Genomic DNA, 230,686 nt, shown 5'->3' with positions numbered 1-230,686 from the left:
GCAAAGGTTCGAAAATCGTGGCTTTGATCAGTGGCTACAGCACAACGTGGACACTCACAAGAAGCCGGGCTACGCCATTGTTTCTCTGACCATGAAAAAAACCGGCACCCCACCGGGAGACGTTACTGACCGACAGCTTGAGCAAATTGCGGATCTTGCAGATGAGTTCAGCTTTGGAGAAGTACGAGTAACGCACCAGCAGAACGTGGTATTGGCAGATGTGCCCCAGAATCGACTTCTGGAGCTTTGGCAGGAGCTTGGCCCAATGGGTTTCGGCACAGCCAACCTGAATACGCTGACGGACATTATTTGCTGCCCGGGCGGCGATTTCTGCGCCTTGGCCAATGCCAAGTCCATCCCTGTGGCTGACGCGATTCAGCGCCGTTTTGATAATCTTGATTTCCTGTACGACCTTGGCGAAATCGATTTGAATATTTCGGGCTGCATGAACGCCTGTGGCCATCACCACGTCGGCAACATTGGTGTTCTGGGTGTCGACAAGAAGGGCCAGGAGTTCTATCAGGTGAGTCTCGGTGGCTCATCGCAGCATGATGCATCAATCGGAAAAATATTGGGGCCATCCTTTGCCCAGGATGACATGCCCGATGTGATCGCCAAGATCATTGATGTTTACGTAAACAAGCGCACGGATGAGGAATCTTTCCTGGATACTTATCGTCGTGTTGGAATCGATCCTTTCAAGGAGCGGGTTTATGCCTGACATTATTTTCCGGGATGGCAGCATCCGTCAGAACCAGTGGGTTGTGGTTCCCCGTCCTGATAGTGGCGAATCGCTGAACATCCCTGGCCACCAACGCGCACTTATCCCGGCCGATCTCTGGCTGGCAGGTCGTGAGCACTTTGTTGGCAGAGAGGATATTGGCGTGTGGTTTGACAGCCATGATGAGCCCGAGATTCTGGCTGATCATGTGAATGAGCTACCGTTGATCGCTGTAAACTTCCCCAAGTTCAGCGATGGCCGGGGTTACAGCATTGGCCGTTTGCTGAGGGAGCGCTTCGGGTTTAAAAATGAGCTGCGGGCGATTGGAGATGTGCTATTGGATCAACTTCAGTTTATGAAGCGTTGCGGCTTTGATACTTATGAGCTGCGGCCCGATAAGGATATCCGCAAGGCGGCGCGATCTCTGAACTTCTTCAGTCAGGGGTATCAAGCTGCTACGGATACGGATTTGCCTTTGTTTCGGCGTCGGGCTTCTTAGGTTTCTGGCCCGGAACCCGGAGTCTGCTACCAGAACGGGGCCAGTAGTCAAAACACGCTGTGAATACGTCCGTGTACGCTTGGCTCCGCCACACATGGCTACGCACAGTTTTGACTACTGGCCCCGCTCTGGCAGCTTCAGCTTAGGCGTTTCAGATCGCGTGATCCAGGACGATTTTTCCCGCTGACTCGCCTTTCAGGAACGCCTTCAGCGCGCCATCAAGGTCAGCACGGCCAATTCGTTTCGCAGAAGCTTCGGCCTTCGGGCATTTCCAGTCACCCGCAAACTTTTTCCACACAGCTTCTTTTTCTGCCAGCGGAATTTCCACCGAATCTACACCCAACAGGTTCACACCACGCAAGATGAACGGGAGAACCGTGGTCTGGAGCTGGGGGCCAGCCACCAGGCCGCAGCAGGAAACGGAGCCGCCGGGTAGTATCTGCTTCAGCAGTTCAGCAAGGGGCGCGCCACCAACGGTATCCACAGCGTTGCCAAATACCGGTTTCAGCATCGGTTTCTTGTCTTCCGCCAGTGCATCTCGCCCAACGACCTCACTAGCACCTAGCTCTTTCAGGCTGTCTTCGTGATCGGCTTTGCCACTGATCGCGACGACGTCGAAGCCGAGCTTTGCGAGGAGTTCTACGGCAACGCTGCCAACTGCACCTGAGGCGCCGGAAACGGCTACTTTGCCCTGCTCTGGCCTGGCACCCATGGTAAGAAGCTTTTGTACACACAGACCTGCTGTAAGGCCAGCGGTGCCGTAGATCATTGCCGTGCTGGCACTCCAGCCGCTTGGCATGGGTACGCACCATGCAGAGGGAACACGGATGTATTCACCAAAACCACCAGCGGTGCCCATCCCCAGGTCATAGCCGGTCACAATAACCGGGCTACCAACAGCAGGTGTTCCGGTTGCGGATTCAACGACTTCCCCAGCGGCATCGATGCCCGGCGTGTGCGGGAACGTGCGTGTTACACCTTTATTGCCTGAGGCCGAGAGTGCATCTTTATAGTTGAGAGAAGAATGACTGACCTTTATCAGCACCTCACCCTCAGGGAGATCTTTGGTGCCAAGGGTCTGTTCGGCGCCTTTATAGTCGCCATCCTGCTCTTCAACACGCCAGGCTTTATATTGGGTATTGTTCGTCATGATTTTCCCCGCTTGCTATTGGCTATTGGATTTTCTGGTTGCGAAATGCACTCAGGACTCTCCATACCGTGTGTTCGAGCGCTGCACTGGTTGCCAGCCCTAGTTTCTCGGGAAGGGTGCGTTTGCGCTGGAATGAGACAGAGACTACATCTGCCCTGTCGCAGGCTTCAATGAGATATTCGTCGGAGGTTTTGATCTCGTCGATCAGCTTCACATCCAGCGCCCGCTTTCCGAACCAGATGTCTCCGGTAGCCACAGCGGCTATGTCGAGTTCAGGCCTGCGTTCACTGACGTAATCCTTGAACAAGCCATGTGTGTCTTCCAGATCGTCGAGAAATTTCTGCCGGCCTTTATCGGTATTTTCACCGAAGATGGTCATCGTACGCTTGTGCTCACCGGCGGTCAGTATTTCAAAGTCGACGTTATTCTTCTTGAGCAACCGATGGAAATTGGGCAGCTGCGCTACAACACCAATAGAGCCTAATACAGCGAATGGCGAAGCGATAATCTTGTCGGCAACGCAAGCCATCATGTAACCGCCGCTTGCAGCCACTTTATCGACACAGGCCGTAAGGTGGATGCCTTTGCTGCGGATCCTGTCGAGTTGTGCCGCGGCAAGGCCATAGGCGTGCACCAAACCTCCACCGCTCTCGAGACGAATCACGACCTCATCTTTACCTGGCTCAGCAACGCTGAGTACTGCAGATATAGCGCGGCGAAGCGGATCTGTGTCGCTGGCCTTAATGTCGCCGTCAAAATCCAGTACATAGATGCGTTTCGGCGCGGCTTCAGGGGCGTCCACGTCGGTTTTCTTTGCTTTATCGGCTTTCTTTTCGGCTTTGTCTTTTTTCTTTTTTGCCTTGCTCCACGCTTTCTGCTCATGCTCTGACATGAGTCGCGCCTGAATGGACTCGCGCAGTTTGCGGTATTTCTCGTTGAGCTTGCGGACTTGCAGCTCGCCGTCGTCTTCGTGGTCACCCTTCTCTTTCTGGGTAGCAGAGACAATAATAGACACGACCACAATTGCTGCAATAACAAAGGTAATCACTTTAGCCAAAAACAAACCGTAATCCGTCAGGAACTCCAAATCGCTTCTCCAGCCAGTTAAGCAAGCACGAGAGTGTAACTTACCGAAACTCTAGTGATAAGCAGAGCATAAAAATTAAAACAAGCGTTCGATCGAGCTTGACAGTGATTCAGTCTCCCCATAAAGTCGAAAGGCGAAGTCGGCTCTACCCGGCTGCCGCCAAGGCTTTAAAAGCCAGGCACGTAAAGCCGCCACCATGACAAGACAACCACCACAAAGGGTAAAATAATGTCTGTAGATCAAATCTTTCAAAAACTCGAGCAGAATTTCAACGCAGACGCAGCTCAGGGCCTCGATCTGGTTTTCCAATTTGACATCGAAGATGACAAGACCCACCACCTGGTCATCAAAGACGGAACATGCACGCTGCATGAAGGCCCTCACGCCGACCCTTCCGTAACGCTGATCATGAACTCCGAAACCCTGCAAGGTATTGTTTCCGGCGAAACTGACGGCATGCAGGCTTTCATGGCTGGGCAGCTGCGCGCTGAAGGCGACATGATGCTGGCTACCAAGCTGGGTGAGCTGTTCAACATGGGCTGATCAGCCCCGCTGAGCTCAAAAAAAACCCGCGTACAATGCGGGTTTTTTGCTATCTGGCACTTCCCCAGCGGGTCTAAAGGTTACAAGCCGACATCATCCAGCGATGACTCCGCCAATCTGAGCAAATCTGCGTTGCTCTCCTCTCGTTTACCAATACTTTCGATATAGTACTCAAGCGATGTCAGGGCATCCGCCAGTGCTTCCAGAACCTGGGTTTCAGGTGCTTCACGCGCATCCAGTAACCGCTCCTGTATCGAAGCTGCAACACGCTCAAGCACGTGCGCTGCTCCAGAGTCGCTCACCATCTGTAACCCACCCCAGATACTGTGCAAGGTTGCGGGCAGATTGGCGAGATGGAGCTTGTCATAATCCGATTCCACAAACGCAGTGATGGCGCGCTTGGCAAGCGTCAAAGCACCCCGTGCCTCGTCCGCAACCACGTATACCGCTTCTCTTAAATAGATGGATTCTTCACAGCTACGCTCACTTCCCGCCAGCGCATCGGTTTCTGACGTGATGCCGCGACTGACGATCTGCATAACGGCGTCTTCGATACCAAGTACAGAATCCGCAAGGCGGAATAATTCGTCTTCACCGGGCAGTCGGGATTCTGCTTCCCATGCTCGTAGCCTTACGGCTTCTTCGCGGGCAATCGTTGCTAGCCGATTCAGGTCGAGCATAACCAGAGTGTTGCCGAGACGCTCAAGAGTATCGGCAATGGATGACAGCTCAGCCAGATCCGGTTCAATACCGCGCTCAATAATATCTAGCTTGTCTTTGAGCTGATTCAACTCGTCCTGCAAGGCTTCGGAGAGGGATTTCAGCACATCTGTGCCCGGACCGTAGAGACGGCGGGAATGAGCTTCAAGAATGGAATCGGGAAACTCCGCAGGCGTCAAATGGAACGCGGAAAGAACCTCCTTAACTTCAGGGTTTGCGGAGCCGCTACGGTAAAGCAGGTAAACCAGATCTCGAATGAGGGAGTCCGGCGCATCTTTGGCGGTAGCCACTTTGCCGACATAAACCACTTCCCGCGCGTATTTTTCGATCCGCATGAACAAACGCTTGCGAGCTTTGGTAAAAATCATCGCACGGTCCAGCATGGTATCTGCTGCGATAGCAACGAGGCACCACATTTGACCCATTGGAGCTCCCTGGCACAGGCGGACAAAACCCCGTGCTGAGCGACCGAAAAGTTTCTGACTAACCACAGGGTTCCGGTCACGTAGCAAACCCAGCAGCGCAACCTGAAAGGTCAGGCGCATACGCCGGGCAACAATTTCGTAGTCTGCTTCATTGCCTTCGAAGGCAGCAACCGACAAGCTGCCACAAAAGTCCGGCCGTTCCTTTACATCAACCTCAAAAAAGCGGGATTCGGGATAGGGCTTCTCACGGCGAGCTTCGCGAAGTTCGTTGATGACCGGCAGCAAGAGTTCCGGGTGATCTTCTCGCTGCTGGTGGTAATACTCGACGTAACGACGAAGAATAAATAAGGCGTTGCTCAGCGTCGTCAGGAGGATATTTTTATCGTCGTTTGCACCAACAGGCACATCATTGGCCATGGTGACCGCTTCCTGGCACAGCAGTGTGCCGCCACGAAGCTCTACCAGAATAAAAATACCGCGAAGTTGGTTCAGATAATCCAGACAATTTTGCAGGTCTTCCCCACTCTCTCGATTTTCCTGAAAGCGTTCAAGACTGGATTCAGCCTGTTTGATGGTCTGCTCTATTTCACTTTTGACCAGATCAAACGACTGCGATTTAGTCGCCAGAGACGATTGAACCATACAACGCTTCCTGTTAATCCGCGGAGAACTACGACCACGTCTTCCATGTGAGCTATAGCCTGCCAAAGACCTATGCCAGACCTTTTTATTATGAGTCGGTTTTCCTCTCCGACTAATGTACGCACCCGAAAAACTGGCGTACTAATCATTACTTATAACATAAAACTCAAGTACCTCAATAAAGCTGGAATGTAACAATTGGTACAGGCAGACACAGTTCTCATTCTGCGCCTTCAAGTTTGCTCCAGACGGTTCCTCCAGCCTTTTTTTCAAGAGTGGACATGAAAGCCTCATGCGCCTCGTTCTCAGCTTCAGTGGGCCGTACAACCGCCAATGCAGGCCTCTCTGCGCTCAGCCTGCGAATCCCGCTTACACCACCACCGTTTTCAGAACCGGCATCCAGGGACAAGTCGGTTTGTCCGCCGGTAAGCAGCAGGTATACGTCCGCCAGAATCTCCGCGTCCAGCAGTGCGCCGTGCAGTTCCCGGTTACTGTTATCAACGCCATAGCGTTTGCACAACGCGTTCAGGTTGTTCTTTTGTCCCGGGTGCTTAGCCCTGGCAATTGCCAGGGAATCCACAACACCACAATGATCAGCAGTTTTTCGTACCGGCTTGATTCGACCAAATTCGGAATCCATAAAGCCCACGTCAAACGCGGCGTTGTGAATGACAAGTTCGGCGCCTTTTATGAACTCAAAAAACTCGTCTGCTATCTCTGCAAATTTTGGCTTATCTACAAGAAATTCGTTGGTAATCCCGTGAATGGTAATGGCTTCTGCTTCAACTTCTCGTTCAGGGTTGATATAGACATGGTAATTACGCCCCGTGGGCTGGCGCTCCATCATCTCCACACAGCCTATCTCGATGATCCGGTGTCCCTCTGCCGGATCAATACCTGTTGTTTCTGTGTCCAGTACAATCTGTCTCATAATATTCACACCGGTTCGGGATTGAATCGTGTTCAGCTACGGGTTAATTCGTCAACACCCTTGTTGGCAAGCTCATCTGCGAGCTCGTTATCCGGGACACCTGCATGGCCTTTTACCCAATGCCAGTTAACCTTATGATTTGCGGTTTCAGAATCAAGTTCCCGCCACAGGTCATCGTTTTTCACCGGTTTTTTCGCCGATGTTTTCCAGCCGTTGCGTTTCCAACCTGAAAGCCACTCGGTAATGCCTTTGCGCACGTACTGGGAATCTGTATACAGCTCAACCTCGCAGCCACGTTTCAAGGCCTTCAAGCCCTGGATGGCAGCCATCAGTTCCATACGATTATTGGTGGTTTGGCGCTCGCCGCCATGCATCGTTTTCAGGGCATTGCCGTAACGGAGCACGACACCCCATCCGCCAGGCCCCGGATTGCCTTTACAGGCTCCATCGGTATACAGAATTACCTTCTCGGACATTGAAACTCCTGCATGTATATAGGTATAGCCTGCTCCAAATGGCAGTTCAGTCTTCGGGGTGGTTCAGGTTTTGCGGCGGGCAACCTCTGGATGCACTAACGGTTCCGGTTCCCGGTATTCCCATAACGTTATTCTGACGCCATGCGTGCCGCCTTGGAATGCGGGCAGATACCCTTTTTTTCGCAAGGATACAGTAATACGCTCCGACTGGCAGGAGCCCATTACCGGTCAGGCGATCACCAATCCTGCCTGAGGCTTTACGACCGCTGCGCTGCAGAGGCAAACGGAAAAACCTTGTCACTGACACGTCAACCTGGAAGCCCAACAGATGGAGCCAGTCCTCCATGCGCCCGCGCGAGAGAAAACGCCCTCCCCATGGCCCTGCGTGATGTCGCGAAATCAACCTGCGCGCGCCCCAGGCACTTAAAGGATTAAAACCAACAAGAGCGATCATCCCCTCGCCTCGCAATACCCGGGTTGCCTCCCGGAGCGCCTGGTGAGGGTATGATGAAAAGTCGGCAGTATGATGCAGCACAACCAGGTCCATGGAATCACCGGGAAATGGCAATTCGTCCGCATCGCAAACAACAACCCCATCGGGAATGCTTGTAAACCACTTTGGCGTAGTCATCACTTTCTGCGAAAAATCTGTGCCGTTGGTAAGTGGTATGCGATGGCTAACGCTCACCTGGAGCTGTCTGGCACCCGTCAGAGAGGCAAGCTTTTGGTCCAGGAAACGACGTTGATCCGCCAGCATCGAGCGGCCAAGAGGCGTCTGGAACCAGTTTTCAAAGCTCTCGAGGCGGGACGGATAATCAACACTCTGGCTTTTCTTCACACTGCTTATACTCCCGCTTTAACAAAACCCTTCAAAACCCCTGGTCCGGAGGTTGTTGGGGCCATGAGCTTAATGCTCTATCATAGCAGCCACACTTGCCAAGCATAAACGGGGACATCTGATGCTCACCATCTCTGCCATCCCGGCGTTCAGTGATAACTATATTTGGTGCCTTGCAGACACCGACACGGGTAAGGCGCTGATTGTAGATCCGGGCCAGGCCAAGCCGGCACAGGATCATCTTGCAAAAAACGATCTCACTCTGGACACCATTCTGGTTACTCATCACCACCCGGATCATGTTGGCGGAGTCAAGACGCTGATCCAGGATTTCCCGGATTGCCGGGTAACCGGACCCGCCGAATCGCCGTTTAAAGGCAACACAAACAATGTCCGTCCCGGCGATGAAGTTGTATGGGAGCGCGTCACGTTTCAGGTATTGAGTGTCCCGGGGCACACGCTGGATCACATAGCGTTCTTTACCGATGTCGAGATTGCTGGCCGCCCCGCCCTATTTTGTGGCGACACCCTTTTCGTGTGTGGCTGCGGTCGCCTGTTTGAAGGCACGGCAGCTCAGATGCTTGAGTCGCTTAAGTCCATACGTGCACTCCCTGGGAATGCTGCCGTCTACTGCGCACACGAATACACTCTGGCAAATCTCCGCTTTGCCCGAAGCTGGCTGCCGAATGACAACGAACTCGAAGCCTTCGAGCGCCATTGCCAAACCCTCAGGGAGAGCGGCAAACCAACGGTACCCTCGATACTCGAAGATGAAAAACGGTTGAACCCGTTCCTGCGTTGGGATGACCCTGTCGTTGTGAGTGCAGCAAAACAGTACGGCGCCAGACAAGGCCTGCCCACAGATTCAGACAGCGACATCTTTGCAGCTATAAGGCACGGCAAGGATAATTTCTGAACGGTTAACAATTCCTCTCACCGCCGTAACGAGAGGTTTCTTGACCGTTGGAAACGAGCTCCCATAGAATCATTTAACTTTTTGCTCGTAACTCATTAAATATGCCGGGTTTTCAAACATGACCCCGGTCACAACCCAGAGTCGGACATCGCCTATGCCGGTTAAACGATTGCCCCTTCTGCTCTTCATTGGTGCATTGACAAGTGGCTGCAGCACTTTTGATTTATCAGCTGAGGTGGCGCCGAAAAACCCTCTTGATTCGGACGAGGTGACGCTCGCAGCCGGCGATGAAGGTCTCAAGGAATCGGTAGAAACAGGTGAAGACAGTGATGCTGTTCGTGATGAACCACTTGATGATGCCATGGCTCCTGAACTCAAGGCTGCAGCACGCGAAGCCCGGGAAAAGCTTGATAACCCCGAGCCGAAAACAGCCAGTGAAGAGCTCGCACAATCAGATTTATGGGTCCGTCTTCGAGCCGGTTTCGTCCTTGATCACGACGTCGACAGCAAGCGCGTCAGAGATCAACTGAACTGGTATGCAAAGCACCCGGGCTATATCAATCGCGTAGTCGAGCGCGGAAGCCGTTACCTGCATCATATTGTTAACGAAACCGAGGAGCGTGGGCTGCCAGCCGAGTTTGCATTGCTGCCCATCGTTGAAAGTGCCTTCGATCCCTTTGCCTATTCTCACGGCCGTGCTGCCGGCCTTTGGCAGTTTATCCCTTCAACCGGTAAGTATTTTGGCCTCACCCAAAGCTGGTGGCACGATGAGCGCCGCGATGTGATTGCGGCTACGGACGCAGCGCTCACCTATCTGGACCGACTATCCAACCGCTTTGGCGGTGACTACACTCTTGCCCTGGCTGCCTATAACAGCGGCGGCGGTACGGTTTCCAGCGCTATGCGACGGAACCGGAAAAGCAACAAGCCTGAGGACTTCTGGTCGCTTCAGTTGCCGCAGGAAACCCGACATTACGTTCCAAAGCTGATAGCCCTCGCGAAAATATTCGATAACCCCGAAGCTTACGGTGTTGAGCTCCCGGCTCTGATAGATGCGCCATATTTCGATATCGTTGAAACCGGCGGGCAACTGGACCTGGCCCAGGCTGCAGAACTCGCGGGCGTTGATATTGACGAAATATACCTTCTTAATCCTTCCTATAATCGCTGGGCCACCTCACCAGACGGCCCACATCGGCTACTCGTGCCCCATCAGAATGCCGAGGCCTTTCGCACCGCGTTGGCTGAGATCCCGGCTGCAAAGCGCGTTTCATGGCGCAATTATGTGGTCAAGTCCGGAGACAGTCTGAATACAATCTCCCGGAAATTTTCGACAACACCAGCGGTGCTGCAACAGGTCAACAAACTTAATACTGACCTCATCCGTATTGGTCAGCGCCTGATGATACCTTCCGCCTCCCAGAACTCCGACACATACGCTCTCAGCGCATCCAAGCGGCTCGAGCGTAAACAGGAGAAAAAGCGTGCTGGTAACAAGCTTAGATATACCGTTCGCCGTGGCGATACTTTTTGGGACATTGCCAGAGAGCATCGGGTTTCTGTACGCCAGGTCGCTGCCTGGAACGGCATGGCTCCGGGAGACCCACTGATGCCCGGTAAAGAACTGGTCATCTGGTCCAAGACCACACAGCCTACACTTGCATCTGCCGAAGGAGCCCGTGGTAAAGCCATGGTTCGTAAAGTCGGATATCGGGTTCGCAAGGGCGACTCCCTTGCGCGCATCGCCAACCGTTTTTCGGTGAATGTGCGAGACATTGCAAGCTGGAACGATCTGAACACCTCGCGTTATCTTCAACCGGGGCAAAGTCTGGTACTCTACGTCGACATCCGGAACAGCCCGTAGGATCAGCCATTCACGGTGCCGGAACTTTCAGTAACTATAAGAATCATAAAGAATTAGCGGACAAGAGCGGCGGGCAGGATGCCCGCCGTGCCGGCCTGAAACTCCAGAACGTGCGAGACCCATGACAAGAATTCTTATTGCTTCACGTCTTACATCCTTTTTTGCAAGCTTGGCCCTGCTGGCTTCCCCCGGTGTTCTTCTTGCCAGTAACACAGCGGCTGATTCGTCTGCGCCGCAAGTAGAGGCTGTTCACGGCATTGCAATGCACGGGGAACCCCGATACCCGGAAGGATTCAGTCATTTCGACTACATAAACCCCGACGCGCCCAAAGGCGGCACACTGAAAATGGCCGTGGTGGCGAATGGCTTTGACTCCTTCAATCCATTCGATATTCGCGGTGTTGCAGCGGCCGGGATTAGCAATTACCTCTACGACACCTTGCTTGAATACTCGGCAGACGAAGCTTTTTCCATGTACGGGCTCATAGCGGAGTCGCTGGAAACACCTGAAGATCGGAGCTATGTCGTGTTTAACCTGCGGCCGTCGGCGAGGTTTCAGGACGGTGAGCCCATTACCGCAGAAGATGTGAAGTTTTCCTTTGAAACCCTTACGACGAAAGGCCATCCGTTTTATCGGAACTATTATGCTGATGTGAGCAAGGTAACGGTTGAGAGCCCCCAACGGATTCGTTTTGATTTTCAGCAAACCAGCAACCGGGAACTGCCGCTTATTCTCGGCCAGATGCCGATTATGCCAGCCCATTACTGGAAAGACCGGGAGTTTGGCAGGAACGGCCTCACCCCACCCGTTGGTAGTGGCGCTTACCGGATTGGTTCTTTTGAAGCAGGCCGTTCCATCGTTTACGAACGGCTTGATGATTACTGGGCAAAGGACCTCGCCGTTCGCAAAGGGCGGTTTAATTTTGATCGCATTCGCTATGACTACTACACCGACGACACCGTTGCATTAGAGGCATTCAAAGCCGGCAGCTTTGATTTCAGAGCGGAAACGTCCGCCAAAAACTGGGCCACAGCCTATACCGGCGACAAATTCGACAACGGCACCATTATCAAAGAGGCTCTCGAACACCATCGCCCGACCGGAATGCAGGGTTTTGTGTTTAATACCCGCAAAGAGGTTTTCAGTGATCCACTAGTCCGGGAAGCTCTGACTTACGGCTTTGATTTCGATTGGACCAACAAAAATCTGTTTTTTGGTCAATATGCCCGCACCAACAGCTATTTCGAGAACAGCGAACTCGCTTCAACCGGCCTGCCATCCGGCCGGGAACTGGAAATTCTGAACGGTTATCGGGATCAACTGAGCGCGGATATTTTTACCAAGCCGTTTAAGGCACCGTCTACCGACGGTACGCAAGGGCTTCGAGCAAACCTGCGAACCGCTATGGAGCTGTTGCGGTCAGCCGGTTACGAAATTCGGAATGGCAAAATGGTGCATGCAGAAACAGGCAAGCCCCTGAAATTCGAGATGCTGTTGTTCCAGAAGACCTTCGAACGGGTTGTCCTGCCCTTCAAAAACAACCTGGAAAAGCTTGGTATTGACGTGTCTGTTCGCCTGGTGGACAGCAATCAATACGTCCAGCGAGTACGTGAATTCGACTTTGACATGATTACTCAGGTTTTCGGCCAGTCAGACTCCCCGGGGAACGAACAGCGCGAGTACTGGCACTCCTCTACCGTAAATGCCAACGGCTCCCGTAACTATGCTGGCGTAAGTGATCCTGTCGTTGACGAACTGGTGAACCTGGTTATACAGGCGCCAGACCGGGGGGAGTTGGTACAGCGTACCCGCGCTCTGGACCGGGTTCTGCTGAGCGGGCATTATGTGGTGCCTCACTGGCACCTGGCGAAAGATCGTGTGGCCTACTGGAGCTATCTCAAGCATCCCGAAACAACCCCAAAAAACGGTACCGACCTCGACAACTGGTGGGCTGAGCCCTGAGGAAGCTGCCGCTAAATGGGCATTTATATACTCCGGCGCCTGGCGCTGATTATTCCTACTCTCATCGGCATATTGCTGCTCAACTTCGTGATCGTTCAGGCGGCCCCTGGCGGACCGGTTGAGCAACTGATTGCAGAAATGGAAGGCCATGGCGGCAGCGCGCTCGCAAGGGCCACTGGCGGCGACACAGGTGGAGAAGTTTCCAGTGCTTCCGGGGATCGCCGCGGCTCCCGTGGCATTCCCGATGAAATGCTGAAAGAAATTGAAGTGATGTACGGCTTCGATAAACCGGCTCATGAACGTTTTTTCAAAATGATCAAGGACTACGCCACCTTTAATTTCGGCGATTCCTTCTTCCGGGAGAAAAGCGTTACCGAACTGATTCTGGACAAGATGCCCGTTTCTATCTCACTGGGGCTCTGGTCTACCCTCATTATCTACTTCATCTCTATCCCTCTGGGCATCCGCAAAGCGGTTTCCGACGGTTCCCGGTTTGATGTCTGGAGCAGTTCCGCCATTGTGATTGGCTATGCCATCCCGGGTTTTCTTTTTGCTATTCTGCTGATTGTGCTGTTTGCCGGCGGCAGCTACTTCGACTGGTTCCCCCTGCGCGGTCTTACCTCTTCGGACTTTGACCAGCTCGACTGGTATCAGCAAGTCGGGGACTATTTCTGGCATCTCGCGCTTCCGGTAACCGCCAACGTTATTGGCGGCTTTGCCACACTGACGCTGCTTACCAAGAATTCCTTTCTCGATGAGATTGGTAAGCACTATGTCGTGACGGCCAGAGCCAAAGGCCTGGACGAGAATCAGGTTCTGTACGGGCATGTGTTCCGTAACGCCATGTTGATTGTGATCGCAAGCCTGCCGGGAGTTCTCGTTTCCCTGTTCTTTACCGGATCCTTGCTAATTGAGGTCATTTTCTCACTGGACGGCCTCGGCCTGCTGGGCTTTGAAGCGGCTCTTAACCGGGATTACCCGGTTATTTTCGGCACCTTGTTTATATTCACGCTGATGGGTCTGGCCCTCAAACTGATCAGCGACATCACCTATGTGCTGGTAGATCCCCGCATAGACTTCGAAAGCCGGGAGGGAGCGTAACATGAAGGCGCTGACTCCCATTCAACAACGACGTTTGCGTAATTTCCGCAAAAACCGTCGGGGCTTTTGGTCTTTGTGGGTGTTTCTGGCGGTATTCGGGCTCACGCTCGTAGCAGAGCTGATCGCCAACGACAGACCGCTGGTGATCTCCTATCAGGACACGCTGTATTTTCCGGTAGTACAGACCGTGCCAGAGGAGACCTTTGGCGGCTTTCTCCCCACGGACGCAGATTACAGGGATCCATTCATTGCCGACGAGATCCTCGACAAGGGGTGGATGTTATGGCCACCGATCCGTTTCAGTTACGACACCATTAACTACGATCTTGATGTGCCCTCACCGCCCCCCCCCAGCGCCGAAAACTGGCTGGGGACAGATGATCAGGGGCGAGACGTAGCCGCCCGGGTAATTTATGGCTTTCGCATATCCGTACTGTTTGGTCTGACACTGACCATCGCCAGCTGCATTGTTGGCGTCATAGTGGGTGCTATACAGGGTTTTTACGGCGGCAAGATCGATCTGATCGGCCAGCGGTTTATCGAAATCTGGTCAGGCTTACCGGTGCTCTACCTCCTGATCATTCTCTCGGGTATCGTTCAGCCGAACTTCTGGTGGCTGCTCGGTATCATGTTGATGTTCAGCTGGATGGGTTTGGTGGATGTGGTACGAGCGGAATTTCTGAGAGCGCGGAATTTTGAATACGTGAAAGCGGCAAGGGCCCTCGGTCTCGATAACCGGAAGATCATGTTCCGCCACATCCTTCCCAACGCCATGGTGGCTACGCTGACGTTTTTACCGTTTATTCTGACCGGCGCAATTACCGGCCTTACCTCTCTGGACTTCCTTGGCTTCGGCTTGCCATCCGGCTCACCGTCGCTGGGTGAGCTGATCGCCCAGGGCAAAGCCAACCTTCATGCCCCCTGGCTGGGTATCTCGGCATTCGTTTCCCTCTCACTGATGCTGACCCTGCTCGTTTTCGTGGGCGAAGCCGTACGTGATGCCTTTGACCCCCGTAAAAGCGGATAAGAGCGAGCTGATATGAATGACTTGCTGGAGATAACCAATCTCACGATCTGCTTCAATCAGGGCGAGAAGGCTGTGGATTCCCTGTCTCTCAGCCTGCGAAAAGGTGAAACTCTGGCGCTCGTTGGTGAGAGCGGCTCAGGCAAATCCATCACGGCATTGTCAGTGCTGCGGCTGCTTGATGAACGCCATGCCAGCTATCCGAGTGGTGAGATCCGCTATCGCGGAGAAGATCTGCTGCAGGCGTCTGAGAAACGCTTACGCCAGGTTCGTGGCCGAGAGATCAGCATGATCTTTCAGGAGCCGATGACCTCTCTGAACCCGCTGCACAGTGTAGAAAAACAAATCAGCGAGACGCTGGAGCTTCACAAGGGGATGCGCGGCTCCCAAGCCCGGGAACGCTGTCTGGAACTGTTGCAGTTGGTTGGCATCGACAACCCTGAGAGCCGGCTTGGCGCCTACCCGCATCAGCTTTCAGGTGGTCAGAAGCAGCGGGTAATGATTGCCATGGCACTGGCCAATGAGCCTGACCTGCTGATAGCAGATGAGCCAACCACGGCGCTGGATGTTACGGTCCAGAAGCAGGTGCTGGAATTATTGCAGGGTTTGCAGCAGAAGTTGGGCATGGCGATTCTTCTGATTACCCATGACCTGACCATAGTACGTCACTATGCCAGCCGGGTTGCAGTCCTGGAACACGGAAAGCTGGTGGAGCAAGGACAAACCGCGGCTTTGTTCGCGTCACCCAACCACCCGTACACCCGCAAACTTCTGGATGCCGAGCCCCCGGAAGCTCCCCTTACCCAGCCCCGGAATGGAAAGCCTCTGCTGAACGTCAGTAATCTGGATGTACGGTTTCCGACTCGAAGAGGGTTGTTCGGCAAGGTAAAGGAATATTTTCACGCGGTGAAACGTGTCGATTTTTCCCTTGAGCGTGGCCAGACTCTCGGTATTGTGGGTGAAAGTGGTAGCGGAAAAACCACCATTGGCCATGCGCTTCTCAAGCTAACTACCAGCTCAGGCAGCATGAAACTGGATGGCCAAGAGCTCGCCGGGCTCGATCAAAGCGCTTTCCGGCCCTGGCGGCGCCGGATACAGATTGTTTTTCAGGATCCTTTTGGCAGCCTGAGCCCACGGATGTCCATTGCCGAAATTGTTCGGGAAGGCCTGGAAATACACGATCCGGAAAACGCTGAAACCCATGATCAGAAGGTCATAACGGCTCTGACCGATGTTGGGCTTGATCCTGAAGCAAGGCACCGCTACCCCCATGAATTCTCAGGGGGGCAGCGTCAACGCATCGCCATTGCCCGGGCATTGGTTCTTCAGCCAGACCTTATCATTCTGGACGAACCCACTTCCGCTCTGGATCGAACCGTTCAGAAGCAGGTTATCGAGCTGCTTCGGGATATTCAGGCGCGCTATGGTCTAAGCTATATCTTTATCAGCCATGATCTCGCCGTTGTCCGGGCAATCAGTCACCAGCTACTGGTACTCAGACAGGGGGCGATTGTCGAATACGGGGATGCCGGTGAAATCTTCCGGGCACCCGCAGAGCAGTACACACAAGAGTTACTTAACGCGGCGTTTTTCTACCAGTTGAAAGATGCCACCACCACTACGACTATTTGAGCGTTACTCCTGCCGGGATACTTCGGGGATAATGCACCAAAATCAGGAACACAGGGAGAACGACCCATGGGAATACTCAATGGCAAGAAAGCGCTGATCGTTGGCGTAGCCAGCAAACTGTCTATCGCATACGGCATTGCGGACGCCTTCGCTCGTGAAGGCGCGGAACTGGCCTTCACGTATCAGAATGAAAAGCTCAAACCAAGGGTAGAGAAGTTCGCTGACGGATGGGGCAGCAAACTTATCTTCCCGTGCGATGTTGCCAGTGATGAAGAAATTGAAAATGTGTTCAAGGAGCTGAACAAACACTGGGACAACATCGACATCATCGTTCACGCTGTTGGTTTTGCTCCGGGGCACGAACTCGATGGCAACTACGTTGATGTGACCACTCGTGAAGGCTTCAAGATCGCCCACGACATCAGTTCCTACAGCTTTGTGGCTCTGGCCAAGGGTGCACGTTCGATGATGCACGAGGGCAGCTCACTGCTGACTCTGAGCTACCTCGGCGCTGAAAAGGTTCTGCAGAACTACAACGTAATGGGGCTCGCCAAAGCGTCGCTGGAAGCCAACGTGCGCTATATGGCTGCAAGCCTTGGCCGCGATGGCATTCGGGTAAACGGCATTTCCGCAGGGCCGATCAGGACACTGGCAGCCTCTGGCATCAAGAGCTTCCGCAAGATGCTGGCGGAAAATGCGCGACGCGCACCCTTGCGCCGCAATGTGACCACCGACGAAGTGGGCAACGCTGCAGCCTTTCTGACCTCCGACATGGCCAGCGGTATTACCGGTGAAATCATGTACGTGGATGCCGGCTTCAACATTACCGGCATGGGCGAACTTGAAGAATCAGCAACCGAAGATTAAGTAATAAGGCAGGGAGCCTGGCATGGCTCCCTGCTCTCCTCTCGGATAACTTTTCGCGCCCTTCATCCCGAACCAGCCTGCAACTCGGCGTTCAGAGTGCTTCCATGGCGGACGCGACCGCTTCTGTCCATTCAACGTACGCAGTCTGCAGGCATTCAACAATTCTTACACCCACCAGATAGTCTGCGCCATTCGGACGACACCAGATCACTTCAATCGTCAGTCTGAAGGGCTCTGTCTCGTTGCCGAGCGAGACAGTAGCAGGGAACAAGGCGCCTGCGGCAAGCTGCTCTTCAGAGATCAAACGCAGACCACCTGTCGACAAGTCGCGAACGCCGCACACCAGTTCCCGCCCGGATGAATCTGGCACTCCGCGGGGTTCCGGATCACTAGCTTCCAGCTCCAGAGAAACTCGGGCGCGTGCCGTCAAACGGTAGTGCAACCGGTTGTCCTGCCCGCCGTACAGGTCATCTGATGTTCCAAATGTATAGTCAGTATCTTTCATGGCTGTTCCTGGTCGTTCAAGACTGTTCCTGGCTTATTGCTGTTCTCTCAATTCTTTCCGACACGAATGCGCCCCACCACACGGCTTAGCGTGTCATCAAACTCTGCTGCACCGCCCAGAACACGGATGCGTTCTTCAACGATACCCAGAACGAGTTCATCTTCCAGAAACTCGCGACGATTCAACCCCAACCGGTCCACAAAAATCAGCTTACGGGATGCGTTTGTGCGAACGGCAAGCTTGAGCCTGCCGGCTGAACTTTCGGGCTGCTCCGGCTCCACCAGTATCCAGCCACCAAGACCCAGCTCTGCCACCTGCTTTTGTGCAAGCGCTGTTCTTTCTCTGAGCAGGCGTTCGTGCTCAGCCTGTTCGTGCGCCAGACGTTGGCTTTCGATTTCCTGTTGCTCGCGATCGAGAGCTGCTTGCTGGGCGGCCTTCTGTTCCAGGCGTTTTAATTCCACAGCTTCTCTTTCTCGCCGTAGCGCGTCGGCCCTTGCTCGGGCGGCCTCCGCGGCTTGTTCACGCTTTTTACGCTGTTTTTCAAACGCCCGGGTCAACAGTTCAACGGTTTCGCCAAGTACCTCGCCAAAGGGTGTCTGATCCGGTAACGGACGAATACGACCTGCAGCTTTGGCCTGACAGAACTCAGGCCAAAGCTGCAGGCCAAGCTTTACCCCCGTGCCATTGGTCCAGAGGATTTCTCCGGTGTCTTCAAGCAGAGCAAAAAAATAGCGGCGCTGTTCCTCTGCACCTTCACCCTCAACGAACCAACCGCCTTCAAAGGGCTGAAACTCAGCTCGCGGGGGCGCTTCGAAAGTGAGCCAAGCCGGGTTCCAGGGGAAGCTTGCAGCATCCGGTAAGGCGTCAACCAGATTGGGCGTTTCTCCACGCAATCTTGACATCATGACGGTACCGATGCCTGCCAGCGCGTTAGGTGTCAGGGGGTGATCAAACACGCGGCTCCACACGTCCACCAGTCGGTCGCCGATTTGCTCACCCACATGATACAACCGGTCTCTGTCCTTGTCGGAAAGCGAGGGGTCGCCCACCCAAACCAGCCACTCAAGGAGCTTGCTGCCATGCCTGCAGGTTTCACCGTTCACTCCGGCCTCCCACACAGCCTGTTTCAGCAACCTTTGCCAGTGATCAAAAACAAAATGCAGTACAGGCTGCGGCAGCTTCCGTCCCTTCAGAGCTCGCCCGATAAGCGCTCTTGAGGTTTGATCCGCCCGCCTTTGGCGAGCTGCACCCTGCTCCGTCTCCAACAGCCTCTGACGCAGTCTGCCGACCTGCGCATTGCGCCGGACGGAGTCGTCCTGCCATTGCTTACAAAACGCATCGACAGTATCGGTCGTGCCCGAATCAAAACTTGCAGAAACGGCGACAACGAGTGCGTCCAGTTGCTCCAGCAGTGCCTTGGATGAACGCCCGCCGGAGTCACTCCAGCCACGCCATTCCTGAAAGCCGTCGAGCCATAGAAGTAATGAATCACTAAATGCCCGATGACCTTCGAGATTCATGCGCCAGGCGAGGTAAAATCGCAACCGCGCGATGCGCTGGGCCAATGCGGTGTGCAGGCCGCTGGTTTTGAGGAATACGTCCATAATGCGATCGGCGACATAGGCCGCGTTGATCTGGCGCACCGACCAGTCAAGATTCAATGAGCGAATAACATGGGTTACACGCTCATTGCGTTGCTCCGTCCAGCATGAAAACAGCAGCGGTTGCCAGTCACTTATAGTCTCTGGTGCAAGTTTCCCAACGGGGTAAGGCAGGTCGGGAACTCGAATACCGGCAAGCACACAGTCAATTTTATCGGCAACAGCCTTGCGCGAGGCCATCTGGTGCGACTTCGGCCTGTTTTGTGACATCCAATCCCCGTGCTCAAGAAGCGTTGAAAAGGCCCACCAAATAAAGCAGTATAACGAACTCGTCGGGGTTGGCCACATCTGGGTCCGGCGCTATTGTAACGATAAGATTCGGGGAAACAGTCGAAAATGTCCGGCAACAAACTTGAAGATCTGAACGTGGCGAGCCAGGAACCGTTGATTACACCTGGAAAGCTCAAACAGGATATGCCACTAACGGGCAATGCAGCCCAAACTGTTACAGATGGCCGCCAGTCGATCTACGACATTATTGACGGCAAAGACCACCGTTTGTTTCTGGTTGTAGGCCCCTGTTCTATTCACGACGTAGACGCAGCGCGTGATTACGCCACCCGCCTCAAAGAACTTGCCGATGAAGTCAGTGATACCCTGCTGATCGTTATGCGCGTCTATTTTGAAAAACCGAGAACAACGGTTGGCTGGAAAGGCTTGATTAACGACCCGCACCTTAACGACACCTTTGATATTGAGCATGGTCTGCAGTTGGGCCGTCGTCTTCTACTTGATATCAACGAGCTTGGGCTACCGGTAGCAACAGAAGCCCTGGATCCGATCTCGCCACAGTATCTGCAGGACACAATTACCTGGTCGGCGATTGGCGCCCGCACCACAGAATCCCAGACTCACCGCGAAATGAGCAGTGGTCTTTCCATGGCGATTGGCTTCAAGAATGGCACCGATGGCAGTCTGGATGTGGCTGTGAACGCCATGAAGTCTGTATCCTATCCGCACAGTTTCCTCGGCATTGATCAGCAAGGCAAGGTGGCTATTATCCGCACCAAAGGCAACCAGTATGGCCATGTAGTTCTGCGTGGCGGTGGCGGCAAGCCCAATTACGATTCGGTCAGCGTGACGCTCTGTGAACAGGCCCTCGACAAGGCGGGCCTACGCAAATCCGTCATGGTGGATTGCAGCCATGCCAACTCCAGCAAAGACCCGGCCATTCAGCCATTGGTTATGCAGGACGTCAGCCACCAGATTCTCGAGGGCAACACGTCAATTCAGAGTCTGATGATCGAGAGCAATATAAACTGGGGCAACCAGTCTATCCCGGAAAACCTGTCAGACCTGCAATATGGCGTGTCCGTGACCGATGCTTGCATCGACTGGGAAACCACAGAAAAAGCCATCCGCGAAATGCGTGACAAGCTCAAGGACGTTCTGCCCGGCCGTAAAGCCGTCTGAACGTCGTCAGGCAGACTGGGTTGGCAAGCCGCCTACCCAGTCCAGCCGATCACGCAACGCAACGACCTGACCAACAATAACCAGTGTTGGCGCCTGCACCTCTTCTTCGTTCACTTTTTGAACAATCGTTTCCAGGTTACCGGTAACCACGTGCTGATCCCGGGTGGTGCCCTTGGAAATCAGAGCTACCGGCATATCCGGTGCCATTCCGTGCATTACAAGCTGCTCGCAGATAATGGGCAAACCAACAAGCCCCATATAGAACACCAATGTCTGGCTGTTCTGAACAAAGTCCTTCCAGGGCAAATCGCAGGTGTTATTTTTCAGGTGGCCGGTAATAAAACGCACCGACTGTGCGTAATCGCGGTGAGTCAACGGAATCCCTGCATACGCAGCGCAGCCGGATGCAGCCGTTATGCCTGGTACAACCTGAAACCGGATACCGGCACTGGCCAGAGTTTCAATTTCCTCGCCACCACGACCGAATATAAACGGATCCCCACCCTTGAGCCTGACGACCCGATAACCTTCTCTTGCCAGATCCACCAGCCTCTGATTGATCTGGTCCTGCGGCAACGCATGGTTCGCCCGCTGCTTGCCAACATGGATCATTTCAGCCGTATCCGGAATCAATGCGAGAATTTCCGGCGACACGAGCCTGTCGTAGAGTACAACCTCTGCTGACGTAATAAGCCGCCAGGCCTTCAGGGTTAGCAGTTCCGGGTCCCCGGGGCCTGCGCCCACGAGAGCAACCTGCCCGGCGGAGCTATTGGGATTCGAAGTAACGGGGTTGGCTTTGTAACGAACCGGAGCAGGCGCTGCCCCGACGTTTGTTCCTGGGATGTTTTGAGGCTTGTCTGTCATTGAAGTCGCTCGACCCCACCCATGTATGGCTTGAGAACTTCCGGAACGAGAATACTGCCATCCGCCTGCTGATAGTTTTCCATAACCGCTACCATGGCACGACCCACTGCGAGGCCGGACCCGTTCAGTGTATGCACTGGCTCGGGCTTACCGGTTTCCGGGTTGCGCCAACGCGCGCTCATGCGTCGGGCCTGGAAATCACGCGTATTGGAACAGGATGAGATCTCACGGAACTTGCTCTGCCCAGGTAACCAGACTTCGATATCGTAGGTTTTGGCAGCAGAGAAACCCATATCTCCGCCGCACAGAGCAACAAGACGATAAGGCAGCTCAAGTAACTGAAGAACTTTTTCAGCGTGGCTGGTCAGCGCTTCCAGCGCCCCATCGGAATCTTCAGGACGAACCACCTGCACCAACTCAACCTTGTCGAATTGGTGCTGACGGATCATACCCCGGGTATCGCGACCGTATGAGCCGGCTTCACTACGGAAACAAGGCGTGTGACAAACCATTTTCAAGGGTAATTCAGCCGCATCAAGAATCGTATCTGAAACCAGGTTGGTCACTGGCACTTCTGCCGTCGGAATCAGATAAAGCGAAGGCTCACCCTGCAATTTAAACAGGTCTTCCTCAAACTTGGGGAGTTGGCCGGTGCCATAAAGCGCATCCGCGTTTACCAAGTAAGGCACATAGGTTTCAGAATAACCATGTTCGCCGGTGTGGAGGTTGAGCATGAACTGCGCAAGGGCTCGATGAAGGCGCGCCACTTGACCGCGCATAACCGCAAACCTTGAGTGCGCAAGACGTGTTGCAGTTTCGAAATCCAGGCCGCCCATTCCTTCGCCTAGCCCTTCTCCCAGAGCAACATGGTCTTTAGGCTCGAAATCAAACGTTTTGGGCGTACCCCAAGTACGAACCTCAATATTCTCTTCCTCGCTGTCGCCCGCCGGAACGCTTTCATCGGGAAGGTTCGGAATACCAGCCAGAAACTCATTGAGTTCCTGCTGCAGCGTGCGCAGCTCTTCCTCGGCTTCCGACTTGCGGGATTTCAGGCTCTCAACCTCATCCAGAAGTGGCTGAATATCTTCGCCCGCAGCTTTGGCTTTGCCAATCGACTTCGACTTCTTGTTCTGCTCGCCCTGCAAGGTTTCCGTGCGTACCTGAAGGGCCCGGCGGCGCTCTTCAAGTTGCTCGAAGCCGGCCACGTCAAAAGTATAGTTTTTGATGGCCAGTCGACGGGCGATCTCTTCAGTCTTGGTACGGACGAGTTTGGGATCGAGCATGGGTATCCTGGATTTTCCGGTTTGCGGTGTGTGTAGAATAACTCGCCATTATACCTGTGCCGACGTCTGTGGCTAGCGCTGCGCGTAACCTTATACGGCGTTCAGGAATGGCGTTTTCTGGGGCTTTGATCATTGAGGGCATCGAGCCGCTGGCGCTTTTCGGAAAGCTTGATTTCCAGCCCCCGGTTAATCGGCTCATAGTATCTGCGCTGGTGGATGGCATCAGGTAGATAGGACTCACCCGCCGCAAAGCCTTCAGGCTCGTCATGAGCATAACGATAGGAGTCACCGTGCCCCATGCTTTTGAGCAACTTGGTTGGCGCGTTGCGCAGGTGCACCGGCACCTCGTAGTCTGGATCCTGCCGTATATCGGCCATGCACTGGTTGAACGCCTTATACACCGCGTTGCTTTTCGGGGCGAGCGCGAGATAAGTGACCGCCTGCGCCAGTGCCAGCTCCCCCTCAGGGCTCCCCAGGCGCTCCTGAGCGTTCCAGGCCTCCATGCTCAGCTGCAAGGCACGGGGATCGGCATTGCCTATGTCCTCGCTTGCGATACGCACGAGGCGGCGCGCAACGTACAAAGGGTCGCAACCACCATCCAGCATCCGACACAGCCAGTAAAGTGAGCCATCCGGGTCTGAGCCTCTCACAGACTTGTGCAAGGCTGATATCTGGTCGTAAAAAACGTCCCCGCCCTTATCAAAGCGGCGCAAACTGGTTTGCATCACCTGCTCAAGGTGTTCCGCGTTAACACGGTTTTTGCCTTCGCTGTCCGGCTCCGCGAGATCAGCCGCAATCTCGAGAATGTTAAGCGCCCGCCGGGCGTCACCGCCAGAGGCAGCCGCCATAACGCTGAGCACATCATCCGAAACCGCAAGCTCGCCGTTAAAACCTTCCTCCGAACTCAAAGCTCTGCCCAGCAGATTAAGGATATCTGCCTCTTCGAGGTTCTTGAGAACGTAAACCCGAGTACGGGAAAGCAGGGCGCTGTTCAGCTCAAAAGAAGGGTTCTCGGTGGTGGCGCCAACAAAAATGAAGGTGCCGTCTTCAATGTGCGGAAGAAAAGCGTCCTGCTGGCTCTTGTTGAACCGGTGCACTTCGTCCACGAACAACAACGTGTCCTGGCCCTGCGAAAGCTTGCGGTTGCGTGAACGCTCTACAATGGCACGGATATCCTTCACGCCGCTGAGAACCGCAGACACTGTCTCGAAACTGAGGTCGCCAACACTCGCCAGAAGCCTCGCAAAGGTGGTTTTACCGACCCCCGGCGGGCCCCAGAGAATCATGGAGTGGAGCTGGCCCTGCTCTACCGCTCTGCGAAGCGGCTTGCCGGGCCCTACAAGGTGCAACTGCCCCACATAGTCTTCAAGGGATTCCGGGCGCATACGCGCTGCCAGAGGCCGAAACCCGACCTGTTCGGTGAACAGGCTGTTTTGCATATCAGCCCTCGTCCCCGATTACGTCGACACCTTCCGGGTACTCAAGCGTAAACGCGCTATTATCGACGGTGTCGTTGAGCCGGATGTTGTCAAAGCTGAGCACGCTGAGCTGCGACAATGAATCCTGCATGCGCATTTCCTGCAGTTCTTTTTTGAAGAACGTTAGTCGTAGCGACACAAATAACGAATCCTCGCTTTTCGGCTCAAGCGTGAATTCCCGGGTATCGTCACTGAGCTGATGACCGGAAACCCGATAGGTTTCTTCAAGGTTATCCACTTCACCACTGAGCAGCAGCGCCGGTGTTGTCTGAACGCGGTCGTCCAGGCTATGCACCGTGACCTGTTCCAGATCGGGATCGTAGACTTCTACGCTTTCACCGTTACTGACAATAAATTGCGACAAAGGCGCACGGGTCTCCCAGTAGAACAGCCCCGGCCTTTTGGCCTTCAGCGAGCCCCGGGATTCCTGCACTTTGCTGCCGCTTTCGTTTACCACAATCTGAATAAAGTCGGCCTGATAGGTCTCATAGCTTTGCAGCAAGGAAGCGAGCTCTGCCGCTGAACCTTCTTTGCCTGCCGCCATCAGTGAGCTGCTGAATACAAGCGCCACAATCAATGCCGACAGGGGCTTCAGAAATAGCTGTTGCATGCGATACGACTCCTAATCTCTTGGTGGGGGCGGTGCCAAAACTTCACGGGCACCGTTATGACCCGCTGAACTGACCACACCCGATGCTTCCATGGCTTCAACCAGATTGGCCGCCCGGTTATAACCTATCTTGAACTTTCTCTGCACAGACGAAATTGATACCCGGCGCCCTTCAGTGACAAACGCCACCGCTTCGTCGAACAGCGCATCACTTTCGTTGTCGCCGCCATCCGACAAGCTGGGCACCCCTGGCAGATTCTCACCTTCGGCACCGTTAAGCACATCGTCCACGTACACAGGTTCACCTCGGGCCTTCCATGCGCTCACCACCCGGTGAACCTCGTCATCGTCCACGAATGCGCCGTGGACGCGGACCGGGAGGCCAGAACCCGGGGGCAGATAAAGCATGTCACCATGCCCTAAAAGCTGCTCGGCACCACCCTGATCCAACACGGTGCGCGAATCGATCTTGGAGGAAACCTGGAACGACATGCGAGTGGGAATGTTGGCTTTGATCAGACCCGTGATGACATCCACAGACGGCCGCTGGGTTGCAAGTATCAGGTGAATACCTGCCGCCCTCGCTTTCTGGGCAATCCGCGCAATCAGCTCTTCCACTTTTTTGCCGACAATCATCATCATGTCGGCAAACTCATCAATAACCACCACGATAAACGGCAAATGCTCGAGTTCGGGACGTTCCTGCTCGTCGTTGGCCAAATACTCGTCCGGCTTCCAGAACGGATCGAGAAGAGGCTCACCGGCCTCCGCTGCATCTTTCACTTTGCGGTTGTAGCCAGCGAGGTTTCGGACACCCAGCGTGGCCAGCAAGCGGTATCGGCGTTCCATTTCGGCCACACACCAGCGCAGTGCATTTGCGGCCTCTTTCATGTCGGTAACAACCGGCGCCAGCAGGTGCGGGATGCCGTCGTAGATGCTGAGTTCCAGCATCTTGGGGTCGACCATAATGAAACGTACATCTTCCGGCCCCGCCTTCAGCAGCATGCTCAACAGCATGGCGTTAACCCCTACTGATTTACCGGAACCAGTCGTACCGGCAACCAGTAGGTGGGGCATTTTGGCGAGGTTTGCAACCATGGGGTTGCCGCCGATGTCATTACCAAGCGCCATTGTCAGCGCAGAATTGGACTCGGTGAACACTCTTGCGCTCAGAACTTCGCTGAGACGGACAATCTCCCGTTTTTCATTGGGGATTTCGATGCCCACCACAGACTTGCCCGGGATCACCTCCACAACCCGCACACTCAAAACAGCCAGTGAGCGAGCCAGATCCTTGGCGAGATTCGAGATTTTGCTGACCTTGACGCCTGCCGCCGGTTTTATCTCAAACCGTGTAATTACTGGCCCCGGATTAACCTCAACTACCTCGACTGAAACTCCGAAATCCGCAAGCTTTTCTTCGAGCAAACGTGACATGTGCTCCAGTGCTTCTTCAGAGTAGCCACTCTCCTTGTGCTCCTCAGGTGGGTCCAGCAACGAGATGGGAGGAATTGGGCTCTCTATGTCTTCCAGCAACGAAGGTTGAGCATTTTTCGCGTTATTGGTCGGCGGTTGCTCATCTTTCTTGAACGGCGATATTTTCAGCGACCGGCCGGCCGGCGAGGCTGACTTCACTTTATCCGCAGCAGATGTTTGCGACTGAGCGGTTTTTTTTGCTGGCGCCTCATCCCGGGAGCTGAAGCTCTCGAGGCGCGCCGGTTCTGGCTCCTGGTCTGCGGAAAAACTTTCAAAGCCGGGTTCCAGGCGATCTCTGGATGGCTTTTTCGGTTTTGCTTGTTTGCGCGGCCCAAACCCGGGGATCCAGTGCCACCAACGCTTGGTAGACTGTTCATCGGCGGCGCTCGGCTGCGTCTTGACTGGGGCGGCCGACTGGGATGGTACCGGTGATTTCTCCGGGGTATGGGCAGGTTTATCCGAACTCGCGAGTTTCTTCAGTGATTGCCCGACGCGAATTGTAAACCCGCCCAGTTGGTCCATTAACCAGAACCATGAAAGGCCCACGGTGACCGTCAGGGCAAAAAGGAATATCGCGATGAGCAGCAACGTAGTTGCTGGCAGATTGAAGAAACGAACCATGGCATCCGAAACGGTGATGCCCAGAACTCCTCCGGATGTAGCGCCCAGTCCAAATACCGAATAAAGAGACAGAAGGCTGGTGGCCGACAGCAAGATCAACAGAAAGCCACCGAACCTCATCATGAATAAAGGCCAGTGCATATCCAGCGGATCGTTTCTGCGGCGGACCAGCATGATTGCGTAGCCCGCAACCATGACCGGGAACAGGTAGGCAACATGACCGAAGAAATCCATCAGCAAGCTGGCAAGCCAGGCACCAGAGCGGCCAGCGGCGTTAAGTACGCTGGTTTCATGGCCGATACTGGCCCAGCCGGGGTCGGCAGGATTAAATGTCACAAGAGCCATCGCCAGATAGATACACAGGGCTATCAGCCCGATCACTGCACCTTCACGCGCGCCTTGTGCTGCCTGGCGGCGAAAACGCAGTTGCTTCTCTGTAGGTTCCTGTGGTGATTTCTTCGCTTTTGCAGATTCTGCCATGAATGCTCAAACGTTAAGTGTTGCTTGCGTTCTGAAGTGCCTGAAAACCTCGGTACAAGTCTGTTTTCAGATCTTCAACTGCTTCGATACCAACTGAAAGCCGTAACAGGTTCTCGGTGATACCGGCTCCGGACTTGTCTTCTGGCGACAACCGCCCGTGGGTTGTGGTCGCCGGATGTGTAATCGTGGTTTTGACATCGCCCAGGTTAGCCGTTATTGAAATCATCCGCGTCGCATCGATGAATTTCCAGGCTTCCTCACGGCCGCCTTTCACGCAAAACGCCAGCACCCCACCAAACCCTTTTTGCTGTTTCTTTGCAAGTTCGTGCTGGGGATGGCTTTCAAGCCCGGCATAATACACTTGCTCAACTGCGGGTTGCTGCTCCAGCCATCTCGCCAACTCTAACGCATTGTCGCAGTGGGCACGCATACGGATTGGTAAGGTTTCCAGCCCCTTATGGAAGACCCAGGCATTGAACGGGCTCATGGTAGGCCCTGCAGACCGCAGGAAGCCGTAAACTTCATCCATGAGCCTTGCCGGCCCAACTACCACACCACCTACGCAGCGACCCTGGCCATCGAGGTATTTGGTTGCGGAGTGAATCACGATATCCGCACCGTGCTCCAGCGGGCGTTGCAACACCGGTGTACAAAAACAGTTGTCCACCACAAACAGCGCGTCATTGCTGTGGGCCAGCTGGGCCAACGCTTCCATATCCGCAACCTCGCATAGCGGGTTAGACGGTGTCTCGATAAACAGCATGCGGGTGTCCGGGCGCACGGCCGAGCCCCACTGCTGAAGATCAGTCAGGCTCACGAAGGTTGTTGTAACACCGAACTTCGCCATGTATTTCTGAAACAGCACGTTGGTGGTGCCAAACACACCTCGGGAGCAAATCACGTGGTCGCCGCTTTTGAGCAGCGCCATGCAGGTGCTTAGTATCGCGGCCATGCCGGATGAAGTTGCAACAGCGCGCTCCCCGCCTTCCATGGCGGCGATGCGGCCCTCGAAAGCCTGAACCGTAGGATTGGTGAAACGGGAGTAGATATTGCCCGGTTCTTCTCCCCCGAAACGGGCTGCGGCCTGCGCTGCACTGTTGTACACAAAGCTCGATGTCGGAAAAATGGCATCACTGTGTTCAAGCTGGCCAGTTCGGAGCTGCCCTGCCCTCACCGCCAGTGTATCCACAGACATACCGTCAAGATCCGATTCCGGAATCAGGACAGTTTCTTCGCGGTGAAAAGTCATGAGCGTCTCCTGGCAAGGCTCGGTGTTCAATCTTCGTCGTTATAGAGATCAATGATGCCGTTATCAGTCGACCCTGTATCTACATCACCGGAACGTGTGTTGTCATTGCGGGCTTCATCAAGGCGACTCAGATAGGCGGCGTCGATATCCCCCGTCACATATTTGCCGGTGAACACGGAACATTCCCAGCCTTCTATGCTGTCGTTTACATCGCTGACGCAAGTCACCAGATCGTCAAGATCCTGATACAACAGCCAGTCTGCACCGATCAGAGCACCGATTTCGTCAACGGTTCTTTCGTGAGCGATCAATTCGCTGGCCGATGGCATGTCGATTCCGTAGACATTGGGGTAGCGCACAGGGGGCGCAGCCGATGCAAAGTAAACCTTTCTGGCTCCAGCGTCCCTGGCCATCTGCACAATTTCCTTGCAGGTGGTGCCGCGGACAATGGAATCGTCAACCAGCATGACGTTTTTGCCCTTGAACTCCAGATCAATCGGGTTCAGTTTCTGGCGCACTGACTTTTTGCGCATTGTCTGGCCAGGCATGATGAAGGTCCGGCCTATATAACGGTTTTTGATAAAGCCTTCGCGGAATTTCACCCCCAGCCGATGCGCCATCTGCATGGCCGACGTCCGGCTGGTATCAGGGATGGGCATAACCACATCAATATCGTGATCAGGGCATTCCCGCAGAATCTTGTCTGCCAGCGTTTCCCCCATACGCAGCCTGGCCTTGTAAACGGAAACACCATCCATAATGGAGTCTGGCCGGGCAAAATAGACATGCTCAAAAATGCAGGGGTACAAATGAGGGTTTTTTGCGCACTGCTGTGAATACAGGGTGCCGTCGGTTTCTATATAAACGGCCTCTCCCGGGGCTATATCCCTCACCAGAGTGTAACCGGCAGCGCTCAGAGCAACACTCTCCGATGCGATCATATATTCCTTGCGGCCGTCCTCAGCGATGCGCTCGCCATAACAGACCGGGCGAATTCCATTCGGATCGCGGAAGCCGACAATACCGTAGCCGGTGATCATCGCAATCACCGCATAGGCGCCCCGGCAACGTTGATGAACCGCACTTACTGCAGAGAAAACATCTTCCTTGGTCGGGTCAAGCTTGCGAAGCTTTTGCAGCTCGTGTGCAAAAACGTTCAACAGCACTTCTGAATCCGAATTGGTATTGATATGGCGAAGATCTGTACGGAACAGATCCTGGCTTAGCTCGTCTGCGTTGGTCAGGTTGCCGTTGTGGGCCAAAGTAATCCCGTATGGACTGTTCACATAGAAGGGCTGCGACTCCGAAGAACTTGAACTGCCTGCAGTCGGATAGCGCACGTGCCCTATCCCGACGTTGCCGACCAACCGCTGCATATGGCGGGTGTGAAAAACGTCACGAACCAGCCCATTATCCTTGCGCAGGAAAAAACGCTCATCCTGAAAGGTAACAATCCCCGCCGCATCCTGGCCCCGGTGCTGAAGTACGGTCAGCGCATCATAGAGCGACTGATTAACGTGAGAAGTACTGACGATGCCGACAATGCCACACATGGATAAGGTAATCTCCGAGTGTTAATTCTGAATGTTAACTGGATGCGGACGTGGATTTCACGGCCTTCTGGGATTCCGGCTCCAGGAAACGGGCGAACTCGTCGCCAAACGTTCGTCTGGACCAATCTTCAACCACCCCGAGGCGGTCTATCATGACTGATGTTCTCCACCAGGTGTCTTGAGCCAGGGGGGTGTAACGAATAAAGGCGATTGCGACGATAACAACGACAAGCCCGCGCAACATACCAAACCCCATGCCCAGTACCCTGTCCGTAGCAGAAAGCCCGGTCGCACGAACAAGATGCCCGATTATATTGTTGATGATTGCGCCGACGATAAGCGTACCGAAGAAAAGAATGGCGAATGCTGCAATAAGGCGCACAAGCGGCGTTTCAACGGTACTCTCCAGCAAGGATTGCATCTGGGGGTGAAAAGTTCGCGCAAGTATGAACGCGCCCACCCACGTGACCAAAGACAGCGCTTCTTTCACAAAGCCCCGTTTAAGACTGATGAGGGTGGAGATTGTAATCAGGGCGATGATGACCCAGTCAATCCAGATCAGCGCTTCCATGGAAATCCCGGTGGAGAAAAGGAAGCGCGAATTCTATCAGGAAACGCCGGCTCGCCAAACCGCCAGAACAATATAAAGCGGGTGGAAAGGGTTATTTATCGCCGGAGGTGACAAGACTGTTCAGGCTGAAAGCCTTATCCAGTGCTCGCTTTGCAGACTCCGCTTCCGATTTTTCAGCAAAGGGTCCGCTGAAAACCCGTGTCAGAGTGTTCTCACCCCGCACGACTTCCTGAAGATGAGAGTTATAGCCTTTTTCGCGCACCTTGTCCCGGAGGCGGCGCGCATTGTCGCCATTACCAAAACTGCCTAGTTGAACAACCCAGGCGCCTTCGAGAGAACGCGTGAACTCTGCACTCACTTCCTCTGCCTCAACCTCCGCAGGAGCTTCCACCTTTACCGTTGAAACCGGCTTTTCCGGTGCACTTGCAGAAGGTGTGGGCTGAGCTTCAACTGGCTTGGCTATTTCAGATACCTTGTCGACGCGATTGTCTGGAACCGGCTTCCCGGCTGACACCTCATCCTCAAGAATGCGATAGTCCTGTGCGCCAGAGCTTGCCGTTGCGGGCCGGTCTTTCTGGTAGGGAGGCGGAGAAGCCGCATCCGAGGCTGGCGCTTCAACTTCAGGGAACGGTGGTTCCTCGGGTATATTGATCGAAGTCGATGTACGCCCTGAGTGAGGTTCATCGAAAACCATGGGTACAAAGATAACGGCCAGCGAAATCAGAACCAGCGCACCGATTATTCTTTGCTTCAGTCCATCCACGTTACTTGACTCCCCGTCTGGTTGACCTGGCACATACTAACTGCCCGCCTGTGATAACTCAAAGCCCTGTACGGTGCTATGGACAAAGTTTAAGGCGCCCGGACATCCGGGCTCAAAGCAGTAGCCTGCGCGCTTCAGCAACCGTGAAAAATGAGCCAAACACGATAATTATGTCTTCGGTTACTGCGCCTGCCTTTGCTGCAGCAATCGCATCAAGAACCGTGTCATGCGTACTTGTGTGCAACAGCGGCGCTGACTCAAGTCTTGCCCACAACGTTTCTGAACCAAGACCCCGAGGCACATCCAGTCCGGCCAGATACCATTGGTCGACAACGGAGGTCATCGCATGAACCACGCCTTCCACATCCTTGTCCTCAAGCGCCGCGTAAACCGCATGAACTTTTTGGCTTTTGCTCTTTAGCACCTGCAGTCTTTCTGAAAGCCACTTAGCTGCATGAGGGTTGTGCCCAACGTCCACGTACAGGTCAGGCTTGTACCCAAGGTGTTCGAACCGACCGGGCGCTTTGACGCGAACCAGCGCTGTCTCAATCGCAGCTTGATCCATTTCAGGCTCGAGAGACCGCAATGCCATCACAGCAGCCGCAACACTCTGTACCGGCAGAGGCCCCGACGGCAATCTGAAGGCGCCGTCCTCAACGTGCAGGGTTACCGTACTTTCGCCAGAGCCTGTTACAACCTCCTGGATCGTATACTCATGCCCCGCCCGAACCAACGCTACTTTTTGTGCCGCTGCCTGTTGAAGAACCGATTGGGGAGGATCCTCATCGGCAACAACGGCCGGTATGCCCGGGCGAAGAATGCCGGCTTTTTCGAACCCGATGACCTCGCGGTTGTCTCCGAGAAATGCCACGTGATCAATATCAATGGACGTTATAATCGCCATGTCTGCATCTATCACATTCACTGCATCAAGACGGCCACCAAGGCCAACCTCAAGAATCCAGTCCTGCACTCCCGATGCATTCAATGCGACAAACGCCGCCAAAGTGCCAAACTCGAAATACGTTAATGTTTCGGAGCCACGTGCCGCTTCCACCTTTTCGAACGCTGCGATCAAAGTTGCATCGTCAATATCCAGGCCATCAATGCGAACACGCTCATTGTAGTTCTGGAGATGGGGTGAGGTATAGGCGCCAGTGCGCCGGCCAGCGGCTTGCAACAGCGCTTCAAGCGTCGCAACAGTGCTGCCCTTGCCGTTCGTACCGGCAACGGTAATAACCCGCGCCGTCGGTTTCTTCCGGAACAACCGGCGCAGGACGACTAACACCCGGTCAAGCCCGAGGTCTATCTCTGTGGGATGGATCGATTCCAGCCAGGACAGCCACTGACCAAGCGTGGCACCCTCCCCCGGTGCTACCGGGGGCCGGGGTTTCTGTTTACTCTGCGGGGGGGTCAATGTCTGGCTTTTCCGTTATTTCAAACTCGATCGGATCTTCTGTATCGGGCCGCTCTTGCCCGGTGAACTTCGCCAGCACGTGCGCGATGCGCTCTCGCATCTGATGGCGGTGCAGAATCATGTCGATCGCGCCGTGCTCAAGCAGGAATTCGCTGCGCTGGAAACCTTCAGGCAGTTTTTCACGAACTGTTTGCTCGATAACCCGCGGGCCTGCAAAACCAATCAGTGCATTGGGCTCGGCAATATTGAGATCACCCAACATGGCCAGGCTCGCCGACACACCGCCAAAAACCGGGTCTGTCATCACTGAGATGTAAGGAATACCCTCTTGCTTCATTCGCTCCAGCACAGCTGCAGTTTTGGACATCTGCATCAGCGAAAGAATGGCTTCCTGCATTCGCGCACCGCCGCTGGCTGAAAAGCAGACCAGGGGAATACGTTCGGCAAGCGCAACATTCGCGGCCTGTACGAACTTTTCGCCAACAACTTGCCCCATGGACCCACCCATGAAGCTAAACTCGAAGGAACACGCCACCAGCGGAACGCTCAGTGTTGTACCTTTCATTGCAACCAGGGCGTCTTTCTCCCCGGTGGCTTTCTGAGCCTGCGTGAGACGATCTTTATAGCGCTTGGTGTCTTTGAACTTCAGTCGATCCCAAGGTTCGAGGTTGGCGCCAATTTCCTCACGACCTTCTTCATCAAGAAATACGTCGAGACGACGGCGGGCATCAACCCTCAGGTGATGATTGCATTTTGGGCAAACATCCAGGTTTTTCTCCAGCTCCGGCTTGTAGAGAAAAGCACCGCACTTGGGGCACTTCTTCCAAAGCCCTTCGGGAACACCCGTCCTGCGATTGGATTCCGAGCGGATCTTGCCCGGCATTATCTTGTCCAGCCAGTTACTCATGGTTATATCCTGTCCTTTGATTCCGGCCTGCCCTCAACTTCCGAATCAGGAAGCCAGGCTGTCCAGTGCTTCACGCATCGGGTTAAGCAGATCCGTCAGTGCCCGTTTAAGCTCTTCGATATCTGCCTGATTTCTGGCTATTGTATCGACCAGCACACTGCCAACAATTACACCATCGGATACCCGTCCCACGGCGGCCGCGGTTTCTGCGTCGCGGATACCGAAACCTACAGCAACCGGAAGCGCTGTCAATTCATGGACATGTGCAACCTTGGCGGCTACCTCTTCCACATTTATTTTTGCTGCTCCGGTAACGCCGTTGAATGAAACATAGTACACATATCCGGAAGAGTGATCGGCAATTGCACGAATTCTTTCATCAGTTGTAGTCGGCGCCAGCAGAAAAATTGAATCAAGCCCTCTTTCAGCGAACAGCGGCGCAACATCACCTGCCTCTTCCGGTGGCAGGTCTACCGTGAGCACACCATCCACGCCAGCTTCCGCAGCAGCGTCTGCAAATGCCTCGTAACCCATGGCTTCAATAGGATTGAGATAGCCCATCAACACCACGGGAGTGGTGTCATTGGTTTGTCTGAACTCTCGCACTATCGCCAGAACACGGCGCAATGATGTGCTGTGCTTGAGCGCGCGCTCGCAAGCCAACTGAATCACCGGGCCGTCGGCCATCGGATCGGAAAACGGCACACCCAGCTCGATGATATTGACCCCGGCATCCACCATCGTATGCATCAGACCTACAGTCTCGTCGGGATGGGGGTCACCGGCGGTAATAAAGGGAATAAGTGCCTTGCGGCCTTGTCCTTTGAGGGTCTGGAGAACCCCTTCAATTCGGCTCATGCCTGCTCCTGTCGATTGTTCAGACCGTTATTTACAGCTCAATACCATCCAGCTGTGCGATGGTATGAATGTCTTTGTCACCGCGACCGGATATGTTGATCACGACCATCTGGTCTTTATCCATCGTGGCTGCAAGCTTGACTGCGTAAGCTACCGCATGCGCTGTTTCAAGTGCCGGCATAATACCTTCAACCAGCGTCAGCATGCGGAATGCGTCCAGCGCTTCATCGTCGGTCACCGACACATAGTTGGCCCGTCCGATATCTTTTAACCAGCTATGCTCCGGCCCCACTCCAGGGTAATCAAGACCTGCGCTGACCGAATGTGTCGCGGCAATCTGGCCATCATCATCTTCCATCAGATACGTACGATTACCATGAAGTACGCCCGGTCGACCCGCACACAAAGGCGCTGCATGCTGTCCGGTTTCTATACCAAGGCCGCCGGCTTCAACGCCATAGAGCTGCACGGATTCGTCTGTCAGGAAGGGGTAAAACATGCCAATGGCATTGGATCCGCCGCCCACACAGGCCACCAGAGCATCCGGTAATTTTCCGGTTTTCTCCAGTGACTGACTCCGGGTTTCACGGCCGATTACCGACTGGAAATCCCTGACCAATAGCGGATAGGGATGGGGACCTGCGACGGTACCGATAATGTAGAAGGTATCGTCAACGTTGGTGACCCAATCGCGCATGGCGTCATTCATTGCATCTTTGAGGGTACGGCTTCCACTCTGAACAGAGTGCACTTGAGCGCCAAGAAGCTTCATACGATAAACGTTCAGCGACTGACGCTGAACGTCTTCGGCACCCATGAAAACATGGCACTCCAGTCCGAGGCGGGCACAGACTGTAGCGGTCGCAACCCCATGCTGCCCGGCACCGGTTTCGGCGATGATTCGTTTTTTACCAAGAAAACTGGCGAGCAATGCCTGACCAATGGTGTTGTTAACCTTGTGCGCGCCCGTGTGGTTGAGGTCTTCGCGCTTGAGCCAGATCTGCGCTCCGCCGGTTTCCCGCGTCAGACGCTCGGCAAAGTAAAGAGGGCTGGGGCGGCCGACATAATCTGCAAGATCCTTGTCAAAGGTAGCCTGGAACTCAGGATCTTTCTTCAGCCTGAGATATTCCCTTTCCAGAGTCATCAGGGAATCCATCAGCGTTTCGGAAACAAAGCGCCCGCCGAAGGCACCGAAGTGTCCCCGCGCATCCGGCAGTGCTGTCAACATTTCTTCAGTCAGTTTTACAGACACGGTGAACCTCTTTGATAAATTCAGAAATTTTTTCGATGTCTTTGATGCCCTTGCTTTCTTCAACGCCTCCGCTGACATCGACAGCCCACGGCTTCACCTGCTCTATAGCGCGAGATACGTTATCAGATGACAAGCCACCGGCCAATATAAGTGGCAAGGGCCGCTCAAGCGGGATCAGATCCCAATTGAATGAATGACCCGTACCCCCGTATCGCGCAGGATCCCAGGCATCCACCAACAGCCCGGCTGCTGAGTGATACTCGGCAAACGCTCGTTCAATCTGCCCTGCACCCTGAACGCGCACGGCTTTTATCCAACGTCGACCAAATTGCTGGCAAAAATCTGCAGGCTCATCACCATGAAACTGAAGCAAATCAAGGGGTATGCGGTCAAGGACGTCCTTGACCTGCTTCGCCGATGGGTTCACAAACAGCCCAACAACCGACACAAACGCGGGTACATGCCGGGCCAGCAATTCAACTTGTTCAATGCTGACCACACGGGGGCTTGGCTCGTAAAACACGAAGCCCAGGGCATCCGCACCGTTTGCAACGGCTGCTTTAACGTCTTGAACGCGGGTCAGACCGCAAATCTTAACGCGTGTAGTCATAACGCTCTTACCGGCTGCTTGGGGTGAATATGCGTTGGATAGACCGGGCGATTTTCTGCCTGGCTGAACCATGGCCTCAAAAACCCCGGACCGCACTCTGCAGCAGGTATATCAAAGCCTTCAGGGTACCCGACATCGACCAGATACAAGCCATGAGGCGGCGCGGTTACTCCGGCAAGCGTGCGATCTTTTGCAAGCAGTATGTCACGAATCCAGGACTGCTTCTGCTTTCCGGTGCCAACATCCATAAGCGCCCCTGCAATGTTGCGAACCATGTGGTGCAAAAAAGCGTTGGCCTGCACATCAATTACGACGAAGTTTCCTTTCCGGGTTACCTTTATCTGCTCAAGAAAGCGGACAGGGGTTCGGGATTGGCACCCGGCAGCACGAAAAGAGGAAAAGTCATTCTCACCCACAAGCGCCTGAGCTGCGCAATGCATGCGCTCAGCATCAAGCTCCCGAAACACCCAGCTTACCTGACCTCGCTGGATTCCGGGCCTTACAGCATTATTGTAAATTACGTAGCGATAGCGCCTGTAAATTGCGGAAAAGCGGGCATGAAAATCAACGCTCCCATTACCTGCCCAATGCACCGCGATATCGAACGGCAGAGCAGTATTGATGCCCATTACCCATGAGCGAAGACTGCGGATGGAAGGCGTTTCGAAATGCGCTACCTGATAGCTTGCGTGAACCCGGGCGTCTGTCCGGCCTGCACATACAAGATCGACAGGATGGTCTGCAACTTTTGCTACCGCTTTAGCCAGCTCTGCCTCTACTGAGCGAACCCCCGACTTCTGAAGCTGCCAACCATGAAAATCGCGGCCATCGTATTCGAACGCCAAGGCAACTCGTCCGCCACCGATGGCATTGTCAGCTGTGAGTTCCTGGGGATAGAGAAACACGTGTGAATCCGGACAATAGGTTGCTGTAAAAACAAAGCGCCGGCTGAGTGTCGGGGAAAACCTCGACGGCCGGCGCTTGCTGCTTCTGTAATCCGATTATAACGGATCAGGACATATTTTTAAGCAGATCCTGAGCTTCAACTTTCTGCTCGTCATCTCCTTCAAGAGCTACCTCTTCAAGAATGTCACGTGCTCCGTCGCTATCACCCATCTCGATATAGGCTCTCGCAAGATCAAGCTTGGTGGCTGCTTCGTCCGTCCCGGCGAGGAAATCAAAGTCATCATCGTCACCAAGATCACTTTCATCGATCTCAGCGGCAGGTGATTTCGCAACGTCATCCCGAACTTCATCAGAGGCAACCGGCAGTTCGTCATCTGCCAAATCATCTTCTGTAAGCGTGTCTTCAAGATCCAACTCGTCATCCAGAGACAGATCACCGTCTTCGAGGCCCGCGTCGTCTATATCGGCAGAATCGGAGAACTCTTCCATAAGAGCAAGATCCTCATCAGATACATCCAACTCGAGATCATCAAACGTTGACTCTTCCGATTCTGAACCGCCAAGCTCGTCTTCCTCGTCGGCGACCTTGTCCAGCTCTGCATCCAGCTCGTCCAGGAAAGATTCGTCCAGAGTGTCAATGTTCGTACTGTTGGCTTCCGGGGCAGGCTTTGATGCATCGCCGGAAGACAGGTCAGACGGCTCTTCGAGCTCGTCCAATGAGTCCTCGGTCTCATCCAGATCAATTTCCAAAGATGAGAAGTCACTTTCGTCTTCAGTCTCGTCTGCGTCCGCCTCTTCTTTGGTGTCGGAAACCGCAATACCCGAAAGATCGTACTCAATCAGGCCTTCACCGTCTTTATTCTCGACCTCATCCACTTCCGCATCGGCAGATTTCTCCGCTTCATCCAGGGTGTCGAGATCAAAATCAGACAAGTCGGAATCAAAATCACCAAATTCGTTTTCAACCTGATCTTCGCGGCTTGCGTCATATTGATCAGCCAGAAGCTCATCAGACAACGCAACATCACTGTCAGACGGGTCCGACGTCTCTGCATTTTCGTAGTTTTTTACAGTATCCGAGCTTTCGGCAGCATCAAAAGAGTCCGATGCATCGGATTCTCCGCCGAACGATCCGGAACGCAGCTGTGACTCAAGATCATCGATGCTGGGCATCGACTCGGCTTCTTCAAGACGGGAACGAAGATCGTTTGCCTGGGCAATCGCTTCATCATCGTCCAGAGCCTGAATCTCGCCAAATTGCTTCTCGAATGATTCGCGATCCTGATTGTCTGCATAAACCCCAAGTAGCTTGAGACGCAGATCGGTGCGGCTAGGCTCACGGGAAATAGCGGTTTCCAGAGCCTGCGCAGCCTGATCGTAGCGGCCATAAGCAACGTAACGGTCGGCTTCCTCAAGAGCATTACTCGCGTCGCCCTGCTCCGGTTCGCCTTCATCCAGGCTCAGATCGAAGGTGTCATCAGGTCCGTCAGATTCGCTATTGAGCTGCTCATAAAATGCTTTCTCGCGATTTGCATTGCGGCGCGCAAGAAGCAGAAGAACCAACAACAGGATAACCAGGCCGCCACCCAGGGCAATCTGATAGAAAATGTTACCGGTAATGGCATCCACTACATTGCCGGGGAAACCTTTGTCCGCGACAGGCTCGGGCTTCGGTTGGGGCTTGGCCTTCGGTTGCTCAGCCGGCTCTGTCTGGGCTGCCTGCTCTGTAATAGCCGCCGAGTCTGGCTGAGCGGATGGCTCGGAAGTTTCTGTTTGGTCTGATGGCTGTTGTTGGGCTAATGACTCTGATTGCTCGCCCGACGCGGGAGTTGCATCGCCACTGGCAAGATCGCTGGTCTGCTCTGCGCCATCAGCGCCGGCGGCGGGTTGTGCTTCAGCACCCGCAGCTTCAGTGGTGCTCTCAGCATCCTGATCGTCACCCGTTGCTGCAATATCAGCGGCGCCCGCGTCATCGCCAGTAACGGCAGATTCAGCAGTAGGCTCCTGGCCAGATTCAGCAGTAGGTTCCGCCGCGTCGACAACCGCTTCGGTTTGACCGGTTGCACCTTCTTCACCGGTAACCGGGGCCGCCGAGGACTCAGTATCGTTGACAGCACCTTGCTGAATTTCCGCAAGCTGGGTATTTTTCAGCTCAAGCAAACGCTGCAGGGTTTGTACCTGATCCTGAAGGTCATCAACACGGGTATTGAGTTCGCTGTTCTCCCTGCGGGCACTTTCAAGCTCTTCCATGGCCACAGCTGCGCCGGCATCTACACCACCGGCAAGCTGACCATCTCCACCGGCGGAGCCACCCTCAGCCTCGTTCCGACCACCATCATTGTCGGCAACCAAAAGCTTGAGCTCGTCACCACCTGCTGGTGCTTCGTTTACAACGCCAGTATTGGGCTGCTGTGCAACTGTGGCATCAAGGGTGCGCTTGGGTTTTTGAAATTCCTGATTCTGCTGGGCCACAACACGGGTTGCCTCAGCACGAGTGCGACTACGGATCTGGTCTGCAGTAGGAACACGCAGCACTTCGCCACGCTTCAGTCTGTTGATATTATTGCCAATAAATGCGTTCGGATTCAGATCTTGAAGAGCCAGCATAACCTGCTGCATAGACAAGCTGTTGTCTGGACGAACAGTCGCTGCAATGGTCCACAATGTGTCGGATGCACCCGTTGGCCCAAACGTATCCGCACGATAACCTGCGCCTCGGGATTGCTCTACCCTGGCCTGGCGACGGACCGATTCGGCATTGCGCGCAGACGATGCTGGCCGGGACTGGACAGATGATGCGGTTGACGGCGCCCGCACCTGCTCAGAAACACCTGACTCTTCAGCATAAACCGGGGGGTCTACCAGTACAGCATATTCACGCATCAGCCGACCGTTCGGCCACGTCAGCTCCAGCAGAAAGTTAAGGTACGGCTCCCTCAGCGGTTCTCTGGAGGAGACATTCACCACCAGATTGCCATCCGGGCGAGTCGTTACGTCGAAACGAAGCTTCCCGAGAAACAGGTTCCGTTGCAGGCCAAGCCTCTGATAAGCCTTTTCCGGAGCTATGTTCACAAACACGTCACCAGGATCTACGCCCTGGCTTTGTGGCAGAACAATCTCTGCATCCATCGGTTCATTCAGATAGGACTGAAGTTCAATTTCACCCAGCCCGAGGGCTTGAGCGACGCCGGATCCGAGCCCTCCGGCCAGAGCCAGTGCAACCGCAAGCTTGCGTACCTTCATGCTTTTTCCTTTCCAGTCTCCGTGATTCGTGACTGCTTTTTTCAAACAGAATCGGACGAGGCAGGGTGACTTCCGTCTGGATAATTCTGGTTTGATATGTCGCGCGTTTAATTTTCAGTCCGGCAAGTATTGTTGATAAAACCTCTTTTATCAATCAATCAGCAGCAATCCTTGCACCATTTATTTACCAGTTGCACGGAACTCCCTAGTGTTCCTGAAAATAACAGGGGCGGAGCCTGAAATCAGCCTCCGCCCCCTAACCGGCTTCCCGAAACCGGACACAGTTGGCATTTATTGCCTCTGTGTAACAATTCTTAACGTTCCTGCAGGATTCGCAACATACGACGCAAGGGTTCTGCAGCTCCCCAAAGGAGCTGGTCACCGACGGTGAACGCAGAAATATACTCCGGCCCCATGGCCAGCTTGCGAATACGCCCGATGGGCACGCTCAGAGTGCCGGTTACCTTGGCAGGGGTCAGCTCCTCAATGCTCGCCTCGCGGTCATTGGGAATGACTTTTACCCAGTCGTTGGCCTTCGCCAGAATGGACTCGATTTCTGCGACCGGCAGATCCTTCTTCAGCTTGATGGTCAGCGCCTGACTGTGGGAGCGCATGGCTCCAATCCGCACACACAGACCATCAATCGGAATCGGGTTGTCTGAACGACCAAGAATCTTGTTGGTCTCAACACCCGCTTTCCATTCTTCCTTGCTCATTCCGTTATCGAGCTGTTTGTCGATAAACGGGATAAGGCTCCCTGCCAAAGGCACCTGAAAGTGCTCTGTAGGGAAGCTGTCGGAACGCATGGTTTCGGTAATCTTCCGGTCAATTTCCAGAATCGCCGAAGACGGGCTTGCCAGCTCATCTCCAACACTGCGGTTAAGCTCACCCATCTGGTTGAGCAACTCACGCATATTCTGTGCACCAGAACCCGAGGCTGCCTGATAGGTCATGGGAGAAACCCATTCAATCAGATCCTGCTCCAGTAACCCGCCAAGGGCGAGCATCATCAGGCTGACTGTGCAGTTGCCGCCAATGTAATCCTTCACGCCGCTGTTAAGAGCGGCATCAATCACGTTGCGATTTACCGGGTCCAGAACAATGACAGAGTGATCCACCATTCGCAGTGTGGATGCGGCGTCAATCCAGTAGCCATTCCAGCCTGCATCACGCAGTTTCTGATAGACCGCATTGGTGTAGTCGCCGCCCTGACAGGTCAGCACCACATCCAGAGTTTTGAGGGTTTCGATATCGAATGCGTCCTGCAAAGGCGGCACGCCTTCCTTCCCTACGTCCGGAGCTGGTTGACCAGTCTGGGAGGTGGAGAAAAATACCGGATCGATATCAGCGAAATCGTTTTCTTCGCGCATGCGCTGCATGAGGACAGAGCCCACCATACCGCGCCAACCTACAAGTCCAACTCGCTTCATGTGCGACCTTTGAACCTCTCTTGTGCCCACCCCTGACTTTATCGCCGGCAGGGACAGGATGAATGATCCCGCAGCAACCGCATCGCGTTGCTGTCGGGGATTATCGAAATTTACAGAGCAGCCAGTACCGCCTCGCCCATTTCGCGGGTAGACACCCGAGTACTGCCTTCAGACATGATATCTGCAGTACGCAGCCCCTGATCCAGCACCATGCTGACAGCCGTTTCGATGGCGGCAGCGGCCTTTTCTTCACCAAGGCTGTAACGCAGCATCATAGCCGTACTGAGAATCGTGGCCAACGGATTGGCGATACCCTTGCCAGCAATATCCGGAGCTGAACCGTGGCAAGGCTCATACATGCCCTGCTTTTCCGAGTTCAGCGAAGCCGACGGCAACATACCGATAGAGCCGGTAAGCATGGCTGCTTCGTCTGAAAGAATATCACCAAACATGTTACCAGTCACAATCACGTCGAACTGCTTGGGCGCGCGAACCAGTTGCATCGCGGCGTTATCCACGTACATGTGGGACAATTCCACGTCTGGATATTCGCGCTTGAGATCGTTCATGATTTCGCGCCACAGCACAGTCACTTCCAGTACATTGGCCTTGTCAACCGAACATAGCCTCTTGTTGCGCTGCTGCGCCGCCTCGAATGCGACACGACCAATACGGCGGATCTCAGTTTCGGTATAAGCGTAAGTATTGTAACCCTGGCGTTCACCGCTCTCGAGTGCGCGCACACCCCGTGGCTGGCCGAAATAGATGCCCCCGGTCAGTTCCCGAACAATCATGATATCCAGGCCTGAAACCACCTCAGGCTTGAGCGATGATGCGGATGCCAGCTGTGGGTAGAGAATGGCCGGGCGCAGGTTAGCAAAAAGCTCCAGGGTAGAACGCAAGCCGAGCAAACCTTTTTCCGGGCGCTGCGCCATGGGCAGGCTATCCCACTTAGGACCACCTACCGCACCCAACAAGATTGCATCAGCCTTGCGGGCTTTCTCAAGGGTATCTTCGGGCAACGGGCTGTCGGTTTCATCCAACGCGGCCCCACCGACGAGTCCCGATTCGAAACCGAGTTTCAGGCCAAATTTTTCATTGACAGCACGCAAGACTTTCTCGGCCTCTGCAACGATTTCCGGGCCGATGCCGTCTCCCGGCAGAAGAAGTACTGTTCTGGACATGATGGGCTTCCAAATCTTTGTGAACCGGGTCGGGCAGACCCGGCGAGTTATGAGTTGTTACCAGATTATTCGTTACTGGCCCGCGTCAAACAACCAGGGTGCGGTCTGACGGCGCTGATCTTCATAGGTTTTGATCAGTTCGGCGTCTTCCAGAGTTACACCTATATCATCGAGACCATTGAGCAGGCAGTGGCGACGGAAGTCATCCACCTCAAACCCGAACGATTCGCCCGCCGGTGTGATCACGGTTTTTGCTTCGAGGTCCACCGTCAGCTGATACCCTTCCAGCGCCTCAGCGTCCTGGAAAAGCTTATCAACGATTTTCTCTTCAAGAACAATTGGTAACAAGCCGTTCTTAAAGCAGTTGTTATAAAAAATATCAGCAAAGCTCGGCGCAATAATAACCCGGAAACCGTAATCATCAAGCGCCCAGGGAGCGTGTTCACGACTGGAGCCACACCCGAAATTACTACGAGCCAAAAGCACACTCGCATTTCTGTAACGGGGCTGGTTAAGCACAAAATCCGGATTGAGCGGGCGCTTTGAACTATCCTGATCCGGCTGACCTTCGTCCAGATATCGCAGAGCATCAAACAGGTTCGGGCCAAAGCCTGTGCGTTTGATGGACTTCAGAAACTGCTTGGGAATAATCATGTCCGTATCCACATTGGACCGGTCCATGGGGGCTACAAGGCCCTTGTGTTGCGTAAATGCGCGCATGGTTCAGTTCTCTCCTGTAGCTCAGTTCAGCAGTTCGCGAACATCAACAAAGTGGCCGGATATGGCAGCAGCAGCGGCCATGGAGGGGCTCACCAGATGTGTGCGACCACCAAAGCCCTGTCGGCCTTCAAAGTTACGGTTGGACGTAGAAGCACAGTGCTCGCCCTCCCCGAGTTTATCCGCGTTCATCGCCAGGCACATGGAACAACCCGGATCACGCCATTCCAGACCTGCTTCGATGAAAATGCGATCCAGACCTTCCGCTTCCGCCTGAGCTTTCACCAGGCCGGAACCCGGCACAACCATCGCCTGCTTCAGGCTACCGGCAACTTTACGCCCTTTGACCACAGCTGCGGCTTCCCGCAGGTCTTCAATACGGCTGTTGGTGCAAGAGCCGATGAACACCCGGTCGAGTTTGATATCGGTAATCGCCTGGTTCGGACGCAGCCCCATATATTTCAAGGCCCGCTCAATACCTTCACGCTTGATCGGATCTTCTTCCTTCGCTGGATCGGGCACATTGCCAGTTACGTCCGCAACCATTTCCGGGGACGTGCCCCAGCTGACCTGCGGCATGATCTCCGCGCCGTCGAGCTCAACAACCTTGTCAAATACGGCGTCCACGTCGCTGTGCAGTGTGCGCCAGTATTTAACGGCGGCATCCCAGGCGTCACCTTTGGGTGCGAATGGCCGGCCTTTTACATATTCGATAGTCGTACCGTCAACAGCAACCATACCAACCCGGGCACCGGCCTCAATGGCCATATTGCAGATGGTCATCCGGCCTTCCATGCTCAGATTCTGAATCGCCTGACCACCAAATTCGATAGCGTGACCGGTACCACCTGCCGTGCCGATTTTACCGATGATCGCCAATACGACGTCTTTGCCGGTAACGCCCTTGCCAAGCTCGCCATTCACTTTGACCAGCATGTTTTTCATTTTCTGTTGAACGAGACACTGAGTGGCCAGCACATGCTCAACTTCCGACGTCCCTATGCCGTGGGCAAGGCAACCAAATGCGCCGTGAGTAGACGTGTGGGAATCACCACAAACAATGGTCATGCCGGGCAGCGTAGCGCCCTGCTCTGGCCCGATTACGTGCACAATACCCTGGCGCTGATCCATGATCTTGAATTCAAGAATCCCGAACTCATCGCAGTTCTTGCCCAGCGTTTCGACCTGGATTTTGGAAACCGGATCAACGATGCCCTCAATGCCTTTCGCACGATCGGTGGTCGGAACGTTGTGATCAGGCGTAGCCAGGTTTGCATCAATGCGCCAGGGCTTGCGTTTTGCAAGACGCAGCCCCTCAAAAGCCTGAGGCGACGTCACTTCGTGCAGTAATTGTCGGTCAATATAAATCAACGCAGAACCGTCGTCCCGCTGCTTGACCAGGTGATCGTCCCACAACTTGTCGTATAAGGTTTTACCCGCCATGATTCTCTCTCGGTTTCTGGAGGTGCAATGATGTGATGCTTACTTCCACTATGGGGCCATCATACCGCTGGACAATAAATAACCGCAATTCATGTTTTTTATTCATCGCATTCCTCATGGTTATGATTTAGTCTTTTCCTGACACAGCACAATAGGAAAATGAACCATGGACTCAAATGCTCTGAAAGCCTTCCTTGCCATAGTCGACCAGGGTTCCTTTTCGGAGGCGGCGGAGCAGCTTCACCTGACTCAGCCCGCCATCAGCAAACGCCTTGCCGCGCTGGAAAACCAGTTGGACACAACCCTGGTTGATCGAAGCCACCGGCAAATACGACTGACGGAATCAGGCACCCGCCTGCTACCGCACGCTCGCAAGATACTCGATGAAATCCATAACGCCCGCATTGCGCTGTCGCCAGATTCCGGACTAATCGAAGGTGAGCTGCAAATTATTGCCAGCCACCACATAGGGCTTCACCACTTACCCAACTGGCTGCGTCGGTTCAAGCGGGAATATCCCCAGGTTTCCATCAACCTGCAGTTCTTGGAATCAGATGCCGCCTACGCGCAAATGCGCAAACGCAACGCAGAACTCGCATTCGTCACGCTAAGCGACAGCATGGCCCCGAGCTTCAACGTACTTGCCCACTGGCCAGACCCCATGGCCTTCGTTGTCAGCGCCGATCATCCCCTGGCCAGCCTGAAGAAACCCGGGCTGCCTGATCTGGCCGAACACCCGGCCCTGCTGCCCGACACCTCAACCTCGACCTACCGGGTGGTGAGTCGCCTTTTTCTGGAGGCAAACCTGTCTCTGCATTCGCAAATGCCGACAAACTACCTCGAAACCCTGAAAATGATGACCAGCGTTGGTCTGGGCTGGAGCGTACTTCCATTGCGAATGGTGGATCGTAGTTTGAAGGTATTGGAAGGCGTGTCGGCAAGCGGGACAGAGCCCGAGCATAGGGTTACCCGTATGCTCGGCGCTATAGGACTGACCGACCGACAAGCCGGCAACGCCGCAAAAGCGCTCTTATCCATTGTTCAGGAAGAGGAAGAGCGCCCGGTGTAAGCCTCAGGCGGCGCCTGCAGCCCCCGGGCTGTTATTACGATAGCAACAGCCATGGCACCCGCCCCTCCCCAGAAAGCCGCAGACGTACTAAAGCCTTCCACCAGAAAGCCCGACACCCAGGCCCCGAGCGCACCACCGGCACCAAACGTCAGCCCGCTGTACAAAGCCTGCCCCTGGCCATGATGGTGCTGACCAAAAAAGCCCTGAACATACTGCACCGAAACCGCATGGAGTGCCGCATAAGAAGCCGCATGCAACATCTGGGCAAAAAGCAACACCTGGAGAAAATCCGTTAACTCCGCAATCAACACCCACCGGATCATCGTCAACACCAAAGCACCAATCGCAATCTGGCGTACCGTAAAGCGCCGCGTTAACCGATGCATCACCAAAAACAACCCGATCTCCGAAATCACCCCAAGTGACCAAAGCAAACCGATCGCAAGGTTGCCGTAACCGTGCTGCTCCAGGTGAATACTGAAAAACGTGTAGTAAGCACCGTGCGAAACCTGCAGCAAAAAATTCATCAGAAAAAACGCAACCACCGCAGGGTGCGTCAAAATCGCCCGCAAACTGCCCTTCGGCGCCGGCGGCTTGCGCTCACCTCGCTCGGCCGGCAAAAGAAAAGCCGATACCCCAATCCCGACAAACACAGGCAAAAGCAACCAGGGCAACCACTCAATCGACACCCACTCCAGGATCAGGCCAACCCCCGCCACCGCACCAATAAACCCAACCGAACCCCAAAGCCGAACCTTGCCATACTTCTCCCGATGCTCGCCGAGCGAGCGCAGCGTGATCACCTCATACAGCGGAAGAATAGCGTTCCAGAAAAACGTAAACGCCAGCATCACCAGAAGCAGCCCGTAAAAACCTGGCTCAAGAAATACCCCGGCAAATAACAACGATCCGGTAATCGCCCCAAACCGAACAAGCCGGACCCTCTGGCCGGTTTTATCACCCAGATGTCCCCAAAGACTTGGTGCCACAATTTTTGTGAGCTGAATGGTCGCCATCAAAGTGGCTATTTGCAGATAGGAAAACCCCCGCCCCTGAAGGTACAAAGACCAATAAGGCAAAAGTCCGCCCAGAAGGGCGAAAAACCAGAAGTAGAGGTTGGAAAGGCGCCAGTAAATACCCGTTCTCCCTACATATCCAAATTGTTGAGAGGCAGACGCGGCGGGCAGGCGTTCAGAGTCTGATAGCTTGGGCTGGCCCGGCCATTCAAAAACGTGGAGCGCCCAGGATGGCGCGACCGAGCCCTACACGGACGTATTCACGGGCGCTTTTTGAATGAACGGGCCAGCCCAAGCTGCTACTCCGAAACCGAGGTCATGTAGATCAGAGCTGCCCAATAACAGGCGTAGCAACAGTAACATCCCCATTCTGACCACGATGGCGCAAATAATGATCCATCAACACAATCGCCATCATCGCCTCAGCAATCGGCGTAGCCCGAATACCCACACAGGGATCGTGCCGCCCAGTGGTAATAACTTCCACCGGATTGCCATTCACATCAATGCTACGGCCCGGCAAGCGCAGGCTGGAAGTCGGCTTCAGCGCAATACTCGCAAGAATAGGCTGCCCCGAAGAAATTCCCCCAAGCACACCACCCGCATGGTTCGATAGAAAGCCTTCCTGCGTCATCTCGTCCCGGTGCGCCGTGCCTTTTTGAGCAATACACCCAAAGCCCGCACCAATCTCGACACCCTTGACCGCATTGATACTCATCAGAGCATGGGCAAGATCCGCATCCAGCCGATCAAAAACCGGCTCGCCCAGCCCCGGTGGAACGCCCTCAGCCACCACATTAATCCGCGCTCCGATAGAATCCCCTTCCTTGCGAAGGGCATCCATGTACGCCTCCATCTCTGGCACCTTATCGGCATCCGGACAGAAAAACGGATTCTGATGCACCTGATCCCAGTCCAGCTTCTCCGCGCGAATCGGGCCGAGCTCAGACAAGTACCCCCGGATACGAATACCCAGGCGCTGCTCCAGAAACTTCCGGGCCACTGCGCCAGCCGCTACCCGCATAGCCGTTTCGCGGGCTGACGAACGGCCGCCACCACGGTAGTCGCGCACGCCATATTTGTGCATATAAGTGTAATCAGCGTGGGCCGGGCGGAACTGTTCCGAGATTTTTGAATAATCCTTGGATCGCTGATCTGTGTTCTCGATAATCAGCCCGATCGGCGTGCCCGTGGTTTTGCCCTCAAACACACCCGATAAAATACGCACCTCATCCGCTTCACGACGCTGGGTAGTGTGGCGCGAAGTCCCCGGCTTACGTCGATCCAGATCAACCTGCATATCCGCTTCCGAGAGCTCGAGGCCCGGCGGGCAGCCGTCAATAATACAGCCCAATGCTGCCCCATGGCTTTCACCAAAGGTGGTAACGGTAAACAGTTTTCCGAAAGAATTTCCTGACATAATTCAATATCTTGTTAGGGTATAATAAGAAAATGGATTAATGCTTTTCCTGCCACTGGCGGAGATTTTGTTCAGCTATCGCAAAAACACCATCGCCACCGTTGCTGAAGTCCAGCCAGGTAAATGGGAGGTCCGGGTAAGCTTCATCAAGGGCCACCCAGCTATTACCCACTTCAACCACCAGCAAACCACCCGGCGTCAAATGTTCCGCAGCACCAGCAATAATCCTGTGCGCGATATCCAGGCCGTCATTACCGGCGGCCAGTCCAAGCGCCGGTTCATGATGGAATTCTTGCGGCATATCGGCCAGATCTTCCGCGTCGACATAAGGCGGGTTGCTCACAATGATATCGTATTGTCCGCTGATGTTCGCGAACACATCCGATTGTACCGTGCGAACCCGATCGCGGAGTTCGTGCAAATCTATATTTGATTCCGCAACGGCCAACGCATCCGATGAAACATCGGAGAGATCCACGCTCGCATCCTCAAACACCGTGGCCGCGCCTATGCCAATACATCCGCTTCCGGAACACAGATCAAGAATCCGCTCAACCGACTTATCTCCCAGCCATGGCTGGAAGCCGTTTTCAATGAGTTCGCCGATAGGCGAGCGCGGCACCAGCACCCGCTCGTCCACATGAAACGGCATGCCCATAAACCAGGCTTCGCCGAGAAGATACGCCAGAGGAATGCGATCATCGATACGACGCCTGATTCGTTCAAGAATGAGCTCGCGCTCTTCGCGGATAAGGCGTGCGTCAAGAAACAGCGTATTGTTGTCCAGAGGGAGATGCAGGGTACGCATGACCAGTTGAACCGCCTCATCCCAAACGTTATCCGTGCCATGGCCGAAGAATACCGTTGAGGCTGAAAACCGGGAAGATGCGTAGCGAAGATAATCGCGAACGGTATGAAGATCCTCAATCGGGCTGATCACAAACACTGTTTCCTGTAACAAGTTGAAATAAAATCAGATTGCCAGCGGCCCGGAGCTGCTGCTGTTTTCTTCGAAGCGGTCCAGAGCTGCGGCCATTCGCTCACGCCCGAGCTGGATCAGCTCAGGTGCCTTATGGTAGTCATAGCTGCGTGACGCGTTCTTGGGAATGTTAACGAGCAGGTCCGGCGGATAACCTGCGATCTTGTACTGCACCAGGGCACTCTGCATGGTTTCGATGGTAAGGTTCATCACATCGAATTTACCAATACCCAATTTATCCCAATTGATTGTTTCATGGTCTTCCTGAGGCTTATTCTCGACTGGCTTATTGCGCTCTTTCTTTTGCACTGCTTTCGAGATTTTGTGCTCCGGGCTCTCGTCTGCGTCCGACCGCCCGACGCCCATGGATTTTATTGCGTCCCAATCGAACCAGCGGGAGGCTTTATCGCGGAACGTATCCATCCACTCATCGGTATCGCCACTGGCCGCGTCCTGATGACTTTTGAACGCTGCATCCGGGATTCTCTGCCGCCGGTCATCCTCACCACTGAGATTCACCGCAACGATAATATCGGCGTGGGACGAAATGGTCGGAATGATTGGGAGCGGATTCAGCAATGCCCCATCTACCAGTACGCGACCATCAAGCACAAGCGGTGTCACCACACTCGGAATAGCCACTGAGGCTCTGATTGCCCGGTCCAGTGGACCTTCCTGAAACCAGATTTCCTTGTGGGCCAGCAAATCAGTGGCCACAGCCGTGTAGTGCAGAGGAAGATTTTCGATGCGGGTGTCTCCCAACATCTCCCGCACCACTGAGAAAATCTTTTCGCCCCGGATTGCGCCCACCGAATTGAATGTCAGGTCCAACAGCTTGAGCACATCAAACTGGCCAAGCCCGGTTACCCAATCTTTATAATCCTGCATCTTACCGGCGGCGTACATTCCACCCACAAGCGCCCCCATGGAACACCCGGAAATGGCAACAATGTTGTAGCCACGTTCAGCCAACACTTCGATAGCGCCGATATGCGCATAGCCACGGGCTCCGCCACTGCCGAGGGTAAGTGCAACGGTCTGGCGTTTTCTTTCGCCACTTTTGGCTTCGGTACTGGCAGGAGCCTCCGGGGCTGATACGTCTGAGCCCTCCAGAACCTTCGACACGTTATTTTCGGGCACTTAGTTACCTCGTTATAACCATCACTTCAACGCGATCGCCTTGTCGGCCAGGGTCGTTAACAACCACCGACGGTCCAACGATCAGCAGCTCTTGCTGCTGTCTGGAAACACCGGTTTTGGCCAGCACTTCAGAAAGTGACTCCGCAGCTTTGCGGGCACGATCCATTGAATCACTGAATGACTCATCTGCGTTCAACCCGGAGTATCCCACAAGCACAACCCGGGCATCCTCACTCCGGGCGAGATCATTAATCTTACGGCGATCCGTGGCCTGCCAGTCGAACCGATAGGTAACTCCCCCTTGCCAGGGAACAATAACGGGGCCGAATACCCTGTTATTCACCGCACCAAGGCCCGGGATAGCAACGCCGGGAGATACCTTCAGATGCTCGATCCAGACATACTCTCTCAGATTACCCCGGGTTACGGTGTAGATAGAGGTCAGCCAACGACTACCGTCTTCTGCAACAGTGCCTGCCACCAGATAATCCTGGGTTGCGTCGCGTCCGTATAGGACCTGCTGACTGAAAATCTGGTTCGCCCAAACGTTGCTTCTCCCACAACGAATACCCGAACATTCAAACAGAATTCTGGCACCACGATCCCGCAGCAGCCTTTGATAGTGTTCACGAGCCTCCCGCCGGTTCGCGTCCCGGGCGATCTGGTACAACCGCCCTTCTCCACTCACCGGCAGGCGAGCCATGGACTCAGAGCGAATTTCGTTGTTGACCTCACGAACAGGACTGAAAAGAACCAAGTGTCCTGAAGACTCAATCGGCGCTGTTATCTCGAGGTTTGACTGAGGAAATGCCTGCGGCATCGATTCTGGCAGTGCCGCACTCGCCAGACTCGAGCTGATCGACAGCACCGCAACAAGAAACACAGTGGATACAAAAGGCTTTAGCAAGGTATCACTCATTTGCAAGAAAGTTTCTGACAGCATCGGCGACGGGGCCGGTGTCTCCGTCCAGGTGACAATGGTGGCCACCTGGAACATCAACTATTTTCAGATTCAACATCGCATCGGCCCGGCTCTCCAGCCCCTTCCGGCTTGCCAGCAAGCCCTCTTTCGCTCGCACAAACAGCGTGGGCGCTTGCACTGCCGCCAAAGAGGCAACAACCTGCTCCTCCGTCATCATCAACTGGGATGGATGCCGTAACCGGGAGTCTGTGCACCAGCTGTAACCACCGTCCTCCTGCTTCAGGTTGCGCGGGATCAACGCCAGCGCGGCTTCGTGACTTAACGGGCTAAGCCCGCCTTCGCGAACTTTTGCGGCAGTAACGATATCCGGGTAAACGACAGGTTTACCGGAACCTGCAATTCGTTTCCTGATGGCCTTGCGAAGCTGCGGAACCGTTTCACTCACCGGGCGACTAAGCGCGCCGAGACTGTCAATCATCACCAGCCTTCTCACCCTCTCCGGAAAGGCTGCTGCATACAGGGCTCCAACAATGCCGCCCAATGAATGGCCGACAATATCCACTTTCTCGCCAAAGTGTTCCTCAATCAACTCGGCAACATCCGCCACGTAGTCCATAAGCAGATAGCCCTGCCCTGGCGGACGGTGTCCGGAATGACCGTGACCGGCCATATCCACCGCGTGCAGAGACGCGAATTTCGCCAGGTCCGGCGCTACTCTGGTGAACGTGAGACTGTTATCCAACCAGCCATGAAGCATGATAATCGGTGGCTGGGATACGGATGGTGCGTTTTCAGCAGACCAGCTCAGGCCCGCCAAAGTAATATGCTGCAGTGGCCATTCCGTCTCGCGTACACAAGACCTGTTTTCGCAAAGGTCTGGGGATACCGCCATGTCATCCATCACTTAAACCCGCCTCACATCGTATGCGTAGGACGATCAGAGCTCAGAGAACCGGCGAGATATGACTCAATCTTGGTTCTGGCACTGGGGTCATCACCGGTAAATTGCACACCAATGCCTGCAGCACGGTTGCCCTGGGCACCCTTGGGCGTGATCCAGATGACCTTGCCTGCAACGGGTATCTTTTCGGGCTCATCCATGAGGTTCAGCAACAGAAATACCTCATCACCCAGCCGGTATTGCTTTTGGGTTGGAATGAACAAACCGCCCTCTCGGATGTAAGGCATATACGCGGCGTATAAAACCGCTTTGTCTTTAATCGTCAGGGTAAGAATGCCGCTGCGCGCACCAAATCCGGGCCCCATATCTGACACCTTTTAAAATATAAACAGTTTTAGTGAAAAGTTATTCGTTTTATCGTTAAACAGAACCTTTGGGAAAAATCCCTGATAATCCGAAATGATAGCAGTTGTTCCGGGCAAAAGCGCAATCAAGGTACACGACGCTTCGTTGGCATCAACTCGCGCCAGGCGATCAGGAGCCGGCTGGCCTCCAGTTCCGGGTTGGCGTTGTACACACCGGCAGCCCGGGCTTCCCGAACGCCCTCCAGCAATTCATGGGCGCGCCACGCAGGGTTAACACCGGCCAGAAACCCGAGCATTTCTGCTGCTTCAGGGTCGTTCGCCTGTCCCCCGGCACCCAGCCGGGCCAGATCGGCGGCCCAACCTTCAAACAACCAGAGCATGTCTTCCAACCCCAGTGCTTTGAAAGCTTTGGCGGCTTCCGCTACCGCAACCTGGCCTTTCATGAATTGGCGAAACTTCTCGAACGCCTCATCCCGTAACGCAGGAAACTCACCTGTGGCATATTCCAGGGCCAGGCGAGGCGCATTGCCAGCAAGCATCAGAGATTTAGCCATCAACTCTGCAGAGGGCTGCTTTTCGCCCTCGAGCTCCGCCACTTTGCTGGCAAGCCATTTTCCGGCCTGATCTGAGGAAGGGACCGGTATGGACAATACCTGACAGCGGGAGCGTATGGTCGGTAGTACGGGTCGGCCACTTTCCTGCAGTAGCAGAAGAACGAAATCCGATACTGGCTCTTCAAGGGTTTTGAGCAGAGCGTTGGCTGAATTGATGTTGAGTTGGTCGGCACGGTCGATAATGGCAACTTTGCGGGTTGCAACCTGAGGCGACGACACCGCGAAGGCTGACAGCGACCTTATCTGATCAATTTTTATCATCCGGGACTTCTCGGGCGAATACACCCGAACATCCGGATGGCTGGAAGCGGCATACAACTGGCACTGACGACACTGCCCACAAGCAAAGGGTTCGCCGGTGTTCTTGCTACCGGGGCTTGCACACAGCAGAAGGCCTGCAACGGCGTCCGCCCAGGCCCTCTTGCCAACTCCACACTCCCCTGTCAGCAGCAGCGCATGGGGAAGCCGGCCCTCATCAAAGCGTTTTTGGACGACCTGCCAGGCGTTCTGAAGCCAAGGCATTTCAAGGGCAATATCAGTCACTGTGCTTTCCTGAGTGAGGTTCAGAGCGGAAAATTCCGAACCGTTTTTTTCCCGTTCTGCGCAGCTGCCGCTTCATCGTGGCCAATAATCTGCGTAAACGCGTCAGATCACCGGCGTCATCCCGGGCAGATGGAGGTCTATAGTAATGGCTGTTCACCATTCGGGCAAAAAGCCTGGCTGAATCCGCCACCGCCGGCTCCGCAACAGCCAGCCTTGACGCCAGCGCCGTTGGCGTTTCCCCGTGTCTTACTGGCACCCCTGCCCGCCCACACAACTTGTGCCAGGCACCAAGCACGCGCTGATAGCCATCCCGCCGCTCGCCCCGACGTATCTGCAGCGCCGAAATCAGACCGGCAATCAGCAGACCTGCACCTACTATACCTGCCGTAAGATAACCCAGTTCCCGCATGCCGAACCCACCGGGCAAGCGGGACATCAAATCCATCTGGCTTTGGCCCTGGTAACCGACAACCCACCGCTGCCACTGATAATTAATCCGATCAAGATGCAGACTGGCCCATTGGATAATTGCCACATCGCCGTAGCGTTGGGGCGACGTCCAGTTATTTTCGAGGAATGAGCCCTCCTCAGCCACCGCCTCCCGCAAGCCTGATTCAATCCGGTCAGGGGCAATCGCCGCTGTGGGATCAATACGAATCCAGCCCCGCCCTTCAATCCAGGCCTCAACCCAAGCGTGAGCATCGTACTGGCGCACGATAAGGTATTCGTTACCAGCGCCGCTCTCGCCACCCTGATACCCGACCACAACTCGCGCAGGAATACCCGCTGAGCGGAGCACAAAGGTGGTTGCACCCGCATAATGAGCACAGAACCCGCGCTTTTCATCGAAAAGCAGGCTGTCGATACCGTCGTCCGGCATTTTTGGCGGGCGCAGAGTGTAAAAATAAGGCTGCTCCCGGAAGCGTGTCAGCAGCTTGCGAACAACCTCAATATCACCTGCAGAACTGTCAGCAGCGGAAATCTCATCCGAGGCGCGCCGCAGCTCGCCTGCGAGCGCTCGGGCTCTCGGGTTCCCCTCGGACGGAAGCTGAAGATAGCGACGGGCGTCGACGGGCAGGAGAAGTGCTGCTCCGGGCTCATTCGCGCGTTCACGAGCCAGCCGATAACGCACTGAGCTGTCAGCCGGGCGCCGGAAACGGAACAGCTCATCCGGTTGCTTCACCACGTTATTCGAAACAGCTACCGAGCCTTCAAGCGAAAATGCCCAACGCTGATCCGTCGGCTCCATCAACACATCGTATTCTCTGGGCTTCAGTTCACCCGCGCCACCGTCCACATTAACCCGACCGGGCGCTTGATAGCGATCGTAGCCGCTCTGGCGCCAGGTTCCATCATCAAGGGTATCCAGAATCAGCCCTCGCCAATACCTGTCGCGATATTCCGGCATGGAACCACCAAAAGTCACACGAAAAGCCCGCTCGCTGCTTTGTGCCAGGCTGGATATATCCCCGGGCCGCATAGTGTCGCTGATTCCGGTGCGCGCTTGGCCAGACACCAGGGGTACACTCCACAGAGGGGCCATGCGCGGGAAGAACACAAACAGAAGCACAACCACCGGCAGGACTTTCAGCAACATAATGCCTAATCTGCGCCAGCCTGCCTTCATCCCTCCCGGAAGTTCTGGCGCGTTGAGCACCTGCAGCCCGATCAGCAATAAAGCAATTGCCCCTATGTTGATCAGCGCCCAGTGAATCTCCTGATGAAACAGAAAGTTCACCGTTGCCAGATACACCAGAATATAAAACAGCACATAGAAATCCCGCGCAGTGCGGGTTTCAAGCCACTTCAGGCCGACCGCCAACACAAAGAAGGAGGCGGCAGTATCCACGGTAAAACTTCCTTGAACTTGAACCAGATAGACTGCAACCAGGGCCAGCATGATCCCGGTGCGGAGCCAACGGCCCGGTAAACGGACACGACCTTGCTGAGCAAGCCAGCGCCAGCCCGCCAAAGCGACGCAGACAAGAATCAGCCATACCGGAAGACGATCAAGCTGGGGCGTCAGGAGCAAGGCGAAACTCGCAATCAACCAGAGCAAGGCCAGAGACGACAGGCTACCACCTTGCTTGTCAGGCTCATTCTTCGCGCGCCGCAATAACCTCATACCGGGGCTCCCGGAGTCGCGTCTGAGGGTTTATCCGAGGGCGAATAGCGCCGTGTTCCATGGGGCTGTGCAACGGTTTCCCTTGGTTTTTTCTCGCCCCAGGTCGCCAGCGCTTTCAGGCAGCGGGATGTGTGAGCCGGGCCGCTCTCCGGTACTATTATCTGGCCGGGCAGGTTCAGACCGAACCTTGCGTTATTTTCGCCACGCTCAAGCACAAGCCATGAGAGATAGCTGAGGCGCAGCTCGTGATCCGTACCGGGAAAAGCGTCGAAATCCAACCAGTGAGGGCTTCCTTTATCCGCTTCCCAGTCCGCTACAACCATCTGACCACTGCGGGCATAACGCTTCCACATCACTCGCTGGCTCATGTCACCCTCGCGCCAGGGCCGGAGCTCTGCATGGTCATTGCCTTCCGGGGAGCGAGAGCTGGCCGTTTGGTCACCGTCATCTACTGCACTGATAACTTCCGGGGCGGCGATTGGCCGGGGAAACACCAAACCGGCAGAAACCGGCCTCATCCACGACCAGGCTTTGAGCAAACCAAACGGGAAGCGCGTTTCGATCCTGATTCGATCCGGTCGCAAATAGCCCCGGAATGCGGACGGCACCGGCAGGGCAATATCCGTCGACTGTCCAGCCGGCACATGGTTCACGCGCACTGAAAAATCACCGTCTGAGAACGTAAGGGCTATAGCGTCATCTCTGCCAGCTGTGGCTCGCAAACGGAAGAGTATGTCATCGCCGGCAAACCCCTCGCCCGCCTGAACGAGCGTGAGTTCAAGATCAGACAGATTTCGGTGGGTCTGATGCATGGCACCCACGAGCACCGCACCCAGCAGAAACGTCAAAAGGTAAATCAGACTGTTCTGATAGTTGATTGCGGTAATCAACATGATCAGCAGCAGCATGCCAAACACTACTCCAGCGGCTGTCGGCAAAATGAAAAGATTTCTCTGGGTGAGTAACTGAACATCAGAACGTGGGATACGACGGTTGATCCAGTTCCTGACCCAAGTCGGCCAGCGGCTACGGATTTGTTTGCTCATCATGCCCCTGAGGCCGGAATATTCATCAAAAGTTCACCGTTAGGTTTGGCATCTTTGCCCATGCAACTTGAGAGCAATCTCGAGCACAATGCTGAAAGATACGGCAAATCGAGGATTCTGATCACAACTTGAAGCCCGGGTGCTTGAAATACTGTAGGACAACCAGAATACTCAAACCGGGAAGCGTACTGATTGCTGTACCTCAGACACGCCTCGTACCTGGGTTTATCGCAGCAAGAGGCCAGACTATGAATTATCGAAACCCGCATGCTCGACCAATCGGCAGCTCGCAACTCATGACCAGACATACTACCCGAATCGCAACGGCCATTGCAGCCACGCTTGCGACGGCGGCTGCAATGCCGGCTGTTGCGGGTGTTCAGGCGATGACCCCAGATGAAATGGTAGAGACTTACGTAAAGGATTCGGCGGTTATTATTGTACCAAGAGAAGGTCGCAAATCCGAAGCCGATCGCCAGCGCATCATTCGCGCCCTGACAATTTCGCCGGGCGAGCCCGTTGTTACAGAAGCAGAGGAAGAAGCCTACCGTGAAGCATTGCAGCGGCTGACTGAAGAGGGAAATTCAGACGCCCTCGCCAACGCCGAGGAAGAGTTTCTTCGGCGCGCCCTGCTTCTGCCTCAGGAAGAACTGGCGAGAGCCCAGCCACCCGCAGAATTCACGCCAACCATTCCGCCGCTGATTTTCGGGCAGCAGATGCAGATTCCGGATGAACCTTTCACCCAGACGTTTCTTAACGATCAGCTGGGCATCGGGTTTGACGGGCAGAACCTGAACTTCTCCATTGGTACCCCACCCGGAATCGACCAGATAAACATTCCACATGGGATTAATGAAGGGCCAATCCGACTCACGCCACGACCCGGCGGCGGGTTCGATCTTTCGATTCAGGTGCCTGATCAATAACGGAAAACGCCCCGCAGTGCGGGGCGCTTAACCATTACTGGTGTTCAGGTCAGATTAGTGACCGTATACAGCCAGCTTGGTGTCGGTTACAGCCAGGTTGTCGATGGCCAGTGAACCGATAGAGGTTCCACCAATTTCAACAGCACCAACGGTTACATCCATGTAGACATTGTTTACGTCGATACGCAGAACGTCAGTTGCAGTGGATGCACCCAGGCCAGAGCCTTTATAGATGTCCAGGTTGACGTTAGCAAATCCGGCCAGCACCTGAGCTTCCTGGGATGTTGGCGCCAGTCCAAACTCACCATCAGCGTCGGCAGCCATCACAGAGCCGTCTCCGTCATAGTCGAAGTTACCGCCAGCACCAGTGATCGCCAAGTCGCGAATACCAACACCCAGGAACTCAACATCAAAGTCCATATCAGTAACGTCAAATGCCGCTACAAGGTTCAGGTGATCAGTAGCCGTATCAACCTGGATGTCCAGCTGAGCCAGGTTACCGTAACCGCTCAAGTTGGAAATAAGGGTTGTGCTGTCGCTACCAGTGGCGCCAGCAAGCAGCTCCATGGAGCCAACAGTCATACCCCAGTCGATAGGAGCGCCGTCAAGGGTGCTAACGTGGATTTTGGCGTCACCGTCGTCAAGAACGTCGATGTCAATTTTGAGCTGGTCCAGCAGATCGCCGTAACCGGCGGTCGCGCCGTCAGCCGTTACACCAGCACCACCAAGAACAATGTCGTTAACTGCAAAGGAACCTTCATCCGTGTATTTGAACTGACCGATGCTGACTTTGGTTTCCAGCTCGATGGTGACACCGGCCTGACCGGTAACGTCGCCCATTGCGGTATCGTTCAGAGCTTGCAGTTCAGCGTTAGCTGCGAAGGGTGCAGCAGCCATAGCTGTAATCAGAGCAATTTTTTTCAGGCCTTTCATTATTATCTCCTTATAAACTCATTTTGTTGTTATCTGAGTTTTTAATTTTGGGTATGGAGTTCGACTCTCCACAAATCCATTTAAGATTGTTTAACAGTCCTAGTCCGTGACTGCTTTCACAATTCTTAACCCATTACTTACAGGCTGTAACAAATCGCGACTGAGTCTCAAATCAATTCGCGCTGCTCTCTGCTTCCGCTTTGCTGTCGTAAAAAATCTGGAAAGGTTTTTCGCTGGTAACCGGTTCGGAATAAGCTACTTTGCCATTCTCTATCAGGTAGGGAATAACCTTGTTTCCCGCAATGCCCAAGCGGTGTTCGTACTCAACCACCAGAGCTTCGTCATCGCTGCCTTCACGCAACTTGCCTGTGTAAAGGATCGCCGCAGCATGTATCTTCCCCCGGCGAGCAACGGACTTTAGGGCGGCGCGGTACATCAGAATCCGTATTTGTGCGGGCGCGTTCTCCGCCTGTCCATCCAGGTCAATCCGTTTGATGGTCGTGCCATCTTCAAGGAGCATCCACGCAGCCGGCGTATTGGTGTCTGCGTCCGTCAACGTGTCTGAATAATCATCTGTCGCCTGTTTTGTGAGGTGCAATATCTGCTGCTGGCCTAGAACCGCATATTTAGACAACTCCCGTTTTATGGCCATTTCCTGCTCTTCAGACATTTCAGCGCCGGGTGCTTCTTCGGCGCTCAGGATGGGGGCAAAGGCAAAAGCAGCGAGCAAAATTGCGTTCAGCAGGGACTTTCCAAGGTAAGGCATCATTATTATTCCTGTTTTAATCGCGTTAAATTTCCACGCCAAGACTGGCCAACTCCGTTAGAATGCCGTTTTCCGACTCCGGACGGCCTGCGGGTGTTTGTAAGTGGTTGCATTAAACCAGTGGCCGTCCGGAGCCGACAATGCCCGTTTTGTGGCCTGAGTATCATTATTCCAATTAACCGGAGTTAATTTGCCACTTCCTGTTTCCTCCCTGCTCAGCCGGCAGGAGTACGAACAACTTCTTGCCCACGCAGCCCATCAGCCGGACTTCGCCTATCTCGGCAGTGTTGGAACCGGTGATGGTCGCGGTTTCTTCAGCGGGTTTACGGCGGGCGCAATTGCTACCAGGTGTGTAACGCACGAGGATGGCGATACTCTGGACACCAACACACTGTCCGCGGAAATGGAAAGCCTGGTTCAACGCTATGAAATGCCCATGCAGAATGCACAGCCGGCCCTGACAGGCGGGTGGGTCGGCTTCCTGAGTTACGAATTCGGATACATCAAGGAAAAACGTCTTTCCCCTCTGTGTCGGATGCCTGCGACCCCCTTGCTTTCTGCGGGCTTCTACCTTTGGGCGGCGAGTCACAACCGCGCAACTGAAACCTACCATCTCTGGGTTCACCCTGAGTGCCCGGATCAGACCCTGAATGCCCTTCAGCTCTGGCTATCCTCCAGGCCGCCCAGCAACCCAGCCAAGTGGAAGATGGTTTCGCCCTTCAAGGCCCGTCAGCCTGCCGAAGAATTTATGGCCGGCGTTAAAACGGTTAAGCACTACATCAATGCCGGTGATTGCTATCAGGCGAACCTTTCCCAGGAATTTCAGGGCAGTTATTCAGGGGATCCATGGCAGGCGTTTCAGGCGTTGGCTGAGGCTAACCCAACACCTTACAGCGCCTTCCTGAATACAGGTTCAGGCGCAGTGTTGTCCATTTCCCCCGAGCGCTTTCTGGAAATTCGTGGTCGCACCGTAAAAACCAGCCCGATCAAAGGCACCCGGCCAAGGGGAGACACTCCTTCCGAAGACGCAGGCTACGCTGCTGAGCTGGAGGCATCGGAAAAAGATCGAGCTGAGAACCTGATGATTGTGGACTTGTTGCGCAACGATCTGAGCGTTCACGCTACGCCGGGGTCTGTTGCTGTCGAGAGACTGTTTGCGCTCGAATCCTATCGGAACGTGCATCATCTGGTCAGTCATATTCGCGCTGAGCTCGCAGACGACGCGTCACCAATGCAGGTGCTGTTCGATGCCTTCCCCGGCGGTTCCATTACCGGTGCACCGAAAATCCGTTCCATGGAAATTATCCGGGAGCTGGAACCACACTGGCGCGGCCCTTACTGCGGTTCTGTATTTTATCGCGGGTTGGATGGCACGCTGGACAGCAACATCGCTATCCGCACCATGCTTTGTGACGGCGATCTGTCTGAAGGGCCTGCGGGAGGACAAGGAATGATCCGGTGTTGTGGCGGCGGCGGCATCGTGGCCGACTCGGATCCGGAAAGCGAATATCAGGAAACGCTTACCAAAGTGAAACCGCTGATGGATTTCCTGGAAAATCTGAATCAGGGCGACCAGCCGCCGCCCTGATTCAACAAGTTTGTATTCAGACGCTGTGAACGGCACTCGCCTTCAGAAATTCCTTCTTCAGGTCTTCAAACTCATGCACAGCCGGGTACTGGGGAAACTCGTCAATGACGTTCTGAGGCGCGTGGAACAGAATGCCTGCTTCCGCCTGCCCAAGCATGGTGGTGTCGTTGTACGAATCACCCGCCGCAATCACGCGGTAGTTAAGCAATTGAAACGCACGCACTGACTGGCGCTTGGGGTCTCTCTGGCGCAGCAGGTAATTGGTGATCTGGCCGTTCTCTGCGACTTCCAGCTTATGACAAAGCAGCGCCGGGTAGCCCAACTTCTTCATCAGTGGCATGGCGAATTCATAAAAGGTGTCTGAAAGAATCACAACCTGAAACCGCTCGCGCAGCCAGTCCAGAAACTCTCGGGCGCCTGGCAACGGATCCAGTGTACCAATCACTTCCTGAATTGCCGGCAAGCCGTATCCATGCTCATCCAGAATCCGCAGACGCTGTTTCATCAAAACATCGTAATCAGGAATATCGCGGGTTGTCGCCTTGAGTTCATCGATACCGGTTTTTTCCGCAAATGCGATCCAGATTTCCGGGATCAATACGCCTTCAAGGTCAAGACATGCCAGTTCCACAGTGATCTCCTGATTCAAGTCCAAATGAGAATGCTAACGGAAAGCAAAGCCTGCTCCCCCTTTTATTGACGCGGTATCATAAGAAAAACCGGCAAAGATTGCATCGTACATTGCAACAAATCAGTGACGTTTTCTGCCTACACATTCGCGGCAAGCTATAACCATATAGATTGTCATTCCTTCATGGAATTAGGCGTTTAATGCTAACCTGCTCGAAAACCCGAATCAGGTGCAGACGTTTTATGAGCAATATCCAAGAGCTACAGGACAAACTTGCCGGTGAAAGCCCAAGGGCTATCCTGAAGGCCGCGTTGCAGAGCTACGACAACATAGCTATTTCCTTCAGTGGCGCTGAAGATGTGGTGCTTATCGAGATGGCCCACAAGCTGACAGATAATCTGAAGGTATTCACGCTGGACACAGGTCGCCTGCACCCGGAAACCTACGAATTTATTGAGCGTGTGCGCAAACACTATGGCATTGATATCGAGGTGCTGTTTCCGGACACCAACGAAGTCCAGGACCTGGTGAATCAAAAGGGCATGTTCAGCTTCTACGAAGATGGGCACAGCGAGTGCTGCGGCGTGCGCAAGGTAAACCCTCTTAAACGCAAACTGGCTGACGTGGATGCATGGGTTACCGGGCAACGCAAGGATCAGAGCCCAGGCACTCGCAACGAGGTTCCTGTCGTACAGGAAGACGCAACCTTCTCCGGCCCTGGTAAAACGCTGATCAAGTTCAACCCTCTGGCGAACTGGACATCAAAAGAGGTTTGGGACTACATCCGGATGACGGAAGCCCCTTACAACGAACTCCACGAAAAAGGCTTTGTCAGTATTGGCTGTCAGCCATGCACGCGCCCGGTGTTACCCGGGCAACATGAGCGCGAAGGCCGCTGGTGGTGGGAAGAGGCCACACAGAAAGAGTGCGGCCTGCATGCGGGCAACCTTATTACCCGTCAGTAGGTCGGCAGCTCTACGTCTTTGAAAAGGGCTTCGATTTCACTGCGGCTACTCTGGCGAGCAACGGCTTCGTCAATTGTGTCTTTGGTCAAATGCGGTGCGAAGCGTTGCATGAAGTCATACATGTAGCCTCGCAGGAAGGTCCCCTTACGGAAGCCGATACGCGTAACGCTGGAGCGGAACAGCTTTTTGGCATCCAGTGCGACCAGGTCTGGATCGCTTTTGGGGTCAAATGCCATGCTGGCGATAATTCCAACGCCAAGCCCCAGGCGCACGTACGTTTTGATTACGTCTGCGTCGGCGGCAGTGAATACAACTTTCGGCGTCAGGCCTCTAGACTGGAACGCCTCATCAAGCTTCGACCGACCCGTGAAGCCAAACACGTAGGTTACCAGCGGGTATTCTGCCAACTGTTCCAGCGTCAGCTCAGACAATTGGGCAAGTGGATGGTCCTTCGGAACGATCACGGTGCGATTCCAGCGGTAACACGGCATCATAATCAGATCGTTAAAAAGCTCCATAGCCTCTGTGGCTATGGCGAAATCAACGGCCCCGCTAGCCGCCATTTCGGAAATCTGCATGGGCGTGCCCTGGTGCATGTGCAGCGACACATCCGGATACGACTCGATAAAACCACTGATAATGGGCGGCAGTGCGTAACGCGCTTGAGTGTGTGTTGTGGCAATACTCAGATCGCCCTTGCGCTGGTTGCTGAATTCCTGGGCGATCTTTTTGATGCCTTCTGCCCGGCGCAGAATCTCGCCTGCTTCGCGCACGATAATTTCCCCGCCAGGGGTAATGCGGGTCAGATGTTTGCCGCTCCGGGCAAATATTTCCAGGCCCAGCTCATCTTCAAGAAGGCGGATCTGTTTGGAAATACCTGGTTGAGAAGTAAAAAGGCTCTGGGCAGTTGCCGACACGTTGAGATCATGGTGCGCAACTTCCCATATATAGCGCAACTGTTGTAATTTCATTGACTCGGTCGCTCCCTGAGTTTCTGGCCTGCGGCGGGCTGCATAGATAGGTGGACTTGCAAACAACGCCAAGAATACGCATAACACGCTTATTATTCATTCTTTTTTAGTATAGATGAGGTCTCTGACTCAGTTTAGACCAAAACTTGAGCCCTGCCGCTTTTGACACCCATGTTTGTTGCTCCAGGCCTTGACTTGACGGCGGCAAAGCACACAATCCGATATCAACATTTATCCGGTATCCGGGAAATCAATGCTGTTAACCACCAAATTCCTGAGGCCCGCCTCCGACCCACGCGCTGTGCGGCGTGAACGCCTCAGCTCGCTGTTGGCCACCGGTTATCCCAAACGCCTGAACCTTGTGATAGCACCGGCGGGATTTGGCAAAACCACACTGGTAAGCCAGTGGTGTGCGCGCACCACAGGGCCCATCGCCTGGCTGTCTCTGGACGAGCACGATAACGAACCTCGCCGGTTCTGGCAGTATGTCGCCGGCGCCTTTGAACACGCAGGGCTGACGGGGCTGGAAAGCTGCAACAGGGACCTTTCCGGCAGTTCGGATGACAACTTCAGCGGTGCGATCACGGCGCTGATCAACGCACTTTCATCTGATGGTGGCCCATGGGTTCTGGTGCTGGATGATTTTCACTTCATTGCGAACGATCAGATACAGCGGCAATTCGGATATTTTTTGGATTACCTTCCCGAGGACGTCACGGTTACTTTAGCGTCCCGGACGGAGCCTCCACTTCCATTGGCACGCTGGCGGGTAAGGCGCTGGGTGCAAGAGATCCACCCTGCGTTGTTGGCGTTCTCGGAAGACGAGTGCCGAGATTTTTTTCACCACACGATGGGCCTCGCCATTTCAGAGCACGATGTACAGCTCATCTGCCGACGCACAGAGGGCTGGGTTGCTGCCCTGCAGCTCTCCGCTTTATCGGGAACCAACAGCGCCAAGGCAGGCCGTCAGGATACAAGCCTGGACAAACCAAACCAGGGCTTGAGCATCGATGACCGGCATATCAGTGACTATGTGCTCAGCGAAGTACTGGATAAACAGCCGGACGATATAGTCGCATTCTTGCTGGATACTGCCTGTTGCCCGCGGCTATGCGCGTCTCTTTGCAACGCTATCCGTAACAGCGATGACGGACAGAAAAAGCTGGAGATGTTACTTTCACAGAACCTTTTCCTGATCCCTCTGGACAATTGCAACGAATGGTTCCGCTACCACGATCTGTTTCGCGACGCTTTACTGCAACGGGTTCGCCAAACCGATCCCGCGCGTGCCCGACTGCTCTGGCGACGCACGGTAGAGTGGCTTCTTGCGCACGGCCAGGTTCAGGAAGCCATCGCCCAGATTGTTCAGAAACAGGATTGGCCATGGCTTGCCAATGTACTGGCAACTCATGGCAACAACCTGATTCACGGCGGTTATCACTTACCTGTACTTGCCTGGCTCGATGCCCTGCCCGCCAAGCAGACCAAAGACAATGCCCAGCTACAGATGCTGCGTATCTGGGGTCGGTTTTTTGCCAACCGGCTCGAACACCTTGAGCCACTGCTGTCCAACGTCGAGAATTTGCTGGACCGCCCTCTTGCAGATTCCGCACCGGATACTGAAGGCGCTCTGGGGTTGCAAAGCGAGATAGCCCTCATACGCTCGTATCTGGCCCGATCCCGCAGTGATGAAAAGCGCGCCAGTGACCTCACTCAACAGGTTCTTGCCGATATAGATCACACCCGAATCCCCTTAAAATCGGTTACCTATTACGGCCTTGGGCTTGATGATTACGGTAAAGGCGATCTGAACGGCGCCGAAGAAGCCTTGACCTTCTCTGTTCACTACGGGCAGCTTGAACGCAAACCAAGCACGGTGCTTTCCAGTGGCGGTTTGCTAGCCTGGATACAGTACAATCGTGGAGACATGGATCTCGCTCTGGATACCTGCACTGAAGTACGTAATTGGGTTGATCAGCACTACGCAGACCCCACCCAACCCCGTCTTATCTCATGTTGGCTGAATGCCGCACTCACCGAGATTTACCGAGAGCGTAACCAGCCAGAGGATGCAGCCGCGCATCTGGCACCGTTGCTGGAGCACGTGCAGCAGGGAACAGAACCTGGCCAGCACGTCATCATTCAGCACGTACGAGGCCATCTGGCCTTCAGCGAAGGCCGTTACCAGGAGGCAATCGAGTGGCTTGAGGACGCCGGCCAGATTGGCCGAAAGCGAAGAGAACAGATTGTCTTCGAACCACCGGCCAGCACAGCACTTCTGGCAAGGTGTTTTCTGGCCGCAGGCCAGCCAACCCAGGCACGTCAAAGCCTGGAAACCCTGGCCAGCCAAGTCGCATCCAACCCTCTGAACCTGGAGCAGAACAGCATCAGCCAAGCCCGGCTCCTGGTGGCCGAAGGCAAGCCAGACAAAGCCCTTGAAATATTGGAATGCCTGCTACCGGATACCGAGGAAAATGAGCATATCCGGCATCTTGTGGAAGCGCTGCTCGTTTGTGGCGAAGCACTTGCTCTGCAAAGCCGGATTCAACAAAGTCGCGAACGGCTTGAACGGGCAGTTGCACTGGCAGCCGAAGCGGGATTTGTGCGTTTGTTTGCCGAAGAAAGCCCTCGTCTGGGGGATCTGTTGCTTGAATTACCGTCTCTGAAGGGTCAGGGAAGCTGGTACCGCAACTTGAGGGCAATTCTGGAGAACCGGAGCACTCCTGCACCGAACCCCAGCCGTGCACGTATCGAGAGAACCGAGAGTTCAGGCCAGAGCCTTACTGAGCCGCTTAGCCAGCGGGAGATGGAAGTGTTGGAACTCATCCATGCGGGCCTCTCAAACAAGGACATCGCGGTACGTATGGGCGTGGCACCAACAACTGTAAAAGCTCACATCCGCAATCTGTATGGCAAGCTCGGCGTAGGCCGGAGAACAGAGGCGCTAGCACGGGCGTGGGAACTGGGCATTCTCGCCCGGTAATTTTCACTACACCGTTGTGAGCGCCATCACATTTTGGCGGAATTTCCACTCCGCCCTACGCCCTTTGGACGATTCGCCTACGCCCCTTGTTCACTTATTATTGTTTCCAGGTGAGGCAGCCCCTCGCTATGAATTCTGGAACTTCAGGCCTTCAGACTTCTTGTAAAGCGTTGTTTCTACACTTGGGTTCTTCGAGGACCCCTTCGAACTAAGCCAGCCTTCGGGCTGGCTCTTTTTTGTCCTAGCGTTCAATAATCCGCCTGAATGGCGGCAATGAATCCAGCAGTAACTGGCCGTAACGTCTGGCAACAATTCGACGATCAAGGATCGTAACCCGACCCGTGTCTTCCTCTGTGCGCAGTAACCGGCCAACCGCTTGCACCAACTTGATGGAGGCATCCGGCACCGTAATCTCCATAAACGGATTACCCCCGCGCTGGCTTATCCATTCCGCAAGACCAGCTTCGATGGGGTCGTCCGGAACCGAGAAAGGTAACCTGGTGATCACCACGTGGTGAAGGTACTTTCCGGGCAAGTCGATGCCTTCTGCAAAGCTGGCGACTCCAAACAGTACGCTGGGCATCCCCTTATCTATCTTGCTCTTGTGCTGGCGCAAAACCTCGCCCCGGGACATGTCGTCCTGGGTAGTGATCAGATCTGGATGGTCCGGCGCCAGCGCATCTCGCACCTGGTGCATTTGCCGGCGGGAGGTGAACAGCACGAGAGTGGCCGTTTCACCAGCCCATGCCGCCGGCAGGCGCTTGATCAGCTCATCCGCAAAGCCGTCATCGGTGGGCATGCAGGTCATCGCCGGCACCTCGACGGTGGCCATTTCTCCGTAGCGGAACGAACTGGGAACCACCAGCAAACGGCTGGCTTCCGGCAGTCCGGCTCTGGCCTGCAGCCGGTCAAAACGACCAAGCGCGGTCAATGTTGCACTGGTCAGCACGGCACCATAAGCCCGAGACCAGAGCCTTGAATACAGCAGGTTATCTGCCAGTACCGGTGAGCTAAACAAAGTGATGTCTTCAGCATGGTCCCACCGCTGTCGCACGCTCCAGCGCGCCGGCGGTGGGCTCCTGTTAATCCGGCCCTTCGGTGGGGGCTCCTGAGCACCCGGTTGATCAGAGGCGCCCTGCTCGTTCTCTTGCGGCGCTTTTGGGCCACCGACCTGCTCTGTCCAGGCTGTCCAGAGCCGCAACTGATCTTCAGAGCGGCTGTGAAAGGCACCGATAACCGGGTACCAGGCTTCGGCGGTGTCGCGATCAATCTCATGCTGTTTGCGCTCATCAAACGCACCCTGAAGTTCATCCGCCAACACGCCCAGATGGCGCACCAGATTGGCTGTGGCAATCCGGCTTTCAGAGGCCAGCTCTGCCAAGGTTTCCGGCAGCTCACCTTCCGGATAACGCCACTGCGCTGAACGGCGCTCTTCGTTGAACTCCCATCCGGTGTTTTGCTCGGCCTCCTCATAAACGCGGGCCAATATCAGGTCGACATCGCGGGAGGCCGTGCTTATGCGATCAATGCTCTTGGCCGCCTGTGTGGCGGGTGCAAGATAGGGCTGCATTTTGGCCAGTGCCTGGGATAATTGCTTGAGCCATTGCCGGGTCGAATTCAGCGGCACGGACGCCGCAAAGTGATTCAGCGCCTTGTCCGGCAGGTGATGGGCCTCATCAAAAATGAACAGCGCGTTCTCCGGTTCCGGGAGAATCGCACCACCGCCCAAAGCGAGGTCGGCGAGAACGAGATCGTGATTGGCCACAACGATGTCCACTTCATCCAGGTCTTTGCGGGCATCGAAAAAAGCACAGCTGTCAAAATAGCTGCAGTGGCGATTCGTGCACTGGCGGTGATCGGTGGTGACCTGGCGCCAGACATCGTCGGGTATCTGCTCCGGCCAATGATCCCGGTCGCCGTCCCACTTGCGGGAGCCGTAGCTTGCCAGCATTTCCTCAAAGAACGCCCGAGTGCCCGGCTCTTCGGTGCCGGGACTGTCCAGAAGGAACAGCGGCATGGTGTCACTGTCGCCGTTGCCTTCATCGTGCAGTCGGGATTCCAGGCGAGACATACACAGATACCGACCGCGGCCTTTGGCAAGCGTCCAGGTGAAGTTCATCTTACTGTGTTTTTTCAGGTCTGGCAGATCTTTCAGGACAATTTGATCCTGCAGCGCCACCGTGGCGGTTGAGATCACCAGAGTTTTACCCAGTGCCCGGGCTACAGGAATAGCGGCAATCAGGTAGGCCAGAGTTTTGCCGGTACCGGTGCCGGCTTCAACCACACAGGCAGCCGGTGGCGAGGTGCGCTGGCCGTCATTCTCCGTGATCTCGCCCATGTACTTCGCTATTTCAGCAATCATCAGGCGTTGACCGTAGCGGGCGCGAACCCCCTTTCCTGCCAATACGTCACGGTAGCCCTGCTGAATCTGCTGTTTGATGTCGTCGGTCAAGGCCATCAGCGCGGGCTCATCCAGTCCCGGACAATGCCGACACGGAAGGTTCTGCCCTGCTTGCCAAGCACAACGCCGTCTTCAGTCACTTCTTCCACGGTTATTCCGGAGAACGAGTCACCCTGGCGAAGGTAGTGGCCGTTAATCATCACCCGGCTGGCATTGGGGTCGGTGGAGTAGATATGGCTATTAAACATCAGGTCCGGAATACTCTTCTGAAATGAAAGGGGTAACTCAACCAGGTGCGGCACCCTTTGTTCTGCTCCGCCTCCAACTCTTGTTCCAGTTTCATCCTGGCGTAATGCAGGTACCTGACGCTCCCGGGGTAAAGACGGAGTGATAATTGTTGGGCGCTCACGGGCAGGTTCGGCTATCGGCTTTGCCATTACCGCTTGCTTTGGCTCTGGCGGAGAGTCAACGGCGACACCCGGGTCTTCGGCAGGAGTTTGCGCCACTTCAGGTTCAACCTCCGGCTTCGCTGGCTCTTCCAGCGTTTCCAGCGCGGGCGCCACCGTTTGTGTGCCCGGCCCGGCAATCAGCTCGCTCGGGCGTTCCGGCCAGAATACTACCGCCAGCACTCCCGCGTTCACCAGCAACGCCAGCGCCACCCAAACCACCGGAGATATCCGCCGCTTTTTCGGGCGGTGGATCAGTTGTACCTGCTGCCCGAGGTCGGGGACCTTACCTTGGCGACGTTCCGTTTCAGACTTTCTGAGGGCATCGAGAATGTAGGACATAACTTATTTCATCCCTCCAGGCCTTTCGCTTACCAGCCTCGGGACATCCGCTTCAAGATCGTTATTAATCTGGATAACCGTCATAGCACCGGCAATACCATCCACTGTCAGGCCGCGCAACGATTGATACCAACGCACCTGTTCTTGTGCAGACAGGCGTTTGACTCTCGCCTTGTCAGCGAGCGACGTGCCGTGGGCATCCGCCAGTTCCATCATGCGTACGCCAAGCCATAGCTCTTCGCCCGCAGCATTACGGGGCTCTGTGCGGTCGGCAATATATTCCGGGAGCTGCCACAACACTCGATACTCGCCGAACCAGAGGGCCTCCAGGCTCATGAAAGAAACTTCAATCGGCCCCGTGGGCAGGACAATTTCTGCAACGTCTCCATCGAGTTGACGTAAAACGACGTATCCCTCGTTGCCGGCATCGTTTTGAAGCATCAGCATGACGGGCCTGTCGAGAAATGTCAGGCTTCGACGGCTACCTTGCCGCTCAAGGCAGCCAAGGCCAGATGCGCGCGCGAAATCGCAGGCAATCGGAAATTCACGGGGACTGTATTCAACGCCCCAAACACCAAACAGCCCACGGAAAGCTTCCGGAAGGCTCAATGCTTGCTCCGGGAAACTGAAAGGCGGGATTTCTGGTGCGGAATCCTGCTCGTCGGGCTCGCTCTTGACCAGACCTTCGGGTTCGTTTTCACGCAAAACAGCCCCGGTCTGCTCCACGGTTGCCTCATCCGCTTCCGCCTCGGCCACCGTTGCTGGTCCTGACCATTGCTGGTAGAGCCAGTAGGTGCTTATGATGGCGAGTAACAACGACGCGGCGAGCAACATGTAACCCGGAAGATCCGGCTTGTGCCCGGCTCCGGCTGGTTTTGGCCCGAGGTTGCTACCCCCGACTTCCTTTGCAGCCTGTCGGATATGGGCAGGTGTCACTTCATGCTCGCCTTCGGAATAGGCGCCCAACAGCGCACGGTCGCTGATCAGGTTGATCAATCGGGGTATGCCATTACTCAGGCGGTACAGTTTCCGTATAGCGGCAGGCGAAAATACATCGCCCCGCATGCCAGCCACACCCAGCCGGTAGCTGAGATAGGCCGGCAGTTCGTTGCTGCTGATAGCATCCAGGTGGTAGCGGGCGGTTACCCGTTGATTCAGCTGTCGGAGTTTGGGAAGAGCAAGAATCTGCTGCAACTCTGGCTGGCCCAGCAAAACGATCTGCAGCAGTTTCTTTTCGGCTGTTTCAAGATTGGTTAACAGGCGAAGTTGCTCTAATACGTCGGCTGATAGATTCTGCGCCTCATCAATCATCAAAACCTTGTGCCGCCCAGCTGCGTGGGCTTTCAGCAAATCCCGGTTAATCTGATCCACCAGTTGTTTGATGGTAGCCCCGGCCGGATGGACAATCTCAAGCTCGTCGCAAATAGCAGAGAGCAATTCCCGGGCAGAAAGCCGGGGGTTCAGAATCAGGGCTATATCCACGTGGGCCGGGGCGTTTTCGATAAAACACCGGCTTACGGTGGTTTTACCGGTACCAACTTCCCCGGTTATCACAATGAAGCCACCCTGCCCCTGCACGCCATACATCAGATGCGCAAGCGCCTCTTTGTGGCGTTCGCTCAGGTACAGGTAGCGGGGATCAGGCGCAATAGAGAACGGCGGTTCTCTGAAGCCGAAGAAGTCGTAATACATGGGCGTCCAGTCAAATGCTCAGGCGCCGGGCTGATCGGCCATTCACCGGGCCAGGCTTTGTAGCAGCGTATCATACCGCCCGCTTCGCGGGCCTGTCATCTCAGACTGGGCCGGAATTCGCACTGTCTACCAGCTTGAGATCCGCAGCGCTGCGACGATTTTGCTGTTTCAGGCGGCGCACGCAGCGTTCCAAAGTTTTGGATATGCGTGCGTGCGAACGAATCATGGATATTTTTGGCCAGGTAGCGCGCTCGCCCGCCAGAATCATTTCACGCACGAACTCCGGTTTCGGGTCGGCAAGCATTCGCCGGTAATCCTTGAACCTGTAGTCGGGCGCAATTGTTACGTCTCCGGAATACCGTTGAGCCATGATGGTGTACATCTGACCCGACACCTGCCTGAGCAATTCGGGCCTGGCCCGTTTGCGGAGGTAATCAAACACCCCCTGCCAGTGAAATTGCATCTCGGATTTCATCAGGTGCCAAGGCAGACTGGCCAGAGAAAGTTTTTCGTCCTGTCCACGTGCGTTCAGAAATGGAACCACGTGCGGGTTGGTCTGGCTGACGATGGTGAAATTCACATCGTAAAGGTGCATCAACCGCTCAATGGGCAGATCACTGACAACCGAACCATCAACAAACTTGAGCCTCGGCATGTACGGCAGAGCCTGGCCATGGATATCTTTTTTCATCAGAGTGACCGGCGGGAAAATTCCCGGAACGGCTGCGCTCGCAAGCGCGGCGCTCCAAACCATTAAATAGGGTGAGGTATAGCCGGATAACAGTCGGGCCTTCTGATGCGCCTGGACCGGCGATACACTCATGTTTATAGAGCGGCCGGTGCGCAGATAGGCCTCTTCAAACGTGTATTCACCGATGTTGGTTCTCAGGCAGGTGCGAAGCTGATCCTGATCCATCAAGCCTTCGCCTCGCATGGCGCTGAGCAGTCCTCGCCACTTCCAGGCTTTCAGATTGTGATTTTCCGGAACCAGCATTTCGGGAATCTCGGCGTCTGTGTGAACACCTAACATTCCGGCAATGATCGCGCCAATGCTTGAGCCGGTAACAACCTGGGGAAGCAGCCCTTTATCCCAGAGCGCTTTGATAACCCCGAAGTGAAACATGCCAAGGCTGGCGCCACCGCTCAGCAGAAGCGTAGGTCGCCCATAACTGGTCAGGGTATCGCGGAAAAACTGAAGTTTGTCAGCAACAGGAAACCCCGGCACCGGGTGGTCGCACAGGAAGTCCAAGGCTTCGCAGGCCTGAGCAATATACTCTTCAATCAGGTGTTTGGTGCCAACCCGGGAATGGGTATACAGCGCCGGATTACCCATGTTGCCAAGATCGTGATGCAGCCCCTCGCGCAAAGCCCGCTTCAGGCGTTCAAAATCGTTCTGCTGACGATACTGTTTGATACTGCTCAAGCGATCGTAAAGCAGCTCATAATTGTAGAACTCAGACGCGAAATCCTCTTTCCACTCGGCATTACCTTCCAGAAAGTCCAGTTCCAACGCAGCGGCCTTCCACACCTCGTAGTTGGGCGCCTCGGCAAGCATCTTGCGAAACTTTTGAATCCGTGGATCTTTAAGCACGCTGAGTCTCCCTCAACCGGAGGCCTGGATCAAAAATCATCCAGCATCAGATCTTCGTCATTACCACTGGCGAATGGGTCCCGGGTTACCTTGCCATCGTTGATCAGGAATTCCCTTCGTTGCAGGAAGGCATTGCGAACGAAGATATAGATATCGCCGGATATGAAGCCCTCAGCGGGGATAAGATCCGCGCGTTTATCGACAATCTGAAGCGCCCTGGCGTAATAGTTTTCCGGGCTGTCGATCTCGTCCCAGAGTGACGGAAACACAAAACCGTCGGCGCCCAGCCCACTAAGATGTCGAGGGCTTGATGGGCCAAGAAACGGCAACATCAGATACGGGCCAGAACCAGCCCCCCAGTATCCCAGAGTCTGCCCGAAATCTTCCGGCCTTTCCGGCAGGTCAAACGCTGTCGCAACATCGATCAGACCACCCAGACCGAACACCGTGTTGTAGGTAAACCGACCTGCCGCAACAACAGCAGACTCACCTTTCAACTGCAAAATGCTGTTAGTGAAGTTGCGAACTTCCGACAGGTTATTGAAGAAGTTGGTAATCGCTCGATCAATAAAATCCGGTGTGAATGTACGATAGGTTTGGGCGACCGGCTTCAAAGCCCAGCGGTCAATGGTATCGTTAAACCGGTAAACCTTGCGGTTCCAGTTCTCATAGGGGTCCTGCGGGTTGACAGCGACCTGGGCTTCAGGTGCTGGCTCCTGCGCTTGTTGGGCCGCAGCCGGCCCAACAAACATCACAAATGCCAAAATAGCCATCAACGGCGTGGCGAACAGCCAGCTCCGGCTTGAATAATAGGTCATCAGCGACGACGCACCACAATACTGCCTATGGAATAACCGGCGCCAAAAGAGCAGATCACACCGGTATCACCGGTTTTCAGGTCATCTTTGTGTTTATGAAACGCAATGATCGAGCCTGCAGAACTGGTATTGGCATATTCGTCAAGAATCACAGGCGCTTCATCCTCGCTCGCGTCCCGACCAAGCACCCTGCGGGCAATCAGATGATTCATGTTCAAGTTCGCCTGATGCAACCACATTCTGCGAAGATCTTCCGGAGAAAGCGACAAGCTATCAAGGTGGCCCTGAATGGTTTCTGCAACCAAAGGCGAAACTTCCTTGAATACCTTGCGCCCCTGTTGGATAAACAGTTTATCCGGCTGGCCAACACCGGATTCATCCGCCCGATTCAGGAAGCCAAAATTATTACGAATGTTGTTCGAGAAGGTCGTTTTGAGGCGAGTGCCAAGAATCTCGAAACCTTGCCCTGGCTGTGTATCTTCTTCACGCTCGACGAGAATGGCCGTGCAGGCATCACCAAAAATAAAATGGCTGTCACGGTCGCGAAAATTCAGATGGCCGGAACAGATTTCAGGGCTGACAACCAATACTGCGCGCGCAGTTCCGTTCTCTACGGAGTTAACGGCAGCTTGCAGGCCAAAGGTGGCAGAACTGCAAGCCACGTTCATGTCGTAGGCAAAGCCTTCAATACCCAGAGCAGCCTGAACTTCGATAGAAACCGCTGGATAGGCACGTTGCAAGTTGGAGCAGGCAACGATCACAGCATCCACATCGCTGGCTTTCTTTCCGGCCTGTGCCAGTGCTTCATTGCAGGCCACAACGGCCATATCGCACTGGACCGAAGGCTCATCGTTGCCACGCTCCGGAATATAGGGTGCCATTCGCTTCGGATCGATAATGCCCGACTTGTCGATGACGTGCCGGCGTTTGATACCTGAAGCTTTCTCTATAAATGCCGAAGATGAAGGCTGAAGCGCCTCAGTTTCGCCGCGTTCAATCGCATCTGCATGTTCCGAGTTGTACATCTCGACAAACTGGTTAAAAGCCTCAACCAGCTCGTCGTTATCAATGGTTGCCGGCGGTGTGTACAGGCCGGTTCCGCTAATGACGGCTTTAATCACGCTAACCCCACGTCATGAATATGAAAACAGGAAGACAGGTATATCGTACTTTTGGAAATACTAACACAGTCCCGAAGTTTTGCCCGCCCCGCAGAAGCCACTACGGCAGGCATGGCTTAAGCGATCACACCCGGGTGAGTTCCCACTGCTTATCCAGCCGTTTAACAGACACGGTCATGATCGTGCCCAGTTGCTGAGCAAAAAACGAAACACGGTATTCCTCCAGCATCCATCGGTAGAGCACCAGTTCAGAATCACGAACGCCCTGCTTTTGCTGCTCATCACGCTTGTTGGCGTAGCGGCTCCAAAGCAGTTCGCTGGTATGCAAAAACTCACGTTCCCGCCCCATCTCCCTTGCCATTTTTTCCAGCCTTACCAGCGCCGCTTCAAAATAGCGCCCGAACTCTGCCAGCCATTGCGGAGGAGTCGCTACCAAAAAGCCCGGATAAACAAGATTCTGCATCTGAAACTTCAAATCAGCCATGCTGTTAGCGAGAGCCAGGTTGATCTTGCCTTTCAGTCGCTTCGCGACCTTCTGGTACCCGGTCATTGCCTGATAAAGGCGCTCGTCGGCCTGCTCCAGAACAGGAATAAAGTCGCCCCTATGCAGATCAAACACAGTATCAAATTCTTCACGGGAGCTGGGTATCTGGTCGTGTAAAAAATGCTCCATGGCAGTGGAAACAAGCAAGTCGTCCAGAAGAACCTTTGCCTGCCCGACGGTTGCAAACATCAAAGCGGACTGTTTGAAGCGGGGAAGCTTTCGCTCAAGATTATCCAGAGTGTTTCCGAAACGGTTAAGGATCAGGCGAGCAATACCCTTGCGGGTTGTGTCTTCTGCGGTTAGGCGATCCAGGCAGCGAATCTCACGCACGCACTTTCCCAAATCCTCAAGAGCCGGGTAAACCGTGATTTGCATGCCGCCCTTTTCAGTCTGTACCTGCCTGGGCAGCTCGCCGAACTCCCAGTCCGTGAACTCGCCCGCAGGCTCCTGATTCCGGCTGTCGTTTGTTGCAGAAGCAAGCGCTTCTTCCGCACGCCCTTCAAGCTGGTTCTGAAGCGCGCCCGTTTCGCGACTTTCAGCGATCACTTTACCGCCATCCCCAAGAACTCTGAGGTTCATTCTCAGGTGACGTGGCAGATCGTTCTGCGGCCAGGCTTCCGGATCAATGCGTACACCGGTCATGCGGCGCAGCTGCTCCCCCAGCTGGAGAGCCAATGGCTCGTTGGAAGGCTGAAGATTGGCAACGGCAGCGTCCACAAAGTCCGGAACCGGCACAAAGTTGCGACGCAGGGATTTCGGCAAGCCTTTAACCAGCGCAATACATTTCTCGCGAAGCAGGCCTGGCACCAGCCATTCGAGGCGCCGGGAGGGAATTTGTCGCAGCGCCATCAAAGGCACCTGAAGCGTAACGCCATCACGCTCGCTGGTCGGCTCAAACTCGTAGCTGAGCGGGTAACGAACCCCCTCCCACTCCAGAAAATCCGGATACAGGTCACCCGCCAAAGCATCAACTGGCCGTTGCAGAACGTCTTCTTCGGTCAACTCCAGATTGCGAAGCTGTTCCGCCGTAAGACTTTTCCACCAGCGTTCAAAGTGACGACCACTGACAATTTCGGCGGGCAAGCGTTCATCGTAAAAACTGACAAGTACTTCATCATCCACCAGAAGATCCCGGCGACGGGTTTTTTTCTCAAGATCTTCAACGCTGGCCAGCATTTCACGGTTGCGGCTGATAAAAGGCGCTTTCGAACGGTAATCACCTTCTACCAATGCATGGCGGATAAACAGGTTACGGCACTCGACCGGGTCTATTTTGCTGAACGCTATGCTGCGCTTTGACACCACATCAAGGCCGTAAAGGGTAATCTTTTCAAACCCCATCACCTGAGCCCTCTTCTGCTCCCAGTGCGGTTCGAAGTAGTGGTGCTTTACCACATGCCCGGCCAAAGGCTCTATCCACTCAGGTTGAATGGCGGCCACCATGCGAGCAAACACCCGACTGGTTTCCACGATTTCCGTGGCCACAATCCACTTTGGTCCGGTTTTGGATACTTTCGAGCCGGGGAAAATCATTACCTTGCGATTGCGGGTCGCCAGGTACTCCTTTTTTTCAACCTTGGTCGCTACCTGCCCCAGCAAACCCGCCAGAATTGCTTTGTGTATTGTGTCGTAGGTGGCGGCGTCCCGATTGAACGACAGTTTTTGATCACGGCAAATCAGCGTAAGTTGCCGGTGAATGTCGCGCCACTCTCGCATACGCATCCAGCTGAGAAAGCTCTTCTGGCACACCTTTTTGAGCTGATTCTGGGACAGTTCCTGGCGCTGCTCTTCGTAAAAGTTCCAGATATTCAGCAGAGTGATAAAGTCGGATTCTTTATCATTGAATGGCGCATGGGCCTGGTCTGCCGCCTGCTGTTTGTCCTGCGGCCGATCTCTGGGGTCCTGAACACTCAAACCGGCAATAATGATCAGCGTTTCCGCCAGGCTGCCCTGATCTGCGGAGGTGACCAGCATTCGCGCCAGGCGCGGATCCAGGGGCAATGTCGCCATGGTCCGCCCAAGCTTCGTGACCCGTCGAGAATTATCGACTGCACTCAGTTCTTCCAGTAGTTTGTAGCCATCGTTGATCAGGCGTTTGTCTGGCGCCTCAAGAAACGGAAAATTGCGGATCTCTCCGAGACCAGAAGTGGCCATCTGAAGGATTACAGAAGCAAGATTGGTGCGCAGAATTTCAGGATCGGTGTATTCCGGGCGATTGAGAAAATCCGTTTCACCGTACAAGCGAAAACAGATGCCCGGAGCAACCCGGCCACAACGCCCTGCCCGCTGATTGGCGCTCGCTTGCGATACCGGCTCAATAGGTAGGCGCTGTATTTTGGAACGAACGCTGTAGCGGCTGATTCGCGCAACACCGGTGTCAATCACATAGCGAATGCCCGGTACCGTCAAAGAGGTTTCTGCTACGTTGGTGGAAAGCACAATTCTTCGGCCGCGATGGTTCTGAAACACCCGGTTCTGTTCCTGATTGCTTAACCGGGAATATAAAGGAAGGACTTCGGTGTCCCGGAGTTCTGCATGGCGCAGCACTTTGCTCAGGTTGCGGATCTCACGCTCACCCGGCAAAAAAATCAACACATCGCCCGGTGGCAATTTATCGCTGCGCTCATGCTGTTCAATTTCATCAAGCGCCGCGAGAACACCATCGTTCCAGCCCTGGTCGCGATCATCTTCGTCGCCTGTCAGCGGCCGATAACGGACATCTACCGGAAAAGTACGACCACTGACTTCAAGCACCGGCGCCTTATCGAAGAACTCGCTAAAGCGGTCTACTTCAATGGTGGCAGACGTGATGATGACTTTGAGATCAGGACGTTTGGGGAGAAGTTGTTTCAGATAGCCCAGCAGAAAGTCGATATTGAGGCTGCGTTCGTGGGCTTCATCGATAATCAGCGTGTCGTAACGCTTGAGATAGCGATCGTGCTGGACTTCCGCCAACAAAATCCCGTCGGTCATTACCTTGACCCGGGTCTGGTCCGAGGTATTGTCCGCAAAGCGCACTTGATAGCCAATCTGCTGCCCAGTCTGCTCTCCAAGCTCATCTGCAATGCGGGCCGCAACACTGCGGGCTGCAATACGTCTTGGCTGGGTATGACCGATAAGGCCGCGAATCCCGCGGCCCATATTCATGCAGATCTTGGGTATCTGGGTGGTTTTGCCCGATCCCGTTTCGCCAGCGACAATGACAACCTGGTGGTTTTCAATCGCTTCGCGGATATCATCAACGCGATCAGAAACCGGCAGCCCTGCCGGAAAACTGATCGGTTTGTGCAGGGCGGCTCGAATATCAGAGTGCAAGTTCACCGTAATTACTTGTTCCCCGGCTCGTCACGCAGCTCACGGCGCAAAATTTTACCCACGTTGGTTTTCGGCAGATCATCGCGGAACTCGAAGAAACGCGGCACTTTATAAGCGGTCAGACGTTCACGACAGAACTCTTTCAGTTCATTCTCGGTGACACCTTCGGCTGTCGCGACGAGGTAAACCTTGACCGCTTCACCACTCTTGGTATCAGGGATGCCCACTGCCGCGCATTCAACGACCTTCGGATGACTGCTCACCACATCCTCGATCTCGTTCGGGTAAACATTAAACCCGGATACGATGATCATGTCCTTCTTGCGATCAACAATACGGATATAGCCGTCTTCCTGAATCACCGCCACATCACCCGTCTGGATATAGCCATCTTCAGTAAAGGACTTTTGCGTATCCTCGGGGCGCTGCCAGTAACCGCGCATTACCTGCGGGCCTTTCACACACAGTTCGCCTGGTGCTCCCAACCCAGTCTCATTGCCGTCGTCATCAATTGTTTTGACCTGCGTGGAGGGAACCGGCAGACCAATGGTGCCCAGCTGGATAGCACTGCGGGGATTGAAGGTAACCACCGGAGAGGTTTCCGTCATGCCGTAGCCCTCTGAAATAGGGCAACCAGTGACACGCTCCCACATCTTGGCTGTGTCGGAGGTCAATGCCATACCACCGGAAGATGTCAGTTTGAGATGGCTGAAATCGAGATCCTGGAACTCTTCGTTATTGCACAGAGCAACAAACAGCGTGTTGAGACCCAGGAACGCCGTAAACTTGTGGTTCTTCAGTTCTTTGACAAAGCCCGGAATATCCCTCGGATTGGGGATCAATACGTTGTGGCCGCCGGCTTCCAGCATGATGCCGCAGTTCAGGGTGAAAGAATAAATGTGATAAAGCGGCAAAGGCGCAATCACCACTTCCTGCCCTTCCGTAATGGTGTCTTCCATCATCGGGCGTACCTGCAGCAAATTGGCTACCAGGTTTCCGTGGGTAAGCATCGCGCCCTTGGCGACGCCGGTTGTTCCGCCGGTGTACTGAAGCACGGCGATGTCGTCCTGCGAGCACTCAACCGGCGTAAATTTTTCGCGAGCACCTGCACTGAGCACGGCCGGCAATTTGTGGGCCTGCGGCAAATTGAACGGAGGAACCATCTTTTTTACATGCTTGACGACGGCATTCATCAAGGTGCGTTTGATGGGCGAATGCATGTCGGCAATCTCAGTCACAATGACATGCTCAATGCTGGTATGAGGCAGCACTTTTTCTGCGTTCTCAGCCATGTTCGCCAGAACAACCAGTGCCTTGGCACCTGAATCGTTAAACTGGTGCTCCATCTCGCGAGTGGTATAGAGCGGGTTGGTATTGACCACGATCAGGCCAGCACGCATGGCGCCAAAAACCACAACCGGGTACTGGGTGAGGTTAGGCATTTGCACGGCAATACGGTCGCCAGGTTTCAGGTCAGTCTTGTTTTGCAGCCAGGCTGCGAAGTTTCGGCTTTGAGTGTCCAGATCGCGATAGCTGAGAGTTGCACCGACAGCGCTGAATGCAGGACGGTCTGCGTATGTTTTAACAGCCCGGTTAAACACGTCCACCATGCTGCTGTATTTTTTCAGATCAACTGTACGGGGAACGCTGGCGGGGTATTTGTCTTGATAGAACTTCTCAAAATCCATCACCATCTCCTGTCTGGCGCTTTTATTTATAATGATTGACGAATGTCGTGAAGTTCAAAAATCAACTCGACATAAGTATCAGTCTCGAAAAAGTGGGGAGAGAATAGCAGTTTTGTTAACGATGAGGTAGTTTCAGATCCCAACTTGAAACACCTCAACCGCTAAGCCTCGCACATGGAGCACCTGATGAGCGATACCCTCGACATCCTTGAAAACATTACTTATGACGAGCTAAATGAGGGCGACGCCGCAACATTCGTCCGAACGCTTTCAGAAGATGAGCTGGTGTTGTTCGCCGCTGTTTCCGGAGATGCAAACCCGGTGCATCTGGATCCGGACTACGCTGCTGGCTCCATATTCGGGGAACGGGTCGCCCACGGCATGTGGAGCGGGGCACTGATTTCTGCTGCTTTGGCCACGGTAATGCCTGGCCCAGGTACTGTGTATCTGGAACAGAGCTTGTCGTTCAAGCGACCAGTCAAACTCAACGATACGGTGACCGTAAAGCTGACAGTCTTGCGCAAAGACCCGAAAAACCGGGTTGTTTTCCGGTGTGAGGTAACCAACCAGAACAATCAGAAAGTTGTCACGGGTGAAGCCAGGGTTATTGCGCCCACGGACAAGGTATCCGTTTACAAACCTACACTTCCAAACATCACTATTGAAGGTCACAGCTGACAACCGGGAGGCAGTTTCAGCCCGGCAGAAAATCAATGGGAAATCGTATCTTCCGGGCTTCAACATTAGCAGCACCGAAGTTGAAAAGGCGCACCCTCATGGCAATTTTTTGCGCAAGTGCCAGGTTCCCAAGCTCGGAGCTAATCACGTTGCAAGCTGACACAGACCCGTCAGGTTCTATGACCAACTCCAGCAGAACCTTGCCTGCCAAAGTTGGATCCTGCCGCAACTCTCTCTGGTAGAGCGAATAAAGTGCAGTTTTCCCGGAATCAAATACCTGACGGATATTGCTCATAGCCCGCTCACCCACGGAAGGCTTCTGTTTTGGTACTGGTGCACCCTCCACCTTTGCCACCTGCGACTCTGCGACTAGTTGGACCGCTTCCACTTTTCTTACGTCGTGACCGGCGACCTCGACATCCGTCCGCGTTGGCTGTGCGTCTGCGACCCCTCCACTGCCTTGAAGTGTATCTTCGGATCTTTGCGCCTCGGCTCGCGCGGGCTTTCCAGCACCGAAAACACTTCCAGCGTTTGCCTGGATCACCGGAGCGGCTTTGGGCTCGGGTTTGCGCATCGCAGCCAAGTGATCTCTCATGGTTAGCAGGCCAGAACGGGATGCTTTTTCACGGGCCTGCGTCACGTTCTGGTTGGCGGGTTCCGGCAATAGCTTCGCAGGCGCTTTTTGTGCCACCGGTTTGGTCACCTGGGGAACACGTCTTGGTTCAGGTTTTGGCTCAGATTTAACCTGTGCTGGTTTGGGACGCTCTGGCTCTGGCACCACCTCTTTTACGGGCTCAGGGGCTGGCCTTTCAATGACCTCTGGCTTCACGAGCAGCCTGGCAAGCTGAGGCGGCAGGCTTTCTATTCTTTCCCGCTCAGGCTCTGGAACGTCGAGCACCGGAATAACCAAAGCAAGCGGCACGAAAAGCAAAATCGCCAGGGCCGTGATAACGGTCAGGCGCCGTCGCTCGCCCTTTTCGTGGTTCCAGGACAGCGACGACACAGAGATGCTGGCAAAATGCTCCGGGAGACCAAAATCTGTGTCGGCAGGCATCAGGTTCATACCCGTCATCGCCGTTCTCCGGGTCGCCCGCCAGGAGGGGTAATACCGAGGCTCTGCCGAAACTCTCGATGACGTTCAAGCACTAGCGGGTCCACTGGCTGGACCAACTCCGCAGCGGTGCTGTCCAACTCTGTCCTTGGCTGGCGTGGCAAGGTGGGCGCTCGCCAAGGAAGAATCGTCAGTACGCGTGGCTCATCCTCACCCGCACTGGCAGAGATACCTTCGACGCTCAGACGAACAGCCTGACTCCCTTTTACTTTTTCTTGCAGGACTTTATTACCCTGCCCTTCATCCTCAACATTTGACACCGCCCAAACAACCGGCGATAGCAATGTCAGCAACCCCGACAAGCAAACGGCAGCGATCGTACAAGATGGCCAGGAAGCAGTTTTCATCATTTAGTCCAGCCTCCGTTCCAGATCAGCAATCCATCCCGTTATTTTTTTGTCCTCACCGGACCAAAGCTCCTGATACCGCCTGTAGTGCCTTAGTGCTCTGTCCAGATCGAGCAAGTAGAGCTCGGAAATAACCCCGAGATTGTAATGCAGCTCGGCAACGTCTGGTGAACTCTGCAGACCGGTTTCCAGAAGCACAGCAGCCTCTCTGTACCGGTTCTGCTCTTTTAGCCTGAGTGCCTGATTATTGAGGGCTGCTACATCAGCGGGGCTGAGAGCGGCGGGATCAGGGTGCTCGGGGGTGGCCATCGGCTTTGCCGCGCAACCCCCGAGTAGAAGAGATGCAGACAGCGCGCAACAAAAAGCCCATGTTTTCAGAGCCGGCAAACAGACGTATTTCTGTTCATGCATCGTCACTGGCCTCCGTGGGTATGCTCATCCAGCGCAGTGGTCGTTCGTAGCGGCCCGGGTGAAGCTCCACAAGAACACCCAGGCTTTTTTCAATCCACACATTAAACCCGCCGGTTGTAATGCGTTGATGATTGTCCGAGTGCAGGGCAATTGCACGCTCCTCAAACGGGTAAGCTTCTTCTTCAAGCAGCATCCGGTATTGCATCTGCTCAAGTTCATTCAGTTCAACTGGTGCAGTAGATGCCATAAGATCCCGTGCCATGGTGCGGTGGAGCTCGGCACGACGGAACATGGATTCGGGCAATACAACAGAGCCACCAAGCGACTCTGCATTGCGGAAGTGGGTTTGAGCCTTTTCCATGGCAAGTTGCTTTCGCTCCAGCGACGTTTCAAGGGGAATGCTCAGCATAATGCCGGCAAACTCGGCTGCCGCTTCAGCGCCCATTACCAAGGACCCCCGAGCCGCCCACTGCAAGGTCTGCTCAGAATGCCAGCTACTTTCCAGCTCGGCAGAAACCAACTCGGCACGCCAGCGGGCTGCGTCGCTTCCCGTCTCAATCAACCGATGCCGCATGGTCTGCAACCGAATATGCTCATCCGCGTCTATCGCCACGCTGCCTGTCGCGAGGTAATTCCCATAAAGTGCATTGCGCTGCTCATAGGCTTCTGCGGTATGAAAGAGTTCCGCCGCCCGAAGCCGGTAGCCCCAAATGCGCTCTTGTCCCTGCGACGGCCGTCCGCCGGGGTTGTTAGCCATACTCATCAGTTCCCTGGCTGCGAGCGCAGGTTGGCCCGAGGAAGTGTAAGCCCAAACCAGTTTTTCACTGATCTCCGGAGTCAGCGCGTCGCGCGGATAATCGGTGCGGAAGCGATCAAGCTCTTTGATCGCAGGCTGCCATTCTGATGCCCTGAGCAGTGTATTGGCCGCGTCAAAGCGACCTTTGATCGCCGTTGAGGAGCCCGGCAACACCGTTTCAATTCGCTGGAAGTGAGCGACAGCAATCGCCGTTTGACCGGAAGCGGCCGCCTGTTCGCCCTGACGATATATTGCAGTGGCAAGCTGCAGTCTATGATTTGAAGCTTCATGTTTCATCGCATCCGTTGCGGATGGCCCAGAGGTCAACTCCAATGTTTCACGCAAGGCCCTTTCCGAAAGTCCGTACTCTGCTCTATTGCCACGCACGTTTGCCGTTACCACCCATCCGGCATAACGGGTTTCAGGTGTTGCCTGAGGATGTTTGACCGCTCGAGCGGCGTAGCCTAACGCATGGTTGTTGTTTCCGGCTTCAAGCCAGCGGCCTGCGAGATCGGCCAGCAACCCGGGCCCACGTGGGTCGGAAGCATAATGCTCAGTAAAACGATCTGCTTCTGCGGCAAGATCTTCAAGGCCGGAGCCATACTCAGAGGCCGCAACCTCACCGCTGATTTCAGCCCTGACCAGGGCAACAGCGGCCCATGCGGCATCGGCTCTGTGCTCGTATTGTGGAACGTCATACCCAGCCTTACGAAAGTTTCTCAGTGCCCGGGAGGGCTCTTCAACCTGCGCCACCTGCAGCCAGGCGTCACCGGCGAGGCGGAAAAACTCCCCGGCATCGTCGCTGCGGCTCGCCAAGCCTTCGTAGTACTCCGCCGCAATTGCGAAATGGCGCTTCGGAGTGTCAGTATCCGATGAGCCCTCGGAATAGTGAAAATCCGCCAGAAAACGGCTGAATTCGCGCCATTTTTTACGATAAATAGGCTCCAGGCTGCCAAAATCGCCTTGCCTGGCAAACAGGGAGATGTAATCGCCCATGGCGATCCTGGCTTTATCGGGCTTTCCAGCGCCGTTCAACACATCAACGACCTGCCCCATAAAAGCGGCTCGTTGAGGGTGCTCCGGGAACGCCTCCACAAATGCCCTGTTGGTCGCTACGCTGGCCTCGGCGTTGCCCTGCACCGCGTATAGATCAGCGAGACGATCAAATACAAGAGGCGTCCATGGGCGCAGCAATGTTCGGTCCTCAGGCTGCAGCCAGTTTATCAGCGTGTCTGCACCGCTCCTGCGGCTGGCCATCAGGGCCAGAATCCGAAGCGTGTCATCAATGCTGTCTACGCTGGATTCCGGAACTTCATCAAGACTTCCGGCATCTGGCAGGGACTCATCCAGCACCGCAACAAACCTTCGCCCGGCCCGCTCCCAAGCTTGCGGACCCTGTTTGAACAACGTCCAACCGAGCATGTAACGCGCCTTGTTTTCGAGCTCCCCGGCATCGCCTTTCCCGTCAACAAGCTCACGGTATCCTGCTTCAGCCTCAACGTAATTCCCGGCGGCAAATGCCGATTCCGCAATCCGGAACCGGGCCTCCGGCACCAGGGGCGACTCGGGATAGAGGCCAACCAGTTGTTGCAGGCGTTTTGCAGAAGCGTCGTTCTGGCCTGTCAAAGCATAGGCTTTGGCCATTTGATACAAGAGTTCATCCAGCCGCCCCCCGAAAGCACCACGCTGGAGAATCGACTCATAACTTTGAATCGCCTGCTGATACACTTCTGCCTCTTCCGCCGGGGTGAATCCTATATTTTCACCGGAGCGGTCACGGATATTGGTCAGACGATTCAGGGCGTCAACACGCACTGCGGGCTCATCGGTTGTGTTGAACAGGCGCTGATAGCGCCTTGCAACTTCGGCTGGGGAAATCGCGGGCAGCGGCCCGGTCTCGAATTTCAGAAACACCGGGCGCATGTCCGCGATGGTTTCACCATCCTTTCCAAGTTCGACTCGAAAAGACGCCTGCCCGTTTGCCAGGCTACAAAACAAACACAGCGGTAATACGAATACACCCCAACCCTTCATCGTATCTGCTCCCCGGAATCCAGTTCCTTTAAAGCGAGATACTCGTAGAGATGCGCAATCTGTTGCTCGGTTTTATCCAGAGCAGAAACCATTCTTTTGTCCTGAACGGCAACAAATTCAAGTGCCAGACGATCAAGCAACACATCAGCCTGAGTGCGCAGCGCCGAAACGGATTCCAGATAGGCGAGCGAGCTTTTACGAAGCGTCCGAGTGTCCGCGAGTAGAGTCTTGAGATTCCCGGAGCTACCCTCGAGCGCATCAAGCTGATCGGTGATCGCGACGATATAAACACCAAGGTCCTGAACGTTGCGTTCGAGCTGGTCCGCCATCAGTGCCAGGCCTTCAACCCTGCTGACGGCTTGCTGCGCAGCAGGCTGCTCCATAAAACCAAGAAGATAGGCCATACGCGGCTGGGTGAGCGTGCGACTGTCCGCCAGAAACCACTCTACTTTCTGCCGGCTTGATCCCGCTTCTTCAGAGCTGAAAAACGAGCTTCTTGCATCCAGCACCAAGGCTTTGTATGCCCCCTGCTCTTCAATCCGAGTTGCCAGTTTATCCAGTGTGACCCGCTCACTTTCGTAGGCCGCATTCGCGGCCAGATAGGCCTCACCGGCCTGCCCCAGATAGCCGGAAAGATCGTAGCCTCGCCCCATTCCTATCCACGCATCGGCAACACCAGGGTATGCCAAAGGATATTTTTTTGCCCGGTGCCAACTTTGCATGGCCGCACGGTGGTTACCCTGCTCTGCCAAAGCCAGGCCATGAAAATAAAGGGCTTGAGGTGTTCTATGACTGTCGAGGGGAATTTTTTCCAGAAAGCCAATGGCCTTCTCATAATCTGAGCCTGTATAAGCGAGATAGCCGGCACGCAACAGAATACGGCTGCGTAGCGCAGCTTTGCGTTGGGTATCTGGATCTTTGTCCGCCATGGCCAGCGCTACCCTGAGGGAGACTAACGCACGGGAGGGGTTCAGATCGTTACGGGCATAATCGCTGGAAAGGTTGAGGTAACCAACCGCCGACCAGTATCCCTCAGCCATACCCGCAAGTATCTTGCCCGCTTGTTCCGAATCTCCACCGGCACGGGCAAGCTCCGCCTGCTCGTATAGCACCTGCTGCCTGGGCTTGCGTGGTGCAGACGAATCGCCATAAGCCGGCAACCCCACCAGGGTTAATAAACCCGCCAGGCTGATTCCAATGGCGGCGCGGCTTAAAATCGACAACCTCATGGCCTGCTACTTCCACTCAGCCATGGAAACACGGGGTTCATAATCGGGCGCTGTGGCTTCCAGAACCATCTTCAGGCGAAGCTTGCCTGGGCGTTTTTGAAACCGGTGAGTCGTTTCCCGACGCACGAAATGATCATTGGGAGCCCGCGCGGTTACCACCGCTCTCAGCTGATGCTGTCCGTTTGCGAGATTGCCGGTAAAAAGCTCCTGAACACCGCCCTGTTGCAGGGCGTCGCTCTCCCGGGTGCTGTAGAGGTGCGAAGCAACGGGCTCACCGTTGACAAACATTTCCACGGAATCCAGACCAAAGCCATCCCGGCTGGCGAGTGTCAGAAATACGGCCAAGCGAGTGTCCACTGAATGAGGTAATTTTTGCTCCAGTTGAAAAACCTCGTCTGCGTGAGCAACGATTTCGGCTTCGAGGCGAGCGATTTCGTTATCGAGAGAAGATGCGCCCGCGGCGTTAGAGCTGATCAGCACCACAGCAATGATCCCGCCTGTCAATCCGGCACCGAATCCTTCTCGCTGTCCGTACCGGCGCTCTTGCGTGTTTCGTGGGCCGAACATAAGCCTTCCGCTCCTGCTGTGTCTGACTGAGCCCGCCTCCGGGACTTTGACCGGGCTCTGTAACCAAGTGCCAGCAAGAGTAACAGTTGGTAACTGCGAAGAACGGTATCCAGGTCACCAAATCGAAAACCCGAATTGCCGGAAAAGGCGCAAGAAAAACCCGCGGGAGCAAACGGAAGAACGTGTCGATTTATTTAACAGGAGGAGAATGCAACGCGGGAGGCTGGAAGCGGAAATCTGTAGTGAAGAGACGCTACTCAGCTGTATTGCAGCGACTATTCACTTCTGGCCCTGTAATTGCTGAGGTAAACAGGCGGGAATGTGTTCCACACATCCCGCTTGATATGCCGAGCTTTGCCGATGTCTCAACCGCATCGGCTTTTTTATTTGCTCAATTGCTTCATGGCCGATTCAAGGCCTTCCACCGTGAGCGGATACATGTGATTGTTCACAAGTTGTCTGGCCATACCGAGGGAACCACCCGACCCCCAGTAGCTCTCGGGTAGCGGATTGATCCAGACCACCTTGCGGAAATGTTCGCTTATGCGCTGGAACCAGACGGCACCGGATTCTTCATTCCAGTGTTCAATGGAGCCCCCAGCGTGGGAGATCTCATAAGGCGCCATGGTGGCATCGCCCACAAAAATCACGTTGTAGTCTGGCGAGTACTTGTGAAGGATGTCCCAGGTACTCGTGGTTTCATTCATCCGCCGGACGTTGTTCTTCCATAAGCTTTCATACACAAAGTTATGAAAGTAGAAGTACTCCATGTGCTTGAACTCAAGACGCGCGGCGGAAAACAGCTCCTCGCACACCCGCACGTGAGGGTCCATGGAACCGCCCACATCGAAAAAGATCAGCACTTTAACCGCGTTGTGGCGCTCCGGCACCATCTTAAGGTCGAGATAACCCGCATTGCGAGCGGTGGAGCGGATGGTGTCGTCCAGATCCAGCTTGTCTGCGGCCCCCTGGCGCGCGAATTTGCGCAAGCGTCGGAGCGCTACCTTGATGTTACGAATACCCAGGGTCACGCTGTCGTCCAGATCCTTAAACTCGCGTTTTTCCCAAACCTTGATGGCGCGACCGTGGCGGCCTTTCTTCTGACCAATGCGGTACCCTTCCGGATTATAGCCGTCTGCACCGAAGGGCGACGTGCCGCCTGTGCCAATCCATTTGTTACCGCCGGCATGGCGCTCTTTCTGCTCCTCCATGCGTTTTTTGAAGGTTTCGATCAGCTCTTCCAGGCCGCCCAGCGAATCAATTTTGGCTTTTTCTTCCTCGCTCAGATTTTTCTCAAATTCTGAACGCAACCACTCATCGGGAATCAGCGCTTCCAGCATCTGATCCAGGTGTTCAATGCCTTCAAAATAAGACTTGAAGGCCAGATCAAACTTGTCGAAGTGGCGCTCATCCTTTACCAGGCACAACCGCGCGAGGTAATAGAACTCTTCCATATCTGCAAAGGCAAGCTGCTGTTGCAGCGCTTCCAGCAGATCAAGGAATTCACGCAGGCTGGCAGGCACTTTGGCCCGCCGCACTTCGAGAAAAAAATCAATCAACATAAAACCGCACTCTTGCCGAATTTCAGCCGCGACGGCGGGCCATAAACGCCAGCTTTTGCAGCAGGTGTACGTCCTGCTCGTTCTTCACCAGTGCACCGTACAAAGGCGGCAGTGCCGAGCTGCTGTCTTTGTCCTGAAGCATTTTTGCCGTCAGTTCATCTGCCATCAGCAGTTTCAGCCAGTCAATCAGTTCTGAAGTAGATGGCTTCTTCTTGAGGCCGGGCACCTTGCGTACATCAAAGAACACTTCCAGGGCATCTTTGACCACCTGCTGCTGAATACCCGGGAAGTGCACATCCACAATGCTTTGCATGGTGGCGTGATCCGGGAAGCTAATGTAATGGAAGAAGCAACGGCGCAGAAAAGCGTCTGGCAGTTCTTTTTCGTTGTTACTGGTGATCACGATGATGGGCCGCTTTTTGGCTTTTACGAACTCCCGGGTTTCGTAAACGTAGAACTCCATGCGATCCAGTTCCAGCAACAAATCGTTGGGGAACTCGATGTCGGCCTTGTCGATTTCGTCGATCAGCAAAACCACCTGGTCCTCAGCTTCAAACGCTTCCCAGAGCTTGCCTTTCACGATGTAGTTGCTGATGTCTTTGACCTTCTCATCACCCAACTGGGAATCCCGCAAACGGGAAACCGCATCGTATTCGTACAGGCCCTGCTGAGCCTTGGTGGTGGATTTGATGTGCCAGGGAATCAGACGCATACCGAGCGCACTTGCCATTTCCTCTGCCAGCAAGGTTTTGCCGGTGCCGGGCTCGCCTTTGATCAGCAGTGGGCGTTGCAGCGTAATGGCCGCGTTTACGGCCATTTGCAGGTCATCGGTGGCTACATAATTATCGGTACCGGTAAACTTCATTTTAATCGTTCCTGTTGGTTACTTTTCCGTTCATCGTCCGGCTCGTTGTCCGGTTCATCAGGTAAATCGTAGTCGGGCAAATCGTCGAATTCGGACAGGTCAAAATCGTCCAGGCCAAATTCTTCTTCGTCGTCTTCTTCTACCGGCTCAACCAGTTCCGGAATATCCTCTTCCGGCTCCACAACGGTGCTTGCAACCGGTATGTCCTCTTCCGCCGGTTCTTCTTCCAGTTCGGGCTGCAATACAGGCTCCGGTTGCAGCACGGCTTCGGGTTCGGATTCAAGCTCTGGCTCTGGCTCGAGCTCTGCCATTACAACAGGAGTCTCGGCTTCAAGATCAGCCATTTCCTGCTTCAGATCATCCAGATCTTCAGTATCTTCGTTCACGCTGCTATCACCGGCCGCTGCACTACGCTTGCGCATGACCAAAACAATGATCAGTGCGAGAACCGCCAGAGCGCCCGCTCCTGCTCCAACCATCCAGAGTGGCACAGGTAACGCGGATTCGGATTCCTCTTCTGCTATGGGCTCTTGTGCAGCTACAGACAGTTCTTCTGCTAAGGGCTTTTCCTCAGCTGAGGGCTTTTCTTCGGCTGAGAGCTCTTCCGCAACTGACGGATCTTGTTCCAATACAGGCGCCTGCTCTGTCGGCTCAGCGGGCTCTGGTTGAGGTTGCGGCTCGGGCGTTTGTTCTACTTGCTCAGCAAGACTGATATCAATGGGTGACTCGATGGTCGGCTCAACCATACCAACAGGCACCATAAACTGGGTTGTTGCGGTAAATTTACGGGCAAAGGTTTTGCCGTCCGCCACAATATCTATTTTGTACAAACCTTCTGCCGGAAGCGTGCTGATGGTATCCGTGTATTCGCCATCCGCCGGAGGCTGATCGTTGGAGAGCGATTTGCTGCCGCTACGACCGTCTGCAGAGGTCAGGTCAAGCGTAACGCTTATTACGTTCAAAAATGCCGGATCGACCATCTTTTCCGTTTTTTCAAAAAACGCAACGCGGACACTGACCGGTGTTTCCGGTGTGAACGTCGCAGGAACCGGACTGACCACCATTCTGAGATCACTGACAACTGTAACCCGACTGCCCTCGCCCAGCTCACCCGTTATGCGCCACTCGCCCGCTGCAGGCTCAGTAATAGTCACCAGATCGTAGGCTGCTTCCCGTGCCCAGCGCACATTGTCAGGCGTTGCGGAATGAAGGATTGTTTCACCATCAGGCCGAATCAACTCCAGGTTGGCAGCCTGCTCTGCGTCATCGTTACCACCTTGGGCTGCATCCTTGTTCCCAGAACCACGGAAAATCAGTGCCGTGAACTCTTTAACGCCGCCATCCACGGTAAACACATTGCCCTCTATCGGTATCTGCTCTTGCGGTGCTGCGGTATTCAGGGCATCCAGGAAAGCCAGATTGAGAGATTCCGCCGTGTCAGCGATTCTGAAACTGCCGTTTGATTTCTCCGCAAGGGTCTTGAGAAAATCGGCATCCGCCTGGCCTGAAAGTGCAACCGGATGGAAAGTAGCGCCTTTCGCCACTAACCCATCCAGCAATTTGCCCAGAATCTGTTTTTCTTCGGCCCGGTTCACATCCGCGCTGTCCGAGATGTCCACCTTGCCGTCTGTCAACAGTATGAAGTGAGTATTCTCCAGCGTACCGCCTGTCACAAAGTCGTCACCGGCGACTTCAATAGCTTTCCCGAGATTGGTGCGCAATGCCACAGAGTTGATCTTCCGGGAACGATCAATCGCGGTTTCGCGCCAAGCCTCAGCAACGTCTCCATGGGGCACGAGCATGTTCACATATTGGCCGAAGGTCCATACACCCGCCGTGCTTCCTTCGGGCAATACCCGGGCCAACAGCCTTACAGCAGGTTGCCGCAGGTTATTCGGATCGGTTTCCTTCATGGAGCCGGATATGTCCACAATGATCCGGACATCGGGGCTTTCCGGCAGCGTCAGCTTCGTGGTTTCCTGGGCCCATAGCGTTGCGGGCAGCCATAAAGCAGTCAAAAAAAACAGCGTAAAGAGTCTCGGCATTATTGTTCTCGAAAGATTTTCAGGTGATCTCAGCGTCGGGACAAGCGGTTACGAACCATATCCAGAATCCAGACAAGGAGCATCACAAGCCCCCCAATACCCAGGTTAAGCCATGCCCGGCCTGCGTTATCTGCATCACCGAGAATCAGTTCGTAACCTCCGAAAAGCCACGCAGGTATCCACCAGCCCGCAAGCTCAGGGGACTCGACCGGCGTCATCAGAAAAGCCACCAATGCAGCAAGCAATAGTGTACGCAAGCCATATAGCGGTACAAACCGGAACAGTTTTTTCATCATGTAGAAAAACACGACAAAAGCGATGGCGTAGGCGGCCCAGAAAATGCCGTAAGCAATTTGTGCGTCAGTATCGATCATTACAGAACCCAGTGAATGATGTGTTCTTCCCAGTCTTCCTCGGCCACCCGATCCTCATGGATCACCTTGTGGCGTATGGAAATACCGGCCTCGTGTACGGAATCCGGGTTCCCGCTGCGCAGCGGATGCCAGTCGGCCAAGGGCCTGCCCTCTGCAAGCGTGCGATAGGCGCAGGTATGGGGCAACCAATAGTAATCGTTCACCGTACCCGGTGTCAGCACCGTGCAGCCTGGCACTTTGCTGAGACGCTCAGGGTAAACCGTGCATCGGCAGGTATCGTCATCCATATAACGGCACACCAGATCGGTGTGATATACCTCGCCGGTGTCTGCATCTTCGAGTTTGTTCAGGCAGCATTTCCCACAACCGTCGCACAGGGATTCCCATTCCTGCGGCGTCATCTCGCTCAGGCGCTTGCGCTGCCAGAACGGGATCTGGGCAATCATGAATCTCTTAATCCAGGTTTTGTGCGGAAATCAACTACGTAAGAGTCACGCTCTTCCGGCATCTGTAAAAAGAAGTCTTTATCAGCGATTGCGTTCAGTACTTGCTCACCGGTCGTTCTGGCGAGCGTGCGCTGCGGAGTCATAACCAGATCCATTGAGTGTACTGGCTTGCCGAAAATAGCTCTCAGGCTCTCGGGCAACTCATCCCACTTCTGTCCACGACGGACATAAAGGTAGGTGTCGCTTTTTTTGCTGCTTCGGAAAACAGACACGAACTGCCGATCTTTCATGATGTCAAAAAGTCCTCAATATCGTTCATTACCGGTTCCAGAATCTGAGCACGCCAGCCATGAAAAAATGGGCTTTCGGCCAAGGTTCCATCCTGAACAACTTTTTCAAGACGTTTTCTCGGCGCGAGCAATTCAATTGGAATATCAGATGCTTCTGCCGCATTCTTGAAAAAACGCTTCAAGCTTTTAAAGTAAGCTTGCTGATCCCGGGTCAGGGGCGGCGCAATGCGCTCGATACCGAAAATGTCAGCGCGACGCCCCTCTTCGACAAGCTTGAGCAACGCCTCGCCATACCGTCGAACCACACCCCCGGGAACACCCTGAATATTGGAAAGGTCGTTCAAAGACTTGGGTAACTGGTCGGCAATGGCAATCAAAAGTGGGTCTGCCAACACCCGGCCCCGTGGACGATCGCGCTCTCTGCTTTCCACCTCTCGCCACACCACGAGCTTCTGAAGTACCACCTGCTGCTGGGCCGTTAGCGTCCAGCTGCCGCGCAGACGAAGATAATGTTTGTCGAGATCATCCTGCCCTGCCAACTCGTCTGCAAAACGCGCGGACTCCTCCACCAGCGCGGCCTCAAGACCGCGCTCCCGGAGATGCGCAGTCACCCACTGGTGCATGGGCGCAAGAAAACGTATGTCCTCTATGGCGTAACGCTGCTGAGCATCACTCAAGGGTCGGGAAATCCAGTCAGACCGTGTGGCAGATTTATCCAGCGTCTCGCCAAAGAGTTGCTCAACAAGCCGCGCATACCCAAGAGAAAAACCGGCACCGGCCATAGCTGCGCCGATCTGTAAATCCACAACGCCTTTCGGTTTTATATTGAGCCAATCGCGAAAGAGCTCGAGATCTTCACTCATGGCATAGAGTAGCTTGGTAACCCCAGGATCAGCGATGACCTCACGAAAGCGTGAAGACTGCTCTGCAACGTCCGGATCAACAAGGCAAAACCGGTCGCCAAGGCCAAGCTGGACCAGCCCGGGAATAGGATAAAAAGTATTTACTCGCTCAAATTCGGTGTCCAGAACCAGGGGGTGTCCCGGAGCGCTGTCCAGCCACTTATCCAGTTCCTCCGGCAATGGTATCCAGTCAATGGTTTCGGGTGCCGGGGGGACATCTATAGCCGGTAGAGAAAAGGTCATAAAAAAGCCAGTTAAAAGCGCCTTGAAGACAATGGCGCGGAATCAGTCCAGCAGAGGTTTTCTGCCGCGGAACGCATGGGTGAGCGTAAAACCATCGACGTAGCCAAGCTCGCCACCTACGGGGATGCCGTGAGCAAGGCGGGTGATGAGAATCTCCGACCCGTCTAGCCGGTCGGAAATGTAGTGCGCGGTTGCTTCACCTTCAACGGTTGGATTGGTCGCAAGAATGAGCTCGGTTACACCATCGGAACGCACTCTACTCAGGAGCCGTTCAATACCGATTTCCTCAGGCCCGACGCCATCAATGGGAGAAAGGTGCCCCATCAGAACAAAATAGCTGCCCTTGTAGTCTCCCGCCTGTTCAATGGCCAGAAGGTCTGACGGGCTTTCAACCACACAGAGTATGCCGGTACGTCGAGCCGAATTCTCGCAGATCCCACACACTTCTGTATCCGAAAAGTTCTGACAACTTTCGCAGCGTCGGACACCTTCCATGGCTTTGCTCAACGCATCGGAAAGCCGGGTACCACCGGAGCGCGCCCGCTCAAGCAGGTGAAAGGCCATGCGCTGGGCGGTTTTCTGACCAACACCCGGCAAACACCGAAGAGATTCAACAAGTTCATCAACCAGTGGGCTGAACGCCATGAATTATCCTCAGACTGCTATTCAGAAAAACACCTTAAAACGGCATCTTGAAACCAGGCGGCAAACCCATGCCCGACATCATGCCCGACATCTTGTCCTTTTGATTCGCTTCAACACGGCGCACGGCATCGTTAACAGCTGCCGCCAGAAGGTCTTCCAGAATATCCTTCTCTTCAGACATCAGGGACGGGTCGATTTCCACTTTGCGCACATCGTGACGACCGTTCATGGTAACTTTCACCAGGCCCGCGCCAGCTTCGCCGGTAATTTCAGCTTTTGCCGCTTCTTCCTGAGCCTTCTGCATTTCTTCCTGCATTTTCTGGGCTTTTTTCATCAGCCCACCCATATCGTTCATCATGTTTTTACCTCCTGCTTATTCTCTGTCGGCCGGTCAACTGTTGGCCTGATACTGGCTTCGACCACCCGCGCCTCAAACCGTTCAACGATTGACTTTACCAAGGGATCGTTGCGGATAGACTCTTCTGCCGCACTTTGACGCGCCACACGCAGCCGCTCTTCGAAAGCCGCTGGCGTATTGGGCCCTGGATCGCCCTGCTCTATCTCTAACTGAATGGCGTTGCCGAAGTGATTTCTCAAGGCGGCCAGAATTTTTTCTTCATGCCGGGCATTCAATAGGCGAGCGTGCCCTGCATCGATCAATAGCGTGATGGTGTCGCCGGCAAGGGCCATGGCACCGTGGCTGGCCAGATTGCCGGGCATCCCCACAATGCCGAGACTGCGGAAATCCCGCTCCCAGACGAACTCCCCGTCTGCAACCGGTACCGGGGTAATTTGTGGCTCTGGCTCTGGCTCTGGCTCTGGCTCTGGCTCTGGCTCTGGCTCTGGCTCTGGCTCTGGCTCTGGCTCTGGGTAATCAGAGACTGGTTCGGCCTGGGCATCAAGACTCGCGAGCCAAGCGTCATCTGCAGGCGCATCAGCATAATTTTGCGGCTCGGCAGGTTCCGGTGCTTGCGGCTTTGGTGTGACAGGAGCAGGTGCAGGCTCAGGTTCGTCGCGAGACTCACCTTCAACGCTGGAAATCGTGTTACTCACTGCAGGGGGCGCCCGCCGATCCGAGCCGGGGCGAAAAGCCAGCATGCGCAGCAAGGTCATTTCAAAGCCCATGCGGGCGTCGGGGGTAATCGCCAAATCCTTACGGCCCAAAAGCGCGGCCTGATAGAAGAGTTGAGCGTCTTCTGCGCTGAGTTTGCGCGCCAGCGACTGCACCTGCGCGGCATCGCCAAGCGCGTTGTCAGCACTGCCTGGAACTACTTGCTCCATGGTTACTCGGTGGAACAAGGATAAGAGGTCCGCAAGTATCACGCTGTAGTCTGGCGCAAAATCCGATATACGGCTGATTTCTGCCAACAAACCCGGGCCATCGCGGTCTACCAGCGTGCTCACTATTCGTTCGATATCCCTCTGGTCAATCGTCCCCAGCATGCTGCTGACATCACTGGCCGCGAGCTTCTGGTTGCCGAAAGCAATCGCCTGGTCGGTCAGGCTCAGAGCGTCACGCATACTGCCATCGGCAGCGCGGGCCAGCAGCCAGAGTGCTGGCTCTTCGAAAGGAATTTGCTCCGCTGTCAGCACCTTAGTCAGGTGCCCGGCAATATGCTCAGGCGTCATGCGCTTGAGATTGAATTGCAGACAGCGGGAAAGAACGGTTACGGGCAGCTTCTGGGGGTCGGTGGTCGCGAGCAGAAACTTCACATGCTCAGGCGGCTCCTCAAGGGTTTTCAGAAACGCATTAAACGACTGATTGGTAAGCATGTGCACTTCATCAATGAGGTACACCTTGTAGCGGCCGCGGCTGGGCGCGTACTGCACATTGTCGGTGAGTTCCCGCATATCATCCACACCGGTGCGGGATGCGGCGTCAATCTCGATCAGATCAACAAACCGGCCCTCCTGAATCTCCCGGCAACTGGAGCAGGTACCACACGGGCGCGGCGTAATACCGGTTTCACAATTCAGGCAACGCGCCAACAAGCGCCCAATGGTCGTTTTACCGACGCCCCGGGTGCCGGTAAACAGATAAGCATGGTGCAGGCGCTGGTTTTCCAGGGCGTGAATTAACGCCTGAAGAACGTGTTCCTGGCCCACCATATCTTCAAAGGTGCGAGGGCGCCATTTACGGGCAAGTACCTGGTAGCTCATGATCCGCCAAATGCTGAGAAAAACGCCTGCAACTTTAGCATGGACACGGATTTATAAGAAGTTATAAGAATCTAAGATCAGGGAGTGATGAGATGAAACAAGTATGCTGCCAGGAGTTCAATACAGGGCGAGATAAGAAGAAAATCTGGGGGTGGCCCCACCAGCGACACTCCGGCACACAATTCCACCGCTGCGGCTGCTCCCTTCCGGGCCTGACCGGGTTCACGGTTTCATGTTGCGGAGGCACCAGCGGAGCCACCATAACGGCGTTTCAGGACAAACTCCCTGAAAGCGGCGCGAATATTAACAAAAGGGTTTGCGGACTACAACGGCAAATCCAACAGCTCACAGAATTGGCGCTATATAAGCGCGGATAACGGCAAGGGAATCACATCCTGCCGGAACCAGCACGCCAGGCTGTAGCGCGTGCGGTGGGCCTCAAGAACCTCATGACGGATTTCCTCGCTCATGAACAGCGCCACCCTGCCCGCTTCAGGCAACACCAGCCCGCCAACTTCACATTCGTTTTCACGGCTGTAGATCTGCAGGGCACCCCCATCTGAGTGCTGCCAATCATCATTCAGATAAAGCACAAGACTGACAATACGCGATGCCCTGCCCTGAAAGCTGTCCACGTGAGGCTTGTAGAAATCACCGCGATGATAGGTTGCATAGTGAGCTTCGAAACGCTTCAGGCCCAGAAACAGCCGCTGATTCAGGCCCACTCGCAGGCCTTCAAGAAATTCAAACAAAGCCGCCTGTGTGGGAGTCGAACCCTGCAGCCAGGCAATCTTGTCACGTCGCACTGATCGATCCTGAACCGGTACACTGCCGCGCCCAATGCCGGCAATTTTCAGGGCATCACTCTGATCAAGCACGATGATTTCCTGCTGCAACGCTCGCAACAACTCCGGGCCAAGCCAGGGCGTGGTATCGAAAATCAACCAGCCTCTTTCACACAGGCCCCGAGCAAGCTCATCTAACCACTTCACTTTATCCAATGACATTCCTTAAAGACATGATGGTATTTGCAGAGCTTTCGAAGGCTATTTTACGACCAGCTGTCGCCCGCAACACAGATTTGATTTACTCTCTGAGTAAGCAGATGCACTTAAGTCCGGAACCGAGCCTTATGTCCGAGAGCAGCAACAAGCCGCCTTTATCCCTGACACCGGGACAATGGTCCTTTACCCGCTGGAATACAATCGGACAACTGGAAGCATTAGAGGTTCACCACCCCCTCTTTGAGGCCACAGTGGTCCTGCAGGGCGCCCATCTCACCCGGTTTATCCCGAAGAACGAATCCGACTGGCTATGGCTAAGCCCCACTGCCCGCTTCGAGCCAGGCCAAGCCATTCGCGGCGGTATTCCCGTATGCTGGCCCTGGTTCGGCGATCCGGCCCGCAACGCGCCGGAAGTGCGCAAACGGGTAAAAACGCCAAGCCCCCACGGATTTGCCCGCACGGCGCTCTGGAAGCTGGAGGATGTGCGGGAAAATGCCCATGAGGTCGAAATAAGTTTGTCCCTCAACGCCAACGACGACTTTGCCGATCTATGGAATGGCCATGCCTTGGCCCTGATAACATTCAGCTTCTCGGTACGTGGCTGCCAACTGGCCCTCACCACCACAAACCTCAGCAGCGATCCTCTGGCATTCAGCCAGGCTCTGCACACCTACCTGCCAACAACCGACATCACACGATCGAGAGTATTAGGCCTTGGCTTCAGCAACTACATTGACACGCTCAAAGACTGGGAATATTGCACTCAGGATGGCCCTGTGTATTTCGATGGCGAAACAGATCGGATATACGAAAGCGGCGAGCCGCTCACCATCGCAACGCCCGGTGCCAGCCGCAAGCTGACCGCCGTTGGCAGTGATTCTACCGTTGTATGGAATCCCGGCCCAGATAAAGCCATTGCGCTAAGCGACTTTCCGGATGCCGCCTGGCAGACAATGCTGTGTGTCGAAACTGCCAATGCGGCAAGCGATTATCGCGTGCTTAATGAAGGCCAAAGCCACACCCTCGGCATGTCGATCGGACGTGGCTGAACAATGCGGATAAGGGAGTATGCATGAGCCTGGCATCGTTTCTGAAAGCCCGATTGATTCCAGCGAAGCTGGATGAACAAATCAATCGCATCCGCAAACCCATAGGGTCACTGGGATACGACCCCTGGGGTTTCAATAATGAGACCTTCAAGTACGGCTTTTCTCTGACAAAACCGATCTACGAGAAATACTTTCGCACCGAATCCCACGGCGTTGAACATGTGCCCGCTGAAGGGCCTGTGTTGATTGTGGGAAATCACAGCGGGCAACTCCCAATTGATGGCATTTTGGTGGGCTACGCAATTGCCTCGAGGGAGAAGAATCCGCGCATTCCCCGGGCAATGATCGAACGTTTTTTCCCAACCGTACCCTGGCTTGGCAACCTGTTGAATGAGGTGGGAGCCGCACTGGGCGATCCGGTAAATTGCGCCAGAATGCTCGCCAATAACGAAGCCATCATTGTATTCCCCGAAGGCGTGCGCGGCTCTGGCAAACTCTACCGCGATCGTTACAAACTTCAGCGTTTTGGCAACGGCTTCATGCACCTGGCCATGAAATACAACGCTGCAATCGTGCCCGTAGGCATCGTGGGTTGCGAAGAAACCATTCCCGCTATCGCCAACATAAAGCCCCTGGCCAAAGCCCTGGGTGTACCCTATGCCCCGGTCGCTATGCCGCTCATATTACCCGCCAAGGTTCATCTTAATTTTGGCCCTCCCATGTACTTTGAAGGAGGGGACATTTCCGAAGAGCAGGTCAATGAACGAGTTGAACAGGTAAAAGCTGAAGTAAACCGGCTGATCAACAAAGGACTGACTGAACGAAAAGGGCTGTTTTGATGACTGTTCCAAAAAACACGCAACCTAAGCCTCAAATCCTGATAACGGGCGCCGCCGGTGCAACGGCGCAACGGGTGATCGACCGGCTGAGGGAAACCTGCGATCTCGTGGCCGTGGATGCCCGGATACAGGTGCCGCTCGGTGATGAGATCCCCAGCTACTGTATCGATTTCAATCATCGCAGCTTTGAGGATCTGTTTCGGCGGTACCAGTTTGACGGCGTAATTCATCTAGGGCGTATCCGCTCCAGCCAGCTCACCCGGATGCGGCGCTATAACGCCAATGTTCTGGGCACACAAAAGCTGCTGGACCTGAGCCACAAATACGGTATCAAGCGCATCGTGGTGCTATCCACTTTCCACGTATACGGCGCCATGGCCTACAACCCGGCTCTCATAGACGAGTCGGCGCCCATGAAAAGCGCCGGCCTGAGCGCAGATCTGATCGATTCAGTCGAACTGGAGAACCTGGCAAACCTCTATCTTTGGCGCTTCCCGGAACTGAACATCACCATTTTGCGCCCCTGCAACATTGTCGGCCCAAGCGTCCAGAACACCATGGGGCGATTACTGGCCAGCCACCGGGCGCCGGTTCTGGCCGGCTTCTCCCCCATGATGCAGTTTATGCACATCGACGACATGGCCGATGCCATAGTGCTGGCTTACAACAAGCCAGTAAGGGGAATATTCAACGTGGCGTCGCAGGACTGGGTAGCCTACCAGCGAGCGTTGGAGCTATCCGGCTGCAAGCGAATCCCGGTGCCATCGGTTCCGCCCGTCCTACCAAGGCTGATTCTGCGCACACTGCGCCTGCAAAGCTTTCCCGCCTATCTCATGGAGTTTTTCAAGTACCCGGTGGTGATTGATGGCCAGGCGTTTGCGAAAGAGTTCGGATTCCAGCCCAAGCGGCCGCTGAAGGAAATCTTCCGGTTTTACCGGGACAACAAAAGGCCATTATAGCCGCACCCGCAGTTTCCGCTCTATCTGGAGTTGCACAGAACCTCCGCCCACCGCAAACTACACCTATCCATGGACGAGGCGGATTACATGCTTCCAGATCTGAGCGTGATAAGTCACGGCGCGGCCGCCGCAGTATTCGCAATACTCGCGTTGCTCGTGGGCACTCGCTATTTAAGGCGTGACATAGACAGGACATTGTTTCTGGCGGCGGTTGTCACCACCCTTTGGGCCTCTGCCCTGGTTACCCAAAGCCTCTGGGGGCAACCCGGCTTTTTTATTCGTTACCTGCTGGAGCTGCTCCGAGATACCGCCTGGATTCTTCTCTTATTCGCCATGCTGCGAGACACGTTTCGGCAGGGTCGCCTGAGCGGGCAAATAAAAAGATTCCTCGGAATCGCAACAATCGTCCTGCTCATCAGCTTGCTAGCTCTTGGTAGCCTCGAATTTGTCTTCAGCCTTTCATTAGTGGACGGCAAGACCAAGCTCATCGGACAAATTGCACTTTCACTGCTTGGCTTGTCGCTGGTTGAGCAGATCTGGCGCAACGCTCCAGCCTTCGGCCGTTCCAGCATGAAGTACTTGTGTATTGGTACCGCCACTATCTTTGCGTTTGATTTTTTTATGTACGCCGACGCGCTGCTGTTTGGCTCGATCGCAGACGCCTTCTGGAACGCCCGGGGCTTCGTAAACGCAGCACTGGTGCCGCTGTTTGCCATAAACGTCGTCAACACCCGCAAGCAACCCATCGACTTTCAGCTCTCCCGTTCTGCTGTGTTTCACGCTGGCACACTGATTCTGGCCGGCGTTTACCTGCTTCTTCTTTCGATAAGCGGTTACTACGTCCGTACGTTAGGCGGTAACTGGGGCGAAGCCTTGCAGGTACTTTTATCCGTTATCGCTGTGGTTTTTCTCGTCATGCTGGTGCTTTCCAGGCGCCTGAGAGCAAAGTTGATGGTGCTGATCAGCCAGAACTTTTTCGACTACAAGTACGATTACCGGGAAGAATGGCTGAAGATGACAAAAGAGCTGTCGGACCTCAGCGATGAGCCCCCCCTTCCCCTGCGCGCAATCCGGATCCTTGCAGGCCTGGTAGAAAGCAACGCCGGCGCGATCTGGCTGAAAAGCGAACAGGGCGCGTACACCCTCAAAGAATCCGCCAATCTCACCACCCCCAGATACACAGTCATTGATAAAGATTCAGATCTGGTTCGTTTTTTCGCCGATAAAGAATGGATTGTTAATCTCGATGAATACAAGGCAGACCCGGTGAGCTACAACCTGCTGGAAATCCCCGACGCCATCTCCAGAACCCCGGATGCCTGGCTGGTTATCCCGTTGTATCTGGGTAACGAGCTTTACGGAATTGCAATGATCGGCCATCCCTATGCGCGAGTGGACCTGAACTGGGAAAACTTCGATCTGATCAAAGTGGTTGCCCGCCAGACCTGTAATCTGCTGGCGCAGGCCGATTCACAGAACCGTTTATCACGGGCAATGCAGTTCGAAGCCGTAAGCAAAGCATCCGCCTTCATGGTGCACGACCTGAAAACCGTGATTGCCCAGCTGTCACTACTGGTGAATAACGCCCAAAAACACCGGAACAACCCTGCCTTTATTGAGGACATGATCAAAACCACCGACCATGCGGTCAGCAAGATGACCAATCTTGTTGAGCACATCCGCAAACCGGGTGAAGAAGCCGGTGACGACGACAAAACACTTGACCTCACCACTCTGGTATCCAGCCTGCTGGAGCACTACAGCCGACAGCTTCCCTTACCCAAACTGGAGGGAAATCCGCCGAGAATCATAATTAAAGCGGATTCGGAACAATTGCGGAGCGTTCTCGGGCACCTGATCCAGAATGCGCAGGATGCAACCCCTCCTGACGGAGAAGTCACACTGTCTCTTAAAATTGCCAAAGGGAACGTTGTGCTTTTTATTCAGGATACCGGCAGCGGCATGACCGAGGACTTCGTCAGCAGCCGCTTATTCAAGCCGTTCGAAAGCACCAAGGGCCTGACTGGCATGGGTATTGGCGCCTATCAGGCCAGGGAATACATTCAGAGACTCGGCGGCACCATTGATGCCACAAGCGAACCAGGCATAGGCTCTTGTTTCTCCATTCGAATTCCGCTGATGGCTGAGCCGGTACACAGCCATACAAATGGTGAAGGTGGGGAGAATAGTGGGAGTGACGAAAATGAAGAGAAGCGATCAGTTCCTGACACTCCCAACTCGAAAGAATTCGTCAATTAAATGGCAAACGCGCTCAACAACTCAATCGACCATTGCAAAGTGTCAATGTTCGGTTAAGAATCAGAAGTAGTGGAATACTCAAACAAAGGAATTGTTGCTGTTGTGACTAGACGACTGCTAATCGTAGAGGATGATCCGGGGCTGCAAAGCCAGATGCGCTGGTGTTTCAGCGAAGATCTGGTAGTGACTGTCGCCTCAGACAGAGAAGCCGCTCTTACAGCGCTCAGGCGGGAAGAGCCTGATGTCGTGACGCTGGACCTGGGCCTCCCACCGGATCCGGGTGGTGCGACAGAAGGTTTTGCGTTACTCGAAGAGATACTCCGACTTGCACCTTTGACCAAAGTGATTGTCGTCACCGGTCGCGAAGACAAGGAAAATGCTGTTAAAGCGATCGGCATGGGCGCATCCGATTTTTACCAGAAGCCCCTGGATGCAGATATTCTTAATTTTGTGGTTAACAGAGCCTTCCGGCTGGCGGAGCTGGAAAAGGAAAACCACGATCTGGCGCACCAGGGCAACGGCACCAACATCAAGGGTATCATTGCGGCAAGCCCACAAATGATGACCGTATGCCGAACATTGGAGAAAGTCGCCCCCACCGACGTAACTACCCTTATCACCGGTGAAACCGGTACGGGCAAAGAAGTCCTCGCCCGCGCCCTGCACGATCTGAGCCCCCGGGCCGGAAACGTATTCGCAGCTATCAACTGCGCCGCCATTCCCGAAAACCTTCTCGAAAGCGAACTGTTTGGCTTTGAAAAAGGCTCGTTCACTGGCGCGACCCAAGCCAAAAAAGGCAAAATTGAAAGCGCAAATGGCGGCACGCTCTTCCTCGATGAAATCGGCGACATGCCAATGCCCCTGCAAGCGAAGCTATTGCGGTTTCTGCAGGAGCGTGTAGTCGATAGAGTGGGCTCAGTAAAGCCGATACCCGTGGACGTGCGCGTGGTGTGCGCGACACACCGCAACGTACAGCAGTTGATCGAAAGCGGTGATTTTCGAGAAGACCTTTACTACCGAATAAGCGAGATAACTCTCGACGTCCCATCCGTAAGGGAACGAGACGGAGACGCGCTGGTCATAGCCCAGTCCCTGCTTAAATCCCTCGGCAAGGCAATGGACCGACAAAATCTCACCTTCTCCGAAGACGCCATTAACGCTATCAGCAGCTACGCCTGGCCCGGCAACGTGCGGGAAATGATCAACAAGGTGAAACGGGCCACTATAATGGCCGATGGCAAGCGGATTACCAGTGAGGATCTTGAATTGCCGGGCAGCGAGGAGCCAGGAGCAAGCCACCTGAACCTTCGCCAGGTTCGCGAGCAGGCCGAGCGCAAAGCCATCATGCAAGCATTGCAAACAGGCGGCTTCAACATGACGCAAGCCTCGCGGCTTTTGGGTGTGACCCGCCCGACCCTGTACAACCTCACCGATAAATACAAAATCGACACCTCGGCAGAAGCTCCGGAAATCTGAGTTACTTTCCAGGCACCCGTGGCAGCGAACGGATCAAGGAGCAGAAATACATGATCACAAAGCAAACAACCTTAAAAACATTTTCAGGTCTGGCGCTGGCGGGCAGCCTCCTGCTTGCAATGCCCCTGCTGACTGGTTGCAACAACAACACAGATTCGTCAGAAGCTACGTCACACGTCACCCGCGCGGAAACATACGCAGACCAGGGACAGTTCCGCTCCGCCCTGCTTGAACTCAAAAATGCCATCCAGAAAGACCCGAACAACGTGCAACACATCGTGCGCCTGGCAGATCTGTATCTGCAGGTAGGCGCTGCGAAAGAAGCCGCCGAACTCCTCGCCCCCTGGATGAACGAAAAACCTGAAGCCGTGGCGCTCACTCTCGCTCGCGCCTATGTGGAACAAGGTAAGCATCTTTCTGCAACAGAAACCCTCGCGCAGCAGACACCCAGCTCCCCCGAAGACCAGTTGGAGGCTTCTCTGATCCGGGCTGAGGCTCTGCGCAAATCCGGAGAGCTTGCCGAAGCTCTGGCACTTTACAACAACCTTGTCGCCAGCAACTCATCCAGCACAGAGGCGGTAACAGGTCTTCTTCAAACCCAGCTCAACCTCGGCAACACGCAACAGACTGAAGAGACTGCAGATGGGTGGCTTGCCAGAAATGAACAGGCACCAGAAGTTCTGTACTGGAAGGGCGTAGCTCAATATCGAGAGAATCAACTGGAACAAGCCGCTGCAACCCTGACAGATGCCGTGGGCGTACTCCCCACATCTGACCTTTTCCTGCCTATACGCCGCAATGTGCTTGCCACACTCTCCCGGATACTGACCGAACAGGGCAAGATTACCGAAGCCCAGATCTATAACCGGATACTGGCAGAAAACATGAATACCGGCGCACGGGAACAAGGCGAAGCCGTTATCGCAGCTCTGAAAGAGCGCAACTTTGAAGAGGCAAAAACAATTCTGCGTGACAGCCTCAAGCTGGATCCGGAAAACGAACAGGCAGCGATGCTGCTGGGCGCGATTTCCGCAGGCACCGGCGAGCTGGAAGAAGGCACTCAGCTGCTCACGGAAAACCTGGACCCGGAAACAGCCCCGACCCAATTCATCAGAGCCGCCACAATGGCTCAGATTAATACCGGAGATCGGGAAGCCGCCCTGAAAACCCTGGATCGTGCCATAAAAGCCCGCCCCAATGACAACGAACTTCTGGCCATGCATGGCATTCTGGCGCTCAGCCTTCCAGAGCATGAAAACGACGGTATAGCCAGCCTCAGCAAAGCCATCAGCAATGAACCCGAGCGTGTGCGCCTGCGGCTAGCACTGGCAAGGCACTACCTTCAGAACCAGCAGGCCGAGCAGGCACTCGGCCAGTTGCGAATGGCCTTTACCGCCAACCCTGCGGATTGGGCCACCACCAGCACTTATATGAATGTGCTGATTCAGCAAGGGGAAAAGCAGGAAGCCGGCGAAATCCGCGACTCTCTGATTAACGGCTACGGCGACCAGCCCCAGGCGGTTTTACTGGCAAGCCTCGCGGATGCCAAGCTGGGGAACCCGGATGAAGCCGTAACACGGCTTGAAAAGCTTGTGAAGGATAGCCCCGAATTGCAGGCACCCAAAGTTGCACTCGCAAGCCTGTATGCACAATCCGGAAAACGTGACAGCGCAGTTAAGCTTCTGGTAGAAGCAGCCACCATTACGCCGGAGGTTATCCGCCCCCTGCAGCAGGCCGCCCGAGTTTATGCGCTGGACCATACGATCGATGAAGCCAGGACCTGGCTGGCCGGTGTTGCCAAAGCCCACCCGGAACTTAAACAGAATACGGATACACTCATCGCGATAGTTGATATAAACCGAGGTGACCTGTCAGCCGCCAGAACAACGCTGTCACCGTTGAAAGATTCTGACTCCGCAACGGTAAAGCGCGCTTATGCTCTATTGTTGGTTGCTGAGGCTCAGGCCGCAGCGAGCAACAAGGAATGGTCTGAAGCCCGGGCCAAAGCTGCCGAAGCCATTGCCCTTGAGCCAGAGAATCTTGGGTTCGCGCTATTACCCGTGGGAATTGCACAGCAGAATGGCAAGTTAGAAGAAGCTCTCTCAGCGCTGGATGCAGTTGAGAAGACTTTCGGCGAAGTGACTGAAACCAGACTTTCCCGGGCCAAGTTGCTACAGCAACAGCAAGGCTCAGAAACTGCTTACGAATACCTTTCTGAAAGCTGGCAAGCCACCAGGGACATACAGCTGATGCCCTCCCTCCTTCGGCTGGCAAAAAACGAAGCCCCTGACTCTATGGACGGCCTGACAGAGAGCTGGCTTAACGAAACCCCGCAAAACCTGGCAGCACACCTGGCGAGAGCCGAGTGGCTGATGAACGATAATCAGGAAACGGCAGCAGCAAGCCACTATGAAACAGTTCTCGCCCAGCAGCCAAATAACGTGACTGCGCTGAACAACCTCGCCTGGGTGCTGCGCGAACAAAATTCCAACCGCGCAATGAGCCTCGCTCGACAGGCGAGTGAACTTGCACCCAACAGCCCTGCAGTTCTGGATACATATGGCTGGGTGCTTCACCTGAATGGAAATCACGCAGAAGCCAAAGCTGCCATAGAAAAAGCCCTTGCCCTGGCACCAGGCAATGAGGAAATAGAGGGACATCTTGAGGCGGTAAAAAAGGCGTTGTAAAAATATCCGACGCTAAAATAAAACGTATGCCAGGTAGAGGTCTGAGGTGTAAACATCTCAGACCTTTTTTAGTTTAAGTGTCGACTTACTTTACGACTCCACCAAAAATACCGACTAATTGGTTTTAAAAACAATAGCTTAAAATACTGGCACATAACCTGCATATGACAGCCGTAGGATCGGCAGTCCCGGTCGTATGCCAAACCATTCGTGAGAGTGGGACGGAAAGCCAAGGATCTCGAATTACAAAAATGAGACAGCCTGGTTGCGAGAAAAATGGATTTCAAAGTAGTCAACCGGAGAAGTACTTATGAAGTTTAAACTTATTGCCGCAGCTGTTGCTTTATCTGCCCTTGCCGCCCAAGCCCATGCCATTCCAGTAATGAACGATGGAGATGATGGCGCGGGAACTGGCCTGCAAGCACAGATTGATGCCATTACAGTGGCTCCGTCCTCCACACCTGGAACTTCCAGTGTCAATGTTAATTCAGACCAGCTGGATGACGGTTTAGACAGCTATTGGAGTATTACAGGCTCTGCCGGCAGCGTTACAACCTTTATTGTTGAGATTGCTGGCCAATCCAGCAGCAATACTTTTGGCATATACGATCGGGCCGACAAGACCAACTTTGTTGAACTGTTCAGTGGTAGCGATACCTCAAACGACGGGTTTAACAGCACGATTACACTCAGCATGCTGGCCGACGGATCGATTGGTCTTAACAGCGTTGACACGGGTAAGAACTTCGCTGGCAACCAGTTTGGTTACTATCTCGGCACGGCCAATGGCCCAACGTTCTATTCCGACAGCTCTCTGAATCAAGACAATTCAGATCAAATGGTTGCCCTTCAGGGTAATGGGCTTGATACAATCCAGATTCCTGGATTCGCGGCAGGCGTTTGGACAGACAACGAGTTTGTTCTGGCGTGGGAAGATCGCCTCTACGCCGGCTCAGACCAGGACTTCAACGACCTCGTCGTGATGGTAGAGTCTGTGCTACCTGTTCCAGAGCCCGGCACCCTGGCCCTTCTCGGCCTTGGCCTTGCAGGACTTGGTGCAGCTCGCCGTCGTCAGAAAGCCTGATTTTCGGTTGAGTAATAAATAGCCAGCTTCGGCTGGCTTTTTTAGTTCTGATTTTGAGTTTTATGTAAACGACATACACAGTATCCTGTCGATTGATAAGCAGTCTGGCGGACAAGCGATGTTAAGGAAAACATTAGACAACCTACCTCTCTCCAGGCCTTACCTGGTTGTCACTGCGATTGCTGTGCTGATTTTTTACCCCACCTGGATCAGACTTGCAGAAGCCTGGCTCGAATTTGAACAAGTGTTGGCACACGGTCTTGCAACCGCCATTATCTTCCTTGGCATATTGCTGATCCATCCGCCCGGCCATGTCGAAAGCCAGACCCAGCTCAAACCCTATCATTTTGCCGGCGCAGTTCTGTTAGTCTTAACAACACTGGTTTGGGGACTACTTGAACTGGTTCGCATCGATACCCTCTCCTATCTGCTGCTTCCAGCAGGAATGGTCGCAACTGCCTGGACTTTGCTGGGGCTGGCCAGAACACTGAAATTTCTCCCCTACGTTCTACTTCTATCACTTTCACTGCCGATCTGGGCAGACATGGTCCCGACCCTCGTAGATCTGGCAAGTGTTGTCGTCGGAAGCTGGGTAAGTTTATTCGGGATGACAGCCCTTATCGAAGGTAACAGCATAACCCTGCCCTACGGTCGCCTTCTCATTGCCGACGGATGCTCGGGGATACGCTATTTCGCCATTGCCATCTTGCTGGCAATGATGACCTCAATACTTAACGACTACCGCTGGCGCGGCTGGCTGATCACACTGTTGGGCGCAGCCCTACTGGGCCTGTTCGCCAACTGGGTGCGCATAACCATTCTGGTTGTTGTTGCTTACGAAACCGATATGCAGAGCGAGATGCTTGCAGATCACGAAACCATGGGCTGGATGGTCTTCGGTGCCTTCATCCTTCCGGCACTGTACTTTTCACCGGTTCGCAGACGCGCCACGGAGCAAAACCCGCCAGTTGGCGGCAACCTGGTCCACCGGAAAGGCCTGATTGCCATTGCAACTGCCCTCGTTCTTGGCCCGGTTGCACTTGTACTTGCTCATAACACAGCCAGCCAAAAACCGGACTGGGTAATCGACGTCCCCGAATTCCAGCGAGTCCAAACTGAAAAACTGCCATTACCAATCGCGCTTCCCGGAGACCTCAAGGAGCAGGTCTGGCAGTCAGCCGACCTATGGATATCATTCGCACAGAACCACAAAAGAAGTGCCGATGAAAAGCTCGTGCCCTACCTGCCGCAGTTGTTCGACAGATCAATCTGGCACATTGAAGAACAACTGGAGCCCGGCCTCCGGATTTATCGCAATATCCTCACCAGAAACAGGGTTCTTGTAGCTCAATGGTACAAGGTGGGTTCGCGCACCAGCTGGAGCTACCGCAACGCCAAGCTATTGCAGATACCTGCTGCACTTGCAGGCGAAACGCGATTTGCATTGATTACCATACAAGCATTCTGCAGCCCTCGGGACTGCGTGGAGGCGCTTACCCGGGTGCGGGCCACAGTAACCTCAGTCAAAGAACAGTTTTGACTACCCCTTCTTCTAGGTTAAAAACCAACCAATTTAACATTATTTAACAAAAATACACTTCACCAAATTCTTCTGATTCCCCTCCAACTAATTGTTTAAACGCCTGTTCTTTCACGCAGAGTGCTTTCACGTCGTTAACGATACGACATATTTTGTCAACCCTTTCTCTATTAAAATTGTCGCCAATATGACCATTGCAGCACAAAAATTTAATCTCGCGTTCATAAAAGTCACCGACAAAACCTGGAAGCGCCTGTGAGCAGTATTTCTATCGAGTCTGCAATTGCCGAATGGACAACAGTCCTGGGTGAATCCGGCGTAATCACGGCTCGCGCAGAAGACTTTGGTGTTTCCACAATCGGAACAAAGCGCTCCATTCCGGCCGTACTCCGCCCAGAGAACCAGGAACAGGTCGCTGCGGTTCTTCAGGTGGCGCAAAGGTGGCAGGTTGCAGTCTACCCCGTGAGCACAGGAAATAACTGGGGCTACGGCAGTGCCAACCCGGTCGCAGACGGCTGCGTTATTCTTGATCTTAGCCGGCTCAATCGTATTTCCGGTTTCGATACCGAAATGGGTGTAGTCACGGTCGAGCCAGGTGTAACCCAGGGTGCCCTCAGGGAGTTCCTCGATAGTCATGATGGCAACTACCTTGTTCCAGTAACCGGTGCAGGTCCCACCTGCAGCATTCTTGGCAACGCGCTTGAGCGGGGCTACGGCATCACGCCGATTACCGACCATTTTGCAGCGGTAACAAGAATAGAAGCGATTCTGCCCGACGGTACTCTCTATCGTACTCCGCTCAGCGAACTCGGTGGTACAGAAGTCGACGGGCTTTTCAAATGGGGTCTGGGGCCCTATCTCGACGGACTCTTCAGCCAGGGCAACTTCGGTGTGGTTGTAAATATGACCATCGCCCTTGCGCCAGTTCCCGACACAGTGACTGCATTTTTCTTTTCCACAAAAGACGATGACAAGCTGGAAGCGCTGGTGCCGACCGTAAGAGCAGTCTTACGCGCTCTCGGCGGTTCCGTTGTAGCGATTAACCTGCTCAACAGCCAGCGCATGCTCTCAATGATGGCACCCTTCCCCGAAGACAAAGCCGTTGATGGCGTACTCCCCGCTCATGAAGTTGAACATATTGCTAACAGCCATGGCGTTCCGGCGTGGAGCGGCGTAGGCGCGATTTATGCCTCTAAGGAAGTCGCCCGGGCGGCCAGGCGCACGCTACGACGGCTCCTTGGCCCAGTGACCGACCGACTCATTTTTATTAACCAGCGCAAAGTCGAGATGGCACAGACAATCGCCCGTTTAATGCCGGGCAGGCTGGCCACACGAGTGAAAGGCATGGCAGATACACTCGCCGGCGCCCTGGAAATCATGCACGGCACCCCTAATGACGTCGCTTTGGCGCTGGCCTATTGGCGTTCAGGCGTACTGCCCGCACCCGGGCAACCCAAAAACCCCGCACGGGATGGCTGTGGGCTCATATGGTTCGCGCCACTGGTTCCTATACGGGGCAAGGATGTTCGCCGCTATACAGATATGATTGAAAGGATCTGCCCGCAATATGGCATCAACCCGCTCATTACATTGACGACCGTAAACGATCGCTGCTTCGACTCGACTGTGCCCTTGCTCTTTGACCGCAGCAACGCAGATGCAACCGCAAGAGCGAACAACTGTTATCGCGCGCTCTTCGAAGCCGGGCAAAAAGAAGGCTTCCTGCCCTACCGCTTAAACATCGATGCAATGGGCATCCTCAATAGCGGCTCCGCGTTCTCAATGCTTGCAGGCAAGCTGAAAGCGGCAGTCGACCCACACTCCATCCTTGCGCCCGGTCGATATGTGCCGAGGGTCAATGCAAACCCAGAAGCAACACCAGAATCAACAAAAGTTCCGAGGTCTGATGAGCTGTAACCTCGACACACTCGGCATAACAGCTCCCTGAATGGGAATAGATGAGGATCAAAATGCAAACAGGCCAACAAACACACGAAGATGTCAGCACCATTTTTAACTCAGTATTCAATGTCCAGCTGGCGACGTCTCCGGAAGTGATTAACAAGGTTTATGAACTTCGATATCAGGTTTACTGCATCGATCGCCCTTTCGAGGATCCGAATTGCTTCGTCGATAAACGCGAACATGATGCATACGATCCAAGATCCGCTCACGCACTGATTCGTCACAACATGACGGGGGACAGCGTTGCTGCCGTTAGGCTCGTAATGGCTGGAGACAATCCCGAACAGGCTGACTTTCCCATGGAAGGCCACTGTGTCCATCGTATGGACCGGTCCGCACGGGAAGCAATTTCAGACGCACCCCGCCAGAAGATCGCCGAAATATCACGCATGGCGGTCAGCCGGGAGTTCCGGCGGCGACTCACTGAGGAAAAATCAGTCTCTGGCATCAGCGCGCCCGCATACTATAGTGATTCAGAAAATGGTAAGCGCGCGATGCCCTATATCAGCCTTGGACTTTTTTGCGCAATTCTCCAGATGTCGGTCAAACACGGCATAACCCACTGGATGGCGGTCATGGAACCTGCACAGCTGCGCTTGTTAAAGCGATTTGGGGTGGAGTTTGATCATGTGGGGCCAGTGATGGAGTATCACGGAAGCCGCCGCCCGGCGTTCACCGAAGCCGCATCACTGATCGAAGGCATGAGGAATCGTCGCCCGGATGTCTGGTCGCTGGTTACTGACGGTGGGCGATACCTGCCGGCGAAACCGGATAGCGGGTACGAGGGAAATCGGAGAGAGGTTGCCTGATCTGCACCTGAGCGATTCTGGAATGGCTTGAGTGTTTTTGGTTCAGGGAAAACCTCATACTGAAAAGCCCCCGCTTCTCAGCAGGGGCTTCTAATTTCAGCACTACCCTCTAAACGTTATGGCCGTTCAGATGTTATGCCTTAGCTGCTTTTTTCCTGCGTGACAGACTGAGGCCTGCAAGGCCAAGGCCCAGCAGTGCCAGGGTACCTGGCTCGGGAACATCTACAGCTGTAATACTGAACGAACTCTGGAATTCATTGGTGCCGCCCTCTGGTGTCAGCAGACCAACACAGTTATTACCAGCACCCGCCGCTGCACAGGCAGCGTCAGGCAAGACGCTCAAGCCCGCTAGCTCGAGGAAAACCGTGTAGAGGTAGTCCCCCTGAATGAACTGTTGTCCAGGGAGTGCTCCACCGGAAAAGTCGCCCAAACCTTCAATGCTAACAACGGTGAAAATGTCACCGCAAGGCGTGACGCCTCCATCGGCACAGGGTGTCACCGCATTCGGCGTTTCTGTGAATTTGGTGTTAAAGGTAATAGGAGGTAGAAACTCCGTATCACCTGGGTCGTTCGGAAACAGCGTCAGCGTGGAGGTCAGATCAAACGATAACAGCGTATCAAAAGTTGCGTTGATAGAGTTATTGGTATGGGTAAATACCCCGGTGTTGACGGCAGCGCCATTAGTGAACACTGGACCAGCAGTTGGATCTGGTGGTAAACCTACATCGTTAATTCCAACAGACGATCGATTCGCGGCGCCAACTCCACCCCATGAAATCTCCTGGTCAGCCACACTTTGGGAACCGACATTAGGCCCCCCTTTATTAGTGAATGTCGCACTATGTAAATCATTGTCAACCGAATAGTTCCAGGAGCTAATCGGTGCAGCCATCGCAGTTGCCGCGCCCAGCGCCAAAGGCGCAACGAGCGTTGATAAAAGCGTTCTCTTAAGGGATTTGCTCATTGTTATATCTCCTTGAAGGTGGACGCTGGCAACTGGGATTCAGGTCAGTCGGTCAGCGCTAGATGATTAAAGGCATCTTCCATGCCACGTACTTAAAACTGTTACCTATCAACAACGTGAAATAGTGTTAAATCAGATTTAGCTGATATGCAGTTGTAAGGTGTAAACATCTTCGACATTAGAGAAGCGTAAATATACCGCCTGAGGCGGTATGTGCTTTTAAGTGGTGCATCTGACAGAACCAAGAAGAACAAAAACTATTTAAAACGCCGTTTGATATCCATTTCAGGATTAAAAATGTACTTCAACAATAGACTAGCCTCCTGACGCGTAAATTTTGCTGACGCATTCAGAGCGTAGCGCTAATGATTACAAGAAGAAGGAGCCCTCACAGATCCTTGCTACACTGAAAGGATAAAACAAGTCGCTCTTGTAGCTCTTCAAATGGTTCAATATCCGAAAAGAAAGGACTCTTACAATGAATAAAGATAATGAGTTCAAAGCGCTAAAAGCACGTGAATGGTCTCTTTACGCAGAAAGAGGTGACTATTTCACGCGTTGGTTTGGACTACCCGTTTCACTTCGCATTACCCATTTGTATCTGGACTTGGGACTGAACGAAAACCATGCCTCGGCTTCAATGTTCATCACCGGCCTTATTGGAGCTGCATTGATGATCCTGGGGCCTTGGGGGATTTTTATAGGCGCCTCTTTTCTGGTACTGCACCACCTGTTTGACTACGTGGATGGCCAGATTGCGCGACATCACGGCCGCGCCAGCGTAAACGGCGCCGTGCTGGATCGCTGGAATCATTTCCTTGTAGAGTCAGCAACCTTTCCCTGCCTTGCTTTAGGTTTATATCTGGATAGTGGCCAGATCTGGCCTTGGATTGCGGTGTGGATCCTTTACATCTGGAACAGGTTTCGTGTTTTACTCGCCCAACTCCCGGCGAACATATTGTCAGAAGAATTATCACGGTATCCAGTGCTCGAACGTGAGATGATGCGTGCCAATCTTTCGAAGGTATCAGAGCAATCGGCGAGCCCCCGCCCCACAAACAATGAAAACGGCGATAGTGAGGAGAATAAAAAACCCAGATCCAGCATCAGATCCTATATTTCCCGCTTCCGAGTAGCGAGCACATCTTATAATGGCTTTACAATACTGCTTTGGTGTGGCGCGGCACTTGATCTCATTGCAGGGCACTTTTTTTCCTATGATGGCGTGATTGAGGCGGTCATTATCATTCTTGCTGTTTATTCCGTTCTTAACATTCTCGATTACTCCTGGACTTACATCCACTCAGACAGGGTTGCTTTGGAACTCTCTGCCCGGCTGAAAAGTTTCGCAAAGTGATAAGGCATGTCATACCTATAACCTATGTCAATTAGCCAGAATGAACCACCAACTTGGCGGTTATAACTTGGTACGGGAAGTCAGCCTTTTGCCAGCACGTTCAGCCATAATCCCCATGAGTGAACCATTACTGGCAGCGATCGCAGACAGTAAAGCAGACCGAGAAGTTCTCGCTTACCGTATACGTTTGAGCCTTGCGTTGATCATAACTGTGCCCATGTCAACAACAGCGAAGTTTGACCGCTTTTTATCAGTTTAGATTGTCCGGTTTTCATCAGTTTTCAGTGTCCGGTTTTGAGTGTCTGTGCCGTCACATTCCTCCTGTTGTTGAGTCGTACCGGGGACGATCCCGGCCTTGCGTTTGTCCTTCAGTCGGTAACTTTCACCCTTGATGTTCAGCGTGGTTGAGTGGTGCAGTAACCGATCCAGGATAGCCGTGGCGATGACCTGATCACCGAATACCTCGCCCCAGTCCATAAAGCTCTTGTTGGAGGTCAGGATGGTGCAGGCTCGCTCGTAGCGACGGTTGATCAGCCGGAAGAACAGGCTGGCTTCCTCCCGGGTCATGGGTAGGTAACCAATCTCGTCAAGCACCAGCACCTTTGGGTAGCTCAGCTGCTGAAGCTGACGGTCCAGTCGGTTCTCCTGTCGCGCTTTCATCAGGGTGCTTACCAAGCGATCCAAAGTCATGAACAGAACCCTGTGGCCAGCCTCAACTGCTTTTACGCCAAGGGCAACGGCCAGATGGGTTTTACCCACGCCCGGTGGTCCCAGCAGGATGACGTTCTCGTTGCGCTCCACGAACCCTAATCCGGGCAGGTCCCGGATCAGCTTGCGGTCAATGCTCGGCTGGAAGGTGAAGTCGAACTGTTCCAGGGTTTTGATCCACGGCAGCCTGGCCTGCTTGAGGCGCGTATCGAGGCCTTTCTGGTGGCGGCCACCCCATTCATTCCTGGGCCAGGGCCTGTTCGAGGAACTCCCGGTAATTCAGATCCTTCTTGCTGGCGTGTTCGCACAAGGTGTCCAGGGAAGCTTGGAGGTGGTCCATCTTGAGTCGGTCGAGGAGTTGGTCCAGGTTCATTGGAGTATCTCCTCATACACAGCGAGGCTCCGGTGCTGCACTGGCAGCACGTCTTGCCACAGCGGTTCGTGGTGTTCGGCCACGGTTTGCCAGCCCTGCTTGCGATCCACCATCCGGTGGCGCGCCACCTCCTGTCCCCGGATGTCGTAGACGGTGAGTTCTCCGTCCAGGCTGACTCGAATGGTCACCCGCTGCCCGCAGCACTCGGCCGGCACACTGTAGCGGTTGCCATGCACATCAATGTAGGCGTCCCAGCCAACATGTCGGACATCGTAATAGCGGGTATCGAAGTCCGTTTCGGGCCTTGGCAAAAGTTGAGGTTGCTCCTCCTGAAACCTCTCGGCCGGGGTCTGCCGGAAGCGCCTCAGCAGCCGCTGCTGAGCGTAGGTATTCAACCAGTGCTCCAGTAGCTGATTAAGGTGTGCGTAGCTGTCGAAGCTGCGATATCGCTGGAAGAAGTGGTGCTTCACATATCCGACCATTCGTTCGGTCTTACCCTTCGTCTTGGGCCGCTGGGGCCGACAGGCCTTAGCGACAAAGCCGTAATGGTTGGCCAGCTCCAGGAAGCCAGCATTGAACGTCACCTTGCCATCACGATCATGGCGAACCACGGCCGCCTTCTGGTTGTCCACCAGCACACTGGCCGGGACGCCGCCAAAGTACCGGAAGGCCTGCACCAGCGACTCATAGGTATGCTCGGCATCCTGACGTGGGCCCGCCCAGACATGGAAGTGTCGGGAATAACCCTGCACGTTCACCGCAATGTTGACGGTGCACAACCGGCCGGCCACCTCGGTGCGAATTTCGCCCCAGTCATGCTGGAGCTGTTTGCCAGGGTGCGTCTCGTATCGGACGGTTCGCTTGCTGGCTCGCAGGGGGCGCTTGGGCTGGATGTACTCACGAACCAGAGTGGATGAGCCGGCGTAACCCTGCTCGCGCAGCTGTTGGAAAATCACCTCTGCGTTCCAGACTTCATCGGCCAAATGCTGATCGATAAAGGGCTTGAAGGGGTCGAGCTTACTGGACCGGCGTGACTTCGGCCTACCTGTGGGAGGTGCAGGAAGCGCCAGATACCGACGCACCGTACGTTCTGAACAGCCAATCCGTTGGGCAATGTCCACGATGTGCGCCCCCTGTGCCCGTAGTTGCTTTATCATGTGAAAGTCCTCTCGCCTTTGCATGAGTCTTTTCCTTTCAGGTTTCGTCACCTTCAAGAAAAGGTCATGCGGGTCGGGTGGACAATCTATCCTGACAATTTACGGACTTTTAGCACTGCTGCTGACAGTCTCAACCGGAGTGATCATTGTCGTCCTCTGGCTGACGGCGACGGGGGGGGCTTGGAAGTTATAGCCTGGGTTAGAGGCTGGCTCTCTGTTGCAACCACGGTAGCGTTGCTGCTGATTCTGGAGCACCGAACGAGGCTCTCGCTAGTTAAGCTTCTCTTTCTGTGCATTCCCACTCCCGCAGGAACGTCGCTGGCAGTTGCCGCAACCCAGTCGTTAAATCTCTCGAACAGCCACCACTTTGTGCAATTTTTCTTTCTTGGGACCTACACCTTGCAACTGCTCCGCTCAGCATCGGCGCTGTGGGTATGTTCCTGCTTAAAGGTACGGACGAATGGGGACAGCTGCGCTATTTGTTCAGTCAAGCCCGTGGAAGATAACAGCCCAGAGCGTACGATTGAACAAATCAAGGATGGACTGGAGTTTACTTTTTTACCCTGCTAAAAATGAGGGAATAACCCAAGGAGCAAAAAATCAATGATCCGTCGTGTTCAACAGATGACATCAAACTACCTATACAAGTGGCTACGCTCCGGTTTGCACCTTTTCCGGTTCTGGTCGGCGTTTATCTATAGCAAAAAACTAAAAAAAACCGTGTGCTTCGTAGGCATCACCGGAAGCGCAGGCAAAACCACCACCAAGGATATCTCTGCAAACATTCTTCGTACGGCGGGTGAATGTTTCAATACCCCCGGGACTGAGAATTATTCTCACAGCATTGCCAAGCTTTTGCTCAAGGTACGCCCTCGCCACCGGTTCTGTGTTCTCGAGTGTTCTGGCGGTGAGCCAGGTGAGCTGAACAAGCCGCTTAGATTATTTGCCCCGAACATAGCCGTACTGACTCTGATTGCACGGGATCACTTCAAGGCATTCAAGAGCCTGGAGGCAATAGCAGAAGAAAAAAGCAAGCTTGTTTCGGCGTTGCCCATCGACGGCGTAGCAGTCCTAAACATTGACGACCCGCTCGTCAGGGCCATAGGTGAGAGCTGTAACCGCAAAATTATCTGGGTAGGAAAAGCGGACGGCGCCACTATTAGACTCCTTTCCGCACGATCCAAGTGGCCAGAGCCACTGACCCTTGAGGTCAAATATGAAGGGACAACTTACCAGGTACCAACAAGCTTCCATGGAAAACAGCTAGCCTTGTCAGTACTTTCAGCTTTGGGGGTTGGTTTAGCCGCAGGGATACCACTAACGAGCGCTATATCTGCTGTCGCCGAAGTGAGGCCGGCAGAGGGCAGGATGGAAGTTGTTTCGAATGAGAAAGACTTCACGTTCTTACGAGACGACTGGAAAGCACCCCATTGGTCGTTCTCGGCACCTCTCGAATTTATGGCCGAAGCAGACGCACGAAGAAAAATTATTATTATCGGGACGCTTTCTGATTACTCTTTATCCGCATCCAAGCTCTATCCCAAGGTAGCCAGGCAGGCACTTGAAGTTGGTGATATTGTTATTTTTGTTGGACCTCACGCACCGAGGGCGGCTAAAGCAAAACGCGATACAGGCGCCGAGAACCTGCATGCATTTACCGAGATACGCGAGGCGTCGGCATTCTTAAACGCTCTCCTTGAGCCGGGCGACCTTGTACTTCTGAAGGGCTCCAACAAAGCAGATCATCTGGTACGGCTGATGTACAACACACAAAATCCCGTTGGTTGCTGGGCCAATCAATGTGGAGTTGCGAACTTTTGCTGTGACTGCCCAAGATTGTATAAACCGATGCCCGCCAGTGCTGCTATTATCCCGTTAGCTGGAAACGATTCAGGACGGAAAGTAATCGTAGGGTTGGGCAATCCAGGCTCCAGCTATGAGAACACGCCGCACAATGCCGGATATAGGGTGCTTGATCGGATGGCTACAAGGATGAACGGGCTGTGGGTTAGCTTTGCCGAGGGGGCGGTTTGCGAAGTAGATATTGCGGGGGAAACGGTAAGTCTGTTCAAGCCAGCGGCACAAATGAACCACAGTGGTCCGTCAACGCGGCAGTTCCTGGATCGTATGGGCACGGCTATAAACGACTGCCTGGTTGTTCACGATGAAATGGATTTAACTCTTGGCCAGGTGAAGCTGAAACAGGGCGGAGGCGATGCAGGCCACAAAGGTTTGAAGTCGCTGGTTGCTTCGCTTGGTTCCCATGAGTTTAAACGAATGAGAATAGGAGTGAGGCGTCCCGACAATACGAACGCCGCGAAAAACTCGGTCCTGCAGCCTTTTTCGGACTCTGACGAGACGGCTTTAGAACCAAGTGTTGATCGAGCGGTAGACATCCTGCTGAATGACGTGGCAGGCTCAGCTCTATGAAATCAACTTCTTTTTTGATAAAAACAAACGCTAACCGAAAAAACGTATCCAACCTTTACTGTGTTTACTCCGATTCGTTCTGCTCACTTTACATACGAGTTTACAACACGAATCATATTCAATTCATCTGTGACGAAGAAGGTTTTATAGTTTATGTGGGAGAAAAAACTAAAGTTTCGCTTTCAAGTGAAACGATTGGAAGCCCAGGCCAAGGTACACTTGTAAAGTACAACAAGACTTCAAAAAAAATAACAATCGATACTGACCGATTAGGTACAGCGCTTCTTTATTACAGTAGGGATCATAACGATAATCTAGAGATATCCAATCGTCTCGACAACCTGACGCTTACGGGAAAGGCCCCGAACTGGCCGTCGATTCAACAATATCTAAATACTGGATATACAATTGGTTCCAGCACTTTTTTTCAAAAAATTGAACAAACTCTTCCCAACGAAAACTTAACAGCGTGCAGTGAAGATTCATTTCAAATCAAGCGAACGGCACCGGAGCCAGCAGGCTTAAACGTGACATACACCATAGACCAACTGGTGGATGAGATCGCGTCACGACTCTCAATCGTATTGCAGGAACTCCCTTCATCTGTGCTCATGATGTCAGCCGGATGGGATTCTCGCACGCTCCTTATGACCGGGCCAGAGAACTATCACACGGCCTATACACACGGCGACCTCTCCAGTAGAGAAATATCCATAGCTCGTACTCTCACCGGTAACTTTCGAATGGATCATACATTTTCTGACATCAGGAATCTGGACCTATCAGAAGACTTACTCCAACGTATGCTGGACGAGCTTGGCTTTTGCATCTTTCCCGTGTGGTATATTGCTGGTCAGCGGGCGCATGAAATCCATAATGCTCCGCTATCAAGCGGTGTGTTAGGTGAGCTTCTCGGAGGTCACTACGGGGTACTCAGCATGGGGACCAGATTTCAGAAAATCCTAGCGTCAGCATCACTGGTAAATGATAACCTGGTCCGTAACGGCCAGTTTAAAAAGGCACTTGAACGTTTTACTACGCCGCCTACTCATCACTGGTTTCTATCAGCTGAAGGGCATAACCGTTTCGCTGAATCCGCGAATACCACCAAGGATGTAATGCGTAATCGATTAGACGCCACTTACCAGAAGGCCGGAGATTGGCAAAGCGCGATAGAAACATTCAATATGGAGCACAGAGCGCGCCAATACATTTTGAAACAAGCTCAGGCAGCGTCTTGCACCTCAGGTTACATTGCGCCATTTGCCGACGACGAATTAGCAAAAATCTCTCAACTAATACCCTTTGGTAACAGAGTGCATAACAAATTAAATCAACGAGTATTAAGAGCACGGAATCCGGAATTACTTAATTATTCGATGGCCGCAACTCTGTTACCCGCAAAATATCCAATACTTCTTCAGGAGTTTTCTAGAGCAGCTCGAATAACTCTTGAACAAGCGCGAAAGTTAATGAAATTGACTCAACCAAGATTGGGTTGGTTTAACTATCAACATTTATACCAAAGCAATGTTTTAAATGAAGTAATTGACAGTCTCAACTCTCCCATTTTGGACAAATCACGGATGCGAAATATCATCGAAGAAAACCCAAAAAATGGTATTGATGCAGGTTCAACATTAGACATGATGTGCAAAATAAAAACTATCGACTATTATCTTAAATTGAATTAAAAATTATTGGACCTTTAAAATGATAAGAAAAAATTTTGATAGTGGACTACCTCGTTTAGGTTGGATTAGTTATATAGAAAAAACGTCTCTTTCGGTAACTGTTCTACATGGCGCTGATGTTGAATTAGCGGATAACTTTATCGTCGAAGGTGTTTGGGACGGTGATTTCAAACTAGGTAATTTTAATTGTGCAGAACATTTCTTTGGTAGTGGACTCATCGTACAAAACGACGGGGTTTTGCTAGTTCCATCAACGGCACTGGTAGATAAGTTGTTTTTTTGTGAAGACGGTGAATATTTTTTTGCTTCAAACAGTTTAGTGTGTTTGTTAGCATATCTTGGTGCAGAATTAGACCCCACCCATAATTACAAAATACAGTCCGATAACATTATGATGGGTATAGATCGATACGATTCATCATTTCCCATATTGCATAATAAAATAAAATTATTCGAACAATTATTCTACTTTGTCGTCAAAATTACGAAGAACGGATATAAACGACAACATATAGATAGGAAACACGAATTCGAAAATTACTCAGCTTATTACGATACTCTGCGGGAAAAATTGAAAGATATTCGCAGAAATTCGTGTAGCCCGGATCGAAAAAAATCATTCCTTGCATACACAACTATATCACGTGGCTATGATTCAACCGCTGCAACTGCGCTTACCCACGACCTCGATATTAATAAGGCATTCACCAGTCGAAAGTCAAGCTCTGCGTTTTTACCTTGGATGAATCCTGGTGCTGCTGTAGACGACGGCACTGACATTGCCCGGCAACTTAAGCTAAAAATTTCCTATCTTGATTACGTAGAAAAAGATATTGGCGACGATGAGACGTTGTTCATCTGTCCCACTCCAGCAGAGCCTGAAATTGTGTTTTATAAAGCTTATCAGGAACTTGGTAAAAATGAAGTCCCATCGATAGTATTTACAGGTTACCATGGTGATGAACTTTGGAATCGAAATTTAAGTCCACAAAACTTAAAACGAAATATAATTCGAGGTGGCGTTTCAGGCATAAATTTGGGAGAAGCTAGGCTTGAGTCTGGTTTTATAAACATCCCCATACCATTTATGTACGCCCGAGAGGTTTCAAGCCTTCATTCTATATCTAACTCAGATGAATTGGCTCCATGGTCCACCGGCGACGACTATGACCGGCCAATCGCGAGACGTGTAGTAGAAGATCAAGGAATTCCTCGAGAAGCCTTCGGAAGCAGAAAAAAAACAGTAATAAATTTCTACAACAAACCAAAAAATAAGCTACTGCGCAAACAATTTTATAAATTTTTAGAAGAAGAGTATGGTCTTGGAAAGTCCCATTGTATATTATCCTCAAATGTGGATACTTTAATTTTCTATAGTAAAAAACTTCTAAATCTATTTGCTCCTGCTCTCGGCATTAAAAGCCAACCTCTACTTACAATAAAAAGCCTTGACCTTCCTTATAAAATGTATTTTTGGGCTGTTAAATATGAAGTAAACAAAAAGAAAAGCTCGTTAAATAATATCTGGCAAGACAATGAAAGAATTAATTAATAAACCTCCAATATAAAAAGTCATTTAAAAACCAGAGAACAAGTTGTCAAGCAAACAGGAAGTTAGGTAGCCAACAAATTCATGAAAAATATAGCCATTCGACTTGAAGAAAAAAAAGGTGTTACTCGTATTAATGAGCCAGTAAGCCTTGGCATACCGCTCCCCAAAGGGGCGATAAAAGCAATCCACGAGCTTGCAGTTATAGATGGCCATGAAGCGATCAACGTGCAACTTACTCCCCTCGCACTTTGGCCAGACGGCAGCTTTCGGTGGGTTTATGTTAGCTTTTTGGCCAACCTGAACTCCGGGCACGAGAAGGATCTGTTGCTTACCAAGTTAGAAGCTCCTTTGCCTTCCGGCCCAAAGCTTGCGATTGAAAAAACCGCCGACAGTCTGGCTATCCACACCTCAACCGGGCGAGTGGTTCTAAGAACTGACAGTCTGAGCTGGAGAATTGCTCAACAAGATAGCTCAGGTATTCCATCATCTGTAACCCTGACCGATAAAAACGGCCTGCCCTGTTTGGTCAAAGCCGAAACCAGCTGGGAAATCACTGATGAGGGCCCGGTTTTTGTTACGGCATCGTTGGCTGGTCAATGGCTGAAGCAGAGTGGCAAAACGCTCGCGCGCTTTGAATGTGAACTTAGAGTTTTTCTGGAAACCAGCATCGTTCAGGTTGAGTTGAGAACCCATAACCCAAAACGTTCCCAGCACTCGGGGGGGCTGTGGGACTTAGGCGACCCAGGTTCAGTTTACTTTCGCGAGTTGGCAGTAGAAACAACGCTCCCAACCAATAGCGTTGCGCACGTTTCACCACAGACAACCGATCAGATATCGGAGGTGGCACGACTTACTGAGTTCAACCTGTATCAGGACTCCAGCGGCGGCGAAAATTGGCAGAGCAGTAACCATATCGATTGTAGCAGCGAAACTAGCACTCAATTCTGTGGGTACAGACTCTCTGACTCGTCTGGGGTGCTGCTTGACGGCAAACGCGCTAATCCGCTGATCAGTATCGAACAGCAAGGCATCAATCTGGATATCGCTGTACCAGGATTTTGGCAAAACTTCCCCACCAGTTTGCGAAAGGAAGAAAACAGATTGACCGTTGGGCTGTTCCCGAAAGAAGCAAAGAACGCTTACGAGCTGCAAGGTGGAGAACAAAAAACACTCCGTCTTTTAATGGCGTATGATTCCGGAAGCGACGTCGCAGCCACGGCATATACACCTCTCGTACCCGTGCTATTTGCACAATGCTATGAGCAAGCCACGGCCCTGCCCTGGTTCAAGGCCAATTCACAACGCAGCGACCTTGACCAGCTGATTGAGCATGGCGTTAACGGCAATTCAAATTTTTTTGTCAAACGTGAAATTATTGATGAGTTTGGCTGGCGCAATTTTGGTGAAATTTTTGCCGATCATGAGTCGCTTTATCAAGGTGACGGTGAGCCACCATTCATCTCTCACTACAACAACCAGTACGATCCTATTTATGGCTTTGCGAGGCAGTTCGCCCACACCGGCGATCAGCGTTGGTTTCAGTTAATGGACGATTTAGCTCGACATGTAACCGATATAGATATTTACCATACCGTTGAAGATAGAGCGGAATATAACAACGGTCTATTTTGGCATACAGACCATTACCTGGATGCCAAAACGGCAACTCATAGAACGTTTTCGCGTCACAACGATGTGAGCTCAACTCCTGGTCAGACAGGAGGCGGGCCTGCTGAGGAACATTGCTACTCAACCGGGCTTCTCTATCACCATTTTTTGACCGGCAATCGTCAGTCACGTCAGGCTGTTCTTGATCTGGCCAAGTGGATGTCAGCGCTGCATGAAGGGCAAGGCGGGCTGCTTGAGCAAATCCTTGCTCTGAAGAAAACAGAAATTCGCATTCTGAAAAAAATGACCCGTGGTGTCTATGTCTCCACTCATCGGTATCCCTTTAACCGTGGGACCGGTAATTACATCAACACATTATTGGATGCGTCGATTCTCGATAGTAACGGCCCCTGGCTAAAGCAGGCAGAAAAGGTAATCAGGAGCACCATTCACCCGGCAGATGACATCGTAAAAAGAAACCTGCTGAATGTAGAGGCGGGCTGGTCCTACCTCGTACTGTTAGCCAGCATCTTCCGGTATCTTTATGTTAAACGGGAGTTGGACGAAATCGATGAACCATACGAATTTGCCAACAGTTCACTGCTGCATTATACCCGTTGGATGCTTGATAACGAGCGCTCCTTCATGGCGGATAAATCACAACTTGAATTTGCGAACGACACCTGGATCGCCCAGGATATTCGCAAAGCAATGCTGATGTTTCAGGCGTCGGAACTGGATTACGGGAATGCTATTAAGTACTGGAGAGCCGGTCAAAAGTGGCTTGAGAACGTGACAGCAACGCTCCAATGCAGCGATGAGGCACACCTCACACGCGTATTAGTGATTCTAATGCAGAATCACGGCCCACAGACGCTGACCAAACCAGAACTGACACAAGCAGAATGCTTGGGTAATCTGAGTCGCAATTGGGCGCCGCCCGTTATGACCTATAGACTGCTGATAGCACGAATTGGCCAGCGACTAATTCGTGCGCTACTAACTTTTAGGCCATCGCGCGAGATAACGTGGCTGAATACGCGAATGGATCGATCCTGAAATGCGTCAAAAATTAAAAAGAACGATCAAATCATTTTTCCTGCTGCTAGCTACACCACTCTATGCGGCATGCCTTTTATTCAGCTTCTTCGGGAATCCAGACGGAACGTTCCAGTCGTTCTCGCAAGCATTGAGCCTGATACCAGGCAAATTCGGTATCTACACGCGTGCTGCGTTCTATCGACTCGCCTGCGTGGAAACCTCTGATGATATTCTTGTTGGCTTTCTTACGGTATTTTCTCATCCGGATACCACGATTTGCAAAGGCGTCTACATTGGCCCCAACTGCAATATTGGAAAATGCACAATCGGAGACAACACACTACTCGGTAGCGGCGTCCATATCCTAAGTGGTAATCAGCAGCATAATTTTAGCGACACTGAGTTGCCAATTCAGCAGCAAGGTGGCGAATATACCAAAGTGAAAGTCGGAGCAGACTGCTGGATAGGAAATGGCGCAATTTTAATGGTAGGTGTCAGTGACAAGTCTATCGTCGCCGCCGGTTCGGTGTTAACTCGCACTGTAGAAGAGCCAGGTGCTATTTGGGGCGGCAACCCCGCCAAAAAAATCGGCATGAGGTATACAAAGGAAAGTGGAGGCGCCGTTTAAAATGAAATTCGCAGAAAAATTGTACTTCCACTCTCCTCCACTAATTCAGAACCTGATGATCTCGACGTATGGGCATCTACTTTATCAAAAGCGATATCAGGGGCTATACCATGAAATATGTAAAGAGCTTGAGATGGCCAGAGAACTGAGCACAGCAGAAAAAAGGGCTTCTCAGGAAGAACGTCTTCACCAAATGGTAACCTACTGCTACGACCAGATTCCTTATTATCAAAAGCTATTTTCGGAGCATGGGCTACGCCCAAGCGATATTACACAGATTGAAGATCTAAAAAAGCTGCCGGTCTTGAATAAGCGGACAATAATAGAGCAAGATCGTAACTTTCGACCCAAAGACTCTGCAAAACCTTTCATGATTCAACGAACAAGCGGTAGCACTGGCACCCCATTGGCACTGCAGGTTGATGAGCGGACTTATAAATTGGCTATGGCGTTGCTGGTCGAGCACGAAGAACGGCACGGTGTCGCTTTTGGCGCAAGGCGTGCTACCTTTGCCGGCAGAATGCTCAAATTGGCCGACGACATGAGACCGCCTTTTTCACGCTTCAACCGGTCCGAAAACCAGCGATTGTTTTCCAGCTACCATATTAATGACGAGACATTTCCCCACTATAGAAATGAATTGGACAACTTTCAGCCTGAAGAGCTGATCGGCTACCCATCAGCAATCTATGATTTAGCGATCCACTACCTTAAGTCTGGTTGCAAGCCGGGGTTCCAGCCAAAAGTCGTTATTACGAACTCAGAGACACTCCTTCTTTGGCAGCGTGAAAAGATTGAATCTGTGTTTGAATGTGCAGTGTGCGATTACTACGGAACTGCCGAGTATGTGATGTTTGCCGGACAAGATAAAACCGGAATCTACCAGCCAAATTCTGTCATTGGCATTACCGAAGTTCAAATAGATTCAGGCTCACAGGATACCGGCAGATTGCTCGCGACCTCGCTGACCAACAGGCAAATGCCACTACTGCGATACAACCTTGGCGATACGGCAACACTAGCAGACACTTCTGAAGAAAACAGCGGTACGCCGGGGTTAAAATCTATAAACGGCAGGATCGATGATTACATCGAAACAATCGATGGGCGCCTTATCGGACGCATTGACCACATATTCAAAGGTGTCGATGGCGTTCTGGAGGCCCAGGTTGTTCAAAGCCAACCGGGTTACGCTACTGTAAAGCTAGTGAAAGACTCGGCTGCCGAATTCAATGAGAACATTCTTATTACCAACTGCAAACAAAGGCTCGGGGACGATTTTCAGGTAGCTTTTGAATACGTGCCCGAAATCCCGCGTGGTCGTAACGGAAAATTTCGCTCGGTGGTTAGAGAAAAATGAATGAACAAAAAAAAACAGAGAGTGCTTCGCCCTTTTTCTCTATCGTGATACCGGCCTATAACGAAGAAGAGCATATTGGCTCATGCCTTCAGTCTATTTTTAACTCTGACTACAACAGCACCCAGTATGAAGTGATCGTTGTGGATAATGGGTCTCAGGATCGGACCCATGAAATTGCCGTTAACTCCGACGGGGCGAGGGTGTTCCAGTTGCTGGAGGGGAATGTCGGTGCTGTCCGAAATTGCGGCGCAGCCCAGGCCCGGGGACAAATACTCATTTTCATTGATGCTGATTGTCTTATGGATAAAAACTGGCTCAGGAGGGCTGAACAGCTAATTAAAGACCGCCCAAACTGTGCTTATGGGGGCGGGGCTAAGCTACCCAGTAACGCAACATGGATCGAGAAATCTTGGCTATTGGAGAGCAATGGTAAAACTACTTTGCCGAAACATCTAATCGGTGCAAGTACAATGATATCCAAAGACCTTTTTTTAAAAGTAAACGGTTTTGATGAATTAGTGACATCGGGAGAGGATACAGATCTACACCGTCGACTTACTTCGAAAAACGTACCTGTTCATATTAACCATGTCTTGAATGTTACACACTTAGGTAATGCGAAAACCGTCTCCCAATTCATAAAACGACAAATATGGCACTCCGAAAACTATTTAAGCGACCTAAAAACTTCCATTACGGATCCCATATTTCTTGTAACAATAACCTTTATCCTTTCCTTCTTTTTTTTCATTTTATGTACTCTATTTTCATTAAGTACATATGCAATCTTCACTAGCCTATCACTATGCATTTTCTTGCCCGCTTTGCTTTCCTTTAAGCGAATGTCTCGGGCGGGTTATTACACCCTAATGCCAGACAGGCTAACCCAAATATACACTCTAGACTTACTCTACTTAATTAGTAGAAGTATCGGTTTTGCAAAAGGGTTTAGATGACTAAGTGGCCAATCGTTAACTGACGCTAGTCTGATCGGAAAATTTTTGGCAACCCACCGTCGCAATCGGAGTCTGAAGGGCCTTTTACTGCTCCAATTAGCTGGATTCCGTCGAAATTGCCAATTGGTTAACGAGAACGGGAGGAATGGCTATCATAGTCCCACCAATAAGCGAAATTCGATTCCGATTGTTGGTGGGTTTTCGTCATAAAACTATTCTACAATTAAATCGAAAGGTGGTTTGGGCGCAGCTAAATTTTCGGAACCGCCCCTTAGATAATCTGGTATCTCTGTCATAACCTTCACATCATCAATAGCGTACCATTCCTCATGGCGGTCTTCGTTCGGATAGCTTTGAAAGAAGTCGTTGCCACCAAAACCGATAACGTTCCAAGCTACGCCGTTTTTGCCCAGCGGTACCCAATTAATAGTGTTCTGGTAAAGGATTTGTGTGTCGTCAATCCACTGTATAAGGACGCCATCGTTAACACCTTTCGCGGAATTCATTTTCACAAAGAAGGCAACTTTAGTATACGAACCTGGAGGCCCAAATAAGCGCTCAATCGTTGCGTTGCCCTCGCCCGGAAGCATATACCCGCCATTCAGCTTGTCTGGTACCATTGCATCACTCCCATCAGGAGCCATGCCCCTCAAGCTGGATATATAACTCAATGAGAAGTCTCCACCATGTTGACTTGCGGGCATATCAGGATAATTTGCGTCATTTCCGCTCATCCCATAAAGGGATATTTTATTGCGAAGCCCATAAAGGTTCGGTTCCCCATCAAGAGCCCAAATTACTTCTGGATGCGTCGTGCCTGCAAAGTAATCAAAGGGATCGTTCCAGTCGCCCGTAAACGAATAAATCCTAAATATCTTCGAAGTTCCTAAGCCTTCGGGGTTATTGTTAAAAGTCGCATACGTTTCTGGTGAAAGCGCAATATAAAATTCAACGTAAACCTGCTGTTGGTTTCCTATTTTCTTTAGCAATATGCCGTCAGAGTTCCAACGCTTCCAGCCGGGATCGTGACTATCACGCCAATTCACCATCGCCTTTCCTTCCCCCCCGCGGGCCTTCGCAGAGTCGGCGGCCTTGATTTCAAATGACTCATGGCGATCCGGATGGCCTCGTGATGGTGCCCACGTAGCCTCGGAACGAACAAGATCCCATCCCTCTGGGATCAAATCACCCTTCACACGTGCCCGGGAGTTGTCAGAACTCGGATTAGGGTCGACCATTTTGTCCCAATCGGGCTGTTGGTCAAAGTTTTCGGAGAAGATTACTTCTGCGCGGGATAGTGTTGCTCCCAAAAGTACAGCAGCTGCTAAAAGGCTGTTTACAAATAATTTTTTGCTTAAAAACATGATATATTCCTTCACTCGGTATGAGTCTCTAAAGCACAGCCGGCCAAAGCATAGGCATTTCTTCATTATATAGTAGCAGGAATAGCTCATCGAACCCCATCGGTCAATGCCCTGCTGAATGGGTGTCAACCAATCTAAAGAGGCTGCCTTATAAGACAAATTTTAGGCTGTGGCTGTTATAATAGATATGATGTCAGGTCGAATGGCAGTGAGCTACAGCATACTCAAAGTCAGCTCACTCGAAGAGTCTGGACACCTGCCTCGGCTCGTTAGAGCCCAAGCACGCTTCCAACCCAGATAGAACCTTAAAAAAGGCAACTCAAATGAGTACGCAAAATGTAAAGGTGCGCGTAAACCCTCGTAGTACCGGTACCTTTTCAACTGAGACCTATAAAAAGCACTCCTCGCAAATCAGCCTTAAACCGGAAGCGCTGGAACTTGCCCGCTGTCGTGATCTTGACATTCGTACAAAACACGTAAAGGTCGTGGAATTGATCGACTTTGACGAGACAACAAACTGCCTTACAACGCGCAAACTGAAGGCACAGGAATTGTTTCTCACGGTCTGGAACTCAACCTATCTCCTGGGGCGCCTAAAAGGCCACCAACTTTCCGACCCGGACACCCTGCGGGCTAGAATTACTGAAGTCGGTAGTTGGTTAAAAATGTATCACCTAAGTTCTATCGAAGAGACACCAGAAGATGCTGGTGGCGATTGGCTTGAAGCCGATTTCCACCAGAAAATAAAAGATATACGGCATAACCGCCTGATTCCTGAAAGTAAACTGGTGAAAATCGAAAAAAAATTTGGCGCGGAAATAGATAGCCTTCGCAAGCCTGACTACTTATCAGTAAACGGCGCCTTTCCATGCCGACTCCATGGCGATTTCACTATTTACAACATTCTCATGGATCGCCAACAGAATTTGCATGTTCTCGATTTTGGCGACACTCGAGTTTCCGGTAACCTCGAAGATTTAGCACGCTTCTATAGTGGCTTATGGGCCATAGCACAAACAAACAGTAGCCGTCAAAAGCTTCTTGGTGATTTACCTGAACGCTTCCTGAAGGCCTATGGGATATCGCCAGAAATAACAGAAACCTCCTACTTCCGCTGTAACCTGGCCTTTAACTTCCTTACCCACTTGGCCGCTCAAAATTATATGAAAAATCTTTTGTCCTGGAATTCGAATCGAGAGATGAATCAGATAACAAAGGCTGGTTTGGAATGGATCTACCAACAAATCTAGAAGTATCTTGTTTATCCAAGGCTCGTAATCTGAAATTAGATCGTTTCGGTGCCAAGGCAATGTCTACCCTGGTACTACTTAACACGGACTTCCATTCAAGCGATCATAGCTTCAAGGAATTAATAAACTCATGCAAAACCCAACCGCTATCAAAGAACAGTTCTCCCAGCTCACAGACGTGCTGCAGAGCCCGATAGCTCATCTTGAACCCGATAATCAGTCGGCCACACTCCTAAACGCCAAGCAGATGCTTGATGCTTCAGCACATTGCTGTATCGTTGTGGCTACAAGCACCAACTCAAATAAGTTCAAGAATATCAAAAATTTATACAGAGGCATGGCTGCACTGAAAAGTCTACAGCGGCAACTATGTAAAGAATACCCTCCTTTGCACGCAAGTCTGATTGGCGTCTATCCCTCCCTGGAGTCCCCCGCATGTGTATACGAGCTCAACACCAACGCTGATGGTTATATTGCACGAAACGTATTGCCCTACGCGGGCTCCCCTCTGGTAAATACCCTCAAGCATCTGGTAAGCAAGCTCATTGGAGCCAACCCAGCGGTCGGCGGACTAGGCCTTACTTTATATAAGGAGTAATCATGCAATTCGTTCAGCGGCTTCTTTCGGATGCAGGATTGAATAATAACGCACCAATCGATTACTCAGTTGCTTGTATAAGCACTACCCGACCAATCTACTTGGTGTTCGGAGATTCATCTGATTACCCAGACTACGTGATTCGTAAAATGATTGACAAACACGATTTTCATACACATCAAGTTCACAATAACTTGTATCAACTGGTCGGTAATCAGGTTCCTAAAATTGTTGGGGTTTATGAACATGCAGGGGAAAAGTACGACGTTCAGTTTGGCGTAAAAGGTGCCCCTTGGTTCCAGATCAAATCAAAAATTCGTACTAAAGACGCCCGAGCTCGCTTAGAGAGAAGACTATGGAAGACACTGACAGACTTTCATTCTGCAGTTGCCGCTGATCCCAACACAATAGCTGCTGGTAGTGTTCTGAAAACCAAAAAGCTTCAACCCCACGAAGAGCTTCAGCAAGCCTATATGCAATTTAAAAACACCGAACCCACCGTGAACACAGAGCTTGATAAGCTTGTTTATTTTGCCGCGAAAGAGCTGTCAAAGATGCCAGCTTGCTCACAGATACCCCAACATGGTGATTTCTGTCTAAACAATTTGATCATCGATACATCCCATGTAACTGTGATTGATTTTGAAGATTTCGCGATAACCACAATGCCAATGTACGATCACTTCACTCTAGCTCTTTCTCTGCCCTCCTGCTCACAGGAACCAAGTATAGCTATTAATGTGCTGAAAGAGGCGCAAGTCGCTACTGCGGCAGAGAATCTTGGAATTAATTCTAATGCTATACGATGGCATTTTCTTCACCACATATTACTTCGCCTGGGGCCTTGGAGTACTGGTAAAAAAAGAGCAGTATATAGAAATTGGCTAAAACAGTTACTTGGCTGCTTCATTGAGGCGCAACTACACACTAATTATTCGCCATGATGGTCTCTAGAAGGTTGCTCATTCTTTTATTAATATCATACTTCTCTACAAATTTTGACTTTCGCGTGGGCGACAAATTATGGTCTTCATGCTTCTTTTTGTCTAAGTAATTCTCTATTGCTCTAGCCCATACTTGCGGATTGTATGAGCCTACTATATAACCATTATTCATCTCTTTTATTACTTCAGAAGAATACCCCACATCAGATGACAGAACATCGCATCCACAGGCGCTCGCCTCAAGTAGTACAAGAGAAGCAGATTCAGATTTGCTCGTGATTAGTAGAGTTTGCATTGCAGAATACGCTGAAACCATGTCAAATTGTTTACCGACAAAAAACACATTATCGAGAGATAATTTTTCCGCAAGGGACTTCAAATTATTCTGTTCTGGGCCCAAACCGATAATACAAAGAGCACATTTCGTTCTATATCGATCCTTCACTAAACTTAACGCCTGAATGGCCACATCAAAAGACTTTACTGTAAACAAATTTCCGACGCAGCCAAAAAGATGCAGGCCTGAATCAATCCCATTTGTGACACGAAACTCTTTACCTTTCTTCGTATCATGCACCCATAAATCACTATTTATGCCATTACTGCAAACTTTTATGTCTTTATAATAAGTATGTTTATCTAGTTCCATTCTTGCTACCTCTGACACCGCTATCACTGTGTCTACTAGGCTAGAGAAGAAGTATCTAAGAGATTCGCTTTTTAGTCGCCAATATCCAATCTTCGGTATAAACCCAACGCGCGGAATAGGCAGGCGCTTGGGAGGCAACGAGTGTTCAATGACAATGAGATCTTCATAGTAAAATCTAAGAAGCAGCAAAAATTTCAAATCTACTGAAAAATATGATGGTTTGATCAACAAGGCTTTTTGTGACTTAAACCTTTTGAAAACTTTCGGCCAAACTCTAATTCCTTTGATATTCAGGTTTTGGATTGTTGAACTAGCCTTAGTTACCTCAACATATGAGAGCTCTTCAGGTATGTGACCATTGAACCCTTCACCACAGTAAACAAATGCTGCCCTCAACCCCTCACGGTCGATATGATCCACTAGGTCAAGCGTGTGCCGCTCAGTTCCACCATAAGAATTAGATTGTACAAAAATTACCAAATCGAGCTTTTCATCTTCCATGGGAACCGCCCTGAAACTAAAAATTTTGTAATTATTGGCAGATATAGAAGTTTCATTTCATGATCATATGCCTCATCTTTTTAACTAATTTTAAAAGGATTGGCGCGTACACCTTAACGTCTTAATTTGATTCTATAGATTCGAATAATCTCGTTCTTTATTGGATGCATTGTGACAAAAACCATAGAAATCCAAACAAAAGGTAGCACTAAAGCAACCTCGAGAACCGAATGAAATGAACTGGTAGTTTCAAATGGAGAAATATAAGAAATAATTTTAGCTGTCAGCCAACATACCACCGCAACGATAATACTTGAAGTCAATGACCGGTAATATTGAAAAACATTAAGACCAACCTCTTTTTTCATGAAAAAACCAGACACTATAAAGTCCGTTAACCCAGTAATAACAAAAGCATAGCCTACGCCAATTACCCCATACTTTTGGTATGCTAATATAATCGATGCCAAAAAAATAACGAACACAATAATCTCTTTGATCAGCACAGAAGTTTCCTTTCCTACCGCTACTAGAGCATTCGGTGCAAGGATATGCCCGGTGCGAAAGATTGCCCAAAAAGCGACAACTGTAGCTATTGGGGCTGACTCATCCCACTGGTCACCAAACATTAGGCGAATGGCAGGTAAGCTTGCAACACTCGCTACAGCCAGTATCGGCCAGAGAATACCTGTGACTAGTTGAGCAGCTCTCGTATAAGCTTGCGTAATACTCTCATTTCTCTTTCTCACATCGGACAAATAGGGTAAAGCAACTGGAGAGATGCCCGAGAGGACCGTGTCTTGCATGAATAACATGAACCCCAAACCCCTAGAGAATATCCCGACTTGAGTGGGTCCACCCATTTTGCCAATCACCATATCCGGCACAGTATTCTGTGCTCTTTGAAGCATTTGGCTTAAAGAGGTATAAACTCCGAGTTTTGCGATTGGCTTTATGCCTTTTAATTGTGGCCGATAAACTCTAATATCTCTGGTGAAGTAGATATACAACAAGAACTTAAAGATCACGGCAAACAGGCCAGACAGCGCTAAAGAAAAATAACTAAAGCCGGACCTTATCAAAATAAAAACCAGAGCTAGAGACGCAATCGAAGATGACAGCCTAATAATTGATATTTCTTTAAATTTATAATTTCTCGCCAGCAAAGCATTCGGAATACTTATGTACGGAGCAAAAATAAAACTAACCGACAATAGTTTAAATATTAATCCTAAATCTTCAATATTAAAAAATATAGCCAAGGGCTTTGAAGCAAAAAAAACGCACAACCCTAAACCCCAACATATAATTATAGTTAGGCCATAAGCTGACATTATCTTACTATCAGTCAGCTCTTTTTCTCTTATCAAATATGAGTTAGCCCCCAAAATTTTAAACTCATTTATTATAACAACGATAGAACTAGCCATTGCAAACACGCCTATCTCTCCCGGCGTAAGCATGCGCGCAATAACAATAGTACTAACAAGCCCGACAGCCATTAGAGCATATCGACCTAATGAGGAATAAAATAAAGCAGACCTAACACTTGCCATAGAAGTTACTTAAATCAATGGTTAAATTATCGTTATCATCGAGTTCAAAAATGCCGTTTAATTAGCCGTAAAAAATAATTCCCACGCTTGCCTAGATAGCTTCTAATAAGTCGTAACCACGCATCTTTATAATACCAGTGATAAGCGGTTGTGCTATAGAACTCTTTTCTTGCACTTTTATATTCAGAATTAGAGAAACAAATCAACCCCTTTCGATAATGATAATCTGCATAAGCCAAGCGTGAGCAACGCGCAACGACGGAATCGCTCGATCGCAGGTCGCAGTACTTTTCAATAATCTGTAACTTGGCATTAATCATCAATTGAGCGTCCCCAGACATATTGCCGTCGTGAACTCGGTACCTGAGCAAGGGATCTCGTACCGCACGGGCGCTATAGACCTTCGAAATTCTCAACCAAAGATCCCAGTTCTCTGCCGCTTTAAAATCGGTGGAGAAAGCCCCGACGTGCTTCAGAGCTTCCGCGGATACCACTACAGTACCCCCTGTCATCCGGTTTTTTATCAATAATTGAGGGTAAATATTTCCTGTTATGGTGACGTCTGCAGACTCTACTCGAATTGTGTGACCTTCTTCGTCAATAACCTCAGTCCCGGAGTAAACCAAACCGACCCCAGGCTCAAACAGGGGTATTTGGCGCTCGAGTTTGTTTTCCAACCAAAGATCATCACTATCGAGAAAAGCAATATACTCACCCCTTGCCGCCTGGATGCCATTGTTTCTGGCGAGTATCTGTCCCTGATTAGGTTGGTCAATCACTCGGACCTGTTGTGGAAATAGAGCTTCAAACCTTCTGAGTACCGACAGGGAGCCGTCGGTTGACCCATCATTTATCAGAATAATTTCAACGGGCTTGTACGTCTGGGCAAGAACACTCTCGATAGCTTGAGAAACGAGATGTTCCCGGTTGTAGACGGGTATAATTACGGAAACCAAGTCGCTCATCTTACTGGATTCCCTCTTTTTCGAACGGGCGACTTCACGTCACTCTTGATCCGTTTCGGCTGAAGATAATAGATATTGACGGCCACAAGCACCAACAAGACTAACCAGTAGAGCATGACGGCCCTGCCACGATCTATAAAACTCGCGGCAATCAGAAAGCTTAGCAGGGCGCCCTCCAGAGCCAGTATTTTAAAGTAAGCATCGTAGAGCTCTTGGCTCAAAACAAACGTTTTTGCTCTGTATGCTTGTCGTGCTGTCGAGGCCAACATAGCGATCATCATGAACAACCCTATCCAGCCGATTTCTGAGAGCACTTGGAACCAGGTCGAGTGTACTGCTTTACCGATTTTCCTTCCCTCAAAATAATGCTCTGGTAAATAATGTGGACTGAGTTCAATAAAACCCTGAATTCCGACCCCGAGTGGGTAATCTTCCATAATATCGAAGGTTGCGAGCCAGAAATCTATCCGGTGCGAGCCACTTTTGCCCCCGTCTTCTACCGACTGTATGGTTTGCATTCTTTCCCAAAATGCTTCGTCTGCAACAAAAAGAACACCTGACAGACCGAGCACAATAATCAGAATGGCAGAGCCTCGCTGCCCTTTTCTCTGATATTTCGAGAACAACATGTAGAAAACAAAATACAGCGCTCCCGCCAATGCCCCCAGAAAAGCCCCCCGGCTATTAATCAATACAACACCGTTTGCGATGAGAGCGCCACAAATTACCGCCAGCACCTTGACCTTTTTGTTACCCAGCCAGGCCTTATAGGTAAGGATAACGAGCGCGGGAACAAGAACGGCGGCTGTCATATTGCTGTCACCACCCGTATCGATCATACCAATACCCTCCACCCGGCCTTCGCTATTACGTCCGGTTGAATAGGCTATGTAGCCGATATAAGTGGCACCAGAAACATAAACCCAGAGACAGGCATCCAGTGCTTTTTCGGTGTTAACAAGCTTATAGGCCACAAAAATGATGACCACCAGCTTTAAAAGTTCAATGGTAAAGGTTTTATGCACATCGGGAACTATGGCGAAGTTAATCATCAAAAAATACGTCACCAGAATGGCGAAAACCCATTTGAATACGGGCTGCTCTTTCCAGGGGGCTTGAGCGGAGAGCTCTTTATACCTTATGGCCAGCACGAAGATCATTGTTAACGAGGCAATCAGTGAGTACCTCAGCCCCGGAATACTGGCAGCCCACCAACGGCTGTCAGGGTTCACCATATATACCATCTTGTACACCAGCACCGATGCTACGGGCGTGATCAGCAGCGCAGCCAGGATACCTGCGATAAATAGTGTAAAGAACAACAGGGCGAACTTACCCATAAAGGCTGAAACTCTGGTAGTAATTCGTTATACGGCTAGTATTTTTGGTTAGCATATACGGCAAAATAGTGTTGTTTCATGACTTTGGCACTGAATTTCTCTGCGAATTTTTCGGACGCTTTTTCACCCATATCGTTTCTGAGCTGAGAACTCTCTGCCAACTCAGCCATCGCGTTGGCAAACGAAGTCTCATCACCGGGTTTGGTGAGCCTTCCCGTAACGTTCTGGGAGATAATTTCCGGGTTTCCACCGACCTCTGTGGCAACGGCTGGTATCTGCAGGCTCATGGACTCAAGCAACGTCATGGATGTGCCCTCGGTATGGGATGAAAGCAGGAACAGATCCATAGCGCCCAGGTAATTTAATGGCACATCGATAAAGCCGGTAAAAATCACTCTGGTGCCTATCTCATATTCGTCGACAAGGTTAACCAGCAAGTCCTTGTCCGGGCCATCGCCCACCATCAACAGGTAAGAGTCTGGGCGCTTCTGCAGAAACAACTTGAAGGCTTTCAACATCATCGACTGGTTTTTTACCGGGTCGAGCCTGGAAACTGTGCCAACTACAAATGCATCAGTAGGGATTCCCAGTCTTTCACGAATACCAGCTACCGCTTCGTTGTCTTTATTCAGCGGTTTAATGCCGTTGTAGATGACCTGTATTTTATCTGCAGGAAGGTACTCGTACTCTATTAGCGCTTTTTTTGTTGCCTCAGAAATTGCGACAATGGCCGGTGTGAACCTTGCCAATATCGGGTTTATCAGCCTCGCCTTCCGCCTGTATTTGTCTGGATGGAAACGCCCGTGTTCTGTGAATACGACTTTTGCATTTGTACCCAGCGCGCCGAGCCATCCATAAACCCAGGGTGTGTATTGGTGGCAGTGAATCACATCAAACTGCCCTATTCTCAAGCGCTTGCGGATTGTCTGGGTCAGAGACCAATCAAACCCTTGTTTGCGTTGGCATTGGTGTACTGGCACGCCGATTTTTTGAAGCGCCTCGCCTACAGGCCCTATATAGCCGTCTATGCACAGGATTTCTGAGGCCACATTCTCTTCAGCCATACCCAGAACCAGCTGTTTTATGACCTGTTCTGTGCCACCAATGCCCATATTGAAAGTGAGGTGTAGTACCCGTAATGATTTGACTGGTTGTGTCATGCACGCACCTGATACTGCTGCCACCAAAGCTCAAAAGCCAGTAGCGACCAAATCTCTTGTGTGAACTGATCGTCCCCTGACAAGTGTTTTTGCCAGAGCTTTCGGATGCCTGCAGGTTCAAAGAAGTTGGCCACACCGCTATTTGAAGACAGCAAAAGCTGCTCAACGATAGGTCTCAGTTCATTACGCAACCAAGATGCCAAAGGCACCGAAAAGCCCATTTTCTTTCTATAGAGAATATCCTCGGGCAGCATGCGCTCAAAAGCCTCCTTCAGAATGTACTTCTTTTCTTTACCGTGGAGTTTCAGTGCAGCAGGTATCTGCGCGGCATACTCCACCACCCGGTAATCAAGAAGCGGGGCTCGGGTTTCCAGTGAGTTGGCCATGCTCATGCGATCCACCTTCACCAGAATATCTCCGGGAAGATAGGTTTTTATGTCTGTATAGAGAATGCTGGATAAATGTTCGTCTGTGTCTGCATTCTTGTAATGGGCGCGGGTAATCTCCGCAGGATCGTAATCCTGAGTTTCGCGTTTTATCTCACCCGTTACGAGATCATTCCACACATCTCTGCGGAAGAAGCTATTCGTGATGAAAAACGCTTCGTCGGGTTCCAGTGCCAATGTTCCCAGGAGTGAGTTGGCTTTCCTTGTGGGACCACTGTTTACCATTCCTGCCAGGCGGGCAAGCCCGGGGAACAGTTTATGGCGAACTCCCGCAGGGAACAGGCTCCGTAAGCGGTTTTCGACCTGATCTGTGTAGTATTTGCTATAGCCTGCAAAGTTCTCGTCACCACCATCGCCAGCCAGCGCCACGGTGACTTTCTGACCTGCCAGCTGTGATACGAAATACGTGGGCACGAAGGAAGGGTCCGCAAAGGGTTCGTCAAAGAAGCGCGCAATGCTGCTCAGGCTTTCTGCGACATTATCTTTCACGGTAAATTCGTGATGGTCTGTTTTGAATTGCTGCGCAACTTTTTTGGCCCAGTGCACTTCGTCAAACCGCTTTGAGTCAAACCCGATGGCACACGTTGTGACCGGATTGCTGGTGTGGCCGGCCATTAAACCAACGACCGCACTCGAATCAATCCCGCCGCTAAGAAATGCGCCCAGAGGTACATCGCTGACCATGCGCAGGCGAACTGCATCGTCAATCAGGTTGTAAAGACCGTCCTGCAACTCATCCAGGCTGGCACTTGAAGGAGACTTGAAAGAGACATCCCAGTACTGCTCCTGACGTGTTTGGGTTCCATCTGTTTCTAACCAATAGCCTGGAGCCAGTTTGTGGACGTTTTTGTAGATGGTTTTGGGGTCTGGCACATACTGGTAGGCAAAAAAGTCTTTGATGGCGTCATGGCGCAGTTCAGTTTTAACAAAGGGTGCCGGCGTTAAGGCTTTCAGCTCCGAGGCGAACGCAAACTGTCCATTGGCTTCGTAAAAGTACAGCGGCTTTTTACCGAGACGATCCCTCGCCAGGAACAGCTTGCGGGCGGTGCGGTCCCAGATGGCCATAGCGAACATGCCATTCAGTAACTGGAGACATTTCGGCCCATGGATCTCGTAGAGCGCGAGCAGAACTTCTGTATCGGTTCGTGTTCGAAAGCTATGGCCCTGGCTGGTCAGGTCGTCACGCAGTTCCTGGAAGTTGTAGATCTCACCGTTATAGGCAATCACGTAGCGCCCGGATCCAGACACCATGGGCTGATTGCCTGCATCACTGAGATCGAGAATACTCAGCCTGCGGTGCACCAGCCCTACTTCATCGTCAAGCCAGGTTGCACCGGCATCCGGGCCGCGGTGGATGATCGCCTGCCCCATGTTTTCCAGCCAGCGCTGATGGGCTTCCCGGTCAGGTGTCGAGCTGGTACGAAGAAAACCGGCCAATCCACACATTAACCAACCCCCATCTGTACCGGAGATTCGGTTTTTGATTTGCCCGTCAGCTCCCGGAACAGCGCTTCATATTCATCTGCCATGCGTGCAGCAGAGTAACGAGAATTGACCATCTCCCGGGCGTTGTTACTAAGGGATTCTGCCAGCTCCGGATCTCCCAGAACCTGTTTGCAGCATGCTGCCAAAGCAGCTTTGTCACCAAAGGGTGCAAGCAAACCTGTTTTACCATGCTCTACCAACTGGTCAACACCGGGAATGTCATAGGCGACGACTGGAACACCCACTGCCATGGCTTCCATCATGCAGCGGGGAATGCCCTCCAGTGACGAGGTCATGACAAACAGGCTGAAGTTGGAAAGCAATTCCAACCGATCACTGCGAAACCCTAAAAACTCGACAGCATCAGCGCTAGTCAATTTTTCAGCCTGGCGTTCCAGTTCTGATCGTTGGCTCCCATCACCAAGAAGCTGCAACCTTAGTCCTGGCTCTTGTTGATAGAGTTGATCAAATACCTCAATAAGATCGGGTATGCCTTTGCGAGGGATCATCTGGCCGATGAAACCAATAATTCGCGAATCATTTCCGAGTTGCTTACCTTCAGGCAGGGTTGCCAGGGCGGCATCGATCTCCAGGAGATCAACGCCGTTCCTGATAAAGGAAGTTTTGGACTCGGGTACTTTGAACCGTTTCATATCGTCCATCAGCTCCTCGGAAAGAGGAACAACCCGGTCGAAGTAGCGCAGCATGTGGGTGCCAAGGCGGATAAATGTGGCAAGCTTGAAGCCTACATTGCCAGAGAAACCGTGAGGTGTGCTTACACAGGCAATACCCGTCCGCTTGGCGGCAAGAAGCCCCAGTATGTCCGATTTGTAGCCGTGGGTATGAACAACATCTATCTGGTTATCCCGGATGACGTCGCACAGCCTGCCAACCACCCTGAAATCAAAGCGACCCTGCATGTCGAGGTAATAGACTTGCTGGTCCTCATTACGCGGATAATACTCGGCCACCGAAAGGTCTTGATCAGGCGACTCCCGGGTCACCGCCAGGTCACAGATAACAGCATCCCGATTAATGTTGTTCGCTAGCGCCAGAACCCAGCGTTCCGCCCCGTAGAAACCCGCAGGCGTAATGAATTGAAGCACTCGCAACCTGGTTCCAGTCTCTGACACTTCAAAATTCCCTTTTCCTGTGTTCCGGGCACTGTTCCACGTAACCTGAGTTCGACCCTGCACGGCTCTCACAATCCCTCTTACAGCATAACCATTCACCATCACAAAATAATAAGGTGTCGCGATCCAGGCAGGCAGTTGGTTTCGATTCGCGGAAAAGTGTCCCATCAGTGCCAGAGCCAGCATCATTGCCGATCCGGCGGTAATAAGCTGAAACAGAGCGAAGCCGGCAAAAGCCAGAATAACGCTGCCGACTACTCCCGCGAGCAGCAACAAAGGAATCAGCCATCGCAGCAGTTTGTGGGAGATTACCTCAAACGAAAAAATCCCTGTTTTCGCCGGATTCATGACCTCCCCCACCCGCATCAGGCCCCGTATGGCGCGATTTACAATTCGTTCTTTTCGGGCCACTTCCCGGTCAAAATCGCCGGCTGTTTCTTCAAAGCAGCGGGCATCAGCATCGAACACGCCCCGGTAACCTTTGGCGATAATCTGCAAGGGGTTCACAAAATCGTTGATATCTTGCTGCTGCAAGGGCTCCCAGAGTTTGGTACGGATGGCGTAGATGGCGCCGTCTCCGCCCACTACCGAGTGCAGGCGGGATTCCATGGCTTTGATGGCCAGCTCGTAGCGCCAGTAGAGATTTTCATTATGGGCACTGGCGCTCTGGTTACCATCGGTATAGAGGGCAGCGCCCACCACGTAACCCACATCCAGATCTGCGAAGTTGCGCACCAGTTTGCTGATGGCATCGCTGGCGTACATGGCGTTGGCGTCGCTGAATACAGTGATGTCGGCGGTGATCTGTTCCATGGCCAGGTTAATGCCCATGGTTTTGCCCAAACGGCCTTCCTGCCGGATTAATACTACGCCTTCGCGCTCGAATTCTCTTACCGCGTCATCCGTGCCGTCTTCCGAGCCGTCTGATACCACGATGATCTGAAGCAGCTCTTGCGGGTAATCCAGTTCCAGAGCGTTCTGCAGCTTCTCGCGAATTACATCCTCTTCGTTGTAGCAAGAGATAACCAGTGCGACAGAGGGCTTCTGGTCGCCGCGACGGTGTGTAATATCCGGCAGGCCCCGGGTCAGCAGCCACAGTATGGCCGGATACCCGAAATACACGTACACGGGAACAGCAAGGCATAAAAGTGTGAACAGCAGCACTAACGTCATAAGGTGATGTATCGTCTCAGTTTTGGGCCCAGCCAGTTGGTAACCGACAGCGGCAGTTGTCGCCAGATATTTTCAATAAAAGGCCTTAGCCGGGATGCGCCAGATGCCTTAGCGCCAATTGCGTCAGGGCTGGCCGGGATTTTTTCACCCCGGCGATATTCGGTCCAGATCAGCTCAAAGGGTTCAGCGCCCCACTGCTTTTTAAAGCGATAGGTGCCTTCGCCCAGGGTGGAGCGGCCAAAGTCGAAGCGGGTGTACCCCAGATCGCACACATGGCTGAGGAACGTCCAATACAGCAGCATGTTAGGTGCCAGCCGGTTGAACTCTTCCAGCGTGGAAGCCCATGGAATGCTGGCTTCTCTGCTGCCCAGCAGCACAATGCCCGCGCCCACGGGTTTATCCACCAGAAAGACAACACCGATCAGCATATTTTCGCCATAGGCGGCTTTTAATGCCTGAAACCACTCCAGGCTGTGCACAGGTGAACCAAGCTTTCGCATATTCTGGGCGAACACGTCGTAAAACAGGTGTACGGCATCTGCCTCTGTGTGTAATTCCGCTCTCAGCCCGTTTTTCTCTGCCTTACGAATCTGGCTCCGGAGCTTGGGTTTATAGCTTTTGAGCAGGGCTTCGCTGTTTTCTGGCAAGTCGCACAGCATTCGCACTTTGGTGTTGCCGGGTAGCGCTTCGATGTTCTGCTGCTTTTGTTGACCTGAGGCATCTGTTTCGGCATTCAGTGCCGCCCCACCCTCGCGGATTTCCAGGGTTTTGATGCGATTTGTTCGCACCAGAGTCAGGGCTTCTGCAATAAGCCGTTCCCGGATGTCTTCGTTATCTGCCAGCACACCACCCAAGTCGCAAAATGGCAGTGTTACGAGGCTGCTCGTGCCAATTGGTGGTTTCACTTCAACCAGCGGCATCACACCACAAAGCTCTTCATTGCGGTGAACGCTGACAAGCCAGGATGTATGGCCATAGGCGCGCTCTGTGGCCTTAAGCCAGGCACTGCGGTGATAAGGCGTTGCTGCAGGGTGGCTTGCAACATACCGGTCGTATTCGTCCGCCGGGAAAACGTTGAATCTTGAGGCCTGGGTTTGCAGTTCAGCGCTCATAGCCAGCACCCGCCTCCCCAAGCCAGCGGTTTCTTGCTCGCCGTGCGACGTCTTCAAGCTTCAGTTTGAAGCGCGGTCGCTGCAATGCGATCTGAACCAGATTGCGATGGAAGTGGCCCAGGTTGGATTTGTAGCGCTCATCACCGCCCATAAAGTCGTAATAATGAAAACCGTGGTGGCGATAGTCTTCAATACACAAGCTGTGGCCGACCAGCCCCGGCTTCAGACGATTATCGGTTTCTACGACCATACCGCCAAGGTAAAAGTACACCACTTGGTTATGCAGCAGATTATAGAAAAAGGCAATTTCCTCTTTGCCGGCCATCACAGAAATCAGGTCAACGCCTCCCTGAGCCCACTGTTCACGAATCAGTTCGCGGTGAAATCTTACAAAGTCCGGGTTGGCAAACCCGCTTTGATCAGGGCCGTTTCCCCAACGCTCAAGGTGCCTGGGGCCGATGGCATCAAAAACGGCCAGTGCTTGTTCTACTGAATCCGGACGCACCAGCCCGACTTCGCCGCGCTCACCGTAAAGCCGGTGGGACCGGTTGATCTGGTGGCGGGTATTGCGTGAAAGCGTATCCAGGTAATGACCGCCGCTGCGGCGCAAGCCATCCAGATCCACACCGAAACAGGGAGCTTCCCAACGCAGATGCTTGTACAGACCTGTGATGCGGGCATATCGATCCGCTTCTTCGGCATCAATGGCGCCCAGAATGAACTCGTCCCAGCCGGGCATGGCACTGCACAGATACTCCAGGCTGGCTTTGGCCACGGCGTTTTCTTTGCCCCGCTCGGCCAGGAATCCGTTGTACTCAATCCAGATCTGATCCAGAAGTTTATGCCCGGTTTGGTGCAAGCGCAGGCATCGGGATTTCAGCACACCGTGGCGGCGCTCATCGGTTTCGACCACTAGACCGAGACCGATCAAACGCTCACCCTCGGTTACGCGCAGCACCAGAGCTTCTGGCTGGTAAACATTTAGCCAGTGCCCTAACCATTGCCAGGAGAGAAACACCGTGGGTTGTGCACGGCGCTCCAGATCCAACCAGTCGTCACGCAATGTTGCGCAAACGGCTGCTGGTTCGATTGTCACTGTCAGCAATCCTGCTGTCATGGCGTTACATCCGCTACCAGATCAATGCCCCGGGTTCGGGTGTTTTACCAGGAATGGCCCTATCGCAAGATAATCCAGCGCCCCCTGAATGAAGGCTCTGACGCCATCTTCAGGAGAGTTAACGATGGGCTCTTCATGCATGTTGAAGCTGGTGTTGATCAGGCTGGGGATGCCGCTAAGCTTTTCGTATTCTTTCAGAATATCGTAGTAACCGGGATTAGCCTCGCGCTGAATAAGCTGCGGTCTGGCGGTGCCATCTACGTGAACAGCAGCAGGGCAATTTTCACGCATGAAGTCAGTACAATCGAAGGTGACCGTCATGAACTCTGCAGCATGCTCCGCGCCTTTTATGTTGTGATAGCACTTCTCCCGGGCTTCGTAGAGCGTAACCGGTGCAAACGGCATAAACTCAGTACGGCCCAGGCGCTTATTCAGCCACTGATTAACTTCAGGCTCACGGGCATGATAAAGAATGGACCGGTTACCCAAAGATCTGGGGCCGTATTCCATTCGCCCATCAAAGCGTGCAACAACCTCGCCGCTGTGAATCAGCGCTGCAACTTCTGCAGCAAGATGCTCGGGCCTGCGATATTGGAGATTCTCGGCTTTCAGAGCCTTTTCGATTTCGGCCTCGGAATAGTCCGGCCCCATGTAGGCGTTGGTAATAGAGGGTTTAACGCCACCCGGCCAGCTATGATAGAGCGCTGCGCCTGTGCCACAACCGCCGTCACCCATATTCGGGTACACAAAGATGTTGTTTACACCTTCAATTTCAAAAATACGCTGGTTCAGTTTTACGTTGGCGGTTACGCCGCCCGAGAGCACGATGGTGTCGATCCCGGTTTTCTCCACCCAGTGGCGGATGTAGTTGGTTGCCACTTTTTCGAGCACATACTGGTAGGCGGCGGCCACATCGATTTTCGGGAACTTTGAAGCCAGGTAGCGGGAGAAGAAAACATTATTGGCTTCGTAGATCCGAAAATCGCCTGGTGTCTGTTCAATTCGGGAGAGCAGAATATCGCCCAGAATGCTCGGATCACCGTAAGAGGCCAGGCCGACAATTTTGCCTTCGTGGCGACTGGGCTTGAACCCGAGACTCGACGTGACGTGTTCGTACAAGGTTCCCAGAGAGTTAGGATACGAAAGCCCATGCAGGCGATGAATTTTGCCATCGCAGGCCTCACTTACCGAGCCAGCGAGCCCGGAGCCATAACCGTCCAGAGTTACACACAATGCGCGTTCATAGCCACTGCACAGAAAGCTGTTAGCCGCATGAGACAGGTGGTGGTCCATCCGTTTTACGGTTCCCGTCCAGCCCATTTCACTTAAACCTTGATTGAGCTCTGTTTCCCATTGCCGGAAGGACTCTGTAGCACCTTCACCCCAGTGCCTGGAGGATTTCAGAGCTGCATTGTTGGAAGCCAGTTTCTGAACGCCTGCCATGTTGTAGTAGGAATTATGTAGAAAACCCTTTTCCATAATGGCGTTGGGATGCTCCAACCCATGAATCGGCTCGTTGCGATCTGGCACAAGGCCTAGCGCATCTTTGATCTGTGCGCTCAGGTCTGTGGGCTGAAAAGCTTTGATGAAGGCTTTCTCATCTTCCAGGTTTTTAGTGAACAGCTTTTTCTCATTCTCCGCAGTGAGGAACGGATAGCACACCTGGTCGAAATCGCTCATGGAGAGGCCGGTGTATGAAAGCGCTTTTTCCAGAGCCAGGCGTGGAAAGCCTGATTGCTGCTTTACTCTGGTAAAGCGTTCTTCGCCAGCGGCAAAGAGAATGTTGCCATCCTCAACAATTGAAACCGTTGAGTCTTTGTCTAGCGGGGATATCCCGAGCACCTTCATGCCTTACTCTCCATATACTTGCGAATGCGGGTTGGCGACGAAGCCTGCCCGCCTAATTCATTGAAAAAGAAATCGAAAAACTGTCGAAAGCTGTCCAGAAACGCCCTTAACTGGACTTCATTCTGAACATAAGTTGTATGGCCTGGCACTAAGCTGGGGCTGTGGAAGCTCCAGGTAAATGTGCGCACGCCCTGTTCAAAGAGCGCTCTGGTGAGCTTGATGTGTTCTGCCGGGGTAAAACCTTCCGGTGACAACATGAGCCTGTCTACCGCGCCAATCCGCGCAAGAATGCCCGGCGCCTTGAATTTGCGCAGCCGTTGCGCGGTCTCGTAGAGCGGCACGGCTAATGGCTGCGCCCAGCCGACAAACCCTCCGGTGCAGGGAATCTCCAGAACGGGTCTATCTGAGCCACCGAACCAGAACGGATGAGCATTGAATCTGCGGAAGTCCGGGCCTCCATCCGCTCGGGAATCGAGAGGCGGGCAGACAGACAGGTCGATATTGAACCCCATCTCCTGGAGAATGCCTGTGGTATTGGGCCCAAAACCGTATCGCCCGGCTTTGTACGCAACCGGAGCCCTGCCAAAATTCTGCTGAATGGTTTCGCTCAGTACGCGGAGCTTTTCCCGCTCCAGTGCTTCAGGAAGATTCCCCGGATACATATTCGACCTGGTGACCGCTTCGCCTTGGGGTGGGTTCACCCAGGGATGAAGGTGCGCACCGATTTCGCACTGACCCTTTTCTGAAAATTGCTTCAACAACCCGTAACCATGGGGCTGACTGGCCACCGGGTAATCGATCACATAACAAGGGCAGATGCCATACTCGTTAAAGATCTCTTGAGCGCGATCGATGTGGGCCATGGCAGACACCCGGTTGGCGTTGACGTCTGGCTCTGCGCTCCAATCGAACTCCTCTTCTGTGTCGATTACCACGATCAGTTGTGGTGGTGTCTCCGGAGGAAGTCGTATTTCCTTCTTTTGTTCAAACATGCTTCCTTTCCCGGCCTGTCATCCCGATGTATGGATATGTAATCAACGCTGACCGCTCATCGCGAAACCGCGACTCAACACAAAGCGCAGCTCGTATTGGTCCTGGTTATTTCTCACTGACGAACGCAGATAGGACTGATACAGCTGCACGCCAAAGCTTGTATTTTCAGCAAGCTGACGGGTCCAGCCGATTGTGATTCGGTGGATTTCGTCAACGATCACGTCAGCATCTTCATCCGCATCGCCTTCCCAGCTGTATCCAAAATTGAGCCTATGAAGCGCCGCCAACTGGAAGCCTAGATTAATACCGGCACGGTACTCGTGAGTCGTGGCACCCGAAAGCTGCGATTCAAGGATGGAGCCTGCTGCGTATACCCCAAGGTCGCAGGCATCGCATACCTGCTGATTGTAATGGGTAATAGACAGTGAATCGCTGACGGTGAGGTCTCTTAACCTTATGGTCTCCGGAAGAAATGAAAAATTCGGCGGTACGTTCAGAGACAGATCGGTGGCGCTATCAGACATACTGCGATCGTATTTCACCGCAGTACGCCAGTCGGTGGTTACCCAGCTGCGCTCCAGGAAACCGGTTACCGCATCATACTCACTGGTCGTGCCACCGGCATATTCAGTTTCAGCTTTGCTGCCGCCAGCTCCAATACTGAAGTTCCCATTTTCCAACTGCAAGCTGTATGCCAGCTGCGCAGAATCAATGGTGATGTCTGTATCACGCTCGCCAGACCAGCTGCGACTGACGTTAAGGCTACCTGTTGAACGCTCACTCAGCCTCCGTGAAAACTCGCTGCCAACGGTATAGGATTCCTGGTCATTGAGGTTATCCTCACCAAAACTACGACCTGCCTGGGCGAAAAACCTCAAAGTTGAAAGCTCACCCGGATAAAAGCGCAGCCCCGCACCCGCACTCAGGGTATTCCGGGTATCGTAACTGGAGGGGTTGATCACGAACCCGGTGTCGTTGCGCACAGAGCTGATGGTGTGGCCGAGATTGAAATCGACGCGGCTACCAGGATCAAGGTACGCATAGCGGGAGGCGCCCCTGATGGAGCTGTTGTCCCTCAGTCCGCCTCCGGAGCCCTCCTGGTCTGTTTCCAGAGTTCCGCCATATAGCAAAGCAAGTGAGTTGGCTCCACTTTCCAGAGAGCCACCTACTTGCCCGGAGATACCGAGCGTGGGTTCTGTGTTGGTGTCAGTTGACGTTCCCCGGTCCGTTCGGGTGTGCTTTATGCCGGTAAACACCGAGGCCGAACCAGAGAGTGTTTCGACATTATCGCTGAAGCTCTGCGCTGTAACCGTCAGCGGCCAGGTTGCGCAGAAAACCCCCAAGTAGAGAAGAGTAATACTGGATCTGCCTGCGTTCCTTGCTCTGGGTTCCATGGGGCTACTCCTGGAAAATCAGGCCGGAGAATTTCTCAGACCCGAGTGCGTCTACAGAATCCGCTATGATCTCTCCGGTGACTTCTCCAAAAGGAACACCGAAGACTATCTGATCTGCGAAGCGTTCAAGAATCCGTCCCTCAGTATTCTCCCGAAAAGGAGGTGCATTCAGCACTATGCACCGATCCGGATAACGGGCCTTCAGATCGGTAATAAGTTCGCGCATGCGTACGGCAGAAAACAACTCAACTGCCGAGGATGCCTGAGTACCCGCAGGAATCACCGAAAGACGCTCCACACCACTGGGGTAAATAATAGATTTTATACTCAGCGAACGGTCGCCAACGAAATCTGTAACGCCATACTCCATCGGAGCTGAAACCAGACCTGGCAGCTCTTCGTGGTAGGGATCGCAATCCACCAGCAACGCGGAGCTATGGGAATCCAGCCCGAAAGCAGCGGCTAGATTAAACGCTGTCAGAATTCCGCCAGGGCCGTTACCCAGGCTACTGAACATTACCGTGAAGTTGCCTTCGCCAGCGCGGTTGCGCAGCTGAATACGGAGTTCGCGATAAGCGTCCATAACTTCTTTATCGGGCATGCCGGAATAGATTATTTTCCGCTCCCGCAACTGTTCACGGCTCCAGGGGTTTGGATTACCGATCAAACCGAGAGACATCGACGAATCGTAAACCGTAGGCGGATGCTCACTACGATGGCTCTCCAAACGAGCCACGCCTGGCTTGTCACGGTCTGACCCCGCATACGGCCGTTCTTTGCGGAAATTGTCTTCCGCCTTCGCTTCGCCCCGGTCACGCTCGAGTTGACGACGTTCATCCTGGCTTTTCAGAAGCGCATTGTAGAGTTTGTTATCGTCCATCAATTGCTCCCACTTCCAAGCGCTTGCCCGGTTAGTTCGCTGGCTTTATTGATCAGTTGTTCCGGGGTAATGCCCATTACACTGAAGACCAGAACGGCGAGATACGCGACCATAAAAATTGCCAGTACAATAAGGATCGTAAGAACATCCTTGCGCAATAAACGGTCTTTCCAGGTGCTGCGGTAATGGGGAATCGTGGTCAACACCGGAATGGATTCCGGCAAAGCCAATTGCAGCGCACGGGGTGAGCGTAGTCGTTGATCAAACATCACAAGCATAACCAGCAAACCCAGCACCATGGCGCTACCCAGGAAGGGGCCTGCAAGGCCGACCTGATAGAGCTGCAGGCCATCCCAATGAGTTGGGTAGGAAGCCGGTTCCTGAATCTTGTAGCTTACGCCCTCACCCTGCACATCCAGGGTCATGGACAGCCGGGCTTTTTCCCGGCGCTGAAGCATGTCTTCGTATACGCCCCGGGTGACATCATAGTCTCGCGTGAGCTCTGAAAGCTCCGCCTGGTTCTCTGCGACCCGCTGGGAACGCTCGAACGATTCCTCAAGGAGCCTCTCTAACGATGCCAGCCGGTTTTTTTGCACGGTCAACCGTGTCGTGCTGTCAGACAGCTGGATTTTAAGATTTTCGTAGACAGGGTTTTCCATTACCTCGGTAACGCCGCCATCCCGGTCATCATCAGTTTGTGTAGAAACGCGTTTCTTGAGGTCTGCAATCTGGTCCTGAACACTCACCACATCAGGGTGGCGCTCGTGATAACGCAACAACAGCGAATCCAGCTCCTGGCGCATATTGGCTAATCGGCGCTCTGCCGACGACTTGCCCGGATCGATAGTGATTCGACGTACCGGTTGCTCATTAGCAAGCTGGCGACGGGTAAGCTGAACTTCTGACTCAGTTTGCTGAATTTCCAGCTTGAGGTTTTCAATATCACGACGAAGGCCTTCAATTCTGGCGAGTACACTGCCCTCCGTGCCATCCTGATTGGCGGATTTGAACTCCTTCAACCGCTGTTCGGCTTCCTCAAGCTGGCGCTGATATGTTTTAACCTGAGAATCTATAAACTCGAACGCGCCCTGACTCTCGGAACGCTTTTTTCGCACTGTGCGCTCGACAAATCGGTTCAATACCGCACTGAGAACCTGGAAGGACTCATCCGGGCTGCCACTGGTATAACTCAGCTCGAGAAAATTCCGGTTGGATACCCGAATACCGACTTGCTTACGCAGGGTGCTGATCTTTCCGTTACGAACCCCATCCGTTTCACCGCCTCTTATCAGCCCGGTATCCAGAGCAATCTGCTCAAGGAATGAACGGCTTTGCATCATTTCCCGGGCTTCGTTGATGCGGTCCAGCTGAGTCATCTCAGCTTTGCCCCGAAGTAGCGGCTGGAGAATGTTGGACTGGTCTGCGTACAAAACTGCCTGGGAGGTATAGCTCTTCGGTGTTACATAGCCCAGCGTCAACACCCCGGCTGTCACGGTCATAAAAATGATGACCGCTGCCAACCTGTGCCGGTAAAGCTCAAGCTTAACGGCACGGAGGGTATCAATTATGAACTGTATATCCATCAGAGTTCGCCCCTGAACAGTTGTTTTCGGGGCACGCTGATGACGTCACCCGGCTGCAGACTGTGATTCGTGCTCATGTCACCATCGGTAAGGATGGCTTCAAGATCCAGACCGAAGCTCTGGTATTCGCCGTCTATCTGACGGTGCAGAACTGCACGGCTATCGGCGGCAAAATCGGTCACACCACCTGCCATCAACACAACATCCAGCACGGTCATGCCGGGCTGGAAAGCAACGGATTGTGGCGAAGCAACCTGTCCGGTAATCCGTATCCGGTTACGGAACTCTTTACTTAGCGGGCTGGTAACCATCACGGTCACCTCCGGGGTGCGAATATACTCACCCAGGGTGTCGCTGATTTCAGAGGCCAGATTTTCCGGTTTTTTGCCTTCGGCCTTTACATCACCCATCAGAGGCAAGGAGATAAAGCCATCCGGGCGAACAACGATGGACTGGCCCAACTCCGGGTTGCGCCAAACGTGAACAGCGACGGTATCTCCCACACCAATTTCGTAAGGCTCGGCCCCCAGCTCTGATGCCGGCGGCATTTCGGCGGAAGATGGCAGGCCAGAGCAGGCTGCAACAAACAGCCCGAGAACTGCTATTAATCCCGCCCGCATTAACGTAGAAATAGTCATAAATACCCTCCAAACCCTTGTTTTTCTTCGTCTGTTTATTATCGAACGCCTTTGCCCAGGAGAATCACTTCCACGGTCTGGATCATGATGAGAAAATCCATCAAAAGGCTGTAATTTTTGGAGTAATAAAGATCGTACTCCAGCTTGCCCCGGGCGTCTTCAACCGATGCTCCATAAGGATATTTAAGCTGTGCCCAGCCCATTAATCCAGGCTTCACATAATGCCGGGTATCGTAAAACGGAATTTTTTCTTTCAACTCCAGAACAAATTCAGGCCTTTCCGGGCGCGGCCCGACGATGCTCATTTCACCTTTGATCACATTGTAGATCTGCGGCAGTTCATCCAGGCGGGTGTTGCGTATAAACGCACCTACCCGGGTAACGCGATTGTCGTTGGCAGAAGCCCAACGCGCTTTGCCATCTTTCTCTGCATCTTGCCGCATGCTGCGAAACTTGTAGATCCGAAACTCTTTACCCAGCATTCCAACGCGGGTTTGGCTATACAGAATTGGGCGCCCGGTTTCCAGAAACACCGCAATAGCCGTCAGGATAATAAACGGCAGCATCACTGCAAGAAGTGTAAGACTGATCAGTAGATCCACAGATCGCTTTACAAAATCCCGGGTTTTTGAAGCCTTGAATCCCTCTGAAAACACAATCCAGGATGGATGTACCATATCCAGCTTGGCTTTTTTCAGCTCGCGCTCATAGAAATCGATGCCATTGGTTATGGCAATTCCACGCAGCTTGCACTCCATCAGTTCCGGCACTGGCAGCCACCCACCTTCGTTCCTGCGGCGCTCCTGCTGCGCGATTACAATTTCCGAAACGCGGTTCTGACGGCAGAACTGATAAAAGTCATAGGGTGTGGGCAGCAGTTTATCGGCAGCAATCGCACCATCCGGATTGTCTGCGATACAACCAATGATATGTACACCCAACGCGCGCATGTTGCGCTCGTATTCGTCCAGCAGGGTCGCTGCGAAATCGCCCGCCCCAAAGATCACTACACGGCGTACCAACTGCTTCAGATCCACAATCCATAGAAACAAAAGCCGCATGAGAATGACGACCGAAGACGCGAAAACAACCGCCCAGAACAGGTTCGTGCTGCCCGGGTTTGCCGATGGAAGCACCAGGTAGAGCAGTTTCAGCCCTATCCCACCAACAAAACAGTAGGCCACCAAAGTGCGGAAAAACAGCGCTGAAACGCTTTCATGAACCATGGCGAGATAGCCACCCATGGCGAGCGTTCCACAGCTCAGAATCAGCGCGAAGAGGCTCGCTGACAAGATGTTTGTTTCAACAGAAGGGTAACCGACGCCCGCAACCGAAAGCAGAAATCCAAGAAAGGAAAAAATCGCGTATAGCACCACAAATTCCAGCGCAGCGAGCACCAGATAGGGGATGTGAAGGTAGTGTTTTCGAAACCGTATATAAGACACGCCGAACTTCCTTGTCGTCTGCTCAACACATTTCAACACTGTGCGACAGACCAACATCTGATTCTCCGGCGGCGAACACTCAGCCGAGCACTGAGCGACCCCTTACCACCGGTTCCTTTTTTGTCATCTGGGCCATTCTGCGCTGACCAAGTTGTAATCTCAACTCATTGTATCTTTTGGTAACATAGTTTTACATTGTTTTTCTTGGCAAAGAGGAATTACTCGCATCAAGAATTGTATTTGCACTGTCCGTAGGTGAAAATTGAACCGTCGGTATTGCAAATGATTGGTACCATTGAATAAGGAAAGCCTATGCCCGGAACGGAGACACCCTCACCCTTACATGCCATGAGCATAGACGTTGAAGACTACTTCCACGTTGCTGCACTTTCTGGCGTTATCCGTCCGGAACAATGGGATTCATTGCCCTCTCGCGTGGAACAGAACACGGAACGTCTGCTATCCCTGTTTGACAAGCATCAGGTAAAGGCAACGTTTTTTGTGCTAGGTTGGGTAGCCGAGAGGTTTCCTGCGCTCATCCGCAAACTGTCTGACCACGGCCACGAGATTGCCTCCCACGGATACAGTCACCAACTGATTTATAGCCAGACGCAGGACGTCTTCCGCGAAGAAACAGTACGCTCGAAATCCCTGCTGGAAGACATCACTGGCAAAGCGATAGAGGGTTACCGTGCTGCAAGCTATTCTATTACCCGGGAATCACTTTGGGCTCTGGATATCCTGAGCGATGCAGGCTTTACCTGGGATTCGAGTATTTTCCCCATACGACACGACAGGTATGGCATACCCGGCTCTCCGTCTGCGCCCTACTCTATCGAAACCGCCAGCGGTGCCGTTATCCGCGAGTTTCCCCTGACAACCGCCCATATAATGGGGCTTTCCATACCGGCGGCCGGGGGCGGCTATTTTCGCCAGTTCCCTTACCCGGTGTTTCGCTATCTGTTCCGCAATGCGTCGGGCTTTGGTGCGCGGCCCCAAATGTTTTATCTGCACCCTTGGGAAATAGACCCGGAGCAGCCACGTTATAACAACGCAAGCTGGTTTTCGCGTTTCCGCCATTACACCAATCTGGACCAGTGCCACGATCGCCTCGATCGATTGCTCGGCGATTTCAGGTTCGGGACCGTGAGCGAAAGCTATAATGCCTATGAACCAGACAAAACCCTGCTGCGCTGCGATCAGATGATCCGCCTCGCCTGATTCAGGGTAAAAAGCTGAACAGGAATTGTATATGTATCTGGAATTTTTTGGTCTCCACAGGCACCCCTTCCGCATCACACCGGAGGACGATTTTATTTACATGAGCCAGCAACATTCCCGGGCTTATGTATACATGTCTTCGGCCATCTGGAGCTCTGAAGGCTTTGTGGTTATTAGCGGTGAAATCGGTTCTGGCAAGACAACCCTGCTGAAGAAGACTGTCCGCAACCTCGAAGGCAACCTGAAGCTACTCAATATCGCCTACACCAACCTGGAGTCGAAAGATCTGTTTGGTCTGATTCTTCGCAAGGCTGGAATGCTTGTGACGGATGACAGCAAGGTTGCCATGCTGTTCCAGATTACCGATTACCTGGAGAAAATGGCCACCGCCGGCACACCAGTGGTGTTAACCATTGACGAAGCGCAGAACCTCACCCGGGAGAACCTTGAAGACGTCCGTATGCTGGCCGGAATGGAAAGCATGGGCGGGCCTTCAATGCGGGTTATCCTGCTGGGCCAGCCGGAGCTGAAACAGGCGGTCCTGGACATTCCCCAGCTTGCTCAGCGGGTAAAACTGTTCTTCCACCTGGAAGGTCTTACGCTTGCTGAGACGGCTGAGTATATTGACTACCGGCTGCTGGTTTCCGGCCACGGCGGCAACAAGCTTTTTGATGGCGACACCGTTCGCGAAATCCACAAGCTTAGCAAAGGCATTCCCCGGCTGATCAACAAGCTGTGTGACGGCATGATGATGTGCGCCTATTCCGAAGACCGACCGTTTATCGACCCCCACGATCTCAAATCCATTCGCAAGGATTTGCTGGGAGACGAACTGCCGGAGAATACACCCAAACTGACCGGCCTGAAGAAGCGGGAACACCCGACTCCCGAGCAAGGCGCGCTCAATACAGGCGACATGGCGAACGCAACAAACGCTCTTCTGCGCATGGCGGAAGCACTCGAGCGTATTGACAGCCGGTTGGCTGCGATTTTTCCAGACGAGCAGTCTTCCCGTCGGGAAAATATCGGGGCGCCTGACAATGTAAAGCCTCTATCGCCGGGTAGAAAGTAAAACAGGTCACCGGCAAACAAAAAATCCCGGGCATGTGTCCGGGATTTTTTTGGCTTAATTAACAGGCTGATGTAAAACCCCATCGAATTGTAACCAGTGGTACAAGCCGTAGGTAATATTTGTAATGGCTCCGAACGGCTCTAAATCGCAAACAGCGCCGCAAACTCGTGGACCGGCGTGGCCTCAAGCGTCTTCTGATTGTCACAGAGAGTGAAGATTTCATCGCATCGTTGCGCGACAAATCGGGTTGAGAGATTCTCTCTGAATTTTTCTTCCAACAGCGGAATCCCCTCTTTTCTGCGCCTGCGGTGGCCGATGGGGTAATCAACCGCAACCTGCTCGGTGCTGGAGCCGTCCGTGAAGAAAACCTGAATGGCGTTAGCGATGGAGCGCTTGTCCGCCTCCAGATATTCCCGGGTATAGCGCTCGTCCTCGATGATTTCCATTTTGTCCCGCAACATATCGATTAGCGGGTTGGCTTCGTGAAAGCTGTCCTCGTAGTGCTCTGCGTTGAGATTACCAAAAATCAGCGGCACTGCGGCCATGTACTGCAGGCAGTGATCGCGGTCAGCCGCGTTTGCCAGTTTGCCTTTCTTGGAAATAATACGAATTGCGGACTCGTGTGTCGTGATAACAATCCGGTCGATCTCGCCGAGCCGGTCTTTAACCTGTGGATGAAGCGTTACAGCGGCCTCGGCAGCCGTCTGAGCGTGAAATTCCGCGGGGAAGGAAATCTTGAACAGAATGTTTTCCATTACGTAGGAACCGAAATCCTGAGGCAATGAAAACTCACGCTTGTCTTCCGGCTTGAGAGCTTGGTCTTTATTGGTTTTGCTGAAAAGCACGTCGTAAAAGCCCCACTGGGGCGCTGTCAGGGCACTGGGAATCCCCATCTCGCCTCGCATGGCAATATCCGCAAGGCGAACCGCCCGTGATGTGGCATCACCGGCCGCCCAGGATTTTCGGGAGCCCGCGTTGGGTGCGTGACGGTAGGTTCGCAGAGCTTGCCCATCAACCCAGGCGTGAGAGAGCGCCGACAGCAGCTGCTCGCGTGTGGCCCCCATGAGCTTGGCGGTGACTGCAGTGGAGGCGACTTTCACCAATAAAACGTGGTCCAGCCCTACCCGATTGAACGAGTTCTCCAGCGCCAGCACACCCTGAATTTCATGGGCCATGATCATGGCTTCAAGAACGTCGCGCACGGTTAGCGATTCCTTGCCCTCGGCAACGCGTTTCTGGGACAGGTGGTCTGCAATAGCCAGAATGCCACCCAGATTATCCGAAGGGTGCCCCCACTCAGCTGCCAGCCAGGTGTCGTTGTAATCCAGCCAACGCACGATGCAGCCTATATCCCAGGCAGCCTTGACGGGATCAAGACGAAACGAAGTACCGGGAACCCGGGCACCGTGGGGAACCACAGTGCCCTCGACAATCGGCCCGAGATGCTTGGTGCACTCCGGAAAGCGCAGCGCCAACAGGCCGCAACCGAGCGTGTCCATTAAACAGTGCCGAGCTGTAGTCCAGGCTTCCTCGCTCTTCACCTGATAAGTCAGAACGTAATCTGCAATTCGCTGCAGAACGTCGTCGTAATCAGGCCGCTCGTTGAGATCGAATGTTGCAGACATGTTCGTTCCTCCTTTCGGGGTTCGGGGTCTAATGCAAAAAAATCCAAGGTGAAGAGGCTTATGCCTCGCGCACCCAGCCCTCCATCAGAATTCTCGCGCTACGGCTCATGATGGCTTTGGTCGCCGTCCACTGACCGTCCACTTCTTTTGCTTCTGCACCAACCTGCAGAGTGCCTGAGGGATGGCCAAAGGTAACTGAAGTGCGATCACTGCCGCCTGCAGCCAGGTTCACCAGTGTTCCTGGAATGGCCGCTGCGGTCGCTATAGCCACTGCGGCTGTTCCCATCATGGCGTGATGCAGCTTGCCCATCGAGAGCGCACGCACCAGCACATCGATGTCACCTGCGCCGATCTTCTTGCCACTTGATGAAGTGTAGTCCGCCGGCGGGGCTACGAAAGCAACTTTTGGTGTGTGTTGTCGGGCGGCGGCTTCTTCGATGTTCTGGATAAGGCCCATTTGCAAGGCCCCATGAGCGCGAATGCTCTCGAACATCGCCAGAGCTTTGGGATCGCTGTTGATGTCGTCTTGCAGTTCCGTGCCTGTATAACCAACCGCATCCGCGTTGATAAACACCGTTGGAATGCCAGCATTGATCATGGTGGCTTTCAGGGCACCAACACCTGGAACTTCCAGCTCATCCACCAGATTACCGCTGGGAAACATGGAGCCTTCGCCATCGGCCGGATCCATGAACTCAACCTGTACTTCCGCTGCTGGGAAAGTTACTCCGTCCAGCTCAAAATCGCCGGTCTCCTGAACTTCACTGTTGGTGATGGGTACGTTGGCAATGATGGTCTTGCGGATATTGGCCTGCCAGATACGCACCACCGCAGTGCCGTTTTCCGGGATTCGTTCTTTTGCTACGAAACCACTGTTGATAGCAAAGGCTCCAACGGCTGCAGTGAGGTTGCCGCAGTTCCCGCTCCAGTCCACGAAGGGCTTGTCTATGCTCACCTGCCCGAACAGGTAATCCACATCATGATCCGGCTGGGTGCTTTTGCTCAGGATAACGGTTTTGCTGGTGCTGGATGTAGCGCCGCCCATGCCATCGGTTTGCTTCTGGTAAGGGTCCGGGCTGCCAATTACTCTCAGCAATATGTTGTCCCGGGCTTGGCCTGGTGTTTGGGCTTTATCGGGGAGATCGCTCAGACGAAAAAATACGCCTTTGCTGGTGCCGCCACGCATGTAGGTCGCGGGGATTTTGATTTGGGGAGCGTAAGTCATTTCGGTGCTCTCAGTAATCACATCAGGATTCGAAGACGGGGCCTGGGCTTGGAAAGCTGCCAGGCCCCAATTTTCACGCGGCGCCTTCAGACTGAAGGAAGTCCTCGGCAAAGCGCTGCAATACACCACCAGCGGAGTAGATGGACAATTCTTCGGCAGTATCCAACCGGCAGATCACCGGCACCCGCTCAGAGCTTCCATCTTTACGATGCATAACCAGAGTCAGCTTCGCGCCGGGCGCAGCCGTGCCTTCGACATCAAAGGTTTCAGTGCCGTCAATTTTCAGCGTCTTGCGCGTGGTGCCTTCCTCGAACTGCAGAGGCATAACGCCCATGCCGACCAGGTTGGTGCGGTGGATGCGTTCAAAACCTTCCGCAGCAATGGCTTCAACACCCGCCAACGCAACACCTTTCGCTGCCCAGTCACGGGACGAGCCTTGGCCGTAGTCGGCGCCGGCGATGATGATCAAAGGCTGCTTGCGCTCCATGTAGGTCTCAATGGCTTCCCACATGCGGGTAACCTTGCCTTCCGGCTCAATCCGCGCCATAGAACCCTGCTTCACTTTGCCGTTTTCATCCAACACCATTTCGTTGAACAGTTTAGGGTTGGCAAAGGTTGCGCGTTGGGCGGTCAGGTGATCGCCACGGTGGGTTGCGTAGGAGTTGAAGTCGACCTCCGGCACGCCCATTTTGTGCAGATATTCACCGGCTGCGCTGTCCATCATGATGGCGTTGGATGGCGACAGGTGGTCCGTGGTGATGTTGTCTGGCAACACCGCCAACGGTCGCATGCCTTTGAGCTGCTTCTCTCCCACCATGCCACCTTCCCAGTATGGCGGGCGGCGGATGTAGGTGCTCATTTCGCGCCAGTCATACAGGGGATTGGTATTGGCCTGCGCATCGCGGGTGATATCGAACATGGGAATGTAGGTGCTGCGGAACTGCTCCGGCTTCACCGATTGTTTCACAATGGCGTCGATTTCGGTGTCATCCGGCCAGATGTCCATCAAGGTAACGGGGTTTCCGTCTTTATCGTAGCCCAACGCATCTTTTTCGATATCGAAGCGGATGGTCCCTGCAATCGCGTAGGCCACCACCAAAGGCGGTGATGCAAGAAATGCCTGCTTGGCGTAGGGGTGAATTCGGCCATCGAAGTTACGGTTACCAGAAAGCACTGCCGTCGCGTACAGATCGCGGTCAACGACTTCTTTCTGAATGACAGGATTCAGCGCACCGCTCATGCCGTTACAGGTTGTACAGGCAAACGCCACCACGCCGAAGCCGAGATTTTCCAGTTCGGACAGCAGCTTGGCATCTTCCAGGTACATTTTGACGGTTTTGGAGCCCGGTGCCAGGGAGGACTTCACCCAGGGCTTGCGGGTCAGGCCCAGCTTGTTGGCGTTGCGAGCAATCAGGCCTGCAGCCACCATATTGCGCGGGTTGCTGGTGTTTGTGCAGCTGGTGATGGCCGCGATGATAACGGCACCATCGGGCATTTTGCCTTCTTCCAACTCCCACTCGCCGGCGATACCACGCTCTTTCAGCTCGGAGGTCGGCAAGTGCGCGTGCGGGTTGGAGGGGCCAGCCAGGGTGCGGGTAACGGTGGAGAGATCAAACGTCAGAACGCGCTCGTATTCGGCAGTTTTCAGGGCATCTGCCCAGAGGCCGGTGTGTTTGGCGTACTTTTCTACCAGAGCCACTTGCTCATCTTCACGACCGGTCAGCTTGAGGTAATCGATGGTCTGGCCATCAATGTAGAATATTGCAGCCGTGGCACCGTATTCCGGTGTCATGTTAGAGATAGTTGCACGGTCACCGATGGTGAGGCTGTCTGCACCTTCACCATAGAATTCCAGATAGGCACCTACCACACGCTCTTTGCGCAGAAACTCGGTCAGGGCCAGTACCATGTCTGTGCTGGTGATGCCCGGCTGCAGTTTGCCGGTGAGCTCAACACCCACGATATCCGGCAGTCGCATCATAGAGGCACGGCCAAGCATCACGCTTTCGGCTTCCAGGCCGCCAACACCCACGGAGATAACGCCCAAGGCATCCACCATCGGGGTGTGGCTGTCTGTACCTACGCAAGTGTCCGGGAAGGCTACGCGCTTACCTTCTCCATCGGCACGCGCCTGAATCACGGGGGACATTTTCTCCAGGTTAATCTGGTGCATGATGCCGTTGCCTGGAGGAATTACATCCACGTTTTTGAACGCGGTTTTCGTCCAGTTGATAAAGTGGAACCGGTCGTCGTTACGGCGGTCTTCGATGGCGCGGTTTTTATCGAACGCATCTTCCTCGAAGCCGGCGTGTTCAACGGCCAGGGAGTGATCCACGATTAGCTGCGTGGGAACCACCGGGTTCACTTTCGCGGGATCACCGCCCTTCTCGGCAATCGCATCACGCAAACCTGCCAGATCCACCAGAGCGGTCTGGCCCAGGATGTCGTGGCAGACTACGCGAGCCGGGTACCAGGGGAAGTCGAGATCGCGCTTGCGCTCGATGAGCTGTTCAAGGGAATCCGTCAAAGCATCCGGATCACAGCGGCGAACCAGCTGCTCGGCCAGGATTCGGGAGGTGTACGGAAGCTTGTCGTAGGCGCCAGCCTGGATCTCTTCAACAGCCTGGCGGGTGTCGAAATAATCCAGGTCGGTGCCTGGTAGGGGTTTGCGGTAGTTTGTGTTCATGAGAAGACTCGTATCCCTTGAATTATGCGCGCTTATCAATCGGCAGCCATTCAGCGTGGTCCGGCCCCGTATAATCGGCACTCGGGCGGATAATCCGGTTATTGGCCCGCTGCTCTTTCACGTGGGCAGTCCACCCAGAAACACGGGACATGACGAAAATCGGCGTGAACAGCTCAGTCGGGATGCCCATGAAGTGGTAAGTCGAGGCATGGAAGAAGTCAGCGTTACAGAACAGTTTCTTCTCGCGCCACATGACTTCTTCGCAGCGCACGGATACCGGGTACAGAACCGTATCGCCTACTTCCTTCGACAATTTTTCAGACCATTTCTTGATGATCACATTGCGGGGATCTGACTCGGTGTAAACCGCGTGGCCGAAGCCCATGATCTTTTCTTTACGTGCCAGCATGCCCATCAGGCCTTCTTCAGCCTCGTCAGCATTCTTGAAGCGCTGGATCAGCTCCATGGCCGCTTCATTGGCGCCGCCGTGCAGCGGGCCACGCAGGGTGCCAATAGCGCCTGTCACACAACTATGGATATCAGAAAGCGTGGAAGCGCAAACGCGCGCGGTGAAGGTGGAAGCGTTGAACTCATGCTCGGCGTAAAGTATCAGGGATACGTTCATCACCCGCTCATGCAGTTCGCTCGGTTTTTTGCCATGCAGCAGCTCGAGGAAATGACCACCGATGGAGTCCACGTCACTGTCGGTTTCAATGCGCACGCCTTCGTGGACGAAACGGTACCAGTAGGTAATGATAGACGGGAACAGCGCCAGCAAACGGTCGATTCTGTCGTCCTGTTCGCTAAAGTCCTGCTCGGTTTCCAGGGTACCCAGCATCGAAGCGCCGGTGCGCATTACGTCCATAGGATGAGCGTCTTTGGGGATGTTTTCCAGAACGGTCTTCAGGGCGTGGGGCAACCCACGCAGGCTCTGAAGCTTTTTCTTGTAGGCATCCAGTTCTTGCTGGTTCGGTAGTTTTCCTCGCAGTAGCAGGTACGCCACTTCCTCAAACTGCGCGTTGTCCGCCAGATCACTTACGTCGTAACCGCGATAAGTAAGACCGGTTCCAGTTTGACCAACAGTGCACAGTGCCGTTTCACCGGCGACCTGACCGCGCAGTCCTGCGCCACCTGATTTTTTTGCTTCAGCCATGGGTGCTCTCCCTCTATATTTATGATTGACCGGGTTTCGTTCGAGAAGCCCGGTGGTCAAAACAATGTGTTATCAGGCTTGAATCAGCCCTTGGATTGCTGAAACAGTTGGTCCAGCTTCTGCTCGAAATCGTGATAATTCAGGTAATCGTAGAGCTCCATACGGGTTTGCATCAAATCAACCACGTCTTTCTGATCACCCTTCTCAAGAATGCTTTGGTAAACCGTTACCGCGGCTTTATTCATGGCGCGGAAGGCGCTTAACGGATACAGCACCATGGCTGCGCCGGACTCGCCAAGCTCTTTGCGGTTGTATAGCGGCGTAGCACCAAACTCGGTGATGTTGGCCAGCAGAGGCACGTCACCCAAGGCCTCAGAGAATGCCTTGTAGTGTTCCAGTTCGGTGACCGCTTCAGCAAAAATGCCATCGGCACCGGCTTCGATGCAGGCTTTGGCACGATCAATGGCTGCCTCGAGGCCTTCTTTCTGGAAGGCATCGGTGCGGGCCATAATAAAGAAGTCTTTATCTACCCGGGCGTCTGCAGCCGCTTTAATGCGGTCGACCATTTCCTCTTTGGAAACAATCTCCTTGTTCGGACGGTGTCCGCAGCGCTTCTGGGCTACCTGATCTTCAATGTGAACAGCGGCGGCGCCTGCACGTTCCATCTGCTGAATAGTACGGGCAATATTGAAGGCACCACCCCAACCGGTGTCGATATCCACGAGCAACGGCAGGTCGGTTGCTGCGGTGATACGGCGCACGTCTTCGACTACATCGTTCAGGCTGGTCATGCCCAGATCAGGCAAGCCATATGAGGCGTTCGCCACGCCGCCGCCAGAAAGGTAGATGGCCTGATGCCCGATTTTTTCCGCCATCATCGCAGCATAAGCGTTGATGGTGCCTACAATCTGCAGGGGTTTGTTGTCGTTCAGGGCTTTGCGGAAACGCGCGCCCGGGGAGAGCTTATTGGACATGTTTGATCCTCTCTTATCAGATAGTTAGAACAGTCAGACAGTTAAAACGCCTTCCTCGATTTGCTTCTCGATATTTTCACGAGCGGCGTTGATGTGTCTTTTCATCAGAAATTCTGCGAGTTCACCATCACGCTGGGCAATGGCTTCTACAATTCGGCGGTGCTCGCCAAGGGCACGGTGGGGGCGACCGGCAGAGGTGCTTAGCCTGTAGCGGTACATCCGCACCATGTAATAGAGATCACCCAGGAGCATCTGGGCCAGCTTGGTGTTTCGACTACCGGTGGCAATGCGGTGGTGGAAGTCGTAATCCCCTTCTGCCTGATAATAGGCCTGCCCACGAGCTTCGTCGATCATGGTTTCGTGGGCATCCAGAGTGGCCTTTAGGTCGGCAATTTCCTGGTCGGTCATGCGTTCGGCAGCCTGGCGGGCAGCCAGACCTTCCATGACTTCACGAATACGGTATAGCTCAACCAGCTCCGATGCGCTTACAGAGACAACTTTCACGCCAGCGTGGGGACGGCGAACCAGAAGCCCGCGGGACTCAAGGCGGCCAAGAGCTTCCCGGAGCGGGCCTCGCGTCAACTCAAAGCGTGAGCAGAGATCCAACTCACCGATTTTGTCACCCGGCGCAAGATCCCCTTTTACGATTGCCGTTTGCAGACAATCGAAGGCCTCATCGGCGCGGGTGTAGGTTTGAGATGTGATATCCGGCATAGTTTGTCGACAATCTGGATGCAATATCGACAAAACTATCCCCTGAAGCCCACTTTGTCAACAATGCTGCATACATATTGTCAACAATCCGTTAGAGATGGCGCCCTAAACAAGCATTTCTCAATAGAGCTTACGTTCGGACATGGGTGGCGGCGAGTACTGGTATACCCAGGTTTCTGTGAGCGGTTCATCGCCCAGGCGCAGATACAGCCGGATATTAATGGGCTCTTCAGAGTCCCCCGGAACGAGATCAAACATGGCCCTATAGCCGTTGATTGCAGACAATGGCCGGGCTGAGGTTATTTCAACTTCGCCCAGGCTTGCACTGATCACCGCTTCGACTTCCGCATCACCACCCAACATATCCAGCACGCCTCCGGCAAAATCTACCGCAAAACGCCAGGAGAAGTATTCTCGCTTCTGGCCAATAACGCCACCCAGCCCTGCCCGCGTTGCCTGCACGGTCGCTAGCTCTCGCGGATTCACCGGCGCCCGCTCACCCCAGTGCAACCGGTAGGAGAACAGATATTCCTGTTCAGGCTTCAGCGGTTTTTCTGGATGCCAGAAGGCAACGATGTTGTCGAAGGTTTCATCCACGGTCGGGATCTCCACCAGATCAATACTGCCCTTGCCCCACTCGCCTTTCGGCTGCACCCATACGCTGGGGCGACGTTCATAGAACACGCCATCGTCCTGGTAGTGGTCAAAATTCCGATCACGCTGCAGCAAACCGAAACCCTGAGGATTGTTATCACTGAAACTGTTGAAGCGCAGATGAGCCGGGTTCTCCAGTGGGCGCCAAAGCCATTCGCCGCTGCCCGAAAGCATGGCCAGGCCGTCCGAATCGTGGATCTCCGGACGCCAGTCGTAATCCATACGCCGATTGTTTTCGCCAACCTGATACATACTTGTGAGCGGCGCAATGCCAGCTCGTTTCATTTCGGTGCGTGGATACAGTGCAACATCGACATCCATCACCATATTGCGGCCCGGGTCAAGAACGAAGGCGTAAGCACCTGTCGTGCTAGGTGAATCAAGCAACGCCCAAACCCGCATTACCTGGCTGCCCGGCTGGGGCTTTTCCAGCCAGAAGGCGCTGAACCGAGGGAACTCCTCTTCACCGTTCACAGCGGTATCAATTGCCAGCCCCCTCGCAGACATCCCGTACTGCATTTCCGACCCCACCGCGCGGAAGTAGCTGGCGCCGAGAAAAGCCGCAAGATCCAGGGAGAAGTTGGTTTGATAATGCAGGCGAAAGCCAGCATAGCCGAGATCGCCCGGCAGGTCGCCAAGGGGTTGCTCGCCTTCGTAATCAAAAAATTCGGGGTTGTAGCGAAGCGTGGTTGCCTTACCGTTGATCACCTCATGAATGGTGACCGGAGATTGAAAGTACAGCCCCAGATGAAACAACTGTGCCTGAAAGGCAGAATCGCTATCAGCCCATAACGCGTGATCCTTGCGAAACCGGATGGCCTGGTAGTCGTCCCAGGAAAGCTGTTTCAGGCTTTGGGGCAGCTCGCCCTCGTGAGATATGTATGGTTGAGCGGCCAGTTCCCGCGCATAGCCTTTCAACCAGGCATAACTGAAGGGTTTTTCGCTATTATCGCTGCTTATCCCGGATTCACGCGCCCAAACGAGGGGCGCAAGCGGCAGAGCACTGGCTCCAAGCCCTGCTGCCAGTGCTTTCATAAGCATACGTCGATCCATAGCTACTCTCCTCGTCACTTCATTTGGTTTGAGCACTCAGCCGAGCTATGCACCGGCCCCAGAAGCTGCCAGGCGAAGCGCGCCAGGCTCCCTCATGCAGTGCTTTGAGTGATTGTCGGTCTCGGGCGATCTGGCTCATTTCGGAACGTGAAAGCGCCTCAGGCCCTTCTTTGAGACATCTGGCCACAGACGCCTCCAATTCTGCCTTGCGCGAGCCATGCCTGTGGTCCCAAGCCAGCGCCTGATGCAGGCGATTGTGATCCAGCCTCAGCACTGCCTGTTCGAGCGGTGTAAGAGTTGAATTCGCAAGCTCATGAGAGCGATACCGGACAGCATCTTCAAGCAGCGGCATCGCAATGCTTTCCTCAGGTATAAGCAGGAGCTTGCGCTTCTTAAGAGCCTGCCCCAGTGAATTTCGGCTGAGATACACGGCCGTCGGTGCCGCCAGAATAAGCGGCACGGCAACAGGCAACGACCACAGGAAAAACATTGTATCCAGGCTCCAGGCAAATGCGGACCAGCCTCCGCCCAGTACCATCCCGGGTAGCTGAGTGATGAAGGCTTCCTTCCAGCCAGTCTCCTCAGTCCGGTTCTGCCCCGCCCATTGCAGCGAAACGTTCAGCAAGGCCGACACCACGTAGCGACTGTGTGCCCACATGCGCAACGGCGCCAGCAACACTGAAATCAAAATTTCCAGCATGACGCTACAGAAAAGGCGAAACAGACCACCGAACTCTTTTGTGAATCTGTGAATCATCGCGTCGAGAATGGCCAGAAATTTTGGCAGAAACAGTAGGGCCAGGGTACTCAGGGCAAGACCCAGCGCCCACTCGGGCCGCCACTCAGGCCACAGAGGGAAAAGACCCTGATGACCATCGGGAAAATACTCGATGGGCGACAGAGTCATTTGGGCGGCTGCAATCGTGGTAAGAATCAAAAAGCCCAGCCACAGCGGTGAAGCTACGTAGGCCATGATGCCGTTCAGAAACGCCATGCGGTGGGCGAAGCGCAGCCCGGGTTCCCGCAACATAACCCACAGGTGCTGAAGGTTGCCTTTGGCCCAGCGGCTGTCCCGCGACAGTTCGTCGGCCAACGTAGGTGGCGACTCTTCGTAGCTGCCCCCCAGCCCCGGCTCCAGCCAGACTTCGTAGCCAGCTCGCCCCATGTACGCAGCCTCAACAAAATCGTGGCTCATGATTGGCCCGCCAAAGATCCCGATACCGGGTAGCTTGCGCAGCCCGCAGTGGTTCATGAAGGGTTCAATACGAAGAATGGCGTTATGGCCCCAGAATGCGGCATCTCCCATCTGGATTGCAGCCAGCCCATTGGCAAACAGCGTGGAGTAGAACCGGTTGGCGAACTGCTGAATTCGAGCGAACAGCGATTGGCCGTTGATGATGTTCGGGTTGGTTTGCAGAATTCCCACGCCGGGCTCGCGTTCCATGAGCCGCACCATGCGAACAATGGTGCTGCCGGTCATCAGACTGTCTGCATCCAGCACCACCATATATTTACAGCGCTTCCCCCAACGGCGGAGAAAATCGGCTACGTTGCCGCTTTTGTAATTGAGGTTCACCGGGCGCCGGCGATAGAAAATCCTGCCCTCACCACCAAGATCCTTGGCCAGCTGGTTCCAGGCAACCTGCTCTTCCAGCCAGACGTCGGGATCCCGGCTATCGGAGAGTATGTAAAACTCGAAGTGTTCGATCTGGCCCGTGCGCTCGATGTCACGATACACGGCTTTAAGGCCGCTCAGCGTCCAGTGCACTGGTTCGTGATAGATTGGAAGCAGAACGGCGGTTTTCGCCAGCGGCGTTTCCAGCAACTCTGCCTCTGTGTGGCGTTTGAGAATTGAGTGACGATCGCCGCCCATCAGCCGGATCACAAATCCGAATACGGCTGTCCAGAACCCGACCGCAATCCATGCATAAAGAATGGCAAAAAGCACCAGCATGCCGATTTCCAGCGCGGTGCCACCGTGATAAGGCAGCACCCAAAGCAGGTAATAAGATGCAATGGCAGTTTGGCCAAAAACAAACAGCATCAACACAGCGCGACGCAGGTTCGCAACCATCCGCCAGCGATGCTTTACGGGGTTTTCCGTTGTTGTACTATCCACGGGTGTAGTACCCGATACTGCCCCGGCAAAGGGGTGGAGCTGCGGTGGGTGTCGATACATCCGGAATCGTAAAGTAGTCCGGCAATCTGCTCATGGTGTTTTCCAACAGACGCGCGCCATGCCCTCGCTCGCCAGCTGAGTCACCCGCGATCTCACCAACCTCAGCTACGGCATCGTCAATGAGCTGTAGCATCTGACGACAACGCTCACTGGTCATTTCGACACCAGCCTCACATAGATAGCTATACATACGGCTGAATACATGCTGGAAGGAAATGTCTTCCACGTTCGTCTCCCTGGCTGTTAACGGCTACCTGCTATTACGCCTGATTGACGGCCACATCGGTTATCGAGGGTTCCCCCGAAGGTCTGTTGCCGGCCCGAGCAGATACGTCCATGTCTCGGTCACAGGCTTGTCATCCTTGTTCAGCAACCCCCGCAAGGTAAGCGGCTTTTTTGCCGGCGGCTTTGCGAGAATTGAAAGACGCCATACATCAACAACCTCAATGTACTCAACAAAATGCTCAATTACTTCAACACCTTCACCACCGCTTACCTGGCTGACAACCGCAGCGTCCGGGCGAATCCCCGAAAGGTCGCCTCCCTTGAAATCGACGATAAGCCTCAAGGCGTTGTCCGACTCACCGTTCATCGTGCCCTTACCCACAAAGGTGCGCACAGCACGGCCACTGGGATGGCCGGTAATTTCAGGCTCACCAAAGGATACGGAGTAGTTCAGTCGGCGGCTCTCACCTGCTTTCACCGGCTCTTCCGGCTTGAAGAACGCCACAATGTTGTCATTGGTTTCCGAGCCAGAAGGGATTTCAACAAGCACAACTTGCCCCTTTCCCCAGCCTGCATTGCCCTCGCCAAGTGGCTTCACCCACATACTTGGCCGGCGGTCATAGCGGGCTTCGCTGTCCTGAAAGTCCTCAAATCTGCGGTCGCGCTGAATCAAGCCAAAGCCATTCAGGTTTTGTACATGGTGGAAACTCAATTGCAGTTCGGCAGGATTAACCAGCGGGCGCCAGAGCCATTCACCGGTTTCACCGTCGTTGATCAGCAGGCCGTTGGAATCGTGCACCTGGGGGCGCCATTCCCCACGCGGGCGCAGGGTGTTATCGCCGTAGTAAAACATGGATGTAAGCGGTGCCTGGCCCAGCTGCTCTACGTCGTTCCGAAAAAACAATTGCGCTGTCACATCCATTTCGGTGTTTTTACCCGGATGGATTTCAAAGCGGTAGGCACCTGCGAGGCTCGGGCCGTCAAGTAGGCCATAAACAACCATAACGTCGCTGTCTGCTTTGGGGTGCTCCATCCAGAACTCGGTAAATGCCGGAAATTCCTCGCCGGATGGCAGGCCGGTGTCGACCGCAATGCCACGGCCGGAAAGCCCGAAGTTCTGGTTCGCACCGACCCCACGAAAGTAACTTGCGCCTCCAAACACCAGAAACTGGTTTTGTGTGGCCTTCCCGGACGGTTTTTTGCCGGACAACGGGTATGTTAATTTGAACCCGGCGTAGCCCAGGTCCGCAGGAATTCGTTTGGCAAGCTCAGGGTTGGGATAGTCAAACCGGCTTTTATCGAACCCGATCGGATGCACGCCTTCGCTGTCGATAACATTGAGCTGGACAGCATTAGTGTAAAAGCTGCCTTGGGGAATCATCATCACCTGAAACCGGGACCCGCCTGAGCGCCAGAGACTCTGATCGGGATTGAAGCGGATCGACTGGTAATCCGTGTAGCTCAGGTTTCGGAGAAAATCGGGCGCCTGTGCTGGTTTTTGATAGGTTTCGTCGGCAAGGGCTTTGGCTTTTTCAGCGACATCCTTGAAGCCGAACGCCTGAGCGTAACCGGAAAGCGCCATCAGAACGAAAAGAAACAACAAAACTGGCAGCCGTGGTCCAATCATCACAAAATCCCTTGTAAACCAACCTGTAAATGTAACACCTGCTATACGGCAGGCCTCAAGTGACATCTTGGTAACAAGGGATTAGAAAGACAAACGATTGTCAGAAGGGGTCGGCGTTCAGATGCCGACCGAAATCGAGAAGGAAAGATCAGGACTTGTGGGCATCAGGAGCGCCGCGTTAGATGCATTGAGCATCTGACCGATACTCATGTCGGCGTGAAAATCCCGGGAGTAGAGCTGCAGAGAGATTTCGCCAGTACTGGTGCTGCCAAAACGGTCAGACTGGGCCGCAGAGTAAGGAGCCCAGCCCTGCAGCAGCGAGAATGTAATGGCGGAGTTAAGTTCCGATGCGAACGGCCAATGATAGCTTGGGCTGCGGGCGTTCATCCGCAGCCACCCACCTTCGGCCACGCGCACCGATTGGCCATTAAACCCTCGCATCATGCTCGGGCCAGCAATGCCAAGATACTCGGAGGATGGCAAATCATCGGGTGCAAATTGGTAGCGCCCGTTCAGCCCGACATTCCAGCTCAGCACTTCCCTGCTTAGAGACGCAGCCACCGCCAGCTTATGAAAGCCATCCGAATCATGGGTTTGACCCGATAGGTTGGTGGTTTCTTCAGAATCCAGCCCTCCGATGGCTGTCAGGGATGTTGTTGCGTACATTCCTCCGAAGAGCTCCTGCGAAGCAGAACCCTGAAGCCCAAAGCTTGAAAGCTGATGGGTGGAATTTTCAACCCATACGGAATCTTCAAACGCGCTGCTCTTGCCGCTGGAGTGAGAAAAAACGCTGCCAACCTCAACGCCCTCCCAAGACCAGAGCGAGCGGTTACCCGTTATCTTCAGGTTGCGGCGCTCTCCCCTGGTGTCATAACGCTGCCCGGAGGCACTCGCCGCGCCGGAATAATCCCTGTTTTCAAGATCTATCCGGAAGTCACTGCCGGCCAGCGGAAAAGCGTACCGCAGCGCAAGTGTAGTAGACTCGGCACTGCCTCGCCTGGCAACGGAATCGCTAAAAGCCAAGCCTAGCACGTGCTGGGACCAGATCAGATTATTGCTCGTGACATTGATGCGGCCATCCGCATTGTCACTGGTCTGGCTGGAGTCACCAGAGAACTCCAAGTGGGACGCGACGTACCGGGTGACTGACTGAAGAAGGTCTGCAGGATAGAGATCCCACAAGGGGGATTCGGCAGGCGATCTTGTGCTGTTCGCTGACACCTGTCCGGCAAAAGTGCCAACAATCAGGGCTGCCAGAAGTATGCGTCCCACAAGAGAGCCTCATTGAAGTATAAAATCAGGATTACGGTGCTTTTAAAAATATCGTGCCACTTTAAAAAAACACAGAGCCAGAATCCAGTGGTGGTTGCTAAAAATTACAATTTTAACATTCTTAAAAACAGTAGGTTATAGCGACATCTGCATGTTAAGTATTAGATATGACAGGCAAATCAAGCTAATTATCCCGTCTGTCGCCGCAATTACAAAACGCAATGAATACCGCCGGTCCTCTCCTCTCAGACAAATAACTTGCTAAACTCGCCTCAAATTATGGAAACGCTACGACTCCCGACCAAAGGATGAATAAGATGATCAAAAAGTGCCTCTTCCCAGTTGCCGGTTATGGCACCCGCTTTCTGCCAGCCACGAAAGCGATGCCGAAAGAAATACTGCCCATCGTTAACAAGCCACTGGTGCAGTACGGGGTTGAAGAAGCAGCCGAAGCCGGCATTCATGAGTTCGGCTTTGTGACCGGGCGCGGCAAGCGAGCGATTGAAGATCATTTTGACATGAGCTACGAGCTCGAACACCAGATTGCGGGGTCAGGCAAAGAAGGCTTGCTGACCTCCATCCGGGACCTGATCGATAACAACACGTTTGCCTTTACCCGCCAGGTTGAAATGAAAGGGCTCGGCCACGCCATTCTGAGCGGCCGGAACTTGATGGGGGACAATCCGTTTGCGGTGGTACTGGCCGATGATTTTTGCATCGGCCCGGGAGAAGGTGAAGACGGCGTTCTGACGCAGATGGTTAAGCTGTACAACCAGTTCCGCTGCTCCATCGTTGCCATTGAAGAAGTGCCTGCGGACGAAACCCACAAGTACGGTGTGATAGCCGGTGAATCGATGAAAGACGGCCTGTATCGCATCACGGACATGGTCGAGAAGCCCGCGCCTGAGGACGCACCAAGCAATCTGGCCATTATTGGCCGTTATATTCTCACACCGGATATTTTTGACATTCTGGAACGTACACCGGCGGGCAAGAACGGCGAGATTCAGATCACCGATGCACTGCTCGAGCAAGCGAAGAACGGATGTGTGCTGGCGTATCAGTTCAAGGGCCAACGCTTTGACTGCGGCAGTATTGATGGGTTTGTAGAAGCCACCAACTACGTGTACGAGAACATCTACAAAAAGCAGAAGTAACAGACGAGCACTCTGGGCTCAGGCACCCAGAATCTGAAGAATCATGCGCCGGTTCTCCGCAGCGGTCTTGCGGAACCGGCGCAGAAGCTCACTTTCTTCATCCGAAAGCTGAAGCCGGTCTAACTCCTGCTCGAGCTCCTTCAGTGCCTTGGAGAGATCATCACTGCTGCTGAAAGCCAACCCCGGCAATTCAAGCTGCCCACGGTCCCCGGGCTCCGTCAGGTCCAGGAGGTCTTCCAGAGGGGTTTCCGTTTTTATACAGAAATCCAGCAACGCCGATACGTCCGGATAGGTACGCTGCCTCGCATCTGCAGCCTCCCAGCTTATAACCTGAGCCTCATCGACACCGCATATTTCCGCCACATCCTGGCAGGACAAATGCCCTGCCTCACGCATCTGCCGCAACCGACGATTGAATGTCTGCAGGTACCGCATGGTATTCGCCTCTGCAAGATTGCTCTAAAAAGTGAGTTAATCAGAAAATGTAACGTACATACAGCTCTATGCACAATCTGCCTATACTGGGTTGAACAAAAAGACACAGGAACCTTATGACTTCTCACACATTGGATACTGAAGCCGCCTGGAACCTGATTTTACAGGCAATTAACCGTGAGGATGTGACTCTTCACTGGCCCAATTCCGCTGTCCCTGCGCTTGAGCTTAGCAAAATGGGTGAGTACCGCTTGTTGCTACCCGCCAAAGATAAAGCCAGAGCCTTATTGGATACATTTTTACCCTTGTGCCAACCACGTACCGCGAGGTCCCCGCAGCATGTTATTGCTCAGCTTGGACAAAGCCTGGACGGCCGTATTGCGACCGCTACGGGCCACTCCCGCTTCATCAACGGCAAAGACGGGATTGTGCACCTGCATCGAATCCGCGCGCTATCGGATGCAGTGGTTGTAGGTGCCGGCACAGCGGCTACCGACAACCCGCGCCTTACAGTGCGCTGTGCCAGCGGCGCCAACCCGGTAAGAGTGGTTATAGACCGCAACCGCAGAGTGCCAGGCAGCCACCACCTGTTTACGGATGGTGAGTCGCCGACACTGCGGCTTGTGGCTGGCAACTACAAACCAGACAGCGCTCGTTGCGGTGGCCCGGGTACTGTTACAGAGGTTCCCTGCCTGGGCAGCGGATCAACGCCGGTGGATCCGGAGCTGATCCTCAAGGTTCTGGCCGACTTTGATCTGAGAAAAATTTTTGTGGAAGGCGGGGGCCTGACCGTTTCAAAGTTTCTTCAGGCCGGCTTGTTGAATCGACTGCATGTGATGGTTGCGCCAATGATCATAGGCAGCGGCAGGCCGGCGTTTTCGCTGCCGGAAATCGATTTTCTGGACGATGCGCTCAGGCCGGGTGCCCGGTTCGTAAACCTCGGCACAGACATGCTGTTTGATCTGGATTTCAGCGTTGCCTTGCCTTCGAACTGAACAAAAAAAGAGCGCCTGGCAAACTGGAGACAAATATCAAAGCACCATAGGCCACACTCAGAGCAACGCCCTGCTCCGCTGGCAAGCCAGCCATTGGCCATAGAACAACCGCAGCACCTTCACGAACTCCCCAGCCAGACACGGTGAAAGGAATCACCATGCTCAGCAGAAGGAGACTGCACAGAGCCGCAACCACGCCAACTGATGCCATGTCAGCCAGATAGCCTGCGCCCTTTGCCAGCACGAGAAATACGGCCAGATAGCTTGCCACCACGAGCAGAGAGGACAGCAGTTGCCACGGGAACGCCGGCCATGACATCAGCGCACGCTTGAGATCACTGCGCAGCGTTGCGAAATAAGTGGATGTGCCGCGGCTTCGTTTTGCGAAAAGCCCTACCAATAGAACCGGGACCGCTGCACCTGACAGCAGCAAGGAAAGCTGGCCAGAGGAATCAGAAGCTGTGGGATCAGCGCCCATGATTCTACCCGTAATCACCAGCCACGAGAGGCCAGTTACAACCACCCCCGCCAGTACGATTTGTCCGGACAAACGTTCTATCGCAACACCATGGGCCGCTGCCAACCGGTTTTTGGAATCAGCGCCGTGGCGCAGCGCACGATTCACATCACCCAGAACGCCGCCGGGCAAAACCTGGTTGGTAAAGGTAGCGAGGTAGTATTCCCTCACTGCCTGCCAGCAAGGTATCGGTATTCCCAGAATGGCTGCAGTATACCGCCAGCGCCAAGCCGACAAAAACACCTGACCAACGCCTAAAACAAGCCCCGCGATCAACGCAACCGGTGGAATCCGGGTTAGCTCGCCAAGCAGTTTTTCCACATCCACAAACAACAAAACAGCAACGATAACCAAGGCGGCCGTCAGCCATTTCAATGCAATGCGAAACCCTTTGTCGCTCACAAAACTCATGCTACCGGCAGACCAAGTACGTCCTGATGACACACGGTAATTTTCAGCTCACCCGCGTCCAGCTGCTGCTTTCTGACCGCAAACCAGGCATCCAATTGATCTGCAGCACCCGGGCCCCGCTGCTTGGCGGCGGTTACCCAGTCTTCCATCAGCATGGTGGCCAGCATTGCGTCTGTATTGCTGAGTTGCCATGGGGTTTCGGCAATCCTTACCTCATAACGCTGTAAGTTCAATTTTTCTGCCAGCACTGCGGCAGCATCTGGCCCAAGCGCGGCGCCTGTGCCCTTATCGCCATGCTGGTGCTGATTGACCAGCTCCTGCAACAAACAGTCATGTTCGTGGGACGGCGATAGCGCAAAGGCACCGGTATAACTCAGCACAACCAGCATCGCCGCCCGCTTTGATGCCACTTCGGCAACAAGGGCATCCAGCCAGGCCTCAGAAACCAGATCGATAAGTGCCGAGGCTGTCACAACCAATGTGTCATCAGGGAGAAACCCTTCAAAATCCTCAGGCATTAAGCGGCGGCGCACGATCTCACAGGAGGTATTCAACTCACCCACTCTGTGAGCAGCTTCCGTCAGCAGGTTTTCATCCTGATCAACCAGTACCCATTCCTGTGGTGTTGATAATGTAGATGCTAGATAAGCCGCATTTGAACCCCGTCCCGTACCAATATCCACAAGCCTGACCGGGCCTTGAAGGTTCGACCTATCTCTTATCCACTGGTCCAGCCACCGAGTCAAATCCTTTGACCGCCCACGGTGATCGGCGGCTTCTCTTACTTGCAACCATTCCCCGGCAAAAAACGTATCGCGATGGTATTGATCAAAATAACCAAGCCCTTTCAGAAACAGTCTTGCCGTATCTGCCCAACTTCTAACGTTGCCAGACTCGCCAACAGCCTCTGCGCGGGCTTGTTTCAGAGCTTCAGAATCGCCAAGCCATGTTCGCAGGCTGGCTTGCAATGCATCCGCATTCCCGGCGGTGTACAACACGACGCCAGGCCGTGCTCCGGTTTGTTTCAAGGCGCCGCCATCCGATGAAATGACCGGCAGGCCGGCGGCCAGAGCTTCATCAATGACCATGCCATAGCCTTCGTATAGCGACGGCAGTACGAACAGGGTTGCATTCCCATACAGGCTCGCGAGTTTCTGCCCGTCAACCTCTCCAGCGAGATCAATTCGAGTGCTCAGGCCCGATTCGCCAATCTGCTGTCTCACGCCATCAGCATAAACCGCATCGCGCTCGCAGGAGCCTGCAAAGGTGCAGTGCCAAGGAAGGTGAGCCAGCCCGGCAAGAGCCTCAACCAAATGATGCTGTGCCTTGCGCGGCGACAAGTGGGCAACGCAAAGGATATTGGGAGCACCTGACTCTTGCCGTTTCTGGCTATCGGCAAAAGCTTCAATGTCAGCAGGCAACGCAGCACATGCAGGGCTTTCCACCCCGGGCTCGGCCGTTTGAATACGCGCAGCTGTCACACCGTAATCTGCGAGCCGGAACGCCGTATAGACGCTGGTTGTAAATACATCCCGAACGACTTTCAGTGCCTGTTTCTCTCGTTCAAAGAACCAATCCTGCGAGGCGTGGCTTAATCCGGTCTCGTCCGCCAACGGGTGATGAATGAGTGCAGTGAGGTACAGTCGCTGAGCATGCTTTTCGAGTACGTCGGGCATTGCGCTCATGGCAAGCCCGTCCAGAATTACCCGCGAACCGTTCGCAAGGTTTGAGAGCATGTTGTCCATCGCCTGTGTTGCGACAGCATCCGGCCTGGGGAACCTGCCTGGCAATCCTGTTACCACAGCTTTCGTGCCGGCCCGATTCAATGCTTCAGAAAGTTTCCGTACATAGCGATAACCGCCGGTGTTCTGATCAGGATTCCCGGGCACAACGAAGTGCAGGGCCGTTTCAGATTCCGGCATGGTAACTGGCCCAGGCAATGTGTGATTCCGCAAGCGTTACCTTCAATGCACAGACGGCTTTTGCAGTCTCGCCCAACCGCCCTGCATGGATGGCTGCTGCCATCCGTTCGTATACCTTCTTTGCCATAAACTCAGTCGTGGTGTTGCGGCCTCTGAAATCCTCAATATCGTCAAGGTTCTTCATGTTGAATTCACTAAGCACCTGCTTGAGAACCTCCGACGCCAGCCCAATATCGATAATCAGGTCATCTTTATCCAGCTCATGGCGTTCAAATGTCATATCAACCACATAAGTGGCGCCGTGAGTTTTTTGTGCCGGGCCGAAAACTTCACCATTAAAGCTGTGCGCAATCATCATGTGATCCCGGACGGTAAGACTGAACATAACAAGCTCCTCAGTATTTTATGCGGTGACAAAGCGTATCACTGCCATTCGCAAGAATCCGGCTCATGGTTTCAGGCATCTGTTCAAAGCTGTTCTCACCGCTAATCAGGTAATCCAGAACATCGTGCTGCAGCAGCTCAAGCGCCAGTTGAAGGCGTTTACGGTAGGTCCACCGAGGCTGTCGCGCAGGCGGAATCTGACCAACCTGGCTCGATCTTAACGTGAGCCTGCGGGAGTGGAATGCTGACCCAAGCGGAACAGAAACAGGCTTGTCGCCATACCAGCTCATTTCAAGCACGGTTGCGTCCTGCCCTGCCAATGCGAGCGCGGTTGCGAGGCCGGATTCGTGCCCGCTGGCGTGAATAACGAGATCGTGGCTATCTGCCGGTGATTCTGTTGCAAACGTCAGCCCTAAAGCCTCCGCAACCCCTGCCTTGGCCTGATTGGTATCGATGGCCGTAACCTGTGTTCCAGGAATACGGTTGGCGAGCCAGCTCACAAGGAGCCCGACCACACCGAGACCCACCACCGCGATGCGATCACCCACCGCAGGCATAGAATCCCAAAGACCGTTTATGGCCGTTTCCATATTCGCAGCCAGAATAGCCCGCTCCGCCGGAACACCAGCCGGGATGGGCGTCACCGCACTGGCCGGCACCGAATACACCTCCTGGTGGGGAAAGAGACAAAACACCGTCTTTCCAACCAGTTCATCCTGTCCTTCAAGCACTTGCCCCACATTGGCATAACCGTACTTTACCGGCCATGGAAACGCTCCTGCCTGAAAAGGAGCCTGCATGCGATCGAACTCGCTTTGCGGAACCCGCCCGTTGAACACCAGAGATTCGGTACCTCTGCTTACGCCGGACCATAATGTTTTTACAACGACCCGGGGCTCATTGATACTCGGCTGGCCAGCTACCACCGGCGCCTCCAGAATACGACCTTCCCCGGGCCCGGTTATCCAGAATGCCCGGGAAACATTTTGTTCTGACGAACTGCTCAAACCGGAACTCATCTTCCCCTCCCTGTGTCAGCACTGTTAATAGATTGATCACGACACTATAGTCTTTGTTACTGAATGCAATGCATCAAAGCCTATACGTTGGAGTTATATTATGGGTTCTGAAATGCGGCCGAAACCTTCCATAATACCGCCGTGGGCTGACCTACTCTGGGGCGCTGCGCTCACAGCACTGTGGATGGTTGGTGCTTTAAAGCTGTACGCAGCATCCTGGCCGATGATTATTTTCGCAACTCTGCTATACGGCTTTATCTGCGCTGCAATCCTCACACGCTGGCCCCGCGATAAAGATTTTGGCTGGGCAAATCGCGCCACTCTTTTCCGGAGCAGCCTGATTATTGCTTTGGTTGCTGCCGCCCCGTTTCTTCCTGCCACCCCCTCATCTGATCATACACTCTGGATCTACGCCATTGGCGCTCTGACGGCTCTGATTCTCGACGGCGTGGATGGCAAGCTTGCAAGGGTAACCCACTCCGCCAGTGCTTTCGGCGCGCGCTTCGATATGGAAATGGATGCTCTTCTTATTCTGGGGCTATGCATAGCAGTCGTGATGAGCGGGAAAGCCGGCACTTGGGTTCTTGCTCTCGGGCTTATGCGCTACCTGTTTGTCGCAGCAGCTTCGGTATTGGACTGGCTAAACCGTCCATTACCCCAGAGTTTCCGTCGCAAAACCATCTGTGTGTGGCAGATAGTTACATTGATGGTTGCCATTTTGCCACCTGTTCCACCCATGTTTGCCAGCCTGACGTTGGCAACCGCCCTGTTGTTACTCGCCTGGTCGTTTCTGACAGACGTGTACTGGCTTTATGAAAGGAGATTTCACCATGAAACAGTCTGAATCATTTTTCCTGATGCCAGCTCTTCTCGCCTGCTTCGCCCTGGCACCTGTTGCGAACGTCGCCAATGCCGCGCCCGCCAACTTTGAAGTAGACGATGAGCATTTCTCGATGGTTTTCGAAATCATGCACATTGGCTACGCACCTGTAATGGGGATGTTCCGGAAGGTTGAAGGCGAATTTGTGTACGACGAAGAAACGCGGGAATTGGCTTCTGGAAGGTTAACATTCAAAAGCAAAAGCGTGTTCACCAATCACGAAAAGCGCGATGACCACCTCACTGGCAAAGATTTTCTTAACACCAGCAAATATCCGGACATTACGTTCACCATAACCAACTTCGAAACAACCGGCGAATCGACTGGCGTCGTCACCGGGGAATTGAACATGCTCGGGCAAACAAACCCGGTGGAGCTGGACGTGACTTTGAACAAGGCTGCTGAGTACCCTATTGGCCATGAAAAATACACTTTGGGCATTAGCGCACAAACCACCCTCAAACGCAGCGACTGGGACATGACCTATGGGCTTGACCCAGCGCTAGTGGGGGACGAGGTAAATCTCCGCTTTGGCTTTGAGGCGATAAAGGATTCTGGCTGGTTTTAAGCGTTTTGTGATCAAGGTCACAGGAATTACCAGCGCCGTTACGTTTTTTGACTATATTTTAGCCAGCAAGGGCTAATCGGCAGTATGTTTGTCGGACAATACAATAATTGAAAAGGACAAATGAATGTCCCCTAAGGCGCTCGGAGCCGGTTTATTTGTAGCCTCCATTGTGGTCAGCACTGGATACCTGCTGTCGGAGGACAACCACTACGGATTTAGTTGGGATACGAAAATCCAGGAGGATAAGGCCCGACAAACAGCACCCAGCCCGGGCACCGCGTCAAGAACCTCTCAGGCGACTGCCGGCCCTCAGCAAAAGCCACCTTCAGACAATCCCGTGGGGTTTATGCTGTCCAAGGTAGCCGACCAGTATGCCCACTCTGCTCGTTATCCGCCCTGGTCGGTGCCGTTAACTGAAGCCCAGGCCAAAGGGTATCGCGGCAATCACTACGAGCCTGTGGCTCTGCCGCTGGAAAACGGCGGTCAGTTTACCGTCACCCTCGATAAGTTCCGCTTCACCCGGGGTGAGGACATTCTTGTTGTTGCCTCATTGCAGGGGCCTCAGGTGGTGGGAAATTCGCTTCAGGCAACGCTTGAGCGCCCTGAATCCAGAGATTCCGTCGAAACCACAACGCTGGAGCAGGATGGCGAGACAGGCTACTACCAGGGCAGCCTGACAACCGACGAAGAGCCGGGAGAATACCGGCTTATCGTAGAAGCAACCGTTGACGGAAAACCTGTGCGACATGCCTCCAGTCTAACCATTGAACCCTATCTCGGGGACTTTGAAGGGCTCGAAGATACCTTCCTCAGCAACAATAACCTGGTTATTCCAGTCAACTTTTCGCCACAGGAACCGGGCTTCTATGCGTTGTCTGCCCAACTCTATAACGGCCAGCAGCCGGTCGCCCAGATTCAGGCCGAGAAACGGCTCGACCGCACCTCAGACACCCTCTCACTGAGAGCTCACGGCACGGTGCTTGCGAACAAATCGTTCAACGGAAAGTTTCAACTGCGCAATCTGCAGATACGGCAATTACCTGCCCGGCCCGGCGACCGCACCCATTATGCCTTTGGCCCGGAGGAGGGCTACGACTTTGAGCCGCCAGACCTTGATGACCTCAAGGATACCCCGGCGGTAAATCCCGAATCGGAACAGCGTGCAGCTCTGCTGAAACAGCTGGCTGACAAGTTCTGAGGTACCACAATAACAATCATGCAAAACGGAGCAATCATGACAACAAGAAAGACCCGATATGCCTGTAAAATTGCGCTGGCCACCGCGCTGACCAGCAGTATGATGGCCGGACCCGCCCAAGCGCAGCTAGCCGGGCACAATGTGATTCTGGTTCACGGCTTCCAGATGGAAGACCTTGAGACGCCACCCGCCAACCTGCAGGCTATCAGGGACGCTGGCGAGGACTATTGGCAGACATTCTGGCTATCCCGCTCGGAAGCCCGTGTTGACTGGCCAAGCGACGGCAGAATCGAAGGCAGCATTGCTCAAAGAGCCTATGAGCAGATCCGCGAAATCAGCCAGCAGGGTCTGTGTAACGATTTTTGCATAGTGGTTTCACACTCAACGGGCGATCTGGTCACCCGCTATCTGCTGGAAAATCAGGCCCGTTGGTTGCAGAACGAAGGTTTGCCCCCGCTGAAAATCCTCGCCTCCATAGACTATGCAGGGGCGGGTGGTGGCACAGACCTGGCAAACCTGGCGCTGAGCCTTGCATATAACCCGACCTGGTATAACTGGCCTCTTCGTGCTGCTGTCCAGGCTTTCACAGGCATAGAGCCTGAGCCGGGCAAGCTGGGCGTGGTAAATGACCTGCAAACCAACACCGCCAGAAACCTGGCTCTGAGCCCCAACTCTATTCCGCGCCTTAGGTTCGTTGCGGGCGGCTCACCCTACGCCGGCATCACCAAGCCCTTCATCTCCGGTAAAGATGACGGCGTTGTACCGGCGCATTCATCCTGTGGCGCAACCTCAGCTCAGGGTATCGATTCCTGCTCCGGCAACCTCAGCCTTGCTGGTAAGGTAACCAGCCAGAATGGCCCCGCCGGCCTTTACTACAACCACTACCCGATACTGATGAGTGAGGGTGTTACCCATAGCGGTGTATTGGGCTCGGAAACCGGTAACATCTCGGTACCGGTGGTGAACAACACGACCCTGAACAGCCTGCAGGTAGACTTCGCCAGCAGAAGCTACAGCAAACGCCCCTGGTGGAAGCTCTGGGGCTCCAAAGACCGGTATATCGAGGTGCCAGGCTCAGATCAGACCGACATGTCTACTCTGGTGTATTCTACGCTTAACAATTAACAGCTATCGGAACCTGGATTCGGGCGGGCTCACGGATGAGCCTCCTTTCTTTTTTACTTCGCAAACTATACATTGTTGGGACACGTCACTTCTGTAGCTCTGGTGGCACCCTACCCTAACTCTGTTGCTCCCCACACCATGTCCGACGCTCAAAAATCCGATCTTCTACTCGTCACGGTTACTCTGCTTGCCGCTGTAAGCTGGATCTTTTCCAAAGAAGCCATATTGCTCATGCCACCGTTATTGTTTATGGCCGTGCGGTTCCTGATTGCAGGCGGTTTTCTTGCGGTGTTCGCCTGGAAACCACTGTCCCGGCTGAGCCGGGATCAGATCAAGCGCGGAGTGGGTGTTGGGCTGGTATTTGGTGTGGCCATGAGTTTCTGGGTCATGGGCCTGTTCCATGCCTCCAGCATGGGTGAAGGGGCTTTCATTACCAGCCTGGGCGTAGTTATTGTTCCTGTTATCGCCCGCCTTGTGTTCAAGGAGGCGCAACCTGCAAGCACCTGGTTTGCCATTCCCGTCGCAGTCGCCGGGCTGGCTCTTCTCTCCCTTCGTAACGGTTTTCAGCCTGAAGCCGGTCAGATGTTCTTCGCGGTGGCTGCAACAATTTTTGCGCTGTATTTCACGCTTAACACCCGGGCGGCAAATCAACGCACGGTCATCAACCGCCAGGGTGAAACCATCGAAAAGCATCGCATCCCGGCCCTGCCCCTCACTGCCATAGCGTTGCTTACCGTGGGAATGGTGACCCTGGCTGAATCACTGCTTATGGAGCCTTGGCTGCCGACGTTCGGCACCCCTCCGCCACTTTTAATCTGGTGGGTTCTCGCCAGCGCTATCGTTGGAACGGCTGGGCGTTTTCTGGTGCAAACATATGCACAAAGCCTGTCCACTCACAGCCACGGTGCCGTTATTCTGGTGCTGGAACCGGTTTGGGTATCCCTGTTCGCAGCCGGATGGTTTGATGAAACCATGACCTCAACCCAGCTCGCCGGTTGCGGGTTAATCTTCGCGGCATTGATTGTTAACCGCTGGAGCTCCCTGAGCAAAACCCTCAGGGCCGCACTAAGAAAAGAGAAACCGGCTAAAATAGGTTGACCAGATACGGGAGAATCAGTATATTTCGCCCCGTTGCAGAACACAGGACCATAGCTCAGTTGGTTAGAGCGCTACCTTGACATGGTAGAGGTCCCCAGTTCGAATCTGGGTGGTCCTACCAATTCTGCCAAGAAAGTCAGTTACTTACGTGATCCGTGAGAGCTGGCTTTTTTTGTGCCTCCAGAATGCCCCCCAGCCTTAACGTTCATGCCTGTTTGAGCCGAATGCAACCTCTGTCTAGCGTGCAGGTTCAGGCATAGACGCTCTATACCTTTACTTGGACTTTACGGTATTTCGATTTAAAACCCGTGATATCTGTGGAATCATTCATATGATGACATCACTTTGGTTTTCATAAATGAGAGAGAAATACCATGCGTAAATCAGGATTTTATCTAGCCTTGGCATTGAGCCTTGTAACCGCAGCACCCGTTGTGGCTCAGATGGACGTCGAAGACCAGATCAACACCCGGCAGAGCGCGTTTACGTTTGCTGCATGGAACATGGGCAAGATCAAGTCCCAGGCCATCGATGGCGATGTCGCCTACAATGAGCAACAAATGCTGGCCGCTGCCAACGCCATTGCGTCCGTAGCCAACTCCGGTTTAGGCGCCCTCTTCGGTCCTGGTACGGCAATGGACAAAAACGACGACACCAGACTGAAACCCGAGTTTTTCGACAAGCCGGAAAAAGCCCGTGAAGTCGCGATCGGCTTTGCCCAGGCCGCCACCAAGCTTCAGGAAGTCGCCGCCAACGGAGGTGACAAAGCCGCGCTGGCCGCTCAGTTCAGCGAAGTAGGCAAGTCCTGCAAGGCATGCCACGACGCTTTCCGCGCCGAGTAAGCCTTACAGATAAAGCCTGCGCCTCCGCCGCTTACCAGCCCAGATCGGGCGGAGGCGGAGGCGGAGGAGGCAGAAGCCCCCCGTTCGCCACCCACACAGCGAACCCTGCTACCCCCAACGCGACAATGAGAGCTATCAGGCCGCCACCTTTTCGCTGATCGTCCGTGCTTTCATTTACCTGTTTGCGCCCGCTAACCATTGGGGTAATCAGATTGTTTTTCTTTACCAGTGTGTAAAAGACCACACTGGCAATGTGCAAACCGATCAAACCGTAAATAAACCACTCTGTCAGTTTATGCCAGGATGTGATCGTGTCGTTCCAGTCTGACGAGACCGCACGGTAAAGTGGCCCATTAAAGGCGATAGCGTCAGTCGCAAACAACCCTGTAACCGCCTGGAAACCCAGCAAGCCCAGCATGGCCAGTACTGATAAAGCACCCAGAGGGTTGTGCCCCAAACCTTGCCAATCGCCTTTCAGATAAGCAGATATTCGTGTTGGCCCAGGGATAAATTGCGGAAAACGCGCATAAGTAGAGCCAACAAAACCCCATACCAGTCGAAAGCTGATCAGACTCACGATGGTGAGGCCGAAGCGCTCGTGCCACAGCATCCAGGTGCCACCGAGGTTTACCGTTATCAGCGAGCCCGATACAGCAAGCACCAACAACCAGTGAAACAACCGTGTGGGCAAATCCCACAGGGAAATAAACTTCATTTTAGGTTCCTTTTAAAGCACGTATCCACCGTGGCAGATTACCCGAACTCTAACCGTTTTGCTTTATACTGCGCCTCGGAGTTCATGTACCAAATTAAAGGTTTATTCAATGCGAATGGTTATCCGTTATTTTTTCCGAACCTTACGTCTTATCCTGACCCCTTTTGTTCTGTTGGGCGAAAAGCTTGGCGGAGGAAAGCCGTTGGAGCGCAGTGCAGAAGAGCAAAAACAAGTCGATTCTGCATGTGAAAAGCTGGCGCTGTATCAGTTCAAGACCTGCCCATTCTGCGTCAAAGTGCGCAAGCAGATTGCACGGCTTAACCTGAATATTGAAAAGCGGGATGCCCAACATAACCCCTCCCATCGCACCGAGCTGGAACAGGGTGGAGGCAATGTGAAGGTTCCCTGTTTACGGATAACAAATGAGGACGGCAGCGAGCAATGGATGTATGAATCTGCTGATATTAATGCCTGGCTGGAAAAACGGTTTGGACAGACTATTTGATATTCGAGTTGTCGATACAAAAGAGTATCCATAAAATTAACAAAACCGCTGGGGCTAGAAGCCCGCAGCGGTTTTTAAAAGCAGATATCTGGCTGTCAGGCAGCCATTTTCCGGCGGCGCAGAAACAGACCCATCATGCCCAGGCCCAGTAAGCCGAGGGTAGCGGGCTCGGGAACCGGTGTGCCCGTGATTTCCTGAAACAGTTTTTGCCTGATACCGGCGGTGAAAGAGTCTTCAAAGTCTGTTGCCAACAGCGCAAAGGAATCCGCTCCACCGATCACGTTATTTTCATAATAGGTGCGGAGGAATTCGTTACCAATGGCAATCCCATTGATCGCATCCACGCCTGCAAGAAGCGCCGCATCTCTGGCAGTCGCCGGTGCAATCCCAGTATTATTTGTCCCATCACCGGAAACATCGATCACCTGACGGGCACCCTCGAACGCTGCGTTGCCAGGGTCATTAAAGCTGAAAAGCCCGCTCGAGTATGCAACTGCATTACCTATCCCGGTTGAAGCACTTCCGGAACGCGTGGTGCTGCCAATTGCCGTAGCGAAAGCCGCTGCCTCTGCTGCGTCGCTAATCAGTGTCCATCCAACCTGTGTAGTCTGGCCGTTGTCCCATTCAACGTAGGTAACCGCTATCTTGCCCAGCCGACCATTGTCGGTACTAAACATAGCGCTTTGCACTGCGGCATCGTTGAATGCTGAAATGTAACCATTTCTCTGGCCACTGTATTCATTACCATCGACACTGCCAGACACATCCACAGCGAGTACCAGCTCCAGGTCCACCGCCATCGGGGCAGCGATGGCTTGAGTGGTCACGAAGACCGCAGACAACAACATGCTCTTCAATAGTTTTGTGGTTTTCATCTCATTCCCCTTGATAAAACCCTGATTTTTTAAGCAGCGACCCATGATCAGCGCTGACATAGCTGAGCAATTCATAAGCCAAACTGTTCATTTCGCTTTAATAACATATTGTTACAATACGTCACATTAAGAAATACTGCTCACACCCGCAACGAGTCGTAAAAAACTTCGGCACAAATGGATACTTTCACTTTGTCTTCTTTCAGCACTGGGTATTCATTGCTATAAACCTTGTGTATCTTTTTTACATTTACCCTGTCGAGGATAGTGGGATGACACCAAACGGATTGAAGGGTTTTAATACGGCGACGGTGCGCCAGAGCCTGTTCGCCGGCTTGTGCTTTTTGATGGCGTTCACAGCGAATGCGCAACCCTCAGACAAAGCGGCTGTTATCAATGCGCTCAACGCCGTGCCTGTTTATTTCGTTACTACGGCATCGGGTACCGCACCGGCTGTTGGCGCAAAACAACAGACAGACTTTGTACCGGTTTTTCTGTACTCAGAGGAAGCCAACATCGCCAGAGCCGAACTTGAGCGCGAGGGTGCGAAGGCTTTGAAGGTTGAGCGTGCGGAGCTGGGGATTTTGTACAGCGGAGAATTGAATAAAGGCAATAAGGGCGTCAGCTATGGTCTCGTCGCCAACCCGACGCAACGGGCGGCAGCACAGCGCGTATCAAACGGTAAAAGTTTTTCTGAGGTACCGATTTTCATTGCCAAGCACAAGAATTCCGGCGAGGTAATGACCGTGAAGCAATCCGACGGTACATTGGCGGTCCCGCTATTTCTGGAGTTTCACAGAATAGAAGCGGCGCTAGACGCACTTGGGAAGCAGCTTCCTGACATGGAAGGGAGTTTTAAGGTGGAGGCCTACCCACTCAGCGCGGTTGTAAATGACATGCAAACCGGAGCGCTGGATCCGGTGAGTGTAATCATGATTCCACCCGTAAATTGATCGACTAACACCGAAGGCTGGCTGCCAGTGCGCAGCTGGCCTTCAGGCTAAACCCGGTAAAACTCCCGATACCAGTCGACAAAGTTACCTATGCCCTCTTCCACGCCGGTTGCCGGCTTGTAGCCTACGTCGCTGATCAGGTCATCGACATCGGCGTAGGTGGCTATTACGTCACCTGGCTGCATCGGTAGCAGGTTCTTCTGAGCTATTTTACCCGTTCGCTCTTCAATTATTTCGATGAAGCGAGACAGCTCAACCGGGTTGTTACTGCCAATGTTGTAGATGCGGTATGGGGCCTTGCTCGTACCAGGATCAGGGGCTTGTCCGCTCCAGTCGTTGTTGGGCTGGGCAATTTGGTCAAGCGTGCGAACAACGCCTTCCACAATATCGTCGATGTAGGTGAAATCACGCTTGTGATGGCCATGGTTGAACACATCGATTGGCTCACCCGCGAGAATCTTTTTAGTAAAGATAAACGGTGCCATATCCGGGCGGCCCCAGGGGCCATATACCGTAAAGAACCGCAGGCCGGTGATGGGCAAATCATATAGATGGGCGTATGAGTGGGCCATCAGCTCGTTGGCTTTTTTTGAGGCCGCATACAAGCTCAGGGGATGGTCAACGTTATCATGGACAGAAAATGGCATGGCCTCGTTCGCGCCATACACGGAACTGCTTGATGCAAAAACCAGATGCTTCACATCGTTGTGGCGGCAGCCCTCCAGAATGTTCATGAAGCCAACAAGGTTGGCGTCCACATACGCGTTAGGGTTTTCAAGCGAGTATCGCACACCTGCCTGGGCGGCAAGGTGCACAACTCGTTCAGGGCGGTGCATAGCAAAGATATCTGCCATCACAGATCGGTCTGCGATGTCCTGGCGCACTTCGGTGAAACCGGGGTATCCGGTGAGACGTGCTAAACGGGCTTCCTTGAGACTGACATCGTAATAATCGTTGACGTTGTCAACGCCGATGACTTCGTTTCCCCGCTCCAGTAACCGATGCGCAAGTTGCGCGCCGATGAACCCAGCGGTGCCCGTTACCAGAATCTTCAAGTCTTTCGCTCCTTTTTAAACCGCATTTACCAGCTTTAGAACGTGACGCCCGCACTGATGAAAGGCCCGTCGATTTTCACATCGAAAACGTCGTCGCCGTCTTCATAATCTATCGCGATCTGGCGGTAACCTGCGCGCAGTTGCAGCAATGAAATGCTGTACTGGCCGTATACGTTGAAGTCGCGCATGGAGTCGCCATCAAAGCTGATGAAGTTGCCTTCAGCACCAACGGCTGCACCGGTCAGCGGCAGATCAAAGCGGGCTGCGAGATAGCCCATGGGCAACACACCATCGGCCTCGGTGCGGCTTACCTGGGTGGTGTTCGCAATGTTCTGTACCACCAGCTCACCCGAGAAGTCCCGCACGGTCAAGCCCAGATCAAGATTTACCCAGTTGTCGAGAACCTCGTAGTATAAAGTGAGATCCAGTTGCTCCAGATCCAGATCTGACCGCACTGGTGCACCCGCACCAATGTTAATATAGGAATTGGTAAGCGTCCCTTTACCACTCTGCTGAACCAGCGTATAAGCCAGACGTACATTAGGCAACACAGGTACCGGGTGCTCAAGGTAGATGCTGGCATTTGCGTTGCCGTCTTCTTTCATTTGCAGTTCATTGTCTACATCAACCTGGCTGCTGCCAGACGATGCAGTTCCGGTTAAATCAGAATCCCAGTAGCTCACGCTGGCGCCCAGGCCCACCACGTCGGCTTGAGCCAGAGGTACTGCCAGAACAAGAGAACTGCCTACCGCAAGTGTCAGTTTACGCATAGTGCACCTGTATCGTTATTGTCTGTTTGGATTTATCGTCTGGAATCAGTCGAAGTTGATACCAAGGCGGCGGCCAACTTCCTCGTAGGTTTCGATGACGTCGCCCAGTCCTTGGCGGAAGCGATCCTTGTCCATCTTCTTACGGGTCTCTTTATCCCATATACGGCAGCCGTCCGGGCTGAATTCATCGCCCAGTACAATATCCGTGCCGCTGCGACCGAACTCCAGTTTGTAATCCACCAACAGCATCCCAGCTTCATCAAACAGGTTTTTCAGTACACCATTGACTGTGTAAGTGAGCTCTTTCATCTGCGCAAGCTCGGTCTCGCTTGCCCAGTTGAACGTGATGGCCAGAGACTCATTCACCATTGGGTCGTGCAGAGCATCGTTTTTCAGAAACAGCTCATAGGTTGGCGGAGTCAGCTCCTGCCCCTCTTCCACACCAAGGCGGCGGCAAAGACTGCCCGCAGAGACATTTCGCACCACGCACTCTACGGGAATCATATCCAGCTTTTTCACCAAGGTTTCAGTGCCGGAAAGCAAGCCTTCAAAATGTGTTGGCACACCGGCGGCTTCAAGCTTCTCCATGATGAATGCGTTAAAGCGATTGTTAACCATGCCCTTGCGGCTGAGTTGCTCTTTCTTTTCACCATCAAACGCTGAGGTATCGTCCCGGAAGACCAGAACAAAGCGATCCGGATCGTCGGTACGGAACACGGATTTGGCCTTGCCTGCGTAGAGTTCTTCGCGTTTTTCCATTAATAAGTCTCCGAAACGGAGGCCCGCGCCGCGGGTACCCCGTTAAATCAGTATAGGTAATCGAACAGCTGTGCCAGCAGGTCTCCAGCACGCTGTGTGCCATTGTAATCCTGAACCGCCTCAGCAGTGACACTTACGAAGCCATCATGCCTGGTAAGATTAACCGTGTGAGTGTGGCGAGCTGCTTCTTTATCGCTGAACCAGCTAAACCAGCCAGGGTCGCGCTCATCGGCGGTGCGGAAATCAACGAAGAGCCAGCCTTCACTGCGGTTGAGATCAACGATGGCAATATCCGACTCGGTAAGCGCCCGATTAACCTCAGCCCAGGAACGGCCATAATCCAGTTCCATGCGGATGGCTTGTGCCGTGTCATCCTCGGACACAAGTTTAACCAGCGGCTTGGAAACCATCCCCGACGCTGCCCTGGAGAAAGACTTGCTTTCTTCCCGGGCTTTCAGAAATTCGCCAAGGTCGGCAAGCACGCGCTTTTGCAGCGCAAGCTCTTCTGCTGACGGATCTGTGATGCCACGCCAGGAAATAAGCTCCGAAGGCCAAGAAGCACCCTCTTCTGTGAGATTGTCTGAGGAAAGTCTGCGCACCTGAATTTCGGTGGTTTTCCGACGTACACCCGGGGCTACACGCATCTGCAACACAACCTTGGGCTCCGCGGTAGTTACGTCGGAGGGGGCATTGGATAGCTCCAAAAGCTCACGGGCCCGCATGCTGAAGTTTGCCAGCTCACTTTGTAGCAGACCCAGTTGCGGGTTGTCGTGGGCGACGCCCAAACCCTGCTCGTTCATGTACGCTGTTACCGCCGGCCAGATACGGCCCGGGACGTCATTTACCAACAGCCAGATGCGGCCATCAAGCTCTTCAACCACATAGTTTTCTTCGAGAATCTCCGAGGTCATATCCGGAGGACGGGGAATATCAGACGAGTACATTTTGCTGGCATCTGCCGGGTTTATTTCACGAACGGGCATGACCTGGTTAAAGCGCGAGGAATCTGCCGTTTCCGGCAGAGACAGCGCATCACCTTCCTTGGCATCTACATAACGTGCGGAGCGATCTTCAACGAAGCTGCAACCGGACGCCGCGACGGCCAGCAACAGCCCGGAGGCAATCGCAATGGGTCGGAATGCATCAAACTTACGGGTTCCTGAAAGAACCGGCATCGGCCTTCTCTCTATGTGGGACTGTTTCAGGGGAGGCATCTGCAAACTCAGAGCACACCCGAGGCTTTCATCGCTTCTTCAAGCTCGGCGTGGAACTTCTCGCTGAACGGGGTCAGCGGCAGCCGGATACCCTCGCCAATCATACCCATACGCTGCAGAGCCCACTTCACCGGTATGGGATTCGCCTCAAGGAACAGCTTTCGGTTCAGCGGCATCAGAAGCTCGTTCAGACGCTCAGTCTCGTCGCGGTTGCCGGCGATGGCTGCTGCACACAGATCAGACATACCTTTGGGTGCTACGTTTGCGGTGACAGAAACGTTACCTTTCGCGCCCGCCAGAATCAATTCGGCGGCCGTCGCATCATCACCTGAGTACACCGCCAAACGCCCATCAAGGGCGTCGATCAATTCTGCGCCACGGGGAATATTGCCGGTGGCATCCTTGAGGGCAACAATGTTCGGGATGTCCGCCAGCCGCAAAACCGTTTCATTCAGCATGTCGCAGGCAGTGCGACCGGGGACGTTGTAGAGCATTTGGCTCATGCCCGGCACAGCTTCGGAAATGGTTTTGAAATGCTGGTACAAGCCCTCCTGCGTAGGCTTGTTGTAATAAGGCACAACGAGCAGGCAGGCGTCCGCACCGAGCTTGTGTGCTTCGGATGTCAGGTGAATGGCTTCCCGTGTGCTGTTGCCGCCTGTACCGGCTATAACAGGGATTCGCCCATTTACACGTTTGATCACGTGGCCAATTACCCGGCAGTGCTCTTTCTGATCGAGCGTTGCGGATTCGCCAGTGGTCCCCACAGCCACGATACCGTCTGTACCGTTCTCCAGATGAAAGTCCACCAGCTTATCCAGATCCTCCCAGTGAATGTCACCATTTGGATGCATGGGCGTGACCAGTGCGACAAGGCTACCCGTAATCATAAAAACTCCGTCCGAATAAAACGGTTATGGTAATGTTGGGCACGAACTGACACAAGGGAATTAAAGGAGATGTCATGTCATCTGTTAAACTGAACAAGCCGGTACCCGACTTTGAAGCGGCCGCCACGGGGGACCAGACGGTTCGTCTGGCGGATCTGCGCGGCAAAAATGTAGTCATTTATTTCTACCCGAAAGACAATACGCCAGGCTGTACAACCGAAGGCCAGGACTTTCGGGACCAAATGAAAGCATTTACTGAGCTGGATACAGAGATTTTCGGGGTTTCGCGGGACGGTCTCAAGGCCCACGATAACTTCCGCAAAAAGTTCGAGTTCCCGTTTCACCTGATTTCCGATAAAGACGAAGCGCTGTGCCAGCTGTTTGACGTGATCAAGCTCAAAAAGCTATACGGCAAAGAATACATGGGCATTGATCGCAGCACCTTCCTGATAGACCGGGAAGGCGTGCTACGCAACGAGTGGCGTGGCGTAAAAGTGCCGGGACACGTTGATGAGGTGCTTGCGGCTGCAAAAGCACTCTGAAAAACGTGATGATTACATCTGGTCTGGCACGGTTGAGGAGGAAGGCTGCTTGACCGGCCAGGCGGAAAACACGGCTTTCAACATGGTTGCCAGCGGAATGGCGAAGAAAACGCCCCACAAGCCCCAAATGCCACCAAAAAACAGCACTGAAATAATAATGACAACCGGGTGCAGGTTATTTACCTCTGAAAACAGCACCGGCACGAGTACGTTCCCGTCCAGCGCCTGAATAATTCCATAAATCACCATTACCCAGATAAAGTGGGTGCCCCAGCCAAACGCGAACAGCGCAATCACTGCAACCGGAATGGTTACAACTGCAGCACCTATGTAGGGAATAACAACGCTCAGGCCCACCAGAAGTGAAAGCAGTGCCGCATAGGGCATTCCCAGGAACTTGAACGCAATGTAGGTTGCGCCGCCAACGATCAGGATTTCAAGTGCTTTGCCCCGCACATAATTGGCACACTGAAGATTCACTTCGTGCCAGATTTTCAGCATCATCGGCCGCTGCGGTGGAAGCAGGCGGGAGATGGAACCAAGCAAAACTTCACTGTCTTTCAGGAAGAAGAACACCAGAATGGGCACCAGCACCATATAAATAAGTAGTGCGACCAGGTCAGGGATACTGGACAAAGAGAAAGACACCAGCCACTGGGTCATGTGCCCTACTTCGGTATTCACCTGCTGATAAAGATTGCTCACTGCCTGGGTAGAGATGATATGCGGATACTCTTCAGGCAACAGCTCAAGATAAGACTGCAGCTCCCCTATAATTCGGGGCGCCTCGCCCGCGAGATTGCTGAGCTGGGTCCATATAAGCGGCAACAGACCAAAAATAAAGCCCACTAACACGCCGAGAAACACCAGGAATACGCCCAGTATTGCAACGCCCTCTGGAACGCCGAGACTGTTGAGACGCACAACAAGCCCCTGCAAAATAAACGCGATGATGAGGGAGGCTATCGCCGGTGCCAGCATGGCACCGAACCAGATAATGAAAACTGTGCCTGTCACCAGAATAAGGAAAAGAATGACAGCTTCTTCATCTGAAAAGTATTTGTGCGCAAGACCGCGTAAAATTCTGAACATCAAGGACTCCGGAAAATTAACCGCCGCACTCTATCACAAACCGGTAATGGCCTTCAGTTTCGGAGGAGTTCACCAAGCGGTGACGGGACAACTCCAGAAAGGCCGGAATATCGCGAGCAGAGCCCGCATCGGTAGCAATGACTTCAAGTTTTTCACCGGGCAACATGCCGTTGAGTTCCAGCTTTGTTTTCAACAGGGGCATCGGGCAGCGCAGCCCGGACGCATCCAGTGTACGATCGACCATAAAGGGGTGCACCATCACGAGATATGGAATTCGCAAGCCGGCATTATGCCTCCAGTGATACTGTATTGCATCACAATACCTGTTAATCAGTGGATCCGGACTTACTACCGGAATCTCAAAAGCATTCTGCTGTCACAGGTGCAGGTCGAATCAGGAGCTCACAGCATTACATGAATAACGTCTTTATAAAGTGTCGCTGTTATCGAAAGCTTTTTGTCGCTGCGGTTTTCTCTTATGGGCTGTTAGCCGTTTCCGCGGCTACCGCGCAGGAAACCCGGCTGCCCAATATCGGGGGAACTGGTGGCGGCCTTATTTCCGGACAACAGGAAAGCGATATCGGGCAACAGGTTATGGTGTCGATCCGGCGGTCGGCACCGCGCATAACCGACCCCTTGATCTACGATTACCTCAGCTCCATTATCTACCGGCTCGTGCCCTCAGCGCCGCTGGATAACCGTGATCTGACGCTTGCATTGATCGACAGCCCCGCTATAAACGCTTTCGCAGTGCCCGGCGGTATTGTGGGCGTAAACGGAGGCCTGTTTCTCAACGCATCCACAGAACAGCAGTTCGCGTCCGTTCTTGCCCACGAGCTTGCTCACCTCAGCCAGCGACACTTTGCCCGCCGCCTGGAGCAACAGGAAACCAGTGCACCACTCACTATTGCCGGAATGATCGCGGGTATTGTGCTCTCGGCGGTGACCCAATCGGATATAGGCATTGCAGCCATTGCGGGGACTCAAGCTTTGGCGATACAAAATATGCTGGCATACAGCCGGTCACACGAACAGGAAGCTGACCGGGTGGGGCTGGATATTTTGGCAACCGCAGGAATGGACCCCCGCGGCATGCCGGAAATGTTCGAGATCATGATGCGGCAGAACCGGCTGCAGGGGAACAACATGCCGGAGTATCTCTCAACGCACCCGCTTACACAGAACCGGGTGGCGGATACCCGCAACCGTGCAGAGCAATACCCGGAAAGGTCCATTCGGGATGGCCAGGAGTACCATCTGGTACGCAGCCGTCTGCAAGTGCATTATGCGCCCTCACCCGAAGTGGCCATGGAAACCTTCGAAAGCTACCTGAACAAGCCGGATGCACAGGACAACGAGGCGATCCGCTACGGGCTGGCAGTCGCCTACCTGAGCAACAATCAGTTCGAGAATGCAGCCAATATTATTACCGAGCTACTGGCCAGCAATCCGGGCCGGATAACCTTGCAGGTAACGCTTGCTGAAATACGGATTCAGGAGAAAAGACTCGACGAGGCGCGAGCCCTGCTCAAAGACGCCCTGAGCAGGAACCCCGGCAATTACCCGATCACCTCCACTCTTGCCGATGTGGAAATTGCGACGGGGAACGGGACTCAGGCCGCTGAACACCTGAAACAGCTGACGCGCAGAATGCCCCAGCAAGAATATCTGTGGTTGAGGCTTGCTGAAGCCGAAGGCATGGCCAGAAACATTGTTGGCGTACACCGGGCCCGAGCGGAATACGATGCCCTTATGGGAGATTTGGAGTCGGCTCAGAGGCAACTCAGACAGGCTCAGGAGAAATTGCCTGCAGGCTCAGCCCAGAGGCAGGTTGTGAGTGAGCGGCTGGGAGAAATCACCAGCCGCCTCCAGACTCGCAGAAACAGCTAGAATCAGGCGTTGCCGGCAGCCTTCAGGTTCATCCCGGCAGTGAAATCCAGCATGCGCCGCAGGGGCCTGAGCGCACCCTCCCGGGTTTCCTCATCAACCAGCACTTCCTGGTCGCCATGCTCGATTACATGCAACAGGTTTTCAAGGCCGTTCATAGCCATCCACGGACACTGGGCACAACTGCGGCATGTCGCGCCATTACCTGCCGTAGGTGCTTCAATTAGCGTCTTATTGGGTGCCAGTTGCTGCATTTTGTAGAAGATACCGTTGTCCGTCGCGACAATGAACTCCCGGTTCGGCAGGGTCTGTACTGCGTGAATCAGCTGCGAGGTTGAGCCAACAACATCCGCCAATTCAACAACCGCATCCGGGGACTCCGGGTGAACCAGAATCGCAGCATCGGGGTACAGGGCCTTCAGGTCTTCCAGGCCACGGTGCTTGAACTCCTCATGCACAATGCAGGAGCCGTCCCACAGCAACATGTCAGCGCCAGTGGTTTTCTGCACATAGTGGCCAAGGTGCTTATCGGGAGCCCAGAGTACCTTCTCCCCTCGAGAGTCGAGATCTTCCACAATCGCCTGAGCACAGCTGGACGTTACGACCCAGTCTGCACGGGCTTTTACTGCGGCAGAGGTGTTGGCATAAACCACCACGGTGCGATCGCTGTGCTGATCGCAGAAATCTGAAAATTCGTCAGCCGGGCACCCGACATCCAGAGAACAGGTTGCTTCCAGCGTAGGCATCAGCACCCGCTTTTCAGGGTTCAGGATCTTGGCCGTTTCACCCATGAAGCGAACACCAGCGACAACCACGGTTGACGCAGGATGCTGATTTCCGAAGCGGGCCATTTCCAGTGAATCTGCGACACAGCCGCCGCTTTCCTCAGCGAGACGTTGAATGTCAGGGTCCGTGTAATAGTGGGCCACAAGCACAGCGTCCTTTTCCTTGAGGACAGCCTTGATACGGGTTTCAAGCCGCGCCTTTTCTTCAGCGCTGAGCTGCTTCGGCTCCGCTGCGTGGGCGAGGTGTTCCTGAACGAGAATTCGGTCTTCCGCTTTAGTCATGAGCAACTTCCCTCAGTTACTTTCTATGCCTGAGTATATCATTTCAGACAGCAGTAGCACTGCATGGGCTATAACTTGTCCTGCAAGATTTCTTTGCGGGGCTGAGGAATAACAACTTTATCCACCAGCAACCCTTTGCTCTTGATGAAGTCGGTTCCGGCTTCTACCGCTGCGGTCACAGCCGCTACATCACCGGTCAGGGTCAGGAAGCCTTTACCCCCGATCGCCATGGCCAAGTGGATATCGATCAACTCGACGTTGGCGGCTTTTACCGCAGCGTCTGCCGCTTCTATTATGGTAGCAACCGAGAAGGTCTCAATAATACCCAGCGCTGCCGTTTCCTCGATTACCCGTGTACCGCTGATGGCTGAAAAAACAGACGGATGAACATTGGGGATGATCAGTTCGTCCACAATGGTTTCGCTACCCATATCCAGCCCTGCAAACATGGCGGACTCGACGGCGGCCACATCACCGGCCACCATGACCATGAATTTTCCCGGACAGATGGTCCGGTTGAACACGATTTCGACGTTCGCCGCCTTCAACATGGCATCGCCTACTGCGTAGCCCTTTGCGATTGAATTCATTTCAATCATTCCGATCGCGCTTTTGTTGCTCATGATCAATTCCTGTCAGAACCCGGGTCAGTTAACCGCGTTAATTTCAACAAAGCCGTCTATCAATGTCACCTTACCGCTGATGCTGGCGTGAACAGGAACACCCATGCCCTCACCTGGCGTAGCTGCAATCACAGCGCCCTCAGCCACCATATCTCCTGTCTTTACTAATGGCTCGGGGTGCTGCCCCATGCGCTGATGTAATGGAATAATGACCCGGGAAGGCACCGTATCAATATCTTTCCAGCGCGCCGTTTTACTGTCGTATTTTGCCAGCCCTAGTTTTCGGGCCAACCGTTGTGATGGCACACCCCGATATTCGCGCATGCTGTGCACCTCACGAGTCTGGCCCTGCAATTGTTCCGGTGTCAGCCACAGATCATTGGCTTTGAGATCACGCTTGGTTGAAACACAGATATCACGGGGGTTCAGCTGCTCCGGACACGCCCACAGAGTACAGATATTGCATTCACAGCAAGCCTGAGCATGAACCGACAGGGTTTCGCTGACCTCACCGGTAGTCAGCAGTGATCGCATAACCAGATGCGGCTGTATCGGATAACCGAGCAGGTATCTTGGACACATTTCGGTGCATAAGGTGCACTGGTCGCAGCCGGATTTTCCGATACGTTTGTATTGCTGCTCGGTTTCCGAGCGCCGCTTCACAAGATTGGTATCCCGGGGCAGTACCAACAATCCGCTGCTCACAGCGGAAATCGGCGTATCCAGGTTGTCGACTACATGCCCCATCATGGCACCACCATCGATTACTACCGGGTCATCACAGGTGATGGCGCCGGCCAGGCTGATAACATCCACAAAGCGCATACCTATGGGCAACCAGGCAGTGAACGGATGCTCGACTTCTCCGTGCACGGTAATCATGGTTCGGGTCACTGGTCGGCCCTCTGCCGCGCGGGCGATGTTTACCAGCGTCTCGACATTCTGAACCAGTACGCCGATATCCTTGGGCAACCCACCTGCGGGAATGCGATTCCCGGTTATCTCATAGACCAATTCGTATTCATCGCCCGCCGGATAGACGTTGGGCATACGCTTGAGTTCAATGTTCCCGGGCAAGAGTGGTTCGATGTGCGATATCGAGTCCTGGTGTTTTTCCTTGATGGCGATTACACCCCGGCTCGCGCCGGTTTGTTCCATCAGAAGCGCCATGCCTTGAAGCAGCTCGGCTGAGAACCTCTGAATAATCGTCTGATCCTTGTACAGCAAGGGCTCACATTCGGCGCCGTTAGCAATCAAAACGTCCGCCGATGCCTGGATCTTCACATACGACGGAAAACCCGCCCCTCCGGCACCCACAACACCCGCGCTTCTGACTTTTTCAACAAGGGAGTTCATGTCACCTGCGCCGCTCATATATCAATAGGATTTCTGGCAACGGCCAGAACTGCCTCCTCAAAGGCTTCGCACGCAGCTTTACACGCTGCCTGAGTGCCAGTGAGATACCCACCACCGTAGTTCGTTTCAGAAGGTGGAGCAAAGAAGTTGGAAACCTTCACGCTGGCCGCTTTAAGTGCTGCGTCCATACCGAACATGGCTTCCAGTGGCGGTGCAATCAGATACGCCATTGAGTCGCCTCGTTTTAACCCGCCTTCTTTCGACAAATAGCTCCCCGTGGCGGATACCAGATGGGCAAAATAAGCAATGCTGCCCTCTTCATTAGCCGAGTAAAAGCAGGCCTCATTTTCGATCACTTCCTGCGCTCTCTGAAGCCCGGCAATCACATCAGCCGGCCCCGGCCCGGCGATAATACCGATCACCTCACCGGATAACAGGCCGGATGAATGCGCAGCACCGGCATAGAATGATCGGGCGTATACCACATCAACCTGTGCGGCTTTTGTTGCCTCATCCAGGGCTACGTAGGTAACGTCATCACTGTCGGCGGTAATCATGCCGATGCAACGCTGCTCCTTCTTCAGGTTAAATTGTTTCATCATCCCGTCATCGACCGACGCGATAACACGGGTTGCAAGTACCGATGCTCTGATTTCGTCCCGAATTGCCATGATGGTGCTCCTTCAATATCTTGCCGGGAGCCTCTTTTCGAGGACTCCGAACCATGAGTCTGAGCCCTTGGCTTCAGCGTTTAAGGTTTAGCCCACTCGCTTTTTGCTCAAGCATTTTGCGCGTCAGATCGACGATAACAGCCGCTGCCTCTATGGGTGGTGTACCGCCTTTATGGATATTGGAGATAACCATACGGTCGGATTCCACCGTCTTCTCCGTGGGTTTGTAGACACAATAACAACTCAGGCTTTCAGACTGCCCCAACCCGGGCCTTTCGCCAATGAGCAGAAGATTGGCGTCGGCCTGCAACAAGTTGCCGATTTCGTCCTGGGCCTTCACGCGCCCGTAACGCAGGAAGAAAGGGGTGCCAACAGTAAAGCCAGCGCTTTCCAGGCCCTTCATAAGAGGTGGTATTATTTCGTCCAGATTATTGGTAACCGCGTCTGTACTCAGGCCGTCAGAAATAACCACTTGCACCTGAGGCGATTTCTTACAGCGCTCACTGATGGTTTTCTTTGCCTCATCGGAGAGCTTACGACCAAGGTCCGGGCGCCGTAGGTACTCGCTTTTATCATTAACACACGTCTGCACTTCCCAGAGGTTCTTCTTTTCCAACCATTCCGGAGACACTTCCTTGACTACGGTGTCCTTGGAGCGGGAATGGTCTGCAAGAAAACGCAGAAGTGAGCGGGTGCGAGGCCTTGGTCCCGCGCGGCCCTGGCAGACGCGGGCCGCAGTTTGTTTGACCATATCGCTGTTTACTGAATCGTTATGCGCATTTTCAATGCCGTTCCAGTGAATAAACTTATCCAGACTCAGATCTTCAAGGCCGTCACCTTTATCGACCGACTCTGCCTGCCTTTGCCCACTGCCTTGCCTGCCCGCCGTCTCCGATGGCTTGTAGGCCGGAGGATTATTTTGCTGTGTACTTTTACCTTCGGGCTGAACACGAGTCACCTGGCCGGCGGGAAGGTCCTTTTCTCCCAGCTCACGCAACACCGAATTGACGATACTCTGAATTGTTTGCTCGTCCATGGTTGTCACCTCAATCAAAGAAGATGGATGGGTCGCCCGCACGGGCGGTGAGCTTGCCGTTTTCCATCAAACCCATGGTTTCCATCCAGGCCTCAAACTCGGGAGCGGGACGGTAGCTCAGGAGCTGCCGGGCAGTGACAACGTCATGAAAACCAGTGGTCTGGTAATTCAGCATAATGTCGTCCCCCAGTGGCAGGGACATCACATAGTTACAGCCAGCCGCTGCGAGCAGTGTGGTCAGGTTTTCATTTGAGTTCTGATCGGTATCGGCGTGGTTCGTATAGCAGGCATCACACCCCATGGAGATGCCGGTCAGCTTGCCCATAAAATGGTCTTCCAATGCAGCACGCGTGATCTGCTGATGGTTGAACAGATATTCCGGGCCAATGAATCCGACAACCGTGTTCAGCAGATGCGGTTTATAGCGTTTTGCCAAGCCGTAGTTCCGGGCTTCGATGGTCACCTGATCCGCACCGTGGTGGGCATTGGCAGAAAGCGCCGTGCCCTGGCCGGTTTCAAAGTACATCATGTTCGAACCCGCTAGCTTGCAGTAATGCTTACCCATCTCATAGGCTTCATCCAGCAGCTCTACGGTGACGCCAAACTCATTGAGACCCTTTTCTGTGCCCGACAGGCTCTGGAACAGCAAGCCACCGGGTGCACCTTTCTCAAGCGCCGCCATCTGGTTGGATATGTGAGCAAGCACACAACCCTGGGTCGGAATATTCCACTTATCAGTGACTTCCTTGACCGCACTCAGTATGCGAATGGTGTTTTCAACTGATTCAGTAACCGGATTGATACCAATAACCGCGTCACCACAGCCATAGCTTAGCCCTTCGTAGACCTGAACCATGATGCTATCGATATCATCCCGGGTATCATTGGGCTGCAAACGGGAAGAAAACCGGCCAGGAATACCCACGGTGCAGTTGGCCTTGGAAATCACGTATAACTTCTTGGCACCCACCATGAGGTCGCCGTTCGAACATATCTTGCATACGGCGGCAACCATTTCAGACGTAAGGCCTCTGCGCATCCGCTCATAGTCTTCACGGGTGGGTACATCCGACAGGATGTATTCCCTCAACTCACTAACGGTCCAATGCCGGATATCTTCATAAACCGCTTTGTTTACCGCGTCCTGAATAACCCGGGTTATCGCATCCTCTTCGTACGGGACTATAGGATTTTCCCGCAGGGTTTCGAGGCGCATTTCGCCCAATACCTGTTTGGCAGCTACTCGCTCTTGTGCTGTCTCTGCCGCAACCCCTGCCAGCACGTCCCCCGAGCGAAGTTCGTTCGCCTTTGCGAGTACGTCCTTTACGTCACGAAACTGATAAACCTTTCCGAACAACGTTGTCTTCAAGTTCATGAAAAACCTCCCCCTCTAGGCAGGAAATGCCAGAGATTTGATGGTTAATGGCACAACTTCCCCGCCAAAAAAACTTTCGCCAATATCGATGTAATCACCGGTAACGGCGCGCACTTCGTCAATCACCAGCAGTTTCTGTGGGTCAATGCGGGGCTGCAGTTCCATCCCCAGCACCTTACCCAGATCATTTTCAGTAACGATGATTGCAGGTGACTGGCGGTTACCATGCTGTTGATAATAGTCTGCAATCTCTTTTGCGGTGTGGCTCACAGCCTGATAACTCATGGGCATTTCCCTGCCCAGCGCAATGGCATAGTTATCCTCTCGCAGGCGCAGATCCATTCGCTCCGCGGCTTCGACAATCTGTTGGCAAACCGGTGGCTGATCGCCCTCTTCCCAGTCGATCTGAGGCTCCACCACCGGTATATTGCGAATAGGCAGTGAATCCACATTCATCCATATCGAACTTCCAGAGAGGGACATGGAGTAGGCGCCAGCGCCGATAACGGTTGCCTGCTGGGTCTGGGCCGGCAATTTTACGTTCATCGCCGCCAGCGTCGGGTGCCTTAATAAAGCACCGCCAAGCAGTACGCCGACATCTTTCCACTTGAACGGGTCAAGATCGTCTGTTTTCAGGCGGTAGTAACTGGTGCCGACGCCGCCGCTTATGAAGACAGCGTCGAATTGGCCAGGCTCTTTCAGATACGGCGTCATCATCAGCTTTTGAGCCAGTTCGGAGCGGTTGCCGACGATCACATCAACAACCAGCTGCGCCATGCAATCCACGATCTTTTTAAGCTTATCCGCGTTTAATCGGTTCTCAGTTAACGCCTCTCCAAACAGCGACTCGATAACCAGCCTAGCGGGTTCCCGGATTTTGGTGACAGATCCCGATGGGTCGGTTTTAATAAGGTTCCCCCCGATATTAAGACAGGCGGTGTCCTCTACCCGACCGCTATCGAAGACCACGTAATTACTGGTACCACCACCAATATCAATGTTCAGAACCCTGGAGTGGTTACGCTTGGAGTAGTCTCCGGCGCCACTGCCCCTTCCTGCGATCACGGACTCCAGATTGGGGCCTGCCGTGGCCACCACAAAATCGCCCAACCGCTCAGCAAGACCCATAACCGTATCTTTGGCGTTTTTCACTTTTGAGGTTTCACCGGTGATGATAATGGCACCGGTTTCGATATCACTGAGGGTGAGCCCCGCAGCCGCGAACTGTTCATCGATAAACCGCTGCAGCATGGGCACATTCACTGTGCCATCCTCCTGCAAAGGCGTGGCGCTGACAGGGCTCTGAAAAAAGATCTCCCGTTCCACAAACTCATACCGGGGCACCTGGGTAACAGGTGCCCGGTTGACCATGGTGAGCCGTGAAAAGATCACCTGGGTTGTGGTGGTGCCGATATCGATACCGACACTGTGTACGGTTTTTCTGTTCACGCTTTTTCTTCCGCTTCCTCTGAGGTAGACAGATCCGGACCCGGCTTACCATTCTTCTCGATAGACGCGATCATCCTGTTCGCAAGCAACATGGCGAACAGAACTGCAGTGATACCACCAACCAGCTTGCCGATGATGACAGCCATGATCATGTCGGGCTTGTTAGCTGCAGTGAAACCAAGGTGGTCGCCGAAGGTAAAGGCAGCACTGACGGCAAAGGCCGAGCATAGAATCTTGCCGCGGCTGTCCATATCCTTCATGACCTGGAACATCGGGATGTTGTTGGCCAGGGTGGCAATCAGGCCAGTAGCGGCTGTCGGGTTTACGTTGAGCACACCCCCCATCTTAAGCAATGGCTTTTCGAACCAGCGAGTCAGCAGCAAAACCATGGGGTAGGCGCCCAACAAGATAATGGCGATGGAGCCGATAACTTCGATGGCCCGCATATCAATACCTGGCTCGTCACCTGGCACCATGAATATCGGGTCCATTCCGGGAATAAGGGTAATGCCGAGAGTCTGCTTCAATACCGCAGCTGCAAGGCCGATTGTGATAAAGGCAACCAGGAATTTTGCAAAAATCGAAAAGCCGTTAATCATCTTTTCTGGCATGAACCACAATCCGGCTGCAATAAGGGCAGACACGATAATCACCGGTATAAGATTCATGAAAATCAGTGGCATGTTGAACTGTATTGCCTGATCAGTCCCGGGGATGAGGACCGTTGAGGCCATAGCGGCCAGTCCACCGGCAATACAGCCGATAGGAATAGTTACAATGCCGGCAAGTACACCAGAGGCCAGATAGGGGCGATCGCTTTCATGGATAATGCCAACGGCAACCGGAATAGTGAATACGATGGTAGGCCCCATCATGGCGCCAAGAATCAGGCCCGCGTACATCCAGGCACCGTAATTAATTGTGCCATCCACGGCAGTGGCCATTTCTTTCGCCAGGAAGTATCCGCCCATGTCATTGGCAAGCAACGTGGTGGCAAACATGGCGGGATCCGCACCCAGAAATGTGTATATAGGTACAACGACCGGCGACAGTATTTTGGCCAGCACCGGCGCCATGGCGATAATACCGACCATGGCCAGAGCCAAGGCCCCCATGGCCTGAAAGCCTTCCTCGAACTGGCTGCCAGCACCGGAAATGGAACGACCCATGCCGCCGAGGCCAAGCTTTCCAAGAACCGGTTCAGAACCGCCGAATTGCATGAATACACGATCCAGCGCACCGATGACCATAAAGGTCATCATGATATAAAGAATAATCTGGTTTAACATTTCCATAACCGGCTCTCCACCTTCTAGCAAAGGGTTCAATCACACTTTTTCTTTACTGCCACTAACCTCTTCAAGCAATTGCACAATATCCGCTTCAGTAACATCTCTCGGGTTATCTCCGATGCACACGTCCTGAAGTGCTTCAATCGCAATGGAGCTAAAGTCATCACGGTTAATACTGGTGCCAGCAAGGTTTTCGGGTAGCCCAATATCGGCAAGCAGCTGCCTGACGGCGTCAATTGACGCCATACATTGCTCCCGCTCTGTCATTCCGGAATGGCTAACGCCCAGCATATGCGCAATGGCGGCATACTCTCGCTGGCAAACCAGTGCATTGAATCTCATGACGTAAGGAAGAAGAATGCCGTTGGCAATACCATGGGCAAGGCGATAGCGAGGGCCAATCTGATGGGAGATGGCATGAACCAGACCTAGCCCGGAATTACTGAAAGCAAGCCCCGCTTTATAGGATGCGGTTGCCATGGTCAGGCGAGCTGCCCTGTTTCCCCCGTTACCCACCACAACAGGCAATGCCTCCGCAATACTCTGTATTGCGCAGATAGCCAGTGCCTTTGCCAATGGATGGGAACTCCGCGCAGCGTAGGCTTCAATGGCGTGTGTCAGCGCATCAATACCGGTTGCAGCCGTTACCTTTGGCGGCAAACCAAGCATCAGGCCCGGGTCTACAATCGCGAGATCCGGCATCAAATCAGCTTTTTTAATCACGAATTTGTGCAACCTGTCAGCCCGCATGATCACGCTGATATCGGTCACTTCCGACCCTGTGCCAGCTGTTGTCGGCACGGCACCCAACCCTACGACCCGGCGACCACTGAATCCCGGCTCGGCCAACTGATGCAAGCTGCTCTGACTGCTTCCCGCCAGGGCAATGGCCTTGGCGGCATCCAGTGCAGACCCGCCACCAAAACCCAGCACAAAGTCTGCTTCATTGCGGGTCAGCAGCTCGGTGGCAGAAGCGACAACTGTTTCATCAGGTTCCTGAGTAATAGCGGGATAAATTGTGCATGCGATGCCTGCTCTTTCGAGACTTCTTTCCATGCTTCGCATCAGGCCTTTCTCATGAACCACACGGTCAGCGACCACCAGCACATGAGAGACGTCCAGCTTACTGAGTATCTCGCCAATTTTGAGAATCGCGCCCTCGCCCATTAATGTCTGGCGCGGGGCATTGAAGTTGAACAGACCACGAGGCGTCAGCTCGTCTACCGTGCGGGTGACGATGTCCTCAATCAGCTCGTTGCCCAGTGTCTGCTCTACCAGATTCATATCATCCGACCCTCGCTTCTCTGGCCTGGAGGACGTCCGAGTAGCTGGCGATTGCCAATGGCGTCAGATAAAGCGGGTGTGAAGGAAGCACTACATCAACGCCTGGAAACTCCGCCGCAAACACCTCCAGGAACCCCGGCAACGCGCAGGAGCCGCCGGTGAGATAGATCGCCGGCACCGTGTAATCCGCAATATGCCCGTGAACGATATCCGCCATTTTCGCAATGACCGGGGTCGCCAGCCTGCACAGTGCAAGATCTTTGCTGGTGCGCTTCATCTCTTCGGCTTCTTCATAAGGCATACCGAAGTGCCCGGCCAGGGCCAGGCTGATATGCCGGCCGCCGGTGGCATCATCCATCGAGCAAACAACCTCACCCTGTTCGATAATGGCGGTCCCTGTGGTCCCTCCACCAATATCAACCACGGCAGCGTGATCAAGCTGCAACAACTTTGCTACGCTGCTTGGCTCATCTATAACGCCCGCCACTTCAAGGCCGGCGGCTTCAATAACGTTGGTTGAAATGCGTGAATCGGTACCCGGAGGAAAAGACGTTGTGACCTGTTCAATATGAATACCCAACTTCGCGCCCGCCCGCCGTACCTGCTCCCGGACAATCTGGCTGGCGCCAAAGAAATCGACGACAACGCCGTCGCGGACCACATTGGCCCAATCCATGAAGCCTGCAAGCGGGTTACCGGCCCCATCCAGTACGATGGTCTGGATATCAGCGGTACCCAAGTCGACACCCACTCTGAATTCCCCCTGAAAGGGCCTCACTGAGTCCTTGTTGATCAGGCCGGCAGTCTTCTTCAACAATTTGTTAACGTCGGCCATTGTCCTGCTCATTTCGCTCTCCTTGTCACACGATTCGGAACGAATCCACCATGGTGCAGCGCCGCTTGCGCACAAATGTGCTGGCGTTAGTAACGCCTTCGCCAGTGGGTGTTGATATCGTCATGGACGTCCACCCTTCGCCCCCCGCACCCAGCCCGGCAATACAAGGGCCGTTCTTCACAAACAAGCTGCAATTGATTTCCAGTGCCATGCGGGAAAGGTTGTCGATATTCCGTGAGTGCATGGCGGCGGTATGAAGGTTTCCAGCTTCCAGTTCCACTGCCCAATCAATTGCCTCGTCTGCATCCCGGGCGCGTATCAGCGCAATAACCGGAAGCATCATTTCGGTTGTAGCAAAAGCATGGTCCCGCGCGGTTTCTGCAACGAGCAAGCGAGTGCCCGCCGGGACGCTAAAGCCCGCTGCTGCTGCGATTTTTTCTGCATCGCGCCCTACCCATTCCGGTTTCGGACGCGGACCGGGGCCGGGATAGCCTGCCAGAACCAGCCTTGCCACAGCATCTGTCTGATCCGCATTGATCTCAACGGCACCGTGCCTGCACATGGCCTCTTTCAACTCAGTCGCGATCGAATCGACGGCAACAATTTCTTTCTCATCAACGCAGATAATGTTGTTATCAAACGACGCGCCCTGCACGATACTGATCGCCGCCCGCTCTATATCCGCCGTTTCATCCACCACGACCGGAGGGTTTCCCGGCCCGGCAGCTATCAGGCGCTTGTCGGTGACTTTGCGCGCGGCATTCACCACTGCATCACCGCCAGTTATGGTAAGCAGGCGAATACCAGGGAAGCGGAACAACCGGGTGGCTACCTCAATCGTGGGGTCTTGCACACAAGTCACGATATTTGACGGCCCTCCAGCACTTACGGAGGCACGGTTAATCAGCTGAATAGCACGCTGGGAGACCGCTTTTGCTGCGGGGTGCGGGGAGAACACAACGGAATTTCCGGCTGCGATCATGCTGATCGCATTATTCAAAACAGTCACAGAGGGGTTGGTTGAAGGGGTAACCGATGCAATTACACCCCAAGGTGCGTTTTCGACAAGTGACAATCCATGATCACCCGTAAGCGCCATCGGCACAATGGCTTCTACCCCGGGCGTTTTATCGAGCACCAGATTGTGTTTGCGTATTTTATCCTCTACCCGGCCATACCCGGTCTCCTGAACTGCAAGCTGTGACAACTCCTGTACATGCTCGCGCCCGATGCGCCTTATCGCCGCGATGATCGCCTCTCGCTGTGCCACCGACTTCAACTGTTTATGGGCACTCTGAGCTGCCGCTACGGCATCATCAAGCGTTCCGAATATGCCGTAGCTTTCACCGTCACGCTGTGGCGAGTTCAGCTGCTCGATAACACGGCGAACGATGGACTCAATCTGCTGTGCATCCATCTGAATGTTCCCTCTCTCCAAGGCTGCCTGACGATTTATGACAGCCTGATAAAAGTGGCCTAGTAACGTCGCTGGGACTTCTGAAACCAGGTTTCCGAGCCACCGGTAACTTCATCGATAATACCCACGATACTGAGATCGACAGGTGTATGGCCGCTGCTATCTATGGACATGCGAGCGGAACTGCCACCCACCACCAGCACCCATTCACCTTCCCCTGCGCCCAGTCGGTCGGCTGCCACCATGACTGGGCTCTCTTCCTTCCCGTCCTGATCGATAAACTTGACCAAGGCCAGTTTATCCATCCCCAAACGCTCGCTGCGCACTGTAGCAACGACCTGACCGATTACCTTTGCAAGTCTCATGGGATGTCTTCCAAATCAGTTGATCCTAGCCCGATGTTTTCTTTCCCGGAGCCGGCTTTCCCGAGTCCGCTGCCTTTCTTGGCACAATCGGAAAAATTGACTCCAGATCCGCGTGTGGACGCGGAATCACATGGACCGCTATCAGCTCTCCAAGCCGCTGTGCTGCCGCCGCTCCTGCGTCCGTCGCAGCTTTACAAGCCGCCACATCACCTCTGACCAGAGCGGTAACGTAGCCATGGCCGATTTGCTCATAGCCCACCAACTCAACCCTGGCGGCTTTAACCATGGCATCAGAGGCTTCTATCAAAGCCGTCAGACCTTTGGTTTCAATAATGCCTAGTGCTTCCATCATGCTGGTACCCTCTAGCCTTTTGGCTTGTTCTGAAGCCTGCTTCCAGACTGCGTTCATCGGAATAGACCTTTTTCATTGTTGCCTGATTGCATCAGGAATCGGATAAAGGCTGTCCGGTAGGAGTGATCGGGAATATCGATTCCAGATCTCCGTGCGGACGCGGAATCACGTGCACAGCCACCAGTTCCCCCAGTCTCTGCGCTGCAGCGGCACCGGCATCTGTAGCCGCCTTACAGGCCGCGACATCACCTCGAACCATTGCCGTTACAAGACCGCTACCAATTTGTTTGTAGCCAACAAGCTGAACCCGGGCAGCCTTGACCATCGCATCAGACGCTTCAATCAGAGCTGTCAGTCCTTTCGTTTCAATAATTCCAAGTGCTTCGTTCATGGTTAATTCTCCTCAGGGTGTCACTACGCTTTGTTAACCAGGCATGACGCCACCATGGCGACGTCGACGATATCGTCGGCCGTACAACCCCGTGACAAGTCATGCATAGGTTTCGCCAAACCTTCCAACATCGGTCCCAGTGCCTTGTAATTAGCCATGCGCTGAGCAACCTTATAAGCAATATTTCCAGCATCAAGAGACGGAAATATCAAAACATTCGCATTACCTTTCAACGGGCTATCAGGTGCCTTCTTCTGTGCAACGGAGGGCACAACAGCCGCATCAAACTGCAATTCGCCATCAATGACCAACGAAGGGGCCCGGGAGCGCGTTAACTCAAATGCTTCCATGATTTTTCTGGCTGCCGGGTGCTGCGAACTGCCTTTGGTCGAAAATGACAGTAACGCGACCCGCGCCTGTTCTCCCGTAAGTGCCTCAAAACTGCGCGCCGAATCAATGGCAATATCAGATAGCTGTTCCACTGTCGGTTCCGGAATAACCCCCGCATCTGCAAACAGGCGGATATCGCTGCCATCAGCTGATGACATAAGGAAAAACGACGACACGGTTTTCTGTCCGCCAGCTGTTCCGATTACCCTGATGGCCGCGCGGATCACGTCGCCACTGGTCGAAATGTTTCCTCCAATACAGATATCCGCATGTCCACGCTTGACCATCATGGCGCCAAAAAACAGGGGGGCACTCATGATTTCGCGGGCTTTCTCCTTATCCATCCCCTCATTCTCATCGAGGTACGCACTGACAAACGAGTCCATCCATTGCGAACGTGAAGGATCCACAATTGAAAAACACGGCATCGCTACGCCCTTCTCATGGGCATAATCCCGGAGTTCAAACGGGTTACCCAGCAAAATGGGCTGAGCCAAGCCACGCTGATGCAGCTCGTTTGCCGCATGCAGAACCCGCTCATCAAGAGCATCAGGAAACACAATTCGCTTTGGTGTTTCGCGGCACGCGTTCCGGCACTGCTCCATCACCTCATTCATGAAATCACTCCGAGCTCGGGAAGTGATCCACTGGTTTCAACCACCAGGGTCATGAGCATCAATACATAAAGGGCGCTGCTCAGCCGGTTGAGTCCCTGAACGATATCCGGTCGCATAAGCCCAAAACTGTCCGTCTGGAATGCTTTGCAGGCTTCAACTTCCGCCTCCCGGGTCATGGCTCTGAGAACGTTCAGCAACGACACGTTGGCACCGTGCTTTAATTCCGGAACTATGTGGTCGTGGCCGAGATATTTCAGAGGTTGGTGAGAAATCTGGTGAATGGTTTCATCGTCCAGGTCTCCCATACTTATCTCTTCCTGAACTTCGCCGGTAACTTCGCTTCGCAGGAGGTTACCCATAAACGAACGCAGATCTTCCAGCGAGTGGCGCAGCATGGGATATTTTTCGAAACTGACGGCAAACTGAGCCTGTACCCACACGGTTTGGGAAATCAGCGTATCGAGCTTGCCACGCAGTGCGATTCTGGGGTGCGTCTTGGGAACCAGTTGCTCACTGTCCAAGAGGGTCAGCAACTCGGTTTTCTTCTCGACGTGGCTGTGGCAAACAGCACAACGGTTGCCGGGACGCGCATTCGCGCTAGTGAGTGGGTGCACCGGAGCTTTCTGGCTTGCACCTGCATCCGCCTCGTCGGGAAGAAAAACCCGACCGTCATCGCCGATATACTTGATGCGGATCTTGCGCTCGGCCAAAAGCTGGCTTGCGGACGGGGTAAGCCTGGCTCCCTCAGGCAGGTGCACCTCACTGCCATGGGCCAGACCATGCTCGGCTCGCAAACTGGCTTCTGTTATCCAGGATGGCATCGATACAACCCCTTTTATTGCGCTGACCAGTCCGCTGGGTAGGTCACATACACAAAGCGCACTTTCCCGGGAGATCCAAACTCAATTGCCGCTCCCTTGGGTATAAAAAACACATCGCCCGGCTTGCCGATGTGGGTCTTGCTGCCACAGGTAATGTGCAGCTCACCTTCCAGAACCACATCAATCTCATCGTAGTTGAGGGTCCATGGAAAACTGCAGTTCTCCCACTGCATATAGCCAGCAGCAATGGAGCTGTTATCGGCGGAACCAATCACATCGGTCAGGCCTATGGGTTTGCCCCCTGCACCGTCGAACTTTCCGGGTTTAACAGAACTGCCACGCACAAGAACAACGCCATTGGGCGCTTTCTCGCGCTCGCATGAAGGGCCTGCTGCATCCTGATGCTGCAACTCCTTCAAGGCCTTTTCGATCAATTGATCAAGCAGGGCGGAATTCTGGTGCCCGGCTGGCAACTTTGCCCTGACCGCCTTTTTGATTTCCAGCAGATTATCAGGGCGGCTGCCCGCAAGAGATCCGCTGCTTTTCCGAGGTTCGATGCTGGCCGCAACATCAATAATTTTCAATCCAAGCTTTTTGGCAACATCGCGCGCTTCCGGCGTAATGATTGTGCTCTGGGGAGAGATCTCTACGGAGGTTTCCCCGCTCTTGTGAAGCTCCTTTATTTTTTCAGCCGTAAACAGAGATTTCATAATCCGGCCCCTATCAGGGTTGTATCAATATTCATTTCCGCCGACGACCGCCTGCTCAGCACGTTCTTCGCAGGCACCCATACCGGCATCCGATGTTTGCAAACTGATCAGAAAAGACCTCAAATCGGCAACACCCTCGCCGGTTTCTGTAGAGGTCAGAAAATATGGTGGAGAAATATTATGATCTACCATTACCCGACAGGCAGATTCAGTATCGGCGTCAGGCAAATCCGTTTTACTGACCACTCCGATAACCCGCTTGTCGGGATAGACATGCAAAAGACCCGGAGGCAAAGAAAAGGCTCTGCTGTTGGCTGGCTGCAGATACACAACCGTACTGATTTCCGCGATGGTAGCCAGCAAAGCGCCATAGTATGCAGGGCGGCTGGTGAACTCGCCTGGCGTGTCCACAACATGGCTGGGATGAAACACAACAGCCTGGGTTTTCAGTAGTTCGTCAGTGGATTCAAGCAGTGCAAGAGTGAGCGCTGTTTTGCCACTCCCGACATCACCCACCAGCACAAAATCTGCCAGATCAGGGTGTAGTTGATGCTCATTCACGTCCGGGTTGCCTGACATACTCTGTATCCCAGTGACGACTCCAATGTAGACAGAATCGCGCTTAATGCTTCTTCTACCGACCCAATACTCCCGGTAAGGACAAGTGCCCCCGAAAAACGATCCAGAAATCCGATTTTTACTGATGCGAACTTGGTTGCTACGTCTCCGGCGATAATGGCTGTTTCACCAGGCGTCAGGGTAAGAATGCCAATAGCCTCCGCATGCTCAACTCCAACCTTGTGACAAAGATCTTCAGTAGGGTTTGCGAGCAAATGCGCCAGAGTTACCTGCTTGCCTGGGACATATTCCTGAATGATGCGTTCGATATCGGCCGATTCGCCAGAACCGCTCAAAGTCACTATAGAACACCTCGCTTCTCAGGTGCCTCTGACAACCGGCGCACCCAAGCTGTAACCTGAACATGTGGTTACAAGATGTAACCCGAACATAAAATCATCCTAAACCGCTCCAGCCCAATTACCAGCCTTCGTGAAACCAATGCGCTGAGGAATTGATGCTGGTCAAATTATGGTTACAGTTTGCAAATAGGAAAGAGGTATAGATCAGACAGGAGAAACAGGGATTACAGGAACAAAGCGGCAAAAAAAAGGACTGCATTTCTGCAGTCCTTATAAGCTTCAATTTTCAAACTTCAAAATATGGTGGGTCGTGATGGATTCGAACCATCGACCAATTGGTTAAAAGCCAACTGCTCTACCAACTGAGCTAACGACCCAAAACTAGTGACCAGTGCCTGGACCCTGATCGATTTCAAGGCAGCTCAGCAGATGCCTTGAAATATCGAATATGGTGGGTCGTGATGGATTCGAACCATCGACCAATTGGTTAAAAGCCAACTGCTCTACCAACTGAGCTAACGACCCAAGCGAGGCGCATATAGTAATGATTTTTCCCCGTCGATCAACCCTTTCGCGCCATGTTTTTCAATATTCTTTTAATTCCTCGCAACTCAACCCTGACCTGAGTCCAGAAATTTCTTGGCAAGGCGAGCCGCTTCGCTTTTCGGGTAGTCATTTACAACCTGCTCCATCTGTCGACGAGCTTCGGTTTTCTTGCCCAACCGATTCAGCGTTACGCCTAATTTGTAGACAGCATCCGGCGCCTTGCGATGATCTGCATAGCGAGTTGCGACAATCGAAAATGCCTGCCGGGCCTGTTCAAGCTGCGGCTTTACCAGGTAAACCTCTCCCAACCAATAGTAGGCATTCACCGTCAGGTCTCCTTCGGGATACTTGTCGATAAATTCATAAATCCGGCTGATGGCCTCATCGTACTTTTTCTGGCTATGGATGAGATCCTGAATGGCCTGGTATGCCTTTCGCTCTTCAGCCTCAGGCTGACGATACTCACGTATCTCTGCAGCGCCCTTATCCTGAGCACTAGCCTCTCCACCACCACTCTCAGCAGCCTGGGGTTGAGCTGAAACCTTCTCGGAAAGATCCAGGATACGTTGATCCAGATCGATGTAGCGGTCTCGCCCTTGATCTTGCAGGCGCTTTATGAGGTGTCGCTGCTCTTCGGTTTCTCCCTGAAGCCGCCGGACTTCACCCTGCAGCTGTTGGATCATGTAGAACAGCTCAGACGTGGCCTGGCTGGTATTGGCCTTGCGCTGGGCTTCCGAGGCATTGCTCTGGAATGCGGACGTAGATGATTGCGCCAGCGTCATTCCCGCCTGCCCCAGGGCAAGCGGGAAAACAACTGCCGCCATGAGCTGCTTTCTCATGGGGTTAACCTGATGTTATGTGTGCGTTTACTGGAACACGAGCTCCACACGGCGATTCTGTGCCCAGGCACTTTCTGAAGAACCCATCACCGCCGGCTTCTCTTCACCATAGCTTACGGTTTCCATCTGGCCCCGTGAAGCGCCATTCACAATCAGGAAGCGCTGAACGGCATTGGCACGACGCTCACCCAGAGCCAGGTTGTATTCCTTGGAGCCACGCTCATCACCGTGACCTTCAAGGCGCACTTTCTGGCCAGGATTGTTGGACAGAAAGCGGGCGTGAGCTACAAGCACGTCGCGAGCTTCTGGCTTGATTTCGGAGGTATCAAAATCAAAATAGAAGGTGGTGATGTCGCGCAGAGCTTCCTGTTCAGCCTGTTGCTGAGCTTCCATCCGCTCTGACTCGGTCATTGAGGACGAAGAAATACCATCCTGGTCACCGCCACCATACACGGTAGAGCCACCATCCTGATCAATAGGCGCAACGTCGGAGCCGTAGCCCCCTTCATCCATATTTTCGCCGGTGGTGCTACAGCCTGCAAACAGGCCTGCGGAGAACAAAAGAGCAAGTACTTTGGTTTGAGCTGACAACTTCATGATTCATTCCTTCCCGTTGATTAACTTTAACTTCTGCCTTTCAGGTGACCGCATGCGCCGTCACCGACTACCGAACAATAGGCCCCCAGGCCGGGTCGCGAACATCACCTTCCGAGGCGGGAAGACTGTACGCGGCGCCGCCATCAGCAGAGATGACCGTCAGTACACTTTCGCCACTTTGCTTGGTGGCATATATCAACATACGGCCATTTGGCGACACGCTGGGGGACTCATCGGATCCTGTACGAGTGAGAACGGTTTCCTCATCGTTTTTAAGATTGGTTCGGGCGATGGTAAACGCCCGGTCACGCTGGTGTACGTAATACACGTAATTACCGGAGGCATCCGGACGCGGCCTTGCATTGTAACGACTGCCAAAGGTAATCCGACGCGGCTCAGCACCCGGTTTTGCCATATAATAAATCTGCGGGCCACCCGAGCGATCCGACGTGAAGTAGACGCCCTCACCTGAACTGTCCCAGGTCGCTTCGGTATCTATTGCCCAGTGGTTGGTGAGCTTTGTCACTTTGCGGGATTGAAGGTTCATTTGATAGATTTCGGCGTTACCATCTTTCGACAGGGTCATCAGCAAGGATTGTCCATCTGCTGACCACGCAGGCGCTGAGTTCAAGCCCGGGAAATCCGCAACTTTTTTGCGCTTACCTGAGCCTAACTCGTGAACAAAAATGACGGGCTTGCCCGTTTCAAACGAAACATAGGCCAGCTTTTTGCCATCCGGTGACCAGGCTGGCGACAGAATTGGCTCTTTGCTCTCCAGCCTGATACGGGCGCGCTTTCCGTCAATGTCGCTCACTTGCAACCGGTAACGGGCATTGCCACCAGCTCTGTCTAGCGTTACATACGCCAGCTTGGTAGAAAATGCACCTTCAACCCCCGTGATGGCTTCATACACTTTATCGCTGATATGGTGAGCCAGTGAGCGCATATTTGACGCGGGTGCTGCCGCTGTCTCACCCAGTATTCGCTCTTCACGGTTAACATCGAACAACTCGTAGCGGGCTTCCACCCGGTCACCGTTACGAGTGAGTTCACCTACCAGCACGTACCGCTGGCCAAGTAGTCGCCAGTCGCGAAAATAAACATCAGCCCGCTTTGACGGAAGGCTCAGCATTTTCTGCGGCGACAAGGGGCGAAACTCACCGCTCATGGCCAGGTCCGCCTGCACGATACTGCTCACTTTATCACCAGCTGGCATATTGCCGTTTTCAGCAAACGGCACCACCGATATCGGGATAGCAGAATCGGCACCTTCAGTCACCCGGATTAGCAGTTCAGCCTGGGCGCCGGTGACGACCAGAAACATCAGGGCTACCGCTGAAAAAAGGGCCTGAAATGATCTGAATGAAACTTTACGCATCATAGTGTTACCCGCTTCCTTATCTCAATCTTCGAGGATTGAATTCGATCGTGAACTGGCGAAAATAGGTTTCAAACGTATCCCGCTCACTTGGCACCGGGTACCGATTCAAAGACTTTACTGCCCCCAGCGCGGAGTTATCAAACGCTGTATTTCCGCTGCTGGCAACAAGCTTTACGCCCGCAAGCTCGCCCGTTGGCAGCAACGTAATCTGCAGACGCGCTGTCATGTCTTCTGTTGCCGATGATGGCGGATACCATGCCTGACTAAGCCGCTCACGGATCAGTGCCTGATATTTCTGGCTCTCCGAAAGCATCTGCGTTTCCCTGGCTCTGGCAGCGGCGGCCTGCTCTTGCCGCCGCGCTTCATCTGCACGCGCTTTTCTGGCTTGCTCTGCCTGGGCTTCAAGCTGCTGTTCCTGCAGGCGCCGCTCTGCCTCAAGCCGCTTGCGTTCGGCTTCCTGCCGCGCCTGTTCCTCTTTTTTCTTACGCTCGGCCTCTTCCCGCTTGCGCTGCTCTTCCTTGCGCTGTTTTTCTTCCTCGGCCTTGCGTTTTGCCTCTTGCTGACGCTGCTTCTCGGCTTCAGCTTCTGCCTTGCGGCGCTCACGCTCTTTCGCCTCAGCTTCCGCTTTCTGGCGCGCAGCCTCTGCCTCTTGGGTTTCCCGGGCCTTACGTTCCTCGGCTTTTTTCTGCTCTTCAGCTTTACGCTTGGTCTCTTCGCGTTTTTTCTGCTCTGCGACCTTCCGCGCTTCTTCTTCCTTTTGCTTCTGGCGTTTCTGCACTTCTATCTGTTTCTGTTTTTCGAGATCTTTCTGTTCCTGATCCGGATCCGGCTGCTCTACAGGCTCAACAACCGGGCTCGGCTCCGGCTTCTGCTGAGTGATGAGGCGCGCGGAAATACTGCTGGGAGGCGGTTCTTGCATTGGAGAAGACCACGACCAGCCAGTAAGGGCGACGCCCACGATAAGCAGATGCAAAGCAACCGACAGCGCGACTGGCGACTTCCAGGGTGGCACTCCGGTGCTGGTGAATTCCCGTTCCTGACCTGTCACAACAATTCCACCTGCACTGATCTCACGTTTCGTCCGGGGCCGAGTCGGTAATCAAACCAATACTGGTTGCCCCCGCACCCTGAAGAGTGGCCATCAAACGAACCACAGTGCCGTAATCGACATTCTCATCACCGCGCACAAGTATGTCGCTGGATGTTCTCTGAGACAGGATCTTGGCCACTTGTTCACGGACTTCCGAGAGCAGCATGGGGTCACTGGCCTTGTCGCCGACTTCAACGTAATAGGCGCCGTTGGCATCCACAGATACGATGATGGATTCCACATTCTTGTCTGCCTGGATCGGGTCAGATGTAGTCTCCGGGAGATCAACTTTCACGCCCTGAACAAGCATCGGCGCGGTGACCATGAAAATGATCAACAGCACCAGCATTACGTCGATGTATGGAACGACGTTGATTTCCGACATCGGCTTCTTCCGATTTTCGGGCATCATCCCCATGCCTTTCATAGCGCTGCACTCCGACTGTTAACGGTTAGCATCATTGCCCTGGTCACTACTATGCGCCCTTGTCGGCATTATGAACACGACGATGCAGAATGCTGGAAAACTCATCGGCAAAGGTTTCGTAATTCTTCAGAAGCGCATCCGACTTGGTAGAGAAGCGGTTATAGGCAATGACCGCAGGAATCGCGGCAAACAAGCCCATGGCGGTCGCTATCAGTGCTTCTGAAATGCCTGGCGCCACCGTAGCCAGCGTAGCCTGTTGAACCTGCGCCAGACCACGAAACGAATTCATAATGCCCCAAACGGTACCGAACAGGCCGACATAGGGGCTTGTGGAACCAACTGTGGCAAGGAACGGCAGATGCGCCTCAAGGCGTTCCTGCTCGCGGGAAAACGCAACCCGCATGGCTCGCTGAGTTCCTTCCATAACGGCATCGGCGTCGCGGCTTTGCTGACGCAGCCGGGAAAACTCTTTGAAGCCGGCCCGAAACAACGATTCCAAACCAGAGAAGGGTGTGGGCTCAGCGTTCACTTCGCGGTAGAGCTGCCCCAAATCCATACCGGACCAGAAACGCTCTTCAAACGCGAGCTGCGCCTGTCGGGCTTTGCGAAACACCTGGTAGCGTTGAAAGATGAGCGCCCATGACACCACCGATGCAGCTGCAAGCAACAACATAACCAGTTGCACCAACACACCGGCATTTGAAATCAGACTCCAGACTGACAATTCCGAATCCACCGCTTACTCCTGGCTTATGTCGTGTTTTGTTTCGTTTAAACGTGTGGCCTGCTCAAGCAGGCCCCGCATATTTTCCGGTAACCGTATAGGCCGGCCGCTGTCGAGCGCTACACACGCGACTTTTACATCGGCCTCGCACAGCTGCTTCTGATCCTGCACCCGCACAACCCTTTGCCTGAACTCCATCCAGACCCGGCCGAACGCCACTGGCTCTGCCGTAACGATGAGCTCATCATCCAACTTGGCCGGTGCGGCGTAGTGAATCGTCAAGCGCTGTACAACGTAGCTTATGTTTTCAGCCAATCCTGCCCTGAGCCCCACTCCGCAGCTACGAACCCACTCAGTGCGAGCGCGCTCCATGTAATGCAGATAGCGGGCATGAAAAACAATGCCGCCGGCATCTGTGTCTTCTATATAAACCCGGACTGGCCAGCTGAACTTTGCTGCCGCTTCGCCGTCACTCAAAGGGGACTCCTTCTGAGCCTGAGCTTTCCCTCACGATACCAAAATGCTGATAGGCGTGGGATGTGACCATGCGGCCACGGGGCGTACGCATTATAAAACCTTGCTGAATCAGAAAAGGTTCAAGTACATCCTCAATGGTGCCACGCTCCTCACTGATTGCGGCTGCCAGGCTTTCAACCCCCACCGGGCCGCCATCAAATTTTTCAATCATCGCCAGCAGCAGTCGGCGGTCCATGTGGTCAAAGCCTTCGCTATCGACCTTCAGCATATTCAGGGCCTGATCCGCGATGCCTGCGTTGATGCGACCGTCGGCCCGCACTTCGGCATAGTCTCTCACACGCCGCAACAGGCGATTGGCTATCCGAGGCGTGCCACGTGAGCGGCGCGCTATCTCGTAAGCACCTTCTTCATCAATATCAACACCCGAAAGCCGTGCGGAGCGAACGATAATGTGGGTAAGATCCGCCGTATTATAGAACTCCAGACGCTGCACAATGCCGAAGCGATCCCGCAGTGGAGATGTCAGCAAACCCGCCCGGGTAGTTGCCCCAACCAGGGTAAAGGGTGGCAAATCCAGCTTGATCGAGCGTGCTGCCGGCCCTTCGCCGATCATAATGTCCAACTGGTAGTCTTCCATGGCCGGGTACAGTATTTCTTCCACCACGGCGCTGAGCCGGTGTATTTCATCAATGAAGAGAACATCGTTCTCTTCAAGATTGGTGAGCATCGCAGCCAGATCACCGGCTTTTTCAAGAACCGGGCCGGAGGTAGTCTTTATCGCCACCCCCATTTCATTGGCAATGATATTCGCCAGTGTGGTTTTACCAAGCCCTGGTGGCCCGAAAACAAGAACATGATCCAACGCTTCCCGGCGCCCTCTGGCAGCCGAGATGAAGATGTCCATCTGTTCCCTAACTGCAGGCTGCCCCACGTACTCGGAGAGCAACGCGGGTCGGATAGCGCGATCCTGAACCTCTTCGTTGTCACCGGCCCGGGCTGAGATCAGTCGGTCGGATTCAATCATTTACTCGTCCGTATATCGGGAATCAATAGACTGCCACCTAAAACCAGAGTGAACCAATTGTACAAACAGCCCACTGCGTGTCACGTTACGCTCTCTACAGGTTTGGCGCTACATAAGCGACACATTAAAGTCACGTCATCATGCCGGGATCATATTTCTCAGGGCCAGACGTATCAAGGTTTCACTGGAAAGACCTTCTTCTGCCACTTTGGTGATCGCGCGAGCAGCTTCCTGTGGCTTATACCCGAGCGCTATCAGAGCTGCCTCAGCTTCGTCTGCAGGGTTCTGCGCGTTGAAAGACAACTCGGACGTGCTGCTTGCGGACTCTGCTATAGCTGACGACCCCGGTATAAACTGCCCTTCAAGCTGGCTAATGCGGTCTGCCATTTCAATCAGCAGGCGTTCAGCGGTCTTCTTTCCAACCCCCGGGAGCTTTACCAGAGACTTGATATCACGCCCTTCCACACAGCGAATAAACTGCTGTGCATCAAGACCTGAGAGAATGCCAGCCGCCATCTTCGGGCCTACTCCGTTCACTTTGATCAGCAACCGGAACAGATTGCGATCCAGTCGCGAAACAAAGCCATAGAGACTCTGGGCGTCTTCGCGAACCACAAAATGTGTATGAAGGGTAACTTCCTGCCCGGGTTCTGGCAGGTTAAAGAAGGTGGTGAAAGGGATATCAACTTCGTAACCCAGGCCGCCGCACTCAACCAACGCCTGCCCGGGTGTCTTTTCGACCAGAATACCTCGGATACGACCTATCAAGGATTGCCTCCTGCCGCTCCGCAGAGCAGTTTATTGTTGTCGCACGCGCCCGCTGCGAGCCTTGCCCGTTACGCCGGCCACTTTCAGAATGCTTTGATTCATGTGGGCATGGCACAACGCAATTGCCAAGGCATCGGCGGCGTCTGCCTGGGGTTTGCGGGAAAGTGACAGCAGCACCTGAACCATGTGCTGTACCTGGGATTTGTCGGCACTGCCCTTACCAACCACAGCCTGTTTGACCTGTCGTGCGGAGTATTCATGCACGTCAAGGCCGCTGGTGGCTGCGCCAACGATTGCGGCTCCACGAGCCTGCCCGAGCTTGAGGGCTGAATCGGGATTGCGCGCCATAAAAACCTGCTCAATGGCAAATTCCTGTGGTCGGTATTCGCCAATGAGGCTCACCAGACTCTGAAAAATGATTCGCAGGCGCTCTGCCATGGGTTTTTCGCCCAAGCGGATGCACCCGCTATCGATATATTCTATGTGCCGACCCTCGGCGCGGATAATACCGTAACCGGTGATCCTTGAGCCGGGGTCAACACCCAGAATAATCGCCACATCAATGCCCTGCTTACTTATCTTCGATTTCAGAAACCTTGTCTTCAGGCGCTTTTACCGGCTTACGAAGGCGGATGTGCAATTCGCGCAGTTGCTTTTCATCCACTGCACCCGGCGCCTGGGTCATCAGGCAGGTGGCGCTCTGGGTTTTCGGGAACGCGATCACATCGCGAATCGAGCTGGAACCGGTCATCAGCATGATCAGGCGATCCAGGCCAAAAGCCAGACCGCCGTGAGGCGGGCACCCATACTTGAGCGCGTCGAGCAGGAACCCGAACTTGGCGCGAGACTCTTCCTCACTAATGCCTAAAATGCGGAACACTTCCTGCTGCATTTTGTCACTGTGAATACGAATGGAACCGCCCCCCAGCTCAGTGCCGTTAAGAACCATATCGTAAGCGCGGGACAGAGCCGTTTCCGGATTCGCAGCCAGCTCTTCAGGGCTGCAGCTCGGCGCCGTAAACGGGTGGTGTATGGCAGTGAGGCCACCATCAGGAAGCACTTCGAACATCGGGAAATCAACGACCCACATCGGAGCCCAATCGCAGGTTAACAAGTTCAGATCGTGACCGACCCGGATACGCAAGGCACCAAGAGCTTCATTCACAACCGTGGTCTTGTCGGCGCCAAAGAACACAATATCGCCATCCTCAGCGCCGGTGCGCTCAATAACAGCCATGGCGACGTCATCACCCAAAAACTTGACGATGGGCGACTGCAAGCCTTCCACGCCTTTAGCCAGGTCATTTACCTTGATATAGGCAAGGCCTTTGGCGCCGTAAATACCCACAAATTTTGTGTACTCGTCAATCTGCTTGCGGCTCAGCTCACCGCCCTTGGGCACGCGCAGCGCGGCTACACGGCCTTTCGGGTCATTGGCCGGCCCAGCGAATACCTTGAAATCAACGCCGGCGACCAGATCACCCACGTCCTGAAGCTCCAGCGGAATGCGCAGGTCCGGCTTGTCGCTGCCGAAACGATCCATGGCTTCAGCGTATGGCATACGCGGGAATGCTGGCAGCTCGACGCTCATTACGTCTTTGAACAGGGCGCGAATCATGTCCTCGTTCAGGCTCATCAGATCTTCTTCGTTGATGAACGAGGCTTCGATGTCTACCTGGGTAAACTCAGGCTGACGGTCTGCACGCAGATCTTCGTCACGGAAGCACTTGGCAATCTGGTAATAACGATCCACACCCGACACCATCAGCATTTGCTTGAACAGCTGGGGCGATTGCGGAAGCGCAAAGAAGGAACCCTCATGCGTGCGACTCGGCACCAGGTAATCACGGGCGCCTTCCGGTGTTGCGCGGGTCAGGATGGGTGTTTCCACATCCATGAAGCCGTTGCTGTCGAGGTAGTTACGGATGTAGCTGGTTACCCGCGAACGGAAGCGCAAGCGGTTCAGCATTTCCGGGCGGCGCAGATCCACAAAGCGGTAGCGCAGACGCACGTCTTCGCCCACGTCTACATGCTCATCAAGCGGGAACGGAGGCGTAGCGGCAGCGTTCAGAATCGTCACTTCTTTTCCGAGCAGTTCAACCTGGCCTGTGGACATGTTGCTGTTCTCAGTACCTGCCGGGCGACGGCGTACGCGGCCTGTGATCTTTACCACAAACTCGCTGCGCACTTTCTCGGCAAGCGCAAAGCTTTCAGGAGTATCCGGGTCTACCACGACCTGGGATATGCCGTCCCGATCACGCAGATCCAGGAAGATAACCCCACCATGGTCACGGCGGCGGTGTACCCATCCGCAAAGTGTAACTTCCTGATCAATGTGAGATTCGTTGATCCCACCGCAATAATGACTGCGCATACCGGTTCCCGTAGTGTCTGATGTCTAAAGTTAATGATGATGTCTGGCAAGCAAGTGGGCAGAAACCATACTGGAAAAGCGCACCATTATATACATATCGGCGCGGGAAATCAGGCGTGTTTAGCCCGGAATTAAAGGGTTCTGATGACTCCCGGCGGGCATGTCGCTAGAATGCAGCGTTCATTTGTCATTGGAGCCGCCACCTTGTCAACCAGAGCCGAGCAGAAACTCGTCACCCGGCGAACACTGATGGACGCAGCACTCGGCCAGCTGAGTGCGGACCGTGGTTTCGGGAGCCTGAGCCTGCGGGAGGTTGCGCGGGGGGCCGGAATCGCGCCAACGTCGTTTTATCGTCACTTTGCAGATCTTGATGAGCTGGGGCTGGTGTTGGTCGACGAAGGCGGCGTCGCCCTGCGGCAACTGATGCGCCAGGCGCGCAAGCGGATTGCCCGGGATGGCAGCGCCATCTCTACCTCTGTAGAGACTTTCATGGAATATCTTGGCAACAACGCCAACGTGTTCCGCTTAATGCTCCGGGAACGTACCGGCGGCTCCAAACCCTTCCGGACAGCCATAAAAGCAGAGATTGATCATTTCGTGACCGAGCTTGCTGACGATCTGCGACGCTTTGCGGAAGAACAACACAAGCCGTTGTCAGATGCGCGGGTAGTTGCTGAGGCAATGGTAACGCTGGTGTTCAATCAGGGGGCGGAAGCGCTGGACGCCACACCGAAAGAGCGGGATGAGCTGAAAACCAAACTGAAAACCGAACTCAGAATGATCCTGATCGGCTCCCAGATGATGGCCAAGCATGCGTCGATTCGCTGATCGACGCTAGCAAACGAAACTATTCAGGTCGCACCCAGCTCTGACAAAACAGGCGCCAGAGACCGTCTGACCTCCGCCAGCCTGTTCTCATCGTAAGGAACTGGTGGCTGTTTACCCCACACGGGGCCAGGCCAGGCCGGGTCACCCTCAAAACGAACGATATGATGCAGGTGCAACTGGGGAACCATGTTTCCGAGTGCCGCTACGTTCATCTTGTCGCCACCAAATACTTCCATCATGCCACGACTGAGCGCAGAGGATTCTTGCATCAACAGGTGTTGCTGCTCAGGGCTTAACTCGTAGATTTCACGAATGCCGGCAAGTGCCGGCACCAGCAATACCCAGGGCCAGGTCTGATCATTCATCAGCCGGATTTCGCACAGCCTGCTGTAGCCAAGGCTGATGGTGTCTGCTGCCAGCCGCTCGTGAAGCTTGTATTCCTGCCCTTGAGTCATCGTCGCTCCCTGCCCTGATTTATCAGGAATGAAACTGGTTACGGCCACGCCCGATGGCGTAGTAAATCAAATCGTGACGCTCCAGCATTTCCGGCTCGTAAAGGTTGCGGCCATCGAACACAACCGGCTCACGCAACGCCGATGCAATCGAGGCAAAATCCGGTGAGCGGAACTCTTTCCATTCGGTGCAAATCGCCAGCACATCCGCGCCGCGAAGTGCCTGTTCTTTCGTGCCACACAGCGCCAAGCCTTCGTGGTCGCCGTAGATACGCTGGGTCTCTTCCATGGCTTCCGGATCAAACGCCTGAACGGTAGCGCCGGCTTTCCAAAGATCGTCCATCAACGTGCGCGCTGAGGCTTCGCGCATGTCGTCGGTATTTGGCTTGAACGCCAGCCCCCAGATTGCCACGACCTTGCCCTTCAGATTGCCGCCAAAATAGTGGCTGATCTTGTCGAACAGTACGTGCTTCTGGGCGTAGTTGACTGCCTCTACGGCGTTCAGTAAACGCGCGTCGTAACCACAATCGGCCGCCGTGCGTGCCAGAGCCTGTACGTCTTTGGGGAAGCAGGAGCCGCCGTAGCCGCAGCCCGGATAGATAAAGTGGTAGCCAATGCGCGGGTCTGAACCTATGCCACGGCGCACCGCTTCAATATCAGCACCCAGGCGCTCGGCCAGGTTTGCAATCTCGTTCATGAAACTGATTTTGGTAGCCAGCATCGAATTGGCCGCGTACTTGGTCAGCTCCGCGGACCGGATATCCATGAAAATCATCCGATCGTGGTTGCGGTTGAACGGGTAGTACACTTCCCGTAGCACATCCGCCGCTTTATCGCTGTCGGTACCAATAATGATACGATCCGGCTTCATGAAATCGTTGATCGCCGCCCCTTCTTTCAGGAATTCCGGGTTGGAGACCACATCAAACTCAAGCTCCAGGCCACGGCTGTCGAGTTGGGCCCGAACGGCCGCCTTGACCTTGTCACCGGTGCCAACTGGCACGGTAGACTTGTCCACGATGACTTTGTAGTCGTCCATGTACTGCCCAATAGACCGGGCTACTGCGGTGACATACTGCAGATCTGCCGAGCCGTCTTCGTCCGGCGGCGTGCCCACTGCAATGAACTGAAGCTTGCCGTGTTGCACTGCCTCCTGCGCATCCGTGGTGAATGCCAGGCGCCCTGCTTCAACCGTGTGCTTTACGATATCTTCAAGCCCGGGCTCATAAATAGGAATATGGCCATTCTTCAGCTTGTCGATCTTTGCCTGGTCAACGTCCATGCAAAGTACGTCATGACCAACATCAGCCAGGCAGGCTCCGGTAACAAGACCAACATAGCCGGTACCAAAAATCGTTATTTTCATCCGTTAAATCCCGATATCTCAGAGTTTTAAAAAAAGTCTTACTGGCCAGCTTCAGCTTTCTTCTTCTGCCAGATTGCTTCCCAGGCCAATGCGGTGCCGACAATCGTTTCGAGATCGTCATAAGCAGGCTGCCAGCCCAGGGTCTTTTTAATGAGAGCATTATCTGCCATTAGCGCTGCCGGATCACCAGCGCGGCGGCCTACTTCGGTCACCGGGAAGTCGACACCGGATTGCTTGCGCACCACGTCGATCACTTCACGCACAGTGAAGCCGCGGCCATAGCCACAGTTCATGATTTTTGATTCGCCACCATTGGCCATGTAGTCCAGAGCCATGACGTGGGCACTGGCGAGATCTTCCACATGAATGTAATCGCGCACACAGGTGCCGTCGCTGGTGTCGTAATCCGTGCCGAATATACTCATGCCGTCGCGCTGCCCGGTTACGCACTCACAGGCCACTTTGATCAGGTGAGTCGCTTCAGGTGTCGCCTGCCCCAGCAAACCATCCGGGTTGGCACCAGCCACGTTGAAGTAACGCAGTACAACATAATTCAGGCCGGAAGCTGCGGCGAGATCCGTGATCATCCGCTCGCTCATCATCTTGGATGCGCCGTAAGGATTGATCGGCGCAAGAGGAAGGTCTTCCGTAAGAACCGTCTGCTCTGGCATTCCATAAACCGCAGCGGTTGATGAAAACACCATGTACGGAACCTTGTACTTGTCGACAGCCTTGAGCAGGTTCAGCGTATTGCGGGTGTTATTACCGTAGTACTTGAGCGGGTTGCTGACAGACTCCGGCACCACGATATTGGCAGCAAAGTGCAAGACCGCCTCAAACCGGTGATTGGAGAAAACCTGGTCAATATCGGCTTCGTTCGACAGATCACCGATCACCAGCTCACCGGCGGTTACAGCCCAGCGGTAACCGGTCGATAGGTTATCGAGTACAACAATATCGTGCCCGGCCTCTGCCAACTGGCGCACCACATGGCTGCCAATGTACCCGGCCCCGCCGGTTACTAGTACTTTCATGCAGAACTACTCCTTCCCTGAACTCTGTTTGCGCCGCTGCCGGATTTCTGCCCGCCGGCGGCTGAAAAAATCACTGATAATCTGGCTACAATCATCCGGCAGGATGCCACCCACAACGTCTACTTGCCAGTTCAAATGAGGCTCATCCAGTGTACGCCGAGCCGATTCAATGGCGCCCGCCTTGGGCTCACGGGCACCGTATACAAGCCGGCTGATACGGCTGTGCACAATGGCGCCAACGCACATGGTGCAGGGTTCAAGAGTAACGTAGAGGGTAGCTCCGGTAAGCCGGTAATTCCCTGCCCTCGCCGCCGCATCACGCAGTGCGCATATCTCAGCGTGGGCAGTGGGATCACACCCGGTAATTGGTACATTAAAGCCTGTACCCAGCTCTTTGCCATCACGGACGACAACTGCGCCGACAGGGACCTCGTCCTGGGAAGCCCCACGAGCTGCCAGTGTCAGTGCCCGGGCCATCCAGTATTCGTCAATGTTCTGTATATTCGGCATAAACGCAACTCTGCTGATAGCGCCCTATACAAATACGACACTGGGTACACCAAGAAGCGCCACGAAAAATACCATTGTTCGCTCTTTTTACCAAGGAGTCGACACGGACGCCGATCTGGATATTCCATTGCGTGTTTTAGAGCGCCCATATAAGATAGTAATCAATTACTATCTTATATGGGCGTGAGGACTGTCGCTATGCCCGGAAACGCCGAAGATCTCGATCGTGTTGCACACATCTTCGTGAGCTTGGCGCTAGCGTGCACAATGCTGTGCCCCGCCCCCAGCCGCGCAGAACAGCGGCAGGACCATCAAGGACAGTGTACACCTGAGCGAGAATTACACTGGCGCGGTGGTACGTTACGGCTGGAAAATGACCTTTTTGCCGGCACTGATAGCAATTATACGAATGGCGTGGCGCTGACCCTGGTATCTCATGACATGGAGGACCGACTTGACCCTGGTTGCCAGCCTTGGGCGCTTGGTCTTTACACCCGGCTTCTTGGTTGGGCTGACCCCGGGTTCTGGCGTAGCGCCGTCGCGGAATCGGCCTCGCAGAACGTTGTGATGCGTGCAGGGCAATCCATGTATACGCCTGAAGATAAGGCTCGCATTGACTTAATTCACGATGATCGTCCCTATGCCGGGCTACTATATTTCAGCCTGGCGTGGAACCGCCGGGTGCATCCTGAAAGAGCTGGTTACGAGATGCTCGACGTACGCGAGTTGTCACTCGGTGTTATCGGCCCATGGTCGTTAGCTGAGCAGTCACAAAATTTCGTTCACAGTATACGTGGCATTGAGCGCTTCAATGGTTGGGATAATCAACTGCACAACGAGCCGGCTTTTCAGCTTGCTCTGGAACGCAAATACAAAGCCTTTACCAGAGGCGCCGTCCAGCCAGGCTGGGGCAGTGACCTGATTGGCAACTATGGCCTGCGCCTTGGCAATATCGAGACTGCCGCCAGTACCGGGGTAGAGCTGCGTGCGGGCTGGAATATACCCAATGATTTCGGCAGTTATGCAATCCGTCCCGGGGTTGAAAACAGACCGCCATCCGCTGCGGCGAACCTTCGTAGTGCGCAATCGCCATCCGTTACTGCCCCACGTCCCGGAGTGCACGCCTTCGCCAACCTGGAAGGAAAAGCCGTGGCCTGGGATTTTTCCCTCGACGGCAATATGTTTCGCAGTAGCCACCGTGTCAGCCGGCGGCCATGGGTCGCTCAGGCGGCAATCGGTATCAGTAGCCAGTGGCTTGTTTCCGGGCATGGCGTCCGGCTGGCACTGATGCGGGTCTGGCGAACCCGCGAGTTTGACGAACAACTCGATCATCACGCCTTTGGTTCGATCGCACTAAGTTTTGAAATTTGAACAAAGCAACCACGCTTGTTCAGCAAATACCACTCACTTACCAGTTAAAGGAGTACTAATGAATAAATCACAATCTCTTTCAGTTTTCGTTATGGCAATAATTTCACTTACCTCTGCTGCAACCTTGTACGCTGAGACTGAGGAAACCATCGAACCTTTAGTTTTGCAGGGCGTGATGCAACAGCTTGGGCGTGATATGCAAGCCGTCACCGGGGCAATCGCCACGGAAGACTGGAGTACTGTGGCAGAACTCTCACCCCAAATTGCTCGTCATGCCCAGCCACCAATGATGGAAAAACTACGGATCCTTAGCTGGCTTGGTAGTGATGCCGGCAAGTTTCGTGAATTCGATGGCGAGGTGCACGATGCGGCAACTGCGATGGAAGAAGCAGCAATGCGCGGCGAAGGCCAAGCGGTTGTTAAAGCTTTTTCCGAGGTGCAGCTAAGCTGTCTGGGATGTCACCAGAATTTCCGTGAACCGTTCACCAAGCATTTTTATGAGCGACGTTGAAGAAGACAACGCAACCGTAAAGCGAGGAGTACAAACATGAGTAAACGTGCGATAGCGAGCAGCAACACCCTGATGAGCGCCCCGTTACGAAGCTCTGGAAGACAATTTCGAACCGTCGCAGCGGCTGCTCTGCTGGGGAGTCTGGCACTTAACGGAGCCGTCATTGCTGCGGAGCCCGTGGGCCCCGATCTGACTGAGAAACTACGCGGACTGTTGGCGAAGGAGATGATCGAGATTGAGACAGCGATGAAGGCGACCTACAGCGCCATCATCCAGGGCAGACATGATGAGGTAGCGCAGAAAGGACAAGCCATCCACGACAGCTTCATCCTCAAACAGTCCCTGACCAAGCAAGATCAGCAGGATCTGAAGGCCGCGG

At 53.5% G+C, this 230,686-nt stretch carries 200 protein-coding genes, 3 tRNA genes, 1 other RNA gene, 2 pseudogenes and 1 riboswitch (2 of these 207 running past the window's edge); of the genes and pseudogenes, 57 read left to right on the top strand and 149 right to left on the bottom strand.

Annotated elements, in window-relative coordinates; all coding sequences use genetic code 11:
- Nucleotides 1-721: the end of a nitrite/sulfite reductase gene (locus FFI90_RS04680; protein ID WP_144776741.1), read on the top strand. The gene continues 932 nt to the left of window position 1, outside the view; the window shows 721 of its 1,653 coding nt (coding positions 933-1,653); its start codon lies off the left edge, out of view; it ends in the stop codon at nt 719-721.
- On the top strand, nt 714-1,220 hold the full coding sequence (locus FFI90_RS04675; protein ID WP_144776740.1) for a DUF934 domain-containing protein: 507 nt from the start codon (nt 714-716) through the stop codon (nt 1,218-1,220). The genes FFI90_RS04680 and FFI90_RS04675 overlap by 8 nt, the downstream gene beginning before the upstream one ends.
- Before the next feature lie 151 nt (nt 1,221-1,371).
- Here the strand turns inward: FFI90_RS04675 and FFI90_RS04670 are convergent, their stop codons facing one another.
- Entirely contained in the window at nt 1,372-2,370 is a 999-nt protein-coding gene (locus FFI90_RS04670; RefSeq protein ID WP_144776739.1) for a YhdH/YhfP family quinone oxidoreductase, read from the bottom strand.
- A gap of 22 nt (nt 2,371-2,392) precedes the next feature.
- A complete protein-coding gene (gene sohB / locus FFI90_RS04665; protein ID WP_144776738.1) occupies nt 2,393-3,457 on the bottom strand; it encodes a protease SohB in 1,065 nt (354 codons plus the stop codon).
- A gap of 228 nt (nt 3,458-3,685) precedes the next feature.
- Here sohB and FFI90_RS04660 point away from each other — a divergent pair, with 228 nt between their 5' ends.
- On the top strand, nt 3,686-4,000 hold the full coding sequence (locus tag FFI90_RS04660) for an SCP2 sterol-binding domain-containing protein (RefSeq protein ID WP_144776737.1): 315 nt from the start codon (nt 3,686-3,688) through the stop codon (nt 3,998-4,000).
- 80 nt (nt 4,001-4,080) lie between these two features.
- On the opposite strand, the gene FFI90_RS04655 is transcribed toward FFI90_RS04660, so the two are convergent.
- The 4 genes from FFI90_RS04655 to FFI90_RS04640 all read right to left on the bottom strand — a co-directional run bounded on the left by FFI90_RS04655 (nt 4,081) and on the right by FFI90_RS04640 (nt 8,032).
- Nucleotides 4,081-5,787, bottom strand: coding sequence for a FimL-related protein (locus FFI90_RS04655; protein WP_144776736.1), 1,707 nt, complete (start codon nt 5,785-5,787; stop codon nt 4,081-4,083).
- Between the two features lie 220 nt (nt 5,788-6,007).
- On the bottom strand, nt 6,008-6,718 hold the full coding sequence (dnaQ, locus tag FFI90_RS04650) for a DNA polymerase III subunit epsilon (RefSeq protein WP_144776735.1): 711 nt from the start codon (nt 6,716-6,718) through the stop codon (nt 6,008-6,010).
- Nucleotides 6,719-6,750: 32 nt separating this feature from the next.
- Complete coding sequence (rnhA, locus tag FFI90_RS04645; RefSeq protein ID WP_144776734.1) at nt 6,751-7,194, bottom strand: ribonuclease HI; 444 nt, start codon at nt 7,192-7,194, stop codon at nt 6,751-6,753.
- 46 nt (nt 7,195-7,240) lie between these two features.
- Nucleotides 7,241-8,032, bottom strand: a complete 792-nt coding sequence (locus tag FFI90_RS04640) for a class I SAM-dependent methyltransferase (protein ID WP_144776733.1) — start codon at nt 8,030-8,032, stop codon at nt 7,241-7,243.
- Nucleotides 8,033-8,153: 121 nt separating this feature from the next.
- Between FFI90_RS04640 and gloB the strand changes: the two genes are divergently transcribed.
- The 7 genes from gloB to FFI90_RS04605 all read left to right on the top strand — a co-directional run bounded on the left by gloB (nt 8,154) and on the right by FFI90_RS04605 (nt 17,399).
- Nucleotides 8,154-8,948 carry a hydroxyacylglutathione hydrolase gene (gloB, locus tag FFI90_RS04635; RefSeq protein WP_144776732.1) on the top strand — a complete coding sequence of 265 codons (795 nt, stop codon included), beginning with the start codon at nt 8,154-8,156 and terminating at the stop codon, nt 8,946-8,948.
- Between the two features lie 154 nt (nt 8,949-9,102).
- A complete protein-coding gene (locus tag FFI90_RS04630) occupies nt 9,103-10,812 on the top strand; it encodes a lytic transglycosylase (RefSeq protein WP_144777222.1) in 1,710 nt (569 codons plus the stop codon).
- A gap of 121 nt (nt 10,813-10,933) precedes the next feature.
- Entirely contained in the window at nt 10,934-12,775 is a 1,842-nt protein-coding gene (locus FFI90_RS04625; protein ID WP_144776731.1) for an extracellular solute-binding protein, read from the top strand.
- A gap of 15 nt (nt 12,776-12,790) precedes the next feature.
- Nucleotides 12,791-13,876, top strand: coding sequence for a microcin C ABC transporter permease YejB (locus FFI90_RS04620; RefSeq protein WP_144776730.1), 1,086 nt, complete (start codon nt 12,791-12,793; stop codon nt 13,874-13,876).
- 1 nt (nt 13,877) lies between these two features.
- The gene (locus FFI90_RS04615) at nt 13,878-14,903 is read left to right on the top strand and encodes an ABC transporter permease (RefSeq protein WP_144776729.1); all 1,026 of its coding nucleotides are present in this window, start codon (nt 13,878-13,880) and stop codon (nt 14,901-14,903) included.
- Between the two features lie 12 nt (nt 14,904-14,915).
- The gene (locus FFI90_RS04610) at nt 14,916-16,532 is read left to right on the top strand and encodes an ABC transporter ATP-binding protein (protein WP_144776728.1); all 1,617 of its coding nucleotides are present in this window, start codon (nt 14,916-14,918) and stop codon (nt 16,530-16,532) included.
- A 66-nt stretch (nt 16,533-16,598) separates the two neighbouring features.
- Complete coding sequence (locus FFI90_RS04605; protein WP_144776727.1) at nt 16,599-17,399, top strand: enoyl-ACP reductase FabI; 801 nt, start codon at nt 16,599-16,601, stop codon at nt 17,397-17,399.
- Between the two features lie 91 nt (nt 17,400-17,490).
- On the opposite strand, the gene FFI90_RS04600 is transcribed toward FFI90_RS04605, so the two are convergent.
- Both FFI90_RS04600 and FFI90_RS04595 read right to left on the bottom strand, forming a co-directional pair.
- Nucleotides 17,491-17,904 (bottom strand): PilZ domain-containing protein, encoded by a 414-nt coding sequence (locus FFI90_RS04600; RefSeq protein ID WP_144776726.1) that lies wholly within the window; start codon nt 17,902-17,904, stop codon nt 17,491-17,493.
- Nucleotides 17,905-17,951: 47 nt separating this feature from the next.
- Complete coding sequence (locus FFI90_RS04595) at nt 17,952-19,775, bottom strand: DUF1631 family protein (protein WP_144776725.1); 1,824 nt, start codon at nt 19,773-19,775, stop codon at nt 17,952-17,954.
- 126 nt (nt 19,776-19,901) lie between these two features.
- On the opposite strand from FFI90_RS04595, the gene FFI90_RS04590 reads away from it, so the two are divergent.
- Nucleotides 19,902-20,978, top strand: coding sequence for a 3-deoxy-7-phosphoheptulonate synthase (locus FFI90_RS04590; RefSeq protein WP_144776724.1), 1,077 nt, complete (start codon nt 19,902-19,904; stop codon nt 20,976-20,978).
- A gap of 6 nt (nt 20,979-20,984) precedes the next feature.
- Here FFI90_RS04590 and cobA read toward each other — a convergent pair.
- The 20 genes and pseudogenes from cobA to leuC form a co-directional block, all read right to left on the bottom strand.
- Nucleotides 20,985-21,743: pseudogene (gene cobA / locus FFI90_RS04585) on the bottom strand (uroporphyrinogen-III C-methyltransferase); the annotation flags it as partial.
- Nucleotides 21,744-21,838: 95 nt separating this feature from the next.
- On the bottom strand, nt 21,839-23,125 hold the full coding sequence (gene serS / locus FFI90_RS04580; RefSeq protein WP_144776722.1) for a serine--tRNA ligase: 1,287 nt from the start codon (nt 23,123-23,125) through the stop codon (nt 21,839-21,841).
- A 101-nt stretch (nt 23,126-23,226) separates the two neighbouring features.
- Nucleotides 23,227-24,564 (bottom strand): replication-associated recombination protein A, encoded by a 1,338-nt coding sequence (locus FFI90_RS04575; RefSeq protein WP_144776721.1) that lies wholly within the window; start codon nt 24,562-24,564, stop codon nt 23,227-23,229.
- 1 nt (nt 24,565) lies between these two features.
- Nucleotides 24,566-25,213 (bottom strand): outer membrane lipoprotein periplasmic chaperone LolA, encoded by a 648-nt coding sequence (gene lolA / locus FFI90_RS04570; RefSeq protein WP_144776720.1) that lies wholly within the window; start codon nt 25,211-25,213, stop codon nt 24,566-24,568.
- 12 nt (nt 25,214-25,225) lie between these two features.
- The gene (locus FFI90_RS04565) at nt 25,226-27,790 is read right to left on the bottom strand and encodes a DNA translocase FtsK (protein WP_144776719.1); all 2,565 of its coding nucleotides are present in this window, start codon (nt 27,788-27,790) and stop codon (nt 25,226-25,228) included.
- Between the two features lie 13 nt (nt 27,791-27,803).
- On the bottom strand, nt 27,804-29,039 hold the full coding sequence (locus FFI90_RS04560; RefSeq protein ID WP_144776718.1) for an O-succinylhomoserine sulfhydrylase: 1,236 nt from the start codon (nt 29,037-29,039) through the stop codon (nt 27,804-27,806).
- Between the two features lie 26 nt (nt 29,040-29,065).
- Nucleotides 29,066-30,592, bottom strand: a complete 1,527-nt coding sequence (gene purF, locus FFI90_RS04555; protein WP_144776717.1) for an amidophosphoribosyltransferase — start codon at nt 30,590-30,592, stop codon at nt 29,066-29,068.
- A 34-nt stretch (nt 30,593-30,626) separates the two neighbouring features.
- Nucleotides 30,627-31,163 (bottom strand): CvpA family protein, encoded by a 537-nt coding sequence (locus FFI90_RS04550; RefSeq protein ID WP_144776716.1) that lies wholly within the window; start codon nt 31,161-31,163, stop codon nt 30,627-30,629.
- Between the two features lie 91 nt (nt 31,164-31,254).
- The gene (locus tag FFI90_RS04545; RefSeq protein ID WP_144776715.1) at nt 31,255-31,926 is read right to left on the bottom strand and encodes an SPOR domain-containing protein; all 672 of its coding nucleotides are present in this window, start codon (nt 31,924-31,926) and stop codon (nt 31,255-31,257) included.
- A 112-nt stretch (nt 31,927-32,038) separates the two neighbouring features.
- Entirely contained in the window at nt 32,039-33,343 is a 1,305-nt protein-coding gene (gene folC / locus FFI90_RS04540) for a bifunctional tetrahydrofolate synthase/dihydrofolate synthase (RefSeq protein WP_144776714.1), read from the bottom strand.
- On the bottom strand, nt 33,324-34,250 hold the full coding sequence (accD, locus tag FFI90_RS04535) for an acetyl-CoA carboxylase, carboxyltransferase subunit beta (RefSeq protein WP_144776713.1): 927 nt from the start codon (nt 34,248-34,250) through the stop codon (nt 33,324-33,326). The genes folC and accD overlap by 20 nt, the downstream gene beginning before the upstream one ends.
- A 45-nt stretch (nt 34,251-34,295) precedes the next feature.
- On the bottom strand, nt 34,296-35,108 hold the full coding sequence (gene trpA / locus FFI90_RS04530) for a tryptophan synthase subunit alpha (RefSeq protein WP_144776712.1): 813 nt from the start codon (nt 35,106-35,108) through the stop codon (nt 34,296-34,298).
- A 31-nt stretch (nt 35,109-35,139) separates the two neighbouring features.
- A complete protein-coding gene (gene trpB / locus FFI90_RS04525) occupies nt 35,140-36,348 on the bottom strand; it encodes a tryptophan synthase subunit beta (RefSeq protein WP_425463086.1) in 1,209 nt (402 codons plus the stop codon).
- Nucleotides 36,341-36,970, bottom strand: a complete 630-nt coding sequence (locus FFI90_RS04520; protein WP_144776710.1) for a phosphoribosylanthranilate isomerase — start codon at nt 36,968-36,970, stop codon at nt 36,341-36,343. Before FFI90_RS04520 ends, trpB begins: the two co-directional genes overlap by 8 nt.
- Entirely contained in the window at nt 36,967-37,875 is a 909-nt protein-coding gene (truA, locus tag FFI90_RS04515; protein WP_144776709.1) for a tRNA pseudouridine(38-40) synthase TruA, read from the bottom strand. The genes FFI90_RS04520 and truA overlap by 4 nt, the downstream gene beginning before the upstream one ends.
- Nucleotides 37,876-37,981: 106 nt before the next feature.
- The gene (locus FFI90_RS04510; protein ID WP_144776708.1) at nt 37,982-41,119 is read right to left on the bottom strand and encodes a FimV/HubP family polar landmark protein; all 3,138 of its coding nucleotides are present in this window, start codon (nt 41,117-41,119) and stop codon (nt 37,982-37,984) included.
- A gap of 314 nt (nt 41,120-41,433) precedes the next feature.
- Complete coding sequence (gene asd / locus FFI90_RS04505) at nt 41,434-42,549, bottom strand: aspartate-semialdehyde dehydrogenase (protein WP_144776707.1); 1,116 nt, start codon at nt 42,547-42,549, stop codon at nt 41,434-41,436.
- Between the two features lie 110 nt (nt 42,550-42,659).
- Nucleotides 42,660-43,733, bottom strand: a complete 1,074-nt coding sequence (gene leuB, locus FFI90_RS04500; RefSeq protein ID WP_144776706.1) for a 3-isopropylmalate dehydrogenase — start codon at nt 43,731-43,733, stop codon at nt 42,660-42,662.
- A 72-nt stretch (nt 43,734-43,805) separates the two neighbouring features.
- Nucleotides 43,806-44,453: a 3-isopropylmalate dehydratase small subunit gene (leuD, locus tag FFI90_RS04495; protein ID WP_144776705.1), complete on the bottom strand. Its 648-nt coding sequence runs from the start codon at nt 44,451-44,453 to the stop codon at nt 43,806-43,808.
- A 21-nt stretch (nt 44,454-44,474) separates the two neighbouring features.
- A complete protein-coding gene (gene leuC / locus FFI90_RS04490) occupies nt 44,475-45,893 on the bottom strand; it encodes a 3-isopropylmalate dehydratase large subunit (protein ID WP_144776704.1) in 1,419 nt (472 codons plus the stop codon).
- A gap of 166 nt (nt 45,894-46,059) precedes the next feature.
- Here leuC and FFI90_RS04485 point away from each other — a divergent pair, with 166 nt between their 5' ends.
- The gene (locus tag FFI90_RS04485; RefSeq protein ID WP_144776703.1) at nt 46,060-46,962 is read left to right on the top strand and encodes a LysR family transcriptional regulator; all 903 of its coding nucleotides are present in this window, start codon (nt 46,060-46,062) and stop codon (nt 46,960-46,962) included.
- Here the strand turns inward: FFI90_RS04485 and FFI90_RS04480 are convergent.
- From FFI90_RS04480 to FFI90_RS04435, 10 genes are all read right to left on the bottom strand, one after another.
- Complete coding sequence (locus FFI90_RS04480) at nt 46,935-48,098, bottom strand: MFS transporter (RefSeq protein WP_144776702.1); 1,164 nt, start codon at nt 48,096-48,098, stop codon at nt 46,935-46,937. The two genes, FFI90_RS04485 and FFI90_RS04480, sit on opposite strands and share 28 nt — an antisense overlap.
- Before the next feature lie 205 nt (nt 48,099-48,303).
- Complete coding sequence (aroC, locus tag FFI90_RS04475) at nt 48,304-49,398, bottom strand: chorismate synthase (RefSeq protein ID WP_144776701.1); 1,095 nt, start codon at nt 49,396-49,398, stop codon at nt 48,304-48,306.
- Between the two features lie 37 nt (nt 49,399-49,435).
- On the bottom strand, nt 49,436-50,338 hold the full coding sequence (gene prmB, locus FFI90_RS04470; RefSeq protein WP_144776700.1) for a 50S ribosomal protein L3 N(5)-glutamine methyltransferase: 903 nt from the start codon (nt 50,336-50,338) through the stop codon (nt 49,436-49,438).
- Nucleotides 50,339-50,371: 33 nt separating this feature from the next.
- The gene (locus FFI90_RS04465) at nt 50,372-51,517 is read right to left on the bottom strand and encodes a patatin-like phospholipase family protein (protein WP_144776699.1); all 1,146 of its coding nucleotides are present in this window, start codon (nt 51,515-51,517) and stop codon (nt 50,372-50,374) included.
- Between the two features lie 4 nt (nt 51,518-51,521).
- The gene (locus tag FFI90_RS04460) at nt 51,522-52,436 is read right to left on the bottom strand and encodes a DUF4892 domain-containing protein (protein ID WP_186317906.1); all 915 of its coding nucleotides are present in this window, start codon (nt 52,434-52,436) and stop codon (nt 51,522-51,524) included.
- Complete coding sequence (locus FFI90_RS04455) at nt 52,429-53,340, bottom strand: alpha/beta fold hydrolase (RefSeq protein WP_144777220.1); 912 nt, start codon at nt 53,338-53,340, stop codon at nt 52,429-52,431. The genes FFI90_RS04460 and FFI90_RS04455 overlap by 8 nt, the downstream gene beginning before the upstream one ends.
- Nucleotides 53,341-53,354: 14 nt before the next feature.
- Nucleotides 53,355-53,705, bottom strand: coding sequence for a PilZ domain-containing protein (locus tag FFI90_RS04450; protein ID WP_144776698.1), 351 nt, complete (start codon nt 53,703-53,705; stop codon nt 53,355-53,357).
- Between the two features lie 125 nt (nt 53,706-53,830).
- Nucleotides 53,831-54,862 carry a DNA polymerase III subunit delta' gene (gene holB, locus FFI90_RS04445; RefSeq protein ID WP_144776697.1) on the bottom strand — a complete coding sequence of 344 codons (1,032 nt, stop codon included), beginning with the start codon at nt 54,860-54,862 and terminating at the stop codon, nt 53,831-53,833.
- On the bottom strand, nt 54,855-56,987 hold the full coding sequence (locus FFI90_RS04440; RefSeq protein WP_144776696.1) for a transglutaminase TgpA family protein: 2,133 nt from the start codon (nt 56,985-56,987) through the stop codon (nt 54,855-54,857). The genes holB and FFI90_RS04440 overlap by 8 nt, the downstream gene beginning before the upstream one ends.
- A complete protein-coding gene (locus tag FFI90_RS04435; RefSeq protein WP_425463085.1) occupies nt 56,984-58,033 on the bottom strand; it encodes a DUF58 domain-containing protein in 1,050 nt (349 codons plus the stop codon). Before FFI90_RS04435 ends, FFI90_RS04440 begins: the two co-directional genes overlap by 4 nt.
- A 296-nt stretch (nt 58,034-58,329) precedes the next feature.
- On the opposite strand from FFI90_RS04435, the gene FFI90_RS04430 reads away from it, so the two are divergent.
- Entirely contained in the window at nt 58,330-58,959 is a 630-nt protein-coding gene (locus FFI90_RS04430) for a hypothetical protein (protein WP_246123336.1), read from the top strand.
- 54 nt (nt 58,960-59,013) lie between these two features.
- Here the strand turns inward: FFI90_RS04430 and FFI90_RS04425 are convergent, their stop codons facing one another.
- The gene (locus FFI90_RS04425) at nt 59,014-59,892 is read right to left on the bottom strand and encodes a DUF6160 family protein (protein WP_144776694.1); all 879 of its coding nucleotides are present in this window, start codon (nt 59,890-59,892) and stop codon (nt 59,014-59,016) included.
- Between the two features lie 172 nt (nt 59,893-60,064).
- Nucleotides 60,065-60,661, bottom strand: coding sequence for a hypothetical protein (locus FFI90_RS04420; RefSeq protein ID WP_144776693.1), 597 nt, complete (start codon nt 60,659-60,661; stop codon nt 60,065-60,067).
- Nucleotides 60,662-60,848: 187 nt separating this feature from the next.
- Here FFI90_RS04420 and pabB point away from each other — a divergent pair, with 187 nt between their 5' ends.
- Nucleotides 60,849-62,246, top strand: coding sequence for an aminodeoxychorismate synthase component I (pabB, locus tag FFI90_RS04415; protein ID WP_144776692.1), 1,398 nt, complete (start codon nt 60,849-60,851; stop codon nt 62,244-62,246).
- A gap of 16 nt (nt 62,247-62,262) precedes the next feature.
- Here pabB and thrH read toward each other — a convergent pair whose 3' ends face one another.
- Entirely contained in the window at nt 62,263-62,877 is a 615-nt protein-coding gene (gene thrH / locus FFI90_RS04410; protein ID WP_144776691.1) for a bifunctional phosphoserine phosphatase/homoserine phosphotransferase ThrH, read from the bottom strand.
- 242 nt (nt 62,878-63,119) lie between these two features.
- On the opposite strand from thrH, the gene FFI90_RS04405 reads away from it, so the two are divergent.
- Entirely contained in the window at nt 63,120-63,842 is a 723-nt protein-coding gene (locus FFI90_RS04405; protein WP_144776690.1) for a phosphoadenylyl-sulfate reductase, read from the top strand.
- On the opposite strand, the gene cysB is transcribed toward FFI90_RS04405, so the two are convergent.
- The gene (gene cysB / locus FFI90_RS04400) at nt 63,836-64,813 is read right to left on the bottom strand and encodes an HTH-type transcriptional regulator CysB (protein ID WP_144776689.1); all 978 of its coding nucleotides are present in this window, start codon (nt 64,811-64,813) and stop codon (nt 63,836-63,838) included. The two genes, FFI90_RS04405 and cysB, sit on opposite strands and share 7 nt — an antisense overlap.
- A 253-nt stretch (nt 64,814-65,066) precedes the next feature.
- Here cysB and FFI90_RS04395 point away from each other — a divergent pair, with 253 nt between their 5' ends.
- Nucleotides 65,067-67,796, top strand: coding sequence for a winged helix-turn-helix domain-containing protein (locus tag FFI90_RS04395; RefSeq protein WP_144776688.1), 2,730 nt, complete (start codon nt 65,067-65,069; stop codon nt 67,794-67,796).
- Between the two features lie 241 nt (nt 67,797-68,037).
- On the opposite strand, the gene dinG is transcribed toward FFI90_RS04395, so the two are convergent.
- From dinG to FFI90_RS04355, 8 genes are all read right to left on the bottom strand, one after another.
- Nucleotides 68,038-70,254, bottom strand: coding sequence for an ATP-dependent DNA helicase DinG (gene dinG, locus FFI90_RS04390; RefSeq protein ID WP_144776687.1), 2,217 nt, complete (start codon nt 70,252-70,254; stop codon nt 68,038-68,040).
- The gene (locus tag FFI90_RS04385; protein WP_144776686.1) at nt 70,254-70,985 is read right to left on the bottom strand and encodes a general secretion pathway protein GspB; all 732 of its coding nucleotides are present in this window, start codon (nt 70,983-70,985) and stop codon (nt 70,254-70,256) included. The genes dinG and FFI90_RS04385 overlap by 1 nt, the downstream gene beginning before the upstream one ends.
- A 3-nt stretch (nt 70,986-70,988) precedes the next feature.
- Nucleotides 70,989-72,677 (bottom strand): ExeA family protein, encoded by a 1,689-nt coding sequence (locus FFI90_RS04380; RefSeq protein WP_144776685.1) that lies wholly within the window; start codon nt 72,675-72,677, stop codon nt 70,989-70,991.
- Nucleotides 72,678-72,777: 100 nt separating this feature from the next.
- Nucleotides 72,778-74,268, bottom strand: coding sequence for a DUF3336 domain-containing protein (locus FFI90_RS04375; RefSeq protein ID WP_144776684.1), 1,491 nt, complete (start codon nt 74,266-74,268; stop codon nt 72,778-72,780).
- A gap of 29 nt (nt 74,269-74,297) precedes the next feature.
- Entirely contained in the window at nt 74,298-75,086 is a 789-nt protein-coding gene (locus FFI90_RS04370) for an MlaA family lipoprotein (protein ID WP_144776683.1), read from the bottom strand.
- Entirely contained in the window at nt 75,086-76,207 is a 1,122-nt protein-coding gene (locus FFI90_RS04365) for a beta-ketoacyl-ACP synthase III (protein WP_144776682.1), read from the bottom strand. The genes FFI90_RS04370 and FFI90_RS04365 overlap by 1 nt, the downstream gene beginning before the upstream one ends.
- A gap of 124 nt (nt 76,208-76,331) precedes the next feature.
- Complete coding sequence (gene hrpA, locus FFI90_RS04360) at nt 76,332-80,072, bottom strand: ATP-dependent RNA helicase HrpA (protein WP_246123334.1); 3,741 nt, start codon at nt 80,070-80,072, stop codon at nt 76,332-76,334.
- A 5-nt stretch (nt 80,073-80,077) separates the two neighbouring features.
- Nucleotides 80,078-81,754, bottom strand: coding sequence for an AMP-binding protein (locus FFI90_RS04355; RefSeq protein WP_144776680.1), 1,677 nt, complete (start codon nt 81,752-81,754; stop codon nt 80,078-80,080).
- A 186-nt stretch (nt 81,755-81,940) separates the two neighbouring features.
- On the opposite strand from FFI90_RS04355, the gene FFI90_RS04350 reads away from it, so the two are divergent.
- On the top strand, nt 81,941-82,432 hold the full coding sequence (locus FFI90_RS04350) for a MaoC/PaaZ C-terminal domain-containing protein (RefSeq protein WP_144776679.1): 492 nt from the start codon (nt 81,941-81,943) through the stop codon (nt 82,430-82,432).
- A 16-nt stretch (nt 82,433-82,448) separates the two neighbouring features.
- Here FFI90_RS04350 and FFI90_RS04345 read toward each other — a convergent pair whose 3' ends face one another.
- The 18 genes from FFI90_RS04345 to FFI90_RS04260 form a co-directional block, all read right to left on the bottom strand.
- Entirely contained in the window at nt 82,449-83,504 is a 1,056-nt protein-coding gene (locus tag FFI90_RS04345; protein ID WP_246123332.1) for an AgmX/PglI C-terminal domain-containing protein, read from the bottom strand.
- Nucleotides 83,501-83,893 carry a hypothetical protein gene (locus FFI90_RS04340; protein ID WP_144776678.1) on the bottom strand — a complete coding sequence of 131 codons (393 nt, stop codon included), beginning with the start codon at nt 83,891-83,893 and terminating at the stop codon, nt 83,501-83,503. The genes FFI90_RS04345 and FFI90_RS04340 overlap by 4 nt, the downstream gene beginning before the upstream one ends.
- The gene (locus FFI90_RS04335) at nt 83,894-84,199 is read right to left on the bottom strand and encodes a hypothetical protein (RefSeq protein ID WP_246123330.1); all 306 of its coding nucleotides are present in this window, start codon (nt 84,197-84,199) and stop codon (nt 83,894-83,896) included.
- A 94-nt stretch (nt 84,200-84,293) separates the two neighbouring features.
- Nucleotides 84,294-87,131: a tetratricopeptide repeat protein gene (locus FFI90_RS04330; protein ID WP_144776677.1), complete on the bottom strand. Its 2,838-nt coding sequence runs from the start codon at nt 87,129-87,131 to the stop codon at nt 84,294-84,296.
- On the bottom strand, nt 87,128-88,360 hold the full coding sequence (locus FFI90_RS04325; protein ID WP_144776676.1) for a tetratricopeptide repeat protein: 1,233 nt from the start codon (nt 88,358-88,360) through the stop codon (nt 87,128-87,130). The genes FFI90_RS04330 and FFI90_RS04325 overlap by 4 nt, the downstream gene beginning before the upstream one ends.
- A gap of 6 nt (nt 88,361-88,366) precedes the next feature.
- Complete coding sequence (locus FFI90_RS04320; RefSeq protein WP_246123328.1) at nt 88,367-88,927, bottom strand: AraC family transcriptional regulator; 561 nt, start codon at nt 88,925-88,927, stop codon at nt 88,367-88,369.
- Between the two features lie 383 nt (nt 88,928-89,310).
- Nucleotides 89,311-90,489 (bottom strand): vWA domain-containing protein, encoded by a 1,179-nt coding sequence (locus tag FFI90_RS04315; protein WP_144776675.1) that lies wholly within the window; start codon nt 90,487-90,489, stop codon nt 89,311-89,313.
- Between the two features lie 22 nt (nt 90,490-90,511).
- The gene (locus FFI90_RS04310) at nt 90,512-91,354 is read right to left on the bottom strand and encodes an AAA family ATPase (protein WP_144776674.1); all 843 of its coding nucleotides are present in this window, start codon (nt 91,352-91,354) and stop codon (nt 90,512-90,514) included.
- Nucleotides 91,351-93,399, bottom strand: a complete 2,049-nt coding sequence (locus FFI90_RS04305; RefSeq protein ID WP_144776673.1) for a VWA domain-containing protein — start codon at nt 93,397-93,399, stop codon at nt 91,351-91,353. The genes FFI90_RS04310 and FFI90_RS04305 overlap by 4 nt, the downstream gene beginning before the upstream one ends.
- A 29-nt stretch (nt 93,400-93,428) precedes the next feature.
- Nucleotides 93,429-93,773, bottom strand: coding sequence for a hypothetical protein (locus FFI90_RS04300; protein ID WP_144776672.1), 345 nt, complete (start codon nt 93,771-93,773; stop codon nt 93,429-93,431).
- Nucleotides 93,773-94,219, bottom strand: a complete 447-nt coding sequence (locus FFI90_RS04295) for a YcgN family cysteine cluster protein (protein WP_144776671.1) — start codon at nt 94,217-94,219, stop codon at nt 93,773-93,775. The genes FFI90_RS04300 and FFI90_RS04295 overlap by 1 nt, the downstream gene beginning before the upstream one ends.
- Nucleotides 94,216-94,509, bottom strand: coding sequence for a YcgL domain-containing protein (locus tag FFI90_RS04290; protein ID WP_144776670.1), 294 nt, complete (start codon nt 94,507-94,509; stop codon nt 94,216-94,218). The genes FFI90_RS04295 and FFI90_RS04290 overlap by 4 nt, the downstream gene beginning before the upstream one ends.
- Nucleotides 94,506-95,654, bottom strand: coding sequence for a ribonuclease D (locus tag FFI90_RS04285; RefSeq protein WP_144776669.1), 1,149 nt, complete (start codon nt 95,652-95,654; stop codon nt 94,506-94,508). Before FFI90_RS04285 ends, FFI90_RS04290 begins: the two co-directional genes overlap by 4 nt.
- Before the next feature lie 42 nt (nt 95,655-95,696).
- Nucleotides 95,697-96,299: a recombination mediator RecR gene (gene recR, locus FFI90_RS04280; protein ID WP_144776668.1), complete on the bottom strand. Its 603-nt coding sequence runs from the start codon at nt 96,297-96,299 to the stop codon at nt 95,697-95,699.
- 34 nt (nt 96,300-96,333) lie between these two features.
- Complete coding sequence (locus tag FFI90_RS04275; protein ID WP_144776667.1) at nt 96,334-96,657, bottom strand: YbaB/EbfC family nucleoid-associated protein; 324 nt, start codon at nt 96,655-96,657, stop codon at nt 96,334-96,336.
- Entirely contained in the window at nt 96,654-98,459 is a 1,806-nt protein-coding gene (gene dnaX, locus FFI90_RS04270) for a DNA polymerase III subunit gamma/tau (protein WP_144776666.1), read from the bottom strand. Before dnaX ends, FFI90_RS04275 begins: the two co-directional genes overlap by 4 nt.
- A gap of 155 nt (nt 98,460-98,614) precedes the next feature.
- Nucleotides 98,615-98,711, bottom strand: an RNA gene (ffs, locus tag FFI90_RS04265) — signal recognition particle sRNA small type.
- Between the two features lie 107 nt (nt 98,712-98,818).
- Entirely contained in the window at nt 98,819-99,451 is a 633-nt protein-coding gene (locus FFI90_RS04260; protein ID WP_246123402.1) for a 2OG-Fe(II) oxygenase, read from the bottom strand.
- A gap of 140 nt (nt 99,452-99,591) precedes the next feature.
- Here FFI90_RS04260 and FFI90_RS04255 point away from each other — a divergent pair, with 140 nt between their 5' ends.
- The 10 genes from FFI90_RS04255 (at nt 99,592) to FFI90_RS04210 (ending at nt 114,130) form a co-directional block, all read left to right on the top strand.
- On the top strand, nt 99,592-100,512 hold the full coding sequence (locus tag FFI90_RS04255; protein WP_144776664.1) for a D-hexose-6-phosphate mutarotase: 921 nt from the start codon (nt 99,592-99,594) through the stop codon (nt 100,510-100,512).
- A 23-nt stretch (nt 100,513-100,535) separates the two neighbouring features.
- Nucleotides 100,536-101,351 (top strand): lysophospholipid acyltransferase family protein, encoded by an 816-nt coding sequence (locus FFI90_RS04250; protein ID WP_144776663.1) that lies wholly within the window; start codon nt 100,536-100,538, stop codon nt 101,349-101,351.
- Entirely contained in the window at nt 101,351-102,310 is a 960-nt protein-coding gene (locus tag FFI90_RS04245) for an SDR family oxidoreductase (protein ID WP_144776662.1), read from the top strand. Before FFI90_RS04250 ends, FFI90_RS04245 begins: the two co-directional genes overlap by 1 nt.
- Before the next feature lie 87 nt (nt 102,311-102,397).
- Nucleotides 102,398-104,569, top strand: coding sequence for an XrtA/PEP-CTERM system histidine kinase PrsK (prsK, locus tag FFI90_RS04240; RefSeq protein ID WP_144776661.1), 2,172 nt, complete (start codon nt 102,398-102,400; stop codon nt 104,567-104,569).
- A 102-nt stretch (nt 104,570-104,671) separates the two neighbouring features.
- Entirely contained in the window at nt 104,672-106,045 is a 1,374-nt protein-coding gene (prsR, locus tag FFI90_RS04235) for a PEP-CTERM-box response regulator transcription factor (RefSeq protein ID WP_144776660.1), read from the top strand.
- A gap of 50 nt (nt 106,046-106,095) precedes the next feature.
- Nucleotides 106,096-108,732, top strand: coding sequence for a tetratricopeptide repeat protein (locus tag FFI90_RS04230; RefSeq protein WP_144776659.1), 2,637 nt, complete (start codon nt 106,096-106,098; stop codon nt 108,730-108,732).
- A 188-nt stretch (nt 108,733-108,920) separates the two neighbouring features.
- A riboswitch (cyclic di-GMP riboswitch) is annotated at nt 108,921-109,005 on the top strand.
- 37 nt (nt 109,006-109,042) lie between these two features.
- The gene (locus FFI90_RS04225; RefSeq protein ID WP_144776658.1) at nt 109,043-109,816 is read left to right on the top strand and encodes a DUF4114 domain-containing protein; all 774 of its coding nucleotides are present in this window, start codon (nt 109,043-109,045) and stop codon (nt 109,814-109,816) included.
- 118 nt (nt 109,817-109,934) lie between these two features.
- The gene (locus FFI90_RS04220) at nt 109,935-111,356 is read left to right on the top strand and encodes an exosortase/archaeosortase family protein (protein WP_144776657.1); all 1,422 of its coding nucleotides are present in this window, start codon (nt 109,935-109,937) and stop codon (nt 111,354-111,356) included.
- 255 nt (nt 111,357-111,611) lie between these two features.
- Nucleotides 111,612-113,273 carry an FAD-binding oxidoreductase gene (locus FFI90_RS04215; protein ID WP_144776656.1) on the top strand — a complete coding sequence of 554 codons (1,662 nt, stop codon included), beginning with the start codon at nt 111,612-111,614 and terminating at the stop codon, nt 113,271-113,273.
- Nucleotides 113,274-113,326: 53 nt separating this feature from the next.
- Nucleotides 113,327-114,130 carry a PEP-CTERM/exosortase system-associated acyltransferase gene (locus FFI90_RS04210; RefSeq protein WP_246123326.1) on the top strand — a complete coding sequence of 268 codons (804 nt, stop codon included), beginning with the start codon at nt 113,327-113,329 and terminating at the stop codon, nt 114,128-114,130.
- 133 nt (nt 114,131-114,263) lie between these two features.
- Here FFI90_RS04210 and FFI90_RS04205 read toward each other — a convergent pair whose 3' ends face one another.
- Nucleotides 114,264-115,094, bottom strand: a complete 831-nt coding sequence (locus FFI90_RS04205) for a THxN family PEP-CTERM protein (RefSeq protein WP_144776654.1) — start codon at nt 115,092-115,094, stop codon at nt 114,264-114,266.
- Nucleotides 115,095-115,572: 478 nt separating this feature from the next.
- Between FFI90_RS04205 and FFI90_RS04200 the strand changes: the two genes are divergently transcribed.
- Nucleotides 115,573-116,451: a CDP-alcohol phosphatidyltransferase family protein gene (locus tag FFI90_RS04200; protein ID WP_144776653.1), complete on the top strand. Its 879-nt coding sequence runs from the start codon at nt 115,573-115,575 to the stop codon at nt 116,449-116,451.
- A gap of 255 nt (nt 116,452-116,706) precedes the next feature.
- Here FFI90_RS04200 and istB read toward each other — a convergent pair.
- Both istB and istA read right to left on the bottom strand, forming a co-directional pair.
- Nucleotides 116,707-117,532, bottom strand: a pseudogene (gene istB, locus FFI90_RS04190) (IS21-like element helper ATPase IstB).
- Entirely contained in the window at nt 117,529-118,713 is a 1,185-nt protein-coding gene (gene istA / locus FFI90_RS04185; RefSeq protein ID WP_144776652.1) for an IS21 family transposase, read from the bottom strand. Before istA ends, istB begins: the two are co-directional and overlap by 4 nt.
- Before the next feature lie 579 nt (nt 118,714-119,292).
- Here istA and pth point away from each other — a divergent pair.
- From pth to FFI90_RS04150, 7 genes are all read left to right on the top strand, one after another.
- Nucleotides 119,293-121,119: an aminoacyl-tRNA hydrolase gene (gene pth, locus FFI90_RS04180; protein WP_144776651.1), complete on the top strand. Its 1,827-nt coding sequence runs from the start codon at nt 119,293-119,295 to the stop codon at nt 121,117-121,119.
- The gene (locus tag FFI90_RS04175) at nt 121,116-122,813 is read left to right on the top strand and encodes an asparagine synthetase B family protein (protein WP_144776650.1); all 1,698 of its coding nucleotides are present in this window, start codon (nt 121,116-121,118) and stop codon (nt 122,811-122,813) included. Before pth ends, FFI90_RS04175 begins: the two co-directional genes overlap by 4 nt.
- 19 nt (nt 122,814-122,832) lie before the next feature.
- Nucleotides 122,833-124,365 carry a hypothetical protein gene (locus tag FFI90_RS04170; protein ID WP_144776649.1) on the top strand — a complete coding sequence of 511 codons (1,533 nt, stop codon included), beginning with the start codon at nt 122,833-122,835 and terminating at the stop codon, nt 124,363-124,365.
- Between the two features lie 81 nt (nt 124,366-124,446).
- The gene (locus tag FFI90_RS04165) at nt 124,447-127,032 is read left to right on the top strand and encodes an RIFT barrel domain-containing protein (protein ID WP_144776648.1); all 2,586 of its coding nucleotides are present in this window, start codon (nt 124,447-124,449) and stop codon (nt 127,030-127,032) included.
- Between the two features lies 1 nt (nt 127,033).
- Nucleotides 127,034-127,642, top strand: coding sequence for an acyltransferase (locus FFI90_RS04160; protein ID WP_144776647.1), 609 nt, complete (start codon nt 127,034-127,036; stop codon nt 127,640-127,642).
- A gap of 133 nt (nt 127,643-127,775) precedes the next feature.
- The gene (locus FFI90_RS04155; RefSeq protein WP_144776646.1) at nt 127,776-129,002 is read left to right on the top strand and encodes a phenylacetate--CoA ligase family protein; all 1,227 of its coding nucleotides are present in this window, start codon (nt 127,776-127,778) and stop codon (nt 129,000-129,002) included.
- Entirely contained in the window at nt 128,999-129,958 is a 960-nt protein-coding gene (locus tag FFI90_RS04150) for a glycosyltransferase family 2 protein (protein WP_144776645.1), read from the top strand. The genes FFI90_RS04155 and FFI90_RS04150 overlap by 4 nt, the downstream gene beginning before the upstream one ends.
- A gap of 212 nt (nt 129,959-130,170) precedes the next feature.
- On the opposite strand, the gene FFI90_RS04145 is transcribed toward FFI90_RS04150, so the two are convergent.
- Complete coding sequence (locus FFI90_RS04145) at nt 130,171-131,322, bottom strand: hypothetical protein (RefSeq protein ID WP_144776644.1); 1,152 nt, start codon at nt 131,320-131,322, stop codon at nt 130,171-130,173.
- Between the two features lie 323 nt (nt 131,323-131,645).
- Between FFI90_RS04145 and FFI90_RS04140 the strand changes: the two genes are divergently transcribed.
- From FFI90_RS04140 to FFI90_RS04130, 3 genes are all read left to right on the top strand, one after another.
- Nucleotides 131,646-132,572, top strand: coding sequence for a phosphotransferase (locus tag FFI90_RS04140; protein ID WP_144776643.1), 927 nt, complete (start codon nt 131,646-131,648; stop codon nt 132,570-132,572).
- Nucleotides 132,573-132,702: 130 nt separating this feature from the next.
- On the top strand, nt 132,703-133,170 hold the full coding sequence (locus tag FFI90_RS04135) for a hypothetical protein (protein WP_144776642.1): 468 nt from the start codon (nt 132,703-132,705) through the stop codon (nt 133,168-133,170).
- 2 nt (nt 133,171-133,172) lie between these two features.
- Nucleotides 133,173-134,114: a phosphotransferase gene (locus FFI90_RS04130; protein ID WP_144776641.1), complete on the top strand. Its 942-nt coding sequence runs from the start codon at nt 133,173-133,175 to the stop codon at nt 134,112-134,114.
- Here the strand turns inward: FFI90_RS04130 and FFI90_RS04125 are convergent.
- The 16 genes from FFI90_RS04125 to FFI90_RS04050 all read right to left on the bottom strand — a co-directional run bounded on the left by FFI90_RS04125 (nt 134,098) and on the right by FFI90_RS04050 (nt 155,532).
- Nucleotides 134,098-135,264, bottom strand: coding sequence for a glycosyltransferase family 4 protein (locus FFI90_RS04125; protein WP_144776640.1), 1,167 nt, complete (start codon nt 135,262-135,264; stop codon nt 134,098-134,100). The two genes, FFI90_RS04130 and FFI90_RS04125, sit on opposite strands and share 17 nt — an antisense overlap.
- 113 nt (nt 135,265-135,377) lie before the next feature.
- Nucleotides 135,378-136,820, bottom strand: coding sequence for an oligosaccharide flippase family protein (locus FFI90_RS04120; RefSeq protein ID WP_144776639.1), 1,443 nt, complete (start codon nt 136,818-136,820; stop codon nt 135,378-135,380).
- A 44-nt stretch (nt 136,821-136,864) separates the two neighbouring features.
- Nucleotides 136,865-137,785 carry a glycosyltransferase family 2 protein gene (locus tag FFI90_RS04115; RefSeq protein WP_144776638.1) on the bottom strand — a complete coding sequence of 307 codons (921 nt, stop codon included), beginning with the start codon at nt 137,783-137,785 and terminating at the stop codon, nt 136,865-136,867.
- Nucleotides 137,782-139,125, bottom strand: a complete 1,344-nt coding sequence (locus FFI90_RS04110; protein WP_144776637.1) for an O-antigen ligase family protein — start codon at nt 139,123-139,125, stop codon at nt 137,782-137,784. The genes FFI90_RS04115 and FFI90_RS04110 overlap by 4 nt, the downstream gene beginning before the upstream one ends.
- A 35-nt stretch (nt 139,126-139,160) precedes the next feature.
- A complete protein-coding gene (locus FFI90_RS04105; RefSeq protein ID WP_144776636.1) occupies nt 139,161-140,285 on the bottom strand; it encodes a glycosyltransferase in 1,125 nt (374 codons plus the stop codon).
- The gene (asnB, locus tag FFI90_RS04100; protein WP_144776635.1) at nt 140,282-142,177 is read right to left on the bottom strand and encodes an asparagine synthase (glutamine-hydrolyzing); all 1,896 of its coding nucleotides are present in this window, start codon (nt 142,175-142,177) and stop codon (nt 140,282-140,284) included. The genes FFI90_RS04105 and asnB overlap by 4 nt, the downstream gene beginning before the upstream one ends.
- Nucleotides 142,177-144,522 (bottom strand): glycosyltransferase, encoded by a 2,346-nt coding sequence (locus FFI90_RS20280; protein WP_246123324.1) that lies wholly within the window; start codon nt 144,520-144,522, stop codon nt 142,177-142,179. Before FFI90_RS20280 ends, asnB begins: the two co-directional genes overlap by 1 nt.
- A complete protein-coding gene (locus FFI90_RS04090; RefSeq protein ID WP_144776634.1) occupies nt 144,519-145,634 on the bottom strand; it encodes a FemAB family XrtA/PEP-CTERM system-associated protein in 1,116 nt (371 codons plus the stop codon). Before FFI90_RS04090 ends, FFI90_RS20280 begins: the two co-directional genes overlap by 4 nt.
- Nucleotides 145,624-146,730: a GNAT family N-acetyltransferase gene (locus FFI90_RS04085; protein ID WP_246123322.1), complete on the bottom strand. Its 1,107-nt coding sequence runs from the start codon at nt 146,728-146,730 to the stop codon at nt 145,624-145,626. Before FFI90_RS04085 ends, FFI90_RS04090 begins: the two co-directional genes overlap by 11 nt.
- A 42-nt stretch (nt 146,731-146,772) precedes the next feature.
- A complete protein-coding gene (locus FFI90_RS04080; RefSeq protein ID WP_144776633.1) occupies nt 146,773-148,599 on the bottom strand; it encodes a carbamoyltransferase family protein in 1,827 nt (608 codons plus the stop codon).
- Nucleotides 148,596-149,591 (bottom strand): polysaccharide deacetylase family protein, encoded by a 996-nt coding sequence (locus FFI90_RS04075; protein WP_144776632.1) that lies wholly within the window; start codon nt 149,589-149,591, stop codon nt 148,596-148,598. The genes FFI90_RS04080 and FFI90_RS04075 overlap by 4 nt, the downstream gene beginning before the upstream one ends.
- A 42-nt stretch (nt 149,592-149,633) precedes the next feature.
- Nucleotides 149,634-150,986 carry a hypothetical protein gene (locus tag FFI90_RS04070; RefSeq protein WP_144776631.1) on the bottom strand — a complete coding sequence of 451 codons (1,353 nt, stop codon included), beginning with the start codon at nt 150,984-150,986 and terminating at the stop codon, nt 149,634-149,636.
- A 4-nt stretch (nt 150,987-150,990) separates the two neighbouring features.
- On the bottom strand, nt 150,991-151,866 hold the full coding sequence (locus FFI90_RS04065) for a P-loop NTPase family protein (RefSeq protein ID WP_144776630.1): 876 nt from the start codon (nt 151,864-151,866) through the stop codon (nt 150,991-150,993).
- Nucleotides 151,866-153,449: an XrtA system polysaccharide chain length determinant gene (locus FFI90_RS04060; protein ID WP_144776629.1), complete on the bottom strand. Its 1,584-nt coding sequence runs from the start codon at nt 153,447-153,449 to the stop codon at nt 151,866-151,868. The genes FFI90_RS04065 and FFI90_RS04060 overlap by 1 nt, the downstream gene beginning before the upstream one ends.
- On the bottom strand, nt 153,449-154,087 hold the full coding sequence (locus FFI90_RS04055) for an XrtA/PEP-CTERM system exopolysaccharide export protein (protein WP_144776628.1): 639 nt from the start codon (nt 154,085-154,087) through the stop codon (nt 153,449-153,451). Before FFI90_RS04055 ends, FFI90_RS04060 begins: the two co-directional genes overlap by 1 nt.
- 38 nt (nt 154,088-154,125) lie before the next feature.
- Nucleotides 154,126-155,532 (bottom strand): TIGR03013 family XrtA/PEP-CTERM system glycosyltransferase, encoded by a 1,407-nt coding sequence (locus FFI90_RS04050; protein ID WP_144776627.1) that lies wholly within the window; start codon nt 155,530-155,532, stop codon nt 154,126-154,128.
- Nucleotides 155,533-155,844: 312 nt separating this feature from the next.
- Here FFI90_RS04050 and FFI90_RS04045 point away from each other — a divergent pair, with 312 nt between their 5' ends.
- Nucleotides 155,845-156,753: an XrtA system polysaccharide deacetylase gene (locus tag FFI90_RS04045; RefSeq protein WP_246123320.1), complete on the top strand. Its 909-nt coding sequence runs from the start codon at nt 155,845-155,847 to the stop codon at nt 156,751-156,753.
- A gap of 31 nt (nt 156,754-156,784) precedes the next feature.
- Complete coding sequence (locus FFI90_RS04040) at nt 156,785-157,825, top strand: ExeA family protein (RefSeq protein ID WP_144776626.1); 1,041 nt, start codon at nt 156,785-156,787, stop codon at nt 157,823-157,825.
- A gap of 140 nt (nt 157,826-157,965) precedes the next feature.
- On the opposite strand, the gene prpD is transcribed toward FFI90_RS04040, so the two are convergent.
- The 11 genes from prpD to FFI90_RS03985 all read right to left on the bottom strand — a co-directional run bounded on the left by prpD (nt 157,966) and on the right by FFI90_RS03985 (nt 173,212).
- The gene (prpD, locus tag FFI90_RS04035; protein ID WP_144776625.1) at nt 157,966-159,450 is read right to left on the bottom strand and encodes a 2-methylcitrate dehydratase; all 1,485 of its coding nucleotides are present in this window, start codon (nt 159,448-159,450) and stop codon (nt 157,966-157,968) included.
- 58 nt (nt 159,451-159,508) lie between these two features.
- A complete protein-coding gene (gene prpF, locus FFI90_RS04030; protein ID WP_144776624.1) occupies nt 159,509-160,675 on the bottom strand; it encodes a 2-methylaconitate cis-trans isomerase PrpF in 1,167 nt (388 codons plus the stop codon).
- Nucleotides 160,676-160,748: 73 nt separating this feature from the next.
- Entirely contained in the window at nt 160,749-163,361 is a 2,613-nt protein-coding gene (gene acnD, locus FFI90_RS04025; RefSeq protein WP_144776623.1) for a Fe/S-dependent 2-methylisocitrate dehydratase AcnD, read from the bottom strand.
- A gap of 22 nt (nt 163,362-163,383) precedes the next feature.
- On the bottom strand, nt 163,384-164,514 hold the full coding sequence (gene prpC / locus FFI90_RS04020; RefSeq protein WP_144776622.1) for a bifunctional 2-methylcitrate synthase/citrate synthase: 1,131 nt from the start codon (nt 164,512-164,514) through the stop codon (nt 163,384-163,386).
- 83 nt (nt 164,515-164,597) lie between these two features.
- A complete protein-coding gene (gene prpB / locus FFI90_RS04015; RefSeq protein WP_144776621.1) occupies nt 164,598-165,488 on the bottom strand; it encodes a methylisocitrate lyase in 891 nt (296 codons plus the stop codon).
- Nucleotides 165,489-165,521: 33 nt separating this feature from the next.
- Entirely contained in the window at nt 165,522-166,202 is a 681-nt protein-coding gene (locus tag FFI90_RS04010) for a GntR family transcriptional regulator (protein WP_144776620.1), read from the bottom strand.
- A gap of 120 nt (nt 166,203-166,322) precedes the next feature.
- Entirely contained in the window at nt 166,323-167,909 is a 1,587-nt protein-coding gene (locus FFI90_RS04005) for an OpgD/OpgG family glucan biosynthesis protein (RefSeq protein ID WP_144776619.1), read from the bottom strand.
- Between the two features lie 19 nt (nt 167,910-167,928).
- Nucleotides 167,929-170,028 (bottom strand): glucans biosynthesis glucosyltransferase MdoH, encoded by a 2,100-nt coding sequence (mdoH, locus tag FFI90_RS04000; protein WP_246123319.1) that lies wholly within the window; start codon nt 170,026-170,028, stop codon nt 167,929-167,931.
- A complete protein-coding gene (locus FFI90_RS03995) occupies nt 170,021-170,314 on the bottom strand; it encodes a hypothetical protein (RefSeq protein ID WP_144776617.1) in 294 nt (97 codons plus the stop codon). The genes mdoH and FFI90_RS03995 overlap by 8 nt, the downstream gene beginning before the upstream one ends.
- A 60-nt stretch (nt 170,315-170,374) precedes the next feature.
- Entirely contained in the window at nt 170,375-171,940 is a 1,566-nt protein-coding gene (locus FFI90_RS03990) for a glucan biosynthesis protein G (protein WP_144776616.1), read from the bottom strand.
- A 117-nt stretch (nt 171,941-172,057) separates the two neighbouring features.
- A complete protein-coding gene (locus FFI90_RS03985) occupies nt 172,058-173,212 on the bottom strand; it encodes a ShlB/FhaC/HecB family hemolysin secretion/activation protein (protein WP_144776615.1) in 1,155 nt (384 codons plus the stop codon).
- 317 nt (nt 173,213-173,529) lie between these two features.
- On the opposite strand from FFI90_RS03985, the gene galU reads away from it, so the two are divergent.
- On the top strand, nt 173,530-174,369 hold the full coding sequence (gene galU, locus FFI90_RS03980; RefSeq protein ID WP_144776614.1) for a UTP--glucose-1-phosphate uridylyltransferase GalU: 840 nt from the start codon (nt 173,530-173,532) through the stop codon (nt 174,367-174,369).
- A gap of 18 nt (nt 174,370-174,387) precedes the next feature.
- Here galU and FFI90_RS03975 read toward each other — a convergent pair whose 3' ends face one another.
- Complete coding sequence (locus FFI90_RS03975; RefSeq protein ID WP_144776613.1) at nt 174,388-174,804, bottom strand: helix-turn-helix transcriptional regulator; 417 nt, start codon at nt 174,802-174,804, stop codon at nt 174,388-174,390.
- Nucleotides 174,805-174,920: 116 nt separating this feature from the next.
- Between FFI90_RS03975 and FFI90_RS03970 the strand changes: the two genes are divergently transcribed.
- Complete coding sequence (locus tag FFI90_RS03970) at nt 174,921-175,799, top strand: RibD family protein (RefSeq protein WP_144776612.1); 879 nt, start codon at nt 174,921-174,923, stop codon at nt 175,797-175,799.
- Here the strand turns inward: FFI90_RS03970 and FFI90_RS03965 are convergent.
- The 4 genes from FFI90_RS03965 to FFI90_RS03950 are packed head-to-tail and all read right to left on the bottom strand — an operon-like array spanning nt 175,774 to nt 180,052.
- Nucleotides 175,774-176,727: a lysylphosphatidylglycerol synthase transmembrane domain-containing protein gene (locus FFI90_RS03965; protein WP_144776611.1), complete on the bottom strand. Its 954-nt coding sequence runs from the start codon at nt 176,725-176,727 to the stop codon at nt 175,774-175,776. The genes FFI90_RS03970 and FFI90_RS03965 overlap by 26 nt on opposite strands.
- Nucleotides 176,724-178,649 (bottom strand): glycosyltransferase, encoded by a 1,926-nt coding sequence (locus tag FFI90_RS03960; RefSeq protein WP_144776610.1) that lies wholly within the window; start codon nt 178,647-178,649, stop codon nt 176,724-176,726. The genes FFI90_RS03965 and FFI90_RS03960 overlap by 4 nt, the downstream gene beginning before the upstream one ends.
- A complete protein-coding gene (locus FFI90_RS03955) occupies nt 178,636-179,034 on the bottom strand; it encodes a 6-pyruvoyl trahydropterin synthase family protein (RefSeq protein WP_144776609.1) in 399 nt (132 codons plus the stop codon). The genes FFI90_RS03960 and FFI90_RS03955 overlap by 14 nt, the downstream gene beginning before the upstream one ends.
- 10 nt (nt 179,035-179,044) lie before the next feature.
- On the bottom strand, nt 179,045-180,052 hold the full coding sequence (locus FFI90_RS03950; protein ID WP_144776608.1) for a zinc-dependent alcohol dehydrogenase: 1,008 nt from the start codon (nt 180,050-180,052) through the stop codon (nt 179,045-179,047).
- 100 nt (nt 180,053-180,152) lie between these two features.
- On the opposite strand from FFI90_RS03950, the gene FFI90_RS03945 reads away from it, so the two are divergent.
- From FFI90_RS03945 to FFI90_RS03915, 7 genes are all read left to right on the top strand, one after another.
- Nucleotides 180,153-180,896 (top strand): CDP-alcohol phosphatidyltransferase family protein, encoded by a 744-nt coding sequence (locus FFI90_RS03945; protein ID WP_144776607.1) that lies wholly within the window; start codon nt 180,153-180,155, stop codon nt 180,894-180,896.
- Nucleotides 180,883-181,500, top strand: coding sequence for a YceI family protein (locus FFI90_RS03940; RefSeq protein ID WP_425463077.1), 618 nt, complete (start codon nt 180,883-180,885; stop codon nt 181,498-181,500). Before FFI90_RS03945 ends, FFI90_RS03940 begins: the two co-directional genes overlap by 14 nt.
- Before the next feature lie 124 nt (nt 181,501-181,624).
- A complete protein-coding gene (locus tag FFI90_RS03935; RefSeq protein WP_144776606.1) occupies nt 181,625-182,698 on the top strand; it encodes a hypothetical protein in 1,074 nt (357 codons plus the stop codon).
- Nucleotides 182,699-182,734: 36 nt separating this feature from the next.
- The gene (locus FFI90_RS03930; RefSeq protein WP_144776605.1) at nt 182,735-183,823 is read left to right on the top strand and encodes a lipase family protein; all 1,089 of its coding nucleotides are present in this window, start codon (nt 182,735-182,737) and stop codon (nt 183,821-183,823) included.
- 138 nt (nt 183,824-183,961) lie between these two features.
- On the top strand, nt 183,962-184,921 hold the full coding sequence (locus FFI90_RS03925) for a DMT family transporter (RefSeq protein WP_144777211.1): 960 nt from the start codon (nt 183,962-183,964) through the stop codon (nt 184,919-184,921).
- A 44-nt stretch (nt 184,922-184,965) separates the two neighbouring features.
- A tRNA-Val gene (locus FFI90_RS03920) sits at nt 184,966-185,042 on the top strand.
- A gap of 253 nt (nt 185,043-185,295) precedes the next feature.
- Entirely contained in the window at nt 185,296-185,763 is a 468-nt protein-coding gene (locus tag FFI90_RS03915) for a c-type cytochrome (protein WP_144776604.1), read from the top strand.
- Nucleotides 185,764-185,794: 31 nt separating this feature from the next.
- Here FFI90_RS03915 and FFI90_RS03910 read toward each other — a convergent pair whose 3' ends face one another.
- Complete coding sequence (locus FFI90_RS03910; protein ID WP_144776603.1) at nt 185,795-186,478, bottom strand: cytochrome b/b6 domain-containing protein; 684 nt, start codon at nt 186,476-186,478, stop codon at nt 185,795-185,797.
- Nucleotides 186,479-186,587: 109 nt separating this feature from the next.
- Between FFI90_RS03910 and FFI90_RS03905 the strand changes: the two genes are divergently transcribed.
- Nucleotides 186,588-186,983, top strand: coding sequence for a glutaredoxin family protein (locus tag FFI90_RS03905; RefSeq protein ID WP_144776602.1), 396 nt, complete (start codon nt 186,588-186,590; stop codon nt 186,981-186,983).
- Nucleotides 186,984-187,078: 95 nt separating this feature from the next.
- Here the strand turns inward: FFI90_RS03905 and FFI90_RS03900 are convergent, their stop codons facing one another.
- Nucleotides 187,079-187,858 (bottom strand): DUF1194 domain-containing protein, encoded by a 780-nt coding sequence (locus tag FFI90_RS03900; protein ID WP_144776601.1) that lies wholly within the window; start codon nt 187,856-187,858, stop codon nt 187,079-187,081.
- A gap of 272 nt (nt 187,859-188,130) precedes the next feature.
- Here FFI90_RS03900 and FFI90_RS03895 point away from each other — a divergent pair, with 272 nt between their 5' ends.
- A complete protein-coding gene (locus tag FFI90_RS03895) occupies nt 188,131-188,811 on the top strand; it encodes a Tic22 family protein (RefSeq protein WP_144776600.1) in 681 nt (226 codons plus the stop codon).
- A gap of 47 nt (nt 188,812-188,858) precedes the next feature.
- Here FFI90_RS03895 and FFI90_RS03890 read toward each other — a convergent pair whose 3' ends face one another.
- From FFI90_RS03890 to dapA, 5 genes are read right to left on the bottom strand one after another with little or no spacing between them, the layout of a single operon-like run.
- On the bottom strand, nt 188,859-189,866 hold the full coding sequence (locus FFI90_RS03890; protein WP_144776599.1) for an NAD-dependent epimerase: 1,008 nt from the start codon (nt 189,864-189,866) through the stop codon (nt 188,859-188,861).
- 35 nt (nt 189,867-189,901) lie between these two features.
- Nucleotides 189,902-190,636, bottom strand: a complete 735-nt coding sequence (locus FFI90_RS03885; protein ID WP_144776598.1) for a TIGR04219 family outer membrane beta-barrel protein — start codon at nt 190,634-190,636, stop codon at nt 189,902-189,904.
- Nucleotides 190,637-190,681: 45 nt separating this feature from the next.
- Nucleotides 190,682-191,395: a phosphoribosylaminoimidazolesuccinocarboxamide synthase gene (gene purC / locus FFI90_RS03880; protein WP_144776597.1), complete on the bottom strand. Its 714-nt coding sequence runs from the start codon at nt 191,393-191,395 to the stop codon at nt 190,682-190,684.
- A 47-nt stretch (nt 191,396-191,442) separates the two neighbouring features.
- Nucleotides 191,443-192,570: an outer membrane protein assembly factor BamC gene (gene bamC, locus FFI90_RS03875; protein WP_144776596.1), complete on the bottom strand. Its 1,128-nt coding sequence runs from the start codon at nt 192,568-192,570 to the stop codon at nt 191,443-191,445.
- Between the two features lie 47 nt (nt 192,571-192,617).
- The gene (gene dapA, locus FFI90_RS03870; protein WP_144776595.1) at nt 192,618-193,496 is read right to left on the bottom strand and encodes a 4-hydroxy-tetrahydrodipicolinate synthase; all 879 of its coding nucleotides are present in this window, start codon (nt 193,494-193,496) and stop codon (nt 192,618-192,620) included.
- A gap of 74 nt (nt 193,497-193,570) precedes the next feature.
- On the opposite strand from dapA, the gene FFI90_RS03865 reads away from it, so the two are divergent.
- Complete coding sequence (locus FFI90_RS03865; RefSeq protein WP_144776594.1) at nt 193,571-194,038, top strand: peroxiredoxin; 468 nt, start codon at nt 193,571-193,573, stop codon at nt 194,036-194,038.
- 12 nt (nt 194,039-194,050) lie between these two features.
- On the opposite strand, the gene FFI90_RS03860 is transcribed toward FFI90_RS03865, so the two are convergent.
- Entirely contained in the window at nt 194,051-195,130 is a 1,080-nt protein-coding gene (locus tag FFI90_RS03860; RefSeq protein WP_144776593.1) for an AI-2E family transporter, read from the bottom strand.
- Between the two features lie 16 nt (nt 195,131-195,146).
- Nucleotides 195,147-195,374, bottom strand: a complete 228-nt coding sequence (locus FFI90_RS03855; RefSeq protein ID WP_144776592.1) for a sulfurtransferase TusA family protein — start codon at nt 195,372-195,374, stop codon at nt 195,147-195,149.
- Between the two features lie 170 nt (nt 195,375-195,544).
- Here FFI90_RS03855 and FFI90_RS03850 point away from each other — a divergent pair, with 170 nt between their 5' ends.
- Complete coding sequence (locus tag FFI90_RS03850; protein ID WP_144776591.1) at nt 195,545-197,020, top strand: M48 family metalloprotease; 1,476 nt, start codon at nt 195,545-195,547, stop codon at nt 197,018-197,020.
- 2 nt (nt 197,021-197,022) lie between these two features.
- On the opposite strand, the gene nadA is transcribed toward FFI90_RS03850, so the two are convergent.
- The 32 genes from nadA to aspS all read right to left on the bottom strand — a co-directional run bounded on the left by nadA (nt 197,023) and on the right by aspS (nt 224,235).
- The gene (nadA, locus tag FFI90_RS03845; RefSeq protein ID WP_144776590.1) at nt 197,023-198,084 is read right to left on the bottom strand and encodes a quinolinate synthase NadA; all 1,062 of its coding nucleotides are present in this window, start codon (nt 198,082-198,084) and stop codon (nt 197,023-197,025) included.
- A gap of 68 nt (nt 198,085-198,152) precedes the next feature.
- On the bottom strand, nt 198,153-198,707 hold the full coding sequence (locus tag FFI90_RS03840) for a BMC domain-containing protein (protein WP_144776589.1): 555 nt from the start codon (nt 198,705-198,707) through the stop codon (nt 198,153-198,155).
- Nucleotides 198,708-198,731: 24 nt separating this feature from the next.
- Entirely contained in the window at nt 198,732-200,063 is a 1,332-nt protein-coding gene (locus FFI90_RS03835; protein WP_246123318.1) for a 4Fe-4S dicluster domain-containing protein, read from the bottom strand.
- Between the two features lie 14 nt (nt 200,064-200,077).
- Nucleotides 200,078-200,734 carry an ethanolamine utilization microcompartment protein EutL gene (gene eutL / locus FFI90_RS03830; RefSeq protein WP_144776587.1) on the bottom strand — a complete coding sequence of 219 codons (657 nt, stop codon included), beginning with the start codon at nt 200,732-200,734 and terminating at the stop codon, nt 200,078-200,080.
- A 73-nt stretch (nt 200,735-200,807) separates the two neighbouring features.
- Nucleotides 200,808-201,770: an ethanolamine ammonia-lyase subunit EutC gene (eutC, locus tag FFI90_RS03825; RefSeq protein WP_144776586.1), complete on the bottom strand. Its 963-nt coding sequence runs from the start codon at nt 201,768-201,770 to the stop codon at nt 200,808-200,810.
- Nucleotides 201,771-201,780: 10 nt separating this feature from the next.
- A complete protein-coding gene (locus FFI90_RS03820) occupies nt 201,781-203,145 on the bottom strand; it encodes an ethanolamine ammonia-lyase subunit EutB (protein ID WP_144776585.1) in 1,365 nt (454 codons plus the stop codon).
- Between the two features lie 15 nt (nt 203,146-203,160).
- Nucleotides 203,161-204,594: an ethanolamine ammonia-lyase reactivating factor EutA gene (locus FFI90_RS03815; protein ID WP_144776584.1), complete on the bottom strand. Its 1,434-nt coding sequence runs from the start codon at nt 204,592-204,594 to the stop codon at nt 203,161-203,163.
- Entirely contained in the window at nt 204,591-205,889 is a 1,299-nt protein-coding gene (gene eutH / locus FFI90_RS03810; RefSeq protein WP_144776583.1) for an ethanolamine utilization protein EutH, read from the bottom strand. Before eutH ends, FFI90_RS03815 begins: the two co-directional genes overlap by 4 nt.
- A gap of 33 nt (nt 205,890-205,922) precedes the next feature.
- A complete protein-coding gene (locus FFI90_RS03805) occupies nt 205,923-207,170 on the bottom strand; it encodes an iron-containing alcohol dehydrogenase (protein ID WP_144776582.1) in 1,248 nt (415 codons plus the stop codon).
- 1 nt (nt 207,171) lies between these two features.
- Nucleotides 207,172-208,017, bottom strand: coding sequence for an ethanolamine utilization protein EutJ (eutJ, locus tag FFI90_RS03800; RefSeq protein ID WP_144776581.1), 846 nt, complete (start codon nt 208,015-208,017; stop codon nt 207,172-207,174).
- A gap of 13 nt (nt 208,018-208,030) precedes the next feature.
- Complete coding sequence (locus tag FFI90_RS03795; RefSeq protein ID WP_144776580.1) at nt 208,031-209,422, bottom strand: aldehyde dehydrogenase family protein; 1,392 nt, start codon at nt 209,420-209,422, stop codon at nt 208,031-208,033.
- A 59-nt stretch (nt 209,423-209,481) separates the two neighbouring features.
- Entirely contained in the window at nt 209,482-209,787 is a 306-nt protein-coding gene (locus tag FFI90_RS03790) for a EutN/CcmL family microcompartment protein (protein WP_144776579.1), read from the bottom strand.
- A gap of 25 nt (nt 209,788-209,812) precedes the next feature.
- Complete coding sequence (gene eutM, locus FFI90_RS03785) at nt 209,813-210,139, bottom strand: ethanolamine utilization microcompartment protein EutM (RefSeq protein ID WP_144777210.1); 327 nt, start codon at nt 210,137-210,139, stop codon at nt 209,813-209,815.
- A gap of 91 nt (nt 210,140-210,230) precedes the next feature.
- Entirely contained in the window at nt 210,231-210,530 is a 300-nt protein-coding gene (eutM, locus tag FFI90_RS03780) for an ethanolamine utilization microcompartment protein EutM (protein WP_144776578.1), read from the bottom strand.
- 23 nt (nt 210,531-210,553) lie between these two features.
- Nucleotides 210,554-211,537: a phosphate acetyltransferase gene (gene pta / locus FFI90_RS03775; RefSeq protein ID WP_144776577.1), complete on the bottom strand. Its 984-nt coding sequence runs from the start codon at nt 211,535-211,537 to the stop codon at nt 210,554-210,556.
- Nucleotides 211,534-212,358, bottom strand: coding sequence for an ethanolamine utilization cob(I)yrinic acid a,c-diamide adenosyltransferase EutT (gene eutT / locus FFI90_RS03770; RefSeq protein WP_144776576.1), 825 nt, complete (start codon nt 212,356-212,358; stop codon nt 211,534-211,536). Before eutT ends, pta begins: the two co-directional genes overlap by 4 nt.
- 14 nt (nt 212,359-212,372) lie before the next feature.
- Entirely contained in the window at nt 212,373-213,068 is a 696-nt protein-coding gene (eutQ, locus tag FFI90_RS03765) for an ethanolamine utilization acetate kinase EutQ (protein WP_144776575.1), read from the bottom strand.
- A gap of 24 nt (nt 213,069-213,092) precedes the next feature.
- Nucleotides 213,093-213,647: a EutP/PduV family microcompartment system protein gene (locus FFI90_RS03760; protein ID WP_246123317.1), complete on the bottom strand. Its 555-nt coding sequence runs from the start codon at nt 213,645-213,647 to the stop codon at nt 213,093-213,095.
- On the bottom strand, nt 213,626-213,988 hold the full coding sequence (gene eutS / locus FFI90_RS03755; RefSeq protein ID WP_144776574.1) for an ethanolamine utilization microcompartment protein EutS: 363 nt from the start codon (nt 213,986-213,988) through the stop codon (nt 213,626-213,628). Before eutS ends, FFI90_RS03760 begins: the two co-directional genes overlap by 22 nt.
- Before the next feature lie 301 nt (nt 213,989-214,289).
- Nucleotides 214,290-214,365, bottom strand: a tRNA-Lys gene (locus FFI90_RS03750).
- 72 nt (nt 214,366-214,437) lie between these two features.
- Nucleotides 214,438-214,513, bottom strand: a tRNA-Lys gene (locus FFI90_RS03745).
- A gap of 86 nt (nt 214,514-214,599) precedes the next feature.
- Complete coding sequence (gene ybgF / locus FFI90_RS03740; protein ID WP_144776573.1) at nt 214,600-215,373, bottom strand: tol-pal system protein YbgF; 774 nt, start codon at nt 215,371-215,373, stop codon at nt 214,600-214,602.
- A gap of 27 nt (nt 215,374-215,400) precedes the next feature.
- Nucleotides 215,401-215,970: a peptidoglycan-associated lipoprotein Pal gene (pal, locus tag FFI90_RS03735; RefSeq protein ID WP_144776572.1), complete on the bottom strand. Its 570-nt coding sequence runs from the start codon at nt 215,968-215,970 to the stop codon at nt 215,401-215,403.
- Between the two features lie 67 nt (nt 215,971-216,037).
- Nucleotides 216,038-217,294, bottom strand: coding sequence for a Tol-Pal system beta propeller repeat protein TolB (gene tolB, locus FFI90_RS03730; protein ID WP_246123396.1), 1,257 nt, complete (start codon nt 217,292-217,294; stop codon nt 216,038-216,040).
- A 73-nt stretch (nt 217,295-217,367) separates the two neighbouring features.
- A complete protein-coding gene (tolA, locus tag FFI90_RS03725; RefSeq protein ID WP_246123316.1) occupies nt 217,368-218,399 on the bottom strand; it encodes a cell envelope integrity protein TolA in 1,032 nt (343 codons plus the stop codon).
- A gap of 22 nt (nt 218,400-218,421) precedes the next feature.
- Nucleotides 218,422-218,868 (bottom strand): protein TolR, encoded by a 447-nt coding sequence (tolR, locus tag FFI90_RS03720; protein WP_144776570.1) that lies wholly within the window; start codon nt 218,866-218,868, stop codon nt 218,422-218,424.
- Nucleotides 218,869-218,917: 49 nt separating this feature from the next.
- Complete coding sequence (gene tolQ, locus FFI90_RS03715) at nt 218,918-219,604, bottom strand: protein TolQ (protein WP_144776569.1); 687 nt, start codon at nt 219,602-219,604, stop codon at nt 218,918-218,920.
- Nucleotides 219,605-219,607: 3 nt separating this feature from the next.
- Complete coding sequence (ybgC, locus tag FFI90_RS03710) at nt 219,608-220,069, bottom strand: tol-pal system-associated acyl-CoA thioesterase (protein WP_144776568.1); 462 nt, start codon at nt 220,067-220,069, stop codon at nt 219,608-219,610.
- A complete protein-coding gene (ruvB, locus tag FFI90_RS03705) occupies nt 220,062-221,093 on the bottom strand; it encodes a Holliday junction branch migration DNA helicase RuvB (RefSeq protein WP_144776567.1) in 1,032 nt (343 codons plus the stop codon). Before ruvB ends, ybgC begins: the two co-directional genes overlap by 8 nt.
- 138 nt (nt 221,094-221,231) lie before the next feature.
- Entirely contained in the window at nt 221,232-221,861 is a 630-nt protein-coding gene (ruvA, locus tag FFI90_RS03700; RefSeq protein WP_144776566.1) for a Holliday junction branch migration protein RuvA, read from the bottom strand.
- Between the two features lie 30 nt (nt 221,862-221,891).
- Nucleotides 221,892-222,419: a crossover junction endodeoxyribonuclease RuvC gene (gene ruvC / locus FFI90_RS03695; RefSeq protein ID WP_144776565.1), complete on the bottom strand. Its 528-nt coding sequence runs from the start codon at nt 222,417-222,419 to the stop codon at nt 221,892-221,894.
- Nucleotides 222,420-222,432: 13 nt separating this feature from the next.
- Nucleotides 222,433-224,235, bottom strand: coding sequence for an aspartate--tRNA ligase (aspS, locus tag FFI90_RS03690; protein WP_144776564.1), 1,803 nt, complete (start codon nt 224,233-224,235; stop codon nt 222,433-222,435).
- 204 nt (nt 224,236-224,439) lie between these two features.
- Between aspS and fabR the strand changes: the two genes are divergently transcribed.
- On the top strand, nt 224,440-225,063 hold the full coding sequence (fabR, locus tag FFI90_RS03685; protein ID WP_144776563.1) for an HTH-type transcriptional repressor FabR: 624 nt from the start codon (nt 224,440-224,442) through the stop codon (nt 225,061-225,063).
- A gap of 23 nt (nt 225,064-225,086) precedes the next feature.
- Here the strand turns inward: fabR and FFI90_RS03680 are convergent, their stop codons facing one another.
- The 4 genes from FFI90_RS03680 to tadA are packed head-to-tail and all read right to left on the bottom strand — an operon-like array spanning nt 225,087 to nt 228,425.
- A complete protein-coding gene (locus tag FFI90_RS03680) occupies nt 225,087-225,518 on the bottom strand; it encodes an HIT domain-containing protein (RefSeq protein ID WP_144776562.1) in 432 nt (143 codons plus the stop codon).
- 22 nt (nt 225,519-225,540) lie between these two features.
- The gene (locus tag FFI90_RS03675; RefSeq protein ID WP_144776561.1) at nt 225,541-226,881 is read right to left on the bottom strand and encodes a UDP-glucose dehydrogenase family protein; all 1,341 of its coding nucleotides are present in this window, start codon (nt 226,879-226,881) and stop codon (nt 225,541-225,543) included.
- Between the two features lie 38 nt (nt 226,882-226,919).
- Nucleotides 226,920-227,915: a UDP-glucose 4-epimerase GalE gene (gene galE / locus FFI90_RS03670; protein WP_144776560.1), complete on the bottom strand. Its 996-nt coding sequence runs from the start codon at nt 227,913-227,915 to the stop codon at nt 226,920-226,922.
- 6 nt (nt 227,916-227,921) lie between these two features.
- Complete coding sequence (tadA, locus tag FFI90_RS03665) at nt 227,922-228,425, bottom strand: tRNA adenosine(34) deaminase TadA (RefSeq protein ID WP_144776559.1); 504 nt, start codon at nt 228,423-228,425, stop codon at nt 227,922-227,924.
- A gap of 198 nt (nt 228,426-228,623) precedes the next feature.
- Here tadA and FFI90_RS03660 point away from each other — a divergent pair, with 198 nt between their 5' ends.
- The 3 genes in view from FFI90_RS03660 to FFI90_RS03650 are tightly spaced (at most 58 nt apart) and all read left to right on the top strand, a layout consistent with a single transcriptional unit that may run on beyond the window.
- The gene (locus FFI90_RS03660) at nt 228,624-229,796 is read left to right on the top strand and encodes a lipid A deacylase LpxR family protein (RefSeq protein ID WP_246123315.1); all 1,173 of its coding nucleotides are present in this window, start codon (nt 228,624-228,626) and stop codon (nt 229,794-229,796) included.
- A gap of 58 nt (nt 229,797-229,854) precedes the next feature.
- Nucleotides 229,855-230,307 (top strand): cytochrome c, encoded by a 453-nt coding sequence (locus tag FFI90_RS03655; protein WP_144776557.1) that lies wholly within the window; start codon nt 229,855-229,857, stop codon nt 230,305-230,307.
- 36 nt (nt 230,308-230,343) lie between these two features.
- Nucleotides 230,344-230,686, top strand: partial view of a cytochrome c gene (locus FFI90_RS03650; RefSeq protein WP_144776556.1) — the 5' portion only. The gene runs 215 nt beyond the window's last position; only the first 343 of its 558 coding nucleotides appear in the window; it begins with the start codon at nt 230,344-230,346; its stop codon lies off the right edge, out of view.

It is taken from the genome of Marinobacter maritimus, assembly GCF_007671675.1.
Taxonomy (GTDB): Bacteria; Pseudomonadota; Gammaproteobacteria; order Pseudomonadales; family Oleiphilaceae; genus Marinobacter; species Marinobacter maritimus.
The sequence above is the reverse complement of the archived record's forward strand: the minus strand, read 5'-3'. Positions and strand labels throughout refer to the sequence as shown.

Excerpts from the sequence above, each read along its gene's own strand:
- FFI90_RS04675 (WP_144776740.1), top strand. The coding sequence starts at position 714 with ATGCCTGACATTATTTTCCGGGATGGCAGCATCCGTCAGAACCAGTGG.
- FFI90_RS04670 (WP_144776739.1), bottom strand. The coding sequence starts at position 2,370 with ATGACGAACAATACCCAATATAAAGCCTGGCGTGTTGAAGAGCAGGAT.
- FFI90_RS04660 (WP_144776737.1), top strand. The coding sequence starts at position 3,686 with ATGTCTGTAGATCAAATCTTTCAAAAACTCGAGCAGAATTTCAACGCA.
- FFI90_RS04655 (WP_144776736.1), bottom strand. The coding sequence starts at position 5,787 with ATGGTTCAATCGTCTCTGGCGACTAAATCGCAGTCGTTTGATCTGGTC.
- dnaQ (WP_144776735.1), bottom strand. The coding sequence starts at position 6,718 with ATGAGACAGATTGTACTGGACACAGAAACAACAGGTATTGATCCGGCA.
- rnhA (WP_144776734.1), bottom strand. The coding sequence starts at position 7,194 with ATGTCCGAGAAGGTAATTCTGTATACCGATGGAGCCTGTAAAGGCAAT.
- gloB (WP_144776732.1), top strand. The coding sequence starts at position 8,154 with ATGCTCACCATCTCTGCCATCCCGGCGTTCAGTGATAACTATATTTGG.
- FFI90_RS04630 (WP_144777222.1), top strand. The coding sequence starts at position 9,103 with ATGCCGGTTAAACGATTGCCCCTTCTGCTCTTCATTGGTGCATTGACA.
- FFI90_RS04625 (WP_144776731.1), top strand. The coding sequence starts at position 10,934 with ATGACAAGAATTCTTATTGCTTCACGTCTTACATCCTTTTTTGCAAGC.
- FFI90_RS04620 (WP_144776730.1), top strand. The coding sequence starts at position 12,791 with ATGGGCATTTATATACTCCGGCGCCTGGCGCTGATTATTCCTACTCTC.
- FFI90_RS04615 (WP_144776729.1), top strand. The coding sequence starts at position 13,878 with ATGAAGGCGCTGACTCCCATTCAACAACGACGTTTGCGTAATTTCCGC.
- FFI90_RS04610 (WP_144776728.1), top strand. The coding sequence starts at position 14,916 with ATGAATGACTTGCTGGAGATAACCAATCTCACGATCTGCTTCAATCAG.
- FFI90_RS04605 (WP_144776727.1), top strand. The coding sequence starts at position 16,599 with ATGGGAATACTCAATGGCAAGAAAGCGCTGATCGTTGGCGTAGCCAGC.
- FFI90_RS04600 (WP_144776726.1), bottom strand. The coding sequence starts at position 17,904 with ATGAAAGATACTGACTATACATTTGGAACATCAGATGACCTGTACGGC.
- FFI90_RS04595 (WP_144776725.1), bottom strand. The coding sequence starts at position 19,775 with ATGTCACAAAACAGGCCGAAGTCGCACCAGATGGCCTCGCGCAAGGCT.
- FFI90_RS04590 (WP_144776724.1), top strand. The coding sequence starts at position 19,902 with ATGTCCGGCAACAAACTTGAAGATCTGAACGTGGCGAGCCAGGAACCG.
- serS (WP_144776722.1), bottom strand. The coding sequence starts at position 23,125 with ATGCTCGATCCCAAACTCGTCCGTACCAAGACTGAAGAGATCGCCCGT.
- FFI90_RS04575 (WP_144776721.1), bottom strand. The coding sequence starts at position 24,564 with ATGCAAAACAGCCTGTTCACCGAACAGGTCGGGTTTCGGCCTCTGGCA.
- lolA (WP_144776720.1), bottom strand. The coding sequence starts at position 25,213 with ATGCAACAGCTATTTCTGAAGCCCCTGTCGGCATTGATTGTGGCGCTT.
- FFI90_RS04565 (WP_144776719.1), bottom strand. The coding sequence starts at position 27,790 with ATGGCAGAATCTGCAAAAGCGAAGAAATCACCACAGGAACCTACAGAG.
- FFI90_RS04560 (WP_144776718.1), bottom strand. The coding sequence starts at position 29,039 with ATGACTTTTCACCGCGAAGAAACTGTCCTGATTCCGGAATCGGATCTT.
- purF (WP_144776717.1), bottom strand. The coding sequence starts at position 30,592 with ATGTGTGGCATTGTCGGCATCGTCAGTACTTCTCACGTTAATCAGTCG.
- FFI90_RS04550 (WP_144776716.1), bottom strand. The coding sequence starts at position 31,163 with ATGGAAGCGCTGATCTGGATTGACTGGGTCATCATCGCCCTGATTACA.
- accD (WP_144776713.1), bottom strand. The coding sequence starts at position 34,250 with ATGAGTAACTGGCTGGACAAGATAATGCCGGGCAAGATCCGCTCGGAA.
- trpA (WP_144776712.1), bottom strand. The coding sequence starts at position 35,108 with ATGAGCCGAATTGAAGGGGTTCTCCAGACCCTCAAAGGACAAGGCCGC.
- FFI90_RS04520 (WP_144776710.1), bottom strand. The coding sequence starts at position 36,970 with ATGACTACACGCGTTAAGATTTGCGGTCTGACCCGCGTTCAAGACGTT.
- FFI90_RS04510 (WP_144776708.1), bottom strand. The coding sequence starts at position 41,119 with ATGAAGGTACGCAAGCTTGCGGTTGCACTGGCTCTGGCCGGAGGGCTC.
- asd (WP_144776707.1), bottom strand. The coding sequence starts at position 42,549 with ATGAAGCGAGTTGGACTTGTAGGTTGGCGCGGTATGGTGGGCTCTGTC.
- leuB (WP_144776706.1), bottom strand. The coding sequence starts at position 43,733 with ATGTCCAGAACAGTACTTCTTCTGCCGGGAGACGGCATCGGCCCGGAA.
- leuD (WP_144776705.1), bottom strand. The coding sequence starts at position 44,453 with ATGCGCGCATTTACGCAACACAAGGGCCTTGTAGCCCCCATGGACCGG.
- leuC (WP_144776704.1), bottom strand. The coding sequence starts at position 45,893 with ATGGCGGGTAAAACCTTATACGACAAGTTGTGGGACGATCACCTGGTC.
- FFI90_RS04485 (WP_144776703.1), top strand. The coding sequence starts at position 46,060 with ATGGACTCAAATGCTCTGAAAGCCTTCCTTGCCATAGTCGACCAGGGT.
- aroC (WP_144776701.1), bottom strand. The coding sequence starts at position 49,398 with ATGTCAGGAAATTCTTTCGGAAAACTGTTTACCGTTACCACCTTTGGT.
- FFI90_RS04460 (WP_186317906.1), bottom strand. The coding sequence starts at position 52,436 with ATGAGTGATACCTTGCTAAAGCCTTTTGTATCCACTGTGTTTCTTGTT.
- FFI90_RS04455 (WP_144777220.1), bottom strand. The coding sequence starts at position 53,340 with ATGGATGACATGGCGGTATCCCCAGACCTTTGCGAAAACAGGTCTTGT.
- FFI90_RS04450 (WP_144776698.1), bottom strand. The coding sequence starts at position 53,705 with ATGGGGCCCGGATTTGGTGCGCGCAGCGGCATTCTTACCCTGACGATT.
- FFI90_RS04440 (WP_144776696.1), bottom strand. The coding sequence starts at position 56,987 with ATGAGGTTATTGCGGCGCGCGAAGAATGAGCCTGACAAGCAAGGTGGT.
- FFI90_RS04435 (WP_425463085.1), bottom strand. The coding sequence starts at position 58,033 with ATGAGCAAACAAATCCGTAGCCGCTGGCCGACTTGGGTCAGGAACTGG.
- FFI90_RS04430 (WP_246123336.1), top strand. The coding sequence starts at position 58,330 with ATGACCAGACATACTACCCGAATCGCAACGGCCATTGCAGCCACGCTT.
- FFI90_RS04425 (WP_144776694.1), bottom strand. The coding sequence starts at position 59,892 with ATGAAAGGCCTGAAAAAAATTGCTCTGATTACAGCTATGGCTGCTGCA.
- FFI90_RS04420 (WP_144776693.1), bottom strand. The coding sequence starts at position 60,661 with ATGATGCCTTACCTTGGAAAGTCCCTGCTGAACGCAATTTTGCTCGCT.
- FFI90_RS04405 (WP_144776690.1), top strand. The coding sequence starts at position 63,120 with ATGAGCAATATCCAAGAGCTACAGGACAAACTTGCCGGTGAAAGCCCA.
- cysB (WP_144776689.1), bottom strand. The coding sequence starts at position 64,813 with ATGAAATTACAACAGTTGCGCTATATATGGGAAGTTGCGCACCATGAT.
- FFI90_RS04395 (WP_144776688.1), top strand. The coding sequence starts at position 65,067 with ATGCTGTTAACCACCAAATTCCTGAGGCCCGCCTCCGACCCACGCGCT.
- dinG (WP_144776687.1), bottom strand. The coding sequence starts at position 70,254 with ATGGCCTTGACCGACGACATCAAACAGCAGATTCAGCAGGGCTACCGT.
- FFI90_RS04385 (WP_144776686.1), bottom strand. The coding sequence starts at position 70,985 with ATGTCCTACATTCTCGATGCCCTCAGAAAGTCTGAAACGGAACGTCGC.
- FFI90_RS04380 (WP_144776685.1), bottom strand. The coding sequence starts at position 72,677 with ATGTATTACGACTTCTTCGGCTTCAGAGAACCGCCGTTCTCTATTGCG.
- FFI90_RS04370 (WP_144776683.1), bottom strand. The coding sequence starts at position 75,086 with ATGACCTATTATTCAAGCCGGAGCTGGCTGTTCGCCACGCCGTTGATG.
- FFI90_RS04355 (WP_144776680.1), bottom strand. The coding sequence starts at position 81,754 with ATGGATTTTGAGAAGTTCTATCAAGACAAATACCCCGCCAGCGTTCCC.
- FFI90_RS04350 (WP_144776679.1), top strand. The coding sequence starts at position 81,941 with ATGAGCGATACCCTCGACATCCTTGAAAACATTACTTATGACGAGCTA.
- FFI90_RS04345 (WP_246123332.1), bottom strand. The coding sequence starts at position 83,504 with ATGACGGGTATGAACCTGATGCCTGCCGACACAGATTTTGGTCTCCCG.
- FFI90_RS04340 (WP_144776678.1), bottom strand. The coding sequence starts at position 83,893 with ATGATGAAAACTGCTTCCTGGCCATCTTGTACGATCGCTGCCGTTTGC.
- FFI90_RS04335 (WP_246123330.1), bottom strand. The coding sequence starts at position 84,199 with ATGGCCACCCCCGAGCACCCTGATCCCGCCGCTCTCAGCCCCGCTGAT.
- FFI90_RS04330 (WP_144776677.1), bottom strand. The coding sequence starts at position 87,131 with ATGAAGGGTTGGGGTGTATTCGTATTACCGCTGTGTTTGTTTTGTAGC.
- FFI90_RS04325 (WP_144776676.1), bottom strand. The coding sequence starts at position 88,360 with ATGAGGTTGTCGATTTTAAGCCGCGCCGCCATTGGAATCAGCCTGGCG.
- FFI90_RS04320 (WP_246123328.1), bottom strand. The coding sequence starts at position 88,927 with ATGTTCGGCCCACGAAACACGCAAGAGCGCCGGTACGGACAGCGAGAA.
- FFI90_RS04315 (WP_144776675.1), bottom strand. The coding sequence starts at position 90,489 with ATGTTGATTGATTTTTTTCTCGAAGTGCGGCGGGCCAAAGTGCCTGCC.
- FFI90_RS04310 (WP_144776674.1), bottom strand. The coding sequence starts at position 91,354 with ATGAAGTTTACCGGTACCGATAATTATGTAGCCACCGATGACCTGCAA.
- FFI90_RS04305 (WP_144776673.1), bottom strand. The coding sequence starts at position 93,399 with ATGCCGAGACTCTTTACGCTGTTTTTTTTGACTGCTTTATGGCTGCCC.
- FFI90_RS04300 (WP_144776672.1), bottom strand. The coding sequence starts at position 93,773 with ATGATCGATACTGACGCACAAATTGCTTACGGCATTTTCTGGGCCGCC.
- FFI90_RS04295 (WP_144776671.1), bottom strand. The coding sequence starts at position 94,219 with ATGATTGCCCAGATCCCGTTCTGGCAGCGCAAGCGCCTGAGCGAGATG.
- FFI90_RS04290 (WP_144776670.1), bottom strand. The coding sequence starts at position 94,509 with ATGAAAGATCGGCAGTTCGTGTCTGTTTTCCGAAGCAGCAAAAAAAGC.
- FFI90_RS04285 (WP_144776669.1), bottom strand. The coding sequence starts at position 95,654 with ATGACCTTTTCTCTACCGGCTATAGATGTCCCCCCGGCACCCGAAACC.
- recR (WP_144776668.1), bottom strand. The coding sequence starts at position 96,299 with ATGGCGTTCAGCCCACTGGTTGATGAACTTGTTGAATCTCTTCGGTGT.
- FFI90_RS04275 (WP_144776667.1), bottom strand. The coding sequence starts at position 96,657 with ATGATGAACGATATGGGTGGGCTGATGAAAAAAGCCCAGAAAATGCAG.
- dnaX (WP_144776666.1), bottom strand. The coding sequence starts at position 98,459 with ATGAGCTACCAGGTACTTGCCCGTAAATGGCGCCCTCGCACCTTTGAA.
- FFI90_RS04255 (WP_144776664.1), top strand. The coding sequence starts at position 99,592 with ATGTCCGAGAGCAGCAACAAGCCGCCTTTATCCCTGACACCGGGACAA.
- FFI90_RS04250 (WP_144776663.1), top strand. The coding sequence starts at position 100,536 with ATGAGCCTGGCATCGTTTCTGAAAGCCCGATTGATTCCAGCGAAGCTG.
- FFI90_RS04245 (WP_144776662.1), top strand. The coding sequence starts at position 101,351 with ATGACTGTTCCAAAAAACACGCAACCTAAGCCTCAAATCCTGATAACG.
- prsK (WP_144776661.1), top strand. The coding sequence starts at position 102,398 with ATGCTTCCAGATCTGAGCGTGATAAGTCACGGCGCGGCCGCCGCAGTA.
- FFI90_RS04230 (WP_144776659.1), top strand. The coding sequence starts at position 106,096 with ATGATCACAAAGCAAACAACCTTAAAAACATTTTCAGGTCTGGCGCTG.
- FFI90_RS04225 (WP_144776658.1), top strand. The coding sequence starts at position 109,043 with ATGAAGTTTAAACTTATTGCCGCAGCTGTTGCTTTATCTGCCCTTGCC.
- FFI90_RS04220 (WP_144776657.1), top strand. The coding sequence starts at position 109,935 with ATGTTAAGGAAAACATTAGACAACCTACCTCTCTCCAGGCCTTACCTG.
- FFI90_RS04210 (WP_246123326.1), top strand. The coding sequence starts at position 113,327 with ATGCAAACAGGCCAACAAACACACGAAGATGTCAGCACCATTTTTAAC.
- FFI90_RS04205 (WP_144776654.1), bottom strand. The coding sequence starts at position 115,094 with ATGAGCAAATCCCTTAAGAGAACGCTTTTATCAACGCTCGTTGCGCCT.
- FFI90_RS04200 (WP_144776653.1), top strand. The coding sequence starts at position 115,573 with ATGAATAAAGATAATGAGTTCAAAGCGCTAAAAGCACGTGAATGGTCT.
- istA (WP_144776652.1), bottom strand. The coding sequence starts at position 118,713 with ATGCAAAGGCGAGAGGACTTTCACATGATAAAGCAACTACGGGCACAG.
- pth (WP_144776651.1), top strand. The coding sequence starts at position 119,293 with ATGATCCGTCGTGTTCAACAGATGACATCAAACTACCTATACAAGTGG.
- FFI90_RS04175 (WP_144776650.1), top strand. The coding sequence starts at position 121,116 with ATGAAATCAACTTCTTTTTTGATAAAAACAAACGCTAACCGAAAAAAC.
- FFI90_RS04170 (WP_144776649.1), top strand. The coding sequence starts at position 122,833 with ATGATAAGAAAAAATTTTGATAGTGGACTACCTCGTTTAGGTTGGATT.
- FFI90_RS04165 (WP_144776648.1), top strand. The coding sequence starts at position 124,447 with ATGAAAAATATAGCCATTCGACTTGAAGAAAAAAAAGGTGTTACTCGT.
- FFI90_RS04160 (WP_144776647.1), top strand. The coding sequence starts at position 127,034 with ATGCGTCAAAAATTAAAAAGAACGATCAAATCATTTTTCCTGCTGCTA.
- FFI90_RS04155 (WP_144776646.1), top strand. The coding sequence starts at position 127,776 with ATGGCCAGAGAACTGAGCACAGCAGAAAAAAGGGCTTCTCAGGAAGAA.
- FFI90_RS04150 (WP_144776645.1), top strand. The coding sequence starts at position 128,999 with ATGAATGAACAAAAAAAAACAGAGAGTGCTTCGCCCTTTTTCTCTATC.
- FFI90_RS04145 (WP_144776644.1), bottom strand. The coding sequence starts at position 131,322 with ATGTTTTTAAGCAAAAAATTATTTGTAAACAGCCTTTTAGCAGCTGCT.
- FFI90_RS04140 (WP_144776643.1), top strand. The coding sequence starts at position 131,646 with ATGAGTACGCAAAATGTAAAGGTGCGCGTAAACCCTCGTAGTACCGGT.
- FFI90_RS04135 (WP_144776642.1), top strand. The coding sequence starts at position 132,703 with ATGCAAAACCCAACCGCTATCAAAGAACAGTTCTCCCAGCTCACAGAC.
- FFI90_RS04130 (WP_144776641.1), top strand. The coding sequence starts at position 133,173 with ATGCAATTCGTTCAGCGGCTTCTTTCGGATGCAGGATTGAATAATAAC.
- FFI90_RS04125 (WP_144776640.1), bottom strand. The coding sequence starts at position 135,264 with ATGGAAGATGAAAAGCTCGATTTGGTAATTTTTGTACAATCTAATTCT.
- FFI90_RS04120 (WP_144776639.1), bottom strand. The coding sequence starts at position 136,820 with ATGGCAAGTGTTAGGTCTGCTTTATTTTATTCCTCATTAGGTCGATAT.
- FFI90_RS04115 (WP_144776638.1), bottom strand. The coding sequence starts at position 137,785 with ATGAGCGACTTGGTTTCCGTAATTATACCCGTCTACAACCGGGAACAT.
- FFI90_RS04110 (WP_144776637.1), bottom strand. The coding sequence starts at position 139,125 with ATGGGTAAGTTCGCCCTGTTGTTCTTTACACTATTTATCGCAGGTATC.
- FFI90_RS04105 (WP_144776636.1), bottom strand. The coding sequence starts at position 140,285 with ATGACACAACCAGTCAAATCATTACGGGTACTACACCTCACTTTCAAT.
- asnB (WP_144776635.1), bottom strand. The coding sequence starts at position 142,177 with ATGTGTGGATTGGCCGGTTTTCTTCGTACCAGCTCGACACCTGACCGG.
- FFI90_RS20280 (WP_246123324.1), bottom strand. The coding sequence starts at position 144,522 with ATGACGTTAGTGCTGCTGTTCACACTTTTATGCCTTGCTGTTCCCGTG.
- FFI90_RS04090 (WP_144776634.1), bottom strand. The coding sequence starts at position 145,634 with ATGAGCGCTGAACTGCAAACCCAGGCCTCAAGATTCAACGTTTTCCCG.
- FFI90_RS04080 (WP_144776633.1), bottom strand. The coding sequence starts at position 148,599 with ATGAAGGTGCTCGGGATATCCCCGCTAGACAAAGACTCAACGGTTTCA.
- FFI90_RS04075 (WP_144776632.1), bottom strand. The coding sequence starts at position 149,591 with ATGTTTGAACAAAAGAAGGAAATACGACTTCCTCCGGAGACACCACCA.
- FFI90_RS04070 (WP_144776631.1), bottom strand. The coding sequence starts at position 150,986 with ATGGAACCCAGAGCAAGGAACGCAGGCAGATCCAGTATTACTCTTCTC.
- FFI90_RS04065 (WP_144776630.1), bottom strand. The coding sequence starts at position 151,866 with ATGGACGATAACAAACTCTACAATGCGCTTCTGAAAAGCCAGGATGAA.
- FFI90_RS04060 (WP_144776629.1), bottom strand. The coding sequence starts at position 153,449 with ATGGATATACAGTTCATAATTGATACCCTCCGTGCCGTTAAGCTTGAG.
- FFI90_RS04055 (WP_144776628.1), bottom strand. The coding sequence starts at position 154,087 with ATGACTATTTCTACGTTAATGCGGGCGGGATTAATAGCAGTTCTCGGG.
- FFI90_RS04045 (WP_246123320.1), top strand. The coding sequence starts at position 155,845 with ATGCCCGGAACGGAGACACCCTCACCCTTACATGCCATGAGCATAGAC.
- FFI90_RS04040 (WP_144776626.1), top strand. The coding sequence starts at position 156,785 with ATGTATCTGGAATTTTTTGGTCTCCACAGGCACCCCTTCCGCATCACA.
- prpD (WP_144776625.1), bottom strand. The coding sequence starts at position 159,450 with ATGTCTGCAACATTCGATCTCAACGAGCGGCCTGATTACGACGACGTT.
- prpF (WP_144776624.1), bottom strand. The coding sequence starts at position 160,675 with ATGACTTACGCTCCCCAAATCAAAATCCCCGCGACCTACATGCGTGGC.
- acnD (WP_144776623.1), bottom strand. The coding sequence starts at position 163,361 with ATGAACACAAACTACCGCAAACCCCTACCAGGCACCGACCTGGATTAT.
- prpC (WP_144776622.1), bottom strand. The coding sequence starts at position 164,514 with ATGGCTGAAGCAAAAAAATCAGGTGGCGCAGGACTGCGCGGTCAGGTC.
- prpB (WP_144776621.1), bottom strand. The coding sequence starts at position 165,488 with ATGTCCAATAAGCTCTCCCCGGGCGCGCGTTTCCGCAAAGCCCTGAAC.
- FFI90_RS04010 (WP_144776620.1), bottom strand. The coding sequence starts at position 166,202 with ATGCCGGATATCACATCTCAAACCTACACCCGCGCCGATGAGGCCTTC.
- FFI90_RS04005 (WP_144776619.1), bottom strand. The coding sequence starts at position 167,909 with ATGGATCGACGTATGCTTATGAAAGCACTGGCAGCAGGGCTTGGAGCC.
- FFI90_RS03990 (WP_144776616.1), bottom strand. The coding sequence starts at position 171,940 with ATGATTGGACCACGGCTGCCAGTTTTGTTGTTTCTTTTCGTTCTGATG.
- galU (WP_144776614.1), top strand. The coding sequence starts at position 173,530 with ATGATCAAAAAGTGCCTCTTCCCAGTTGCCGGTTATGGCACCCGCTTT.
- FFI90_RS03975 (WP_144776613.1), bottom strand. The coding sequence starts at position 174,804 with ATGCGGTACCTGCAGACATTCAATCGTCGGTTGCGGCAGATGCGTGAG.
- FFI90_RS03970 (WP_144776612.1), top strand. The coding sequence starts at position 174,921 with ATGACTTCTCACACATTGGATACTGAAGCCGCCTGGAACCTGATTTTA.
- FFI90_RS03965 (WP_144776611.1), bottom strand. The coding sequence starts at position 176,727 with ATGAGTTTTGTGAGCGACAAAGGGTTTCGCATTGCATTGAAATGGCTG.
- FFI90_RS03960 (WP_144776610.1), bottom strand. The coding sequence starts at position 178,649 with ATGCCGGAATCTGAAACGGCCCTGCACTTCGTTGTGCCCGGGAATCCT.
- FFI90_RS03955 (WP_144776609.1), bottom strand. The coding sequence starts at position 179,034 with ATGTTCAGTCTTACCGTCCGGGATCACATGATGATTGCGCACAGCTTT.
- FFI90_RS03950 (WP_144776608.1), bottom strand. The coding sequence starts at position 180,052 with ATGAGTTCCGGTTTGAGCAGTTCGTCAGAACAAAATGTTTCCCGGGCA.
- FFI90_RS03945 (WP_144776607.1), top strand. The coding sequence starts at position 180,153 with ATGGGTTCTGAAATGCGGCCGAAACCTTCCATAATACCGCCGTGGGCT.
- FFI90_RS03940 (WP_425463077.1), top strand. The coding sequence starts at position 180,883 with ATGAAACAGTCTGAATCATTTTTCCTGATGCCAGCTCTTCTCGCCTGC.
- FFI90_RS03935 (WP_144776606.1), top strand. The coding sequence starts at position 181,625 with ATGTCCCCTAAGGCGCTCGGAGCCGGTTTATTTGTAGCCTCCATTGTG.
- FFI90_RS03930 (WP_144776605.1), top strand. The coding sequence starts at position 182,735 with ATGACAACAAGAAAGACCCGATATGCCTGTAAAATTGCGCTGGCCACC.
- FFI90_RS03925 (WP_144777211.1), top strand. The coding sequence starts at position 183,962 with ATGTCCGACGCTCAAAAATCCGATCTTCTACTCGTCACGGTTACTCTG.
- FFI90_RS03915 (WP_144776604.1), top strand. The coding sequence starts at position 185,296 with ATGCGTAAATCAGGATTTTATCTAGCCTTGGCATTGAGCCTTGTAACC.
- FFI90_RS03910 (WP_144776603.1), bottom strand. The coding sequence starts at position 186,478 with ATGAAGTTTATTTCCCTGTGGGATTTGCCCACACGGTTGTTTCACTGG.
- FFI90_RS03905 (WP_144776602.1), top strand. The coding sequence starts at position 186,588 with ATGCGAATGGTTATCCGTTATTTTTTCCGAACCTTACGTCTTATCCTG.
- FFI90_RS03900 (WP_144776601.1), bottom strand. The coding sequence starts at position 187,858 with ATGAAAACCACAAAACTATTGAAGAGCATGTTGTTGTCTGCGGTCTTC.
- FFI90_RS03895 (WP_144776600.1), top strand. The coding sequence starts at position 188,131 with ATGACACCAAACGGATTGAAGGGTTTTAATACGGCGACGGTGCGCCAG.
- FFI90_RS03885 (WP_144776598.1), bottom strand. The coding sequence starts at position 190,636 with ATGCGTAAACTGACACTTGCGGTAGGCAGTTCTCTTGTTCTGGCAGTA.
- purC (WP_144776597.1), bottom strand. The coding sequence starts at position 191,395 with ATGGAAAAACGCGAAGAACTCTACGCAGGCAAGGCCAAATCCGTGTTC.
- bamC (WP_144776596.1), bottom strand. The coding sequence starts at position 192,570 with ATGCCGGTTCTTTCAGGAACCCGTAAGTTTGATGCATTCCGACCCATT.
- dapA (WP_144776595.1), bottom strand. The coding sequence starts at position 193,496 with ATGATTACGGGTAGCCTTGTCGCACTGGTCACGCCCATGCATCCAAAT.
- FFI90_RS03865 (WP_144776594.1), top strand. The coding sequence starts at position 193,571 with ATGTCATCTGTTAAACTGAACAAGCCGGTACCCGACTTTGAAGCGGCC.
- FFI90_RS03860 (WP_144776593.1), bottom strand. The coding sequence starts at position 195,130 with ATGTTCAGAATTTTACGCGGTCTTGCGCACAAATACTTTTCAGATGAA.
- FFI90_RS03855 (WP_144776592.1), bottom strand. The coding sequence starts at position 195,374 with ATGGTCGATCGTACACTGGATGCGTCCGGGCTGCGCTGCCCGATGCCC.
- FFI90_RS03850 (WP_144776591.1), top strand. The coding sequence starts at position 195,545 with ATGAATAACGTCTTTATAAAGTGTCGCTGTTATCGAAAGCTTTTTGTC.
- nadA (WP_144776590.1), bottom strand. The coding sequence starts at position 198,084 with ATGACTAAAGCGGAAGACCGAATTCTCGTTCAGGAACACCTCGCCCAC.
- FFI90_RS03840 (WP_144776589.1), bottom strand. The coding sequence starts at position 198,707 with ATGAGCAACAAAAGCGCGATCGGAATGATTGAAATGAATTCAATCGCA.
- FFI90_RS03835 (WP_246123318.1), bottom strand. The coding sequence starts at position 200,063 with ATGAACTCCCTTGTTGAAAAAGTCAGAAGCGCGGGTGTTGTGGGTGCC.
- eutL (WP_144776587.1), bottom strand. The coding sequence starts at position 200,734 with ATGGCAATTCGGGACGAAATCAGAGCATCGGTACTTGCAACCCGTGTT.
- eutC (WP_144776586.1), bottom strand. The coding sequence starts at position 201,770 with ATGGACGAGCAAACAATTCAGAGTATCGTCAATTCGGTGTTGCGTGAG.
- FFI90_RS03820 (WP_144776585.1), bottom strand. The coding sequence starts at position 203,145 with ATGAACTTGAAGACAACGTTGTTCGGAAAGGTTTATCAGTTTCGTGAC.
- eutH (WP_144776583.1), bottom strand. The coding sequence starts at position 205,889 with ATGGAAATGTTAAACCAGATTATTCTTTATATCATGATGACCTTTATG.
- FFI90_RS03805 (WP_144776582.1), bottom strand. The coding sequence starts at position 207,170 with ATGAATCTGGTAGAGCAGACACTGGGCAACGAGCTGATTGAGGACATC.
- eutJ (WP_144776581.1), bottom strand. The coding sequence starts at position 208,017 with ATGAGCAGGACAATGGCCGACGTTAACAAATTGTTGAAGAAGACTGCC.
- FFI90_RS03795 (WP_144776580.1), bottom strand. The coding sequence starts at position 209,422 with ATGGATGCACAGCAGATTGAGTCCATCGTTCGCCGTGTTATCGAGCAG.
- FFI90_RS03790 (WP_144776579.1), bottom strand. The coding sequence starts at position 209,787 with ATGAGACTTGCAAAGGTAATCGGTCAGGTCGTTGCTACAGTGCGCAGC.
- eutM (WP_144777210.1), bottom strand. The coding sequence starts at position 210,139 with ATGATGGAAGCACTAGGCATTATTGAAACCAAAGGTCTGACGGCTTTG.
- eutM (WP_144776578.1), bottom strand. The coding sequence starts at position 210,530 with ATGAACGAAGCACTTGGAATTATTGAAACGAAAGGACTGACAGCTCTG.
- pta (WP_144776577.1), bottom strand. The coding sequence starts at position 211,537 with ATGAATGAGGTGATGGAGCAGTGCCGGAACGCGTGCCGCGAAACACCA.
- eutT (WP_144776576.1), bottom strand. The coding sequence starts at position 212,358 with ATGCCATCCTGGATAACAGAAGCCAGTTTGCGAGCCGAGCATGGTCTG.
- eutQ (WP_144776575.1), bottom strand. The coding sequence starts at position 213,068 with ATGAAATCTCTGTTTACGGCTGAAAAAATAAAGGAGCTTCACAAGAGC.
- FFI90_RS03760 (WP_246123317.1), bottom strand. The coding sequence starts at position 213,647 with ATGTCAGGCAACCCGGACGTGAATGAGCATCAACTACACCCTGATCTG.
- ybgF (WP_144776573.1), bottom strand. The coding sequence starts at position 215,373 with ATGAGAAAGCAGCTCATGGCGGCAGTTGTTTTCCCGCTTGCCCTGGGG.
- pal (WP_144776572.1), bottom strand. The coding sequence starts at position 215,970 with ATGAAGTTGTCAGCTCAAACCAAAGTACTTGCTCTTTTGTTCTCCGCA.
- tolB (WP_246123396.1), bottom strand. The coding sequence starts at position 217,294 with ATGTTTCTGGTCGTCACCGGCGCCCAGGCTGAACTGCTAATCCGGGTG.
- tolR (WP_144776570.1), bottom strand. The coding sequence starts at position 218,868 with ATGAAAGGCATGGGGATGATGCCCGAAAATCGGAAGAAGCCGATGTCG.
- ruvB (WP_144776567.1), bottom strand. The coding sequence starts at position 221,093 with ATGATTGAATCCGACCGACTGATCTCAGCCCGGGCCGGTGACAACGAA.
- aspS (WP_144776564.1), bottom strand. The coding sequence starts at position 224,235 with ATGCGCAGTCATTATTGCGGTGGGATCAACGAATCTCACATTGATCAG.
- FFI90_RS03680 (WP_144776562.1), bottom strand. The coding sequence starts at position 225,518 with ATGACTCAAGGGCAGGAATACAAGCTTCACGAGCGGCTGGCAGCAGAC.
- FFI90_RS03675 (WP_144776561.1), bottom strand. The coding sequence starts at position 226,881 with ATGAAAATAACGATTTTTGGTACCGGCTATGTTGGTCTTGTTACCGGA.
- galE (WP_144776560.1), bottom strand. The coding sequence starts at position 227,915 with ATGAAAGTACTAGTAACCGGCGGGGCCGGGTACATTGGCAGCCATGTG.
- tadA (WP_144776559.1), bottom strand. The coding sequence starts at position 228,425 with ATGCCGAATATACAGAACATTGACGAATACTGGATGGCCCGGGCACTG.
- FFI90_RS03660 (WP_246123315.1), top strand. The coding sequence starts at position 228,624 with ATGCCCGGAAACGCCGAAGATCTCGATCGTGTTGCACACATCTTCGTG.
- FFI90_RS03655 (WP_144776557.1), top strand. The coding sequence starts at position 229,855 with ATGAATAAATCACAATCTCTTTCAGTTTTCGTTATGGCAATAATTTCA.